We start from the raw sequence: 225,411 nt of genomic DNA on the forward strand, positions 1-225,411 counted from the left end.
GACAACATTGCCTACCCGCTGCGTCTGGAAGGCCGCAGCAAGGCCGAAGTGGATGCGCGCGTGGAAGAGCTGGTCGCCTCGTTCGACGTCAAGTTCGACCTCAAGCGCTACCCGTATGAACTCAGTGGCGGGCAGCAGCAGACGGCGTCCATCATGCGCGCGCTGGCCCCCGGACCCGAGGTGCTGTTTCTTGACGAACCCTTCTCCGCGCTGGACTTCGAGATGACGCTGTTCATCCGCGAAAAGCTGCAAGAAGTGTTTCTGCAAACGGGCACCACGATGTTGCTGGTGTCGCACGATCTGGAAGAAGCCGTGTACCTGGCCGACCAGGTGCTGCTGCTGACCAAGCGCCCCACCCGCGTGGCCGAGATCCTGGACTACACGGATGCCCGCCCGCGCACGGTGGATACGCTGTCCGAGCCCAGCTTTATTCAGATGAAGAAACTGAGCCTGGAGATTTTCCAGCGCGAGGTGCGCCGGTAGACCGGTAGACCGGTAGGCCGGTCACCACCGCGACTGCGCAGGCAGATCCTCAGGCAAGCACCATCAGGCAAACCTCTTCAGGCAAACCCCCAACGCGTCTATCGGAGCATCCGCCATGACCCAGGAAACCATCGACCATTATGTGCGCAGCGCCTTGGCGCTGTCGGGCTACGCCTTGCGCGAGGCCGCCACGGCCGAAGTCGTGCAACAGTTCTCGCGCATTCATGACATTGCGGCCAGCTTCGTCGACGAGCCCCTGCCCGTCGAACTGGAATCCGCATCGGTGTTTCGTCCGTGAGCGGCCCCGCCATCGACATCGCCCGCCAGGTCGCCAGCGGTGAACGCAGCGCCTTGGCGGTGTTGGACGCCACCTTGGCCCGCGTGCGCGAACGCGACCCCGCGTACAACTGCTTTACCGCCGTGACCGAAGCCCGCGCGCGCCAGGAAGCCGCCGCCATCGACGCGCGCCGCGCGCGTGGCGAAGCATTGCCGCCGCTGGCAGGCGTGCCCTACGCCGTCAAAAACCTGTTCGACATCGCTGATGAAGTGACCTTGGCAGGCGGTCGCGTCAACGCCGCCAACCCGCCCGCCGCGCAAGACGGGCGACTGGTCGCGCGGATGCGGGACGCCGGCGCGGTCCTGATCGGCGCCTTGAACATGGACGAACACGCCTACGGCTTCACCACCGAAAACACGCATTACGGCCCTTGCCGCAACCCCCACGACACCAGCCGCATCGCAGGCGGGTCCTCGGGCGGCAGCGCGGCCGCCGTGGCGGGCGGGCTGGTGCCGCTGACCCTGGGGTCGGACACCAACGGATCCATCCGCGTGCCGGCCTCGCTGTGCGGCGTCTTCGGCTTGAAACCCACCTATGGCCGCCTGCCGCGCACGGGGTCGTTTCCGTTTGTCGGCAGCCTGGACCACCTGGGCCCCTTTGCCGCCAGCGCCAGCGACCTGGCCGCCGCCTACGATGCGTTGCAAGGCCCGGACCCGGACGACGCCGCCTGCGCCCAGCATGCCGTAGACCCCGTGTTGCACACGCTAGCCTCGGGCGCGCGCACATTGCGCGTGGCCGTGCTGGGCGGCTACTTCGCCGACTGGGCCGGCCCGCAAGCCCGCCGCGCCGTCGAGATCGCCGCGCGCGCGCTGGACGCCACCGCCATCGTCGACATGCCCGGCGCTACGCAAGCGCGCGCCGCGGCCTTCATCATCACGGCGGCCGAAGGCGGCGCGCTGCATCGGCGCAAGCTGGTCACGCATTACGACTACTACGAACCCTATTCGCGCGACCGCCTCGTCGCCGGCAGCCTGGTGCCCGCCGCGTGGGTGCAGCAGGCACAACGCATCCGCCACCGCGTCTACCGCGAGGCCATGGCGCTGTTCGACCAGTACGACGTGCTGATCGCGCCCGCCACGCCCGTGTCCGCCACGCCCATCGGCACCGACTGGCTGACGCTGGCCGGCAAGGAACTGCCCGCGCGAGCCAGCATGGGGCTGCTGACGCAACCCATCTCATGTATCGGCCTGCCCGTCTGCACCGCGCCCACCTGGCCCGAGACCGAACACGACGGCCACTTGCCACTGGGCGTGCAATTGATCGGCGCGCCTTGGCGCGAAGCCGATTGCCTGGCCGCCGCCTACACGCTGGAACACGCCGGCGCGGCGCGCGTGCGCCCGGTCTGAGCTTTCTTTTCATCGCCTTCCGCCACCGTCCGACCGTCCCACCACTCGACATCCAAGGCCCGTTATGGAATCCGCATTCGCCGCCATCGACATGCCCCGCACCCTGGCCGACACCGCCTACGGTGCATTGAAACGGGACATCCTGGATTTCCGGCTGGCGCCGGGCGATCGCTTTACCGAAACCGAAATCGCGGACCGGCTGCAAGTGAGCCGCACGCCGGTGCGCGAAGCGCTGTTCCGGCTGGAGCGTGAAGGCTATCTGGAGGTTCGGCAACGCAACGGCTGGCTGGTCAAGCCGTTGGACTTCAATACGCTGGACCACTTCTACGAACTGCGCAGCGTGCTGGAAACCGCCGCGGTCCATGCCTTGTGTTTGCCGGCCCAGGGCCCCGATCCGCTGCGCGCGCTGCAATCATTGGCCGACACCTGGCTGGTCGCGCCAAGCGACCGGTCCAGCGACGGCGAATGGCTGGCCGACCTGGACGAACGCTTTCATATCGACTTGGTGGCGGCTGCCGGCAACCCGGAGATTGCACGCGTGCATCGCGCGGCCACCGAGCGCATCCGCATCGTGCGTCGCCTGGACTTCACGCTGCAAGACCGTATCGACAACACCTATGAAGAACACGGCGCCATCCTGCGCGCCGTGCTTGGCCGCGACGGCGCCGCCGCTGCGCAGCTGCTGCAAGCGCATATCCGCGACAGCCAAAGCGCGGTGCGAAAGATCACGCTGCACCGCTTGTATTCCACCCGTCCCGCCAAGGCGGCGTGACGGGTGCGCGGCATCACCCCGCCCGCAGCCACCGTTGCAGCACCCGAGAAATCACCGGTATGCAGATGAACACCATAATCGGCGTCAATATCACGCTTGTGATCAAGACGCGCCAGAACACCGGCAGCACGCTCAAATGCTCGCTGACCAGAATCGAGAACACCAGCAGCACCGGAAAGTACGCCAGCCAGATGCTCACCGCTTGCTTCCAGCGCGGCGGCGCGCTGGCGGCCTTCGGCGCAAACCAGCCGTCCGTGCCTTTGACGCGGTGTTCATGGCTGGCCCGCACCAGGTTCGCCCCGCGTTCCAGCCACATGCGGCGCGGCAAGGATTTTTCCCACCGCAACAGGCTCGCCTCGTCGGTGAAGCGCAGCACGATCTGGTACTGATCGCCCCCTTCAGGCGGTTGCAGCACTCCCGATCCCAAAAATCCAGGAAACCCCGCCGCCAGGATTTCGCCCTGGCGCATCCAGGACAGAAAATCGCTATAGCGTTCGGGCGCGATATGGCGCGTGACCAGCATGGTGACCGGGGCGGAAACAGCGGAACTGGACATGACGGAACTCCTGGGCAACGGTGTAGCTTGTTATGCAGTGTTAACCCTAGCAATCCCCGTGCCAGCCTTGCGGTGCAGCATTCCCCTGGCGTGAACGACATCAACGCGTTACGCGCCGAAACTTGCGCACCGCAACACACACCATATTGGTGATTACCCCTACACAACGCACCATGCCGGTGCATGCGGAGAAACAGAGATGGACATCAATTTGCCGGACGTCGTGGCCGAGGTCACCGCCGCTTTCGAGCGCTACGAAACCGCGCTGGTGACCAACGACGTCCACGAACTGGACACGCTGTTCTGGAACAGCCCGCACACCTTGCGCTACGGCGCCGGCGAAAATCTGTACGGCTATGAGGCCATCCGCGAATTCCGCGCCGGACGCTCGCCGCAAGGCCTGGCACGGCGCGTCCTGCGCACCGCCCTCACCACGTATGGCAGGGACTTCGCCACCACCAACATCGAATTCCAACGCGAGGGCAGCGACCGCATCGGCCGCCAAAGCCAGACCTGGATGCGCACGCCCGCAGGGTGGCGCGTGGTGTCGGCGCATGTCAGCCTGATGGTGTGACCGTTGAAGGACGAAGCGCGGCCGCGGCGCTGTCACCGACATGGCGCGCGCGGCCAAGCCGCTGGCCTGCTCTGCCGCAGGACAGCGGGGCTTGCATTAAGACATAACGCGACAATGATTGAGCGCGTCGCCAAGCAGGTCTACACTGGCTTTTCCCTTTCCCGTTGGAGCATTTGCCCATGAGCACCTACAAAATTGCAGTTTTCGTCGGCAGCCTGCGTGCCGCCTCGATCAATTTGCGATTGGCTCGTGCGCTGGAAAAGCTGGTTCCCGCAGACTTCAAGTTCGACTACGTCAGCCTGGGCGACATCCCGCTGTACAACCAGGACAACGAAAACAATCTGCCCGCCCCCGCCGCCAAGCTCAAGCAACAGATCGCCGACGCGCAAGGCCTGCTTTTCGTGTCGCCCGAGCACAACCGCTCGCTGCCCGCCGCGTTGAAAAACGCCATCGACTGGGGCTCGCGCCCGTGGGGCCAGAACTCCTGGCCGGGCAAGGCCGCCGGCATCGTCGGCGCATCGCCCAGCGCCGCCGGCACCGCGATGATGCAGCAGCACTTGCGCAACATCCTGGCCGCCGAAGGCGCCATCGCGCTGACCACGCCGGAAGTGTTCCTGCAATATTCCGACGGCCTGATCGACGACCAATACACGATCACCAACGAAGGCACCCGCAAGTTCCTGCAAGGCTGGGTCGACCGCTACGTGGACTGGGTCAAGAAACTGAACACCTGATTGCCGCCGCAGCCGGCAGGGCCACGCCCACCGGCGCCGATCGCCCGATCTACCTCCGGGCGATCAAGCCCCCTGACACGTCGGGGGGCTTTTTTTTGCGCCGCGTTTGTGGGGGCTGGCGCCGGGGCATGACTAGATGAGCCAGATTTGACCCGATCGAGCCAAATCTGGCCCGCTATAAGTCGTTGATAAGACGCAGGTTATTTTTAATCGAGTCAACTCTGGCTCGATTTCTCGTGAAAAGCGGGCGTTTTCCGGGCATGGCACGCAGCGCATGCCACTACAAGTCCGCCAATTTCGCCGCAAGCCATTGATATCGCGCGTCTATTTTTTAGATTCGGTTTCATGGCACGGATGTTGCATTGCTCCGATATCGGACCAGCGCGAGCGCGTACCTGTCGAACGTGCCGCGCGCCGATCCGAACGCTTGACGGCATGCCGACGGCATTGCGGTCGCGACGTGTTGGCATTTACGGGGAGTTGCATCATGGGTTCGCATGCGGGTTCGTTCGCCTATCAGGCTCGGCTGGCGGTATTGGAAACCATGGCGGTGCCGGTCGGTACTTGCCGCGCGTGTGAGCGCAGCGGGATGCCGATCCTGTTGCTGCGCGATGCGGCATTGCCGCCGGGGCCGTCCCCCTTCGATCCCGAACAAGACCGCGTACGCATCGATATGCAGCCGGGCAACTATCGCCTACTGCGCGAAGGGTTTGTGTATGTGCTGCTGGATCAGGAAATCTGGCACGCGTACCAAGTCACCGCCGACGGGCACATGCGCCAATATGATCCGTACCGAATGCCCGAAGGCACTCCCCGCCCCTTGTCCCAGGCTTGCACGGGTGTAGGGCACGACGTGCGCGCTTCGTTCATACACGTCGACACCAAGGCCTACAAGGAAGCGTGGATCGCGTTCTCGCAAGACCGGTGGCCTGAGCCGGTGTTGGATGCCTACAAGGCGCAGACGGCGCCATCCGCGCGGTTCTTGAAAGTGGATCTGACGACGTTGCGAGAAACGCCCCAAACGGTATTGCACGGGTTGAAATTCGCCGATGGGTTTCTGACCGATCGCGTGTGGGAATACCGTTACGACGGCGAGGATTTCGGCAGCCGGCATGCGGTGCGTACACGTACCCCCAGGTTTGTGCCGTTGAATGATTACGTCGACGACATCGCAAAGACGCAAGGCCTGCCGCAAGGTGTGCCGGTATTGGCGTTGCCCGATCCGGTGGGCGCGGTGTTGGAATTCAATCAACAACGCCATTTGTTGATTAACGACCGGCTCGCATGGGCGGGCAATGCCGAACGGCAGTATCTGCTTTTTACATCGGCGGCGCTGGTGCAGATCAGAGAGTTGGAGAAGACCTGGGCACGCACGCAAGCGGTACGGGAAGTCGAAAAACAGATCGAATACCGCCGACAACACAATGACCATCCGGTGCTGGGCACGCGTTCCCATTTGCCGCCGGTGGATGTCCCACGCGAAACGGAGATCGCAGCCAGGCGCATCACGGCTGAGTATCACGAACGCCTGGAACAACGCTACAGCGAGCCGCGTCGCCAGCAGTTTCAGGACATGCACGATAAGGAATGGCAGCGCAGGCAAGGACTGATAGATACGATGGCGGCCCGCTATGTCGCATGGCTGCAATCCCTGGCCTGGCTGCGCATCGCGCGATACGACTACTCGGCTACCGATCCGCACTCGGCAGCGGCGTACACCAAGATGGTGGCGGCCTGCCTGGACGGCGGCCCCAGCGAAGCGCCCCCCGTTGACGGCGCCGATCTTGGTCCCACGCAGCAGCTGTGGAAGGCCTTGCTGGAAAACCCCGACAGCATTCTGTACCAGGCGCTACTGGCCAAGAACGCCCGCCTGCTTGAAGGCCTGCGCCCGACCTTTACCGAAGGCTTCAAGGCCAATGATTCCGGCAAGCTGTATGCCGCCATCAAAGACGTGATGGCTTCGCAAGAAGGTGAGATGTATCTACGCAGCAGCGTAAGGGACGCGGCGGGCCAACTGCAAGGCGCGATGATCAACGCGATGACGGTGCTGGAAGCGCGAGCGCAAGAACGGCTTCTGCCCGTCGCGACGACAGTTCATCAAGCCGCCCTGCTGCTATACGAGCGCACCCAGCTGCTGCGAGTTCAGATCGAACTGACGCTGGGCGAGTATCAGGAATTACTCACTCAACAAATTCGCCAGCAATACGACAAGGCCGCGAAGGAGACCGGCAAGAAGGCCCGTGCGCTGATATTCAGCGGCATGCTGACCTTGCCCGGCCCGGCTCAGAACCACATATTCAAAGCCACGTTCTGGGTGGCGGATAACGCAGAAGGGTTGAAAGAAAAGCTAATTGCCGTGTCGGACGCTGGCGCAGACGCCATGGACACTGGCTGGCGCAGCGTGGTGGTGGGCCTTGGAAGTTTGGAGCCTGAGGCACACGCGGTAGTCGGGCAACTACGAACCACGGCTGCGGATGCAAAGCTACGGGCGCATACGGCTTTTGTGGGTATGCGCGGGATGGCGAACTTGGACGTGGCGTTGTCCATGGGCGCGTTGTTTTTTCAACAGGACGGGCTTAAGGCCAGTTTGGACGACTTGGATCGCGTGGCGGGTGGCCGATACCGCGAAGCCGTCTCTGGCGTGGCCGCAAGCGCGGCGGGCGTGATGGGCGTCGGAATCGAAGCAACGGGCGTGGCGATACGAAGCGTGGCCCAGGCGATGGAGAAAGCCTTGATCGCGCAAGCGCACGCGGTAAATGCACTGGCCGTGGGAAAGGGACTGATTCGGTTTGGTGGCGTGACCAGTGCGCTGTCGGGAGCAGCGGACGCCGTGCAGTTCGGCTTTGCGGCTTATAGAAATCAACGCGCCGGCGACTTCCCCGCAAGGAGTCTCTACAGCTGGGCTGCGGGATTCGCGCTAACGGGCGGTGCGATGGGCGCCGTAGCCGCTTATTACGGCTTAAGTTCACTGATGGGACCATTAGGTTTAGCGATTGCTCTGGGCCTGGCCGCCTACGCCAGCTCGCAAAGTGCCAAAGACCATCAGTCCACCGCGTTGGAAAAGTGGTGTAGGAGATGCTATTTCGGAGTGCACAACGAATCTCCCGCGGTTTGGTGGAATGGCGCAAAAACTGTCATCACCGTCCCGCCCTCCCCCAGCCTTGAAGCCGAATTGGTCAAAAACGAGGCGGCCAATAGCGATCAATACACGGCCATCGGCGCGCTGAACGCAGCAATTTTGGGCCTGGATGTGGCGGCAGAGTTCGTTAACAACCCCCAGCCAACACTGGATATCTCCAGCGTAGAGCCGATCTGGTCGCAAGCGCTTGTATACCGCATTCGACTTCCCGCGTGGGATCCAGGACTCTCTGCGTACACGATGCACGTGAGCTTAAAAAGTTACGACGGCAACCACATCGCCGTTGTTGAACAGTGCAACGCTTCGACGTCGGTGCAATTGTCTCGGCCCCAGAAGCGCCCGAGCTACCACGTAGATGCCAACGCCGCGCGTATGCCGACGTCTATGAATCCGTTGATTGCCGGAACTCTCATTCTGGCTTTTCTGGAACGGGACATTGAGTCCGCAACCGTCAAGGCGAAATACTGGCCCGACAAAACTCAGCCCGAATTGTTTGCAGAGCTGGTGCTAACCACTCTTCGATAACGTGCGCGAGTCGCTATGTGCATAGGCCCCTAGCCGCCCCTATTTTCAGAACCGGAATTATGGCAAACCAAAGACCTTTACTTGATAGACCATATCGGGGGTGGCAACGCGATTTAGCCGCACCCATGGACGGCGAGCGCGCTGAAGTCCAGCCCCATCATGCCCCTACACTCAACGCGCTCAACGACGCCTATCTGGAGATTTCCCGTCGCTCTACAAAAATGCGCGGGCTATTAATGTTCTTCGCCATCTTTCCAATCTGCTTCACCTTAGCTGTGCTGGCTATGGCCTGTAGCAGCTGGGAGCACGGCATCGTCTTCTCGTTGCAAATCCTGGCACCGGGCATCATGACCGGCGCCATGGCATACCACTGCATACGCATAGACACCGCCATCCCGCGCGACGAGCCGGTTCGTTTTAACCGTTTACGCCGAACCGTATACGTGTACAGCTTTGAACACGTCTGGTGGAATCCATTCGCGAAATGGCAGGTCACCACGAAGTCCTATGATTGGGCCGACCTGCGTGCCGAAGTCTGGCGGCAACGGGGGGCCACCGGGCAAGGCGGCTTGATGATTTCGTGGGGCGTATCCGTGGCCGTCGTCAAGCCCGGCACAAACCAAGTCATCGACCGGTTTCCCTTAAGCGTCTACCAGGACGAAGGCAGTTCCTGGGATTACGTGCGCGCCTACATGCAGTACGGGGTCGACGCCGTGCCACCCGTACGAGAATTCAACGACCCTAACGAAGTGCCGTCCCACAACCTGGCGCTTCGTCTGGCGCCGAAGGTCGAATGGCCGGCTGCGATGGATGTGGAATCGCGGACGGGTCCGGCCTGACCGGGGGGTTTGCGACACGCAGCACCGCCCGCGCCCTCGACGCCATAAATACTTATCCCCGCCATCTGTGGAGAAGGCTGAGGACAGTATTGGGGCACAGTCAAAATCCCCTGCTCCGCCAAGCACTTGCGTGTGCTGGTCAAACAATGCGCAATCGTCCTTTTGGATGAGTTTGGGCGAAGTTATCCCCGAAAGTGCTGTATGTCTGCACAGCGGTCTTCAAGGCGTGAACTGATTGTGGGTCTTGTCCCAGCATTCTGTGGAAAAGCATGAGGACAGTTTGAGGGCAGGTGCAAAAAGCGTATGCAGATCAATAACCTGCATGGCGTGGTCAATAAAGGCTCAATGGGGGACTGGATGGCACCGAGTTGTCCCCGGCAAATGTGGATAAGGCTGAGGACAGTATGCGGGTAGTCGCGAAAAAGGCTTACAGGCCAAGCACTTGAGAGCATCGGGCAATAAACGCCCAGTGGCTGCCCAGCCGGCGCGACGCGGGTCGTGTCGCGTGCCGCGCCGCACAACGTGGGGATAAAAGACAAGGCTTGTCCCCATGGAATGTGGACAAGCCTATGAACAGTCGGATAACAAGCCCGAAAACTCCTTGTCCGACAAGCACTTGCAGGCGCTGGTCAAAGAACGACCAGCGCGCGGATTACTCGTCTCCTTCGAGACGCATGCCGATTTTCAAACCGACCTGCCAATGGGCCACCTTGCCGTCCTTGATATGGCCGCGCACTTCAGTGACTTCAAACCAGTCCAGATTGCGTAAGGTTTCGGATGCGCGCTCGATCGCTTTGGCGATCGCGTCATCGGTGGAGGTGGTGGAAGATCCCACCAGTTCGATTTGCTTGTAGACATGATTCGACATAGCTCGTCTCCGCTAAGGGGGTGAGTCGTGAATCGACGGTCGGTGGCCCGTGTTCCGGCGCTTACGACCGGCAATCCATTCGAACACACAGGATAACGCGGCGGCGCTATCGTGGTGTTACGAGTTCCGTCGCGTGGTCTCGACTGGCGACGGAGCCCGCTCCCGCAACTCAGCAAGGAGATCACCATGCCTGAACGGAAAACCCTGGAACGCGCGAAGAAAGACAAGCGAGAAGGCAAGGCCGCATCCACGCAGGCCGGAGAATTCGTCCGCGAGGAAATCGAGCACGTGCGCGAAGGCAAGCACGGTGTACGTTCCACCAAGCAAGCCATTGCCATCGGACTGTCGAAAGCGCGTCGCGCGGGCGTGAAGGCCACGCCGTCGAAGAAGGCCAGTGCGGCGACCAAGCATCGGGCGAAAAAGGATACCGAGGCCGCGCACGACGGGCATGCCAAGTCGTCCACGCGTTCTCACGCAACGACCAAGGCGTTGAAGAAGGAAAGCACCAAGCCCGCGTCGCGTTCGGCGTTGTCGCACCACGCCAGCAAGTCGGCGGGCCGGCGCACAGCCGCCGACCGCTCGGCAGCAGCGAAGAAGGCCGCCGCAACCAAGGGCGCGGCCGGCCGTTCCGCCGCCGCGAAGAAGGCGGCGCAGACTCGGGCCAGGAACAAGGCCGCATCGGGGTCGCACCACCGCGCGGCGCACTAGGCCTGCTGCCCCGCCGCCGCAACCCGCGTCGCGCTACCCCGCCTCGAACTGCCGAAAGCGCTCTTGCAGAAACTCGCGCAGGCGCTTGACGGCGGGGGACAGCAACATGCGGTGCACGCAGAGCAGGTATAGCGGTGAGGGTTCGGTGGCGTAGTCGGGCAGCAGCGCCACCAAACGCCCGGCGCGCAAATCGCGCAACACGTCGTAGCGCGATTTGTACGCCACGCCCTTGCCCGCCAGCGCCCAGCGGCGCACCAGATCGCCGTCGTCGCCCACCCGGTCGCCCTTGATGGGTACCGTCATGGCGGTGCCTTCGTGCTCGAACGCCCAGCGGTCGTGCAGCGTTTCGCCCAGCACGAACGACAGGCAGTTGTGGTCGCGCAGGTCTTCGGGTTTCTGGGGCACGCCGTGCCGCGCCAGATACGCGGGCGACGCGCAGACGACGCGGCTGTTTTGTTCGGCCAGCGGCAGCGCCACCAAGGCGGAATCGCTGGGCTTGCCGTAGCGGATGGCGATGTCCACCGGCTGGCGGTACAGGTCGGCCAAGCGGTCGCTGATGCGCACCTGGAAGCTTACGCGCGGATGCTGGGTCTGGAAGTCATCCAGCCAGGGCAGCAGCACGTGGCGGCCCAGGTCGGACGGAATGGAGACGGACAGCGTGCCGGATATCGCCGTCTTGTCGCGCGCCATCGCGTTCTTGCCCGCCTCCAGCGTGGCGATGGCCGAGCGCGCGTATTCCAGATAGCGCTCGCCGTCCGCCGTCAGCCGCAGGCTGCGCGTGGACCGCACGAACAGGCGCGCGTCCAACGTCTGCTCCAGCCGTTTCAGCGCCGCGCTGGCCACGGCGGGCGACACGTCCAGTTCGCGCGCGGCGCCGGAAAAGCTGCCGTGATCGGCCGACGCCACAAAGATCCGCAGGTCTTCAAACCGCACCATGGTCGACTCATTTTCAAAAAATTATTGAAACTGAGTGCGATGCTAGCCGGTTTTTCATGCCTGTGAACTGGGTAATCATGGTTTCGTTTTCAAGCCTGTCCTGATCTCTACTGGAGCTGACACATGAACATCGAACTGAATGGCAAAAAGGCGCTGGTCACCGGGTCATCCGGCGGCATCGGCCTGGCGATTGCGTTGGGCCTGGCCGAAGCCGGCGCCCAAGTGGTGCTGCACGGCCGCAGCGCCGACAAGCTGGCCCAGGCGGCGGCCGCGATTGCACAGAAATTTCCCGCCGCCCAGGTCACGACCGTGCAGGCCGACCTGGCCACCGCCGATGGCGCCGCGTCCATCGTGGCGGCCCACCCCGACGTGGACATCCTGGTGAACAACGCCGGCTTCTTCGCCCCCAAGTCGTTCACCGAAATCACGGATGACGACTGGCAGCACATGCTGGACACCAACGTCATGAGCGGCATCCGGCTATCGCGCTACTACCTGCCCCGCATGATCGCGGCCAACTGGGGCCGCATTGTGTTCATCTCCAGCGAATCGGCGGTGCAGATTCCGGCGGAAATGATCCATTACGGCGTCAGCAAGACGGCGATGCTGGCTGTGTCCCGGGGCCTGGCCGAGCTGACCGCCGGCACGGGCGTCACCGTGAATGCCGTGCTGCCCGGCCCAACGCGCTCGGAAGGCGTGTCTGACTTCTTCGCCGAAATGGCCAAGGAACAAGGCGTGTCGCAAGACGAGATGGAACGCGACTTCATCGCCCAGCACCGCCCCACGTCCTTGCTGCGCCGGCTGGCGACCGTGGATGAAGTGGCCAACATGGTCGTCTACGCGTGCTCCACCCAGGCCAGTGCCACCAACGGCGCCGCGCTGCGCGTGGACGGCGGCGTGGTCCGCTCCATCCTCTGATCTCCCCCCATCACAACGAAAACCCGAGCCACCGATATGAAAGCCATTGCCTACTTCAAGAACCTGCCGGCCGACCAGGCTGACGCCCTGCAAGACATCACCGTCGACGAACCCACCCCCGGCGACCACGACCTGCTGGTGGACGTGCACGCCATTTCGGTGAACCCGGTCGACGTGAAGATCCGCGCCAACCGCGCGCCCGAGGACGGCAAGCCCGAGATCATCGGCTGGGACGCCGCTGGCGTCGTGCGCGCCGTGGGCGCGAAGGTCAGCCTGTTCAAGCCGGGCGACCGTGTCTGGTACGCCGGCGCCATCAATCGCCCCGGCGCCAACAGTGAACGCCATGTGGTGGACGAACGCATCGTCGGCCACATGCCCAAGAGCCTGGACTTTGCGCAAGCCGCCGCGTTGCCCCTGACGACCATCACCGCCTGGGAACTGCTGTTTGACCGGCTGCGCGTGCTGGACAACGCCGCCCCAAGCCAGGGCAGCCTGCTGGTGGTGGGCGCGGCCGGCGGCGTCGGGTCCATCCTGGTACAGCTGGCGCGGCAACTGACGGGGCTGACCGTGATCGGCACCGCGTCGCGGCCCGAGACGCAGGCCTGGGTGCGCGAACTGGGTGCGCATCACGTCATCGACCACAGCAAGCCGCTGGCGCAAGAGCTCAAGCGCATCGGCGTGCCACAGGTCAGCCACATCGCCGGCCTGACCCATAGCGACAAGCACTTTGCCCAGCTGGCCGAAGCCATCGCCCCGCAAGGCAAGATTGCGCTGATCGACGACCCCAGCGCCATTGACGTGCGGTTGCTGAAGGGCAAATCGGCGTCGCTGCATTGGGAGTTCATGTTTGCGCGTTCGCTGCACAACACGCCCGATATGATCGCGCAGCACGAATTGCTGAACCAGGCGGCCCGGCTGATCGACGACGGCACGCTGCGCACGACGCTAGGCGAGCACTACGGCAAGATCAACGCCGAGAACCTGCGCCGCGCCCATGCCTTTATCGAAAGCGGCAAGGCGCAGGGCAAGGTCGTCCTGGAAGGTTTCTGACGGCCTTCGCAGAACTGTTCTGCGCAAAGATGGGGTAATCGGGAAGTCCGATAAAAATTATCATCGACTCCTGTGACAACCCAAGGCGGGCGGCCCAGCGCCGCCCGCCGCCCCTGTCGCCACGCTGACAATACGCTGACCCGGCCCACAGAAGGCACGGACATGCACGGCGGCGGGATCAAGGAGAGAGACAATGTTCAAGCTCACGCGCCGCGGCTTCCTCGCGGCCGGCACCCTCATGATGCTTGCGCGGCCGTTGCGCGCCGCCCCCAAGCCCGTGACCCTGATCGTGCCCTACGCGCCCGGCGGCCCCAACGACAACTTCGCCCGGCTGCTGGCCGAAGGCATGAGCGCGCAGTTGGGCGTGCCGTTCATTGTTGAAAACAAGCCCGGCGCCAACGGCATCATCGGCGCCGCGCAAGTCGCGCGCGCCCCCGCCGACGGCAACACGCTGCTGATGGGTGGCTCGGGCCCGGTATCGCTGAACGTCTTGCTGCGTCCCAACCTGCAATACCGGTTCGACAGCTTCGCGTCCGTGGCGATGATGTTCGATGGGCCGTTGACCATCACCGTGCCCGCCACGATGGGCGTCAATTCCATTGCCGAGCTGGTCGCCTACGCCAAGAAGGAAAACCGCGCGCTGACCTATGGTTCGCTGGGGCCAGGCAGCGTCACCGACCTGTACGGCTTGATCCTGGCCAAGACGCTGGGTATCCCGCTGACCGCCGTGCCCTACAAGAGCACACCGACCAGCTTGATCGACCTGATCACCGGCCGCAACGACCTGTCTTACATGACGCCCATCGCGCTGGCCGATCACCAGAAGGCGGGCGCGGTGAAGATCCTGGCGCTGACGACCGATCAGCGCGACCCCGGCCTGCCCGATGTGCCGTCGGTGGTTGAGCTGGGCTATCCGCAGTTAAAGGCCAGCTACTGGACCGCGCTGCACGCGCCCAAGGGCACGCCCGCCGATTTGATCCAGGCGTATTCCGCCGCGGCGATCAAGACGGTTCAAGCCGAGAGTTTTCGCCAAATGTTGGTGGCGAACGGGCAGACCGAAAAGGCCGGCGGCCCGCAAGCGCTGGACGCGCAGCTGGAAGCCGACCGCCAATACTGGGGTCGCGTCATTCAGGAAAACCATATCGTGCTGGATTGATCAGAGGCTTGCCGCCGCGTAGCCGGCGGCAACTTGCGTTTCAACAGCAGCAAAAAATGCCCGCCGACATGGCGGGCATTTTCCTGGAGGCAGCCCTTGCCTATTGAAGCCGGACGGGCGCGATGCGATGCGTGGCGGATTTGAAGTTGATAACGGGCTGCGCTTCGCGGCACGTCGTCTTGCGGATCTTGCCCACGATCAGATCATGCGTGCCCAGCACTTCGGTGCAGACGATATCGCATTCGATGCTGGCCAGCGCATCGGGCAGCACCGGCGTGCCCTGCTCATTCATCACCCAGCCGCCTTGCGCAAAGCGCGCCATGCCTTGCGGCTGGCCCAAAAACGCCTGCATGACGGCCTCGTGTCCTTCACCCAGCACATTGGCCACAAAGCGGCCGTGGCGCAGCAAGGGCTCGCGCGCGGACGAGGTCTGCTGAACGAAGAAGCCGACCATCGGCGGGTCGGCCGAGATCGAGGTCAGGCTGGACACGATCATGCCGGCCACTTGATCGCCCTGCCCCGTGGTGACCGCGCTGATGCCGGCGGGCAGCGAACGCATCGCCGCCTTGAAGTCGTCAACCGACACCACCTGGTCATGCTCGTTGACCACCATGTGCGCGCGGATGTCGCCGCGTTCGTCGACCCATCCGTGCCTGGCCGCGTAGTCGACCATGGCGGAAAAATCCGCTTCCCATTTCGGGTCGCCCGCATGCTGCGACAAAAAACGCAGCACCGATGGCGACAGCCGCACATGGCGCTCGTCTTCGCGTCGCCCGACGCGGGCGATGGCGTGTTCCAGGCGGTCACGCGGCTGCGGATCGGCCAGCACGTCCAGCCGCCGGAAGTCCGACGGATGCCGCAGCGTGATCGCCCCCGCGTTGCTCAGATAGATCTGCATCTTGCACTCCTTCAGGCCACGGCCGTCGTGCTGCCGACTTCCTTGCGGATGGCCGGAATGATCTTGTCGCCCCACAGCTCGATCTGCTTGAGCATCGTCTTCTGATCGAAGTCGCCCAGCTGGGTCTGCAACGCAATGTGCTTGGGCCGCAGGATGCTGATCTCTTCCAGCATTTTGTCGATCACTTCATTGACCGAGCCCACCGGCAGGTTCTTGCGCAGCTGCTCGAACGTGGGATCGTTTTCAGACGGCACTTCCTTGACCATGTAGCCATCGTCGCTTTGCGCGCGGCGGAATTTCAGGCTTTCGGAAATGCGGCGTTGAAAGCGCGCGCAGTCCAGGTACGCGTCGATCTCGGCCTTGTTGTCCGACGCGTAGCCACAGCGCAAAAAGCCGAACTTCACATCGCGGTCCAGGTCGCGACCGTTGTCCTCGGCCACTTTTTCCAGCCTGCCGCGCAGCTCGGAAATGGCGTCGTTGCCCTTGAGCAGCGCCGTGACGAACAGGTTATGGTTTTCGCGCACGCCACGGCCCAGCGTGACCGGGTTGCCGGACGTGATCCACAGCGGCGGCATCGGGTCCTGCAAGCAGCGCACGGCGATCGAGCTGGGCGGTATCTTCAGGAATTGCCCGTCGTGTTCAAAGATTTTCTGCGTCAGGCCCTTGGGAATCACGTCCAGGAATTCGTTGAAGATCGCGCCCGAATCCGCGATCTGCACGCCGAAGCGTTCGAACTCGAATTCCTGATAGCCCGAGCCCACGCCCAGGTCCAGGCGGCCATTGGAAACGGTGTCCACAAAACCCACTTCGGCCAGGAAGCGCGCGGGGTGATACAGCGGCAGAATGCACACCGCCGTGCCCAGGCGTATGCGGTGCGTCTTGGCCGCCGCGTGCGCCACCGTCATCAGCGGCGAGGGCGACAAGGAGTAGTTGTTGAAGTGGTGCTCGGCGTACCAGGCCGCATCGAAACCGGCCTGCTCCGCCACCACGGTTTGCTCGATGGAGTTGTTGATGACTTGCTTTGAGGACTGGTGGTAACCTCGCTGCTGCGCCAGAATGAACACGCCGAATTCCATAATGTCTCCTCATTGATTGCTTGACGTTCTGAGGAAATTCTAGAGGCCGGCAGTCATCGGGGAAATACAGGAAATGCGGCGTTCTGTGCTGCGTAAAGTGGAGGAATGATGGACAGGCTGCGCGCGATGGAGCTCTTTCTGTCGATCTCCAAGACCGAGAGTTTTTCTGAAACGGCTCGGCAGTTCGGGGTGTCGGCAACGTCGGTATCCCGCATGATCACCGAGTTCGAAAACGAGTTGAACGTGAAGCTGCTGCTGCGTTCGACCCGGCAGGTCGTGCTGACCGAAGCCGGCCAGGAATATGCGCAACAGCTTGAGTCCATTCTGTGGAACATCAACGAGGCGCATCGCAACATCACCGAAATCCGCGCCGCGCCCAAGGGCATCCTGCGGGTGCATTCGCGCATGATGTTCGGCCTGGGCGTGCTGCCGCCGCTGGTGGCCGCGTTTCGCCAGCAGTACCCCGACATTCATATTGAACTGGTGCTGTCCGAAACCAAGGCAGACCTGCGGCGCAACAACTTCGATATCGATTTCCGCATTTCCCCCCCCGTTGAAGCGGGCTTAAAGCGGCGCATCCTGTTCAAGAGCGAACGTTTTCTGGTGGCCTCGCCCGCCTACCTGGCCAAGCACGCCGCGCCCGCCCGGCCCGCCGATATCGCGCAGCACGATTGCCTGGCCTACCTGCTGCCGGGCGATCAATATTGCTGGCGCTTCAAGCAGGATGAAGCGATTGAGGAAGTGCTGATCAAGCCGCGCCACGTGACCAACAACGGCGTCGCGCTGCTGGAACTGGCGCTGCTGGGTGAGGGTATTGCGCTGTTGGATGACTACACCGTGCACAACGATATTTCGCGCGGTACGCTGGTGCGTTTATTCCCTGATTATCACGTCACCAATACGACCTTCGAAGAAGGCATGTACGCCACCATCCTGGACACCGCGATGATCCCCGTGAAGATCCGGCTGTTCCTGGATTTCGTGGCCTCGCATGTGTCGGGTTCGGCGCTGCGGTTCACGGCGTACAACAAGACGGCCGCCGCCGAAAGCCCCTGATAAGGGGCGATGCATCAAGGCCGAATGCATCAAGGCCGAATGCGGCATTGCCCACGCGGCGCGCCCACCGCGCCCGCGCCCCGAACGCGCAGCAAGGCTCCATCCAGCGGCCCCGTGGCTGTCAGCCGGCCGCTGTCGCTGATGGTGGTGACAAAAATATCCGACAAGTCCGGGCCACCGAAACATAGCGATGCCGGATGCGCCACCGGCAGGTCGATGCGGCGATCCAGCTTGCCCGTCGCGTCGAACCGCGCAATGGCCGCCGCGTGCACCAACGCGGTCCACAAGCCGCCCTCGCGATCAAAGCAGCAGCCGTCCGGGGCCGAACCGAGCGCATCGGTATCGATGAATACCTGCGGGGACAACAACCGGCCCGCTTCCTCCATGCGATAGCGAAACCCCTTGCGTTGCGCGCTATCGCACACATGAAAATGCCGGCCGTCCGGATGCATGACCGGGCCGTTCACCACGCCCAGCCCTTGCGCGATGCGGCTGGCCCGGCCGCCCGTATCCACGCGGTACAAACCGCCCAGCGGCGCTTCGCCCTCTTGCCGATGGACATGCATGGTGCCGGCCACGAAGCTGCCATCAGGCAGCGGCGCGCCATCGTTCAGCCTCAGGTTCGGGTGGCTGTCGTCAATGCGCCCCAGCGTGCGCGTGGCGCCGTCGCTCAGGCTGACCAGCGCAAAGGTTTCTTTCAACGCCACGATGATGCTGTCGCCGCCGTTCAGCGCGAACGAGCCCACCGGGGCGGGCAAGCGCCATTCACGCGTCGTGCCGCCTTCCGGATCGATCCTCAGCAACTGTCCGCCGCGGCAATCCAGCATCCACAAGCAATTTCCGGCCGCATCCCACACCGGGCACTCGCCCAGCGCTGCGCGAACCGTGCCGATACGCTCAATCTGCATGTGCCGACCGCCCCTGTTCTGCTCGTCCGGCGGACGAATTCCCAAACCATGGTATCGGCTTGCGCCGCGCGGGAATATGCCGTTTTCGTGCAGAACACAACCAACATTTTTGGCCTGAATCCTGCGCAATACCCGTCCATATAATCCAAAAAAAACCGGCCACCCCGCGCTGAAAACGGGGCAAGACCGGTCCATCGGACTCATGGAGACACGTCATGCAGCATGCCATCGGCGCCCTGCGCGCCCTCGCTTTTTCCCCCATCAACAAGGTGCCCGCATGAGCGATGCCACCGTCACGTTGGAAGTCAACGAAGGGGTTGCGCTGGTCACGCTGAACAGCCCGCCGGTCAATGCGCTGAACCGCGCCATGCGCCGCCGCATCGTCGCCATCTTCGACGAAATATCCGAGCGCGATGACATACGTTGCGCCGTGCTGACAGGCCAGGGAAAAGTGTTCTGCGCCGGGGCGGATTTGAAAGACCGACCCAACGCCGACATCGCCGGCGACTTCCTGGAGCACAACCGCATCACCCGCGAAACCGGCAACGCCATCAAGGAATGCGCCAAGCCGGTGATTGCCGCGGTGAACGGCGCGGCGCTGGGTGCGGGGTTGGGGCTGATGGCCGCGTGCGACATCATGTACGCGTCCGACAACGCCACCTTCGGCATGCCGGAGATCAACGTGGGCCTGGCGGGCGGCGCGTCCATGTTGCGCACGCTGGTGGGCCGGTCAACCTTGCGCCGCATGTTCTTCACCGGCCAACGCCTTAGCGCGCACGACCTGTTGCGCCGCAACGTGCTGGAAGACGTGCTGCCGCCCGACCAGTTGCTGCCCACGGCGCTCGCGCTGGCGCATGAAATTGCGTCCAAGGCACCGCTGGCCGTCTTGTATGCCAAGCGCGCCGCCAACATGGTAGACCTGATGCCGCAGCGCGATGCCTACCGTTTCGAGCAGGACTTCACGATGGCGCTGGCCAAGACGGAAGACGCCCGCGAGGCGCGCATGGCGTTCCTGGAAAAGCGCCAACCGCAATTCAAGGGCCGCTGACATGGCGCGGATCGAACAAGCGCACAGCCCGCGGCAACATCGCCCCCAGCAACATAGCCCCCAGCGCGCGGGCGCCGGGCTGACGCCGTTTTTCAAGGCAGGCAGCATCGCCGTCGTGGGCGCGTCGGACGACGTCACCAAAATCGGCGGGCGCCCCGTGCAGATGCTGATCAAGCACGGCTATGCCGGCGCCGTGTATCCCATCAACCCCAAGGGCGGTGTCATTCAGGGCTTGCCCGCCTACGCATCGGTGCGCGACACGCCTTGTGCTCCCGAGCTGGCCATCCTGGCCGTGCCCGCCGCCGCCACGCCCGCCGCGTTGCGCGACTGCGCGGCGCGCGGCACCAAGGCCGCCATCGTACTGTCGGCCGGCTTCACGGAAGCAGGCCCTGCCGGCGCCGCGCTGCAAGCTGAGCTGGTCGCCATTGCCCGGCAATACGGCATGCGCGTGCTGGGGCCGAACTGCCTGGGCGCGGTCAACGTGGCCGACCGCCTGATCGGCTCGTTCTCGATCGCGCTGGAAGAACACATGCCGCCGGCCGGGCACGCGGGCATCGTGTCGCAGTCGGGCAATGTGGGTAGCCACACCATGCAAAGCGTGGCGCGGCGCGGCATGGGCGTCAGCCGCTTCATGGCGACCGGCAACGAAGCCGACGTGGACGTGGCCGACGGCATCGCGGCGCTGGCCGACGACCCCGATACGCACATCATCCTGTGCTGCATGGAGACGTGCCGCGATGCCGACAAGCTGATCAGCGCGCTGCGCCTGGCGCGCCAGCGCGGCAAGCCGGTCATCGTGTTGAAGATCGGCTCCACTGAAAAGGGCCAGCAGGCAGCCGCGTCACACACCGGCGCGCTGACCGGGTCCGATGCCGTCATCGACGCCGTGTTCCGCCGCCATGGCGTGCTGCGCGTGGGCTCGGTGGAAGCGTTGATCGACGTCGGCCACGCGGCGTCGATGCTGATGCCGAACCGCTTGCCCCGCAACGACGCGGTGACGCTGGTGGCGGCCTCGGGCGGCTTCGGCATCATGATGGCCGACGCCATGAGCGAGGCGGGCATGACGCTGCCCGCGTTAGCGCCGCTGACGCAGCAACGCATCCACGACGCCGTGCCCACCGCCAGCACCGGCAACCCGGTCGACGCGTCGGCGCAGATGTCGAGCCGACCCGACATCCTGGGAAAGATGCTGACCGCCTTGCTGGAAGATCCTTCCGACAGTTCGCTGGTGTTGTTCATGTCGCTGTCGCTGTACAACACGCGGCTGCGCGGCATCTACCTGGAAGCGCTGGCGCAGGTGTGCATCAGCCATCCGCAGCGCCTGCTGATGATCATCAGCCAGGGGCCGGCGGACGCCATCGAACAGATCAATGCGCTGGGCATACCCGTGTTCGCCGGCATTGATGCCGCGGCCACGAGTTTGGCGGGGCTGGCACGGCTGGGGCAGTTGCGTGCGAGGGGTGGCGCTGACCGTGCGGCTGGAGCGGGCGACACGGCGGCAACACCGCTTGCAGAGCCCGACGGCGCATCGATTGCAGCCATCGACCATGCGCCCCCCGCCCCGTCCCCCATCGACCCCGTCGTCTTCAAGAATGAATTCCACGCCAAGCAGGCGCTGGGCCAAGCCGGCATCGATGTGCCGCGCGAAGTGATCGCCATCGATGCCGACGCTGCCGTGCGCGCCGCCGACAGCATCGGCTACCCCGTCGTGCTGAAAATCGCGTCGGAGGATGTGGCGCACAAGACCGAGGCAGGCGGTGTGGCGTTGGATGTGGCCGACGCCCAGGCCGTGCGCGAGGCTCATGCCCGCATTCTTGCCAATGTGGCGCGCCACGCGCCCGGCGCCCGCATCGACGGCGTGCTGGTGGGGCCGATGCTGCGCGGTGGCACGGAAATGATCGCGGGCGTGTCGCAAGACCCGGTCTTCGGGCCGATTGTCATGGTGGGCATGGGCGGCATCTATGCCGAAGTGCTGAACGACGTGGCGGTACAGACCGCGCCCGTCACCGATGACGAAGCGCTGGCGATGATCCGGTCATTAAAGATGTTCCCGATCCTGGACGGCGCGCGTGGTCGGCCCAAGGCCGACGTGCAAGCCGCTGCACGCAGCGTGGCCCGCTTGTCGGAATTTGCCTATCGCCATCGCGACGACATCGCCGATATCGACATGAACCCCATTCTGGTAAGGCCCGAGGGCCAGGGCGTGGTGGTGCTGGACGCGCTGATGATTCCGCGCGCCACGCGTGCCTCTACACCCGCGGCCGAGCCCGCAGCCGAGCCCGCAGAGCAAGGACAAGCATGCAATTCGAACAACAGGTAATCGTTCCCGACCCTGCCTCGGGCGTCGAGGTCTACCGGCAACACGCGCGCAATTGGCTGCGCGCGAATTTGCCGGACTTCATGCGGGCGGACAGCCCGGACTGGCGCGCCCCCACGCTGGCCGAAAGCAGTGCCTGGGAAGCGGCCATGCATCAGGCCGGCCTGGCGGGCATGACCTGGCCCAAGATCTATGGCGGCCACGGCCTGACGCTGCGCGAACATCTGGCGGTGAACAAGGAAATCGGCGCGCTGCCGATGCCGGAAAGCGTCAGCTCCATCGGCAAGGAACTGGCCGGCCCCATCATCATGGCCGTTGGCGACGATGCGCAGAAGCAGGCCTTCCTGCCGGAAATCCTGACGATGCGGCAATTCTGGTGCCAGGGCTTTTCCGAACCGGACGCCGGGTCGGACCTGGCGCGCTTGCGCACCAAGGCGGTCGCGGAAGGCGGGCATTGGCGCATCAACGGTCAGAAGATCTGGACCAGCGGCGCGGCCAAGGCGCACTACTGCCTGCTGCTGACGCGCACCGGCACCGTGGCGGACAAGCACCGTGGGCTGCTGATGTTTGCCGTGCCGATGGACACCCCGGGCATCCGCGTGGTGCCGATCAAGTCGATCGACGGCAAGGAGTCGTTTGCCGAGGTGTTCTTCGACGATGTGGTGGTGCCCGATAGCGCGCGTCTGGGCGCGCCGGATGAAGGCTGGAACGCCGCCATCCGCGTGCTGTCCATCGAACGCGCCACCAACCGCATGTACCGGCCGTGGCGCTTTGAATGCGAACTGCGGCAGTTGATCGCGGCGTGCAAATCCGACGCGCGTCTTGCGCCATCGTTGGACGACGGCTATGTGCGACAACGCGTGGGCGAAGTGGTGGCGCAGGTCGATGGCTTGAAGGGGCTGGTCGAACTGACCGTGGAACGCATGTTGCGCGGCGAATCCATCGGCGCGCGCGGATCGTTGACGAAGCTGTATTGGTCCGAATGCCATCAGGCTTTTGCCGGGCTGGCGCTATCGCTGCTGTCGCAGGTGGGGCCGCATTCCAGCCCGCTGGCGCGGCGCGCGCACAAGGCCTTTACCAACGCGTACCTGTTCGCGCGCGCTGAAACGATCTACGCGGGCACCACTGAAGTGCAGCTGGATGTGATCGCGCAGCGCGTCATGAACCTGCCCAAGGATTTGACATGAGTAGCGAAGAACTGCGTCCCGAAGAGTTCGCGCAAGCCGCCGACGCCGCCATCACCGATGCGCTGTCGCGCGCGGACGCGCATGAGATGGCCGCCGTGCTGGCGCAGGCCGGGCTGTGCGGCGTGATGGCGGACGAGGCCGACGGCGGGCTGGGCCTGGACCTGGCATTTGCCTTGCCGATTGCGCACGCGGCGGGCCGGCTGCAACTGCCCTTGCCGCTGGCCGAACAGATGTTGCTGTCCAAGGCGCTGGCGGGCACCCCGCACGCCGCCGTGCTGGTGGCCGGCGAGCGGCTGGTGGGCATCGCGTGGCAAGGCAGCGTGCAGCAAGGTAGCGCGCGCGTGGATCATGGCCCGGCCGACTGGGTGCTGGTGGCCGATGGCGACGGCGCGGCGCTGCTGGACGTGCGCGATGCCGCGCAAGAACCCCAAGCGGAACTGGACCCCGACCACCCCCAGATCTGGCTGACGCTGGCCGGCGCACCCGTGCTGGCGCGGCTTGACGCGCAGGCCTGGCGCGCGCTGGAAGCGTCCGCGCAACTGCTGCTGGCCGAGTTCGCCAACGGCGCGGCCGAGGGGGCATTGCAAGCCACCGCGGGCTACCTGGCGACCCGCGTGCAATTCGGCCGTCCGCTATCGGCCAAGCAGGCCGTGCGCCATCTGCTGGCACGCATGCGCTTGCTGCAAGACGTGTCCAGCGCCGCGATCCGCCGCGCGATGCACACCGATGAATTCGGTGCGCCGCGCGACACCCGGTCCGCATTGGCGGGCGCCGTCGCCAACGCCGCTTTCGTCATTGAAAAATCCATCCACCTGCACGGCGGCATGGGTTTTACCTGGGAGCTTCCCTTGCACCCCGCGCTGCGCGCGGTGCGCAAGCTGGACGCGGCATTCAGCGGCGTGTCACGCGCCGTGGGCCGCGATTTCATTGAATCGGTGTAGGAAGAAACCATGCAACAAGATCTGGCTGGGCGCGTGGCGCTCGTCACCGGCGCAGGCGCCGGCATCGGCCGCGCCACCGCCCGCGCGCTGGCAGCGCGCGGCGCCATCGTGGGCGTCAACGACTTGAAACAGGAACTGGTGGACGCGGCCGTCGCCGACATTACCGCCCATGGCGGCAAGGCGTTTGCGGTGGTGCAGAACGTGGCATCGCGCGAAGGTATCGCACAGGCCGTGCGGCAGGCGGCCGAATACGGTTCGCGCTTTGACATCCTGGTCAACAACGCGGCCTGGGTGCGCTACCAAAGCGCGGCCGAGATCCAGGCCGACACGATGGACCGCATGCTGGACATCGGCTTCAAGGCCGTGATCTGGGGCATCCAGGCCGCCGCCGAGGCGATGGACCCGGAACGCGGCGGCGCCATCGTCAACGTGGCGTCCACCGCCGCCCTGAAATCCGCGCCCGCGTCGATGGTGTATTCGGGCATCAAGGCGGGCGTGCTGGGCATTACCCGGGCGGCGGCGGCCGAGCTGGGCGGGCGCGGCATCCGCGTCAACGCGGTCTGCCCATCGGCGGTGCCGACGGAAGGCACGCAGCGCAACCGCAACGCCGAACGCGACGCGCGCCGCATCGCCAGCACGCCGCTGGGGCGGCTGGGTACGGTGGAAGACGTGGCCAGCGGCATCGCGTTCCTGGCCAGCGACGAAGCGCGCTTCATCACGGCGCAGGCGCTGGTGGTGGACGGCGGCATCACGTTCACCACGCTTTGATGGATACGGTTCTGTTGACCGGCGCGGCCAGCGGCATCGGCCGCGCCACGGCCTGGCATCTGGCCCGACTAGGCCACCGCTGCGTGTTGGTGGACCGCAATGCAGCGGCGCTGGAAGAACTGTTGACGCAGTTGCACGCGGCGAAGAAGGCGAATGTGGACGCCGATGCCGATGCCGATGCCGACCGCATCGCCGCCCCAATCGCAAGGCCCTCGCGCACCGGAGACACGGACCGGCCCGCGCCGCAGTCCCAGGCGCCCGCCACCGCCCATGTCGAACATCTTGCCCGCGTCGTCGACCTGACGGACCCTGAACAGATCCTGGCGCTGGCCGACGGCATGCCGACGCTGAACGCCATCATCAACAACGCGGGGATGACGGACGCCAGCAACCTGCCCATCGTCGAACAACATGACCGCGACTGGCGGCGCTTGCTGGATCTGAATCTGCATGCGCCGCCCCGGCTGCTGCGCGCGCTACAGGGGCGCTTGGCGCCGCACGCCCGCATCGTCAACGTGGCGTCGGGCGCGGGGCTGCATGCCATTCCGCTGCGCGGCGCGTACAGCCCAAGCAAAGCCGGCCTGATCGCGCAGACGCACGCGCTGGCGCGCGCGCGGCCCGACCTGGGCGTCAGCGTCTTGTGTCCCGGCTTCGTGCAAACGGAATTGGTTGACGGGCTGATCGCAAGCGGCCGCCTGGATCCGGTGCGCGCAGTGGCGAAGATTCCGCTGGGGCGCCTGGCCAAGCCCGAAGAACTGGCCTGCGCGCTGGCGTTTCTGGCCAGCCGGGACGCCGCGAGCTTAAGCGGCAGCCGCCTGTCCGTAGACGGCGGGTCGTCTGTCTTTGGCGGCAGCCAAGCCTATGCCCCCAACGCCATCCCCGCCGTGCCCTGCGACACGCCTTTGTCGTTAACCGTGCACGGCGGCTGGCCCGGGCTGGGCAGCACGGATACGCGCGACGGCTACGCTGCCATCATCGACACGTCTGTGCTGCACAGCTCGCCTGGCGGGCGGCTGGCGGCCACCTTGGCGGCCGCGCAACGCCATGGCGGCGGCAGTGGGCCGGGCAGCCTGACGCTGCTGCTGCCGCGTGGCGTCCAGGCGGATTTCCAAGTGGACTCCCAGGCGAAGTCTCCTACGGCCTGGGAATACGCGGGCGACGACGCGGCCGCGCGCATGCTGATCGCCACGCTGGCCTGTGAATGGGGGCCGCGCGCGCGCCGCATCAACGCCGTCGAAGTGGACGCCGCCAACCCGGACGCCGCGCTGAACCCCCTGCTTCGTTTCGTCGCGGGCGCCGAAGCTCAATACCTGACAGGGCAAACGCTATGCACACGCTGAACGATCCCGCCGCGATCAAAGCCCGATTCATCGCCGCGCGCGGCTACTGGCGGCCGTGGACCGAGGCGCTGTTGCATGCCAACCCCGCGTTCTTGTCAACCTATGCCGAGTACGCGGGCTATCCGGCGCGCACCGGGCCATTGACGCCGCGCATGGTCGAGCTGATCTACGTGGCGCTGGACACGTCCCCCACGCACCTGTACGAAGCGGGTTTGACGACGCACCTGAAGCTGGCCCTCGCGGCGGGCGCCAGCGAGGCGGACGTCTTCGACGTGCTGCATCTGGTGACGTTGCAAGGCCTGGTCGCCGTGCTGCAAGCGGCGGACGTGCTGGATGAGGCCGCCCCGTCGGCGGCCCTGCCGCCGGACGATCCGCTTGCCGCCCGCATCCAGGCGCTATGGCCCGATCAGGCGGCCAGCCTGTTGCGACTGGCGGCGCAGGACCCGGGTTATGTGGCCGTGCTGCTGGATTTTGTGGAAGGCGGCGCGCCGGCAGGCGGCCTTAGCCATGCCGAACGCTTGTTGGTGCGCATTGCGCTGCACGCCGCGTTCACGGAGGGCAACCGCGGCGCATTGCAGGCGCTGATTCCGCATGCGCTGACGCAAGGCGTGACGCGCGCGGAGATACTGCAAGTCATTCAACTGGGCGCCCACCTTGCCGTGCATGGCGCGTCATTGGGCGCCACGGTGTACACGAAGGTGGTTGCCGATAACAGGAACGGGCCCGGCAAGGCCGACGCAAGGGCTTGACCGGATCCTGCTGCCTGGCTCAGGCCTGCCCTTCCCGCCTGGCGCGGGCATGCGGATCGTTGATTTCCGTTTCCAGTTCGGCAATCAGCCAATCGAACCAGCCCTTCTCGGTGCGGGCATACACCACGGCGGCGGGCGTCTTGCCGTCGCGCCAACCGGGTTGATGGGTGTCCATCCACGACGCCAGGCTCTTGTGCGGCGCCAGCAGCCCCGACAACCAGTTCCACAGATAGTCCGGCACGTTACGGCGAAAGCCCTTTGCGCTGGCATACAGCGTGGGCTCCAGCGGCAGGCTGCCAGAACGGGCCAGCTTGGCCTGCACCCGGCGCAGCGTTTCGGCCGCCGCCTGCAATTGTTCGGTGCTGAGCTTTTTCACGTAGGAGACTCCTGGATTGGGGTTGGCGGATTATCGCCGGAGGAAGCCGGCGTTTCCAAGCGCGGCGTTCAGCGTTGGCCGCGAGGCGGCGTCAGCGCCATCAGCGCCGTGGCCGTAAAGCGCGCCCCCGGTTCCAGCACCTGCATCCCCGTGCGGGTTTCACCGGCCGCCGCCAGGTTGAACGCGTCGGCCACATTGGTGACAGGTTCCACGCACAGAAATTGCGATCCCGGCGCGGTGTAGACCACGACATGGGCAAAGGCCGGGTCCGCGTGCAACGCCAGTTCGTGCCCGTCCGCCCAGTGCAGCGTGGCGCGCCCCTCCCATTGCGACAGATAGGTATCGCAACCTTCGGCCGACCAGCGCAACTCGCGCACATGTTTGACCCGGCTGCCCGTGGGCAACCCGTCGGCATCGGCGGGCCACACGCGCCGCGCGTTCAGTGTCACGCGTTCGGCGGTGAAGTACGGGTGGATGCCCAGGCCGCAAGGCATGGCGGAATCGCCCTGGTTGATGACGCTGAGCGACAGGCGCAAGCCGCGCGCGTCCAGCCGGTAGCGCTGAACGCATTCGAACGGCCAGGGCCAGCCCAGCACGCCCGCCGGCTGGGCCAGCACCAGGTCGATGCTGTCGGCTGTGTGATTGCGCACCTGCCAGGGCTGAAACAGGCCCGCGCCGTGGATGGCTTGCGGCCGGCCGGGCACGGATTGCAGCGCGTGGCGCGCGCCGTTGAACGTGAACACGCCGTTGCGGATGCGATTGGAATACGGCACCAGCGGGTAGGAGCCCGCGCGGGGCCACTTGCCGGCCGCCCATTCGGTGGCGGTCAGCGGCACGATCCAGTCGTGCGAGCCCGTGGACAAGCGGGTCAGCCGCCCGCCGCCACCCGGCGCGAACTCGGCCTGATGCGCCCCGCTGGAGATCGTCACGCGTGCGGCCGCGTTAATGGGGTCAGGAAATGGCGGGTCGGGCAAAGCGGGATCGGGTAAGGCGGGGTCGGGAAAGGCGGGGTCGGGAAAGGGCAAGTCCGGCATCTGGTGCTCCAACGGCCAACACAAGACCGCATCGTGCGATTGTGCCGTCGGCGGCCGGGCGCGGCAAATCCATCCTGCTTGCCCCCGCACGCGCCCGCTCGCCCCGATACAATCACGGGCATGAATTCCGCAACACAACTCACCGCCGCCGAGGCCCACGCGGGCCACACCCCCATGATGCAGCAATACCTCCGCCTGAAAGCGGAGGCCGGCCCCTTGCTGCTCTTCTACCGCATGGGCGACTTCTATGAAATGTTCTACGAAGACGCCGAGCGCGGCGCGCGCCTGCTCAACCTCACGCTGACCAAGCGGGGCTCGTCCAACGGCACGCCGATTCCCATGGCGGGCCTGCCCGTACACGCCATGGAGCAATACCTGGCGCGGCTGGTGGCCATGGGCGAATCCATCGCCATCTGCGAACAGATCGGCGACCCGGCCGCCTCCAAGGGCCCCGTCGAACGCCGCATCGTGCGCATCGTCACGCCCGGCACACTCACCGATGACGCGTTGCTGCCTGCCAAGGCGGATCGCGCGCTTGCGGCCGTGTTCGTGTCCGGCAACGCCCGCGCGCCGCGCGCCGGCCTGGCGTGGTTGAACCTGGCCAGCGGCGAATTCCGCGTCACCGAATGCGCGCCCGCGCAGCTGGAATCCGAACTGCACCGCATAGCGCCTGCCGAGATCGTCTGCGCCGACAGCGCCGCGTTCGACTTTCCTTTCGACGGCGCGCGCTCGCGAGTGCCGGACTGGCATTTCGAAAACGATGGCGCGCGCGCGCATCTGCTGGCGCATTTCAAGACCGACACCCTGGCGGGCTTCGACATCGAAGACATGCCCGCGGGCATCTGCGCCGCCGGCGCCCTGCTGCGCTATGCGGCGCGCACGCAATCGCAGGCGCTGGCCCACGTGCAAAGCCTGTCCGCCGAACGGCCGGGCCAGTACGTGCTGCTGGACCCGGTGACCCGCCGCAACCTGGAACTGACCCAAACGCTGTCGGGCGAAGACGCCCCCACGCTGTTCTCGCTGCTGGACGGCTGCCGCACGCCGATGGGCAGCCGGCTGCTGCGCCGCTGGCTGCATCACCCCTTGCGTGAAAACGATCAGGCGCTGGCGCGCCAGCAGGCCATTTCTGCGCTGCTGGCGGGCCGCATGGACGTCGAGCAGACCTTCGGGTCCGCCAGTGTGCTGGAATCGCTGCGCGCCGCGCTGAATGCGTTTCCCGACATCGAACGCATCGCGGCGCGCCTGGCGCTGCGCTCGGTACGCCCCCGAGAACTGGCCAGCCTGCGCGATGCGCTGCAATCGCTGCCCGCGCTGCGCGACCTGGTCGAACCCATGGCAGCGTCGCCGCGCCTGGGCGAACTGATCTCGCACCTGTCCGTGGACCCCGCGCTGGCCGCTTTGCTGGTGCGCGCCATTGCGCCGGAACCGGCCGTCGCCATTCGCGACGGCGGCGTGCTGGCCGCCGGGTTCGATGCCGAACTTGACGAGCTGCGCGGCCTGGCCGCCGATGGCGGCGATTTCCTGCTGCAACTGGAAGCGCGCGAACGTGAACGCACCGGCATCAGCAACCTGCGCGTGGAATTCAACCGCGTGCACGGCTTCTATATTGAAGTGACCAAGGGCCAGACCGCCAAGGTGCCCGAAGACTACCGCCGCCGCCAGACGCTGAAAAACGCCGAACGCTACATCACGCCCGAACTTAAAACGTGGGAAGACAAGGTGCTGTCCGCGCAAGACCGTTCGCTGGCGCGCGAAAAGTGGCTGTTCGAGCAATTGCTGGACGTGCTGGCCGAACACGTGCGGCCGTTGTCGGACTGCGCCGCCGCGCTGGCCGAACTGGATTCCTTGTCCGCCCTGGCCGAGCACGCGCGCCGCCACGACTGGATCGCGCCCGAGCTGTCCGAGAACGCCGACATCGACATCGACGCCGGCCGCCACCCCGTGGTGGAACACGCCATTGAACGCTTCACGCCCAACGGCTGCCGGCTGGACCCGGCGCGTCGCATGTTGCTGATCACCGGCCCGAACATGGGCGGTAAGTCGACGTACATGCGACAGGTGGCGCTGATTGTGCTGTTGGCGCGCATCGGCAGTTTCGTGCCGGCCGCGCGCGCGCGCATCGGCAAGATCGATCGCATCTTCACCCGCATCGGCGCGGCCGACGACCTGGCGGGCGGGCGCTCGACCTTCATGATGGAAATGACCGAGGCCGCCGCCATCCTGTCGGCCAGCACGCCCAACAGCCTGGTGCTGATGGACGAGATCGGTCGCGGCACGTCAACCTATGACGGCCTGGCGTTGGCGTGGGCCATTGCCTGCCGCCTGCTGGCGCACAACCGCGCACTGACCCTGTTCGCCACCCACTACTTTGAACTGACGCGCCTGCCGGCCGAACAACCGGCATCGGCCAACGTACACCTGGCCGCCGCCGAATCCGCCGCCGGCATCGTGTTCCTGCACGAAGTGCGCGAAGGCCCGGCCAGCCGCAGCTACGGTATCCAGGTGGCGCAACGCGCGGGGGTGCCGGCCGCGGTCATCCGCCAGGCCACGCGCGAGCTCGAACGGCTGGAGGCGCAAGGCGCACCGACGCCGCAACTAGGCCTGTTTTCAGCGGCGGCGGACGCCGACGCGCACGCCTACGCCCAGGCTGATCGCGACGACGCCATCGAGGCGCTGGACGCACTACGCGAAGAACTTGCCACGATCGACCCCGACAGCCTCACCCCGCGCGAAGCGCTGGACGCCCTCTACCGCCTGAAGAAGCACCTTCAATGAACCTTGACCAACCCCTGCCGCTGCTAGGCGACCAAAGCCCGAACGACTTCATGCGCCGCTACTGGCAGCGCAAGCCGCTGCTGATTCGTCAGGCCATCCCGGGCTTTCAACCGCCGATGACCATCGCCGCCATCAAGAAGCTGGCGCGACGCGACGATGTGGAATCGCGCCTGATCTGGCGCGAAAACGGCGAATGGCAAATGGAAAACGGCCCCTTTGCGCGCCTGCCCAAAGACAATGAGGGCGACTGGACGCTGCTGGTGCAAAGCGTGGACCTGCTCAGCGACGCCGCATCCGAACTGATGGGCTTGTTCCGCTTCATTCCGGACGCCCGCCTGGACGACGTGATGATCAGCATCGCCAGCCATGGCGGCGGCGTGGGGCCGCATTTCGACAGCTACGACGTCTTCCTGCTGCAAGCGGCGGGTGAACGCGAATGGCGCTATGGCCGGCAAAAAGACCTGTCGCTGGAACCCGGCCTGCCGCTGAAGATCCTCAGCAACTTCCAGCCCGAGGAAAAGGCCGTGCTGGCGCCGGGCGACATGCTGTACCTGCCGCCCCAGGCCGCGCATGACGGCGTTGCCATGGGCGATGGCTGCATGACGATCTCGATCGGCTTTCGCGCGCCTACGCAGGCCATCCTGGCGCGTGGGCTGCTTGAAGCCGCCGCCGACCAGGTCATGGCGCGCGTGGGCTTGCTGGGCGGCCCTTATGGTGAACCCGCCCTGCCCGGTCCGAAGCTGTCCGCCGTCTACCGCGACCCGGGCCAACCCGCCGTCGACACCCCGGCTGCGCTGCCGGATGCGCTGGTGGCAGCCACGCTGGAAACCGTGGAAAAACTGCGTTTTGACGACGCGCTGGCCTCGCGCTTTCTGGGTTGCTGGCTGACCGAACCGCACAACCAAAGCGTCTTCGACGCGCCCGAAGACGTGCAGGTGGATCTGGAAGAAGACTGGCCCGCCTCCGGTCGCCTGGTGCTGGACCGCCGCAGCCGCATGCTGTATCGCGGCAAGCAGCTTTTCATCAACGGCGAAACCGCCATGACGCCCGCCGATGCCGCGCTGCGTACGCTGGCCGACGCTCGTAGCCTGGACTGCGCCGACTCCGCCTGCGCAAAGCTGTCGGAAGAGGCCCGTTCGTGCCTGGCCGATTGGCTGGACTCCGGGTGGATTCATTACGTGGCGGCGTAGTATCCGGACACGCCCACGTATCGGATTCGGACAGAACGCAATCAGATCCATGCGTGGGGACACATAAGGAAAGAGATAACACGAAGCTGAAAGGTTTGTTGCCGTTGGGATGCGACCTTTTTAACTTTCACACGCGCTGCGGCGTCAGCTTCCTGTAGCCTGACTTCTGGTTTCCCCTAAGGGGGTTTCAAGAGTCGTCATCTACAGGAGTCCAAAAATGATGAGCAAAACCTTGATTATTGCTTCGGTGCTGGCCGTTGCGCTCAGCGCTTGCAACAAGAAGGAAGATGCCCCGGCGGCGCCCGCGACCACCCCTGGCGCCAGCACGCCGGCCCCCTCGACCACGCCTCCGGCCACGTCGCCGGCCCCCACTTCGCCTGGCACCACGCCTGGCGGCGGTTCGAATACCCCGGGCGGCTCGACCACCCCGGCGTCTTAATAAAACAGAGACGAACCCCCGCTCTGAAGACGCAAAAAAGCCCCGGCAAGAAGTTGCCGGGGCTTTTTTGCGTCTGGGCGCGATGCGGGGTGGGAAAGAGCCGTGCACAGCGACGATGCCCTGCCCATCAAAGGCATCGGCTGATCCGTCCGTCCCCAACCAGGGCGGCGCTGCAAAGAAAAGGCCCCCATCCGGGGGCCTTGGGCATTGCCGGCCGGCGCGCATGGCACCGGCCGAGATCGCCTGATTACATCTTGTCCTTCAGCACGCTCAGCAGGCGTTGGGCGGTAGCGCTGCTGTCGCGCGCACCGTTGGCGTCCAGCACCGTCACCGTGGTCTGGTCGCCCGTGGCGGCCAGGTGGATGCGGAACTGCGGCGCTCCGGACTTCTTGTCGCCCGAGAACATGCGGCTGAAGAAGCCCGGCTGCTCGTTCTTTTCGCCGGTGTCGGTATCGACGTAGCGCACGAAGTAGTCGCCCGTGGAGCGGTCGCGGTCGTCGACGGCAAAGCCGCCGCCGTCCAGGGCCACGCCGACACGGCGCCAAGCGCGGTCGAACGATTCAGCCACCAGCAACGAGGCGCCTTGGGAACGGACGTCTTCCTGCACGGCCGGCTTTTGCGGCGAGGCTTCGGCCTGCTGCACCAGCTTGCGGGCGTTGTCCACGTCGGAACCCAGGTAGACCATCATGCGCGCCAGCATGGCGGCGTTCAGGCCCGGGTCTTCCTTGCCGTTCTGCCACTGCACCTGGCCGCCGTCGGAACCGACGCGCTTTTCAAGCATCTGGCGATGGCTGACGTAGACCTCGGTGTGGCCGTTCACGCGTTCGACGCGGGTACGGAATTTTTCACGTTCGCCGCTATCCCAGGCCGATTCCAGCACGGCGCCCAATGCCTGGCGCAACCAGCTTTCCGGAATCTTGGCGCGGTTTTCCGCCCAGTCGGTTTCGATCAGGCCGGCCGACGGGTTGTTGCTGGCCACGGTGAAGCCGTTTTCGGTCCAGAAGTCGACCAGACGCGGAAAGACGTCTTCCGGCGCGCGGTCAACGACGAGCCAGCGCAGGTCGCCGTCGCGTTCGACACGCATGTCCTGGCGGCCGGGCAGCACGTTGCTGGTCTTGGGCGCGGTGGCTTGCGCCTGGCCCTGCTGCTGAAACTGCGAGTACGTCGTCGAGCCCGAAGCGGGCGCGCGATAACGCGGGTCGCTGTTGGCCTGAGTCAGATCCGGCGGGATGCTCAGAGGCTCTCCACGCTGGGTGACGGCGCTCTTGTAGTTGACGGATTCTTCATTGCCCAGGAATTGATTGACCTCGCTGCAGCCGGCCAATAACACCAGAGACATCAATGCCGACAAACCGGCATGACGTTTGTTCATACGTATCCTCACGATATTTAGAGCAGACCCGTTTCCTGGAGCGCGCGACGCACGACTTCGTGGTTCTGCGTACCCAGTTCAACCAGCGGAAGCCGGTAGCCCAGTGCGCTGCGGCCCATTTCGGCCAGCGCCCACTTGACGGGGATGGGATTGGCTTCAACAAACAAAGCCTTGTTCAGACGCGCCAGATAGGCATTAAGTTCACGCACCTTGGGCACGTCGCCCGCCAATGCGGCGGCACAGAGGTCGCGCATGAGCTTGGGCGCCACGTTGGCGGTCACGGAGATATTGCCGCGCGCGCCCAGCAGGATCAGGGCGGCGGCAGTGGGGTCGTCGCCGCTGAAAACCTGGAACGTGTCCGGCGCTTCACGCAGCAGCAAGCCGCCGCGCGCGATGTCGCCGGTGGCGTCCTTGATGCCGATGATGCCGGGCACCTGCGCCAGGCGCAGGACCGTTTCATTGGTCATGTCGGCCACGGTGCGGCCGGGCACGTTGTACAGGATGGTCGGCAGGTCGACGGCTTCCGCGATCGCGCGGAAGTGACGGTACAAGCCCTCTTGCGAGGGCTTGTTGTAGTAAGGAACGACCGACAGGCCGGCCTGCGCGCCCACGGCCTTGGCGTGGTTGGTCAGGTGGATGGCTTCGTCGGTGGAGTTGGCGCCCACGCCGGCGATGACCGGGATGCGGCCCGCGGCATGTTCCACCGCTACGCGAATCAGCTCCGCGTGTTCTTCCATGGAAACCGTGGGCGACTCCCCGGTGGTGCCCACCACCACGAGTGCGTCGGTTCCTTCCTGGACGTGCCAGTCGATCAATGACCGGTAGGCAGCGTAGTCCAGGCTGCCGTCGGGCTGCATGGGAGTGACCAGGGCCACCAAGCTGCCCTGGAAATTAACGCCTGCGGCGGATGCAGGGGATGCCATAAATGTAGGGCTCCAACGCCCCGCGGCAGGATGCCCCAGGGCCAGAATCAAAGAAACCGCTGAGTTTAACGGATATTGGATGAAATCCTACAGAAACCACTGGACGATAGTCGTTCCAAGTTCATACACCGGGCGCATCAAAAGCCACAGCACATCCGTGACCAGCAGGACGATCACGATGACCAGCCCATACGGCTCTATTTTTGAGTATTGCCAGGCCAGACGGTTCGGCAGCAGGCTGAACAGGATACGTCCCCCATCCAGCGGCAGGATGGGCAGCAGGTTCAGCGCCATCAGCACCAGGTTGATGTTCACGCCCGCCACGCCCATCTGGAACCAGAACGATTCCTGCATGCCGGATTCCAGCATCAGCCGCAGCGAAAAGGCCCACAAAATCGCCATGAAAAGGTTGGCGGCGGGACCGGCCAGCGCCACCCAGAGCATGTCGCGCTTGGGGCGGCGCAGGCGCCCGAAATCGACCGGCACGGGCTTGGCCCAGCCGAACAACATGCCGGGGCTGCCCAGCAGTTTGGACGCCAGAAGAATTGCCATCGGCACCAGCAGCGTGCCGATCGGATCGATGTGCCGGGCGGGATTCAGGCTGACACGGCCGGCTTCATAGGCCGTGGGGTCGCCGAACATGCGAGCCACGTAGCCGTGCGCGGCCTCGTGCAGCGTGATGGCGAAAATGACCGGTATCGCGTAGACCGCAATGGTTTGGATGATGTCGTTCATGGCGAACCGGATTGTAGATGAGCCGCGTGCCGGCGGGGGCCGGCACGCAAGGGCAAAACAGTAAAAGGGGAATCAGGCAAGGCCAAGCGTGGCCGGGTCGCCGCGGCCCACGCGCACCACGACGGGATCGTCGCTGGTGAGGTCAATGACGGTGGTGGGGGACTGCGCGCACGCGCCGGCGTCGATGATGGCGGCCAGCTGATGATCGTAGCGTTCGCGGATGGCCTCGGCATCGTTCAGGGCCTCGGTTTCGTCCTTGGGGATCAACGTGGTGGACAACAGCGGCGCGCCGACTTGCTCGAGCAGGCCAAGCATCACGGCGTGATCGGGCACGCGTATGCCGATCGTCTTGCGCGACGGATGCGAGACACGTCGCGGCACTTCCTTGGTGGCTTCCAGAATGAAGGTCCACGGACCCGGCGTGGCGGCCTTCAGCAAGCGATATTGCTTGTTGTCGACGCGCGCGAAATGGCCGATTTCAGCCAGGTCGCGGCACAGCAAAGTCAGGTGATGTCTTTCGTCCAGACCGCGTAGCCGGCGCAAGCCGTCCGCGGCGTCCTTGTCGTCCAGCCGTGCGACAACGGCGTAGCTGGAATCGGTGGGTACGGCCACAAGGCCCCCATCGTTCAGCCATTGGGCTGCCTGCTTGAGCAGGCGAGGTTGAGGATTCGCAGGATGAATAGATAAATACAGAGCCATGGGTTTATCCTAACACTCTTGAATGCCGCCCAGTAAAGCGCGGCGATGCAAAATGGCGGGAACGCCGACCCGCCCGGAGAAACAGTATGCGCCTCGATGACTCGCGCGAAAGCGACAATGTGGAAGACCGACGTGCCAGCGGTCCCCGTATCGGCGGTCGTGGAACCATCGGCATCGGTACGATAGTACTTGCCTTGGTGGCCATGTATTTTGGCGTCGACCCCAGCGTCGTCCTGCAAATGGCCGAAGGCCCGGCCACCACGCAAGAAGCCCCCGCGACCAAGCCTCCCGTCAACGACCCGCAAGCGCGCTTCGTGGCCAAGGTGCTTGGCGAAACCGAAGACACCTGGGCCGCCGTCTTCCAAAAGGATTTGAACCGCCAATACGTCGCGCCCAAGCTGGTGCTGTTTCGCGGCGCAACGCCCACGGCGTGCGGCACGGGCCAATCGGCGATGGGCCCCTTCTACTGCCCCGGCGACAGCAAGGTGTATATCGACCTGGCGTTCTTCGATGAACTGCAAAACCGCTTCAAGGCCCCAGGCGATTTCGCGCAAGCCTATGTGATCGCGCACGAAGTCGGCCACCACGTGCAGCACCTGCTGGGCATTTCGGATCAGGTCGACCAGCTGCGCCGGCGCAACCCCTCGCAGGCCAACGCCTTGTCGGTGCGCATGGAGTTGCAAGCCGACTGCTTTGCCGGCTTGTGGGCGCAGCGGGCCAACGCGGCACGCAACATCCTGGAAGGCGGCGACGTCGAAGAGGCGCTGGGCGCGGCCACCGCCATCGGCGACGACCGCTTGCAAAAGCAGGCGCAAGGCTATGCCGTGCCCGACTCCTTCACCCATGGCTCGTCGGCCCAGCGTGTGCGCTGGTTCAAGCGCGGCCTGGAAAGCGGCAGCATCAAGCAGTGCGACACCTTCGGGGCCAGCGCGCTGTAGCCAGGCGCTGAAACCGGGCATCGCGCCCGGCACGCAAGCTGTATATCCATACAGCTTGCGGGTTTGCACTGACTCCATCTTGTAAGATTACGCCCCCTCGCCCTGTTTGCACGCACGCATTGCCTGCGCCGCGACGCAAGCGGCAGAGCGCATTGGTAGCGCAATTCAAAGACCCTAGATTCGTTTTATGGCCAACAAGTTCGAACCGTTAATTACCGTTGATGAGGTGCAAGAGATTCTTGCCGAACCCAAGGAAACCGTAAAACCGATCTCCTGGATCCCCAAGCCCGCGGCCAACAACATCCAGTGGATGGAATTCGCAAGCCCATGCAAGGTCAAGGGCGACGCGCGCGATGACGTGATCTTTCGCGTGACCTATCGGGGCGCGCGTACCGTCGTGCACGGCCAAGCCACGATCTTCCTCACTGAAGCGTTTTGCGCCAGCCTGTTCGTCGGCCCGCATCGCGTGTTCGGCGTCGATACCGATGACTCATTCCATACCAGCCTGGTGGGCGAAGGCCGCCCGCATTTTCGCAAGCCGCTTGCGGACCGCAGCCATGAACATATCTGGGTGGACGAAGGCGAAGGCTATGCCGAGCCCATCGTGCCTGCCCTGCACACCATCGGCGCGCTGATGCAGTATTTCCTGCCGCGGGCGAACCTCACGCTAGTCGGCGGTTTTGCGCATCCCCTTAAAGGCCGCCAAATCGAACTGATCCTATGAGCAATTTTCTGGAAGCCTCCGGCTGGACCGTCCTGCCGGCCGGTGAACACGCCATACGCGCCGTCGCCCCCATGACGTTGGGGCTGGATGGCCAGCACGCCGCCTTCTTCATCGCGCACCCGGACGACGCCACGTTCTACCTGACCGACGCCTGTGAGACCTCGATGCACGCGTCCAGCTACGGCATCGAAATCGGCCCCAAGCGCATCGACATGCTGAATGAAACGCCCGGCGTCAGCCTGGCGCATTTCGACCGCGACGGCGCCATTGTGGCGACCGGCCCGAACGAGCAATTGCAGGAAGCGTTGTGGGACGCGGTGAAGCTGGCGATGGCGCTGTCGTTCCAATGCGCCAAGTGGATGCCCCGCTTCAGCCAGTTGCGCTTTCGTGCCCAGGTGGGCCGCGCGCTGGCCGAGGGCGTGGGCGTGAATCGCATGGTCAAGGGAGCGCGCGCCAAGGGCAGCAGCGGCCACACCGCCGACTTCGCTTTCGCCGTGCGTGCGGCGGGCAGCACGGCGCTGACCTATATCGAGCCGATTGCACTGAAGGCCGGCAAGAAAATGGACTGGACGCAGGTCTATCAAACCCACGGAAAGATGTCGGACGTAAAGATGGCTGACGCGCGCAATTCGCGCATGGTCATCCTGGAAGACGGCGCCACGGCCGAGGAATTCAAGAAGGCCGTGACCATCCTGGAGCAGTCCGCAACGGTGCAGACGCTGGCCAAGACGCGCGATTGGCGGGAAGTCTTTTCCGGCTAGGACGGCATGTTCGTCAGGCCGTCGACGATTTCGCGGCCATGCGTAATGGCCGCGTGCACGGCTTCGCGGGGGCTATAGACGAATCCGCCGTCCGCAAAGCGCGGAACCGGGTATTCGTCGCCACCTTCAAGCACGGCGCCGGCCTGAACCACCATGACCGATGCGATGAATACGGGGCCGCTTTGCAACGCTGAAATGTCAGCGTCCTCGCCCCGGGACACCTTGGCCGTGAGCCGGTATCCCTTGTAGATCAAATTGTTCTGATGCACTTTCGGATGCCCTCGTTCTGCGAATCAGCATACCCCGGCATTGATGACAGTCCGGATATGTTTTGTAACCTCGGCAGCCAATAGAAACATTGTTGCAGAGCAATAATTGCGTCCCCGTTTCTGCGGCAGCGGTCGAAGAATTGACGCGATCGGCGCAACGGCAAGCGGGGCGCGGGTTTTGAAAGGGCGGCGCTTTTGCGTGCCGCCCCCCGGCAAAGCCATTACGGGGATTACCCTAGGTCGTGTTGCGAAATCGCCTCTTTGGCCGAAATCATGCCCGTCAGCCGCATGTATTCCGGCAGCGCCCAGCCGCGTCCCAGCAGGATCATGCGGGTGTGCAAGTCTTCCTGCACGCGCTGCGAAACGGCCTTGCCCAGATAGCTAAGCTGCTTTTTGCGCAGGTCTACAAACCCCAGTTCGTAGTCCCGCGCCAGCCCCATCCACAGGCGATGCGCCCCCACCGACTGGCGGGCGCCGCTGATGATGCACAGGCCGGCATCCAGCGCCCAGCGGTACACGGCGGTGGCCAGACCCATTCCCTGATACGCCGGCGCGTACTTTGAATGCGGCGCGCGCACGTAGGGGTCGGCCCGCTTGCCCACTTCGATCAGCCGGTTGAAGACGGTATAGCCGGCCACGCGGTCGCGCCGCGTATCCACCACGTACACGTAGTACTCGCCATCCGCTTCGCGATAACGCAGCACCAGGCCGGGAATGTCGGTATGCACCTCCGGCAACGCGTACAGGCGGTCCGACGGCCGCTGCATCCGTTGATGAATGGCGTCCAGTTCGTTCTGGACTTCCTGGGGAGCGTGATTGACGTCGATGCGTAGCTCTGAGATCAAGCGGGCGGGAGAGCAGATTGCGCGCAGCGCCAGGGTAGGCAAGGCCACCTCCTGAAAAACGTTGATAAGACTAATGGGAAAAAAAGGTCGAGGGAATAATGTTCAACACGGCTTGAAGACGGGCTGCTTCACACACCGAGCCCCGTCCACGGCCGACGAAAAAAAAGCCGCATTCGCGGCGGGAATGGCTGTGTTCAAAGCACCGCCTTCGAGCGGTGCGAATCGAGGGGGACGTGCGCGATGCAAGCGATGGACGGCGCGGGAATGAAGATGTCAAAGACATCGCCGCTGAGCGCGCCATTGCCTTCCGATCAAGCCGCCGCATGCGCGTCCCCCTGCATCAGGCCGTCGTCCGCATACGCGTTGGGCATGCCGAAGAACGCCGGAAATTGGCGTGCGCCCTTGCGCGTGACGGACAGCGCGCGCGAGTCCAGATCCTTGGTGATCCAGCCGCGCTGCATCAGGGCGTCCAGCAGCGCCGCGCCCAGCGCGCCGCCCAGGTGGGATCGACGCTCGCTCCAGTCCAGGCAAGCGCAGGCGAAACGCCGGCGGCGCTGGCGTGCCTGGGCAACGTCAACGCCAATCTGCGCCATCGACGCTTCGCCCAGCGGCGTCAGCACGTAATCGCGGCCGTCCTGGGCCAGCCATTGGCGGGCCACCATGGCGTCATGGACGCGCACGGCCAGCGTGCCCGCCATGTGGTCGTAGCAGGTGCGCGCGTCACGCAGCGCGGTCGGCGTGTTGGGCTTGAAAGGCACGCGGTCGGCGCCGGCCACCACCAGCAGGGCCTCAAGCGCGTGCCCCACTTCCCCATTGGCCAGCCGATAGTAGCGATGCTTGCCCTGCACGGCCATGTCGACCAGGCCCTGTTCACGCAGGCGCTGGAAATGGCTGCTGGCGGTGGATGCGCCGATATCCGCGGCGGCGGCCAGTTCGGTGGCGGTACGCGCGCGCCCATCCAGCAACAGGCACAGCATGCGGGCGCGGGCGGGGTCGGCAATGGCACCGGCCACCGCGGAAAGATTGATGTCGGCGAACTTGGATTCCATGATTCGCTGTGGACCAAAGTGTTGTGTGCAAGGCGTAAGCATACTGCGCCCTATCGCAACATGACATCCTGACAAATCAGAAAAGCCATGCCCAAGTCTTCTTCGTTCTTCGGTTGGAAAGTGCTTGCCGCCACCTTTGTGCTGGCCGTCTTCGGGTGGGGCGTTGGCTTTTACGGGCCGCCCGTGTTCCTGCACGCCGTGGTGCAACGCACCGGCTGGAGCGTGGCGCTGGTGTCCGGGGCCGTCACGCTGCACTTTCTTAGCGGCACGATCGTGGTCGCCAACCTGCCGCGCCTGTACCGCCGCGTCGGCGTGGCGCGGGCCACGTTCGGCGGCGCGGTGCTGCTGGCCTTGGGGGTGACCGGGTGGTCGGTGGCCGCATCGCCATGGCAGTTGTATGGGGCGGCGGTGCTTAGCGGCATGGGCTGGGTGGCGCTGGGCGCGGCCGCGGTCAATGCGCTGATCGCGCCGTGGTTCGTGCGGCGCCGCCCGTCCGCGCTGGGCATGGCCTATAACGGCGCCAGCGTGGGCGGCATTGTGTTTTCACCGCTGTGGGTGTTTTTGATCGCGCAAGCCGGTTTTGCGCAAGCCGCGTTGTGGGTGGGCGTGGCCATGGTCGCGGTCATCGGGGGCTTGTCGCGCAAAGTGTTCGCGGTAACCCCACAGCAGCTGGGCCAACTGCCGGACGGCGATAGCGCGGACGCACCCGCGCCGGCGGCGTCTACCGCGTTACCGCGCGTATCGCGCCTGTGGCACGACCGCGCTTTTCTGACGCTTGCCGGGGGTATGGCGTTGGGCCTGTTCGCCCAGATAGGGCTGATCGCGCACCTGCTGTCGTTGCTGGCGCCCTTGCTGGGCGCGCAGACGGCCGGTGCGGCGATGGGGCTGGCCACGGTGGCCGCCATCGCCGGGCGCATGCTGGTTGGCGCGCTGATGCCGGCCGGCACCGACCGACGCAAGGTGGCCTGCGCGGCCTATGCCGTGCAAATCTGCGGATCGCTGACGCTGATGCTGGCAGCCGACCATATGTGGGCGGTGTGGCTGGGCGTCATTCTGTTCGGGTCGGGCATCGGCAATGCCACGTCGTTGCCGCCGCTGATCGCGCAAACGGAATTCGCCCGAGAAGACAGCCAGCGCGTGGTGCCGCTGATCGTCGCGCTGTCGCAAGGCGCCTATGCCTTCGCGCCCGCGCTGTTCGGCTTGCTGCGCGCCGTGCTCGACGCAAGCGGACACGCCATGGTCGGCTTCCTGGCGGCGGCGGCCCTGTTGCAGGCGGCGGCCATCGCGTGCTTTGCGGCCGGAAGCGGCCATGCGGCGGCGCGAATCGCGCCGCCCGCCACGATCAGGCCGGTGGCCCCCGGCGCGCCACCAGCGCAGCCATGACGGTGTCGCCGGCCTCGTTCACCAGCCCTTCCGCCACGCCTTCGCGGTCGGCGGGCGTCCGGTTCTGGCTGACTTTCCATTTGCCCTCGATGCGCGATATTGGGATCTCGATCCCGATGATGGCGCGCATCTGCGCCGCAATGAAATCCGCCGGCGCCTCGTCCACGCTCCAGGGCTCGGCGCGCGCCTTTTCCTGGCTGGCGGTCAGCGCTTCCAGCTGCGCGCGCAACCAGGCGGGATCATCCTGGATAACCGGCGTGCCCCACACATGCACCGCCACGAAATTCCACGTGGGCACCACCTTGTGCGTCTGCGCCTTGGTGGCGTACCAGGACGGCGTGATGTAGGCCTGCGCGCCATGAAACGCAATCAAGCATTCCTGCCCCGCCGCCAGGTGCGCAAGCTGCGGGTTGGCACGCGCCACGTGCAGGCGCAGCACGCCATGGTCCCCTTCGGGATAGAGCAGACAGGGGATGTGGTTGGCCATCAAGCCCCCCTCGCCGCTGGTCATGACGACGCCCAACGGGTGGGCGCGGATAAAGTCGTGCTGGACGGCAAGGTCGTCTTCGCGAAAAGCGGATGGCAGGTACATGGTGGGCCAGGCGTAGTCAGGGAAAAACACAACATAACGCCATCGTGGCCCCATGCACAGGTCCATCGCTTCACTGTTTTATAGAGCCACTTCGGCGCTCCCCCGGCAGGATGCGCGCGGACAGCCTTATCGTCGGACACGCTCATAAGCTTGGTTCATGCGTTCCCGCGCCTGCGTTTCGCGCGCGTAAGCGCGGTCGTAGCTTTCCAGGCACCCGGGCGTGGGGCTGGGCCACTTGATGGCGGCGATGGCCGCGGTGAGTTCATCGCGGGCGCGTTGCCATTCCCGGACAGCGGCGTACCAATCCTTGGCGGTGTCCATAGTTGTCTCCCTATGTGCACGCTTTCCATCGTAGCGCCGCACACGCGGGGGGCCGCGCGCTTTCGCGATTAAAAAAGGATGAGCACCAACCCCTGACAGGGTTAACCCGTCGAATCTGTGGCGGCCAGCCATCAGATCGCGGCGCCGCGCAAGTTGCGTAAAATCCCGCAGCCCGGATGGGGCGCGTAAACGCATCTTCGTCTTGCGCGATGCGAGCCCGTGGCGACAAGCCCGACAACGACCGATTCAACTTCGCACACGCCGCGCCCGTTCCATCAGCTCAACGGAACGACGCGTTGAACCGGAACGCGTAGCGTTTCCAAACAGGATGCGTTGGCCGGCATTACGCGATCAGACTTGGGCACGCCGCATGCAGAGGCGTCTGGTCTCGTTGCCGACAACTTGTCGCAAACGGGGAACATCGCCGACGCCAACGCGGTCCAAACCCAAAATTTTTACTTAAAAATCACGATGTGATGAATATTGACGTCAACCCTCACTTACTCACAGCCACGGCTAATGCTACTGTTCCGCCTGTGCAAGGAGTACATGCAATGGATCAGAAAACGAAGCCCTGGGCCTTTCCCAAGCCTCATCCGGAAAACACCCCACGCGGTGAGCGCAACAAACAGGAGTTCGATGCTCCTGCCGAAGTCAAGAAACCCGCGCCTAAACCGCGCGCCAAAAAAGAACCGCCGGCCGCAAGCCGGGCGCGTTCATGATGTTGCCGACCAGGACGCGCGCCGCTGTTGCGGCGTTGCCCGTCCCGGATCGGCCCCGCCGCCGCCCGTTGCCATGACGGGCCCGCGCCGACCTCCCCGGCGCAATTGACGGCTTAAATCAAGCCCGGCCATACTCTGGCGGCCTCGACCGCCTAGAGATCCTATGACCGCTTCCATTTTGCTTGGCATCACCATCACGCTGGTCGCCGCCTGGGGCGGCTTGGCGCTGTGGATACGCGCGCCATTGCCCCGCGCGGCAAGGGGCTTGCTGACGCTGGCCTGGCTGGTGTTGGCGTTCGCGGCCCTGGCCGCGTTGGCCTGGCCCACGTGGCGCCCCGCGGGCTATGGCTTTGCGCTGGCCACGCTGGCGCTGGGGCTATGGTGGGCACGCCTGCGCGCGTCGAACGACCGGCCGTGGATGCCAGAAGTCTCACGGCAAACCCTGGGGCATGTGGATGGCAACGTCGTCACGCTGCAAAACGTGCGCAACTTCGACTGGCGCAGCCGCACCGACTTCACCCCCAGATGGGAAACCCGCCGCTACGCGCTTGACGAGCTTGAGTCGGTGGACGTTGCGCTGTCGTACTGGGGCCGCCCCGCCATCGCCCACGCCTTGGTGTCGTTCGGATTCGGGCAGGATCGCTACGTGGTTTTCTCGGTGGAAATCCGCCGCAAGGAAGGCGATCAATTTTCCGAGATCGGCGGCTTTTTCAAGCAATACGAATTAAGCCTGATCGCCTCGACCGAAGAAGACAGCTTGCGCGTGCGCACCAACGTGCGAGGCGAAGACAGCTACCTGTACCGCATCCACATGCCGCTGGACAATGCGCGTTCGTTATTCCTGGCGTATGTGGACAGTGCGAACCGGCTGCGCGACACGCCCCGCTTCTATCACACCGTGACGGGCAACTGCACCACCATCGTGTTCCAGATGGCGCGGCGCATCGTACCCGGACTGCCGCTGGACTATCGCCAGCTGGCATCTGGATATCTGCCTGAATACTTCTTTGACCTGAACGTGCTGCAAGGCGCGGACAGCGCCGCGCAATACCGCGAACGGGGTCGCTACACCGATCGCGCCCGCGCCCACGGGGATGCCCCCGGGTTCTCTCAAGCGATCCGGCAAGGCGTGCCGAGCATCGATCCTTCGTAGCTTTTGCACACGCGCACCATGACAACATCAACGGCCCCGGCGCTACGCGGCGGCGGCAAGATCAACGGTGTGTTTTTCAACGCGGCGGGCGATGTGGCGGCCGTGGCGTCCACGTTTGCCCTGCTGGCCCACCCTCGCGCGCGCGCCGCCTATGGCGGGCGCACCTTGCGCTATCGGGTAGCGTTGTACCGCCGCGATTCGCTCGTTCCCTTCGCCGCCTTTGATGACCTGCACTATCCCGTCAACGAAGTGGCGTTCCACCCTGCCGGCACAACCGTGGCCATTGGCGGCGGCAGCTACGACGGCGGCTATTTGTTTGAAGGCGAACTCATCGTCTGGGACTGGCGCGAAACGCACGGCGTTCAGCTGTACAACCAGGTTCCCGAAGTGGTGCGATGCCATTACAACGCGGCGGGCGACCAGATCGAAGCATGGGTGCGGCCGTGGGACGACGGCGATGACGCCTGCGATGCCTTCGACGCCTTGTTCCGCGTGCAAGCGCCAGCGCCTTGCTCCGGTTCGCAAGCGCTGAACCTACACATGGATGCAGCCTCCAGCGTCCCCGCCGAGCTGCGCGCACAAGCCTTGCGCGCCCCAGATATCCAGGAGCTGGAAGCGCGCTTGCAAGCATGGTTCGGCGTAGCCAGGTGGACACACCGGGGTGCCATCCTGGATGTGGCCTGGCTGGATCACGACCGCTACGCCGCCGTGCACCAGGGCTGCCAGCTAGAGGTCTACCACCGCAACGGCGACCGCCTGGCCACCCACACCGGCGCGGGCCACGGCGTCGAGATCATCACATCCGGCAAGCAGGTATTGGTGCACGCGGTCGAGAGCGGCCCGGCTGGCCAAATCGTGGGAAGACAGGACGCGCGGCTGTACACGTACACCGGCGCCGGTGCTGACGCCAACGCCAACACCAATGCCGGCCTGCCACTGACGCGCGCCTATGACGGCGAATTCACGTTTTCCGCCACGCAACAAGGCCGGATCCTGGGCCGCCAAAACCGCGTTACGGCGCACCCCGGGCAGGCGCGCGATGTGCTGCTGGACCTGGCGACCGGCGTCGAGCATCGCCCAGACCTTGGCCACTACGACTGCTTCAACCACTACCTGCGCATCCGCCACGCGCCCTATCTGTTCCTGCTGCAAGGCACGCCCGCCAGCTCGCACGAACGCAAAACCCTGTGCGTGGTGCAACCCGATGGCGCCGTGCGCCGGCTATGGCCGGTTTTAAAAGCCAGCAACGATGCCGCCAGCCACGCCATGGAACTGTGCGGCGCCTACGTCGACGATGCACTGGGCCCCGGCCTTGTCATCGGCGGCAAGCACTATTCGCCCAACGTGCGCGCGCCCTACGCCGGCTTTATCTACCGCAAGCCCTTGGACCGGGATCGCGAACTATGGCGGCGCCCCATCCCCGCATCGCCCAGCGCCATCGTGCACATGCCCGCCTTGAACCTGATCGCAGTCGCCTTTCTTGACGGCTCGCTGCAACTGATTGACGCGCAAACCGGCGTGCTGCGGCGCTATGCCCGCGTGCGGGTCGATGGTTTGCCAACGCTGATCTTCGCCATGGACGCCGACGCGCAATCGCTGGTTGTCGGCACGGTGGATGGCACGATAAAAGTGCTGGAAGCGGGCCAATTAGGTGGCGCGCCGGCTGATGCGGCCCAAGCCAAACGCCAAGCTTCCGATCAAGCCGGGCCCGATAGCGGCGCGGACGCAGATGCGAACGGCTATGCGCCGGGCACCGCTTCCGTCATCAATCTGGATTGACGGCAGATCGCGCCCCCCTTTCATTCCGCCGCCCGCTCAGCCGCCTCCGTGGCAGCCGGCGTGGCCCTGAACGAGACGCCCAGGCGGTTGAAGGCATTCATCAGCCCGATGGCATAGGTCAGGTCCGCCAATTCCTTGTCGCTGAACTCGGCGGCGGCCGCGGCATAGTCCTCATCCGGCACACCGGTATCAGCCACGCGCGTCACGCTTTCCGCCCACGCAAACGCCGCGCGTTCCTGTCGCGTAAACACCGCGCCCGCTTCATGCCACACCGGCACCAGCACCAGCTTGTCCACCGTCACGCCCTGCTTGATCAGGTCGCGCGAATGCATGTCGATGCAATAGGCGCATCCGTTGATCTGCGACACCCGCAAAAACACCAGATCAATCAAGGTTTTCGGCAGGCCGCAGTGCTGAAGATAAACATATACCGCGCCAAAAGCCTTGTACCCGTCGGGCGAAGCTTTGGCATAGTCAAGGCGAGCATTCATGATGGCATCCTGGTAAAGACATTTCAGAACCGCTATCGTGCGCCCACTTGGCCCAGCCGGACAGAGCCATGACGCGCAATATGGACTAGGTCATGATGGCGCCCCGCCACACAGCTGGCGCCAGACGGCATTGCCATCCCGGATCTGCCGCCGGACGGAAGCCGGCGTGGCATCCACCTGCGCCGCCGTATCAAAGTAGACGGGCCGCGCGTGCTCGCAATATTCAACGCCCACCCGGGCGGGCGCCACGCACCCAGTCACGCTTAAGCTCGTCAGCAATGGCAGCATCGTCCATCCCAGCCGTTTGATGTTGCACATCCCTTACCTCCTGCCGAGCCTGGTCGGCCTGCCGATTGATTTGCGTGTCCCGCCCCTGGCGTTCAGCGCGCGCGCCCACGCTGCGCCCTCGCAGATAGGCCAGCAGCACCACGGCGCTTGCGGCCAACGCGGCCACCGCCAAGGTCTTGAACCGTTCAAGCCACGCGAACATGCCGTCCCCCGATAGCGCCCATGGCTTGGGCATACAGCGCGGGCCAGGTGTGCGGATGCGGTTTGCCGGGGCGCCAGGTGCGCAGGTACAAGGCCCAGGCGGAGTCTGCGTCGCCCACGTCAGGCAAACGACCCGGGTCGGTCCACAAGAGCAGACGCGCAAAGCCGGCGGCAAGCACGTCGTCGGCTTCCAGGGCGGTGTAGACGGCGCCCGCGGTGGCCGCCACGTCGCGTTCGGCGCAGAGCCGGCGGGCAGGTCCGTAAGTGACAGCATGCGTCAACACGCCCCGCACGCCACCGCCTTGCTCGAACTGCCAGAAGCCACGGGCCGGTCCACCGACTTGCCGACGATGCAGAAAGCGGCTTTCCTGCAAGCCGATGGCCAGCAAGAGAACGCGGGCCTGCGGCGTGTCCATCGCGGGCGGAAGCAGCGTCAAGGCGGGCAACACAGCCTTTTGCAACACAGCATCAAGATCCACGATCTTTTCCCCCTTGGCGCGGCATCCCCAAAATCTTGGCGCGCGCCTCGGCCAGCCAGTCCAGCACGCCCTTCTTGCGCATGCTGGCCAGCCACCGCATATAGGCGCCCAACACCCACCACGCCGGCAGGCCCGCAAGCAGCATGCTGGGACCCAGCACGTAGAACTTTGCAAGCAAGGCGTCGTCGGTGCCCGCGCCATGATGGGCAAGCCAGGTCATGGCCTCCATCAAGGCAGGCTTCCACGCAATGACAGCCGCAGCCAGCGCGGGCCCGAAAAGAAAGGAACAGACCACGGTGGATACCGTCCGCACGGTGAATTCCCTGACCGTGCGCGGCGGCATAAGCAATAAGCCGAGCATGGCTGCGATGGCGGCGGGAATGCCATACGCCATCGCGACCTTTAAGGCGGCAAGCCCGCCTAAGCTGGTAGAACCGGGTTCCATGATGGGGGCGCTCCTGAAAAGCGTGTGCAGGATGGCCTCCTGTAGGGACGGAAAAAATGCCCGCGAGCGGGCGTAGTAAAGGACAAAGCGCAAAGATCGGATGTGAGTTCAAATCGGGCCTTTTGCCCAGGAAACCCTGGTCCCGCCGTCAACCCCGCCGCAAGCCCACCCCCACCCTGGCCGACGCGCTAACGCGTTATCTGGCCGAGGTCTCGATTACCAAGAAGGGGCAGGCCGCAGAGCAATCCATCGCCCGTATCTGGCGCGGCACGCGCTTGGCGATCCGGCCGGTCGACCGGATCCGCAGCTCGGATTTGACCGAGTTGCGAGACGAATGGCTCAAGGACAGGGCGCCCGCCACCGTCGTCCGGCGCTTGGCGTTTCTGTCGCACGTGTACACCGTGATCCGAAAAGACTGGGGTTTCGATCAGTTGGCCAATCCGGTCCAGTTGGTGCGACGGCCGGCGGTTGACGACGCGCGCGACCGCCGCCTGTTCGAGCGCATCACCTTGCGCGGGGTCTCGAACGACGACTGTCCCGCCAAGGAACTGGAATGGATCATCCGCGCCTCGCGGTCGATGGAGCTACCCACCATCCTCATCGTGGCCAAAGAGACTGGCATGCGTCGGTCCGAGGTCGTCGGCATCCTGCGCGAACACCTGGATCTTATGCATGGGGTGGTACACCTGCCGCATACAAAAAACGGGCGCGCGCGTAACGTTCCGCTGACACCGCGCGCGCGTGAAGCGTTGCGGCGGTGGGTCACGGGCAAACCTTTGCGGGGCCGGATTTTCAGTATGCAGCCCGCTTCCGTCACGCGCGCCTTCATTCGGGCTCGCAGGCGCGCTCGCTTGCGCTATGAAGATCTGTGCCGCCAACATGGACGCAGGCCGAACAGCGCCTATTTCCGCGACCTGCGGTTTCATGACCTGCGGCACGAGGGGACATCGCAGCTTGCCACGGTGTTCCAGATCCATGAACTGGCCAAGGTCAACGGCAACGTGGACACGCGGATGCTGCTGCGCTACTACCACCCACACGGCCGCGAGCTGGCCCAAAAGCTGACGCGCAGCCCATTGGGGCGCCGCCAACTGGAAGAGATGCGCCTGGAACGCGATATCGATTCGCAGGCCATGCCGCTGGCCGCGTAAAGGCTACGCGTTTTCAGACGCCTGCCCGGCCGGTTTCGGCGGAGCGACGGACGTCAGCCAAGCCGGCAGCTTTCCCCATCCCGGGTAGCTCACCTTGCCGCCGGCGCCTTCATACTCGGCACCGATTGAATACGAGGTGCCCGTCTCCACCACCCATAACGGCGTGGTGCGATGATCCTCGACCATGACCCACGCGTTCCCTACGCGTCGAGGCCGCTTGCCGGCAGGCGGTTCCGGTGGCGCGTCCACATATGCGCCATAGGCGATATTGAACACACCGGGCGTAAGCACCAGCTCGTTGGCAACAGACTTGTACAGGTACAGGCCATCATCGTCAGTCTGAAAGACTTCCTTTTGCATATCGGTTTTCCTTAGAAATGAAATTTGCACTGCAAATGTGAGAGCGCTGGGAAGCCGGCAGACCGACGCCATCCAGCGGGTGACCGGAACGCTTTTCGACATTGCCGCCGGAGCTACCGGGGCAGCAAGCGGCGCGTTCACCAAGACCCGGGACGTCGGAACCATCTATTCCGTCAGTCAAGTGGCCGGCTATCTGAGGTTCATGGACGTGGTTATGTCTCTGTCGGCCGGCGCACGCACGTCGGACGAAACCCGATCTTTGAATACCGCCTTCCATCCGAGAATCCACGCCTAACGTGCGTTGCACTGCAAATGCGAGGGTGCTGGGCAGCAGGCAGACTCAGCAGGTGCAAGGGCACGCGCATCCGGGCATAAATATTGACGGCAGCTCATACCAAGTGTCCTCGATTACAGCCACCGGTTTGGCCTTCGCTGCCAGCGCGACTTACGGCATTAGGTCGGGCGTCAGCAACCTCGGTATCAACCCATCGGTGGGCGCGGAGACGCGCCCGGTGAACGTCACATACCAGCCGCGCCTTCACACTTAAATTACGCGTGAATTCGAGGGTGGTAGGCGGCGTTCACCGGCCTGGTTTCGGCCCCTCCAGCCGTCGTGGTCAACCCCCAGCCGCCCGTCGCAGCCGAGCTTGCAACGTCAATCAGTCCTCCCGAGCCCACGGCGATAGAACGGGATGAAAGCTGATGACTGTGGGCCAGAAAGGCATGTCCTTGACGGCTGCCTAACGTTCTCGCATTTGCAGTGTCAGCGTCAGTTCCGGTAAACCGGCGGAACATGTCGCGCAAATCCGGGACGCGGAACGTGGTGGCGTCGATGTTGACGAAGTAGTGGCCGCCCCTGCGCGCTTCCCAATTGGCCTGGGTGAGAACCAGGCCGTTTTCCTGCGCGTACCCCCACAACGCGGCGTAAGCGGACTTCTGGAGGATGCCGCCCACCGCGTCCACCTCGTTCGGCAACGGGGCCACGGTGTGGCCGTCCAGCGGTCGGCCGCAAAGCGGGGAGCGGTAACCGGTATAGAAACTGGTCGAGACCCAAATCCACACTTCGGCGACTTCGGCGACCAGAACCGGGCCGATGTTGGTCGTTGGCAAGTTCGCCAGCGACACCGCCGGGATGCGGGTGTCCAGCGCGGCCTGCAAGCCGTTCACTCGCGGGATATCCGATCGGGCGAAGGCCAGATTGCCGCCTTCCGCAACTTGAGACACGGTCTCAAACGCCGTCACCGGCTCGACCTTCCAACCCACGCCCCAAGCAGCCACCGACGCGCCGGAGGTGTTGTATTTGGCTTGCACTTCCGACACGGTCACGCTTGCGTATGACCAGGACTTGGTTGTGTCGCCGATCCAGATGCATGGAAGGCCCGCCGCGTCCGAACCGAACCGGACAGGCAGATCGGAAGCCGCGCTGCCCGCCAGCACCGTCGCGCCGCAGCGTGCCCACGCCTTCGTCGTTTGCACGTAGCCATGGATCAACAACGACACCGGCGGCACGCCGTCCAGGTACTCGAAGACGTCCACCCGCAAACGCAGCATCGTGTTCGCGCCGACCGCCGCAGCGGGCAACGTGATTTTCATCGCGCCAACCACGGTGCCGGTGTGCGTGGAATAACCCCCACCATCCGGCAGCAGGACATGCGCGGTGCGTCCTGACGCGGTATTCGTTCCGTACTGGGCGCCGATCGCCGCGCCCGTGCCCAGTACCAAGGGCCCGCTGATATCGCCGCCCGTCTTGGGCAGCGCCTGGATGTCTTCCAGCACCTGCGCTGGGGTGCGGGGCACCAGCGCGCCGGTTCCCGCGCCCGTCACGTACGAACCTGCCGCCACGGTTGCCATACCCGTGCCGCCGCGCGCCACGGGCAAGGTGCCGGCCGATGCCTTCGAGACGTCCAGCGCCGTCACGTTCAGCGCCACGTTGCCCGACCCGTCAAAGCTGACGCCGGCCGCCGTTGCGCCACCCGTGACCGAGAACGTGCGGGCCGAGGCAAGCTTGGTTGCGGTGGCCGCGTTGCCGATGGCGACTTCGCCGGCGGCGGACACGCGGCCCTTGGCGTCCACCGTGAACGTCGGCACCGCGTTGGCGTTGCCGTAGCTGCCGGCCGTAACACCGCTGGGGCTGAGCGTCAGGCCCAGGGAAAGGTTGGCGGACCCGTCGAACGAACCGGTACCCGTGGCGTCGCCAGTGGCGGCGATGGTGCGCGCCGTCGCCAGCTTTGTCGCCGCACCCGCCGTCAACGACGTGGCCGTGCCGGACAGACGCGCCACCGGCACCGTGCCGGTCTTCAGGTTCGCGGCGTTCAGGTTCTGTTGCGCGTAGCTCAACGCATCGAAACTCGTGGCCGCCAGCGGTCTGCCGGTGACCTCGGCCAGGCCGTCCAACTGCTTGTACAGCCAGGCCAGCCGTTCGTCGGTGGTCTGCTGCACCTTGTTGAATTGCTCGACCGAAGGCGGCACGGATCCGATGAACGACCAACCGGTCTTGTACTGCTGGTCGGTGATGTCTTCCGTCAGGCCGTTTTGTGCCCAGGTCGATTTGAAAAGGTCGAAAAAAGTAGGGTCTGCCATCAGTAAATCCCTCGCGCCAGCACGCCGACGCCAAAGCCAAAGAAACCTTGCTCGCGAAAGCCGAAGGGCTTGTCGGTCGAGCCGGTGATGAGTTGCACGCCGATGCCGGCGGCTTGGGGCACCCACTTGTAGGGGTTGGCCATCAGTGGGTCGTTGGGGCCGGGAATGCGGCTGACCCAGATACGGATCTTTGCGTTGCCGGCGTTTTGCACCACGACCCGGGTCACATCGAAGATCGGCTTGAGCGAACGGGCGATCTCCGGCGTGGTGCCATGCCCGTTGTTCAAGGCGATCTTCCAATACAGCAGCTTGCGATACTCCGCGTCCAGCAGCGCGGTAGAGCCGGCCACGGGCCGTTCATTGGCGCGGCGAAAGCGCGCCTGGCCGAAGCCTCCCACGCTAGGCTGCCCTTCAAACCCGAAAAATTGCAGGTAGATCGCTTCATCAATCACGCGCGGCAAGCCGACGATCTCGCCAATGCCGTCCAACTGCCTGCCCACCGCGGTGTCCAGCCAGCGGTCTTCGTACAGCGCCCGCAGCGCGCCTTGCAGCCCGTCCGCGGGTTTGAGCAGCGCCTTGACCAGCGCCTCCAACCGCCGCTTGGTTTGAAACTGGCCCAGCCAATGGCCCCAGGCAACCTGCCCGTGGTTCTGATGCAGATCCATCACGTCACCTCAATGCGCGACAGGTCAAACGCGGCCACCTGGAAGTCCTGGATCGCCACGTTGGCGGCGCGAAAGTCCGAGGGCGCGGGCGTGAAGGCCGGGTTGGTCGAGAACGCCAGCGCCAGGTCCACGGACGCCAGCCCAGGCGTGCGAAAGATGGCGCCGTAAAGCCGTTGCAAGACGACGTCCTCGCCGATGGTGAAGCCCTCGCCCACCGCCGCCAGGCTCTGGGCGATGCGCTGAAAGCCGTCGGGCGGAAATGCTTGCTCGGACGGCGGCAGCAGTGTCGTGGCGCAACGCACCCAAAGGTAGACACGTTCAGGCCGGTCGAAACGGATCAGATGGTTGGCGCCCTCTTCATCCTTGACCACCACCTGACGCTGGCCGTGGGTGTCGATGCCCGCCGCCACCACGCGAAAGATGGCATCGGCCACCTCGTCATCCAGCCCGCCGTCGGCCACCACGTGCACGCTGTGCGGCGGGCGGCCCTGTGCGTCCGGCACGTCGGTGCTGTTCATGAAGACTTTCACGACGCGCACGCCGGCCACGCGGTCGCGCACGTTGGGCGCAATACTGGGCAGCGTTGCCGCGCCCAGACGAAACAGGCCGGTGGTGTAGCGGGCACGCAGCTGGGCGGCGTTTTCCGCCAGGCGTCCCGCCACACCCGCTTGCAGATTGTTGACGGCGTCCCACCCGTCCACCTGCGTCACGATGCCATTCAGGTCGCCTACGTCGGCCCCTTCGTCGGACGCGTCCACCGTTGTCATCAGGCCGGGCGATCCCAGACGAACCAATGACAACGCGGGGGACCACGCGAACGACGCGGCCTGCCGCCCGTCCGTATGCAGCCGCACGGAGACGCCGTCGCTGGACACCGCCAGCCCGCTGCCATTCAGCGCGGCCACCAAGCCCGCCAGCACCTGCGGCAAATTCGTCGTGACGCCGCTGGTGTAGGCATAGTCCACGCCGTCGATCGACACGGTATAGGCGGTTTGGGCAGCGACGGCGGGTTGCAGCGTCACATCCGCTGCCGCGCCCGGCAGGATTTGCACGGCACTGTCCAGCCCCCATAAGTTCTGGCTGACGCGATGCCGCGCTTGCGCACCGGCCGGCACCGTTGTGCCCGCCGCGCCATACAGCACCACATAGGCACGCGAGGGCTCGTCGCGATAGCGCGACACGCCGGTGAACGACACGGCGCAGTCCAGCGAGACGCCCGTCGCCGAGCCCGGATACATCGCGTAGTAGACGCCTTCTGCCTGCTCCCACAACGTGGCTTCGCGTTCCGCGAAGGTGTCGATCAGCAGGCCGGTAATACTGTCCGGGCGGGTTTCCACCGCCCCATTGAACCCGGCCGATTGCATGCGAGCACGCAAGTCGGCCACGATTTCCTGGCGGATTTCGGGCAGGCGTGGTCGGACGAACCCGTCCGGTGTGACACCGTAGGCCATAGTTACCTCGAGAAAAATAAGGGGGTTAAGACGCTTGCAGCAAGACCACGCGTTCCAGTCGCCCGAAGGTGGTGTCGGCCTGGTAGGTCACGCGTAGCACGCGCAGTTGGCGTTCCAGTTGCAGCTGCATCGCGCTGACCTGCGTCACGCCCGGCACCGCGCGGATGCGCGCACGGAAGATGGCTTCAATGCCGGACCGATCGGGCGACTTCACCAGGACGTCTTCGAAGTACGGAACGCCAAAGGTCGTGTCCAGAAACCACTCGCCCATGAAGGCGAGCAAGGTGGTGTTGATCTGCTGCGCGATACGGTCGGCGCCATCCACGAATGACGCGCGGCCTAGCAGGTCCAGGTCCAGATCGCGGTCGGGGGATAAAGCAAGGTCCAGTGCCATCAGAGCGGCCCCTGGGTCGTGCCACCGGCGTAGGGGTGACGGTGCGCGTCGCCGATGTTCGTGCCGTTATGGGTGATCGCGCCGCCTTCATAGGCCACGCCGCCGCGAATGCGCATCGACGCGCCGCCCTGGCCGCCCTCGCCCGCCATGCCCTGGGTATAGGTCAGCGGCCCGTTGATCGTGACCGGCGTGTTGAAGGTGGCCTGTTCCGCCTGCACCGTCCAGGTCTTGACATGAAACGTCAGGTCGCCGGCCGGCGACAGCTTCAACGTCCCCGGCCCGTACTGGATGCTGACGTTCTGTGTGTCCGCCGCCATCGTGCCCGGCCGCAGCAGTGGCGAGGCGAACGCGTCAGACAAATCGAACTGGCGCGGATCGTCCGGCGGACCGTTATCACCCCCCAGCCAGTTTTCCAATGCACGGGCGGAAAAAGACAGCTTGATCGCATCGCCCGGCGCAAGCGGCACCGAGATCAACGCCTGCGCGCCGTGCACATCGCCCACCGGCCAACACACCGGCACGCGCACCACCTGGGGCGGCAACAGCACTTCGCCATTGGCCAGCCGCTTGGCCAGCGTGGGGCGCGCCGTGACGAACGTGCCGTCATACGCGACCACTTCGCCGGGCAGCGTCGTATAGATATCCGCCAATTCCGTGGCGATAAGACGGCGGATAAGGGTTACCGCATTGCTCATGTCTGTTCCTTTTTGGATGGCGCGGCCTGGGTGTCCACCAGGGTCAACTCCGTTTGCCAGTCACCGGCTTCGCTATCGCCGGTATGACGCACGGTTTCAACGCGTTGAAACGCCTGGACGGACCGGCTTTCCAGCTTGACCAGGTCGCCGGGGCTGATGGTGGGCAGCAACAGCGACTTGACCTTCCAGCCGTCGCGCTGTTGCTGGGCGCTGGCGGGCTTGGCCGCCACGGCGCCGGCCGCAGGCGCGCGTGCCCCCGCCTGTGCCGACGCCTTTCCTTTCGACTTCGCCTTTTCAGTGGCCGCTTCACGCGTGCGTTCGGGTTGGCCCAACAGGCCACTGTCCACGGCCAGTACAACGGCTTGGCGCCGCGTGGTGCCCAGCCGCTGCACCACCTGCAATTGCTGGTTCTGAACCGACCATTCCAGGCCGGTCCCTTGCGTGACCTTGTGCAGCGCGGTGCGCGCCGCGCCGTAGAAAGAAAACCCGTGCTCCCAACGACGGTCGGGCACATCGTCGGCCATGACCAGCGGCAAGCCCATCTGCCGCGCAATGTCGCGGATGATGTCGCGGGCGCGCGCCCCCGGGCCAAGCCCGATCGACACCGCCGTATCGCGCACTTCGATATAGCCGTCCTTGACCGTCAGTTCGGTCACGACGTCCGGCGGCCCATAGCGCGTATAGGCAAAGACGATGCTGCCCGATGCCATCAACAGGGGGCCGCCCTCTTCGGCATAGCCCGCGTACAGCACGCATTGCAAGCCCGGCTCTTCCAACGAACGCCGGGTTTGCTCGGCCAGGTTGTACACGCTGATCTTGGCGTCGTTGGGCTCTTCGGCCGCCGTCTTGGCGATATCGAACGTGATGCGCAACGGGGGCATGATTTCCAGGCCTCGCGCGCCACTTTTGCCGACCAGCAGGCGGTAGACGCGATCAAACCTTGCCATCAACCACCTCCGCCGCGTTGACGTACAGCAACGCCACTTCGCCCGACGGCAGCGCCGACCGGCTGATGGTGTCGCGGCGGTCCGGCGCCAAGGCCACCAGTTCGCCCGGCGGCACGGGCAGATGGCGGTAGCCCGCCAGCAAGCGCGTGTCCGGCACCACGGCGATGCCGGCAACGACCAACTCGTTGTACGCGTTCTCGATGGACAGCACCCATTGCTGGGCCTCGCTGTTCCAGGACAGCCGCAAGAACACCGTCATGCCGTCCAGCTCCAATTCGATAAGGCTGTCGTTGGCGTCCGGTACGAGTATCTGGATCATGGGTTCAAACCCTTTGCCGAGTTGTAAGTGTCGCGTTGCTTCGGGCTGGCGGGCACGCCGCTTTGCTTGCCCGCGTTGGCCTTGGTCGACCCGGCCTTGCCCGTCGCGCTGCCCGAGGTTTTTTCCGGAGGAATGTCCGCCTGCCGCAACGTCACCTTGCGGATGCGCTTGAACGTGGCGGACAGCTCGTAACGGTCGCCCGCGGTGTTGGTGCGGCCGATGGAGCAGCTTTCCATCACGAAGTCCACGTAGACGTCCATCCCCGTCGTGATGGTGATGGGCAGACGATCCGCATGGATCTTGCGCAGCGCGTCCTTGGCGCCGATCAGCTTTGACCGGCCGGCGCCCAAGGCCGCGCTGCGAAAGCCGCCCAGCAAGCTGATGTCGGCGGCAGTCACCCACCCTGTCAGCGTCAGTTGCTCGGGATCCTGGCCCACGTGGTCGGTGACCGGCGGGCCGTCTTCCACGGCGAATGACGTTGTTCGGCTGTTGAGCTGGGTGGTTTCGTTGACCAGCGCATCCAGGGGCAAGGTGCCGATGCTGCTGCCGCCATTCCATCCAAAGATCATGGAAACAAAGTTCATTAGGGCTCCTATCCGGGGCTTTCGACGCCGGGCGTCAGGTCGTACCAGTGCGGCAGGCTTTGAAGACCGCGTTGCTGCCCCTGGCTCACGGCATCGGCAACCGCTTTTTTCACCACTAGCGGATCGCCGGACGCCACGTTGACGACGAAGTTGTTGCTGCTTTGGAAGCTGAACGGGGCGCCGCCGCGCATCGGCACAGGACCGATCACGGACACAGGCGGCACGACCAGCCCCGCTGCGCTGCTTGCCGTCGTCAACCAATTCGGCGCCGCATCCGGCGACCAGCCGTCCATCACCGACGCCTGGTCGCCGGCGTCGGGGCCTGATTGGCCCGGCAGCAAGCTCTTGAGCCAGTCCTTTGCCGCACGTGCCTTGTCGATCACCCAGGTCTGAATGGCGCGGCCGATCTCCTTGACGGTGGCGACCATGCGGCCACCCATGTCCGAGAAAAACGTCCACAAGCCGTTGAAGGCACCCGCCCAATGCGCGATGGCCCCGTCCCAGTCACCGGTAAACGCCGCGATCACGCCGCTGACCAGACCGCTCCAGAATTTCCAGATGGCCCGGATGTATTCGATGACCGGTCCCAGGAACGAATCCATGGCCATCGCCATCAGCGCATCCCAGGATGCCGAGATGTACGCCTTGATGGCGTCCCAGTTTTCCCAGATTTGCCACAGCGCGACGGCCAGCATGCCGATCAGCGAAATGATCCGGCCGATCGGTGTCATGGCAAACGCGTTCCACAACATGGGGACGACGACCCTTGCCAGGTTCAGCAGGAATCCGCCGACGGGCGACAGGATCTGCCACAGGCCGTAGACCATCACGGCAATCGATCCAAAGCGCTGGATCCACGGCCCCAGCGCCTCGCCCGCACCGCCCAGCAGGTCCTTCACAAACGTCAGCACGGACGACACGGCATCAAGCTCGTCCTGCCATTCCTCCACGCCGCCGATCCAGCCGCCCAAGACGGACTCGCCCCCGGCCATCCAGTTGGCGATGTCTTCGCCGATCAGATAGATCGTGGTCGACACCGCCGCCATGCGCAGCATGGGCGCTATCGACCGGGTCCACACAGAAAGCATCTGCATGGCGCCCGCCGGGCCACTGCGCATCGCCATCGCGGCATCCAACCCCAGGGCGGCGCGCGTGGCAGCGGTCAGCGATTGAAACAGGGCGCCCGCCACCGCTCTGGCCCGCCGCAGCCCGTTGCCCAACGAGACCAGCCCGATGCTGGCGCCTGTCAGGGCAAGCAGCTTGACGACCGCGTCGATGTGGTCGGCCAGAGACAGGATCGACGTGGCTACGCCGTTCAACACGCCGCGGCCCGCCGGCAGCGCTTGGCCCAGGTAGCGCTGCATGGCGTCGTTAAACACCGTCATTGCTCCCGTGATGGACGCGGGCGCAGCCTCGGCTTCGGTGCGCATGGCCGGCAATTGCGATTGCAATGCCGGCAACGCCCGGTCCGTCGTGACCTGGCCGCCCTGCACTTGATCACGCAATTGGCCACGGCTTAGGTTCAGCCCCGTGGCCAACGCGTCCTGCATGCGCTGGGGCAAGGTGTTGAATTGCCCCAGGTCCAACCGGCCTTGCTCGACCATATTCGTCAGTGCCATGACGATGTCGTCGCGGTTCTGGGCCGGCGTCTGCGACAGCCGCATGCTCAAGGCCACGGCTTCCGTGATGCCGGTGGCTTCCTGCCGCGTGCGTCCATGGTCTTGCAAGGTCTGCGCCGAGCGTGCGTACGTGTCGACGTTGTCGGCATACGGCGTGCCACTGGTGCGTGACACGCGGGCAAGGTCGCGGTCGGCTTGCCCTGCATTCCCCTCAGACCCCGCTGCCTGTAGCAAACGCGCCTGGATCTGCACCCACGCGTCGATGTCGCCAAGGACGCGCTTGAACGGCGACGCGCCCAGCGTCAGCTGGATGACACCGCGCAGGCCGCCCAACGCCCCCGCGTGCTGGCGGGCTGCCGGAATGCCTTGAGGCCGGGGGTCGACCGAGGCGCTTGCGATTTGGCCATTAGCAGTTTGACCATTTGCGGTTTGACCATTTGCCGTCCGCTGGCTTGCCATCTGGCCAACCGTCATCCGCCCAACCGTCATCTGCGCAACGGCCATCTGCGCAATCGTCATTAACGCGCCGGGCATCCGCGCGCTTGCCGATGGCCCTGCCTTCGCTTGCGGCGTGTTCGCCACGCCGGGCAGCACATCCGCCAGCGCATGGCGCATCGCGGCGCCCGCCCTGACGCTGGCGCCCACCATGGCCTGCAACGTCGACTCGAACGCCTGCCGATAGGCCAGCAACCCGGATTGATCCACCTGGTAGCGCAGCAGCGTCACCACCTCTCGTACAACGATCATCGTTACCTCGCCTTGTTATCTGCCGCGGCCTGCGCGGCCTGCTGGGCATCCATCAGCGCGTTGAGCTTCAGGATGTCCAGCAGATCGACGTCGCCGCGCTTGACGGCGTCCAGGCTGACATGGCGGGCCAGGATGGGCCGCCAGATGATCAGCTCTCGTTCGAAGCCTGCGTCGAACCGCCCGACAGGCTCGCCAACGTCGCGCGGGCCGGACCAAAGCGGCCGGCCCAACGCGCCAAAGGGCCGGCGAAGTTGTGCTCAAGGATGTGGAACAGCAACTCCAGGATCTCGGCATAGTCCGCAAACGCCAGCCCCCGGTGCGCCGGCGTCAGCTTCTGCGGCTCGCGGCCGGCCAGTTCGAAGCTGACCAGCTCCGGGTCGACCAAGCGCTCGGCCCAGCCGGCCAGCGCATCGCCGCCCAGCTTGGCCGACAGTTCCCGGAACGCATTGAGCATCGCGTTTTCGTCGCGGCCTTCGCCGGCGCCGTCCGCGCTGAACACCGAAGTCAGCATCGAGCCGGCGGCCGGCAGCACTTCTTTTTGCAGGTCGCCCAACAGCTTGAGCTGGCGAAACGGATCAAACCGTGAAATACGAAAGACGGTCGATCCGATGCTCACTTCCTTGATGGCGCTCATCAGGTATTGCCCCCGATCACGTGAATGGCCGGGCCGGTCTCGATCGTCCATTCACGGCTGCCCACCTTGGCGCCGTAACCCGCGTCGGGCATCTTGACGATCCACGCGGAATCCGAGGCATGCAGCGACGTGCCGCGCAGGTCGGTCACGGAAATCGGTACCGCGCCGTTGCCCTCGGTGGCGCGGTCGGCCTGGTGCAGCGCGGTCAAGGCGGCGTTGCTGGCGCTGGTCTGCATCAGCGTCAACGTGATGCGCAGGCGCGAGTCTCGCGACATCGATCGCGCCACCTCGCCGTCGACGCCGACGACCGAGGCGATGCCTTCGCCGATCTCCGTCACGGTGACAAAGGTGTCTTCGGCCAGGCCCGAAATGGGCAGCGCGCCCATCACGATCTTGACCTGGTTGGGTGCGTAGGTTTTGACTGACATGGATATGCCCCGATTACAGTTGTTGGTAGGTGAGGTTGCCCTTGATCTCGGCAACATGGATGGCGCCGGCCAGGCGGGCGCTGAAGGTCAGGTCGCGCAGAATGCGGTTGGCCTTGTCGTTGGACGACACGCTGGCCGCGCGCGGCACGTTGATGACAAAGCCGGGAATCTTGCGGCCCGCGTCATCGATTTCGTCGGGCGCGACCAAGCCACGGCTCTGCCCCAGCAGCAGCGCCTGGCGGATGCCGTTGACCAGGACCTGGATGCCGGCGTCGGTGTAGGGCACCTTGCCGTTGGCGTTGATCAGCTGCGATGCCACGTTGATCTTGACCTGCTCGGCCAGCCAGTCGCGGCCACGGATCACGTCGATCCATTCGCCGGCGGCGACCTTGCCGTTTTGCGTCACGGCAAAGTTGCGCATCTGCTCGAACGTGTTGGCGTTTTTCGCATGCGCGGCCAGCGCCTGGCCTTCGGTCAGGTTGTCGTAGGTCACGCCCGAAAGCCGCGTGTTGGCCCAGGTTTCACCCCCCGGATAGAAGGTGAAGCGGTTGGCGGCGACGGCGGCGTCCAGCGCTTCGCTATCGGCCTGGCCGTGGTACCACACATGCGTGCGGAAGTACTGCTTCTGCTGGCAGCGCGACGCAATGTCGTTGGACACGGCTGCGTCGATGATGCCGGCCTGCGCGCTGGATACGCCGAACAGGCGCTCGTTCGATTCCACCCATTCGGCGGCGTCCAACACATCCGCTTCCACACGGCTGGCCAGCGACACGCCGTACCAGTCGCCGTTCTCGCGCAGGCAAGCGTTCAGTGCGGCCGACGGCGTTTCGGTGCTGACCGGCGCGGCCAATTCCAGGTTGCCCGTCACGGCGATGGCGACGGCCTGGCCGGTCACATCGGCGGTCACCGCAACGTCCGCGCCGGTTGCGGTGGCCGTCACCGGTGCGTCGGTCTCGGCGATGGCGGCGGCGAGGGCCGTCGCGAGCGTCTGCGGCGTGCTGTCAGCGGCGCCCGCCACGCTGGCAGCCACCTTTTGCACGGCGCCATTCGCGTCACGCCAGGACAGCGACACGGCGTAGTCCGACACGGCGGCGCGCGTCACGGCAATGCGCGATGCATCCACCTGGCGGCGGCCGACAAAGACGCGAGCCACCGTCGGAATCTGTTTGAAGGCGTCGCGCACCGCGATGTACAGCGGGTCGTTCGGGGCGATGCCCATGTCCAGCAGCTCGCCTGCCTCGGTCACCGCCATGACGCGGTTGACGGCCAGCGCGTGTGCGCCAAGGATCAGGATGTCAGAAAAATTCTGCTCCTTGATCGCCGTGGTGTTCAGCGAGATCGCCACATTGACGATCCGGTCGATTTTTGCCATTTGCGGCTCCAAAAAAAACCGCCCAAGGGCGGCGGGGGACAGCGTTAAGAAGACCTTGAACGTTAATTCGTCGCTTCGGTCTTCGCGGAAAATGAGGTTGTAAAGGAAGGCAGCAGCCCGCCCGTGGTCGTGATGTTGCCGGTCACCGTTTCGATGAGGCCGACAACATCCGTATAGGTCTGCGCGTAGCGAATGCCCAGGTCAAGCGCGCCCCGCGGCTCGCTCGTCGTGCCCGGGGTGGCGTCGTTGCCGTCTCGCGGCACGCGCTGCACGGGGCCGGCGTGAAACACCGCCAGGCCCAGCGCTTCCGCGCGATCCTCGTGAAGGGGATGGCGCAGTGCCAGCCCCAACTTGTCCAGGGCGCGATAGGCGGCAGCGCCCACGCTGCGCAGCTCGACGGTGGCATCGCGATGGTCACGCACCAGCTGATTACCGTCGGCGTCGACCGGGCCGGTTTCAGCGGGGCCGGCCTGCACCCAGCGTACGGCCAGCGCGATACAGGGCGGCGGCGGAACAGACGGTGCATCGTCGGAAAGAAACACCGGCACGCCGCCCGCGGCGGCCGTCACCAGCGTAAGGATTGCGTCTTCAGGCGTCATGTCGGTCACTGTTGGTTCCGGAAAAAAACAAAGCCCGCGAACCGGAGCGGTTGGCGGGCTGCATTTCGTGTGGGCGCAATGCCCCGCGGCTATTGTCTCAAATCCGGTCCCAAATGGGCATGGTTTTTATGAAGTGCATGTCCCAATTGCTGCCAGGAATACGTGGCGGATTTGGTGTTGCCGCCGCAGCGCTGGACATGCCCCGCGTCTAACAGATGGTCCAGCACACGACGCGCGCCGCGACGCATTGCCTCTTGCGAGGCGGGCGTCAACGGCATGCCTCGGCTGACGTGCCGCAAGATCTCGGCCATTCTGAATTCGCGGCCGGGATACGCGGCCAGCAGGTCGATGACTTCGTGTGCGTATTTCATCGGAACGCCCTCCAGACTTCTTGCTTGAAGCTGCCCAGCGCCACTTTGTAGTACGGCAACGTGATGCCGATGACGCGGCATGCCTTGTCCTGGCGACCATGCGCGGGCAGGTCCCCGTAGTCGGCGCGGCGCGTGTATTCCGCCTGAACCACGCGCTGCTCCAGAAGCGGCAACGCTTCATACAGGGCGTGCACGCGGCGCGCGCGTTCATGATTCACGGGTATGCGCAGGGGCTCGTCGTCATCGTCGTGACCGGGCAGCGGCGGAAATTCGCACACGTCGGGCGTCTCGTGCAACATGCGGCGCGGGCCGGGCCAATCGCCTTCCCATTGCGACCTGGCCCAGTTATGAATTTCGTCTTCCACCCAACGCGGCATGCCGGCTTGTACTGACGGTGTATTTTTCATTTTCATTGTTTTGCGGTCCTTACTTTGCGATCCTGGCTTTGCGATCCGTGCTTTGCGGCCCGTGCTTTGCGATCCTTAGCTGACGCGCCGTTCGCGCGCGTTGGCCCATCATTCATGCGCCGCATCGTCATGTGCCCTCAGGTTGGGCCGTGTGCCTGGCGTGCATCAACATGTCGGCGATGGCCTTGGTGGGATGCCCGCCGGACGCGATGCGCGCCTCCCAGCGTTCGATCCATTCGCGATGTGAGCGGCTGCGGGCTGCCAGCATTTTTCCCGCACCCATTTTTCTCAGCGCGGCCTCGGCTTCGGCACGCGTGGCCAGCGTCTGTCCGGGCGCGGGCAACGCCGCGCGCGGTGCCGGGATGTCGGGCCATGCACCTTTTGCCAACTCTTCGGACAGCGTTCTTTCCCAACGGACTTTGATTGCGCCGAAGTTGCTGTTCAACAGGTCAACCGTGCTGACGCCCACCGCCGCCCAATACACCGCCGGGTGCGACCAGTCCCCCACCTCGCCACGACGCCGCGCCGACACGCCGCGCACCGCTTCGTGATAGGCAAGTTCGGGGATCAACCACGGGCAGCAAAGCTTCAGGAATTCCGGCAGCGTCGGCGGCCATTCCCGTGTCAGGCAGGCGGTAAGCCCGCGCCGCACTTGCGCTTCGGTCAGGCCGGCCAGCTTCTGGTTCCAGGAGTCTTTCAATTCGCGCGGCGTCAGGCCTTCCCATTGTTGCGCGAACTTGGCGCCATACAGCAAGTGCATTTCGTTGACGACCAGCGCGCCCAGTCCGACCGTTGATTCAACGACTGGCATCGATCACCCCCATGTCGATTTCGCCCCGGACATGGCCTTCGGCCAGCACGCTGCGCAATTCCGACGACCATTGCGCGCGTTGCCGCGATGGGTGGGCTGCCGTAACGCGGGCCGCCGCCCGGGGCGGAAACAGGCCCAGGTAGCCGCTGGCGATACTGTGGGCAATGACGTCGCGCGCCGCCACGCCCTCGGCCCGGTAGCCGGCAAGCTGTTGCAGCTGGCGCCGCGCCGCCTCTTGGGTGATCGGTTTCTTGCGCGCTTTGCGGTCCGCCACCCAGCAAGCCCAATCGGCGCGATCCAGCCAATCAGGCAACGCACACTCGGCCGCATCGAAGGCGGGCTTGCCGGAGCGCACGGGGGCCGCTTTCGGGATTATCGATTCGGATTGTGGTCGTTCTGGAGGTGGGTTTGGCTGTGGTTCTGGTTGTGGTTCTGGTTGTGGTTCTGGTTGTGGTTTCTGGTTGGTTGCACGGATGTTCAACGGCTGTTGATCCGCTGCTTGCCTTGCCGGCATGCCTGCCTGCCGAGCGCGTTTGGCCGCGCTGGCTTTACCGGCTGCCGATTTGGCTTCCTTATTGCCGTGATAACGCGCAATCTCCGCGTCACAGCGAGCATGTCGCCAGCCCTGCTCGGATTCCACGAAGAACTCGTGCAGCACCTGGACCACGGCGTTCTGCTCGTCGTCGGACCGCGCGATCAACAAGCGGCAAAGCTTGTCGATGTCTTGCGATAGCGGCGCTTCGGTGTCGTAGTAGAGCTCGATCAAGTCCCGGTAGACGCTGCGCTCGATGCGCGTCAGATGCCGCGTTGCGCTATTGAAGTCGCCGATGTGGTGGGGGTAATAGTTCATTGCGCCGTGATCCTTTCGGCCAGCTCCGGCCAGATTTGAGTGCAATCGGAAGGGCGCAAGTCGCGCCGGGTGACGGCGCCGTCGGTGGCGAGTTCGATCAAGGCGCAGTGCTTGACCGGCACGGGCCTGCGGCCGGTGCGCCACTGATAGACCAGCGCGGGCGACACGCCCACGAGCCGGGCGAACATGGCAGCGGTCAGCGCCCCTTCCTGCTTGAAATAATCAGGTAGATTCATCACTAAAACTATAGCGACGCTACAGCTTATTAGCAAGCCATGCTATAGTTTTATTTGCATAGCATTGCTATATGAAAATGTGGACTATCGAAGAGGAAGCCGCCGCCCTGCGCGCACGCTTTGAAGGCGTGAACCGCGCGGCATTTGCTCGCGACCACCACGTGAAGGGCGGCCAGGCGATGATTTATCAACACATCACCGGCCGCCGTCCTATTGGGATCGAAGCGGCAATGGCCTACGCCGAAGGGTTTGGCTGCACGCTGGCGGCAATCAGCCCTCGTCTGGCAGCTGAAGCTAAAAAGGCCGCGTCGCTGTCGACCGCCGTCCCGCTCGCCGCCCCCACGGCCGACGCCCAATGGCCGTTTCCATCCGTGCCGGCATCGCTGATCCATGGGCTGGCGGATGACCAGGTCAAACGGCTGGAAGGCGCGCTGCTATTGGCGCTGGGCCAGATGGGCGTCAAGACCAAGGGTTCTGCGGGCCTGGGCAAGAACACAAGCCCTAAACGCGGTGCGCTCGTCAGCATCGACAGCGTGGCGGACGAGTTTCCCATGGCGCCGATCCCGGCTGCCCCCTGGGACCCCGCAGGCGTCACCACGCATCAGGCCGAACGCATGCAGGCGCTGCGCATCAGCACGGCGGCCAATGTCGGCCACGTCGCCAATGCCGGCTACTCCGCCAACGACCAGGAATTCATGCCCGTCCCCGAACTGGACGTGCGCCTGGCCGCCGGCCGGCTTGGCATCGAGAACTACCACGAGACGGAGATCGGCGAGATCCTGTTGCGCCGGTCATTCCTGGAGTCGTTCAAGCTGCCCATCAGCCGCATGAAGATCGTGTATGCGCAAGGCGACAGCATGGAACCCGTCATCCGAAACGGCGGGCCAATGCTGTTCTACGAAGACCCCGTCATCGACCCCCGCGAAATCGACCCGCGCACCGTCTACGCGATCAACCACGGCGGCAAGATGATCGTCAAATGCATCGCGCGCGGACGCGAGGGTGGCTGGCTGGCAAAATCGTTGAACCCCGCCTACGCGCCCTTTGCGCTTGAGAAAGAAGACGGCTGCGAAGTCCGCATCGTCGGACGCATCCTGTGGTCGCCGTACGACCTGCGAAATGGGGTGGACGAGCGCTTGCTGTAAGGCTCGTCCGCGAGTTAGCCACCCGTTCTACGCACCACCCACCGCCTTCACAACCTTGCCCGTGCCGCCGCATGTCTGGCACGGTCGGTCGTTCAGCTGACCACTTCCCGAGCAGTCAGGGCAATCCACTTCTCCGGTCCCAGGCGTGCCCGGCGCGGCGTCATCGCCGGGGTTGATATCTTGTTGCGCGGATGGCGTGGTTTGCGGCGGTTGTTGCTGCTGTTGCTGCTGTTGCTGCTGTTGCTGCTGTTGCTGCTGTTGCTGTTGCTGCTGTTGCTGTTGCTGCTGTTGCTGCTGTTGCCGCTGTAGGGGCGGTCGCTGTTGCTGTGCTTGATGCTGGCTTGCCACCTGTTGCTGTCGTCCTGACGCATGCTGCGGTTGCGCTGACCGTTGTGGCTGTGGCGCGGACTCCGCCCGCTGTGGCTGATGCTTCTGAAGTGTCGGCTCGTCCATCATGTTCCCCCGTTTCGGTTGCCCGCACGCTGACGTCTTGCGCGCGGGATAAACGAACGGCACGCAGCAATCGCCATGCCGCACGGCGCACATCACGGATGCGCGCATCGGGCGCGAAGGTGCGCCATTGAATAGTCGGCCATGTGCCTATCCGCTTAACAGTCGCGACGTGCGCGCGCGGGTGCGATCCCTACACGTCGCTTGCAATATTGACCGACGGCGCCGCTCCGCAGGCCCGCTTCGGAAGGCCGCTTCGCAGGCGTCGCCCGACACCGCCTTTCCCTCTCGCCTGCACGGCACGCGGTTTGCGGTCCGACCCGCGCAGCGGCACCGTCCATCCGCCGCGCCCCGAGACGGTTTGAGATCAGGAGGCCCCTCCATGAAAGTGCATCACCTGAACTGCATTTCAACTTGCCCCGCTGGGGGCCGGCTGATGGACGGCCGGTCATCGTGGCTGGCCCCGCGCGGCCGGCTGTGCTGCCACTGCGTCTTGCTGGAACTGGATTCGGGCGGGTTGGCGCTGCTGGACACTGGCCTGGGCTTGCAGGACGTGGCGCATCCGCGCCCCCGGTTAAGCGCGTTCTTTCTGGCCCTGGTGAAGCCCGAATGGAAAGCCGCCATGACGGCCCGACGGCAGATCGAGGCGCTGGGATTTTCCGCATCGGACGTGCGTCACATCATCCTGACGCATCTGGACTTCGACCACGCAGGCGGACTCGACGATTTCCCGCAGGCGACCGTGCACATGATGCGGGCCGAAGCCGACGTGGCGCAGCGGCAAGGCACGTGGATGGACCGCCAGCGTTTTCGGCCGCAGCAATGGTCGTCCCGCGAACGTTGGCAGGTGTACGACGAAGCCGCCGGCGAGTCCTGGTACGGCTTCAAGCGGGCGCGTCCCTTGGCAGGCTTGCCCGCCGAGATTGCAATGATTCCGCTGCGGGGCCACACCGTGGGTCACGCGGGCATCGCCGTCAACCGAGGCGCCAGCTGGATGCTGCTGGCAGGCGACGCTTACTTTCACGCAAACGAGATGGCGCTGGACCGGCCGAGTTGCCCGATCGGCCTGCGCATGTATCAGCACATGCTGGACCACGATCGCGCGGCGCGCCTGGGTAACCAGCATCGGCTGCGCGAACTGATCCGCACGAAAGGCGGCGAAGTAGACGTTTTTTCTGGGCACGACACCGAGGAGTTTCAACGTCTGGCCGGACGGCCCGCGTAGCCGGCGATGTATTCGACTGTCCAACGGAATGCGGTGAAAGCCGTGCAAGGCTTGCTGCGTATGGCGCGCTGGTATGGTGAGCCGGGTGCGGTGCGCTGGAAGTGGCGTGCTCCGTCTGGCGTGCCGGGTGTGGCGTGCCGGGTATGGCGCGCTCGGGCCGCGCCTCAGGCCGCAGTTCCCAAACCTTTGCCCGGGCCACGACCTGAGACGCTCCACGGCCTACAGCGCAGTTACGCGCGGCACAGCTTTCAAGCCCATGCGTCAACGCCGCCCACGCGGCAGACAAAGCGCCAGCCCCGCCGCCACCACCGCCGCAAGCAGAACAGTGCGTTGGTGCATCGCCAGTTGCGTGTACACGCTGTGCCGGCGTGGATGCAGCGGCGTCGACGGATGCTCGCCGCCCCCTTCGTACAGTGAGTCCGACCCGCCCCCCGCCGGCATGTCACCGCGCTGGTGCCGGAACAGCCAGCTTGTCATACGGTCGGCCAGCGTCGGCATATTCTGACCCAACGCCGAAATCGCGCGCGACGCGCTACCCACGTGGAGATCCCGGGTCGGATACTGCGCCGCGTGCAAAATCGCTTCGGCAACGGTGTCGGCGGCATATACCGGCGGCGGCAGGTTAGGCTGCACATCCATGTAATTGCGCGCGTGCGCGGCAAACCCGGTTGCGACAGAAGCCGGCTTGATCAACGTGACAGATACCGGCGCCTGGCTTTCGCGCAGCTCCATCCGCAGCGCATCGGTAAAACCCTTGACCGCGTGCTTGGCGGCGGAATAGGCGCCTTGCAGCGGCACCGCGCGATCCGACACTTCGCTGCCCACATTGATCAAAGCGCCGCCCGATTGCTTCAAGTGCCGCACCGCCGCCATCGAGCCGTACACCACGCCCCAATAGACGGTATCGAACAGCTTGCGCTGATCCTCGACCGGCACCTGTTCCAACGTACCAAAGATGGAAACGCCGGCGTTGTTGACCCAGGTGTCCACCCGCCCGTAGTGCTGCACGGCCTGTTCCAGGATACGGTCATGATCCTCGGCAACCCCCACATCGGCCACCACGGTAATAGCCGCCCCACCCGCCTGGACGATATCGTCCGCCACGCGGGTCAACGCCTCTTCCTGCCTGCCCGCCAAAACCACTTTCGCGCCCTGCTTCGCAGCCATCCTGGCCGTGGCCGCGCCAATACCACTGCCCGCGCCAGTGATGACGATCACCTGGTCACGCAGTGCTTTCAATTTCAATCTGGGTTGATACATGTGAGCCTCCCGGTCAGCGGCGCGCAACATGCGCGGCTGTGGGAGGGCAGCAAGGGACATGCCTGACGGGGGCTATGGCAGAACGGGTCGCGGCTTCAGGAGGAGCTGGGCGGGGCGATGCTTGCCCGCGCGCGTGACGGGCCGCCGAGACGGCGCGGTCGTTCAGTGTTTGCCCGGAAAATCGGCAGGCCACCGCATCTTGCGGGGCGGGTCTTCCGCGGATTTGTTCTGGCCGGTTTCCTGAGGAGTTTCCTGGGTGGGATCCTGGGTGGGATCCACCGGCTTTTCGCGACGGACGATATCCGTCTCCATTTCCTTTTGTTTTCCCTTGTCGGGCTGCTGGATATCGCTCATCGGCTCCTCACATGCAACGACACAATCGATGGAATCTTTCCACAAGCGCGGGATTTTTTAAAGAGGCTCTTGGACTAAGCCGTCCGGCAAAAATCCGGGAAAATCAAAAACAAAAAAGGCGCTTAGGATGACCTAAGCGCCTTTCTTGACAAATTCTTTGGGGTGGCTGATGGGGCTCGAACCCACGACAACCGGAATCACAATCCGGGACTCTACCAACTGAGCTACAGCCACCTCTGGTGCTTCTTTGCCGTGCTTCAAAAGAAGCTCAACAACGAAGAGGCCGAACTATAGCATATTTTTTCTGCGTGTCAAAAGCCCCCTTTTGCCTTTGCATTGCCAATACCACGCACCTTGCTATTCTTCCGCATGGCTCACTTCCCAAGGCTGGTTTTCACGTCATTGCTATGGATCGCATACACGCAATTTTGATCGATTACTGGCCTCATCTGGTCTTTGCCACCAGCATCGTGGCAGGGACGGGCGCGGCGGTGCATGCCGCGATGACCAAGCAGGATGTGCGGGCGGCGATTGGGTGGGTAGGGGTGGCGCTGTTTTCCCCCTTGTTTGGCGCCCTCTTCTATTTTGTGGCCGGCATCAATCGCATCCGCAAGACGCGGGTGTCGCAGTTGCGCGACGAGACCATGGTGGTGGATGCCGAGCAGGTGGATACCCTGCCGGTGGATGTGGCGGCGGTATCCGGTCCGCAGTTTGCGTCGCTGAAAATACTGGGGGATCGCGTCAGCCGGTTTCGGCTGTTGGGTGGCAATGCGGTGCAGCCGCTGGACGGCGGGGACGAAGCCTATCCGGCCATGATGCAGGCCATACGCGAAGCGCGTAGCGCCATCGCGATGCAAAGCTATATCTTCGATAACGACGAGATCGGCCGCGAGATGGCCGAAGCGCTGATTGAAGCGCAAGGGCGCGGCGTGCAGGTGCGTGTGTTGATCGACGCCATCGGCTCCAAGTATTCGCGTCCGCCCATCGTGCGCATGTTGGCGCGCGGCGGCGTGCCCGTGGCGCGCTTCATGACGAATCCGCTGGGCGTGCTGCGCATGCCTTACGCCAATCTGCGCAGCCACCGCAAGGTGTTGGTCATCGATGGACGCGTGGGCTTTTCGGGCGGCATGAACGTGCGGGCGGCGTTTGTGACGGCGCTGGCGGGCAAGGCCGTCAATCACGACACGCATTTCCGCATGGAGGGGCCGATCGTGACGCAGCTGATGTCGGTGTTCGCGCACGATTGGAATTTCACCACGCACGAATCGCTGCCCGCGCGCCCGTGGTTCGACCCGCACGCGCTGCCGCCGACTGGCAACGTGCCGATGCGCTGCGTGCCGTCGGGCCCGGACCGCGCGTTGGGCAGCTCACACAATATGCTGCTGGGCGCGCTGGCGGTGGCGCAGCATCACGTGCGCATTCAGTCGCCCTATTTCCTGCCTGACCAGACGTTGATCGGCGCGCTGGCTACGGCGGCGCGGCGCGGCATCCGCGTAGACATCGTCATCCCCGACAAGAACAATCTGCGGCTGGTGGACTACGCCATGTCGGCGCAGTTGGACCAGGTGGTGCGCACGGGCTGCCATGTGTGGCGGGCGGTGGGCACGTTCGACCACTCCAAGCTGATGACGGTGGACGACGCCTGGGCCTACGTCGGTTCGTCGAACCTGGACCCGCGCAGCCTGCGCTTGAACTTCGAGCTGGACACCGAAATTTATGACCCGGACGTGGCGCGCTGGATCGGCAAGCGCATCGATGCGCTGATCGATCATGCCAAACCGGAAACGCTGGACAGCCTGGCCCAGGCGCCGTTTGCCAAACGGCTGCGCAACAAGGTCATCTGGCTGGCTACCCCCTATTTGTGACGCGTCGACAACACGCTTCAACAACACGCGCCAACAACACGCGCCACCCCCAACACCGCCGAACTTTCCTGCACGATGCGTTATGAACTGACCGACCTGCGCCTGTTCCTTGCCATCGCCGAGGCGCAAAGCCTTTCCGGCGGCGCCAATACGGTGCACCTTACCGCTTCGTCCGCCAGCTACCGCCTGAAGAATCTGGAAGCGGCGATGGGCGTGCCGCTGTTCAAGCGCGAAGCACGCGGGATGGAGTTGACGACGGAAGGCGCGTTTGTGCTCAAGCACGTGCGGTCGCTGCTGGCCGGCGTAGAACGCATGCATGGCGAAGTCAGCGGCTTTGCCAGTGGCCTGAAAGGCAGCGTCAAGCTGTTTGCCAACAGCAGTTCGCTGAACGGCTTCATCGTGCCCAGCCTTAGCCGGTTTCTGTCGGCCAATCCAAACGTGAATATCCTGCTGGAAGAGCGGTCCAGCACCACGATCGAGGCCGCTATCGCGGGCCAGGAAGCGGATATCGGCATCTTTGCCGGTCATGCCGAATCGGCCGGCGTGCAGGCGGTGCGCTATGCCATCGACGAACTGATCATCGCGGCGCCGCCGAACCACCCGGTGGCGCAGCATTCGCCGGTGCGCTTTCCGGCGGTGCTGGACCTGGATTTTGTCTGCATGAGCCGTGCCAGCAGCAACTACATCTTCCTGCGCGACATGGCCAAGCTGGCGGGCAAGACGCCCAAGGTGCGCATCCACGTGCACACCTTCGACGCCGTGCTGTCCATGGTGCAGGCCGGCGTGGGCGTATCGCTGGTGCCGCGCAGCGTTGCGGCCACCGCGCTGCGTGAACAGCGCATTGCGGCGGTGGCCATCAGCGAACCCTGGGCGCGCCGTGAATTGACGCTGGTGACGCAAGCCAACGTGCCGCTGTCACCCTTCGTGGAGCAGGTTGCCGAGTATCTGCTGGACGATCCGATCGTTGCAGCGACGCGCGGCGGGATGGACTGATCCCCCCCCCTGCTCAACCCACCTCACCCCACCTCAACCCAGCTCAGGCCGGCCCAGCGCAGTTCACCCCAGTTCAACCCTTGCCGCGCCGCTTGCTGGCCAGAAACTCGTTCATGAACTTCTGCGGTTCGCCGGTATTGAACGCGGCGCCGAATTCCCCCACGCTGTCCTCGATGGCGTCGTCAACCGACATCGTTTCCCAGCGGCGCAACAGCTTCTTCTGCTGACGCAGAGCCTCCGGCCCCAGCGCGGCAAAGCTCTGCGCCAGCTTGTAGACGGTTTCGTCCAGTTGCGCCTGCGGCACGGCGGCATTGACCAGCCCCCAGTCCTGTGCGCGACGCGCGTCGATCAGTTCACCCGTCAACAGCATCCACGCGCTGTGGGCCGCCCCGATCAAGCGCGGCATCAGCGCCGCGTGAATCACCGAGGGGATGCCGACCTTGACCTCGGGCATGCCGAACTGCGCCTCATCCGCGCAGACGCGCAAGTCGCAAGCCAGCGCGAACTCCAGCCCGCCGCCCAGGCACCAGCCGGGTATGCGGGCGATGACGGGCACGGGAAAGTGGCGGACGGCGTTGCACAGGTCGCGCAGATTAGCGATGAAGCGCTGGGCGCTGGAAGCATCCAGCGCGGCCATTTCGGCGATATCGGCGCCCGCCACGAAGGCGCGGTCGCCCGCGCCGCGCAGCACCAGCACGCGCACTGCCTTGTTGTGGCTCAACTGGGACAATGCGCGCCGCAGGCCATTGATGACGGGCGTACTCAAGATGTTCAGCACGCCGGCGTCCTGCATGGTCAGCGTGGCGATGCCGGCCGCGTCAATGCGGACGTCGGCGTGGGGAAGAGACAGATTCATGGTGTTCACAAGCGCTCCGGTCACTGCATTTTCTGAAATTTGATGTCTTCGACCACCGTCTTCCAATGCCCGTACGACTGCGCGATCAGCGCACCGAATGCGTCGCGCGACATCGGGCTGGGCACGGCACCCTGTCTTTCGATGGCATCTACCGTTGCCGGGTCCGCCAGGGCCTGGCGTACGGCCGCGTTCAATTTATCCAGCACCGGCGCGGGCGTGCCGGCGGGTGCGGCCAGGCCAAACCATGACGGGTTGTTCATGGCGGGCAACCCCGCTTCGGCATAGGTCGGCACGTCGGGCAACACCTTCAGCCGTTCGCGGGCCGCCACGGCCAAGGGGCGGATGCGCTGCGCCTGGATCAGCGGATACGACGACGGAATATTGTCGAACACGACCTGCACCTGCCCGGCCACCAGATCGTTCAACGCGGGCCCCAGACCCTTGTACGGCACATGCAGCATGCGCGTGCCCGTCGTCTTCATGAACAGTTCGCCATTCATGTGGCTTAAGCCGCCATTGCCGGATGAGCCGAACGCGTACTTGTTGGGATCGGCCTTGAGCAAGGCCAGGAACGCCGTCAGATTTTGCGCCGGCAACGCCGGGTTCACGACCAGCACGTTGGGTACGTCCGCCAGGTTGCTGATGGGCGCAAAGTCCTGGACCGGGTCGTAGAGGCTCTTGGCGTAGACGTTCGGGTTGACGGCATGCGAGCTTTCCACGGCCATCACCAGGGTGTAGCCGTCGGCCGGCTGCTTGGCGGCGTAGGCGGACCCGATGCTGCCCCCGGCGCCCGGTTTGTTTTCGATGATGACGGACTGGCCCAGCTGCGCGCCCAGCTTGTTGCCCACGACGCGCGCGATGATGTCGGTGGTGCCGCCCACGGCATACGGCACCACCAGGCGGATGGGCTTGTCGGGATACTCGGCGGCGGCCAGGCCGGGTACGGCAAGGCCCGCAAAAAACATGGCAAGCGGTATTTTTTTGATGATTGTCATTGTTGTCTCCTCGGGATGAATCAGGTCTTCAAAGCGTGGCCGGACGGCCCGGCGCGGCGTCGGTGTGGCCGACCGGCATGGCGTGGGGCCGCGCGCCCAGCACCGCGTCGGTGTGTTCACCCAGCAAAGGCGGCGCGGCGCCCAACGCTTCGGCGGGCGAGCCGGCCAGCAAGGGGTTGCGCACCAGCCGCATGTCGCCCAGCACGGGATGCACGGTGGCCTGGACCAGTTGGCGGTGGCGCACCTGCGGATGCGCAAAGACCTCGTCCAGCGTGTGGATCGGCCCCCATGGCACCCCCGCGGCGTCGAACGCGTCGGTCCAATGCTTGCGCGGCGCGCCGGCCAGCACTTGCGCCACTTGCGCGCGCAAGCTGTCCAGGTGCAAGAGGCGCGCGCTGTTGGTGGCGTAGCGCGTATCCAGTGCCCAGTCGGGATGACCGACCACACCGCAGAAACGCGTAAATTGGGCGTCGTTGCCAATCGCCAGAATCAAATGGCCATCGGCGCAGGCGAACACTTCGTAGGGCGCGCAATTGGGATGCGCGTTGCCGCTGCGCTGGGGCGCCACGCCGGACGCCAGGTAGTTGGCGCCCTGGTTGGCGTTCATGGCCACGGCCACATCCAGCAAGCAGATGTCCAGCGGCATGCCCTGCCCCGTAAGGTCGCGCTGGCGCAAGGCGGCCAACACGGCGGTCGTGGCATACATGCCCGTCATCAGGTCCACCACGGCGACGCCGGTGCGCAAGGGGCCGGCGCCGGGCGTACCGTCGGGCTGACCGGTGTAGCTCATCAAGCCGCCCATGCCCTGGAACACGTAGTCATAGCCCGGCTTGTCCGCCATGGGGCCGGACTGGCCGTAGCCGGTAATGGACAGGTAGATCAGGCGCGGGTTGATGCGCGCCAGCGCCGCGTAGTCCAAGCCGTATTTGCGCAGGCCGCCGGACTTGTAGTTCTCGACCAGGATGTCGGCGTCGGCGACAAGTTCGCGCACGCGGGCCGCGCCCGCCTCCGAGGCAAAGTCGATGGCGACCGACTGCTTGCCACGGTTGCACGCCATGAAATAGGCCGACATGGCCGCCTTGCCGTCGTCGGCGCGCAAGTCGGGCGGCCCCCAGCCGCGCGTGTCATCGCCGCGCGTCGGGTGTTCGATCTTGATGACCTGGGCGCCCAGGTCGGCCAGGTTCTGCGTGCACCAGGGGCCGGCAAGAATGCGCGACAGGTCCACGACCTTGATGCCGCAGAGGGCGTTGTGAAGCATAGTGTCTCCGTGATTCAACTGCTTTCGGAGAATTATGTTCGCGCCCTCGTCCCACGAGGAGTTGAATGTTTCGAACGCTGCGTTCGACAGCGTTCAACGCGCGGCCGGACGCTTAGCCGTCCGACACCGGCGAGGGCGCGGCACGCACGGCGAACACGGCGTTCGCTTTGAGCATGACGCGGCCGTCGACCCGCAACAAGCAATGGGCGTAGATCAGCCGCTTGCCCTGCTTGTCGATCTGCACATGGGCTTCAAGCCAGTCGCCAGGCTGCACGGCGCTAAGGTATTCCACCGACATCTGCACGGTCACGATCGACACTTGCGCCTGTTCGGCAATGGTGAAGCCCAGCGCGCTATCCGCCAAGGTGGCGAGCAAGCCGCCGTGCGCCATGCCGTGCATGTTGGTGTGCGCGTGGTTGACGCGCAGCGCCAGCACGTTGTCCGTGTCGCGCCGGTACAGCGCGCCCAGGTCGGCCAGATGGGTCATGAACGGGCTGCTGGGGCGCCACGGCGCAAAACCTTCGGGGATGGATTCAGTCATGGCGGGAAAATCGATGGCAATCCGACATTGGATGGCTGAAAGTACCGCAAAGCCGGCCCCGGCGAACATGGCCGGCGGCAAGAGGTGTACGCGCAGCGAACGAAGCGGGGCGTATCGCGCGCCGGGCGCCGCCCAAGCACCGACGGGCTTCGTTCCGGTAGAAATCTAAGAGTAAGATTTACGCCACAACATTCCTATACCTGGCAGGAGCAGTAAACGATGGCGAAAGTCGGCATGGTGGGTATCGGCCTTATGGGCCATGGCATTGCAAGCAATCTGGTCAAGCACGGGCATGCGTTGACGGTGCTTGAACATCCGGGTAATCAGCCCCTGGACGCATTGAAAGCCGCGGGCGCGGCCAGCGTGACCAGCGGCGCGGCGTTGGCGGCGCAGTCGGATGTGATCATCCTGTGCGTAACGGGCAGCCCGCAGGTCGAAGCCGTGTTGCTGGCCGAAGGCGGCGTGCTGGAAGGCCTGCGCGCAGGCACCGTCATCATCGATTGCTCGACGGCGATTCCGTCATCCACCATCAAGGTCGCGCAAGCCGTGACGGATTCGGGTGGCCGCTTTCTGGATGCGCCGATGACGCGCACGCCCAAGGAAGCCGCCGAAGGAAGGCTGAACCTGCTGGTGGGCGGCGACGCCGCGCTGTTTGAAGAATGCAAGCCGATCCTGGCCTGCTTTGCCGAAAACATCACGCATGCCGGCCCCATCGGCGCCGGGCACCGCATGAAGCTGCTGCACAACTACGTGTCGCTGGGGGTCGTCGCGCTGCTGTCGGAAGCAGCGGCGTGCGCGCTGCGTTCCGATATCGACCCGGCGGTGTTCGCGGAAGTCCTGAGCAAGGGCGGTGGCGGCGGCGTGGCGTTGGAACGCATCAAGCCATACCTGCTGGAACAGGACCCGTCGTCGCTGCGCTTTTTCATGTCGAACGCGCAGAAGGACCTGTCCTACTACAACACCATGGCAGCCGAGGCCGGCGCCGTGCGCGAGATCGGCGCCGCCGTGCAGCACACGTTCGACCAGGCCGTCACGCAAGGCGGTGGCGAACGCTACGTGCCCGAACTGGTGACGTTGCTGAAAGACCGCTAGGTCAGCGTCCCACGGTTGCCGGGGCGGGCGCAAGGCCGCGTCCGGGCAACCGCAGCGAGATGGCCGCGGCCATCAACAGCAGCACGCCCGCCGAACCGAAGGCAACCCAGTGGGTGTGGAACGTGTCAAACGCCCAGCCCCCCAGCCACGAACTGATCATGCCGCCCACCTGGTGGCCCAGATACGTCAGGCCGTACAGCACGCCGACCAGCCGGATGCCGTAGACGTCCGCCAGAATGGCCGACGACAAGGCGATGCTGCCCGCCCACACAATGCCGCCGATGGTGGCCGCCGCATACAGTTCCCAGTGCGCGCCCACCATGACCAGGGCGAAGAACCCCAGGCCGCGCACCAGGTAGATGGCGGCCAGGATGTTGCGCCGTTCAACCTGGTCGGACATGCGGCCCAGCACCAGCGTGCTGAAGATGGCAACCAGGCCGATCAAGCCGATGCCCAGCGAACTGGTGGTGGCGTCAAAGCCGTGGTCCATCAGCATGGGCATGCCGTGCGTACCCAGCAGGTTCATGCTGTAGCCACAGGCGAACAGGCCCAGCGCCACCTGCCAGAAGGGCAAGGTGCGCAACGCGTCGCGCACATTCGGCGCGGGGGCTTTGCCTGGCGTGGAGGAAGCGGCCGACACTTTTCGATCGGGAATCTGGTGAGGCAGCAGGTCGGTGTGTTCGGGCGCGTTGTCGCGCATGATGAACAGCGCGACGGGCACGGTCAGCAAGGCGAACAGCACGGCGAAGGCCAGCAGGGTTTCCTGCCAGCCCACGGCCGCGATCGCAAAGGTCAGCGTTGGCGTCATCAAGGCGATGCCCGCCATGGACCCGGTGGACAAAAAGAACAGTGCCATGCCGCGCTGGCGCGTGAACCAGCGGCTGATGACCGGCGTCAACGCAACGGGGCTGGTAAACGCCAGGCCCACGGACAAGGCCACGCCGAAGGACAGCAGGAACTCAATGGGGCCACGCGCGAACACCGTCCACAGCGAAGACGCCACGACGATGGCCGTGCCGGTCAGCAGCACGAAGCGCGTGCCGCGCACGCTGACCAGGTAACCCGCCAGCGGCATGGCCAGCCCGTAGCACAGCATGCCCACCGCCACGATGGCCGACAGCAGGCTGCGCGAAAACCCCAGCCCGTCCGCCATCGGCAGGAAAAAAGGCCCGATGCCCATGCGCAGGCCCACCGTCAACAGGGTAAGAACCGCGGCGGCGCCGACGATGTTCCAGCCGAAATACCAGCCGCCCGACTCTTGCTTGTTCACAACCGTCTCCTCGATGTCTTCTTGTAGCCGCAGGCGCGCCAGGGCTTGCAGACACCGCAGGGAACGCGCGGACAAAATCCGCTATCGACACGGGTGAGAAGGACGCGGCACGAATCGGCGTGTTCTTGCCGGTGGCCAGGGGCCGGCCGGACGCGACATATTACTCCTGGCTATAAGCGGGGATCACGTTGCGGGGCCGAAAAATTCGTTCGGTAAGCGGGCATTCGCCCATTGCGTCGCCAAGGCAGGCAACGCCAGACGGTGTTACGCCTTCTTTTCCAGGAACGCCTGCAACGCGGGCACGGTGTTCAGCACATGTTGGCGCATGGCCGCTTCGCAACGGGCGGGGTCGCGCGTTTGCAGGGCGTCGATCAGTTCTTGATGCGATTCCCGCACACGCAGTACGCGGCCGGGCTGCGCCGCCCACAAGCGCATATAAGGTTCCACCACCGAATGCAGTTCCGAGATCTGACGCAGCAGTCGCGGCTTCTGGCAGAAGCTGCACAGGTATTCATGAAACTCCCGGTGCGCGGTCGTCCAGTCCAGATCGTCGCTTGCGTCCTGGTCCAGCTGCTCAAGCATATTGGTCAGGCGGCGAACGTGCTCGGCGCTCATGTGCAGCACCGCATTGCGCGCGGCCAGGCCTTCCAGCACCGACCGCATCTCGAACACTTCCAGCATTTCCTGCTGGTTCAGTCCGCGCACGACGGCGCCCCGATTGGCCCGGATCTCGACCAGGCCTTCCGAGGCCAGCCGCCGCAGGGCGCCGCGCACGGGCATCCGGCTGGTGCCGATCTCGGTGGCGACCACATCCGGCACCAGGCGCTGGCCGGGCGCATAGTTGCCCAGGCGGATTTCGCGTTGCAGATGCAGATAAGCCTCGTCTTCGGCACTGATCGCTGTCTTCTGGAATTGCAGCATTGTCGTCCCCGGGCTTGGAAAGCCGCCATGATAGATAAACGCAAAAATAACACAAACTGGATCCAGTGATCCATGGATGCAAATACCAATGGTCGCCCGGGGCACGGTCCCGTCTAATTGCTTGCGGACGGCGTCGCAAGGCCTGTCACGCGCCGGAACGGGCAACAGACCCGCCCGGCAAGCCCAAGCTTTCCATTACGCGATCAAGGGGAATCCAATGAAATTTCGTCTCATCCGGACGCTGGCCGGCCTGGCCGTAGCCGCTTTCGCCGCCCAGGCCGGCGCACAAACCGCCGCGCCCGCCACCGACTGGCCGCAGCACCCGGTGCGCATTGTTGTGCCGTTCCAGGCCGGCTCTGCCACGGATCTGATCTCGCGCCAGCTGGGCGCCGCGCTGGCCACCGAACTGGGCCAACCCTTTGTCGTGGAAGCCCGCCCGGGCGCCGCGGCCGCCATCGGCAGCGCCTCGGTGGCGCGTTCCGCACCGGATGGCTACACGTTGTTGATGGGCGGCCCGGCCGCTGTCGTCACCAACCGCTTCCTGCAGAAGCGTCTGGCTTATGACCCGGACGCCTTCGCGCTGGTGTCCCTGGTGGCCTACACGCCCAACATCCTGCTGGCCAATCCGCAGCAGCCCTTCAAGACGCTGCCCGAAATGGTGGCCTATGCGCGCGCCAATCCGGGCAAGCTGACCTACGCGTCGTTCGGTACCGGCACCACGTCGCACATGGCGGGCGAAATGCTCAAGTCCATTGCCGGCATCGACATCCTGCACGTGCCGTACAAGGGCGCGGGCGAAGCCATCCCCGCCCTGCTGTCCGGCCAGGTATCGATGTATTTCGACACCATCATGACGGGCCTGCCGCAGGTCAAGAGCGGTTCGCTGCTGGCGCTGGGCATGTCCAACTCGAAGCGTTCCTCGCTGGCGCCGGACATCCCCACCATCGCCGAACAAGGCTACGCGGGCTACGACATCGCCCCCTGGTATGGCCTGGTCGCGCCCGAAGGCACGCCCGAGCCGATTCTTGAAAAGCTGAACCGCGCCGTCAACAAGGTGCTGGCGGATCCGGCATTGCGCGGTAAGCTCGCCGAAGCGGGCGCTGAACCGCGTGGCGGCAGCCGCGCCGAATTCGCCGCCTTCATCAAGGCCGAAATTCCGCGCACCAAGCAGTTGATCGACCAAGCCGGCATCACCCCGCAGTAACCCTTACACCACGAGTTTCCAGCATCCATGTCCCCCTCCTTCGATTGGTCTTTTCCGTACGCTTCCCGAAAAATGCCGGTCCTGGCCGCCAACGCGGTCGCGACCAGCCAGCCGCTGGCTGCGCAGGCGGGGCTACGCATGTTGCTGGCCGGTGGCAATGCCGTTGACAGCGCCATTGCCACCGCGATTGCGCTGACGGTGGTCGAACCCGTCATGAACGGCATCGGCGGCGATATGTTCGCGCTGGTCTGGCACGACGGCCAACTGCATGGCCTGAATTCCAGCGGTTGCGCGCCCGCCGCGTGGACGACCGACTTCTTCAACGGCCGCGACGCCATGCCCGGCACCGGCTGGGGCACCGTCACCGTGCCCGGCCAGGTGGCCGGCTGGAAGGCGCTGTCCGACCGCTTCGGCAAGCTGCCCTTCGCCCAACTGTTCGAGCCCGCCATCGGCTATGCCGAAGAAGGCTTCCCCGTGTCGCCGACCATCGCGCGCCAATGGGCCACGCAAGCGCCCAAGCTGGCGCACGAGCCCGGCTTTGCCGAGGCCTTTCTACCCGAAGGCCGCGCACCGCAAGCAGGCGAATGGTGGCGCTTTCCGGCACAGGGCAAGACGCTGCGCGCCATTGCGGAAAGCGGCGGCGACAGCTTCTATCTGGGCGAACTCGCCCGCAAGATCACCGACTTTGCCAGCCAGACGGGCGGCGCTCTCAGCGCCACGGACCTGGCCGAGCATCGTCCGGAATGGGTCGCTCCCATTTCGCAATCGTTCCGCGACGTCGAACTGCATGAAATTCCGCCGAACGGCCAAGGCATTTCCGCGCTGATGGCGCTGGGCATGCTGGAACAGTTCGACCTGGAAGGCATGGGCGTGGACAGCGCCGACTACTACCACGTCAGCATCGAGGCGATGAAGCTGGCGTTCGCCGACCTGCATCACCATGTGGCCGACCCGCGCCACATGCGCACGGACGCCAAGGCGCTGCTGGACCGCGCCTACCTGGCCGAACGCGCACGGCTGATTTCGATGGATCGTGCCAGCGTACCCACCGCCGGCACGCCCGCCACCGGCGGCACCGTTTACCTGACCACGGCCGATGCGAACGGCACGATGGTGTCGTTCATCCAGTCCAACTATCACGGCTTCGGTTCAGGCGTGGTCGTGCCGGGAACCGGCATCAGCCTGCACAATCGGGGCTTGAACTTCGTGCTGACGCCCGGCCACGCCAACCAGGTGGCGCCGCGCAAAAAGCCCATGCACACGATCATTCCCGCGTTTGTCACGCGTGGCGGTCAACCGTTGATGTCGTTTGGCGTGATGGGCGGATCGATGCAGGCGCAGGGCCACCTGCAAATGGTCACGCGTCTGGCCGCGTTCAAACAGAACCCGCAGGCAATGAGCGATGCCCCGCGCTTCCGTGTTGAAAAGGGCCCGGTGGTGAATGTGGAATCGCATCTGCCGCAAGACGTGGTGCAGACGCTGCGCGACCGTGGTCACAATGTGGCCGTGGCGCCCGTGGACAGCCTGGAATTCGGCTCGGCGCAGTTGATTTGCCGCTTGCCCCAAGGCGGTTATATCGCGGCGTCGGATTCGCGCCGCGACGGGCAAGCCGTCGGCTTCTGACGGCAAGGCGGCTTCAGGGCTGAAGCCGTCGCCGAAGGCAATTCGCGCTTCGGCCCGGCTTGCCTGCTCCGGCTTCGGGCTGAGCTCAGGCCGAGCTCCAGGTTGGCTTGTCCGGCCGGGGCAGCGCGGGGAAGCCGCCTTCGCCCAGTTGGCTTTGAACGGCGTCGGCGCCGTACCGGATCAGATCCGCGTCGCGTTCGATGCCCAGCTTGCGCATGGCGCTGCGCTTTTGCGAGCTGACCGTCTGCACGCTGCGATGCGACATCTGCGAAATTTCAGTCACGGTGGCGCCTGCACAGAACAGGCGCACGATCTCGGCTTCGCGCTTGGTCAGCCGCGCCCGCCCCAGCACAAACGCCTGGTTGACGATCATCTCTTTGATGGTCGGCGAATAGTAGGTCTTGCCCTGGTACATGGCGTGCACGGCGTTGATGATGTGGCTGGTGGAATCTGATTTGCTCAATACGCAAAGATTTTCGTAAGCCAGCAACGCGCGGATCAGCGTGGGGTTGTCGATCATGGTCAGCACCGCCACGCGCAGGGCGGGGTATCGACGCCGCAACAGCGCGATCAGGCCCAGGCCGTCGCCGTACTTGCCGCCGGGCATGGTGTAGTCCGACACGACCACGTCGCAATGCTGGGTTTCTAGCCGCGCGACCAGATCGGTGGAGTTTTCGGCGCACCCGATGACATCGATGGCCGGGTCCAGCCCCAATTCATAGCTGACCCCCAGCGCCACGGCGGGGTGGTCGTCGGCGACGATCACGCGAATGTATCGTGATGACATTGCTGCATTTCCCTCTTCCACATCGGGAGCCCCCGGGCAACATATAGCCTTGCACGCGGGAATAGCGCCCGACGCAAGCAAGTTCTTTTTTTCATCGGCAGATTTGCATGGGTGTACGCCGTGTGAAGCCACTATATCGATAGACCGATATAGTGCTGCCGTACAGCCAATAAGAGAATAGGAATACTACGAAAGTATCCGATGCGCAACGTTCCGGCGCATGAGTCGGACGTATCCCCATCACGCCGGGCCAGGTTTCGAGATTATCGTCGTCTGATGCGCGGTGAAACAGGCCCAGTCAGCAAGCCCATGAACAAAAACAACAACGAAGACCCTGCGCGACCCGCAAGCCCAAATGGCGCGTCGCCCCCTACAAACGGCGGCCGTCCGCCCATTGCCTCGAGTACGGCGCAACGGCGCCATGAACGCCGTGTGCGCACCATCACGGACTTGACCGGTGCCGATCCGGCCCGCGTCCGCGCCTTGGCGCACGCGTTCGTCAAGGCCAACGACATCGATATGCTGCGCCTTTGCGAACTGCACGCACGCGATGACAGACCCGCATTGCGCCAGCTTGCCCATCGGATCAAGGGCGCGGCACAAATGACGGGCGACGCGCAACTGAGTCGGCTGTGTTCCGTGCTCAGCGAAGCCTGCGCGGCACCCATCAGCCATGCCTTATCGCTGGACGCCATTGTTGAGCAGCTCGGTGATGCCCTATTGGAATTTGGCGCGTCTTGCCAACGCATGGCCAAAGAAGCCAAGTCGTCCTGACGCCGCCAAGGGCGCGACGCGGCGACGCAAGTTCTTGAAATTCGTAATCGTCACATCAGGAATTCAGACTCGTCGTAAAGATTGAGTGCGTCGCCATTCGTATAGTGGTTCGATGCTGCCCATTCCCCATTTGGCGATCGTTGCCGCTTTGTCCGCGGCATGGCTTTGCGGGCGACCCGCCCTTGCGCAAATCCCCGACGCCGGTCGTTCCCTCCGCGATCTGGAATCGACCATCCCCGCGCCGCCGCCCGCCGCTCCCGCGCCCGCGCTGAAACTGCCAGGCGGCCCGGGCGGCGCAATGCCCGCGCCCGACTCAGACACCGAATCCGGCAAAGTCACCACCGTGTTGGTGCATGCCTTCCAGCTGGAAGGCAACCATGTCTACGACAACGCAACGTTGCAGGCGCTGCTGGTTGATGTGATCGGAACCCATCAGGGCCTGGAAGGGCTGCGCGCCGCCGCCGCCCGAGTCTCCCAGCACTACCACGCGCACGGCTACCTGCTGGCGCGGGCCTACCTGCCCCCGCAGCAGATCGACGGCGGCGTCGTGCGCATCCGCGTCATGGAAGGGCTGTACGGTCAGGTCATTCTGAACAACGCGTCGCGCACGCGCGATGGCGCGTTAAGCCCCATCCTTGACGCCCTGCCCCCCGGCACGGCGGTGCAACGCGCGGATCTGGACAGCGCGTTGCTGCGCCTGAACGACCTGCCCGGTGTCGTTGCCATCGGCACCTTGCGCGCGGGCGCCGTCACGGGCGAGACCGACCTGATCGTCAACGCGCAGCCCGGCCCGTGGATCGCGGGCAGCATCGACGCCGACAACTATGGCGGCGCCTACACCGGCGAATATCGCTTGAGCGCGGCCGCCAGCATCAACAGCCCCTTGGGCCTGGGCGACCAGTTCGACGTGCGCCTGTTGTCCAGCGACCGTCGGCAGCGCTATTACCATCTTGATTTCCAGGTGCCCGTCGGCCCCTGGTCCACCCGCATCGGCGCGGGCGCTTCCAACATGCGCTACGAGCTGGGCCGCGAGTTCGCCGCGCTAGAGGCGCACGGCCAGGCGCAGAACACCAACGCCTACCTGCGGCAAACCCTGCTGCGCGGCCGCGACGCCAACGTCCAGGCCACGCTCCAGTACGAACACAAGCGCCTGCGCGACAACTACGACTACTTCAATCTGTCGCGCGCGCAACGCATCGGCCTATGGACCGCCGCCGTCAACGCCAGCCTGAACGACACGCTGTGGGGCGGCGCCAGCAACGGCCTTAGTCTGGCGGTGTCGCGCGGCAACCTGCGCTTTGGCGACGACGCCCAGCGGCGCGACGATCGCTTCGTCAAGCACGCCGGCGGGGGCTTCGGCGTGTTCAACCTTGGAATGAGCCGGCTGCAACGCATATCGGGTCCCGTTCAGTTCTTTGCGCGCATGCGCTCGCAATGGTCCAGCAAGAACCTGGACAGCTCCGAGAAATTCAGCCTGGGCGGCCCGTATGGCGTGCGCGCCTACGCACCGGGCGCCGCCAGCGGCGACCAGGGCTGGCAGGCCACGGGCGAACTGCGTTACCTGCCCTTGCCCGGCTTGCAGTTCTCGGCGTTCGTGGACACCGGGTCCGTCCAGGTCAACAAACGTGCATGGACGGCGGAACCCAACCGCCAATCGTTAAGTGCGTTCGGCGTGGGCGTGGCGCATGGCGGTGCCCAGCACCTGGTCAATGTCAGCGCCGCGTGGCCCTGGCGCCAAGGCAGCGGCGCCGCAAAAACCGACCGCCAACCCCAATTCTGGGTGCAGGCCACCCGCTACTTCTGAGTCTTACCCACCCGCTACGCGGCGCGCCACAAGCGCGCCGCGTCGCACTTACCCAGAGGAAAACATGAACAAGACTTTTGCATTGGTGTGGAGCGAATCACGCGGCAGCTGGGTCGCCGCCGGTGACGACCCGCGCCGGCGCGGCAAACCGCCGGGCGCGTTGCGGCGGGTCGCGGTCGCAGTGGCGCTGATGGGCGTTGTTGGCATTGTCCATGCTCAGGATTTTCCGAAGGACGGGGTGGTCAAGCTTGGCGCTGTCGACATCACCGTGGATGCCGACAAGAAGACCATGCGGGTCAATCAAAAGACGGACAAGCTGATCATCGATTGGCATCGGTTTGACGTGGGCTCCGGCAAGCACGTGGTTTTCAACCAGCCCGGCCGAGAATCCGTCGTGCTGAACAAGGTTCTAAGCGACTTCTTCAGCGACATCCGGGGGGAGATCAGCGCCAACGGCAGCGTATTCTTGATCAATCCCAACGGGATCGTGTTCGGTCAATCGTCGCGGGTAAACGTAGGAAGCCTGCTTGCCTCGAGCAAGCCTGTCAGCCACGACGATTTTCTTAGTGGAGGCCCAATGCAATTGACAGGTGCAGGCAACGCCGGCATCACCCACTTGGGCTCGATCACCGCCCATGGTGGCGGCAGTGTCATCCTGGTCGCCGACAATATCAAAAGCTACGGCAGCATCCAGGCGGACCGGGGCAGCGTCGCGCTGGCATCCGGCAAAACGATAACCGTGTCTTTGGCCGGGAATTCGTTGATAGACCTGCAAGTGGAAGGGGCCACCTTGAACCCCTTGATAGAAACTACCGGCTTGCTGCGCGCGCATGGCGGGCAGGTACTGCTCAAGGGGCCGGCCAAAGACGCCATGTCGGCCCTCGTCGTCAACAATCGTGGCGTGATCGAAGCCAACTCGCTGGACGGAAAATCCGGCACCATCGTTCTGGACGGCGGCAACTTCGGCCATGTCCAGGTCGGTGGACGCCTGACCGCTACGGGCGGCGACACCATGGCGGGCGGCACGATATCCGTCATCGCAAAATCCCCCACCATCCACCCTTACGCCAACATCGACACACGCGGCGCGCCCGGACAAACCGGCCTGCTGTCGATAGCAGCGCACAACGTGAACGTTGCCGGGGACGACTCCGAAACGGGCGCCACGTTGTCCGCCAGCGTGCTGAACAAGAACCTGGCCACCACCAACGTCGCGCTGATCAGCCCATACGGCAACGTCGCGATCAACGCGCCCGTGCAGTGGAATGGCGCCACGTCGCTGACCTTGCAAGCCGCCAGGGACGTAGAGTTCAACGCCCCGATAATCGCCCACGGAGACGGCGCGGGCCTGGCCGCCAAGACGCTGGGCGGCGATCTGCGCATCAATGCCCGCATGACGCTCGCGGGCGACAACGCGGCGCTGGCCTTGATTGCAAGATCAGACTTCGACCTGAACAACGGCGTGACCATCGAACTGAGCGGCAAGGGCACCACCTACGAAACCCGCCAGGGACGCTATGACGTCATCAACGATATCAGCCAGTGGGAATCCATGAACAAGGATCTGGCCGGGCGCTATGCGCTGGGCAAGAGCCTTGAGGCGGGCGGCAAAGTCGCCACCATCGGCGATGACCACAACGTATTCACCGGCGAATTCGAGGGCATGGGCCACACGCTAAGCAAGTTCGAGGTCGACGCCGACAACCACGCGGGCCTGTTCGCCCAGTCCTCGGGCAACATCCGCAACCTGAATCTGTCGGACATATCCGTCACCACGGCCAAAGGCGCGCGATCGATCGACAAGGCCGCCGGCGCGCTGGTGGGCACCAATTCCGGCGCCATCACCAACGTGCATGCCACGGGATCGCGCATGACCGACCTGGGCGCGGGTATCGGCGCGGTCGGCGGTTTGATCGGCCGCAGCAATGGCGGAACGATCGACCGATCAAGCGTCACGGCTTCGACACTGCGTGCCACGGGCGGACGCGTCGGCGGCATGATCGGCGACAACAACGGGGGCTTCATCAGCGACTCGGTGGCCAACGTCGCCGTGCAGGTATCGGGCAACGTCCACGCCGGTGGCTTTGCCGGCTATAACGACGCGGCCGGTGCGCTCTACAACGTGCAAGCACGTGGCTCGGTCACCCATAGCGGCGAATCCGGCAATGGTCACTTTGGTGGCCTGGTCGGCGCCAACCAGGCGATCATCGCCAAGTCCGCCGCCTACGGCCGCGTCCAAGTGCAAAGCGGCTCGGCTTTTTCCGTGGGCGGGCTGGCCGGATACAACGGCGGCATGATCGAGAACGCCACTGCATACGGCCACACCAGCGGGGGCCATCACAGCGCCGTTGGCGGGCTCGTGGGGCACAACAACGGGAAGCTGACCCATACCGAAGCCAGGGGCAACGTCTCTGGGCGGGATCGGGGCGACGTGGGTGGATTGGTCGGCGTGAACCGCGGCAGTATTGAACATGCCGTCGCGAACGGCACCGTACGCGGAGAATACAAGAGCCGGATAGGCGGCTTGGCAGGCCGCAATCTGGTTACCGCCGAGATCATGGGCGGCACCGCGCACGGTGACATCAGCGGCGGCCTGCACGTCACGATGGGCGGCCTGGTCGGTGTGAACGAAGGGCTGGTCCATCAGTCGCATGCGCGCAATAGCGTGAATTACTGGTGGGGCCAGTGGTTGCTGCAAACGCGCGGCGCCTTGGTGGGCCGCAACACCGGTACGGTCTGGTAGGCCGCGATGGTGCGATGACGAAGGTGGCGCCATCCGACAGGACTGCGCCACCTTTTCTTGCGACCGCGATGCGTCGGCTTCGCGGACTGATGCGGTACCTAGGGAAATTCGAACGTGAATTCCGCAGCGGCATTGGCCACGCCTCCTTGCACGTCGTCGCGGTCACGCGCCGTGCGGATGTAGCGGGCGGCCAACGACAGTTGCGCGCTACCGTCCATCAGCGTCATTGCATAGTCAGGGCCATAGGCGCCGCCGACGGGCCCAAACCGCACACGTCGGTCTTGCGCATCCACCACGATGATGCCGATGCCCCGGGCCGGCTTCTCGCCCTTGGCGTTCGCGCCGTGCAGCGCCAGGACCGTATCGGTACCCGGAACGAGGCCGCTTCTTGCCCGGAACTTGACCTGTGGCCGCGCCAGCGCGCTGCATTTATTCAGCCGGATGTTGAAGGGTTTCGGCGCGGCGGTCGCGCCCTCAACGGGGAAGTCCGCGACAAAGGCGGGCGGCATGTCGACCCTGATGTCCTGATGCGCGCCGGCGTCGCACTGGTGCTTGATATCGATGCCGGGTACCGTCCCCCCCGCTCCGATCTCCAGAATCTGGCTGCCCTGATACACGGCCTTCATGGCGCACAGCTTCAGCCCGGGAGGAATCGTCTGGGGTGGCGGTTGCCACGTAGGCGGGACGATGCCGACCTGGCCCGGCACGGTAGCACCAACGCGGTTCGTGAATATCTCCAGGACCAACGCGGTATGGGGCGCTACCCCCGTTACCTTCAAGTCGCGAGGCAGATCTTCCGGCCTTGCCATCAACACCAACTGCTGGACAAACGGCATGTATTGCATCCCCCCCAGCCCGGCGACGCCAACGTTGAGGTCCGCCGCGTCTATAACCAACGAGACGCGATCCAACGCGATGACGGTGTCGCGATAGATGATCCTCATGCCTATGCCGGCCACGTTGGTGGCGACAATGCCCTCAGCCAGGTACGTCGGATTGCGCCACATCCCGGTGGTGAACAGTTTGTGCGGCTCGGTCATGCCAGGCAGCCTTGCCACCAAAAACGTGATTGCCAGCGGCGCCACTCTTTCGTACAGCACCTGGTGAATTTGCGACTGCGTCGTCAACGGCTCAACCTGCCGCCACCCTTGGCCGAAGATCACGTCGTTCTTGCAGTCCGCTGCCGCGATCACCGCGTCGGCGCCCCACGCCCATCGCGGCTGTGCGCTTGTCGCCAGCACCGCCGCTATCGCCATTGCGGCACCCCATCCTGTCCAACGCCGCGGGCGGCGCCATCGTTCATGCTGCATCTCGATCTCCTTGCCCTGCCCTGCCGCCCGGCGAAAGCCCCCCGGTTGGCATGGGTGTTGGTTTTGCCTTACCGAAGGCCCAGCGCCAGCCGGCCTTCAATGATGTCGCCGTCGTCGTTAGCGGCCTGGTAACGCAGTGCGTCCTTGCCTGCCCGGGGCGTCGCCCCCTGGGGCAACGGGAAGCGCGTGCGGGACAGCGGGGCAACGGTCAGCCCCATCAGTGTGATGAACGTGCCGGGTCTTTCCTGGGTGTCCAGCTCCAGCCGCGCCAGCGACACCGCATACGGCGCCGCGTTGACTGCCTCGATTTCGTGGTCCGCCGCGTGATACGTCCACAACACCTGTCCGATAGCGTCGTAGGCGGATCCCGGCAGGCCGTCGGGCCGATACAGCACTTTCATGCGTAGCCGATACGACAGCTGAAGCAGGTTGTTTTGCGTGCGATCCCGCGCTGGGACTTCCAGGAAATTGATCCAGAAAACAGATTCGCGATCCGACGGCAGGCGTTCTCCCGTGTGCCGCAGCAACAGGCTCGCGCGTTGCCCCGGGTCCAGTCGGTACACCGGCGGCGTCAATAGGAACGGCACGGTTTGCAAGCTTGGATCCGAGGTGAAGTCGCCGGTGTCCAGCCAGCTTTGCACCAGGATGGGATGCTGGCCGGTATTGGCGGTGCGCAAGGTCAGTGACTGTTGCGTGGCCGGGTAGATGAAGCGCGTGCCGGTCACGACCAGATCGGCCCGCGCACCCCCAGGGCACGACACGCACCAGGCAGCCGTCAGGGCAAGCACCAGCGCTAATCGCCAGCGGCCCCATGCGCGCTGCCGGCTCATCGGAGCGTCAGCGGTCCGACGCCGCCTTGAGGTGGGGTGGAGGGCGGATCGGATTGCGGCGCCTGCACGCAATCCCTTTCCAGGATGTCGTAAGCGCTGTCGCCCCGCAACGCGCGGTCAGGCAATGCGTACTCAACAAAACAACGTTCGCCGTCGCCCTCTCCCCATTCGACGCGTACCGTGCCACGGTCTTTTTCCGCGCGCATGACGATGCGGCTTCCCTGCCCCACCGCGCCCACCGCCACGCCCGTGTCCGGGTCGATGACTTCGGCGCCGAAAGGCAACGGCGACCCATCTTCCAGCTTGCCCACAATAAGCACCTGGCGAGCGCGCAACGTCGGGTAGACCAGCTTGATGATCGCCCCGGCTCGTGGCGCGATGTTCAGCGAGCTTGCCTTGAGTTCGATGTCGGCGGGCAGGTCCGCCGGGTCCACGTCCACGGCGTTCAAGCGGTACGGGCTCAGGCTGCCCACCACGGCGTAGCCAGCCGCATCCACGCGGTTCAAGCCGTATCCCACCCGCATACCCTGCGCGTCCTTGGCCTGCACCAGCGCCACCGTTTCGCCCAGGGTCTGTGCCAACGTCAGGCCGTCACTGTGCAAGACCATGGCGCCCATGGCGTTCAACGACGCCTGGCGATATCCGCGCCCTTGCCCCACGCTGGCCGACACCGCGGCTTGCGGAAAGTTGTAGCCCAGGCCCGCGTCCGCCGAATTGGCGTTAGTGCGGCCGTTGTGCGACGCCGATAAGGAATACGAGCCCGCGCCGGCATCATCCAGCGCGCCGCTGACGCTGGAGGATACGCGCGCACCCTCGCGGCTGTCGGCGGTGTAGACGGCGCTGACGCGCGTTGCACGCGATGACGTCGCCCGGCCAAGCGGAATGGCCACGTTAAGCGTCATCTGCGTGCTTTTGACGCTGCCGCCGCCCCAATAGTCCGAGCTGGCGCCGTGAACGCGTTGCAGCGCAATGGAATACGACACATCCTTCCAGTCGTTGTTGTAGCCCACGGAGAAGTTCATGTCGTTGCCGGCCTGCTTCCAATAGTTAGCCGTGGACGCCGACGCATACAGGCTGCCCAGGCTGCCGCCCAGGCTTTGGCTGACGTTCAGGTCGAAGCGGCTGCGCATGCGGCCATCGTTCTGGTAGCGCGTGTTTTGCGGCAGGTTGCCCAGCGCCACGGCGTCGCGCAAGCCCAGGTAACCGCTGGTCGAATAGCGGTAGGCCAATAATGAAAAGTTGGTGCCGCTGTTGGGCAGGTCGCGGCTATAGGTCAGCCGGTAGCTGGCCCCGGCGCGCGATTCCCGCGAGGGCAACTTCGCACGCGCGCCCGTCACATCAAACGCAAAAGCGCCTATCGCCGTGCTCATCGCGGCGCCCAGCAACGCCGAGCCATAGTGGTCGGTAAACGCCAGCCCGCCGTAGCCGGTCACCGAGTCGCCCACTCCGCGCTTCAGCGTGCCCTGCAACACGTAGCGGGAGCTGCTGCGCAAGCCGGGGTCGGCCGCGCGGCCCGCCGTTACGCTGTATTGCGTCACACCCGGGCGCAACAGCTGCACGATGGTGGCAAACGGCACCACAAAGCTGCGCAAGCTGCCATCGGCTTCCGTCACGCGCACGTCCAGATCGCCACCGTAGCTGGCGGCACGCACGTCTTCGATGGCAAAGGGGCCGGGGGCCACGGTGGTCTCGTAAATAAGGAAGCCACGTTGGTACACGGACACTTTCGCGTTGCTGTTGGCCGTGCCGCGCACGATGGGCGCGTAATAGCGCATCGTCTCGGGCAGCATGCGGTCGTCGCTGCCCAGCTGCACGCCCCGGAACGACACCGCGTCGAACAGTTCACCGCTGGTTGAGCTTTCGCCCACCAGCAACTGCGACTTCCAGGTCGGGATATCGGTTTGCAGAAAATAGGAATTGGCTTGATAGCGCGCGCCGCTGGCCTGCGACCAGGACGCCGAGCCGCTGTGCCGCAACCGCACCGCGCCCAGATTCAGCCCGGCATTGATACCGGCGTAGCCACGCGTCGTGCGGCGGCCATTGCTTTCGGTGCTGAAGACGTTGGTGTTGTAGTTCAGCCGTGCGGCGGTGATGCCGCTGTCCCACTGCGACGGGTCCACGTAGCGGTTGGACGCCGCCAGCCGTTGGAGGTACTCGGGATACGTCACGTACAGGGCCAGCTGCGCCATATCGACCCGTATCTTTGCGCCGGGCACATACCGACCCAGGTCGTCGCAGGCAAGCACCTCGGGCAGCGGCTCGACGCCATCCGCGCGCGACACCTTGCCCAGGTCCAGCCCGCCACGCTCCAGCATCAATGCGTCGTAACAGGGCGCGGCGCTGTCTTGTCCCGGCACATTGCGAAATTCGATGTCGTCGACGCCGCGCCATTGCCCGTTGAAATACAAGTCCAGGCGATGCATGCCGGGATCGGCAAAGTTCACCCGCTGAAAGCGGCGCGTGTCGATCGTGGCGCCGCCCACTTCCTGCATCAGCATGTAGGGGTCGAAAATTGCGACTTCGTCTTGCGCCGCCGCGCTGCTGGCCGTGACCGCGCAGGCGGCCGCAAGCAAACAGCGGCCGGTGCGCCGCCAGGGACGCATGCGTCGCCGCGCCCCGACAGGCGTGAAAACAGGATGGCGAACCGAAGGTCGCGCAAGTCGAACGTTGATCAAACCGGAGAAACTCCCGCGACAAGGGCCAGGTAAAGCGCTCAGTCCAGCAAGCGTTTGTTGATTTCGCGCCGTGCGCCAAAGTCGTTGATGGCTTCGTACTGGACGGTGGATTTCGCGCTTTGCAGGCCAGCCGCATTCGAGGAAAGCGCAAAGTTCGTTTGCCCAAACGGCGCAACCATGCCGTTATCCACGGCTATCGTTTTGCCGCCCGACACCAGCCCGACACGCGCAAACGACACATGAAACGGCGTGGGGTTGGTGACTTCAAGCTGGCGCTTTCCGCCCGCGCCGCCCACCAGCTTCCAGGTCAGCTTGTCGGGCGCCGTCGCGGCCTCGTCGGGCAGCGTGGCGGGCCGAAAGAAAATCTTGATGCGGGTATGAAACGAAAATTGCAGCACGTTGACGGTGGCTGGATCACGCGGTGGCGTTTCCACGACGTTCAGATAAAACAGGGTCTCGCGGTCGGACGGCAGCGGTTCCTTGGTGTAGCTGATGCGGATATTGGCCGCGCTGTTGGGTTCGATTCGCATGATCGGCGGCGTCAACACGAACGGCAGGCGCAAATCGGTGGGCAGCACGCCTTCCTTGCCGTCGTCGATCCAGTTTTGCGCCAGCACGGGGCTTGCCCCATTGTTGCGAACAATCATGATGGCATCGCGCGCGTCGGACTTGATGACCAGGCGCGTGCCTTGCAAGACCAATGCGGCCTGGGCGGGAAACGCCCAGACGCACAGGACCAAAGCGAGCGATAGCACGCGCGTGAACGCATGGCGGGCAAGCGCCCCGATGATCGTTTTCATTGCGGTCGCCGAACTTAGTTGTAGCGCAGCGTGTAGGTCACGAAGGAATCGCCACCACCCATGCCGACCGAAGTGGCGGAGGGATCCTGCGGGACGTATTTGGCCGAGTAGTACAGGATGGCCTGATTGTTCTTGACCTCGGCCACTTGCGGGTTGGCGTCGGTGATGCCCAGCCGGATCGGCGTGGTGTTGGCGGGGGCTTCGCTGCGGTTGTTGCGGATCTGGATCTGCACGCCGGCAGCAGGGTCTGCGCCCACCAGCTTCAGGTTGCCCGTCACCTTGTCGACGTTCGGGTGGTTGGCATGAAATTGCAGCCGCACCTTGGTGTCATCCGTGCAGTCGACAGAGCCGTGCACCTTGATCTGAAAGTCGCGTTCGGGCGCGGACCCATTCACGACGTCCGCGGGATTGACCGTGCCGAACGAAGGCACGTCGGTGACGCCATTGGCGCCGCCCGCGCTGCCTTCAACGTCGCACGTCACGTCGCTGATCGTGCCAAAAAAGTTGACGGTACCGCCGGCGGCGAAACTGGCGCCCGGAGCGAATGCGGCGAGCAGCAAGCCAGAGGCGGCAAGGGATGTCACGATACTGCGCTTCATGCGTATTCCTTTTGTGAAGATGAATATGGCGGCTGAAAAGGCGACGCGGTGAACCATGGGGTTTGCGGATACGCCGCGGGCGCGATATGCCGCCGAAGCCTTGATGACTGCCAGAACCCGGCACACCGTGTCCTGGCAACAGGGCTCGCCAACCCCGGCAAGACAATGCCGCGGGGATGGGTTGGTGCGAGTCCATGAACGATACGATTTAGGCGCGCGGATTTAACTAGGAAGATGCTTAATTGGCGCTCTGATAAATCAGAAAAACAGCCCTTTGGCTGAATGTCGAACGCCATTTGTATTGCTGCATTGCAAAGCAGCTTCCATCCCTTTGCCAAAGCGGTCCCGCGCTTGAATTGATGCACTGCCACAGGCGCTTCCACGGCTTGTTCAAGCGCGACATGTTCGGGTCGCAATCAGGCTGGCCATCAACCTCGCTACACTGGCCAAGCGCAGACTGCCCCGCGCCGCTTTGATTCGACCCCGCCCGCGCTGCCGGCCGGGGCCATGCAATGCAAACCCGGAGGTAATGTGAACACCGACATGGTCAATCTCTCGATCACCGAGGTCTATGAGTTATCGCTTGATGTGTTGAGCCGCAACGGCTTTTCGACGGCGCACGCCAAGGCCATCGCGCAAACGATCACGGCGGGTCAGCGCGATGACTGCCAGTCTCATGGCATGTACCGCCTGCTCGCTTGCGTGCGTACCTTGCAGTCCGGGCTGGTTGACCCTGAAGCCCTGCCCATCGTCACGCACCCCACCGCAGCCGTGGTGCAGGTCGATGCGCAGCGCGCGTATTCCTTGTTGGCATTTCAAGAAGGCTTGCCGCATCTGGTGGACAAGGCCAAGCGCAACGGCGTGGCCGTGCTGGCCATCAACAATTGCTTCCACTTTTCCGCGCTGTGGCCCGAAGTCGAAGCCATTGCGCAGCATGGCCTTGCGGGCTTGGCGATGACGCCCAGCCATAGCTGGGTGGCGCCGGCGGGCGGTACGCGTCCGGTGTTCGGCACCAACCCCTTGGCGTTCGCCTGGCCGCGCCCTGGCCCCTACCCGTATGTGTTTGACTTTGCCACCAGCATGGTCGCGCGCGGCGAAATCGAATTACACCGCCGCACCGGGCGCGCCATTCCAGAAGGCTGGGCGATTGATGCGCAAGGACGGCCCACCACCGACGCCGCTGCGGGACTGGCGGGCGCGATGCTGCCGTTCGGTACCTACAAGGGGTCGGCACTATCCACGATGATCGAGCTGCTGGCCGGACCGCTCATCGGCGACTGGACCAGCATGCAGTCGCAAGCGCACGATGCCGGCAAGGGCGGCACGCCCCTGCACGGGGAATTGGTAATTGCGCTGGACCCGAACATCCTGGGCCGTGGCCTGGCGCCGGCCAACGCCGACGCCGCCGAGGCCATGCTGGACGCCATCAGCGGCCAGGGCGCACGCCTGCCTTCCGAACGCCGCTTCAAGGCGCGCGCCAAGAGCGAACAGGAAGGCGTATGGGTCGGCCGCGCGCTGTATGACGAGATCAGGTCGTTGGGGTCATTGAAGACGCAGGGCTGACACGCGCGTCGGCCAGCCGGCACCTTGGCGCGCTGCCGGCCTCTGGCAGCAGGGGGTGACGCGGCTGGGAATCACGGTCCTGGTCAGCTCAGCTCCGGCAAGCCCGGCAGCAGCTTGTCCAACGTGATCGGGTAGTCTCGCACCCGGACACCGGTGGCGTTGTAGATCGCGTTGGCAATCGCCGCGCCCACGCCGCACAGGCCCAGCTCGCCCACGCCCTTGGCTTTCATGGGCGAGGAAATCGGGTCGGTTTCATCCAGGAAGATGACCTCCTGACTTGGGATGTCGGCGTGCACCGGCACCTCGTAGCCGGCCAGGTCGTGGTTCACGAAGAAGCCGACCCGGTCGTCCACCGCCAGCTCTTCCATCAAGGCCGCGCCCACGCCCATCGTCATGGCGCCGATCACCTGGCTGCGCGCCGTCTTGGGGTTCAGGATGCGCCCGGCGGCGCACACGGCCAGCATGCGCCGGATGCGCGTCTCGCCGGTGGCCGCGTCCACCGCCACTTCGACAAAATGCGCGCCGAAGGTGGACTGCTGGAACTTCTTGTCCAGGTCACCGAATTCCATCGTGTCTTCCGCGACCAGGTCGCCGCCCGCCGCCGCATCGCGCAGCGTTGCCGTTCGGCCATTTGCATCGGTGACCGAGCCGTCCGCGAACACCGCGCCGTCCGTGGCGAAGCCCAGGCGTTGCAGAATCTGGGTGCGCAGCTTATCGCACGCCGCGTACACGCCCGCCGTCGAGCTATTGGCGCCCCACTGCCCGCCCGAGCCGGCCGACACCGGGAAGTCGGAATCGCCCAACCGCACGACGACCTTGGCCAGCGGCACGCCCAACATTTCGGCGGCCGTCTGCGCGATGATCGTGTAGCTGCCGGTGCCGATGTCCGTCATATCGGTTTCAACGATGACCTGGCCCGCGGCGTCCAGGCGCACGCGCGCCGCCGAGGTGGTCACCAGGTTATTGCGAAACGCCGACGCCACGCCCATGCCCACCAGCCAGCGCCCTTCGCGGCGAGTACCGGGCTTGGCGCTGCGATTGGCCCATCCAAAATGGTCCGCGCCCAGGCGCAGGCATTCAATGAAGCGGCGCTGCGAGAACGGCCGCTCCGGCTTGGCCGGGTCCACCTGCGTGTCGTTGCGCACCCGAAATTCCACCGGGTCCAGCCCGGCCGCTTCCGCCATTTCGTCCACGGCAATTTCCAGCACCATCATGCCCGGCGCCTCGCCGGGCGCGCGCATGGCGTTGCCTTCGGGCAGGTCCAGCTGCATCAGGTTCAGCGCGGTCAGCCGGTTGGCGCCGGCATACAACAACCGCGTTTGCTGCACGGCCAGCTCGGGCTGGCCGCCGGGCAAGTCGCCCGACCAGCTTTCGTGGCCGATGGCGGTGATCTTGCCGTCTGGCGTCGTGCCGATGCGCACACGCTGAATCGTTGCGGGCCGATGCGTGGTGTTGTTCGCTATCAACGGGCGTTGCAGCGCCACCTTGACCGGTCGGCCCGCCGCCCGCGCGCCCAGCGCCGCCATCAAGGCATCCGCGCGCACAAACAGCTTGCCGCCAAAACCGCCGCCCACATAGGGCGAGATCAAGCGCACCTTTTCGCGCGGCACACCCAGCGTGCGCGCCAGGTCGCCACGCCCCCAGTCCACCATCTGGTTCGACGTCCACACCGTCAGCGCATCGCCTTCCCATTTGGCAACGGACGCATGCGGCTCCATCATCGCGTGCGACTGGTCGGGCGTGGTGTAGGTGTGGTCGATCTTCACCGGCGCCTGCGCATAGGCGCTTTCGAATTCACCCACGCGGTCCTCTTGCGGATCGTTCTTGCCGGCCTTGTCCGTTGACGCCTTCTCGGCGGCCAGATCGAACGCGCCTTGCGTGCGTTCGTACTGCACGCGGATGAGCCGGCTGGCGGCGCGCGCCTGTTCCAGGTTTTCGGCCACCACCAGGGCGATGGCCTGGTGATAGTGCTCGATGGCGGGGCCGCCCAGCAGCGTGGCGGTGTTCATCTTGCCCTTGCCCAGCTTGCCGGCGTTTTGCGCGGTCACCACCGCCAGCACGCCAGGCGCGCGGCGCGCGGCCTCGATGTCCATCGATGTGATGCGGCCCTTTGCGATGGCAGAACCTAGTACATAGCCCACGGCGGCATCGGGCGCCACGTCATGCCGCTCGTACGCGTAGGGCGCCCTGCCGGTGGTTTTCAACGGGCCGTCGATGCGGTCGACGCCATGGCCCACGACCTTTAGCTGGTCGATGGGATTTTGGGTAGCGGGAGTATCGAATTTCATCGCGTCAGGCCCTCGCTTGCGCCAGCACTGCACTCAGGGTTCTTGCGGCCAGTGTCAGCTTGAATGCGTTGTCGCCGGTGGGCCGGGCGTCGGCCAGCAGGCGGTCGGTGACCGCCCGCGCGCCTTGCGGCAACGCGGCGTCGGCGGCGTCCAGGCGCCACGGTTGCGGCGCCACCCCGCCCAACGCCACGCGGCCGCTGCCGTCGGGCTGCACCACGGCGGCCACGGACACCAGCGCAAACGCGTAAGAGGCGCGGTCGCGCACCTTGCGGTACACGTGCGTGCCACCTGCCGGCTTGGGCAGGGCCACCGCCGTGATCAGCTCGCCGGCTTCCAGCGTGGTTTCAATGTGCGGCGTATCGCCGGGCAGGCGGTAGAAGTCCGCGATCGGAATCACGCGCGTGGCGCCGTCCGGACGCACCGCTTCCACCTGCGCGTCCAGCACGCGCATGGCCACCGCCATGTCGCTGGGGTGCGTGGCGATACAGGCGTCACTGGTGCCTATCACGGCTAATTGACGCGTCACGCCGCCGATGGCCGAACAGCCCGTGCCCGGCGCGCGCTTGTTGCACGGCATGTTGGTGTCGTAGAAATACGGACAGCGCGTACGTTGCAGCAGGTTGCCCGCCGTGGTCGCGCGGTTGCGTATCTGCCCCGACGCGCCGGCCAGAATGGCGCGCGACAGCACGGCGTAATCGCGCCGCACGCGCTCGTCGGCGGCCAGATCGGTGTTGCGCACCAGGCTGCCGATGCGCAGCCCACCGTCGGGCGTCGGCGTGATCTGGTCCAACGCCAGCCCGTTCACGTCGATCAGGTGCGTGGGCGTTTCCACTTCCAGCTTCATCAGGTCCAGCAGATTGGTGCCGCCCGCAATGAAGCGGGCGCCGCGTGCCTGGGCGGCGCTGGCGGCGGCGTCGGCGGGGGTGCGCGCGCGTTCGTAGGTAAACGGCCTCATGCTTTGCTCCCCGCCACCTCGGTGATGGCTTCAATGATGTTTGAATACGCGCCGCAGCGGCAGATGTTGCCGCTCATGCGTTCGCGGATTTCGTCCACGCTAAGCAGCGGGCGCTCGGTCAGGCTCTCGCTGACGTGGCTGGGCACGCCTTGCGACAATTCTTCCAGCATGGCTACCGCCGAACAGATCTGGCCCGGCGTGCAGTAGCCGCACTGATAACCGTCGTGCTTGACGAAGGCGGCCTGTAGCGGATGCAGCGCCGTGGGCGAGCCCAGCCCTTCAATGGTGGTGATCTCGGCGCCGTCGTGCATCACGGCAAGTGTCAGACAGGAATTGACGCGGCGGCCGTCCAGCACCACCGTACAGGCGCCGCACTGGCCGTGGTCGCAACCCTTCTTGGTGCCGGTCAGATGCAAGTGCTCGCGCAGCGCGTCCAACAGGCTGGTACGCATGTCCAGCGACACTTCGCGTGACGAGCCATTCACCCGCAGCGTCACGGTGGCGGACATTGGCTGCACGCCGGTCTGCGCGGCCTGCTGGGCCAACGACACCGACGATGAGGCAGCCATGGCGGTTGCGGAAACGGCGCCCGCCTTCAGCAGGTTGCGCCGGGTGATCTTGATTGCTGATGAGTTTTCCAAGTCTGCCCCTTTCGTTTAGTCGGCGACGCGGATGGCGGCGCGCTGCGGGTCGGGTTGCGGGTCGGGTTGCGGGTCGGGTTGCGGGTCGGGTTGCGGTCCGGATTGCGGTCCGGCATGCAGCAACCCGCATTCCCACTCCCGCCGGGAATGCGCGGCGGCCTGTGTCGTATGTTCAATACGTTGCTGCGTCAGCTCCGCCAGGATCGACACTGCGATCTCGGGTGGGGTGCGGCTGCCGATGGGCAGGCCCACCGGGCCACGCAGGCGCGCAACCTGCTCTTCTGTAAAACCGAAATGTTCACGCAGACGCGCGCGTCGCGCTTCGTTGGTGCGGCGCGAGCCCAGCGCGCCTACAAAGAACGCCGGCGACGGCAGCGCTTCCAGCAAGGCCATGTCGTCCAGCTTCGGGTCATGCGCCAGCACGATGATCGCCGTGCGCACGTCGGGCGCAAGGGCCATCACCGTGTCGTCTGGCATCGTCGTGACGAGTCGTGTACCCGGCACGTCCCACGATGCGGCGTATTCTTCGCGCGGGTCGCACACGGTGACGTCGAATCCCAGGGCTACCGCCATCGGCGCCACGTAGCGCGCGATGTCGCCGGCGCCCACCAGCAGCAAGCGCCATTGCGGGCCGTGCAGCGTGGTCAACACTTTGCCGTTCCAGTCGAACCGGTCGCCCGGCTGCGCCGGCGTCAGTTGCGCGGTGCCATCGGCCAGGCTCAACGTTCTTTTGACGACTTCGCCCTGGCGCAGTCGGTCGGCAAGGCTATGCAGCTGCGCCGCATCCGGTTTGGGTTCGATCAGCAGTTCCAGGATGCCGCCGCAGGGCAGGCCAAAGTTCAACGCTTCGTCGCGGGTGGCGCCGTAGGTCAGCGCATAGGGGCCGGCGCGCCAGAGATCACCGCGCCGCATCTTGTCGATGAGGTCATCTTCGATACAGCCACCGGATACCGACCCGGCAATGCGCCCATCGTCGCGCACCGCCAGCCACGATCCGCGAGGCCGTGGCGAGGCGCCCCAGGTTGCGGCTACCGTCGCCAGGACAAACGCGTGGCCCTGGCGCCGCCAGTCCTGGATAGCGGCCAACACTTGTAGATCAAGACTTTCCATGTTGGTGCCTTTGGAAATATCGGACTCACTCTACCAGTGGCCCGCCCGGCAAGAAAAGAGGCAAAATCCGCATACACCGTTGAGTGAAATTCACGAATCAACGGGGGAATGTCAGGAGTGGCGCGGGTTGTCCAAGACGCCACGTCTCCCCCCCCCAGTTGCCCACTGTCAACCGTGATCGCCCAGCAAGCGCCATGCCTAAGTCGCCACCGTTTTCGTCAGCCTCTGCTTTGTCAGCCTCTTCCCTGTCAGCGCCTTCCTTGTCAGCGCCTTCCTTGTCAGCGCCTTCCTTGTCAGCGCCTTCCGCGTCCCCCTCTTCCGCGTTGCGCGCTTTGCCCTCGGCCGCGTGCGTCGGCATCTTGCTGGCGGCGGGCCATGGGCGGCGCTACGCCGCGGACGCCCCCGGTCAAGACAAGTTGATGGCGCGGCTGGAAGATGGCACGCCGGTGGCGGTGGCGTCCGCCCGCGCGCTGGGCAGCGCCACATCACGCACCATTGCGGTGCTTCGACCCGACCAAGCGGCGCTAGGCGCACTGCTGCAAGCGGAAGGATGCGAGCTGGTCATGGTGGGCGCGAACGCGGACGGCATGGGCGATAGCCTGGCGACCGCCGCCCGCCACTTGCTCGGCCCGGGCATTGGCCGGGGCGAAGATTTTCCACCCGAAGGGCGAGACGTTCACGCTAAGACGCAGGGCTTGCCCGCCGCATCGTCGTGCCTGGTCGCCTTGGCGGACATGCCGTGGTTGCGCGCCGACACCTGCCAGCAAGTGGCCGCCGCAGCCCCGCACCATCGCATCGTGACGCCCACGTGGCAAGGCAAGCGCGGCCACCCCGTCGCCTTCGCGCGCGATCTCTGGCCTGAGCTTGCCGCGCTATCGGGCGACGTGGGCGCGCGCCGCTTGCTGCTGCGCCATCCCGTGCACGAGTTGGCGTTGGACGATCCCGGCGTGCACGCCGATGTCGACACGCCGCAAGATCTGCGCGCCGGTCATTGACCCTGCCGGATCGTGGCGATGTCTTTCATCGCGCGCCTTCCCGCCCCTTACCCCCCTTCTCGCCCCTTCTCGCCCCTTCTCGCCACTTCTCGCCCCTTCCCGCGCCCACTGCGTGCCCACGTTTGCCAAACGTTTGCCCGCGCTTGCCCGCGCCACAGGCCGACGTTTGCACCGCTGCCGGTGTTGAACCTTGCGCCCGGGCGCGCCACCTGCTCAGGGGGCGTCGGTAATGCCTGCCTCGCTAACGATCTTGCTCCAGCGCGCCTCTTCCTGCTTCACGTAGTCCCCCAGCGCGGCGGGCGTGCCGACATTGGCCACCAGCCCCTCCAATTCCAGCGCCGCCTGAAAATCCGCCTTGCCCGACACGTTCTTGATGGCGGCGTTCAGCCGGTCAATGACGGCGGCGGGCGTGCCTTGCGGGACGAACACGCCGTACCAGCTGTCCACGTAGTAGCCCGGCACCCCTGCTTCGGCCACGGCGGGCACGCCGGGGTACGACGGTGAACGGTCTTGGGTCGTGACGGCCAGCGCGCGCAACTGCCCGGTCTTGACGTGGCCGCTGACGCTGGCCGACGTAGAGAAGATCATGTCGATCTGCCCCCCCATCAAGTCATTGATGCCGGGGCCCGCGCCCTTATACGGCACATGCAGGACGTCGACCTTGCCCAGGCTTTTGAAGAGCTCGCCGGCCAGATGCGCCGACGTGCCATTGCCGTAGGAACCGAACGTCAGCTTGCCGGGATGGGCGCGCGCGTACGCCAGGATCTCCTGCACGCTCTTGAATTTGGACTTGGGTGACACCACCAGCACATTGGGCGACTTGCCGATCAGCGCAACGGGCGCAAACGCCTTGTCGGTGTCGTAGGGCAGCTTCTTGTGAATGGCCGGGTTGACCGCGTGCGCGAACGTCGCCATCAGCAGCGTGTAGCCGTCGGGCGGACTCTTGGCCACGTTCTCGGTGCCGATGATGGTGCTGCCGCCCGGCCGGTTCTCGACGATGACGGATTGGCCAAGTTCGTCGGTCAGGCCCTTGGCCAGCTGGCGCGCAATGATATCCGTGCCGCCGCCGGGCGTGAACGGCACCACGATACGCAGCGGCCGGTCGGGAAATGCGGCGTGCGCTTGCGGCGCGGCCACGGCGCATATCGTCAACATCGCGGCGGCGACTGCCTTGATGGGCCGCAACACAAATGGGTAGGTCTTCATCGTTGTCTCCTGATATTTTTTTGCGCCGGTCTTGTGCGGATCCTGTGCGGCGCGTCGGCAAAAAAGTTGCGTGGGGGGAAGGGACGGCGGGGCTGCCCGCCTAGCCCTTCATCACCACGACGCCATCGGCCGCGCAGACGCCCTTCCCTGTCGGCTTGACGAACAGCGGGTTGATCTCGGCTTCCAGCAACTGGTCTTGCAAGGTGCTTGCCATGCGCGCAAACGCCAACACCGCCTGCACCAGCGCGGGCACGTCGCAGGTCGGTCGGCCGCGATAGCCGTCCAGCAAGGGCCATGTTTTCAAGCGGCGCAGGGCCGCCTCGACATCTTGCGCCGTCAAGGCCGCGCCGTCGTCCGGCAATAGCAGCAAGGTGGTGTCGCGCACCAGCTCGGCCACCACGCCGCCCATGCCCAGCAATATCGCCGTGCCTAGCGGGTCGTGATGCAGGCCGACGATGACCTCGGCCGCGCCGGTGACCATCTCTTGCACCAGGTAGGCCTGGGGCGGCTTGCCGGTGTGCTGGCGCACGTCGATGCGCATCTGTCGCAAGCGCTGCGCGATGTCTTCCGGCGCGACATTGACGGCTACGCCGCCCACGTCGCTCTTGTGGGTGATGTCGCGCGACAGCAGCTTGAGCACCACGCGCGGGCCCAATGCGCGGGCGGCGCGGGTGGCTTCGGCTTCGGCGTCGGCTTCGGCTTCGGCGTCGGCGTCGGCGTCGGCATTGACGATGATTTCCCGCACGCCCGGGATTCCGAACTGCGCGAACAGCGCCTTGGCCTGTGCTTCGTCCAGCGCCTTGTGCAGTTCGACGGTTGCGGGCGAAGCCGCGTGCGCCGGCGTGCCGTCGCGCACCGGGCGCACCGCGCGCACGCCGCTCAGCTTGCCACCCTGCACCCGCCGCATGGCGGACAACGCCGCGCCGACGCTTTCGGGCGCGGCAAAGGCCGGCACGCCGTAGCGGCTCAGGACTTCCGCGGCGCGCGGGGCGTGCGGACTGATATATGCCAGTACCGGTTTGCCGTCAGGCGTCAGCGAATCGCGCAGCGCACCGGCCATCAGCTCGGGCTGCGCCACGGCGGAAGATCCCGCGATAACGACCAACGCATCGTACTGATCGCTTTCCAGCACGATGCGGATGGCGTTGCGCAGCAGGTCTGGCTGCAAGCCGGCCAGCGTCACGTCGATCGGGTTGCGATCCAGCGCTGCGTGGTCGCCGGTTTGCAGCGCGCGCAAGGCGGCGCCCGTGGCGGCATCGGGCGCGGGAAGCTCAAAGCCTGCCACGCCCAGACTGTCGGCCACCAGCGTGCCCGCCCCGCCGGTTGACGTCAGCACCGCCACGCGATTGCCGCCCAGCTTGCGATCGCCGGCAAGCGCGGCGGGTATATCCAGCAGGTCGGCAAACGTTTGCGCGCGAATGATGCCCGTCTCGTCGAACAGCGCGTCGTACATGGCGTCGGCGCCGGCCAAGGCGCCCGTATGCGAGGCCGCTGCCTGCGCGCCGGATGCCGAACGGCCGACCTTGAACGCCACGATGGGCTTGCCGGCCGCCGCCGCCTTGCGCGCCGCCGCGCGGAACGTCCTGGGGTTGCGGATGCTTTCCACATACAGGGCGATGACGCGCGTGGCCGGGTCGTCCACCAACGCATCCACAAAATCCGCCAGGTCCAGATCGACCTCATTGCTGGTGGAGATCAGCTTGGAAAACCCGATGCCGCGCGCCGCCGCGCGTGACAGCAACGCGCCCAGAATGCCGCCGCTTTGCGACACCAGCCCGACCGCGCCACTGGTCAGCTCATCGACTTCCAGCGCGCCGCTGGCGGATAGGGTGATGCGGTCGGTCAGGTTGACCAGGCCGATGGTGTTTGGACCCAGGATGCGCATGCTGCCCGCCGCCTCGCACAGCTCGCGCTGACGGCGTGCGCCCACGTCCCCGGTTTCCGAGTAGCCGCTGGCCAGCACGATGGCCGCGCCCGTGCCCATGGCCGCCAGTTCGGCAATCGCCTGCTGCGTGCGCTGCGCGCTCAGCAACACGATGGCCACGTCCGGCGCTTCCGGCAAGGAGCGAATATCGGGGTAGCAACGCAGCCCGCCAATCTCGGACGCTTTGGGATTGACGGGATAAATGCGCCCATCAAAGCCATGCTTTTGCAGATAGGCCACCGGCCGGCCCGACGTCTTGGCCGGGTCCGCGGACGCCCCTACGACCGCAACGCTGCGCGGTCGCAGCAATTTCTGTATGCCGCTCATTGCGCGTCTCCGTCGCGACCGCCCGAAGCGGCCTTGGCCGGGGCCATCTTGGCCTGGGCCATTTTGGCCAGGAAGGCCGCAACGGATTCGCGGTGTTCGCTGCTGGTGTAGCAGATGCCCTGCGCCTGGCTGCCCATGGCGAAGACCTGGTCGGCGGTCAGCTCGGAACTCTGGTCAAGTATCGATTTGCTAAGCGCCAAGGCCGTGGCCGAGCCCTTGGCCAGTTCGGCGGCCCAGGCCTGCGCCGCGCACACTTCGTCGCCAGCCGGGGCGAGCCGGTCGGCGATGCCCAGGGCCAGGGCTTCTTCCGCCAAGACCTTGCGGCCGGAATAGATCAGGTCCTTGGCGCGTGCCAGCCCCACGCGGCGGGGCAGGAAAAACATGCCGCCACCATCCGGAATCAATCCCCGCGCGATGTAGCTCCAGGTGAACGACGCGCTGTCCGACGCCACGATGAAATCGCAGCTAAGCGCCGTGTCCGCCCCCAGGCCGGCGGCCGCGCCGTTGACGGCGGCGATGGTGGGCTTGGGCATGCGAAACAGCAGGCTGACCGCATGGTGCACACGCTGCTGCCGTGACCAGCCGTTGAAGGCGACTTCGCCCGAGGGCGCGTCCATGCGCCGCTGCATGCCAGAGATGTCGCCGCCCGCGCAGAAGCCCTTGCCTTCCCCTGTCAGTACCAGCGCCTTGGTGCCCCGGTCAGCGGCCACGGCCTCCAGCGCATGGATCAGTTCGGCACGCATGGCGTCGCTGATGGCGTTGCGCTTCTCGGGCCGGTTCAGCGTTAGCGTCGCCACGCCGCCGTCCGCGTGCAGTTTGATGAATTCGTAGTCTGCCATCTAGTTGCTCCGTCTTGGTCGATAGGCCAGCGCGATCCGATGTTTTTTTCGCTGGCGATATCGACACGGTAGGCGCTACAGTGGGCAAAAACACCGGCCCAATTCCACCTGGTGGAATTGGGCCGGTGGGCTTTAACGATGATGGCTTCAAGGATGAGGGCGACTTTGACACCCGATGATGCGGCCCCCGCGCTGCAACGTTTCGATGGCGTCAGCCAGAACCGGTCCCTGGCCCGTGGCCTGGAAATCCTGCGCGCGTTCAAGCCCGGCACCGACCTGCTTGGCAATGGCGAGCTTGCCGAGCGCACCGGCCTTTCCGCCGCCACGGTCAGCCGGCTGACTCAGACGCTGGTGACCAGCGGCTTTCTGGAATACGAGCGCGGCGCGCGTGCCTACCGGCTGGCCGCGCCGGTGTTAAGCCTGGGCCACGCCATGCGCGCTGCGTCGCCGGTATTGAACGCCGCCACGCCGTTCATGCGCGACGTATCCAACAAACTGCACGTCAATATCGGCCTCGCCAGTGCGGACCGCACTGAAATGGTTTATCTGGAATCCATCCGCTATAACCGCCGGGCCTCGCTTCGCACTATCGTGGCGGGCCAACGGGTACCGATCGAACTCACGTCTTTAGGTCGCGCGTATCTGGCCACGCGGCCGACGGCGGCGCGCCAGGCGCTGCTCAAGAAAATAATGGCGGGGTATCGCAGCGCGTCGTGGAAACCGATCGGCGCGGAAATTGATCGGGCCATCGCAAAAGTGGTGGCTGCGGATTATTGCGTGGCGTCATGGCAGCCCGGCGTTGTCGCCATGTCTACCCCGCTACATGCGCCCGGTGGCCAGACGCTGGCGTTGAACCTGAGCTTGATGACGGACGACACGGCCGCGTCCGTGGAAAGGTTGCACGCGGCGGACTTGCTGGCATTGAAAGAGCGAATCGTTCACGAGCTTGATCGCCGCGCGCCGCCGCCGTAGACGGCGACTTTTTCAGCCACGGACGCCGGTCACCGCCTTGATCCGCACGGCGCCGTATTCGGACTCTGATGTACAGCTACCCGGCACCGGCGCGTTCCATTTCATATAAATATCTTTCTGGATCAGCACGATTATTCGGGTACCAAAGGGGTATTGCGCACAGATTATCTCCTGCCTTATTTTTTGTGATGGCCAGAGCACAAGTAACACAGCCACATGCACTATCACCGCCCTATTGAACATCCCGGATTCGCATTTCTACACGGACCGCGAAGTGTAGTGAGGGATGCGTCCCCGATGTTTAGGAAAGGCAATCAAACCAGACAGAAAGTATCTAACGCGTTAACTTTATTGCGGATTATTCTGTAATAATCCGCCAGCGAGATAATCCGGCCAGATAATGCGCGTTAATAAGACTATTGACCGGCTGGGGCCGCGCTCAAGGTATTTTTGTAAACCTTGCCGTCTTTCATGATGAGGCGCAGATGGGTCTCGGGATCACCCAGAAAATCCAGATTGCGAGACGGGTCGCCGTCGGCCACCAGAATATCGGCCAGGGCGCCCGGCGCGATACGGCCCAGCGGCTTGGGGTACGGGTTGCGTTCGCCCGACAAGGCCAACAAATCGCCGTTGACCCCGGTTGCCTGCGCCAGCAAGGTCAGGGGGTCATAGAACCGCACCAGCTTGGCCAACTGGCGTCCTTGGCTGGGCGTGTTCTTGGCATTGAACAGAATGTCGGTGCCCCAGCCCGTCTTGATGCCGTATTTTTGCGCCAGTTCATAGGCGCGCACCGTGCCTTCCGACACGCGCCGCTGTGATTCCTGACGCGCGGCATCGGGATACGTGTTGGCGTCCTCGTCCATCAAGAACGGTTGCAGACTCCACCAGACGCCCTCTTCACGCATCATGCGCACGCTTTCCTCGTCGGCCAATTGCCCGTGTTCGATGCATTTGACGCCGGCCTTGATCGTGCGCTGGATACCCTTGGGCGTGTAGACGTGGGCCATCACATAGGTATTCCAGTCGGCCGCCGCGTCAACGGCAGCCTGCAATTCCACTTCAGAAAACTGCGTGCTGTCCAAGGGATCGTAAAGCGACGACACGCCGCCGCCCGCCATGACTTTGATTTGCGACGCGCCCAACATCAGCTGCTCTCGCACACGCCGCAATACTTCGGCGGTGCCGTCGGCAATCATCGCCACGCCGGCGCTTTCCACAAAGCTCAACGGGGTATTGGCCGCGCGCGGCAAGTCGCTGCGCAAGCGAAAATCCCCGTGACCCGAGGTCTGTGAAATCATGGCGCCGCTGGGATAAATGCGGGGACCGGGAACCATGCCTTCATCGATGGCGCGCTTTAATGCAAACGCCGGCCCGCCCGCGTCACGAATCGAGGTAAACCCACGCATCAACGTGCGCTCGGCCTCCTCGGCAGCCGCGATATACAGATACCCCAGGTCAGCCGTCATGGCGACGGTTTGGCCCACCGCCGCCAACATGGAATGCCAGTGCACGTCGATCAAGCCCGGCATGACGAGCTTGCCCTGGCAATCAATCACCTGTGCGCCGTCAACCGATTGCCCGGCGCCGGGCAAGGCGGCAATTACGTTGCCTTGAATCAATACCTGCACGCCGTTTTGTACCGGTTTGCCCGAGCCATCGAACAAACGCAGGTTGGTCAGCAGCAAGGGACGATCGGAAGGCGTGGGGTGACGCAGCCAGTTGCTGGCCGCGCGCGCGCCCGTAAAGGGAAGCATCATGGCCGCCGCGCCGCCGAGGAACTTGCGACGCGACATATCCGCCATCACCCGCTGGTAAATCAAGCCACAGGCCACGCTGCCACATTGGCAGGGCCGCTTGAGGTTCAATACGCCGTTGCCGCCGTTGCCGCCTTTGACGCCATTGGCACCGTTCGGCGCGCGGCCGGCTCCGCCACTGAATAAATAACGCTGCGGAGAATCGAATGCATGAGCGGTAGCGCGGGCCATCGAACTTCTCCTGATGTTGAATACACGGCAATGCGATGTGCCGATGCTACTCAATAAACAGGATGCCAGCGCAAATAATTGCCGGCCTGATTGCCGGTCTGTAACCAGGCCGATTAATAACGGGAATTGCGTGCCGCGCGTGCAATTCCTTGCGGGCGTCGAGAGGCTACTGCGCCATGCGCCGCAGCCGATCCAATTCCGCCTTGTTCAGGCGCTTGGCTTCCAGCTCGGCGTAATTTCGTTCGCCCGCATCGTAAGACCCTTCAAAGATGCAGCGGCTGCGCAGAATCTTGCAGTTATCGCTGACCACCCGCTCGGACGCGGCAACCTTGGCGGTTTCGCTGGAGCCCGTCGGTGTGGTCGGCGTCGACGAACAGGCGGATATCAGTGCGGCAAACAAGAGCGCCACGCTGTGGCGGCTCAACAATCGAATCAACATTTTCCCTGGCCCATGGCTTCATCAGCTGTACTTATAGCAAGGGAAACGTCAAAAAATCGTTCCAAGTCGTAGCAGCGCGGCCCGGCGGTCACTCTTCTTCGACGCCCGACAGGTCGGTGAAATCCGCCACTTCGCCGTCCTGGAAGTTGACCATGATGCCGTAGGGTTCGCAGATGGGAAACACCCCTTCCTCGAACAGAATGGACCAGTCTTCCTCACCATGGAAGATGACTTCCGGGCCATCCACCAGGGGCACGCCCACCGGAAGCTGGAACGACGCGTCGCAGCCCAGCACCTCGGGATCGCTGCGATACACCTCTTCCAGATACGCCGTCGCCTTGGCGATCCACGCGCCCAGATCCGCCATGATCCGCGTGAACGCCGCCATCCCGGCCTCATTGTCGCGAGAGTCCGCCAGCACCTGGACGGACACATAGACCTGGCCCCCGTTTATGTCTGGCGTATCGACATTGCCTTGCAGGTAACGCAGGCCGTCTTCGCTGGTATTCAGGGTCAAAGAGGAAAGGGACGGATCGATGGAGGGCATGGGGGGCCTTTAAAGAATGGGAGCGCCGGCAGCGCGTAGCGTGAGCTTCACCGTAGCGCCGATAGATCAGGCTACGAGATTAGCATTTGCCCGTGGCCGATAAACCGTCTGTCCGGCGCATCCCCCTCACGCGTTTGGTGTCGCCCCTTGGCCTGATAGCCCGGTCCCAACGGCCTCCAGCGTATGCGACAAACAATAAATATCCGACCACGCGGCGGCCGGGTCGGCGTGCCTCGCCAGTTCCTCGGCATTGCGCACCTCGCCTTCGCAGGCGGTGACCGCGTTGATGTCGTAGCCGTTGACGATATAGATCCAATCGGCAACGCCGTCCCGGGCGCCGCGTATGGCTTGCTCGGTCGTTTGTGCAATCGCGGGGGTCTGCGTCATCAGCAGATGCGCACCCGAAATGCCCGGGCGCACGCAGCAGGCGGCAGCATGCGCTTTTACATACGCGCGCAATGCGTCCTGCGCGCCTGCGCGCGGTGACAAACGCAGGGTCAGCGCGTACCGCGCCAAACCCCCTCCGACGCTTTCCAGCACCCTGCACTGGCTGCGGATCATGTTGCGATGTTGCGGCATCAGCTTGGTGGACCAGGGCGTCGGCTGGTTCAACCTGCCCAGGTAGGCGGGCGAACTCAGCGTGTCGTAGCCGTCAAGTTCGTACATGACGAAAAAGCCTTCGCCGCCATGGGCGCTGACCCAGCGCGAGCCGCGCCGGAAACCCGGCACGCCCATGCGCTCGGGGAAGTGTTCATGCGAATGCCAGTCTTCGAATTCCGAGCGCCATGCCGGCGCAATATCCCACCACATGGCGATGGCGGCGCTGCCCAATAGCGCCATGATCAGCGCTTTGCCCGCAGCGCGGACAATTCCGTGGCCACCTGCTGCATCACGTCCGTGCCGATCTCGCCGGCGAACTTGTCGACCACCGGTTTGACGGCCTGGCGCAAGCCGTCTACCGCCTGCGGCGCCGGCTCGTTGACCTGCATCAGCTTGCGCAAGTCGTCGATGGCCACGGCTTCCTTGGCCTGCGAGATCTTGCGTTCTTGCTGCTTGGCTTCGTTGGCCGCGTCCAGGATGATCTGGCGTTCGGCCGGCGACATGCCGTCCCACGTCTTCTTGCTCATCAGGAACGGCATGCCGGTATAGATGTGCCGTGTCAGCGACAGGTACTTTTGCACCTCGGCGAACTTCGCGGACTGGATCACGCCCACGGGGTTGTCCTGCCCGTCGATGGCCTTGGACTCCAGCGCGCCATAGACTTCGCCGAACGTCATCGGCACGGGGTTGGCGCCCAGGGTTTTGAACATCTCGATATACACCGGCGCGGCGATCACCCGGATCTTCAGGCCCTGAAAATCCTGCACGCCGGTAATGGGGCGGCGGCTGTTGGTCATGTTGCGAAAGCCCAGGTCCCAGATTCCCAGGCCGACCAAGCCGTGGTCGGCCAAGCCGTCCAGCAGGCGCTTGCCCACCGGGCCATCGGACACCGCATACGCTTCGCGCGCATCGTTGAACAGAAACGGCAGGTCAAACACCATGAAGCGCTTGTCGATGCCGGCCAGCAGCCCCGTGGCCATCGACGTGAAGTCCAACGTGCCGCCGCGCACCGCCGACAGGTTTTGCGGGTCGCCCCCCAGCACGGCGTTCGCATAGATCGACACCTTCATCTTGCCGCCGCTTTTCTCGGCGACCAGGTCGGCAAACTTCTGCGCGCCCTGCCCCAGCGGATGATCCGCGGCCAAGCTGAATGCAAACTTCAAGGTACGCGCCTTGACCTCTTGCGCGGCCACGGTGGCGGTTAGCGCCAGGCAAACCGAAAGAGATGCGGCGGCGGTTACGGCAAGGCGAAATAACGGCTTTCCAATCTGCATCACAACCCCTCTGGTTTGGTGTCGGCAAGGAATATTTCGCTGCGAGCATAGGGCATAATTTTGAATGCCGTTCAAATTTTGGCCGAATTCAAAATTTGAATTTGGCCGCATTCAGCGCTCGGTTTTTCATGGTGGCCAACCCAAGGAGTTGCAATGAGCGGGGCAATCGAAAAGACATTGGCATTGCTTGAATACCTGGCCAAGCACCCCGACGGCGTCGCGCTGGCGACGGTGGCCGACGACCTGAACCAGTTGCGCAGCGGCTGCCACCGCACCCTGCACGAGCTGATGAAGTACGGCTACGTGCGGCAGACGCCGGTGCGCGGCGAATATGCGTTGACGACCAAGCTGGCGTCGATGGGTCTGAGCTTTCTGGGGCGTTCGGGCGTGGTCGACATTGCGCAACCGGTCATCGACCGCTTTGCCCTGGCCACCGGCGAACTGGTGCGGCTGGCCATCGTCGACGGTAAGCGGCTGACCCTGGTGGCCAAGGCGCAAGGGGCAAAGTCGGGGCTGCTGTATGACCCCGACATGGGCATCGACCTGCGCCTGTCTTGCAGCGCGGCCGGCCACGCCTGGCTGATGACGTTGCCGGAGGACCAGGCGATTGCGTACGTCACCGAACAAGGGCTGGGCAAGCCGCGCGATTTCGGGCCCAATGCGCCCACGTCGATCCGCGCGTTGCTTGCCGGCCTGGACGGCCACCGGCGGCGCGGGTACAGCATGCTGCAAGACGTTTATGCGGCGGGCATGAGCGCGATGGCAGCACCGATTCGCCGCCCCGGCCACGCAAGCACGGGCATCCTGGTGGTGGCCGGCCCGTCGCAACGCTTAACGCTGAAGGCAATGGAAAAGTTTGGGCCGGCGCTGCTGCGCGCGGCCAGCGAGCTGGCGCAGGCGGCAGAGGCGTCGCCGCTGCTGCGCTCGGCGCGCGTGGGCACGTGGGGCAATGGCCCGGCCGCGGAGGACTAGCGCGCCGTGGCCGGATCACGGCCTACTTCGCCGTATCGTCGCCGTCACTACGGCCCTGCATGGGAAAGCGCTTTCGGAACATCGGCGACGCCAGGCTTGCCAGCGCCAACTCTTCGGTGGCCGCCAGCAACTGAGGGCCCAGTTCCAGCATGCGCGCTTCGGTCAGGCGCATGGCGGGGCCCGCGATACTGAGTACGCCGATGGCGTCTTCGCCCTTGCGCTGCACGGGCGCCGCCATGGCCGTCATGCCGGGCGCGAACACTTCGTTGATCATCGCGTAGCCGCGCTTGCGGCCGGCTTGCAGCATCTTGGTCAACGCCGCAATCGTGGTGGGCGCGTTGGGGCCATATTCCGCCGGCGAACCGAAGCCTTGGCGCGACACCAGATCCAGCGCGCGCTCGTCCGACATCGTCAACATCCACGCGTGCCCGGACGCGCTGCACGACAGCCGCGCGTCCGATCCCATTTCCGGGTCATACCGCAAGCCGTGACGCGCGCCCTGCGCCTTGGCGACCCACGTCAGCCTTTCGTTATCGACGATGGCCAGGCGCACCAGTTCGCCGGAGATATCGGCCAGCCGGTCGACCAGCGGCTGCGCGATATCGACGATGCCGGTAGCCGCCAGATAGCTCAGGCCAATGGAGGCCACGCGGGCGGTCAGCGCGTAGTCGCCGTGGTCGCGGATCTGCCTGACGTAGCCGCAACGGCACAGGTCGGTCAGCAAGCGATGGGCGGCGCTTTGGGGGATCTCAAGCTGCTGCGCCAGCGAGGCTAGCGGCACGCCTTCGGGTCGGGAGGAAAGGTGCTCCATGACGGCAAGCGCGCGTTCGAGGACTCCGGCCATGTCATCTCAACAAGTAATGGGGTGATGGATGATAACCCTAGGTGGAAAACTATTCCACTCGGAATTACATTCCACTACCGAGTCCTCCAAGACATCGAAAACATTCCAAAAAAATCACGGAAGGAGACAACGATGAAGACCCGCATTTTCTGCCTGGGCCTGATGGGCCTGCTGTGCTCGACCGCCATGACGGCCCATGCGCAGGACATCCAGGAACGCACCATCCGGTTCGGCCACCTGAACAACACCGACCACCCCGTCAGCGCGGGCGTGCAGAAGTTTGCCGAGATCCTTGCCAGCAAAAGCGACGGCAAGATGAAGGTGAAGGAATTCCCCGCATCGCAGTTGGGCAATGAAATGCAGCAGCAGTCCGGCCTGCAAGGCGGCGTGCAGGAAATGTCGGCGCCCGCGTCCACGTCGCTGGCCGGCATCGTCAAGGAATTCGGCTTGATCGACCTGCCCTTCTCGGTCACCGACTTTGGCCAGGCAGACGCGCTGCTGGACGGGCCGCTGGGCCGCGCGCTGATCGCCAAGCTGCCTGAAAAAGGCCTGGTTGCGCTGGGTTTCTGGGACCTGGGCTTTCGCAACGTGACCAACTCCAAGCACGCCATCACCAAGCCCGAAGACCTGGCTGGCCTGAAGATCCGTGTCATTCCCAACCCGGTATTCCTGGACACGTTCAAGGCGTTCAAGGCCAACCCCGTGCCCATGCCGTTTGCCGAGCTGTACGGCGCGCTGGAATCCAAAGCGGTGGACGGCCAGGAAAATCCGTACTCGGTGATTCTGTCGAACAAGTTCTACGAAGTGCAGAAGTACGTCAGCGCGACCAACCACGTTTACGCCGCCAACATCGTGCTGGTCAGCAAGAAATTCTGGGACAAGCTGTCGCCCACCGAACAGCGCCTGATGCAAGAGGCGGCCGACGAGGCGCGTGGCTACCAGCGCAAGGTCAGCCGCGAAGCCGCGCAAAAAGCCGTGGCGGAATTGCAGGCCAAGGGCATCCAATACAACACGATCGAACCGGCGGAAAAAGTCCGCATGCAGCAGGTCGTCAAGCCGGTTATTGAACACTTCACCGGCAGCTACGACCCCGCCATCGTCAAGCTCTACAACGACGAACTCGCACGCATCCGCAAGTAAACGCACCGGCGTATCCATCATGAAGATTCTTGTTTTGCACGGCCCGAACCTGAACCTGTTCGGGCGCCGCGAGCCGCACATCTACGGCACCACGACCTTGGCTGAAATCAACCAGCGCCTGGCCACGCTGGCGGACGAATTGGGCGTGGAACTGGCCACGCTGCAATCGAACCACGAAGGCGCGCTGATCGACTTTCTGCACCAGAACATCGACGCGGCGCAAGGCGCGCTGGTCAATCCGGCCGGGCTGACGCAGCACGGCGTGCCGCTGCACGACGCCATCAAGGCAATGCCGTTTCCGACGCTGGAGGTGCATATGTCCAACATCGCCGCGCGCGAAACGTGGCGCGCGCATTCGATCATTTCGCCGGCGGTGCGAGGCACCGTGCAAGGGCTGGGGCCGCATTCGTATCTGACGGCGCTGCGCGGGCTGGTCGACATCCTGCAAGAAGCGCGCGCATGACACCGCGCACGCTTTGCACGCTGAAGGGGGCGGCTTCATGGTTTACATAGACGGGTTCATCGCGGTCGCGTGCCGCGTGCTGGAGCTGGCCATCGCGCTGCTGCTGGCGGCGATGGTGGTGCTGGTTTTCGGCAACGTCGTCGCGCGCTACGGCTTCAATTCCGGCATCACCTTGTCGGAAGAACTGTCGCGCTGGATGTTCATCTGGCTGACGTTCCTGGGCGCCGTCATCGCGCTGAAGGAACGCGGCCACCTGGGCATGGACATGGTGGTGGCCAAGCTGCCGACGGCGGGCAAGAAAATATGCCTGGTCGTGGGCCAGATCATCATGCTCTACATCGTGGGCTTGATGTTCAAGGGCAGCTGGGAACAGGCCGTGATCAACGCGGACGTCAGCGCGCCGGTCAGCGGTTTGCCGATGGCGATCGTGTATGTGGCGGGGCTGGTGTTCTCGTCCTTGGCCGGGCTGATCATCGCGGTGGATCTTTATCGCGTGCTGGCCGGCAAGCTGCGCGACCAGGACCTGATCATGGTCCAGGAATCCGAAGAAGCCGTGCAGCTCAAGCAGATTCTGGACGACGCCAACCACGGCGCGCCGGGGAGAAGCGCATGACCATCTTCGTATTCATCGGGTCGCTGCTGGGCGTGATGGCGTTGGGCGTGCCCATTGCCTTTGCGCTCTTGGCCAGCGGCGTGGCGCTGATGTGGCATCTGGATATCTTTGATTCCCAGATCCTGGCGCAGAACGTGATCGGCGGCGCGGACAGCTTTCCGCTGCTGGCGGTGCCGTTCTTCATGCTGGCCGGCGAAATCATGAACGTGGGCGGCTTGTCAAAACGCATCGTGGACCTGGCCCTGGCGCTGGTCGGGCACGTCAAGGGCGGACTCGGCTACGTCACCATCATGGCGGGCTGCCTGTTGTCGGCCTTGTCCGGTTCCGCCGTGGCGGACGCGGCGGCGTTGACCGCGTTGCTGCTGCCGATGATGGTCAGCGCGGGCCACAAGAAATCAACGGCCGGCGGCTTGATCGCGGCCACGGGCGTGATCGGCCCGGTGATCCCGCCCAGCATCGGGCTGGTGATTTTTGGCGTGGCCGCGAATGTGTCGATCTCGAAACTGTTCATGGCGGCAATCGTTCCCGGCTTGCTGATCGGTGGCGCCTTGTGGCTGACCTGGGCTTGGCTCGTCCGCCGTGAAAAAGTGGTGCCGCCGCCGCGTAAATCCGCCAAGGAAATCGGCACGGCGGCGCGCAATGCGCTGTGGGCGCTGATGCTGCCGGTCATCATCCTGGTGGGCCTGCGCATGGGCGTCTTCACGCCGACGGAGGCCGCCGTGGTGGCCGCCACGTACGCACTGCTGGTATCGACGCTGGTCTACCGCGAGCTGAAGCTGAATCAGTTGTACGCGGTGTTCGTGTCGGCCGCCAAGACAAGCGCCATCGTCATGTTCCTGATTGCCGCCGCCATGGTCAGCGCGTGGCTGATCACCGTGGCCGACCTGCCCGCCAAAGTCGTGGACATGCTTCAGCCATTCATCGGCAACAAGATCCTGCTGATGGCGGCCATCATGGTGTTGGTGATGGTGGTGGGCACCGCCATGGACATGACGCCCACCATCCTGATCCTGACGCCCGTGCTGATGCCGGTGGTGCGCGCGGCCGGCATCGACCCGGTGTATTTCGGCGTGCTGTTCATCATCAACAACTCGATCGGCCTGGTGACGCCACCCGTGGGCACCGTGCTGAACGTGGTGGCGGGCGTGGGCAAGATGAAGATGGACGACGTCACACGCGGGGTCATGCCGTTCATGGTGGCCGAGTTCGCCATCATGTTCCTGATGGTCGTTTTCCCGGCGCTGGTGATCGTGCCCGCGCGCTGGTTCGGCGGGTGAGCCGCAGGCGTTGTGCGGGGCGGGTCAGGCCTGCACCCGCACCGCCGTATCGCACGCCCTGATCCGCTACACAAAGGAGAATTTTCGCAATGTCCGATCTTGCCCAATACCGGCGTCCGTTCTGGAACACCCAGCCCGCTTACCGCTTCGACGCTTATGGTTCCACGTTGCTGCGGTCGCCGAATGAGCCGCTGATCGCCGTGCCGCAAACCCTGTCCGAAATCACCGGCCCCGCGTTCGGCGCCGCCTTCGTCAAGCAGGGCGACAACGACCTGACGCGCATCGCCAGCGCCGACGCCATCGGCGAACGCATCATCGTGTCCGGCCGCGTGCTGGACGAGAACGGCCGGCCGGTGCCCGATGCGCTGATCGAAATCTGGCAGGCTAACGCCGCCGGCCGCTACCTGCACAAACGCGATCAACACGACGCACCCCTGGACCCGAACTTCAGCGGCGAAGGCCGAACGGTAACTGACGCGCACGGCCGCTATCAGTTCAAAACCATCAAGCCGGGCGCCTACCCGTGGGGCAACCATTACAACGGCTGGCGCCCGCAGCACATCCACTTTTCGTTGTTCGGCCGTGCCTATGCCACGCGGCTGGTCACGCAGATGTATTTCCCCGGCGATCCGCTGCTGGAATTCGACCCCATCTTTCAATGCGTGCCGGACGCCAAGGCGCGCGCCCGCCTGGTCGCCACGCTGGACTGGGAAACCACCGTGCCCGACTACGCGCTGGGCTACCGCTTCGATATCGTGCTGCGCGGCCGTAACGCTACCCCGATGGAGTAACGCATGCTCTACCCCACTACCTCGCAAACCGTCGGCCCCTACCTGCACATCGGCCTGTCCGGCCTGAACTGTGCGGACTTGACGGCGGGTCAGCCCGACCTGGACGCGCCCCGGGTCGTCATTGAAGGCCGCATCATCGATGGCCAGGGCAACCCGGTGCCCGACGGCATGATAGAAATCTGGCAAGCCGACGCACGCGGCGTGTACCGTCACCCGGACGATCCACGCCATGCGGACAACGCTGCGCCAGCCGGCTTTACGGGATTCGGGCGCGTGCCCACGGAAGCAGACGGCTCGTTCCGCTTCACCACGATCAAGCCCGGCGGCGTGCCGGCGCCCGACGGCTCGCTGCAAGCGCCTCATCTGCTGGTGTCCTTGTTCATGCGCGGCCTGCTCAAGCATCTGTCCACCCGCCTGTACTTCCCGGACGAAGCGCAAGCCAATGAACAGGATTGGGTGCTGCGCCAGACGCCTGCCGCGCGCCGCGGCACGCTGATCGCGCAGGCGTCGGACAACGGCGTACTGCGCTGGAACGTCGTCTTGCAGGGCGCGGGCGAGACCGTGTTCTTCGACCTCTGACCGCGTCAGCAACGGACGCAACATGACCATTCTTTCCGGCCTGACCGAACAGATCTATTCCGACCGCGACATCATGGGCTTGTTCTCCGGCCCCGGCACCATCCGGCGGATGCTGGCGGTGCAAGCCGCGCTGGCCCGCGCGCAGGCGCGCTGCGGCGTCATCCCCGACAGCGCGGCGCGCAGCATCCACAAGGTCTGCCATGCCGAAGACATCAACAGCATCCTGGACCTGGACGCCATCGCTTCCGCCTCCATGCTGGCCGGCAACATCGCCATCCCCTTCGTCAAACAACTGACCGCCGCCGTGCGCCAGGCAGACGCCGAGGCGGCACGCTTCGTGCATTGGGGCGCCACCAGCCAAGACGTGCTGGACACCGCGCTGGTCTTGCAACTGCAACAGGTTGCCGCGCAGCTGGACCTGGACCTGGACGCGGCGCAACGCGCATGCGCCCGGCTGACCGCAACGCATCGCGACACGATCATGGTCGGCCGCACGTGGTTGCAACACGCACTGCCCACCACCTTTGGCGTCAAGACGGCCGGTTGGTTAGAAGCGCTGACCCGCTCGCGGCAACGCCTGCGGCACGACGCCGAACAATGCGCCCTGCTGCAATTCGGCGGCGCCGCCGGCACGCTGGCAAGCCTGGGCAACGCCGCCCCCGATGTTGCGCGCGTCCTGGCCGAAGAACTGGGCCTTGCCCTGCCCGACATGCCCTGGCACACGCATCGCGACCGCCTGGCCGACTTGGCGGCAACACTGGGCGTGCTGACCGGCACGCTGGGCAAAATCGCCCGCGACGTGTCGCTGATGGCGCAGACCGAGATCGCCGAGCTAGCCGAACCCGCCGGCCCGGGGCGCGGCGGCTCCAGCACCATGCCGCACAAGCGCAACCCCGTCAGCAGCGCCGCCATCCTCGCCGCCGCCACCCGCATGCCACCGCTGGTGTCCACCATGCTGTCCGCGATGGTGCAAGAACACGAACGCGCGTTGGGCGGCTGGCAAGCGGAATGGGACGTCCTGCCGCAGATCTGCGCGTTGGCGGGCGGCGCATTACGGCATCTGGCGAGCCTGCTGGACGGGCTGGAAGTGCATCCGGCAAACATGGCCCGAAATCTTGGTGCGACGAATGGCTTGATTCTGGCCGAAGCGTACGCGCTGGCGCTTGGCGGTCGAATGGGTCGTCTCGAAGCGCATGAATTGGTCGAACGGGCGTCCAAGGAGGCGGTTCGCAGGAACTGCACGCTAAAGGTTGCGATGCAGGAAGCGCTGGCGGCGCATGAGGGCACGCGGGATCTGCTTGGGAAGGAAGAGCTGGATCGCTTGAGTGATCCGGCGAATTATCTGGGGCAAGCGGGGGAGGTTTGTGATCGGGTGTTGGCGGGGTGGAGGGCAAACCCAGCCTGCGCCGAATAGCATGGGCTTATTTGACGATGGCCGTACTACCCCGCCTTGCCATCCCTGCCTCTAGAATCACTCCTTTTAGGCGGACGACCCCTATGCGCACCTATCAAGGCTCCTGCCATTGCGGCGCGTGCCGCTTTGAAGTGGACATGAACCTGGACCATGTCCGCAACTGCAATTGCTCGATCTGCAAGCGGCGTGGCGCGCTGATTCATCGCGTACCGACCGCAGCACTGCGCATGTTGACGCCGCTGGATGATTTGAGCGTTTATCAGTGGGGCTCAAAGACCGCAAAGGACTACTTTTGTCCGCACTGCGGGATCCTTCCGTTTCGAGTGCCCAGCGCCCCCACGGCTCAAGAGCTGGCGCAGGGAAAGCAGGCGTTCGTCGGTTGGGCGGTCAACGTGCGGTGTCTTGATGGGGTGGATTGGGCGGGGGTGCCGGTCCTGGAGGTGGACGGGGCGGGGCTGGCGATTTGAAAATCAACAGAAAGTTGTTAGTAGCGCAGCAGAAAGGCGCTGAGCAATGCGGGAAGCTATGGGATGGTGCCCAGGTTTGGCTGGCACAAAACGGGGCGTACAAGATCCAGAGCGTGTCCAGCTCGGTGATCCAGACCTATGGCCCCACGCGCAACTCTCCGCAGCTGGCTTACACGGTCATCAAGGAACCGGGTCCTTACGGTACTCACACCATCAAGATGGCTGCAACCTGCGACAACATGTTTGGGTGTCAACCCAACGCTTTCATAGCTATCGCCAATTTCAAGGACTATCTGTTGGCCCTGCCGTAACCCGCCAGGAATATACGAATCGCCGACCGCCCGCAGACTTGCGGGCTTTTTATTGCAGCGGCGCCCGGCGCGGAGGTATGCCGCCCTTTCGGCACGCGCCATAAAGCAACGCCGTAGACGAGCGTATTAGTCCATTTAGCTGTTAGCGAATTTCGAAAGGGGTATGCCCTTGAGTTCGCTGACTATTCTGGCGCGGCAGGAGGGGCTCGAACCCCCGACCCCGGGCTTAGAAGGCCCGTGCTCTATCCAGCTGAGCTACTGCCGCGCATTCTTTGACACCCGGCAAGAGATCCGGGCGGCGCATTTTACCTTGTTGCGGGAAACTTTGCGGCGGCCCGTTACTCCCGCGCCGGCGCCCCTACTCTTCCTCGATGTCCGCGTGCGTCGACACCCACAGCACGATTGCGTCTTCCGGGCTCAGGCTGATGACGCGGTGGCCCATGCGGCTGTCTATATAGAAGCTTTCGCCGGATTTCAGACGGGCCGGCTCGTAGAACTCGGTGAAAAGCTGGACTTCGCCTTCCAGCACGTAGACGAATTCCTCGCCGCCATGGCGGCTCCAGTCCTGGAATTCGTCGAACGAGCGCGCCTTGACGCGGGTGTGGAACGGCATCATGCGCTTGTGCGACAGGGCCGTGCACAGCAGGCGGTGGTCGTAGTACGGGGTTTCGTATTGGCGGCCCTCGCCCTGGCGGCTGAGGCTGCGGCGGCCGGTGCCCATGTGGGCGTCGGACGCGGTGAACAGTTCGGCCACGTCCAGTTCCAGGCCCGCGGCGATCTTGATCAGGTTGTCATAGGTGGGCGACAGCAGGCTGTTTTCTATCTTGGACAGCGTGGACGCGGCGACGCCGGTGGCCGCCGCCGCCTGCTTCAGGGTCCAGTCACGCGCCTGGCGCAGGGCTCGCAGCCGTTGTGCCAATGCGCTTTGTTTGTTGCCTTGCATCCTGTGTACCTTGTCATGCCCGCGTAGTGCGCTCCCGCCACCAGTCGCGCGCCTGGTAAGACCAATAAGTCAGTTGAACCGCCGCCGTGCCCAGGCCGCCGCCGTTCCAGGCCAGGCCAAAGGGTGCGAACAGTTTGTAGCGCTGCGTGTCGCCGGTGATCCCTTCGGCCACGACGCGTCCGCCGATCGAGGTGGTGTTCATGCCGTGCCCGCCAAACGCCGTGCAGTACCACACGTCCGGCGCCAGTTGGCCGATTTGCGGCATCAGGTGGCGGGCGTAGGCCATGCGCCCCGACCATGCAGTTTCAACGCGCACGCCTTTTAACTGCGGGTAGACGGACAGCAATTCGCGGCGCAAGGACTCGGCCAGATCGGGCGGGTCGTCGACACGGGTGGTGATTCTACTGCCCCAGCCGATGCGCCCGCCATCGAGCACGCGGTAATAGTTGCCGGCGCGCCGATCGTCGCCGATGGCGGCGGTGCTACGGATGGCTTCCTTGACACGGTCGCCCAGCGGTTCGGTCAGCATGATGTAGGTGGCAATCGGCAACATGGCGCGCCGCAGCGCCGGCACGACATCGCCCGTGTAGCCGCCGGTGGCCAACACCACGGCGCGCGCATCGACCTGGCCTTGCGCCGTCGTCATGTGTTTGACCGCGCCTTCCAGTGCCAAACCGGTGACCGCGGAATCTTCATGGATGCGCACGCCCAGGCGCTGGCATTCTCGGGCCAGCGCGCGCGCGTAATTGAGCGGATGGAAGTGGAACGAAGACGGGTCTTCAATGCCCTGGTGATAGACGTCGGACACCAGCCGTTCGCGCACCTGCTCGCGCGTCAGAAAACGCACGTCGCGGCCGAAGTCACGGCGCTGCGCCTCGCACCACTGCTGGAGCGCATCGGTGGCTTCGTAGCGCACCACGCGCAGGCGGCCGTCGACCTTGTGCGCGTCGGCGATGGCCAGCGTACGGATGTTGTCGCGGATGATCTCCACGCCTTCCATCGACAGCCGATACAGCTGCCGGTAATGGTCTTCGTCCACATGGCGCTTGATGGCGTCGGCGCCGGCAGAGAACGCGGGCGACACCGAGCCGCCGTTGCGGCCCGACGCGCCCCAGGCAATGCGCCGCCCTTCAAGCAACGTAACGCTGCGCCCACGCCGGGCCAGTTCCAGCGCGGTGGACAAGCCGGCCAAGCCGCCGCCCACCACGCAGACGTCGGTGCTGGCCACGCCGGCCAGCGGCGCGTAGCGCGTATCGCTGCCGGACAGGGTGCGCTTGTAATAGGTGTCGATGTACTCGGAGGCCATACCGGTGGGGTCCGTGTCAGTGCAGGCTTGCGCCTTGCAGGCCGCCCGTCAGGCGCTTTTCCAGCCAGTTGGCCAGGCGCAGCAACGGGTAGCAGTAGATGAAGTAGATGGCGGCGATCAGGCCGTAGATGAATAGCGATTTGGCTGGGAAGGTGATGATGAAGACCTCGCCCTGGCGCGTCAGTTCGGTGATGCCGACCACCGACAGGATGGCGGTGCTTTTGATCAGCATGACGTAGACGCCGCTCATCGGTTGCACGATCAGGCGCATGGCCTGGGGCAACACCACCAGCCGCAGGATTTGCAGGGGCCGCAGGCCCAGCGTCATCGCGCCTTCGGTCTGGCCGCGCGGCACGGACTGGATGGCGCCCATGACGATTTCGGCAACATAGCAGGACGTATACACCGACAGCGACACGAACGCGGCGGTGCCGGAATCCCAATGCAGCAGCTCGATGCCGGAGCTGGGCAGCACGAAGTAGAAGATGTAGAGCTGCACCAGGAACGGCGTGCCGCGCAGAACGTGGATGTACAGCCCAAGCAGCTGATGGATAACACGTATGTGATAGCTTCGGATCACACCAATCACAAAGCCCAGCAATGACCCGGCGATGATGGCCACAAAGGATATCTTCAGCGTCTCCCAGAAGCCCTTGAGCAGGAAGGGCAGCACGACGCCGGCGGTGGACAGATAGGAATCCAGCATGCTTACCTCGCGTTCCAGGCCGGGCCGGCCAACCACAGGCTCACGCCTCGCGACAACAACAGCATCACGCCGTAGATCAGCAGATAGCCGGCGGCAATCGTCAGGAAGCTTTCGCTGGGCACGATGCGGTCACTGTTCATCTGCACGCCCGCGGCCACCAGTTCAAACACCGTGATCAGCGACAGCAACGACGTGTCCTTGATAAGAACGGCGGTCTGCCCCAGCAAGGGCGGCAGCGTATTGGCAAAGGCTTGCGGCAGCACGACGTAGCGCAGCCGCTGTTGATAATTCATGCCGCACGCCTTGGCGCCTTCGACCTGGCCGCGCGGCACGGACTCGATGCCCACGCGGATGATCTCGCTCATGTAGGCGGCGTGATGCAGCGTCATGGCCAGGATGCCCAGGATCATTTCGCTCCAGCGCCCGGCGCCCGGTATCAGCATGGGCACCGCGTAATAGACCAGGTAGATCTGCACCAGCAAGGGAGTGGACCGGATGAACTGCACGTAGGCCGCCACCGGCCGCCACACGGCGGCGCGGCGCGACATGTGCAGCAAGGCCAGCGGCACGCCGGCCAACACCGACAGCACCAGGCTGGCGCCCGCCGCGATCAGCGTGTTGCCCAGGCCCCTGGCGAATTCGCCCGTGTACTGGCTGACGATGCGCCAGTTGTAATAGTCAGTCAACCAGTCCATGGGCGCTTCGGCCTCCCCTGTTGTGCCGCGCTATCGATCGGTGATCGGTGATCAGTGGTCCTTCTTCCAGTCGGTGGAATACCAGTACTTCACCTGATCGGGCAGCGTGTTGTCGGCGGTCTTCAGCGTTTGCCAGTTATCCAGCCAGAACTTCAGGCGAAAGGCGTTGGGGCCGACGGCGAAGGCCAACGGTTCGCGCACCATCACGCCGTCCAGCACGCGCAAGTTGCCGAAGTCCACCAGGAACTGGTTGGCGGTGGACATGGACATGATGCCGGCGTCCAGACGACCGCTGGACAAGGCCTGACCGACCGGCGCGCTGCCGCCCGAGAACTCTTTCATGGTGGCCTTGGGCAACATCTTCTTGCCCACTTCGGCGTACGTGCTGGCGCCCAGCACGCCGACGTTCACGCCCGCCTTGTCCAGTTCTTCGTACGACTTGTAGGGCGAGTCCTTGGGCACGACGGCAACCGTTTCGGCGTAGAACATCGGCGCCGAAAACAGTACCTGCGCGGCGCGCTGAGGCGTGGGCGTCATGTCGGCCGCCACCATGTCGGCCTTGCCCGACAGCAGCGCGGGCAGCAAGCCCTTCCATTCGTAGTCTTGCAGTACAAGCTTGACGCCCAGGTCGTCGGCCATGCGCTTGGCCACTTCCACGGCCAGGCCGGTGCGGTTGCCCGACTTGTCCATGAAGCTCATCAGGGGCCCGGACGTCTGCACCGCCACGCGCAATTCGCCGCGCTTGATGATGTCGCCCAGCTCGTCGGCCTGCGCCGGCAGCGCCACAGTGGCCGCCGCGAACGCGACGCTGGCCACGCCCAGCCATTGTTTGATTTTCAACATTTGAATGTCCCCTAGAGGTGGATGAAACCTTGTCATTCCGGGCAAAGCGTTGTGTTGCCGCATGGCCGGCAGCGCCCGGATTTGCCGGACCGGCCTGTGCTTGGACTACAGGATCTTGTCCAGGAAGGCGCGCGTGCGCGGCTCCTTGGGATGGCAGAACACCTCGTCGGGCGTACCCGTTTCCACGATGCGGCCCGCGTCCATGAACAGCGCACGGTCACCGACGTCGCGCGCGAAACCCATTTCGTGGGTCACCACCGCCATCGTCATGCCGTCGCGCGCCAGTTGCCGCATCAATTCAAGAATGCCGCCCACCGTTTCGGGGTCCAGCGCCGAGGTGGCCTCGTCGAACAGCATCAGCTTGGGGTCCATGGCCAAGGCGCGCGCAATCGCCACGCGCTGCTGCTGGCCGCCGGACAACTGGCTGGGATAGCGCTGGCCGTAGTCGGCCATGCCGACGCGGCCCAGAAGATCAAGCGCATATTTTTCCGCGTCGGCGCGGCTGCGGCCACGCACCACGCGCTGGGGTAGCGCAACGTTGTCCAGCGCAGTACGGTGTTGGAACAGGTTGAAGTGCTGAAACACCATGCCCACTTCGGTGCGCCAGTGGTTCACGTCGGTAGCCGGGTCGGTCAGCGACACGCCGTCCACGCGGATCGTGCCGCTATCGATACTTTCCAGACCATTGAGCGTGCGCAGCAAGGTGCTTTTACCGGAGCCGGACGGCCCGACGACTACCATGACCTCGCCTCGATTCAACTGGCAATCCACGTGATCCAGCGCCAGATGCGGGGGCTGCCCGTCGCGTTGGAACGTCTTGGTGACTGCCTGGACATCAAGTAAAGCGTCTGCCACTGATGCACCTCGAAGAGGGGTTTTTCTATTGCCCGCGCCCACCGCCAACGGGCAAACGACGCTAAAGCCGGTTTAGAAAAAAAGTTTCGCAATTCACGCTGGAGTTTCGTATAGTAAATTTTTTTCCCGAATCGCCACTTAGGCATAACCCGCATAACCCCCGCATTTCCCGCATAACCCGCATAACCACTTAGCGAAGCATTGATTTCGCTGGCACTCCAAGGAACCGGCATGGACACCCCTCAAACCATCCTGCAAGCGCTCGGCCTTTCCGCCGACGCCCTTACCGGCGGCACCCTGACCGCGCGCAGCCCGATCGACGGCGCTGAGCTGGCCCGGGTGCACGAACACACGGTGGCCCAGGCCCATTCCGCCATCACGCGCGCACGCCAGGCCAGCCTGGCCTGGCGCGACGTGCCCGCGCCCCGCCGCGGCGAACTGATCCGCCTGCTGGGTGAAACGCTGCGCCAGAACAAAACCGCGCTGGGCCGCCTGGTCAGCCTGGAGGCCGGCAAGATCCTGGCCGAAGGCGAAGGCGAAGTGCAGGAAATGATCGACATCTGCGACTTCGCCGTCGGCCTGTCGCGCCAGTTGTACGGCTTGACCATCGCGTCCGAACGCCCCGGCCACCGCATGATGGAAACCTGGCACCCGCTGGGCGTCATCGGCGTCATCAGCGCCTTCAACTTCCCCGTTGCCGTCTGGTCCTGGAACGCCGCGCTGGCCATCGTCTGCGGCAACGCCGTGGTCTGGAAGCCGTCTGAAAAAACGCCCTTGACCGCCCTGGCCTGCCAAGCCCTGTTCGCGCAAGCCATGCAACGTTTTGGCGACGCCCCCGCCGGCTTGTCCGAAGTGCTGATCGGTGGCCGCGAAGTTGGCGAAGCGCTGGTCGATTCGCACGCCGTCGCGCTGGTGTCCGCCACCGGCTCGACCCGCATGGGCCGCCAGGTCGGCCCGCGCGTTGCCCAACGCTTCGGCCGCGTGCTGCTGGAACTGGGCGGCAACAACGCCATCATCGTCGGCCCCACTGCCGACCTGGACATGGCCGCGCGCGGCATCGTCTTTGGCGCCATCGGCACCGCCGGCCAGCGCTGCACCACCACCCGCCGCCTGATCGTGCACGAAAGCGTGGCCGACGCCCTGGTCCAACGCCTGCACAAAGCCTACGCCAGCGCCACCATCGGCAACCCGCTGGACGCTGGCAACCTGGTCGGCCCGCTGATCGACCGCGGCTCGTTCGACGCCATGCAAGATGCCCTGCGCGCTGCGCGTGAACAAGGCGGCAAGGTCACCGGCGGCGAACGCGTGCTGGAAAAGGACTATCCCAACGCCTGGTACGTGCGCCCCGCCATCGCCGAAATGCCCGGCCAGACCGACGTCGTCTGCCACGAGACCTTCGCGCCGATCCTGTACGTGATGCGCTACAAGGAATTTTCCGACGCGCTTGCCCTGCAAAACGGCGTGCCCCAGGGCCTGTCGTCCGCCATCTTCACCAACGACCTGCGCGAAGCTGAAACCTTCCTGTCGGCCTCCGGTTCCGACTGCGGCATTGCCAACGTCAACATCGGCACGTCCGGCGCGGAAATCGGCGGCGCCTTCGGTGGTGAAAAAGAAACGGGCGGCGGCCGCGAATCCGGTTCCGACGCCTGGCGCAACTACATGCGCCGCGCCACCAACACCATCAACTACTCGCGCAACCTGCCGCTGGCGCAAGGCATCAAGTTCGGCGAATAAACCCGCCCGCGTGATTTGATGCACAAGGCCCCGCGCGTTGTCCGCAACGCGCGGGGCCTTATTGCATGGGCCATGTCTGCCCGCGACACGCCGCGTAACGCCTGTTTATTACACCTCCTACATCCGATAAGCCTGCCTTACAAACAGTTGCGGCGCGCGATGCTACATTGCCTCGTCACAAGAACAACACACGCAACCATGCCCTTACGCCGTCTTGCTCATCGCCGTTTCGCCCTGCGCGCCCTGACCGCCGCCGTTGCCCTTAGCGCCGCCGGCTCTGCCGCCGCGGGCGTGTCGTACCGCCTGGACCGCCCCTCGGCCGCGCCCGGCGAAACCGTCACCATCGAAGCTGTGTTCTTCAACGAAGGCAGCGCGCGCGCCAACTGGGAAGCCCCGCCGGAACTGGTTCTGCAATGGCGCAGCCAAGACGGCCAGATTGTCCGCAGCCTGGCCAAACTGGCCGGCGACCGCGCCAGCTACAGCGTGCCCGTCAACAACTTTGCGCGCATGGCGTGGACCGCCGTCGTGCCCAGCACCGCCCACGGCCTGCAAGCAGTCTCGATTGAAGGCCAACCTTCCATGATGGCGCTGGACGCGACCGGCCGCGACGCCGGCACCGTCGCCAGCCGCCCCGCCCAAGGCCCCGTCGTTGACGCGCGCAGCGGCGAACCCGTACCGGTTGCCGCCGTGACCGCCGTCGGTGCCTCGCCCGAAGGCGGCCCGGCGCCCGACGCCGCCGTCATGCCCAGCGTGCAGCCGCAAACGGCGTTCGACCGCTTCCGCAGTTCCATCTCGGAATACAAGCCCGTCTACTTCGACATCGGCACGCGCGGCCAAACCACCGCCCGCTTCCAGATCAGCGCCAAGTACCGCCTGTTCAGCCCTGCCGGCGACCAGCCGGCCACCTGGGGCCAGAACTTCTACCTGGCCTACACCCAGACCTCGCTGTGGGATTTGCAAAGCGATTCGATGCCCTTCATCGACACCACGTTCAATCCCAGCGCCTTCTGGCTGTCGGACAACATCTGGCAGTCCGCCAACCAGAACTGGCGCTTCGGCATGAACACCGGGGTCGAGCACAGCTCGAACGGCAAGGACGGCGACGACTCGCGTTCGGTCAACGACGGCTACATCGAACCGCGCTTTCACTATCGCTTTGATGGCGGCAGCACGCTGACCTTCGCCCCCAAGGTCAAGGCCTACTTCGGCGTGGCCGACGAAAACCGCGACTACGCCGACTACGCCGGCCACGTGGATTGGCAATTGCGTTGGGCGCAGGACAACGGCGCGGTGGTCTCCGCCATGTACCGCCAAGGCGACCAGAAGCGCCGCACGACTCAGCTGGATTTCGCGTGGCCGCTGCAACGCACGTGGTTGAATATGAACGGGTATCTGCACTTGCAGTATTTCAACGGGTACGGCGAAACGCTGCTGGGCTACAACCAGCGCAACGAATCGCAGTTCCGGGTGGGCTTGTCGCTGGTGCCGTAATGCGCGGGCATCGCGGGCGACAGCCCGCAATCACCTCGCAATCACCTCGCAATCACCTCGCAATCACCCCGCAATCACCCCGCGTTCGTTGATTCATACACCAGCGTCGCCAGCGTCAGGTCTTCAAGCGCGCTGCCCACGGCCTTGAACACCGTGATTTCCTGATCGTTGCGCCGGCCCTGGCGGGCGCCGGTCGTCAGCTGGTGCAGGTCGCCCTGGATCGCCTCGCGGGTCAGCACGCCGGCCTCGAATGCCGACAGCAGGTCGCCGGATTTGGTGGGGGCCTCGTCGGTATCGACGTACACCGACGTGCCATCAAAACAAGCCGTATCGGTCTCGCGCATCTGGGGCGTGAAGCTGCCGATCAGGTCCAGGTGCGCGCCCGGGCGCAACCAGGCGCGCTGGATCAGCGGCACGGTAGACAGGGTGGCGCAACTGATGATGTCGGCCTCGCGCACGGCGGATTCCAGGTCGGACGTGGCCTGGGCGTCAAAACCCTGTACGCGCAGCGTTTCGGCCAGCGCATCGGCGCCGGCCTGGCGCACATTCCACACCAACACACGCTGAATCGGGCGCACCGTACGCATCGCTTGCGCGAGCAGGCCGGCGATGCGGCCCGAGCCCACGATCAGCAGCGTGCTCGCCTCCTTGCGCGCCAGATAGTCGGCACCCAGCGCGGCCGCGCCGGCGGTGCGGTAGACGGTGACGATATCGCCGTCCACCTGCGCGATCGGCACGCCGGTCGTGGCGCTGTACAGGTTGTACGTGGCGTGCAGGCCGGGCAGGCCCTGGTGCGTATTCTCGGGAAAGATGTTGATGATCTTCACGCCGAAGTAACCCCGGTCGCTCCAGGCCGGCATGATCAGCGTGGTGCCCTGGGCATCGCCCGACCGGATGGCGTGCACGTGGCGCGTGGGCACGGTGGCGCCTTGGCGGAAGGCTTCCCGCAGGGCGGGGATGACGGCGTCGAATGACAGGGCGCCGCGAGTCTGTTCGGTGTCGATAAAGCGCATGGGAGGGGTGCCGGAAAAGGGTCAATCAATCAAAGGGCCGAAGGCAGTCTAGCAGCGCGGCCCGCACGCCGTCCCGCCAGGGTGACGGCCAGGCCTTCGGGGTCTATCAATCTTTGCGCAGGCGTCATAACACCCCGTTATTGGATGCGCTTGGCGGCGCGCGGGGAAATTCAACAATCCCCTGGCATATCAAGCGCTTGCGCCACCCTGGACGGGCCGCGCGCAATTGCCTTCATAGTGGATTTCCCTGGGTCCCCGCCATCCAGGCGCACTGGCATTCTTCGACCACCCCAAGCCCACGGGCGCATCAAGAGAGGTCGTTATGCCAAGTTCCGTACACCCCGCCCCCGCAGCCGCCCCGGTGGGTTGCCGCGCCGGCCTGCGCCAGCCCGCGACCGGAGCCGCCCGCGCATGATCCGGCAACTGCTTAACCGCCTGTATATCTCGCTGCCTGTTCTGCTGGGCGTGATCGTGGTGTGCTTCGTGCTGCTGCAAGTGGCGCCCGCGGACCCCGCGGCGGTCATCGCCGGCCCGACCGCCACCGCCGACGAATTGGCCCAGGTGCGCCAGGAACTGGGCCTGGACAAGCCGCTGCTGGTGCAGTTGACCGGCTATATGTGGCGCCTGGCGCACCTGGATCTGGGCCGCTCCATGATTTCGAACGTGCCGGTAATCGACGAGATCGGCGGCACCATCGGGGCCACCGTTGAACTGATGCTGGCCAGCGTGATCTGGTCGATCCCGCTGGCGATCCTGCTGGGCACCCTGGCCGCGTATCGGCGCGGCAAATTGATCGATCGCTTTGTCATGACGCTGTCGGTCATCGGCGTGTCGCTGCCGGTGTTCTGGGTGGGGCTGCTGCTGGTGCAGCACGTGGGCGGCGCGGGCATCCTGCCCTACATCGGCCGCAACGGTCCGTTGTGGACCTTGGCTGGCCTGGAATCCATCGCCCTGCCCGCGCTCACGCTGGGCTCGGTATTGATCGGGCCGGTGGCTCGCATTACACGCACTGCCGTGATTGAAACGCTTAGCGGCGACTACGTGCGCACCGCGCGCGCCAAGGGCGCGGGCGAACGCCGCGTGGTCCTGCGCCATGCGCTGCGCAACGCGCTGCTGCCTATCGTGACGCTGGTGGGCCTGCAAGTGGGCAACCTGCTGGGCGGCGCGGTGGTCACCGAGCAGATCTATTCCTGGCCCGGCGTGGGACGCATGGCGGTGGGCGCCATCTTTGCCGGTGACTTCCCTCTGGCGCAGGGCGCGATCCTTGTGACGGCGCTGGGCTTCATCATCATCAACCTGATCGTGGACCTGCTGTACGGCTATCTGGATCCGCGAGGACAAAAATCATGAGCGCAGGTTCCACTTCTTCCATGGGCGCCTTGCCGCCCCAGGCCATGGCCACCCCGCTTGCGCGCATTGCCGACCGACTGCGCCGCGACCCCATTCTGCTGTTGTCGCTGCTGGCGGTGATCGCCATCGTGCTGACGGCGCTGTTCGCACCGTGGCTGGCGCCGCACGACCCGTACTCCACCAACATGTCGATCGCGCGCAAGACGCCGGGCTGGATGTCTTCCGACGGCATCACGTATCTGCTGGGCACCGACGTGCAGGGCCGCGACATCCTGTCCCGCATCATCTACGGCATTCGCGCCACCCTGATGCTGAGTGTGTTGGCGGTGATCGGCGGCTCGGGTATCGGCGCCATCCTGGGCATCCTGGCGGCCTACTACCGGCCGCTGGAAGGCGTGATCATGCGCGTGGTCGACGTGCTGCTGTCGTTTCCCGCCATCCTGTTCGGCCTGAGCCTGTCGGCGCTGCTGGGCCCGGGCACGCTGGCGATGGTGCTGGCGCTGGGCGTGTCCGCCATCCCCGGCATGGCCCGCATTGCGCGGGGGTCCGCCATGGTGGTGATGAAGCAGGAATACATGGAAGCCGGCCATGCCATGGGCTTTGGCAATTTCTACCTGATCACGCGCTACCTGCTGCCGAACTGCTCGTCCATGCTGATGATCTACGCGACGCTGCAACTGGGCCACACCATCCTGCTGGGTTCGGTGCTGTCGTTCCTGGGCCTGGGTCCGCAGCCGCCCTTCGCCGAACTGGGCAGCATGGCCGCCGACGGGCGCAAGTTCCTACAGATCTTCCCGCACATTTCCACCATTCCGACGATGACGATTTTCTTCATCGTGCTGGCCTTCAACCTGCTGGGCGACAGCCTGCGCGATGCGCTGGATCCCAAGCTGCGTTTCTGACATTGCGCCTGACCAAACAACACACCACAACCGGGGAAACACCACCATGAAGCTCATCAAAGGCCTGGCCGTCGCGCCGCTGGCTCTGACCTGCCTGCTGGCCGCGCCCACGCACGCCGTCGCCCAAACCGACAAGACCGTGCTGATCCTGCGCGAACTGGACACCGACAAGTACGACCCGCACCGCACCACCGCGCGCGGCGCGGCGGAAGTGCTGTTCATGGCCGCCGACACCATGGTGGGCCTGGACTACGACATGAAGACGCCGGTGCCGGCGCTGGCCAAGAGCTGGACGGTGTCGCCCGATGGCCTGACCTACACCTTCGCGCTGCGTGACAACGTGACGTTCTGCAGCGGCCGGAAGATGACGGCCAAGGACGTGGTGGCCAGCTACGAACGTTGGTTGAACCCGGAAACCAAGGGCCTGGAGCGCTGGCGCGCCGGCCCCGTCGACAGCATCACGGCGCCTGACGACGTGACCGTGGTCTACAAGCTGAAAAAGCCCTACAACGAGCTGCTGCAGCAAATGGCGCACTACATGCACTCGGTCATCAATATCGATCAGGTCAAGGAACTGGGCCCGGACTACGGGGTCAAGGCCTTTGACGGCACCGGCCCCTACTGCTTTCAAAGCTGGTCGCCGCGCAACGAAGTCGTTCTGACCAAGCATGCCGGCTACAACTGGGGCCCGTCGATCTATAAAGACCCAACGCCCAAGGTCGACAAGATCATCTGGAAGATCGTGCCCGAGGAAAGCACCCGCCTGACCGCACTGCAAAGCGGCCAGGCCGATTTGTCGCGCTACCTGCCGCAATGGGCCATCAAGGACCTGAAGGCCGACAAGCGCTTGTTCGTGAGCCGCGCCGACCCCTTCTACTGGACCTTCTTCCTGGGTTTCAAGATCGACAAGCCGATGCTGACGGACGTGAACGTGCGCCGCGCCATCAACCTGGCCATCAACCGCAAGGCGCTGACCGAAGCCATTACTTTCGGCGAGGCGCAGCCCGCCACCAGCATGCTGGCCACCGACACGCCCGCAGGCAGCAACGACGCCTACCGCTACGATCCCGCCGCCGCCAACAAGCTGCTGGATGAAGCCGGCTGGAAGAAGCAGTCCGACGGCTTTCGCTACAAAGACGGCCAGAAGCTGTCACTGCTGCACTACGGCATCACCGGCTACTGGAAAGACATCATGGAGGCCGTGCAAGGCGACATGAAGAAAGTCGGCGTCGACCTGCGCGTGCAGTTGTTTGATTCGACGTCGGCCTGGGGCAAGCTGGCCACGCAGGAATTCGATGAATTCAGCATGAGCTTCGGCTACATGAGCACGGGCGAAGCGCTGAACAGCTACTTCCTGTCCACCAGCATCCCCACGCCCAACCGTATGAACTGGAAGGACGCCGACACCGACACCTGGCTGGCCGAAGGCAGCCAGGCGCTGGACCCCAAGCAAGGCGACGCCATCCTGTCCAAGGCCTTGACCAAGATCTCGGACGGCGCCGCGTGGATCCCGCTGTACCACGACTCGTTGTACCTGGTGGGCGGCGTGCGCATGAAGCCGATGCGCGCCCACGGCATCTTTGGCGCGGCTGCCTACAAGGGCCTGGACATCGCGTTCAAGTAAGCCAGCCGGCGGCGCGCCCCTCCCGGCGCGCCGCGTGTGCAGCCTTTCCCGCCTGTCCCGCCCTTCCCGCCCTTCCCGCCCTATTCGCTTCAACCTTTCATGCCGCACAGAGAGCCTGCCGTGAGCGACACCCATCAAGCCCGTATTACCCACTTCAAGAACCTGTCCACCCTGGTGGCCTGGGACGCGGACCTGGGTTCGCACGTCTATATCGAAAACGCCGACTTGGTGATGCGCGGCAACACCGTCATCCACGCCGGCACCGGCTATACCGGTCCGGCCGACCACGTCGTGCCCGGCGGCGGCCTGATGGCCATGCCGGGTCTGGTCAACGTGCACACCCATCCGTCGTCCGAACCCGGCAACCGGGGCCTGCTGGAAGAGCTGGGCAGCGACAAGCTGGGTCAAAGCTCGCTGTACGAATACATGCCCGTGTTCCGCATGGGCATCGACACCGCGCAATATGCGAACCAGGTGGCCGTGTCCGAAATGCTGCTGTCGGGCGTGACCACCTTTGTCGATATGTCGCTGCCGCGCCCGGGCTGGGCCGACGTGGTCGCGTCCACCGGCATCCGGGGAGTACTGGGCCCGATGTTCCGCTCGGCCGCGTGGCGCACCACCGACGGCCATTCGGTGGAGTACACCTGGGACGAGGCCGCCGCCGTCAAATCCTTTGAGGCCGCGCTGGATGTGGTGGACAGCGCCGTCAAGCACCCCAGCGGCCGTCTGTCCGCCATGCTGTGCCCGTCGCAGGTGGACACCTGCTCGCCCGAACTATTGAAAGAGGCGCAGGCCGCCGCGCGCCGCCTGGGCATACCCATGCAGATCCACGCCGCGCAAAGCGTGGTGGAATTTTCCGAGATGACGCGTCGCCATGGCCGCACGCCGATCGAATGGCTGGACGACCAGGGCCTGCTTGACCGGGACCTGATCATCGGCCACGGCATCTTCCTGAACGACCATCGCACGCTGTACTGGCCGCACGCCGACGACTTCGGCCTGCTGCAACGGTCGGGCGCGCACGTGGCGCACTGCCCCACCGTCTTTGTGCGCCGTGGCATCGCGCTGACGTTCCTGGGCCGCTATCTGCGCGCCGGCATCAACGTGGGCCTGGGCACCGATACCTTCCCGCACAACATGCTGGATGAGATGCGCCTGGCCTGCTACGTGGCCCGCCTGCAGGCCGGCCATTTCCGCGCGGCGTCCACCGAAGAAGTGTTCAACGCCGCCACCGTGAACGGCGCCAGGATGCTGGGCCGAGACGACATCGGACGCCTGGCCGTAGGCGGCAAGGCCGACTTTTCGTTGGTCGACCTGACCCATCCCTACATGCGCCCCGGCCGCGAACCGCTGCGCAGCCTGATCTATTCGGCGGGGGACCGCGCCATTCGCGATGTGTACGTCGATGGCGAACAAGTGGTCAGGAACGGCCAGTTGCTGACGATTGATATCGAACACTGCATGCAGGAAGTGGAACGCGCCCAGGCGCAAACGATTGCAACGGTGTCGCAGCGCGACTATGCAGGCCGCGACATCGACGCCATGTCGCCGCGCGTGTTTCCCAGCCGCGCCTGACGGAGAGCCTTGATGAGCGAAACACTACTGACCGTGCAGGGCTTGAGCGTGGAGTTCGGTGCGCGCGCCAAGCCGTATCGGGCCGTGAAGTCCCTGGACTTCACCATCGGCCGAGGTGAAACGGTGGCCTTGGTGGGTGAATCGGGGTCGGGAAAGTCGGTCACGGCGCTGTCCCTGCTACGCCTGATCGAACGCGCCGGGGGCCGCATCGCCACGGGCGCGGCGCGTTTCGTACCGCGCGACGGCCAGGAAGTGGATCTGTTCAAGCTGCCGGAATCGGCGTTGCGACGCATCCGAGGCAACGAGATATCGATGATCTTCCAGGAACCCATGACGTCGCTCAATCCGGTGATGACGGTGGGTGACCAGTTGGCCGAGGTCTATCTGCTGCACCAGGACATCTCGCGCGAAGCGGCCTGGACCCGGGCCGAGGCGATGCTGGAAGCGGTGAAGATGTCGGAGCCGCAGCGCCGCATGACGCAATACCCCGGCGACCTGTCCGGCGGCATGCGCCAGCGCGTGATGATCGCGATGGCGCTGGCCTGCCGGCCGCAATTGTTGATTGCCGATGAACCGACCACCGCGCTGGACGTCACGGTGCAGGCCGAGATCATCGACCTGATCCGTGAGCTGCAACGCGATGTGGGCATGGCGGTGCTGTTCATCACGCACGATATGGGTGTGGTGGCCGAAATTGCCGACCGCGTGGTCGTGATGCGCCACGGCGACAAAGTTGAGGAAAACACCACGGAAGCGTTGTTCGACGCACCGCGGCAGCCTTATACGCGGGATCTGCTGGCGGCCGTGCCCAAGCTGGGCGATGGATCGCCCGACGAGGCCGCGGTGCGCGACCGGCCGGCCGTGCTGGAGGTCTCGGGACTTGCCAAGCGCTTTCCCGTGAAGGCCGGCGCGTTTGGCAAGGTGGTGGCCAACGTGCACGCGGTGGAAGGCGTGTCGTTCACGCTGCGCGCGGGCGAAACGTTGGCGCTGGTGGGTGAGTCCGGTTCCGGCAAATCCACCACCGGGCGCTTGTTGATGAAGCTGGTGCAGCCGACCGAAGGCGTGATCCGGCTGGTGGGCCAGGACGTCACGCACATGTCGCCCGACAAGATGCGCGACATGCGCCGCCATATCCAGATGATTTTCCAGGACCCCTATGCGTCATTGAACCCGCGCCTGCATGCCTGGGATCTGGTCAGTGAGCCCTTGAAAGTCCATGGCGGTCACACCCGCGAGCAACGTCGCGAACGCGCCGCGCAACTGCTGGAACGGGTCAACCTGCCGCGCGAATTCCTGGACCGGTACGCGCACCAGTTCTCGGGCGGCCAGCGTCAGCGCCTGTGCATTGCGCGCGCCCTGTCGGTGAACCCGAAGATCATCGTGGCCGATGAACCGGTGTCGGCACTGGATGTGTCGGTGCAGGCGCGCGTGCTGGATCTGATGAAGGAATTGCAGGCCGAGATGGGCTTGTCGTATCTGTTCATCTCGCACGATATGGCGGTCGTGGAAAAGGTGAGTCACCGCGTGGCGGTAATGGTGATGGGGCAGATTGTCGAGATCGGCCCCACGCAGGAAGTGCTGCATCGCCCGCGCCATCCGTACACGCAGAGCCTGCTGTCGGCGGTGCCGATACCCGATCCGGCCCGTCGTCACCAGCGCACGGTACGCGCCGCGCGCGAAATTCCCAGCCCGATCCGCAAGCTGGGCGATAACCCACACGTGACGCAACTGGTGCAGGTCGGCGCGGGGCACTTCGTGCAGCAGGCCGCATAACGGGTTGCCGAAGGCTTGCTAAAGGCTTGCTAAAGGCTTGCTGAAGGGTTGCCAAAGGGTGCGGGTGCACCCCGGCTCCCTTAGCGGCTGAAAAGTCGCCCAGCCGCCATCGCCACCGCTGCCTGCGTCGGTTCCACCACCGGCAATCGGCACGCGTCTTCCAGCCGGTCGCGCAGGTCGGCCATGCCGGCGCAGCCCATGATCAAAACATCGGCGCCATGCGCATCGCGCAGAGTCCTGCCCACGGCGACCATGCGCGCAAACGCCAGCTCCGTGTCGGCAAGCTCGCTGACTTTCATATCCAGCGCCAGTTCGCCGCAGATGCGGTCGGCAACCCCCATCGCGCGAAAGTAGCGCAGATGCCGCGCAATGGACGCGCCGGCAATGGCGATCACACCGATGCGTGTCGCCATGCTCATCGCGGTCAGGACCGAGCATTCGCCGATGCCCATGACGGGCGCCGACACCAGGTCGCGCAGGCCATGCAGGCCGGGGTCGCTGAAGCAGGCCACCACGAAAGCGTCGGTGGTGGGGGCTTCTTGCAAGAACAATTGCGCCATCGGCGCGATGCAGGCGTCGGCTTCGGCCTGGGTCTGGATACCGGCCGGGCCGTCCGTGGAAGTCAGGCAGCGCAACTCCAGCGGCAGACGCCGGAACGGCGCAACAGCGCGTTCGATCGCTTGCGTGACACCGGTCAAGGAGTTCGGGTTTACGAGAGTGATGCGAGCGTTGGGCATGTTTGAGTAGAATCCCTGCAAAGAAGCGGACCCGCGCTGTGCGCGCACCGCTCAGGTCAATAGGAAAGAAAGCAGCATGTCGGAATTACCCCGGAATGTCCGGTCTGGCCCGTTGAACCTGCGGCAGATCGAGGTGTTTCACGCCATCATGATCACGGGTTCGCTTAGCGCCGCGGGCCGGCTGCTGCATGTGACCCAGCCCGCCATCAGTCGGGTGCTGGCCTCGATAGAACTGCGTCTGGGCTATGCGCTGTTTGAACGGTTCAAAGGCCGTCTGCATCCCACCAAGGAAGCGCGCAAACTTTTTCAGGAAGTGGAATCCATTCAGGCGGGCGTCAACCGCTTGAATGACATGGCCGCCGGCTTGGCGGGCCATGGCAGCGGGCTGGTCAGCGTGGTGTCCAGCCCCAGCTTCGGCGAATGGCTGATACCGGCGGCCACCGCCAAGTTCTGCGCGCGCAACCCCGGCGTGCGCATCCGCTACCGCCCCTTGGGCATGGACGCCCTGCTGCCCCAATTGCTGCTGGGACATGCGGACATTGCCATCTCTACCTTCAAGCCCGAACACCCCAACCTGATCACCAGCGAACTGGCGCAAGGCGAGATCGTCTGCGTGCTGCGCGCCGGCCATCGGCTGGCACGCGAAAGCGTCATCAGGCCGGAGATGCTGGCGGGCGAGATGCTGGTGGGTTACGGCCGCGACACGCCGCTGGGCGAGACCCTGCATAACTACCTGGGGCCTCAGATCACCCCGGCCATCGAGGTGCGTTCGTCCCAAACGGCGTGCTCGTTCGTGCGCCAGGGCGTCGGCGTGGCGCTGGTGGATTCTTACGGCCTCACGGATACGCTGATGCACGGCATCGTGGTGCGTCGTATCGAGCCAGCGATTTCGCTCTCGGTGCATGTGTCCCACTCGCGGATTGAACCTCCGCCATCCATCGCCAAGGCGTTCTTGACGCAGTTTTCCCAGATCGTCAAAAAAGAATTGCCTGCGATGACGCAGGCAATCATCAGCCGGGCCTAGACCACTTCCGGCACGGGCAGCGGTTCGCCCGCGCCGGTGCGTTCGGTGATCAGCTTGTAGTGATGCGGGCTGCGGTGCTTGGCGAAGTTGAAGACGTGTTCGCGGAAGGTCTGGCCCATTGCCAGATCGATCTTAGCGGTGATGACTTCGTCTTCCTCGCCGCTGGAGCGCGCCACGATTTCGCCGGACGGCGCCACGATCATCGAGCTGCCGATCATGTGGTGCCCGTCTTCATGGCCACACTTGGCGGCGGCGCCGACCCACACGGCATTCTGGTAGGCGCTGGCCTGCAACACGATCTCGTGCGTGGTGGTGCGCCAGTGCGCCGGTTCGTCCCAGTGAATGTTCAGCGACGGCGTGTTGTAGCCCAGCACGATCAGCTCGGCGCTTTGCAGCGACATCACACGGTACGTCTCGGGCCAGCGGCGGTCGTTGCACAGGCACATGCCGATCTTGACGTCGTTGGTCTCCCACACGCCAAAGCCCAGGTCGCCGACTTCAAAGAACTTCTTTTCCAGATGCTGGAACGGTGCATCAACCTTGTGGTCGGAATGCCCCGGCAGATGGATCTTGCGGTACTTGCCGATGACCTTGGCGCTGCGGTCCACCAGGATGGCGGTGTTGAATTGACGGCCTTCGGGCGTCAGCTCGGCATAGCCCAGGTAGAAGCCGATGCCCAGTTCGCGCGCGGTGTCGAACAGCGGCTGCACGTCGGCATTGGGCATGGACTTTTCAAAAAAGCGGTCCACGGCTTGCGCATCTTCCATCCAATAGCGGGGAAAGAAGGTGGTCAGGGCGAGTTCCGGGAACACGACGAATTCCGCCTGGCGGGCAGCGGCCTCGCGCATCATCTCGACCAGGCGGCGCACGACCACCGCGCGGGTGTCGGCCAGGTTCACGGCGCCCATCTGGGCAACCGCCAGGCCCATTTTGCGGGCGGGGGAAGCGTTACTCACGATGTCAATCTCCAGGAGTTCTTATCGAATGGTGTTCAAGTGCAGTGCGCCGACGATCACGGCTTGATCTACGGCTCGACCATGTTGGGGAAAATCTTGCGCAGCAGTGCGGCGCGCGGCGAGATTTCGCGCGCCTTTTGCAGCGGGGCAGGCAGGCCGCGCGCAATGAAGCGTCCGCGTCCGCGCGCGGCATGCAGCACGCCATCGTCCACGATGACCTCGCCCCGGCTGATGACGGTGGTGGGCCAGCCCGTTACCGTGCGGCCCTCGTACGGCGTATAGCCGACGTTGTCGTGCAGCGCGTCGGCGGTCAGCGTGACGACGCGCTCGGGGTCCCAGATGGCGATGTCGGCATCCGCACCGACCGAAATCGTGCCCTTCTTCGGATACAGGCCGTACATGCGCGCATGGTTGGTGGACGTGAGCTGCACGAACTGCTGCAAGCTCAGCCGACCGCTGCGCACGCCTTCGGAAAACAGCAACGGCATGCGCACTTCCAAGCCCGGCAGGCCGTTGGCAATCTGCTTGAAAGTGGTGGCATCGCCGGCAGGCAGCTTGCCGGATTCGTCATAGCGGTACGGCGCATGGTCCGACGACAACAGCGCCAGCGTGCCGCTGTCCAGGCTTTGCCACAGCGCCTGCTGCGACACCGGATCGCGCGGCGGCGGGCTGCAACAGAACTTGGCGCCTTCAACGCCGGGGATATCAATATCTTCCGCCGTCAGCAGCAGGTAGTGCGGGCAGGTCTCGCCGTAAACCGGCGCGCCCAGCGTCTGCGCGGCGTGGATGGCCTGCGCCCCGCCCTGGGTCGACACGTGCACGATCAGCACCGGCACTTCCAGCACGGATGCCAGGCTGATGGCCCGCTGCGTGGCTTCGTTCTCGGCAATAGGGTCGTGGCTGACGGCGTGATACTTCGGCGCCGTATGGCCCGCGGCCAGCAGATGACGCGCAATCCAGCTGATCACGTCATTGTTCTCGGCGTGCACCATGGGCAAGGCGCCTTCGCGCGCGGCAATGGCAAACACGTCCAGCAGCTGCTTGTCGTCCAGCTTGAGCTTGTCGTAGGTCATGAAGACCTTGAACGACGTGATGCCGGCGCGGATCAGTTCGGGCAAATCGTGGTTGAGCGTCTGCGGCGTGGGGTCGGAGATGATCAGGTGATAGCTGAAGTCGATGACCGATTTCTCGTTGGCCGATGCGGCATAGCCGTCCGCCACCTGGCGCAGCGACTGGCCCCGGTGCTGCGCCGCGAACGGCACGATGGTGGTATTGCCCCCATGCGCCGCCGACACGGATGCGCTGTACCAGTCATCGGCGCACAACACGCCCATGCTGGACAGTTGCTCGACGTGGCAATGGCTGTCGATGCCACCGGGCATGACCAGTCGGCCAGCGGCGTCGATGGCGCGCTTGCCTGGTGGCAGCGTCGCGGAAATCGCGGTGATGACGCCGTCGACGATACCGATATCACCCACGAAATCGGCATCCGCCGTGATGATGCGGCCGTTGTGCAGAGTCAGATCGAAGTCGGTCATGTGGGATAGGAACGCAAGGATTGCTTGCCGCGACGCGCCGGATGGCGGGCACGGCTGAAGGTAGGAAGCATGCATGCGTCCGAAAAAATCCGATACCGCAAGGAAACGCGGCGCGTGGGGTGGCGGCCGGGGTAGGAGTTTCGGCTAAGGGTCTGATTGGATTGAAGATTCGGGGATGGACGGGAATGGAGGCGGTGTCCACGCATAACCCTGGATCATGGGCGCTATGCAAAGTTTTATATCGGGTTTCCCCTCGATACCGGCGCATGTGCCGTTCGACCGGCGCATCGTAGCCCCGCAAAATGCCGCCAAACAAAATGCCAAAAGAGGCCGCCCGCGCGGCCGGCTTTGGCGGCCCTGCACACTCTTCCAATCCCCCCGGTCTCACAGAAGCATGCCAAGCACACCGCCCGCCCCGGCGACCGACAAGTTTGCGCGGCGCAGCTCGGGGTGGCGGCGGCCTGGTGGCGCGGGGAGTCGATAAGCCCGAGGGAATCCGAAGGCAGCCGCCGCAGGCGGCAACGAGGATGACGACGGGGCAGTCCGGAGCGAAGGCTCCGGACCGCAATCGTTGACCCGCGCCGCCAGGACGCCGCCGCCCCGGGCGTCTGAAGAACCCCGCCTTGAGCATCTCAAGAACCGCCCCCCGATCGCCCAACGCCCCTCACACCAAGCGCCTCAAGAACCCCACCTCTAGTGCCCCAATCCCTCACGCACCAAGGGCATTCCCTCCCCTCTCCCGCGCCAAGCCTCCCGTAAACTTCCCCAAAAAATCCGCCCTCGCCCCGCAACAACCCCATCATGTTTGCCGACCTGAACCATCTATCCCACCACGCCGCCTGGCGTCGTCAGTTGGAAATGCTGCTGGAATCCGCCGGCGAAGGCATCTACGGGATTGATCTGCGTGGCCGTTGCATCTTCATCAACGGCGCCGGCGCCACCTTGCTGGGCTACACCCCGGACGAAGTCGTAGGCCGCAACATGCACTACCTGATCCACCACTCCCACGCCGACCGCGCCCTGATGCCCGTGCATGACTGCCGCATCTTCCAGGCCTTTCGTGAAGGCCGTGGCGTGCGCGTGGACGACGAAGTGCTCTGGCGCCGCGACGGCTCCTGCTTTGACGCCCAGTACGCCTCGTACCCCATCCGCAACGATGGCGAAGTGGTCGGGGCCGTGGTCACGTTTTCAGACATCACCGACCGCAAACGCATCGAACGGGAACTGCATAGCACCCAGGCCCTGCTTGAACGCCGCGTGGGCGAACGCACCGCCGAACTCAGCAATGCCCACGATTCGCTGCGCCGCCTGTCATCCCACCTGTCCACCCTGCGCGAAGAAGAACGCGCCCACATTGCCCGCAACATCCACGACGATCTCGGCGCCTCATTCACCGCTCTGCAACTGGACCTGAACTGGCTGCGCCGCCAGCTTGGCGCCACCCCCGCCCTGCAATCCCACGTCGACCGCATGCTTGAGGTCACCCAGACCGCCATGGGCGCCACCCGCCGCATCCTCAGCGACCTGCGCCCCGTCGTGCTTGACCACCTGGGCCTGTGGGCCGCCCTGGAAACCCTGCTGCAAGACATCCAGACCCGCACCGGCCTGCAATGCCGCTACCTGTGCCCGCCCGACACCGAACGCCGCCGCCTGGACCGCAATGCTGAAATCGCCGTCTACCGCATCGTCCAGGAACTGCTGACCAACGTGCAGCGCCACGCCTGCGCCCGCAGCGTCAGCGTCAGCGCCGTCTGGAGCGACGACGGGCTGTTGCTGACCGTTGAAGACGACGGCATCGGCATGCAGCTGCCCGAAGCCCGCCACACCTTCGGCATCCTGGGCATGCGCGAACGCGCGCGCGGCATCGGCGGCGACCTTGCCCTGGACAGCGCCCCCGGCGCCGGCATGCGCGCCCGCCTGCGGCTCAATCCAACCTGACACTCCCATGGCCCTGAACCTGCTTATCGTCGACGACCACCTCATCATCCGGCGCGGCCTGGCCCGCATCCTGGAAGAAGACCCGCGCGTGGCCCTGGTACACGAAGCCGCCGACGCCCCCTCGGCCCTGCGCGCCCTGCGCCAGACCCGTTACGACGCCATGGTGCTGGACGTGGCGCTGGGCGAACGCGATGGCCTGGACGTCCTGAAAACCGTGCGCGCCGACTACCCCGCGCTTGGCGTCGTCATGCTGTCCGTCTACCCCGAAACCCAGTTTGCCGTGCGCGCCCTGCGCACCGGCGCGCACGCCTACCTGAACAAAGGCTGCGACCCCGACGAACTTCTGTCCGCCCTGGTCAACGCCGCCGCCGGCAAACTCTACGTCACCCCCGCCGTGGCCGAACTGCTTGCCCATACCGTGCGCCAGGACAGCACCCGCCCCCCGCACGAACAACTGTCCAACCGCGAATTCCAGGTCTTGCAACTGCTGGTCGCCGGGCGATCCGTCTCTGCCATCGGCGAACAGCTGGCGCTGTCGGTCAACACCATTTCCACCTACCGCAGCCGCATCTTTGAAAAGCTTGGCGTGCGCACCCTGGTCGAGCTGGTCGCCTACGCCAACACGCACCAGCTGGGTGCGATTTAGCCCCCCGGCGCACCAGCGCGGCGCGCCCGCGCACCGCGTAGTACACGCACTACACGCATATCGTCGAACCCGGGATACCGGCGCCACGCGCCCGGCCCCATGATGGCTCCAACCCTTCTGGCCGGAGCCATCCCATGTCCCTATTCAGCAACCCGTTCGACGCCAACAGCCGCCTTGCCTGCGGCTGCGGCCGCCACGCCTCGCAGGCCGACCACGAACGCGCCACGCAATCGGCCACGGAGGCAGCCGCCGCGCTTGGCCGCCAAGGCGCCGGCCAACTCCGCGCCAGCCACGACGACACCACGAGCAACGCCGTGGACCAAGCCGTCATGCGCGCCCTGTTCCCGCAAGACGCCCTGCGCCGCCGCTTCCTGCGCGCCGTGGGCAGCAGCACCGCCATGGCCGCCATTGCGTCGATCTTCCCGCTGGCCGCCGCCCGCGAAGCCTTCGCGCAATCCACCGGCCCGCTGGAAAAGCAGAAACTGAAAGTCGGCTTCATCCCCATCACCTGCGCCACGCCCATCATCATGGCGCACCCCATGGGGTTTTACGCCAAGCAAGGCCTGGACGTAGAAGTCGTCAAGACCGCCGGCTGGGCGCTGATTCGCGACAAAGCCATGTCCGGCGAATACGACGCCGCCCACATGTTGTCGCCCATGCCGCTGGCCATCTCGATGGGCGTGGGCGCCAGCCGCGCCGTGCCATGGACCATGCCCGCCGTTGAGAACATCAACGGCCAGGCCATCACCCTGTCCATGAAACACAAAGACCGGCGCGACCCCAAAGACTGGAAGGGCTTCAAGTTTGCCGTCCCGTTCGACTTTTCCATGCACAACTACTTGTTGCGCTACTACCTGGCCGAACACGGCCTGGACCCCGACACCGACGTGCAGATCCGTTCCGTGCCGCCCCCCGAGATGGTCGCCAACCTGCGCGCCGACAACATCGACGGCTTTCTTGCGCCCGACCCCGTCAACCAACGCGCTGTGTACGACGGCGTCGGCTTCATCCACACCCTGTCCAAAGCCATCTGGGACGGCCACCCCTGCTGCGCGTTTTCCGCCAGCAAGGAATTCGTGACGGCCATGCCCAACACCTACCAGGCCTTGCTCAAGTCCATCATCGAAGCCACCGCCTACGCTCGCGACGCCGCGCATCGCAAAGAGATCGCGTCCGTCATCGCCGCCCCCAACTACCTGAACCAGCCCGTCACCGTCGTCGAACAAGTGCTGACCGGCACCTATGCCGATGGCCTGGGCAAAGTGCTGACCGACCCCAACCGCATCGACTTCGATCCCATGCCATGGCAGTCGTTTGCCGTATGGATCCTGACGCAGATGAAGCGCTGGGGCCAGGTCAAGGGCGACATCGATTACCAGAAGGTCGCGGCCGACGTCTTCCTGGCCACCGACGCCATACGCCTGATGCGCGAAGCCGGCCTGACGCCGCCGGCGGAATCGGCCAAGACCTTCAGCGTCATGGGCAAGCCGTTTGATCCGGCGCAGCCCGAGGCCTATCTGGCCAGCTTCAAGATCCGGAGAACCTGATGCGGTCTGTGCAATATTGGCGGGCAACGTTTCTGTCCGTCGCGCTGTTCCTGGCGTTTTTGCTGCTTTGGCACGCCGCCACCCGCCCCGACACCGGCGGCGTGGCGGTGGACCCGGCTTATGCCGCGCTGGTCGGCAACGCCGCGGCCAGCGGGTCGAAGACGCCGTTTCCCGGCCCCGCCGAGGTCGGGGAAAAGCTGTGGCAACACATCAAGGACCCCTTCTACGACCGCGGCCCCAACGACAAAGGCATCGGCGTGCAGCTGGCGTATTCGGTGGCGCGCGTCTTGACCGGGTTCAGCCTGGCCGCGCTGGTGGCCATCCCGCTGGGCTTTCTGATCGGCATGTCCAAGACCGTCTACCGCGCGTTCGACCCCTTCATCCAGGTGCTCAAACCGATCTCGCCGCTGGCCTGGATGCCGCTGGCGCTCTACACCATCAAGGACGCCGACACCTCCGCCATCTTCGTCATCTTCATCTGCTCGTTGTGGCCGATGCTGGTGAACACCGCCTTCGGCGTGGGTGCGGTACGGCAGGACTGGTTGAACGTGGCGCGCACGCTGGAAGTGTCGCGCCTGCGCACCGCCTTGCAAGTCATCCTGCCCGCCGCCGCGCCCACCATCATGACCGGCATGCGCATCTCGGTCGGCATTGCGTGGCTGGTGATCGTGGCCGCCGAAATGCTCATCGGGGGCACCGGCATCGGCTACTTCGTCTGGAACGAATGGAACAACCTGTCCATCGCCAACATCATCTGCGCGATATTTTTCATCGGCCTGATCGGCATGCTGCTGGACACCGTGCTGGCGCGTGCCGCGCGGCTGGTCAGCTATCGGGAATGACGCCATGAGCCATGCATTTCTGCAAGTCCAGGGCCTGGGCAAACGCTATCCCGGGCGCAATGGGCAGCCCCAAGCACCGGTGTTCGAGAACATTGATTTCGACATCGAGCAGGGCCAGTTCGTTTGCGTCATCGGCCATTCCGGCTGCGGCAAGACCACCATCCTGAATGTGCTGGCCGGCATCGACGACACCAATGAAGGCGTGGTCATCATGGACGGCCGCCAGATCTCTGGCCCGTCGCTGGAACGCGGCGTGGTGTTCCAGGCACACGCATTGCTGCCTTGGCTGACGGCGCTGCAAAACGTGGAATTCGGCGTGCGCTCGCGTTGGCCCGCGTACAGCCGCGATCAGGTCCGCGAACACAGCATGCGTTACCTGGACATGGTGGGCCTGGCGCATGCGGCCGCCAAGAAGCCCAGCGAATTGTCGGGCGGCATGAAGCAGCGCGTGGGCATCGCCCGCGCCTTCGCCATCCAGCCCAAGATGCTATTGCTGGACGAGCCCTTCGGCGCGCTGGACGCGCTGACGCGCGGCACCATCCAGGACGAGCTGCGCGCCATCGTGCAGCAGACCCGCCAGACCGTATTCATGATCACGCACGATGTGGACGAAGCCATCTTGCTGTCGGACCGCATCCTGCTCATGAGCGCGGGCCCCTATGCCCGCATTGCCGAGTCCGTCAGCGTGGACCTGCCGCGCGACCGGACGCGCGCCAGCCTGCACCACGAACCCCGCTACTACGACATCCGTAACCATCTCGTCGACTTCCTGGTCGACAAGGCATCCCATAAGGAGTGAACCCCATCATGATGTCCCGCGCTGAAGTGACCGAACTGGTCGTTACCCGCAAGCTGGAAAAGAAGCTGTCCTGGACCGCCATCGCCGACGCCGTCGGCCAAAGCAAGGAATGGACCACCGCCGCGCTGCTGGGCCAGATGACGCTGACCGAGGAACAGGCGCTGGCCGCGGCCCGCATCCTGGACCTGCCCGACGACGCCGTGGTGCAGTTGCAAGTGGTGCCCTACAAGGGCTCGCTGCCCAGCACCGTGCCCACCGACCCGCTGATCTACCGCTTCTATGAACTGATCAACGTCTACGGCACGACGTTCAAGGCGCTGATCAACGAAGAATTCGGCGACGGCATCATGAGCGCCATCGACTTCAAGATGGACCTGTCGCGCGAAGCCGACCCGAAGGGCGACCGCGTGCAGATCGTGATGAGCGGCAAATTCCTGCCGTACAAGACGTATTAAGGGATTGCGCCGCAGCGTTGCTGGGTAGCGGGCTGCGGCTGTGGCTGCGGCAGGGCTTGGCCGTGGGCTCGCGGCTGCGGCTGCGGCTTGGCGACTGAGCCTCGGCTTGGGCGCCAGGGGTCGGCGTATCGCCTACCCTTCCGCCGCCTACCCTTCCACCGCCTACCCTTCCACCGCCAGCTCTTCCCAGCCCAGCTCGCGCGTGCGCTGTAGCGCGGCCGTGACCTCGTCGGCCGCCTCGCGCACCGCGTCCACCAGATCCAGCCCGGTCAATAGCCGGGCGGTGACGCTGGCCATGAACACGTCGCCGGTGCCGTGCACCGACGGCGGGATGGCGATTTCCGGATGCGTCACGACGCTGACCTTGTCCTGCGTCACCACCGCAAGCTGCAAGGTCCCGGGCGCCGCCGCCATCGGCGCCGCGCTGGTCACGACAATCCATGTCGGCCCCAGCGCCATCAGCTCGCGCGCCGCCGCCGCCACCTCGTCCAGCGTCGACAACGCCCGGCCCACCAACATTTCCAGTTCGAAATGGTTCGGCGTCATGCCGTCGGCCAAGGGCACCAGCAAGTCCCGGTATTGCGCGACCAGGCCCGCATCCACATACAGCCCGTCGTTGCGGTCGCCCATGACCGGGTCGATGTGCACGCGCACGTCCGGCCGCGCGGCGCGTAGCGCGGGCAGCCACGCGGCAAGCAGATCCGCCTGCCCCGGCTGCCCCAGGTAGCCGCACACCACGGCGCGCGCCACGCGCGTCACGCCGCGTTCGTCCAGCCCTTTCAACAGGCCGGCGAACCAGTCCAGCGGCACTGCCCCGCCATGCAGCGTGGGGTAGTGCGGCGTGTTGCTAAGAAGCACCGTCGGCACCGCGATGGCTCGCAGCCCGGCGCGGCGAAAGATCGGCATGGCCGCGTTGTTGCCCACGTAGCCATAGACCACTTGGGACTGGATCGAAATTATGTCCACCTGCGCGGTGGTGGCAGGCAACGCTGCGCCGGCGGTAAGGGCAGCGGAGATGACGGTCATACGGCGGGCTCCTGACGGAACAAAGTTGCATGCGGCGTAGCGCCGGCTGTGCAACATTCTAGTCCCGCGCGGCGCCATCGACGGCAGCGGCCGATCCCTCCCGCGCTCCGCCCTGGCCGGCGGCGGCCAGCCAATCGGCGCCGTCGCGTATCGCTTTGGCCATGGCGCCCAGGTGCGGCGCATAGGGATAGGCGGACGACGCGGTGACGCGGCACTGCCGCATGTCGGGATGCGCGGTATTTAGCAGGTATTGAAAGCCGCCAGACGTGGCCGGCACGCGCAGCAGCAAGGACTGGCCGCTGGCCACCCACGCGTCGCCTATCGCGCGAGTGGCGCGCAGGTCCGTCTGCCCGGGCGCGGGGGCGTCGGCCACGCTGACCGAACGGCCGGGCGTCGTCACCGACAGCAGTTGATAGCCGCGCGGCAAGGCGTCGGGGTGCGTCACCTCGGCCAACACCAGCCGCGCCAGCACCGCCGCTGCCGGGCTGGCCTCCAGCACGATGACCGGCACGCCCGCGCCATGCCAGCGCCCGGGCGGGCAGGCGCGCGGCTGTAGATCGCCGGCATTGCTCAAGCGCCACAGCAGCATCATGGTCCGTTGCCTTCGTCGATATCGATCAGCCAGCTTTCGATGAACCCGGCATAGCGCCCGTGCTGGCACAGCAGCAACGGCACCCGGCCCAGCAGCCGGCGCTTGGGGCTGCGCAGCCAGCGCTGCCCCTCGTCCCGGCCGCCGAACACCAGCTCGGCCAACCAGACCACCCGAAGCGCCCGATACAGCACCCGCAGGTCGGACACGTCCAGGCCGAATGCCAGGCCGGGCTCCGGTGGGCATAACGGCACCAGCGGAAACCAGCGCGCCAAGTCGTCCGGGAACGTCTGCCGCAACGCCTGCAACAGCGGGGCAGCGCCCTGCAACGTAGACGGTGCGCGCGTCGTGCCCAGGGCCTGCGTCAGCCGCCAGTCCAACGCCAGCATGACGCCGTGGTCAGCTGCTGACGCAGCGCCGGGCGGCGCGTGGATCACCGTGCTTGCCGGCGCATCGTCCACGGCGGCCGGCCGCTTACGGAGCGCGGGCGACGGAGGCCGGGCCGGGCGTTGCCGCCGTGCTTTGCTCGAATGCGGCGTTAAGTGCCGCGCCATCGATGCTGACGGTTCCGGCATTCAGCAAGCCCTCCATATAGGCCCGCGCGGCCAGTTCCTGACGTTGGCTGCGCAGCGCGGCGCGCAGTTGCTGGCTGACCTGGTCGAACGGCGTCACGCCGGGCGGTTGCAACGCCGTCAGCTTCAAAATGTGAAAGCCGGCCGCCGACTGCACCGGCGCCGACACATCGCCCGCCTTCATCTGCTGGACCACCGGACGCATTTCCGGCGTCAATTGCGCCAGGGGCACGAAGCCGATGTCACCGCCTTGCGCGCGCGTGGTCTCGTCTCGGGAATTGGCCTGCGCCAGCGCCGCGAAGTCGGCCTTGGGCGCCTGCGCGCGGCGGACCAGGTCCTGCGCCTGCTTGCGCGCGGCGGCAACGGCGTCGGCATCGCCCAGCGGCGCGGGCAGGAAGATCTGGCTGACGTGGTACTGCGCGGGCACGGCCAGCTGCGGCTTGGCGCGTTCGTACGCCGCTTGCAGGTCGGCGTTGGTGGGGTAGCCGTCCGGCGCGCGGCTGACCGACTCCAGATAGCTTTGCATCACGATGCGTTCCTCGGCCGCCTGCACCGCACGGCGGATTTCCGGCTGATCCTGCCAGCCCTGCGCGCGCGCCTGCTCGATCAGCGCCTTCTCTGCCAGCCGGGCACGCAGCCATTGCTCGAGCCCCGCCCGGTTGTCCTGCAACTGCTGGCGCGCTTGCGGCGGCAAGGCCTGCAATTGCCGCAGCAGCTCATCGCGATCCACGCGTACGGCGCCCAGCGTCGCGATGGCCGTGGCCGGTTGGGGCTGGGGCGAGTTTGCTTGCGGCTTGGCGGTGGCGTTGGCGGATGGCGTGGCGGTGGCTGCCGTGGCGGCGAGCGTTCGCGCCTTCGCCGAGCCGGATGCGGGAGCGGGGGCCGCCGCCGATGCGGGAGCCGCGGCCGCAGCCGTGGGCGACGCCTCGCTGCTTTGCGCATCCTTGCCGCGCATCAACGCAACGGCGCCCGCCAGCACGGCGATCAGCAACACCGCCGCCGTGACGCGCAGCGGTTTGTTGGCGGTCAGGGTCTGGTTCATGGTTCTATCCCTTCAGGCAATCCACGTTACGCAGTCGCCAACGAGTCGGCCGGCGTTTCCAACGCATTGACGTCCCCCTGCGGCGACGCATTGGCGCGCAGGAACAGCAGGAACTCTTGCAGCAAGCGGTCCCACAATTCCGTCGTGGCGCGCAGATACGATTCCGACACGCCGCCCGCCACGATCACGTCCAGCTCCAGCACCAGGAACACGCCTTGCACCGTCAGCCGGGCAAAGCGCTTTTCCACGTTCCAGCGCTCTGCCAGGCCGGCGGGCACGTCGCCCTGCACGCGCAGCGCGCAGCTCAGCGTGTAGTCCAGAAAATGCCCGTCCTCTTGGGCGGGGTTGCCCATGCGGGCGGCAAAACCCACGCCCTGGCTGGCGCTTAGCAACTGCACCATGCCGTTCTGCTCGGACAGCGTGACGCGGTAGCCCACGGATTGCAGCAACGCTTGCAGGCGTTCGGCATCGACATCAAGAATCAAGCTGGTTTCGGTCATTCTTAGGGTCCTGAAAAATGGGGAAGCAATCGGAGGAAGCAATTCGGGCAAGCAAGGCTACGGGCGCGACGTTGCAGCGGCTTGACTGCCAGCCACCTGCGCGTCGTACAGCTGATCGCCATAGGCCTGCGCCTGCTCTTCGAACTGCACGCGGGCCTTGCCGGCAAAGGGCTGCTTGATGGCCAGGATGTCGCCCGTGCTGATGCGTTCGTAGGCATTCAGAATGTCTTTGCCCGCCTCGTACATCTGGCGGTTCTTGGCCACGCAGGTCTTGATGTCCGCATCGCGCAGCGCCACCGTGCGGGCCAGCGCGGCGCGCTCCGCTTCCTTGGCGCGCGACAAGGTCAAGAGCTCGTCGTACGCGCCCTTGAACTTGCCCAGCTGTGCCTGGCTGGCCGCGACTTGCGACTGCGCGGCTTGCGCCACGGCGTCCTGTTGCCCGGCAAGCTTTTCGGCCTGGCCACGGGTCTTGGCCAACTGCGCGCGCAGCGACTCCAGTTCTTTCTGCGCCGCGTCGCGTTGCGTTTCCGCCGCCGTCTTGGCCGCGTTGATCTGCGCCTGCTCGCTTTGCAGCTGCTGTAGCTGCTGCGTGGTGCTGCGCAGCTGCGCGCGCAAGCGCTCTTCCATGCTTTCGGCCCGCGCGCCGCCCGCCACGCTCAAGCCGGCCGCGCACAAGGCCACGGCCGCCGCCAAGCGCCGCCCGCGTCCCGTCATGGCCGCGTGGCGGGATTCATCCCAAACGGTATGCATGTCCATGGCCTTAGAACCTGGCGTTGATTTCAAACTGCATCGTGTCGATGGCCAAGGGCGGACCGTAGATCTCCTTGGTGCTCATCCAGCGGAACACGCCATACACGTTCTTTTCGAACGCGTAGCCCGCGCCGATGTAGTAGCCGCGCGCGTTGGTGCCGCCCTGGTGGAACGACGAATCGTTGTAGGCGTCGGGCAGCGCGTCCGGCTGGATGTACTTGTAGCCAACAAAGGCCAGCCAATCGCCCTTGTCCTTCAGGTCATACGAGCGCCCCAGCGTGGCTTGCAGCATCCAGGCGTTGGGGCCGCTTTCGATGTCGCCGTTGTCGCCGAAGTTATTGACGATGTAGCCTTGCGAGCGGCTTGCCATCTTGCTCTTGCTGTAGGCCAGGTTACGGATGTAGTTACCGTTCAGGCGCAGGCCCAGGCCGTCGAACACGCGCGTGTCCCAACGCAGGTTCAGGTCCAGCAGATCGAACTTGGACGCCAGGCCCACGTATTGCGGCTGCGGCGTGTCGGCCGGATTCAGCGGGTTGGGCGCGATGTTGCGCAGCAGGAACAGCGTGTTGCCCTTTTGCATGAACGCCGGGCGCGACCAGTCGGTGTCGCAGCTTTCGGCACCCGCCCACGGCGAACATGAACTGGATCGCTTGCCCGCGATGTTGTCGAAGTGGTAGTAGGCCAGCGCGCCGCGCAGGCTGTTCTGGTTGTTGATCTTCCAGTCGGCGCCCACCTGCCCGCCCAGCAGCCATTTGTTTTCCGTTTCGCCTTCGCTCATCGACGATGAGCTCCAGCCGTTGTTCGCGTATTCCGTCGCGAACGCGCCCAGCGTGCCGAACAGCGTCACGTCGCGGCCTTGCAGCGGCTGCTTGAAGATGGCGGCGATACCGTCAAAGTTCAGATCGTTGGAGAACAGCGTGTCGGTCGATTCGAACGGGTTGGCGATGCGCCCGCCGGTCACCGTGGCCCACTTGGCCGGGCGATAGGTCAGGTAGGCCTGGTCCAGCCAGATGTCCTTCTTGCCCATGCCGCCGCCCAGCGTCTGCGACGTGGATACCGGGCTGTCGTCGCTGCCGGTGGCCAGGCGGATGCCGGCCGTCCAGGCCTCGGAGATTTCCGCGCGCACGCCCAGGCGGGCGCGGATGCGCAGCTGGTTGCGGCGGTCTTCGCGGGTGTTCAGCATGGGCGGATAGCCGCCGTTGGTGTTGGGGTTGACGTCGTACGGCCCATTGGCGTTCAGCTTGGCAAAGTCGGTGATTTCATTGCTGTTGCCGCCGTTGTACAGGCGCGATTCATCGCGCACGCGCACGTCGCCTTCCACCGTGATGCGCGATACCCAATCCGGAAACGTATTGGGTTGCGCCCAGTTTTCTTCCTTGGCCTGCACCATGACTTCCGCCTTGACCTCGTCGCGAATCTGATCGCGCACGGTCTGGGGAATGTAGGGCACGCGCACATCGCCGGCCTGCGCCACGGCGGCGCCCCGGTCGGGCGTGGCCTGGCGGGCCGCCTTGGCTTCGGCTTCCGCCTGCGCGACCAACGCATTGGCCTGTTCGGGCTTGAGCACGCCTTGCTGCACCAGCAGGCGGATCAGGTTGATGGTGGCGTTCTCGGACGGCGCGGGCGCGCTGTGCGCCGGCAGGCAGGCGGCGCCCGCCACGGCCAGCGCCAGCGATGCCGCCAACCGGTTCAAAGGGAACTTCATGCTGTTGTCACTCCAGGATCAATTCAATTTGGGACATCAAGACGGGCGGCGGCCAGTCAGCGACGCGCGGATGGGCATGTTGGCCGAGGCCGGCGGGCGCTCGTCCAGCCCGGGCACCGCGCGCAAGGCGGCGATCACGCGCGCATCGACGTCGGCATCGCCGCTGCCGCGCGTCAATTCCACGCGGGTGATCTGGCCGGCTGCCGTCAGCCAGATGTTGGCTTGCAGGCGGAAGGTCAGGTTGCGGGTGCGTTCGTCTTCGCGCAGGATCTTTTGCAGCGCATAGGCCAGGTACTGGCTGTAGGTGGCATTGCCCGCGCGGCCACCGCCGCCGCCCGACATGCCCTTGCCCTGCCCCGCGCCGATGTTGAAGGCGTCGCTGCCGGCTTGCGCATCGCCGTCGATCTGCATCGGGTTGGCCAGGTCGTCGGCCGGACGCGGCGGCGCCTCGTCCTGCGGCTTGGGCGGTTCGGGCGTGGGCTGCGGCTCGGGCTCGGGCGTGGCCACGGGCTCTTCCTTGGGTGGCTCGGTTTCCGGCGGCTTCTCGGGTTCGGGTGGCGGCGGCGGCGGCGGGGGCAGCGGGATGATGGCGGTGACCTTGGGCGCATCGCGCCGGACACCGGACATATCGTTGGCCCAGCGCCAAAGCGCATAGGCCGCCACGACGGCCGCCACCGCCACGGCCGCCAGCTTCAGCCAGCGGCGCGCCGGATGCGGCCCGCGCAAGGGATCGGATGCGTGTTGCGACATGACGTGGTTCCCGGCCCTATTGCGGCTTGCCGGTAACCAGGCCGACCTGCGCAAGCTCCAGGCGACGCAGCAGGTCCAGCACTTCCACCACCTTCTGGTACTGCACGGCGGCGTCGCCGCGCACAATCACCGGGAAGTCGGGGTTCAGTGCTTTCTCGGTACGCAGCCGGTCTTCCAGTTCGGGCAAGGTGACGGGGTAGGCGTCCAGGAACACCTGGCCGGCGTCGTTGACGGAAATCGCCTTGGTCTTGGGCTGCGACAACGCCATGGTCGAACTGGCCTTGGGCAGGTTGACCTTGATGCCGGCGACCTGCGCGGTGGCGGTCAGGATGAACATGACCAGCACAACCATCAGCACATCGACCAGCGGCGTGATGTTGATGCCGTCGACGGGCGCGTCGTCATCATCGTCCTGGGAAGTGGATACGGAAGCCATGCTGTGCTCCTTACGCGTGGGCGGGCGCGGGCTGCGCCTCGCGCATGGCGGGGTGGCCGGGGGCAGCCGCGCGCGGGGCGGTGTGATGCGCCGCTTCCTGCGCCTGGGTCTCGCCGTGCACTTCGGCCAGGCGCGTGATGAATTCGTCGACGAACACGCGCATGTCGGCGCTGACTTCCTTGTTGCGCGACACCAGGCGGTTGTAGCCAAACAGCGCGGGGATGGCCACGAACAGGCCCATCGCGGTGGCCAGCAAGGCGGCTGCCATGCCGGGGGCAATGGCGTTGATGTTCACGTCGCCCGCCATCGCCGTGCCCAGGAACACGACCATGATGCCCAGCACCGTGCCCAGCAGGCCGATGTAGGGGCCGCCCGCGATTGCGTTGGACAACGAACCCAGCTTGGAACCCAGCGCCAGGTTTTCCTTGGTGCGCACGGCGTCCATCGATGCGCGAATGGCTTCGATGGTGGCGGCCGAAATCGACGTGGTGTCGGCGCCCTGCGCGCGGCGCGTGCGGATTTCGTTGATGGCTACGCGGTACAAGCGCCACAGCGAAGCGTTCGCCAGGCGTTGCGCCAAGGCGTTGTCATCGGCCAGCAATTCCAGCCGTTGGCCGACCGTGGCGAAGCTGTCGCGAAACACCTCGTTGGCGGCGGCCACGCGGGCCACGTTGCGGCTTTTCTTGAACATGATGATCCAGGACTGCACCATCATCAGCACCAGCACGCCGATGATGATCCAGGCGTCGATCGGCACGGCCTTGAGCAAAAAGCCCAGGCCACCGAAACCGAAGCCCGACTGCTCTTCATCCGCGCCGTAAGCTACCAGGCGCGACTCGGCGCCTTGCGAGGCGGCGTCGGCGTGGATCAGCGCGGCGGAGCGCGCAACCTTGGACAGGCGCACTTCGTCCATGGCGCCCACGAACGGGGCGTACACCGGACGCGGTGCGGCAGCAGGCGCGGCGGCGTCGGCGGAGGCCGCACCGCTGGCGGTATTCGCCGCGTTCGCGGCGTTCGCGGAGTTCGTCGCCGGCGTGGCAGGCGTTGCCGACGTGGCCGACGCGGCGGAGGCGGCCGGCATCGGCACGTCGCCCCCCAGCGCGGCAGGCGTGGCCAGCGGCGGCAGGCTGGCGGCCAGCGACGCGGTGGCGCGGCCGTTCACGTACAGGTGCACCTGGCTGCCATCGGCCGTCACGGCAAGGTGCTGCCACGCGGCGGGCGTCAGCGGCTGGCCGGGCTGGCTGCGCTGGCCGTTCACTTCCACAAACGGCACGCCCTGGTTGATGCCGATCAGCAAGGCGTTGCCGGCATCGCGACGCGCATAGACCAGCTGTTCGCCGGCCGGTTGGTCGGCGCGCACCCAGGCGCTGAACGTGAACGCGCCCGCGGCCGGGATGGCCAGCGAGGGGCTGGCGGGCAGCATCAGCGGCGCGTTGCCCGTGAACTGCGCGGCGCGGCCAATCACGCCGTCGACCGCAGCGCCCGTCGGCGTCTGGCCGTGGTTGCTGTAGGCGGTGGTGTCGCGCGGCGGCGCACCGGCCGCACCGTCAAAGTGATAGACCAGCGTGTAGTTCGGGTCGAAGCTCAGTTGCCCATTGGCGGACGCGGGCGCCTTCTGGTTGCCGTAGTACATCCAGATGTCCTGGCGTTGGCCGTCGGCAAGTTCCGGCACGTCCACCCACACCAGCGCCATGCCCAGCAAGGGGTCGAACGATTCCAGCTGGTGGTTCAGCACGGTCTGATCGTCGGCCGCCACGAAGCGGATGTCGGCGCCCTTCTCGTTGATGCCGTCAAAGGTAAAGTTGCCCGTATGCAGGCGCACCAGCAGCGGCGTGCGGCCGGCGGGGCCGCCCAGCGGCAGGCCCTGCGCGGTGCTGTCAACGGTGATTTGCTTGCGGTACTGCCAATCCGGTTGCCACCAGGCGTTGGCGGCCGACGGCAAGACGCCGGCCAGCACGGTTAGCAGGAGCATCAATAGGCGTTGCATGAGTAAGACTCCGGGATGGAAAAGTGGCGTGCGCTCAGAAGCTGGCGCGCACGCTGAAGTTCAGGCGGGGATCGTGTTTGCGGGTATTGGGGCCGTCTTTCAGCGGATAGCCCCAGTCCAGCGAGCCCGACAGCCAATCGATCATTTGCAGGCGCGTGCCCAGGCCTACGCTGGCCAGCGAATAGCGCGCATCCTGCTCAGGCAGCGGGTCGCGCAAGCGCAGGCTGGCCGCGTCGGCAAAAGCGTAGAAGCGCCATTCGTTGACGTTCGCGCCCAGCCAGCGCGCCAGCGACGGCGTGCGCCATTCCAGCGACGCCAGGATGCCGTCGTCGCCCGTGCGTTCGGCCGCCAGGTACCCGCGCACGCTGGTCGCACCGCCCGCCGAGAATTGTTCGTTGGACACCAATGCACCCGAGGCCAGCTGGAACGATCCGCGCAGGCCCAGCTGCCAGTCGCCAAACAGGTTTTGCGTGTGCGTGCCGTCGCCGCGCACCAGGGCAAAGCTGGGGTTGGCCTGATAGCGCTTGTCGTCGAATTCCTTCCAGTCGCTGCCCTGGTTGAAGAAGGAACCGCTGGCGCCGACCAGCGACAAGCCCAGGCTGCTTTGCGAGGACTCGCTGTAGCGGTAGCCGTTGTAGGCCAGCGTGAACGGCAGGTACTTGATGGGAATCTGGTCTTCGTTGGCGCCAAAGCGGGTGGACTCGTCGAACTTCTTGTAGTCCAGGCCGAGGGACAGCGAATTGCTCCAGTCGCCTTGCGGGTCCATCGTGTAGATCGCCGACAAGCCGAACGAATAGCCCTTGCCCAGCACGTTGGTGCCGCCGATGGTGGCCACGTTGCTGTCGCTTTTGTAGCCGGAGAATTGCAAGGCCCAGCGCGGCGCCAGCGGCATCGAATACGAACCCGACCACACCTTGGCGTTGTCCGTATCCTGCGGCGCGGTAAAGAACGTCAGGCTGACGGAATGGCCCAGCTGCCACAGGTTGTCATAGCCCAGCGAGGCCGTGCTGCGCAGGCGCGAGGTATCCGCGCTGTAGTCGTTGTTCAAGCCGACGCTGGCATGCCAGGGGCTTTTGTCTTCCACCTTCAGGTCCACGTCCATCGTGCCCGGCAAGCGCCCTTCCTTGACGAGCGGCACCACCTGACGGCCGGCGCCCTTGTTCAGCCCGGTCAGCTCGGCCTGCGCCTGGTTGAAGTTAGGCACCTGCCCTTCCTGCAACGCGGGCACCTCGTCGCGAATGGTCAGCGGCGAATAGTGCTGCGCGCCCACCACGCGCACGCGGCCGATCTTGGTCTCGGACACTTGCAGGAAGACGATGCCATCGGCCACCTGCTGCTCGGGCAGGTCCACATAGACGGACTGGTAGCCCTGTTCCTGATAAATCGTCTGCAAGGCTTCGCGCGCCGATTCAATATCGGCCAGCGTGCGGTCAGGCCCAAGATAGGGATAGACGGCGCGCTCGATGTCGCGCGCTTGCAGCACGGTGTTGCCGCGCACGATGTATTCGTTGATGTTGACGCGGCGCTCTACGCCCGTGGGCGCGTCCTGCGCCAGGGCGCCGTTCATGGCAATGGCCAAGGCAAACGCATGCGGCGCACGGCGCAATATGGTGCGCAACGCGCTACCCCTACTTTCGAAATCATGCATGACGATGCACTCAGTTCCTTGTGTGAAAACCGGTCGGTGCCGGCCGCTACTGTGCAGCGCTACGCGACAATTTCGTTACGGCTTTTGCCCGCAACAGCGCGTCCATGGCTTCTGCTTGTTACTAGACGTACTGGCAGGCCCGGGACGACGCGTTGTAAGAAAAACTTCATGAAAAAGAATCGCGGCGTGCGCGGTCGCCGGGGGTCGCCGCCTTGCGCGGGGATTCTGGCCACGCGACATGACGGCGAATGCAGTGCAAGCGGCGTGGCGAAAAAAAAACGCGGCCGGTGCAAACCGGCCGCGCATACCAGGCATGGTTGGGGCATGCAGGAGGCACTTCCCTTACATCGTCAGGCGGCTTTTCTCCTCGGCGCTCAAGCCGCCGGTTTCGCTGGCGTTCAGCGCACCCGCGCCCAGCACCTGCACGGCGCTGGCGGCGTCGTACTTGGGCGCCGCCGATGCCGCCCCGGCCGGCGGCGCGGTCGGGGCGGCGCCCGCCACCGGCTCGTCGCCATAGCCCAGGATCTGCACATTGATGACCGACGGCTGATTCTGGCGCGCTTCGTTTTGCGCACGCTGCGCCGAGGCCTCGGCCGCATTGACGGCCGAAGTCGCCGCCGCGCTGGCCGATGACAACGCGCCGGTGTTGACGGCCGCCGACACCGGCACGCCCGCGCTGTCGCCCTGGGCCTGGATGTTGGCGGCGTTCACCACCTGCAAGGCCGCGATGTTGACGTTGCCCGACACGCGGATGCCGGCCTCGCCCGCGTCGATCGTGCCCAGCGGCGCGTACAGGTCCACGTCGCCCGCCGGCACTTCCGGCAGCGGCGCCAGCGTGGCGATGCCCGCGCCGGTGCTGGGCGCATTGGGCGACAAGGTCACGTTGCCCACGGCGTCATATTCCCGCTTGGGCGGCGAATACAGCACCGTGGTCTTGGACCCGCGACCCGCGTTGATGTCGCCTTCGGCCGACCACGCCGTGATGCCGCCGCCAAAGGTCGTCATGACGCGGCTTTGCCCCAGCAGGATGCTGCCTTGCGCATACAGCTGGATGTTGCCTTCGCCCTGCGTGATGATGCCGGCCGTGGCGGGCGGCGCCACGCCTTCCACGCCGAACACCTGCTGCCCGCCCGGCGTCATCAACTGGATGTCGCCGCCGAAGCTGCTGCGGATGCCCGCCGCGCCGTACAAGGTGATGTCGCCGTCATACGCGCCGGGCGTCGCGTCGGAAAACAACGCGGCGATGGCCTGGCGACCGCGCAGATAGCTGCCGTTGCGCGGGCTGCTCTTGTCGTTGTATTCGCGGCCCCCGGCACGCAGCTCGGCAAAATACACCTGCCGCGCGAAGATGCGTTGCTGCTCGGCGGGCAGCGCCGCGAACACCGCGCGCGCATCGTCCGTGCTGCCGGCAAAGCCATAACGCTGCGTCAACCACAGCAGCAGTTCGGCCTCGTAGGTCTTGAAGGCCAGGCCCTGGTCGACCAAGGGGCGGCCGGGGTCGGCGGCCTTGGCCGGGTCCAGATAGCGGTCGATAAAGCCCGCGTAATCCGGCCCCTTGGCGCCCACGCCCGCCTGCACGGCGATGGACGCGCCCAGCCGGTGGTCGCCCGACAGCACCGGCCCCAGGCTGGTAATGGACGCGCGATCCGCCATCAACACGTGACGCCCCGCCGATACCTCCAGCACGCCGGGGCCGGCCACCTGGAACGAGCTGTACAGGATGTCGCGCCCGGCGGACACGCGCGATACGTCCAGCGCGTCGCGGTGCAGGAACAGGTTGCCGGCCGAGGTCACCGACGTCGAGCTGGCGCCAAAGTTCATGCCGTTGGTCGTGGGCACATCGGTCTTGACGCCGGTGTCGGTACCCGAGGCCACGATGTCGCGGCCCGCCATCATCCACACCGGGCCCGACGCCTCGTACCACGTCTGCCCGGTATTCGGCCCCTGCGAGACCGAGAGTGCTTCGCCGGTGCGCAGCCCCACGATGTCGCCATCGCGGGCGTAAAAGCGCGTCACCGCATTGGAACCCGCCGCGCCGGCCGTCGGCGCATTGAAATAGAACAAGGGGAAATGGGTGTCGCGGGCGCCATCGATGCCGTCCACGCCCTTGTTGCCCAGGGCCACATTGGAGTTGGCTTCGGACAGGTAGCCCGCAAAGGCCGGCGCGAACACGTTGGCCACGCTGGCGGGGTCGGCGCCCGAACGGTTGATGGCGTAGCCGCCCGCGTAGATGGAATTGCCGGCCAGCACTTCCAGCTGGCCACGCGCGCCCGGCGCCAGGGTCAACGAATACGGCAGCCCCGAGGCCTCGTTGTTCAGGTAGCCGGCCGACACGCCCGCATACACGCTGCCGTCGTAGGCGGTGGCGCGAAGAATCGACGGATACAGATAGCGTCCGTCCGACGGCGACGTATTGCGCCCGGTCTGCACCGACAGCCCCTGCGCGCTGTGCGAGGTCTGCCGGCTGGGCGTCAGGTTGCCGCCCGCGCTGGACAGTTCGATGGCGGTGTTCTCGGTCCACATCGAGAACCAGCTGGTGCCGCCGCCGGTGCGCAGGGTGCCATCAAGCAGGTAATACGGCGTGGTGTTGGGCACCGCCACGCGGCCGGGGTCGCCGGCGCCGCCCACCACCAGGTCGCCGCGCGTATCGATGCGCATGACCGAGTCGCCGGGAATCAGCACCAGCCCGCCCGTGGCGCTGGCCAGGGTGGAGACATACGGGTCGTAGCCGCGGCTGTCCTTGGCGTCCTGCTGGTTGACTTCGTTGCCGTACCGCAAATCCAGGCCGCCCACCGCGCCGCTGGATAGCCCGGCGTGGCCGCGCAGGTTGATCAGCGCGCCTTGCAGGTCCAGCGCGGGTTCGCCGTAGTAGGGCGTGGGGCCCACGGTGGACGAGACCCGTCCGCGTGCGCTCTGCGTGGGGTTAAGCCCGCCGCCCACACGGATGTCGATGTCGCCGCCGCCCGTCAGCGTGATGGCGCCATCGGCCGCGACACGCCCGGTGCTGCCCACCGCCACGATCAAGCCCTGGCCGCGCGGGTTGGTGACGGACCCGCGCGATTCGATATTGCCGGCGTCGCCGTCCACGCGCAGGTTGACGTTGCCGCCGCCCAGCGCGCCAAAGCCCGTGAAGCCCACCAGCAGCGGCGTGTTGTCCTTGAAGTCGGAAGGCGCCTTGACGTAGCTGCCGAAGTTGATCCACCACGCGGTGGGCGTATCGCCGCCGTTGGCGCTGCCCGAGCCTTGCCGCCACAACCAGTTGCCCACGCCCACGCTGGGCGCCAGCACGCGCGCGTCGAAGGGGCCACCGGTGGTCTTGCCCCACACGTCGCCGCGCAGGGCGCCGCCGGTGTACAGGCCCAGGTTGCCGCCTTGTTCCGGATACCAGGCTTGATAAGTGCCGCCCTCCGATACGAAGGGTTCGTAGGTGCTGGAATGCGCATCGCCCAGCACCGTGGCTTCGTAGCGGCCGCGCGGCAGCTGGTAGGCGGGCGCCACGTCGGCGGACTGCGTGCCCGCCGTGTAGACCCCGTAAGCCGACATCAGGCTGATGTCACCGCCGGCCGCCAGGTCCAGGTCGCCCGTGCCGGTGCGCAGCACGCTGAAGTTCTGCGTGTGCGCGGTTACCGTCGTCGACGACTTGTTCTCATAGCACTGCTCTGGCGAGCGCGCACACTTTTCCAGGTCTTCGTCCGACACCGGCGACCCGGCGGGCTGACCGTACGTGTTGTCCGGCGCCCAGGCCCAGCGGGGCGGCGGCAGGCACAGCCCTTCGATCGCGTCGCACAACCACAGCAGGTCTTCCGGCACCGGCGCATAGGGCTCGAAGCCGGAGGGGCCCGCCTCGGGGCCCCACACCAGGCCGGCGCCCATCGCCAGCGTGACGTTGTAGTGGCTGTCGGCCAGGTTCAGCTTGCCGGCGCCAGGGCCGGGTTGCACGCGCAGCGGGTCCGCCGCATCCAGGTCCGCGCCGGCCACCAGGCGCAACGACCACGACTGGCTCCCGGCGGGCAACATCTGCGCCAGCGCCCAGTTGCGCCGCTGGTCGGCCGTCGTGCCGGGGCGCAATTCGACATAGTCCACGCCATCCGGAAACACCAGCTTGGCCTGCGACGGAATCACCGCGCCTTGTTTGAGCGTGATCGTGCCCGCCATCAACAACACGTTGGGCTCGTAGCCTTGCGTGGTGTACAGGTTGGGCAGCGCCACATTGGCCGGCCACGTGAACGCCTGCAGGGCCGTACCCGCCGTCAACAGCGTGCCCGCGCCCAGGCGCGTGCCCACCGGCAGGTCCACCGCCTGCTTCAGGATGCTGCCCGCCGCGTACAGCAACTGCCCGGCCGCATCGCGCACATCGCCGGACATCACCGTGCCCGCCGCGATGGACAGCGGCTGGTTCAGCGCCGCTTCAACGGGCAGGCGCGTGCCGGCGGCCAGCGTCGTCGGCTGCAAGGGCAGCGCGTAGTTCAGCGTTTTTCCACCGGGAAATTCGGTGCCGTTGGCAAGCACAACGCCGCCGCGCGGCAGCACCACGTCGCCGCCGAAGGGCTGCGCGCCCGGCGTCAGAATCCAGCCGTGCTCGTCGTCGGGCGTGGCTGCCGGCGGCGCGAAGCCGTCGTTGATGCTGCCGAAGACGTCCAGATTGCCCTTGGCGCGCAAGGTCAGCGCGCCCGCCTCGCCCGAGCCGTACACCGACGTCATGGCCGAACGCGGGTTCAGGCTGGCATAGCGATAGCCCGACAGGTCCAGGTCGCCTTGCACGACCAGGTCGCCATCGCCCGTCTTGCTGACGATTTCCACGCCCGGCCGCAGGTGGAACACGTCGCGGTAGGTGGCGTTGTTCAAGCCTGCAAGCTTGGCGTTCAGCAGATTGCCGTTTGCCAGTGCGTTGCCGATGAACGTTGCGCTGTCGCCATGCAACGTGTCCAGATAGGCCTGGTCGATGATCTGATGGCTGCGTCCGTTGGCGCGGTCGGCCGGGTCGCCGACGCGCGCGTCGTCATAACGCTGCATGGCCACCAGCGAAATGGATTTGGCGCCGTCGATGGCCAGCGGCCCACGTGCGTCGATAGCGATGTCGCCGGCCGTGGCCGCCGCGCCGCCATTGACGCCCGCGTTGCCCGCCGCGTCGATACGCGGCGCCAGCAAGTCGAGCGTGCCCCGCGATGCCCCATCGTGCTGACCCGCGCCGGTACCTGCCGTGGCGGCGGTGCCGTGGCGCAGGTCGATGCGCGCGCCGCCGGCCAGCGTCAACACGCCGCGCCCGGCGTTCAGTTCGACCACCGCGCGGTTGGGCGCGTCGATGATCTTGCCGTAGCTGTCCACGCGCAACACGGTGCCGTGCGTGTCCAGCACGGCGTTGGACGCCAGGGTCAGCCCGTCGCGCGCGGCCAGGCGGATGCGGCCCACGCGTTCGCCGCTGGCATCGACCACGCCGGCCACCGTCAGGCTGCCGCTGTCGATCGACAGGTTGATGTCATTGGCGCGCAGCGTGTTGCCCAGCGTCAGGCTGCCTTGCTTGAGCTGGAAGCTGCGCGCGCCGAAGACGCCGCCCTCGTTCAGGCGCTGGTTAAGCGCATCGAAATCCGTGCTAAGCGTGGCCGCCGTGCCCAGATGCTGGGCGCGCACGTCGATGCTGCCCGCGCGATACGGCACGGCGGTACCGCCGGCATCGTAATGGCCCGAGCTGGCGCCCAGGATGCGACCTTGCAGGTCGACCACACCGGCCGACGCCGCCAGCGCATCGGCCCGCAGCGTGCCCGCGTTGTTCTGTTGCGCCGACAGGTCGATCAGCGCACCGCCCGCTTGCCGGATGCCACCCTGCGCGCTTTCCAGGATCACGTCGCCGCCCCAGCTGTAGCGCAGCACGTCGTTGAACGCGATGGCCCGGCCGGACACGTCGATTTGCGACGCCCCGGTCAGCAACACGCCGTCGCGGCCTTGCAACGTGAGCTTGCCGCTGGGCAGCACGATACGGCCGTCGACTTGCACCGTGGCGCCGGACAGGCCGACTTGCGCGCCCAGGTCCTGCACGGCCGCCACCGGCCCGGCGCCGGCGCCGGACAGGCGCACGTCGCCGCCCGCCAGCATCTGGTTCACCGAACCCGCGCCCCCGGTCAACAGCGGCGTGTTCAGGTTCAGGTTGCCGCCGCGGTACGCGTAGCGGCCGGTGCTGCTGTCGAATGCGCCCTGCGATTCATACACGGACAAGCTGCCGCGATGGTTTGCCGTGATCCGGTCGCTGGCGTTCAGGTTGACGCTGGCAAAGCCCAGCGCCAGACGCGCATTGTCTTCCTGGCCGCTGGGCTGCGCGCCCTGGCCATAGCCGAATTCAATGCGCTCGGCGTCGATGCGCAGCACGCCCTTGCCCGCGCCCGCGCCGCCGGCCACCACTGCGCCGGGCGCTTGGGTTGCGCCGTTCCAGATCAGGTTCTGGGTGCGGATGCCCGCCTCGTCGCCCGCGTCGCCAAACCCGTAGATGGCCGGGGTGCCCAGCGCCAAGGTCGCCAGGCTGTATTTGCCGGTGACCGGGTCGCGCGTGTCCAGCGCGACGGTGCCGTAGAAGTTCATCGCGTCGCGCGCGGTCAGCGTCAACACTTCCAGCGCGGGCGCGCCCATGCTGGTGTCGCCGCGCAGCAAGCGGGCCAGGATGTCCTGGTTCAGCGTCAGGCCGCTGGGCAGGATGCCCTGCGCCGCCGCCTGCGCCAGCGTTTGCGCCGTGCCGACATTGACGGCGCCAACGGCCAAGGACAGGTTGCGGGTGCCGTAGCGCACCTGCTCGCCCAGGTCGAAGGCGCCGTTGGTGGCGGCGGCGATGGTGCCTTCGGAATACAGGCGCGTCACATCGTTGCACGCCGTGGTGGCGCATGTGCCGATGCGGATGGCGCCGGTGGCCAGCGCGTCGGGCGCCAGCACGTCAAGGCGGCCATTGGACACGGCCAGCAGGCTGGCGCTGCCCGGTTGGAAGGCGTAGCCGCTGGTGGAATCCACGGACGGCGCGCCCCGGCCCAGCGTCGATATCCCGGCGCCAGCTTCAAGCTCGATGGTGTTCGCCGAGAGCAGCACTTCGGGCGCGGTCAGCTGCGCGCCGGTGCGCAGCACCACTTCGCGGGCGGACTGCTGGAAGGTATAAAAGCGCCCGCCCTGCCCGTAGGACACCACCGGCATCGCACCGACGACCAGGCGGCTGGCGCCCAGCGCCGTCAGCGCATCGGCGCCCACCGACGTGCCCGCGAAGCCTGCCGTGGGCGCCTGGCCCGGGGCCAGGATCTCCACCGCGGTGCTGCCGCCGTTCACCGCCACGGCGCCACCGAAGCCACCTTGCGCAGCCTTGAAATTGGCCTGGCCTTCAAAACTGAACGCCTGCCCGTCGGACGAACCGGGATGCAGCGCCAAGCGCAGGGTCCGTGCGTCGGCGGGCAGCATCGCGCGTGGCACGCCGCGCGTCACGGCGTCCGCCGCCACAAAGCTGGCGTAGCTCATCTCGTTGTATTGCGACAGGGTCCGCAGCACGTTCGCCGGCGTCAGGATGACCGCGCTGGCCAGGCTGTTCGCCACCTGTGTGCCGGCGGTCGACAAGGACCCGCTTGCGGCCCAGGACTGGTTGCGCATCCGCATGGGCGTCACCGCCGCGCCCGCCGTGGCCGCGCCGTTGATCTCGACGCGGAATGCGCCGGGCAGCAAGGCATAGGTGGACGGCAGCAAGGTGTAGGTGCCGGCCGGCAAGCCGGGCACGCCCGCGCCCAACGTGATCTGCCGGCCCACGCCGGGCGTGGACGCGCCGGCCTCGCCGCCCACCGGGGCCACGGGCGCCTGCGCCCCGGGCACGATGGCGTACACCGGGTTGGCGGCCAGGCCGGGCAACGTAAAGCCGCCGTCGGGGTTGTTGCGCACCAGCGGCGCGTAGCGCGCATCGGTGGAACCGCCCCGGCCAGACACAAAGCCCGCGCCGGTCAACTCGCCGCCACCGGACAGGTCCAGCACCGAGCCCGGCAGCGCATCCACGTCCTGGAATGCCAGGGTAACGCCGGTGCGCAGCGCGGCCTGGTCGCCGATGCCGGCTGCGCCCCCCACGCCCACCAAGGACACCGGCGCGCCCTTGAACTGATACGACACGCCGTCCGTCGTGCCGCCATAAGGCATCAACAAGCCGGCGCCGCTGACCGAGGTCACGCTGCCGGGCAGCAGGCTCAGGCGTTGCGTGCCCATCCGTTCGCTCAGGTCGCCGAGCACAATGGCGCCCAGCGGCGCGCGGATGACGCCGCCCTGCTCTACGGTGGCGGCCGCCAGGCGCAACGAGCCGAACGCCGAATACGGAATGGGCGGCAACGCAGCCGTCGCGGCATCGTGACGCGCCACGGTCAGGCGGCGATCGGGGTCGAACCCCTGCGTGCCGTCCTCGCGCCGCGTGTAGCCGGCCAGCACTTCGGCCTCGGCGCCGGTGGCGGGATAGACCTGCGCGGCAATCAATGCCAGATCGCCACGTGTCCACAGTCGCGTGCGCGGTTCGTTGTCGTTGTTGGCCAGAAAGCGCAGGTCGCCCGCGCTGTCCAGCGTCACGCGATCAAAGCCCGCGCGCGCCACCGGCAGCGCACCGCCCACGCCGCGCACGATCGAGCCCTGCGTGCCGAAGGACAAGCTGTTGCCCACTTCCAGCAGATTGCCGGCGCGCACGGTGAAGGCGCCTTCGCCCACCTCTGCCGCATCGGCGAACAACACGCGCGGGCGCAGCACGCCATTGGTGGCCGCATACTTGCCCAGGCCGGACAGCCGCACATACGACGACGCCAGGTTCACGCGCGTTTGGGCGGCGGCTGTTGCGGCGGCTGGTGCCTCGGCTTGCGGCGCCACCGAGAACGCGCCGGCGTACAGGCGCAGGCTTTGCGCCGTCTGGATGTTGACGTCGCCGTCAAAGGACATGAGGCCGTTGGACAGCAGCCCCAGATGATCGAAGCCCCCGCCTGCCAACAAGCGCGTGGTGTCCAGGCGGGTCTGGCCATAACGCAGGCCCTCTTCGGCCTCGCCCGGTTTCAGGTCGGCGCGCAGGCCCTGACCGGGAGCGGTCGCGCCCAGCACCAGCTCGCGCGGCACTTGCACGTCGATGCTTGAAACGTTGTCGCCCGCAATGCGGTACAGCGGGGTTTCCAGCGCGATATCCAGCGTGCCGCCCGATGCGTTGGCGCCGCCCGCCCGTGCGATGAACGTGCCGTCCAGATGCAGGCCGTTGTAGGAACTGAGCGAGATGCGGCCACCGTCGCCGTTCAGTGGCACCGCGCCCACGCCGTTCACGTCCACCACCGTGCCCGCGCCCGACGCGTTCAGCACCGCGCCGGGGCGCACAATCACGTAGGCGTCGGCCGACGTCGCCGTGGCGCGGTCGTGATTGATCTCGCCGCCGATCACGATGACGCCGCCCGAGTCCGCCACGCCATAGCGGCGGCCCTGCGCGTCGATGCCACTTTCCGCGCGCCCGGCCACGTCCAGCACCGCCTGTTCGCCGATCCAGATCGAGCGGTTGTGCAGTTCGCCATCCGCGGTGTCGAAGGACTCGGCCACGTCCAGCGTGCCCACGCGCAGTTGTCGAATATCGATCTTGCCGCCGGCGGCCGTCAGCGCGCCCGCGACCGTGATCTGCCCGGCGCCCAGCAGTTCGATGCTCTGGCCCGGGTCCACATTGATGCGCGCGCCCCGGCCGATGTTCAGTTCGACCAGCTTGTCGGCGCCCGCGGTCGCCACGCTGCGACCGCTTTGCAACAGCAGTCTGGCGCCGCGCCGCCGCGTTGCCGTGCCCGCCACGGGATCATGTTGATAGACGGGCGGCAGCCACGTGTCCAACACCGCTGCCGGGTCCGTGCCGGTGGGCACGCCTTGCGCGCCCGACACGGGGCGATAGACGGGCATCAGCACATCCACGCGCGCATCGTCAGCCACGGTCAGGCCCTGGCTGCCGGTAATCTCGTAACGCGAATAGCCCTGCTGGAAGAACGGCGCGGCCAGGGTCAGCGTGGCCTCGGCGGACGCCAAGGGGTCGGCGCCGACAGCCACGGCTGCCGCGCCCCCGGCCGCTGTGCCGGACGCATCCGGCACGGCACCCGGCACGGAGGGCTGCACCGCTGCCGGGCCATCGCCCAACACGATCTTGCCCGCCACCAGTTTCAGCGTGCCGCCGCCTTCCACGCCGTAGCCGCGCAATTGCGCGCCCAGGGTCACCTCGCCCACGGAGCCGTCGCCGGCCGCCACCGCGTCTATGGTCGTGTTGCCGCCCTTGCCGCCCGTCACCTTGTTCTTGGGCCGCAACACCGCGCCAGAGCTGACGTCGATGACGCTGCCCGCCGCCAGCTGGATATCGCCGCTGCCGCGCACGGACACCGAGCCGCCGTTCAGGTACGGCATCGCGGCCGTCTGTTCGGGCGACAGGGCCAGGTTGGTCCACATGCCCGTGGCGTCCAGCCGCGTGCGCGCGCTGAGCGCGACGCGGGGCCCATCCCCCTCGCCCGCCGCGCCCGCCACGCCTGCCACCGTATCGGTCACCCCCGACGGCGAGATCTGGCTCAACACATTGCCCAGCCGGATGCTGCCGGCGCGTGCCGTCAGCGTGGCATCCACCGACACCTGGTTCGCGAACAAGGTGATGTCGCCGGCCGGTCCCACCTTCAGATCCGACTGCACGGTGATGTCCTGCGCGGCGATCTTGATGGCGCCCAGCCCCGCGCGGTTCAGCTGGGCGGTGTCCAGTTGCACGGTGCCCGCGCGGTCGTCCGGCAACGCCGTGTCCAGATCCAGACCCGCCGCAATCGCGGCCACCTGGTCCGACAAGCTGACATGCTGGATCGTGTTTTCCGACAGGCCCAGCGCGTATTGCAACGCGCCCGTGCGCTTGTCGTAGTAAGGCGTGTACGTGCCCACCACCAACTGCGCACCGCGCGCCGCCGCCCGTTGCGATTGCTGATAGCCGTCCAGCCCCGCTTGCGCGGCGGCGGTCTGGCGTTCGCCTTGGTAGGTCTGGCCGACGAGCTCGCCTTCCAGCACCGCGCTGCGGGTGCCGATCAACAGCCTGCCCGCGTCGCGCCCCACCGTGTAGCCGCTTTCGAAACGTTCCTTGGGCGCGATCAGCGGATTGTAGAAATACTGCGTCTGGCCCCAGCGCTCGTGCGTGGCCTCATAGCCCTTGTACAGGCCGGTATAGGCCAGGTCGCCGGGCGCGCGCGACACCTCGTACAGCCGGCCATCCGCCCCGCGCAGCCAGGTCTGCCGGATCTTGCCGTCCTGCACGTCCAGCGTGCCGCCCGACACGTTGATCTGCGAACCGGCCCGCGTCACGACGTCGCCGCCCGTGAATTCCACGTTGCCGCCCTGCGCCATCCATTCGTTGACCGCATGACCCTGCGTGCCCAGATACCCGCTCACCTCCAACAGGCCGCCCGCCGTGTACCAGCGGTCGGTGGCGTAGCCGTTGGTGCCGGCCGGCACCAGCACCAGGTCGCGCGCATCTACCCAGATGTCGTTGTTGTTCAGCTTGCCGCTATCGCGGTTGATCGGCGCGTCGCGCTGCTCGTTGCCCTGGACGTTGATCTTGACGCTGTTGTTCTCCATCGCCACGGGCACGCCCACGGCGCCCGCCACGTCCAGAATCGCGCCCTCGCGCACCAGCGCGCGCTGCGTGGCCTGCACGGCGATCTGCCCGCCCGTGGCCAGCGTGATCGACCCGGTGGCAAAGTCCACCGTGCCGGAACTGTTGATTTCCACGCGCGACAACTCGCGCCGGTCCGCGCCCGCCGCCACTACTGTCGCATCGGTTGCCGGGGTGACCGGCACGCGCAGGCCGTCGCGCTGGCTGTCCAGCGCCAGTGCGCCGCTGCGGTCCAGCAGGATGGCCGTGGTGCCGGATTCAGCCAGGGTGATCTTGCCGCCCTCGCCCACCGCGTTCAGGTGGACCGTGCCGCGCGTATCGACCGACGTGCTGGACAGCACCACGCCGCTTTGCACGACGTCACCGCCCGTCATCGTCACGTCGCCCACGGCGGCCTGGATCAGGCCCGTGTTGGCAACGCGACCCGGCGTGCCGGTGGGCGTGACTTCGTTGCCCTTGGTGGTGGACAGCAGATTGCCGGACGTGCCCTGGCCACGCTTGATGACGAAGTTGTCGCCCGCCGCCAGCGCGGCTTGCCCGGACGGCGTGTTGATCGTGCCCGCGTTGTTTACTTCCTTGCCCAGCAGCAGCACATAGCCGCCGCCCGCCGTGGACGTGGCCGGCGCCGCCGTGCCGATCAACGCACCGGCCTGCACGTCGATATTGCCGCGCGCGTCGGTAAAGGTCGGCTGCGCGCCGTTGTCGGCGTACACCCCCTTGTCACGAAACTGCGCGTCGGTGATCGCGCCGGCGGCGGCCACCACGTTGCGCGCGTTGACCTGGCTGGTGCCGGTGAAGATCACGCCGTTCTGGTTCACCACCATCACGGTGCCGTCGGCCTTGATCGCGCCCTGGATCTGGCTGGGCTTGGCCGCCGCGCCCACCACCCGGTTCAGCACCGCGTCGTCCGCGCCCTGCTTGAATTGCAGCGTCGTGTTGCGCCCGACGTTAAAGCTGTCCCAGTTCAGGATGGCGCGCGATTGCGTCTGTTCGATGGTGACGACCTGGCGGCCGTTCTGCACGCTGGGCGACGCGGCTTTCGCGCCTTCCCATTTGGCCAGGTCCCCCGTGGCGGCCCACAAGCCGCCCTCGACCAGGCCGTCGGGCACATCGGCGCCACCGGCGGCGGCCGCCGCGCGCGCTGCCGCCTGCGCGGCTTGCTGCGCGGCGACGGCGGCGGCCGAGCGGTTCAGGTTATCCAGCGACCGCTGCAACTGCTGGCGCGATTGCGCCTGTTGGCGCGCGCCGGCGCCTATGCCCGCCATACTGCCGTCGGGCATGCGGCCGGTGCGCTGCGCCGTCGACTGCACGGCATTCTTGTCCGAGAACCAGCCGGGGCTGAAGGCGCGCTGCTGCGCCTGCGCCGCGCCGCTGGCGCTGCCTGCGATCAGCAGCGCGGTGACCGCCTGGGACAGTGGCGTCGGACGCCAGTTCGGGCGCTGCCGCCCCGGCACCCGCCCCATGTTCCGCTTGCCACCCGAGTCCGACATCCGTGCCTGCATGATCGCCATCCCTTGTTCCAATCGCGCGAGTTCTTCACTTAGAACAAGACAGACGGATAGAAAAATGCAGACCAGAACGCTGTCACAAATAATTCATCCAGACAGGCGTTTTACGACGTGCTTATGACAACAACACCACGCCGGCGGGCAGATGTGTCACACGCGCGCCATACGCTTCGCGGATCAGGCGTTCGGCGTCAGCCACCTGCGCCAACGAAAACCGCGCTTGCACCAGACGCTTGCCCAGTTGATCGTTCATCAGCACCAGCCGGCCCCGGCGATAGCGGTTCAGTTCATCCACCACCTGCGCCAGCGGCTGCTGGTTGAACACCAACCAGCCCTGACGCCACGCGGTGACGACCGCCGTGTCCACCGCCACTGGCGGCATCACGCGCGCATCGTCATAGCGCAGTTCGCGGTTGGCGGCCACATCGAACACGCCTTCGGCATGCACCAGCCGCAACGCGCCGGACAGGCAGCACAGCCGCGCCTGCCCGTCGATATAGCGCAGGTTGAACGTGGCTTCGCGCGCGGTGATACGGCCTTTGCCGGCGACCACCACGGCCGGCGTCGCACCGGCGCGTATCTCGGCTTCGCCTTCGGCCAGCTCGATCACCGCACCGTTTGCGTCGTTGCCCACGTTAAGACGCGTCAGCGTATTCATGTCTACGTCCACCGACTGGCCCAGCGCCACGCGGCGCTGTTCGCCCGCCGCCGTGCGGTAGTCCGCGCCCAGCGTGTCCACGCCGGGCCACAAGCCCAGCGGGGGCTTGAACGCCAGATACGCCGCTGACGCCGCCAGCGCGCCGCCCAGGAACGCGCGGCGACCGTTCAATGCCGGCCGCTGCGCACGGCGGCTCGCGCGGTCGGCAACCACGCCCTGAATGGCGGGGCCCATGCCCTGCCACAGCTGCTTCTGGGCGGCGAACGCGGCGGGGTGTCGGCTGTCTGCACGCAACCAATCGCGAAACGCCTGCGCGTCGTCTTCGGTGGCGCGGCCCGAGGTCAGCGCCAATAGCCACTCGCGCGCCTGTACGGTGGCGGCGTCTTCCTGCTTGTTCCGTCGGGGCATGCTCATCGTCAACGCCATGGTGTGTCATCCCGGCACGCTTCGCGGGGGGGGACGCCCGGGTGGCTCGTTCCGTTGCCCGTCGCCTGCCCGGCCGCAAGGAGTTCTTGCGCACAATGTTCCAGCGCGCGCTTCAGTTCCTTGGACACAATGCGCTCTGACACGCCATAGCGCCGTGCAATTTCCGCATGCGGCAGCTCTTGCACACGCGCGGCCAGCACCATCTGCTGCGTCCGTTCGGGCAGTTTCTTCAGCGCACGCTGGAACGCATCGATCTGGTTGCGGCCTTGCGCGATGCGGGCCGGGTCCGCGGCCTCGTCCGCCAGGTGGATCAATTCACTGATTTCAACGCCCGTCAGCAGGCGGGAGTCGCGGCGACGCTGGTCTTCCGCGATGTTCAGCGCCACGCGAAACAGATAGGCGGCCGGTTGCTGGATGGACGAACTGGCGGGCAGGTCGTTCACCTTCAAAAATGCTTCCTGCATGGCGTCGTGCGCCAGGTCGTCCGAACCCAGTCGTCGACGCAGCTGACTGCGAAAGTCGTTGTAGCGTTCCAGAAACAACGCCCGCAACGAGCCGTCCGGTTTGTTATCCCGCACTGCCGGCTCCCCTGTCCGCATCGCATTGCGCCGCACTGCGCGGCGTCAGCAGCACCGTCAACGGCTGCGGCATCGCTGCCGGCAGCGGACCAATCACCGCTCCGCGCAACGCCGCTTCCAGGCGTCCGTCCAGGCCGGCTTGCCCCGTTGACGACACCCACCCAACCCGGCTGACGCGCCAGGCCTTGTCGAACCACAATTGCACCAACGCGCGGTAGTTGCCCGGCTGCGTGGCCGCCGCCGCGCACAGGGCGCGTTTCAACGCCGCCTGCACCACGGCGGCGTAAGGCGTGTCGCGCAGGCGCTTGCCCGCCGCGCCGGCGCCTGCCGCCGTGTCCTCGTCCTTGGCGACCAGCGTGAAAGACCGCGCGCTGGCATAGCGAATCGATAGCGGCGAGCCGGCCAGCAGCCGGCGCAACGCTTCGCTGGGCGTGTAGGCGCCCACCACCGCGGGCGCCTGCCTGCCGGCCGTCAAGGTGCTGTCCACCAACACGGTCAACCCGCTGGCCAGGCTGTATTCCACCAGCGCCTGCGCCAGGGGCTGCGCGGCAATCTCGAAGCGCATGGGCTTGGCGGGGGGTGCCGCGGCATGGCCAGTCGGCGACAGCGCCAGCAGGCCCCAGGCCAGACACGCGCGCAAGGCAACGCCACGGCCCTTGAAGACGCTCTTCATAAACGTGACCGCAAGGGAAAAGTGCCTGACATGGCCGCAACAGAGAACGCCATCAGCGCCCGCGCCTGGAAAAGCCGCCATGCTAGAGCGGCTGAATGACGCATTCGTGACACTTGACGCGCGCGGCGCGCGCCGCCGCCACGCAACGGTCACCTACGGGGTGCGGGCGGTCTCTATACTTTTTGGATTGCGTCGGCCACGTCTGGCCGGACCGTTCAAGGGAGCGCGCATGCGCAAGGTGCGGGGGGCCAGGGGCCTGTGGCTGGAGATCGTCGTGATGGGCGGCGGCGCGCTGGGCGTGGTTGGCGCGTTGGGGCTTGTAGGCGCGGGGGCCATGGCGCAGACCGTGGAGGCGCGGACCGTAGAGGAGCAGAAACCGGCGCAGTCGGCCCTGCCACCGGCTTCGGCCCGATCAAGTGGCGCGTGCATCGAGACCGAGGTCAACGGCTACCGGGCCTTGTCCTACGACTGCCTGAACCAGAAGATGGCGCCGGACACCACGGCTAACCGGCCGTCGCCGGGGCTGGCGTCCGAGGCCATCACGCAACGCCCGCCCAACCAGATGGGCCTGCCCACGCCCGCCACCATCGGCAACCGCATGGGCAACACGTTTGGTACGTCAGCCTATCCGCAACGGCCGCAGCCGTAATGGAAGTGACGGTGGCGCACTCCCGCGCGGCGCTACGCCGTGCGGCAGATGAAATAGATTTTCTTGACGAACTGATCCACTTCCCAGCGGCCCGTATACCCCTCGGGCATCACGAAGGCTACGCCCGCAGTCAGTTCGTGCACGGTGCCGTCCGGATCGACCAGCCGCGCCGCGCCTTCCACGATGGTGCCAAATTCGATATAGCCCGTCGTGTTCGCCTGGAACACCCCGGCGGTGCTTTCCCAGACGCCCGCTTCCGCCTTGCCGGCGTTGCCCTCAAAGGCGGTGACGGTCTGAAAGGCCGCATCGCCCGAGATCGGGCGGCGGGGCTTGCCGGGCACCGGGTTCTTCATCGGGCCGGCGTCGATGCGGACTAGCCGCGATGAGTCGTGCTTCATGGCTTACCTATGCAAAGTTGTCTTGAGTTCAGTGCGCCGCCACCACCAACACCTCGGCCATGGCGCGGCTGACCGTGCGCATGCGGTGCGGCAGTTCGGAATCAAAGTAAACGGAATCACCGGTTTCCAGGCGGAACTGGCGTTCGCCCACCTGCACTTCGACGGCGCCTTTGAGCACCAGCAGGAATTCTTCACCGGGGTGCGGAAACACCGCCGTCGCATCGGGAAAGTCGCGCGGCGGATGCACCACAAACGGTTCCATCGCCTTGACCTTGCGACGCCCCGCCAGTGATTCGTAGTGGTATTGCACGCCCGGCCCGCCGCGTTGCAGCGCCTCGCGGTCGCCCACGCGCACCACGCTGACCACTTCGTCTTGCGCGGCGCCGTCTTCGCCGACCAGTTGCGATACGCCCACGCCATAGGCTTCAGCCAGGCGCAGCACCGTCGAAATCGACGGTTCGCTCAGGCCGCGTTCCAGCTTGGACAGGTAGCTTTTGGTCAGCCCGGTGCGCTGCGCCAGCTGTTCCAGGGAAAGCGCTTGCTGGCGGCGCAGGGTGCGAAGGCGGGGGGGCAGGTCGATCATGGCGGGGGGTGGAAAATCGGACCGGTAAGAATGCCCGAAACCTGCGCCGCCGTCGAGCCGCCCTGCCCGGCCTGGCCGCCCGATCCGCGCCGCATCCTGCTCGCCTGTCCGGTGCCCTATCCAGTCTTCTATGCGGTTTCCTATCCGGTCTCCTATCCGGGCGCCCGCTGCCGCCGGCTACGACAACACGTCCGGATGCGCGCGCAGCGCCCGGCGGGCGTAATACGAAAACCCCACCTGCGACCGCTTGGGCGTCAGGATCCAGTCATGCGCTTCGCGTCCCAACGCGGGCGGAATAGGCTGGATCTTGCCCGCCGACATCGCCAGCAACTGCATGCGCGCCGCGCGTTCGAACTGCAAGGCCAGCACGCAGGCCTCTTCCACCGACCCGGCCGCGATTAACATACCGTGGTGCGACAACAGAATCGCCCGCTTGTCGCCCAGCGCCGCCGAGATGATCTCGCCTTCTTCATTGCCCACCGGCACGCCCGGCCAATCCTTCAGAAAAGCCACATCGTCGTACAGCGTGCAGTTGTCCATGTGCGACACCTCCAGCGGCACCTCCAGCATCGACAGCGACGCCACGTGCAAGGGGTGCGTGTGGATAATGCAATTCACATCAGGGCGCGCGCGATAGATCCACGAATGAAAACGGTTGGCCGGGTTGGGCATGCCGCCGCCCTCTTGCACGCGCAAATCTTCATCCACCACCAACAGATTGCTGGCCGTGATTTCATCAAAGCCCAGGCCCAGCCGCTGCGTGTAATAGCGCCCCGCTTCGGGCGTACGCGCGGTGATCTGCCCCGCCAGCCCGGAATCGTGGCCGCCATCGAACAAGATGCGGCACGTCAGCGCCAGCCGTTCGCGCAAGCTCCATTGCGGCGTATCGAACTGGCGCTGCATCTCGGCTTGCGCACGCGCGATCAGTTCGTCTTTTCCCAGGTGCATCGTATCGGTCATCATGTCTCCGTCGTGCCGTCCTTCATCAACGGCGTAAATCCCGGCCGCGCACATGGGCGCGCTTGCCGGGGTGTCCATAGCATAAAGGGCGGCCGCGTCGCGACCGCCCGCCGGTCAATCCATCTTGATGTTGGCCCGCTTGACGATGTCGGTCCACTTGGCATTCTCGGCTGCGATAAAGCGCCGATATTCCTCTGCCGACCCCGTGTACAACTGCGTGCCCTGCGCCGCCAATCGATCCTTCAATTCCGCCGACGCCAGCGTCTTTTGCAAGGCGGCGTTCAGGGCGGCCACCACCTCGGGCGGCGTGCCGGCGGGCGCCACCAAGGCATTCCACGAACTGATCTGCAAGGCCGCATCGCCCACTTCCGCGCTGGCGGGCACGGCGCTCGCCGACGCCAGCCGCTTGTCCGCCGCCACCGCCAACGCGCGCAACTTGCCCGAGGCCACGTGCGGCATGATGATCGGGCTGGCGTCCATCACCACATCCACCTGTTCGCCGATGGCCGCGTTGACTGCTTCGCTGCCGCTCTTGAACGGCACATGCACAATATCCACGCCGGCCGTCAGCTTCAACAATTCCAGCCCCAGATGCGGTGAACTGGCATTGCCCGCCGACCCGAAATTCAACCGCCCGGGATTGGCACGCGCGTAAGCCACAAACGCAGCAAAGTCCGCAGCCGGCAACCCGGCGCGCGTAGCCAGCACGAAAGGCGACCCGGACACCATGCCCACCGGCACGAACTTGGCGGCGTCGTAGCTCAGCTTGCTGTAGATCAGCGGATTCACGATCTGCGTGCCCACGGTGCCCATGAAGACGGTGTAGCCGTCGGCCGGCGCGCCGGCCGCCAACTGCGCGGCAATCACCCCGCCGGCCCCGGGCCGGTTTTCAATGACGACGCTTTGCCCCAAGGCATCACCCATCCCCTTGCCCACCTGCCGCGCCACGATATCCGTGATCCCGCCCGCACCAAACGGCACCACCAGCCGGATCGGCCGATCGGGATACGCCGCATGCGCCCCACCCGCCCAGACGGCCATTCCCGCCGTCACACACATCGTCGCCAGCGCGGCGAACTTGCCAAGCACCTTCATGTCATTCCCCTTGGACGGGCTTTATTTGCCCTAATGACACAAAGTGTCCTACAGAACATTGATTTTCCGCAAGGGGAATTTTGGATGGAGGGTGTATGAGGGGCGGCGAATAAAGTTCGCGATTTTTGATGAAGTTCGCCTGTTGGCTTTGGCGGGCGACGTCTGCTATTGCTCGGGGGAGCTTCTTTTCTTCTGTGCAGATGAACGGCCTGCGGGTTGGAGAAAGGCGAACTTCGCGATAAGCGCGATTAAATTGCCGCGACAGGCTAAGCCCGCAGATTCGGGGCTTTCGCTAAAGGGCATTAGGCAAGGGCGACAGACGTCTCGAGGCACTCCGCTCCAGGTTGGGAGCGGTAAGAGAAGAAAGCCGTCTTGTGTGGAAGGCCCGGAGGATCCTGTGGTCAGTGGCCGCTTTCGGCCAGAAGCGGTCGGCCATGCAGCGGCTTCGAGAGCATCCACTTGAGAATTGAAGGTGTCTACGAAAGCGAGACTGATTCAGTTTGAAAAGTCCGAGTTAGTTCAGATCGAGTCCACTCCCATACGCATAGCAGAGAACGCTAGGTACGCATCAGAGGGATCCAATTCTTCAACTTCCGGACCTGCAAGCCAGGAATCGAGCTCGTCGTCAAACTCGGAGATAACCCATTTCAGGTTTTCCTTTAGCGACTGAGGAGTTTTACTAAAGACATCCTCCCGAATCCAGTCATCCGTTACCCCCCAGAAGACAGCGTATGGAACAAGTACTCTGAGACCTTGGGGAACGTCGTCGATGTCCATCGACACTCGTGCCGCAACTTGGACGAAGCTCGGCCATGCGCCCTCTATTTCTTGCTGACTAAGAACACGTCTTTCACTACTCATTTTGACAAGGCCTCCTTCATTCGCTCATAAGAATTCCAGTACTCCTGGCGGATTACCGACGGAACCCTGGCAGCATCAAACATCTTCTCAGACAGATTTCTAGCCTCGCTCGCAGATACATTTTTCCAATCAAAACTTCCTCCCTGCTCTCTGCGCATTTCAGCTCGCCAAGTATTGTAAACACCAAAAGTCGCGCGATGATTTACTTCAGGCATAAATACCGCCGGCGCCAGGTCCGAATCATATTTTGAGAAGTTTGCCCTCATCCAGGCCGACATTACTCGATGGTGAGAATTGAATCCCGGTCGAGGTCGGCACATCGCCTTGACCCCAGAGCACCATTGCGAAGAACTACTAATGCTGACCGACCGAGATCGCTGCATAGTTGACACAGGCTGTGTAGGGTTAAATGACAGCAACGGGTCGGTAGGGGACAGTGTTGCCTTCCCGCGAAACCAGAGCAGCGTGCAGCCCCACCGCCCCAATCCTTGCCCGCCAAACCGGCGGCAAGACGCCTGGCTGGCGTCGCCGCGCGCCGGGCTCGCCTTAATCGATGACAATATTCTCCCGCTTGACGACATGAGACAGCTGATCGACCTCACGCCCGATGCGCGTGGACAATTCCTTCGGATTGCTCATGACGACGCTACCCTGCGCACTCAGTGAAGTCTTGGCAGCGGGCTGCTCCATCGCAAGCTTGGACTGCTCGTACAAGGAGTCGACGATCTGGGCAGGCGTGCCTGCCGGGGCGAACAGGCCCAGCCAGAAAGTGACGTCGATGTTTGGATAGCCTGCCTCGGCCATCGTGGGGATATCCGGCATTTGGGAAATCCGTTGCTTCTGCGTGACCGCCAGGGCTTTCAACTTGCCGGCTGCCACTTGCGGTGCGCTGGCCAGCGTATCGAAAGACGTGTTCACCTCGCCCGCCATGACCGCCATGCTTGCTTGCGAGGCCGACTTGTAAGGGACATGGGTTGCCTTGAACTGCGTGTCGTTGCTCAGTTGCGCAAACGCCAGATGGGCCAGGTTGCCTTGGCCTCCCGATCCATAGGTGAGATCGCCCGGATTCTTTTTGGCGTACTCAACCAGGTCCTTGACCGACGCGATGGCGTGCTTCTTGGCCCATTCGGGGTTGACGTTCAGAATGAACGGCGCGTCCAGTACCAGGGCGATGGGCGCGAAATCCTTGGTCTTGTACGGGGAGTTCTTGTAGATCAAGGGGTTGACGGTGATGCTGCTGCTGTTGGTGGCCAGCAGCGTGTAGCCATCCGGCGCCGAACGGGCCACCTCGGCCGCGCCGATCGATCCATTGGCGCCGCCCTTGTTTTCCACGATGACGGGCTGCTTGAGCGTCTTGGACAAAGAGTCCGACAGCAGGCGGGCCATCGTGTCCGTGATTGAACCGGCCGGAAACGGCACGATGATCTTGATGGCTTTGGTGGGCCATGCCTTGTCCTGCGCGAACGCGGCGGTAGTCCCCAAGCCCAATGCCGAAGCCACGGCAAGGTGCGCGGAAGTGATGAGGAAGTGACGGCGGGAATCGGATGTAGCCATTTTTTGTCTCCACGAGGTTAGGTCTTGTGCATTGCGTCGTGCCTGCGGGGCTTGTCAGGCCGCCTTTCTGGTTGCGGTGCTTCCGATGATTCCGTCGCGCTCCAGCGACTGTTGCTGATCCACGCTCATGCCCAGCACGCGCGAAAACACATCGCCATTGTGCTGCCCGAGCGTAGGCGCCGGACGCACCGCCGCGACCGTAGCGTCCGGCTCCCTGAACCAGGGCGTGGTCGCCAGAAACTCGCCGATATAAGGCCGGGAAGTCGCCTTGAAAAACTCACGGGCCTTCAGATGCGGGTCATCGAGCAGCGTCCAGACCGGTTTGACTTCTCCTGCGCTGATGCCCGCCTGTTGCAGTTCCGCCATTGCGCTTTGCGCGGAGCGCGCGCGGGTCCATGCGTTGATCCTGCGGTCTATCTCTTCGTGTCGGGTGCGTCGGCCGGCCGCCTTCTCCAGAGCAGGGTCCCGGGCAAGATCAGTTGCCTGCATGACCGCCAGCAATGCCTGCCATTGCGCATCGCTCGTGATGCTCACCACCACCCAGGCGTCATCGCCCGCGCACGAGTAAATACCCTGCGGGGCATGAAGAGGATGTGCATTGCCGATGCGGGGCGTGGTAGTGCCATGCACCGACTGTTCAATGACGAACGGCGCTGTCATGGGCAGCATGCATTCCACCTGAGACAGGTTGACGTGGCGGCCCTTGCCCGAGCGTTGCTGCACGAACAGCGCCAACAACGCTGCCGCCCCCCCGTTAAAGCCACCCACGGGATCACCATAGGCGTAGGAGGTCAGCGCCGGTGGGTCCTGCGCGAAACCGGTGTGATGGGGCAGGCCGCTGGCCTGCTCCAGCGTGCCGCCATAGGCCCTGATCGTGCTCCATTCATTGCCCGACCCGAATGCCGGCATGGACACCATGACCAAGCGCGGATTGACCTGGGACAGCACGGCGTAGTCCAGCCCAAGTTTGGGCAGCACCTCGGTCGAGTAGTTCTCGATGACGATATCGGCCTTGGCCACCAGATCGAGCAGGACCGCACGCCCTTGCGCGCGGGTCAGATCAAGCGTGATGCCCAGCTTGTTGCGGTTCATCAGCGCAAAATTCGAGTTCTTTTCGTACAGCTTTTCTTGATAGAACTCATCGGTGTAATGCGTGCCCCGCCACCAGTCCGGATAGCGCGTGCTTTCAACCTTGATGACTTCCGCGCCAAAGTCCGCCAGCGTCCTTGCCGCCAATGGCCCGGCCCACCCCATCGTCAGATCGACCACGCGGAAGTTTCGTAAGGGCAGCGCGCCCGGCGCAGCCGGGGTCAAGTCGGCGGCCGGCGTCAGGCTCTGCACGTCGCGGTAGCGGGGGCCGTCAGCGTCCAGACGCGCTGCCTTACCGCCCGGCAACGGACCCGCATCGCCCATGGGCAGCGGAACGACCGGCCCCTCGAATTCGGCTGCCCCCACCGTGACGGGAACAAAAGCGCCGCGTTCGCGATGCACGCTTTGTTCAAGCAGTTCTGCCATGGTCGGCACGATGACAGCGGGAAATTTTTCCTTGCGCAGCACGTCGAACCATTCCTGGGCTGTCGTGGCGCGCAGACTGGGAATCAGGAACGCATCGATTTCGTCGGCATGGACCATACGGATCGGCCCGCTTGCAAACCGCGGATCCGCTGCCCGGTCCGGGTGGCCGATGGCCGCGCACAGCGCAGCCCACTGCGGGCCGGTATGGGCGAACAGCCCAATCCAGCCCTTCTTGGTCTCGTAGATGCCGGCAGGATGCGTCGTGCAGAAACGGTTGACCCCCAGCCTGGCCAAGGGATGCCGGCCGTCCTGCACCATGCCGGCTTCCATCTCGACCAGCGAAAACGCAATCTCATGGATGCTCAACAGATAACGCCGGCTGCCGTCGGATCGTCCCAGCAACGCGGCGGTCGCGCTGGAGAATGCGGCGACACCGGCGGCAATGGCGGTCTGAATGTCGTGCGGCAGATGGGGAGGCCCCTGCTGTGCACCGCTGCAATACACCGCGCCGGCCAGGGCGCGGCACACGGCCTCGGTCCCCGCGAAACCACGGTAGGGTCCGGACTCACCGAACCAGGTCAGACAGACTTCGATCGGCACATTGCCCTGGCCGTCATTCCCATCGCCGGCGTAGGCGGGGCGCGTCAGGACCTCCAAGCCTTCGTCCAGGGCGCGGGCGTCAAGAATCACATCGCATGTCCGCGCGATCCGTGACAGCCACGCGGCATCCGCGCCTGTCTTTCCTTGTCGTGCCACGCTGCGCTTGTTGGTATTTAGCCAGGCATGCAAGGCGCTTGCGGGCTCGTCATTGGCCTCGTTCAACAGGGGCGGCAGGCGGCGCAGCGTGTCGCCGTCGGCGTCCTCCAGCTTGATGACCTCGGCGCCAAAATCCGCAAAGAGCTTCCCGGCATAAGCCACTGCCGCACCGCAGCCGATTTCCAGCACGCGCAACCCGGCGAAGGCGAGCCGGCTTTCAGATGTATGCATCGTCGCAACCTGTTCCAACGGACTTCACCTTGATCACCAGGTATCAACAAAGGCGCGGCGGGCCCGGCCGGCGCGCAAAGAGGCCGACGCGATGCCTTGGCGTATCCACGTGCGGGTCTGCGCGGGGTCGATGACTGCGTCGATCTCCGTCGTGGACGCGACATTGACGGCGTGCCCGCGCTCGTAGGCGCGAGCCACCAACTCGTCGTAAAGCGCCTGGCGCTGTGGCCCCTCGGGGACGTTCTCAAGCTCTTTCTTGAAGCCCAGCCGGATGGAGCCTTCCAGGCCCATGGGGCCGAATTCGCCCGTTGGCCACGACACCGCGCAACTGGCCGAGCGAAAGCCCCCGCCAGCCATGGCCATGGCGCCCAGACCGTAGCCCTTGCGCAAGGCAATTGCCAGGATGGCGACGCGCAGCTTGGCCGCGACCACGAACATGCGCGACACATGCCGCACTTGCGCCTTGGCCTCTTGCTCCGGCCCGACCATGAATCCCGGCGTATCGATCAACGAAATAATGGGCAGGCCGTGGATATCGCAAAGGTTCATGAAGCGTGCCGCCTTATCCGCCGCATCGGCGTCGATGGCGCCTCCCAGGTGATGCGGATTGTTGGCGATGATCCCGACAGGCTGCCCTTCCACACGTGCCAGCGCGGTGTGCATTCCCAGGCCGAACCCCGAGCGCAGCATCAATACGCTGCCTACGTCGGCAATGCCTTCGATGGCCTTGCGGCTGTCGTAGACGCGCAGGCGATTCTCGGGCACCACATGACGAAGGTGGCGCGGGTCGGGCGCCACCCAATCCTTGGTGCGGCCCTGGAACATGGACAGATAGTGCTTGGCCGCCGCGACGGCCTGCGCCTCGTTGTCGACCAGGATGTCGATGACGCCATTGGCGAACTGCACCGGCGCGGGGCCAACGTCCTCCGGCCGGAAGATGCCCAGTCCTCCGCCTTCGATCATCGCCGGGCCGGCCATGCCGATGTTGGCGCTCTTGTCCGCGATGATGACATCGCAGACCCCTAGAAAGGCGGCGTTGCCCGCGAAACAGCGTCCCGAAACAATGCCTAGCAAAGGCACTTCGCCACTGAGTTCCGCCAGCGCGGCGAACGACGGCTGATACAGCCCGGACACGAACGGAAAATCCACATCGCCCGGCCGCCCGCCTCCGCCTTCGGCAAACAACACCATCGGCATTTCGTCGCGGCGCGCACGTTCCACCAACCTGTCGGTCTTGATGTGGTTGCGTTTGCCCTGCGTGCCCGCCAGCACCGTCGCGTCATAGGCCATCACCCCGGTCAGCGACCCGTCGTAGCCGAATGCGTCGCCGTTGACGTTGCCAATGCCGGTGACTATGCCGTCCGCGGGCGTGTTGGCGATCAGGTCTTCCTTGCTGCGGCGGCTGGCCTGCGCGGCAATGACCAGCGCGCCAAACTCCACGAACGAGCCTTCATCGCACAGGTCGTCCACGTTCTCCCGTGCGGTGCGCTGCCCCCGCGAACGGCGCTTGGCCACGGCCTGCGGGCGCGCGTCATCGTAAAGCGACGCATGGCGGTCGAGCACGGCTTGCAGGTCAGGGCGCACCGCGTCCAGATCGATCGCGTCTGTCACGACATCGGTGTCGTCACCACTCGATTCCTGTTCCAGCAAGACCAGGATCTGGCCTTCAAGCACGTTGCCGCCACTGGCGGCCGGCACCTGGACGACCCTGCCATTGAAGTCGGCGACGACGGTGTATTCCATTTTCATCGCTTCGATCACGGCGATGGGTTGGCCCTTGAGCACGACCGCGCCAGCGCTCACGGACACCTCGACCAGGCGGCCGCTTAGCGGCGTGCGCGATGCCGACAGCCCTTCGGGCAGCGCGGCCTGCGCTGCCTGCGGCAAGTTGGCCGCCGCCGCGCTGCGCCCGCCCGAATCCCCGATCAGGCTGTCCTTGGCCTGCTGCTCCTTTGCGTACTGCTCGGCCGCTGCAAGCAGTTCCCCTAGGATGGCCTCGATGTAGCGCGTATGGTTGCGCTGCGACAGGAAGTCCTCGCGGGCCACAAGCGCCTGCAAAAGATGGATATTCGTCGCGACACCGGCAATGCGGAACTCGGCCAGGCAGCGGCGCAAGCGCCGCACCACGCCCGAGAAATCGTCGCTGCCGCTGAACACGATCAGCTTGGCCAGCAGCGTGTCGAACGCCGGGGCGGGTGAGTACCCGCTGTAGGCATGGGTGTCGACGCGCACTTCGGGGCCGGCGGGCGGATCAAAACGCTCCAGCCTGCCGTGTGCCGGGCGTGCCATGCCCGTGGCATCGGTCGATTCTGCATTGATGCGCACCTGGATGGCGTAACCGTTCAGCCCCGGCGGGTTGGTCGGATCCACGCCCAGTTCGGCCAGGCGTTTACCCTGCGCGACCCCGATCTGCAAGGCCACCAGATCCACACCAGTGACCTGCTCGGTAATCGTATGTTCGACCTGCAACCGGGGATTGGCTTCGATGAACACAAAGTCCGTCTGCACCCCGTGCTCGTTCTCTTCGACCAGGAATTCAAAGGTACCCAGGCTGCGGTACTCCACCTTGGCCGCCATTTTCTTTGCCGCGGCAAGAATGGCGGCGCGCAGCGGGGCGCTTAGCACCGGGCTGGGCGCGATCTCGACCACTTTCTGAAAGCGGCGCTGTAGCGTGCAATCCCGATCGCCAAGCGCGACCACCGACGCCCCATCGCCGGCAATCTGCACTTCGATATGACGCGCGCGATTGACCAGACGTTCCGCGTACAGTGCGTCCACGCCAAAGGCCGACATGGCTTCCGACCGGCAGCGGGCATAGAGTTCGGCGATATCGGCTTTGGACTTGACGACGCGCATCCCGCGCCCGCCGCCTCCGCCGACCGCCTTGATGACGATCCCGACCCCGCCCTGCTCGTCGAAGAACCGTTCGACGTCCGCAAGGCTTGCACCGCCCGGCGTGGCGGGCATGACGGGCACGCCGCATTCGCGGGCCAGTTGCAACGCGCGGCCTTTGTCTCCGAACAGGGCAAGGTGATCGGCATTCGGGCCGACGAACGTGATTCCCGCCGCATCGCAAGCCAGGGCAAAATCCGCCCTTTCACTCAAGAAGCCATACCCCGGATGAATAGCATCGCAATGCTCGGCCGTGGCTACGGCAATGATGGCGTCGATATCGATATAAGCCGCCGGACCGGAGCCGGTCAGCGCAACCGAGGTATCCGCAACAATTCGATGCCTGGAGTTTGAATCGTCCTGGGAATACACCGCGACGCTTTCCAACCCAAGGTCGCGCACCGCGCGAATGACTCGCACGGCGATTTCGCCACGATTGGCAACCAACACTCTTTTCATAGCGATCCTATGTCTCTGCTCTAACTCTTATGCTCAAGTTCTTCGGCTGCTGCCCCTAGCCCTTGCATGTTCCTGCCAGACGAGGCGCGCCCGCGGGCAGGCGCCGATAGGCATTAACATGCAAGCGGATACGCGCAATCGCAGCCCGGCTTGATCTGGCGGTTGTCGTTAACTTGGTGAGGATGGTAGGAGTCGTGCCACAGCCGCACAATTCACATTTTTCTCTGACCCCTATAGCCGTTCGGCATGTGTCTCGATAAAAGCAGGCGGAAATGGAACTCAGGCAATTAAGAACGGTTTTGGCGATCGCGGAAACCGGCAGCCTCACCAAGGCGGCGGAACTGCTGCACGTTGTGCAGCCCGCCCTGTCCCGGCAGCTCAAGCAACTGGAAGACGAACTGGGCACTGCGCTTTTCGAGCGCAACCGGCTTGGAATGGTGCTGACGGTGCCAGGCCGCCGGTTTGTCGATCAGGTGCGGGTTTCCCTTAAGGGGCTCAATGAAGCCCGGGCCGACATCGGCGCTGCAAAATCGGATTTGCTTGGCACGGTGTCCATCGGCATGCTGCCCGGCCTGGCGGCCCCGCTTGCCGGCCCGCTCGTCATCGCGTTGCAGCAGCAGTATCCCAATCTGCGCGTGCGCATCGCCACCGGCTTTTCGGATTTCCTGCAAGAGGGGCTGGAGGGCGGCAAGCTTGATATCTGCCTGATGGGCGACTATCTGCAATCCGAACTTCTGCAGACCTCGCCCGCTTATTCCGAACCCATCTACGTCTTCGGCCTGCCGGGATCCGGATTATCCGAAGACACCCCGATGACGCTCGAGGCCGTCTCCAGAATGCCCATGGTGGTGCCGGAAGCGCGCAGCTTGCGCAACGTGATAGATCGCGCCTGCACCATCCTTGGCGTCAACCTGAATCTGGTTGCCGAGTCGGACAGCACCGCGGTCATTCTCGATCTGGTGTTACGCGGCGTCGGCTACACCATCCTGCCCGTCATCCCCATCATGACGATGCTGGCCGAAAAGCGCATCGAAGGCGCGCCCATCATCAGCCCGACGCTGCAACGCACCGTGATCATCGGCACCGCCGTGCTGAATCGCAACCCCCGCATCGTCAATGTGCTGCACGCCGAGCTGATCCGCCTGCTCGAGCCCTACATCAAACAGTTCGAGTACGTCGGCGTACGCTGGCTGGCTGATTGAATACATCCCTCTGCCTGCAACGTCCGCGTACTCCCTCCGCGTGCCCCCTCTGCGCGGCACCCGGCACGCACCGGGCCACGGGCCAGCTATGCTCAATCGCTATGACCCTCGTCAAAATTAGTTAATTGTCCCGAGACGGATCGCCCCCCTAAGATCATTCCAGCGTCGTGGCATCGCCAGCAGACAAGCCATGCACCCAACGGGTGTATGCCCCGTCCGCCTGCCGGCCGGCCGGGGCCAAGAATCTTGGGAGGCGAATGTGCAGAATTCCTCTAACAGCACACACACAGCGGGCGACGAGGCAGTCGGCCCGGAGCAGTACTTCCAGCGCATGCTCGAACAAGGGCAGTTCATGATTCAGCGCTGCGAAACCACCGGCCGCGCCGTTTTCTATCCTAGGGCCATCTCCCCTTATGGCGGCGGACGCCTGCGCTGGGAAGCGGCCAGTGGCGGCGGCACCATCTATTCGACCACCGTGGTGCGCCAACGCCCCGACCGGGGTGGGAACTATTGCGTCGTCCTGGTGGACCTTGAAGAAGGGCCGCGCCTGATGAGTACCGTTGTCGACATCGATCCGCTTGCGGTGACGATCGGCATGCGAGTCCATGCAGAAGTGCGCCGCCAGTCCTCTGGCGTGCCGCGCGTGGTGTTCGTGCGCGCGGACTGACCGCGTGTGGTGTCTGTGCGCGCGGACTCACCGCGCGACGCCTGTTAATTGGAATGACTTGATGGCTACTAGTACAAGAGGGGCCTCGGCAATTGTCGGGGTCGGCACCACGCCTGGCTGGAACAGCCCCGGGTTCTCGGCGTTGGATCAGCTCGGCATCGCCGTTCAGGCGGCGGCGGCCGATGCGGGCATCGGTGTGGACCAGATCGACGGCTTGTTCACGTCCACGCTGACGCATTTCATGCCCGCCCTGTCCGTGGCGGAGTATCTCGGCATCCATCCGACCTATATGGACGGCACCAACATCGGCGGCTCCTCATTTCTGGCCCACCTGTTGTCGGCCACGCTTGCCCTGAAAGCCGGGCTGTGCAAAGTGGCCTGCATTTGCTATGGGTCGAACCAACTGTCGGCGGGCGGCAAGCTGACCACCCTGACCGAGCCCGCCCCCTGGGAGGCGATGTATTCGCCGCGCAACCCCATCAGTGGCTACGCCTTGGCGACCGCACGCCACATGCACCAGTACGGAACCACGCGCGAGCAGCTGGCCAGCGTCGCGGTCGCCGCGCGCCAATGGGCGCAGCTCAATCCTGCCGCCCACGAGCGCGGCCCCCTGAGCATCGCCGATGTTCTGGATTCCCGGCCTATATCCGACCCGCTCACGCTGCGGGACTGCTGCCTGGTGACGGACGGCGGCGGAGCGATGATTCTGGTCGCCGCGGGGCGCGTGCCGGAATTTGCCAACACGCCGGCCTATGTCCTGGGTGTCGGCGCGGCAACCACGCATCGCCAAATTTCAAGCATGGAAGACCTCACGGTCACCGGTGCCGTGCAATCCGGCCAACGCGCCTTCAAGATGGCGCGCGTCGCACCGCGAGACATCGACGTCCTGCAACTCTATGACGCATTCACCATCAACCCGATTCTGTTTCTTGAGGACCTGGGCTACTGCGCCAAGGGCGAAGGCGGCGCGTTCGTGGCGTCAGGCGTGACCGCGCCCGGTGGCGCACTGCCGGTCAACACCAACGGCGGCGGCCTGTCCTGCAATCACCCGGGTATGTATGGCATTTTTGCGGCCATCGAAGCGGTGCACCAGATTCGCGGCTCCGCAGGCGCCAGGCAGGTTGACGGCGTCGATCTGGCCCTGGCCCACGGCAATGGCGGCCAGTTGGCCAGCCAGGTCACGGCGATTCTCGGATCGCGCGCCACCTTGTAATCGTTGAAACCGCGGACACAATCATGAGCACCACCACCAGCACGCCAGTCGTCAACCACCACCCCTTCGTGGCCGAACGCCAATTACACAAGCCCCCGTTTGCGGCCAAGGCCAGGTCCGTCAACCGGGCGGCGGTGATAGGCGCCGGCACGATGGGCGGCGGCATTGCGATGTGCTTCGCCAACGCCGGCATACCCGTGGTGCTGCTGGAGAAAGACGCCGAGCGCCTCAGCCAGGGCATGGCGCGCATCAAAGAAAACTACGCCAACTCCGCGCGGCGCGGCCGGCTCAGCGCAGATGAGGTCGCACAGCGTCTCGCCTGCATACAGGGCAGCACGCGCTTCGAGGATCTGGCCGACGTGGATCTAGTCATTGAAGCGGTGTTCGAGGAAATCGGGCTTAAACACGAGATATTCAAGACGCTTGATCGGGTCTGCAAACCCGGCGCCATCCTGGCCTCAAACACTTCTTTCCTGGACATCGACGCTATCGCGAGCGCCACTCAGCGGCCCCAGGACGTGGTAGGGATGCACTTTTTCAGCCCGGCCAACGTCATGCAGTTGCTGGAAAACGTGCGCGGCTCCGTCACCTCGGACGACGTGTGCGCCACCGTCATGGAAGTGGGCCACCGCCTGGGCAAGGTCGCGGTGCTGGTGCGGTCCTGCGACGGATTCGTCGGCAACCGCATGTTGGCCAAGCGTACGCGCGAAAGCTATTTCCTGCTCCAGGAAGGCGCCTCGTTCTTTCAGATCGACGGTGTGCTGCGCGACTTCGGCCTTCCGATGGGGCCGTTCGCCATGGCGGATCTGGCAGGGTTGGACGTGGGCTGGCGCAATCGCCAGAGCCGCCTGCAACGCCTGACGCCGCGCGAGCGCGAGTGCGACATGCTGGACCGCATGGTCGCCGCCGGCCGGCTGGGCCAGAAGACCCAGGGTGGCTTCTACGACTATGACAGCGACCGCAAGGCCACCCCATCACCGGCTGCCGAAGCACTGGTCGCCGCACACCGCGCCGCCTCAGTCAGACAAGCGCGGCAGATCTCAGACGAGGAAATTCTGGAGCGCTGCCTGTACTCGATGATCAACGAAGCCGCCTATATCCTGGAAGAGAATATCGTCGAACGCGCCTCCGACATTGACGTCGTCTGGCTCAAAGGCTACGGCTTTCCCGCCTATCGGGGAGGCCCGCTGTGCTATGCGGACCAGATCGGCCTGCCCGCCATTCTGGCGGGCCTGCGCAAGTATGAAGCCGTGCACGGCTCCCAATACTGGAAGCCGGCCAATCTCATCGTCAAGCTCGCCCAGGAGGGGCGAGGCTTTCACGATGACCCTGCCTGAATCCGTGCACACGCAATAAAAGAGAGCACGTCAACGCTGTTTCGGAGAGACGCAGGCACTGTCGATACATGCCCTGCGTGGGCAGCGGAGCAGGCATATACAGAAGTCTTGATAAATACAACAAACCGGAGACAAGCGTGTCTGACAAGCAACTGCATCGCATTCCTTTGGGCCGCAATGTGGCCGCCATCATCCTCTGCGGCAGCAGCGCCCTGCTCGCGCCTGGGGTCGCCGCTGCGGCCGATTGGCCCGACGGCAACCCCATCACCATCGTCGTCCCGTTTTCGCCTGGCGGTTTCACGGATCTGGTTGCGCGCCGCTACGCTCAGGACCTGGGCAATGCGTTGAAGACGACCGTCGTGGTTCAGAACAAGCCCGGCGCCAGCGGCCAGATCGGCACGGCGCTCGTCGCGCGCGAGAAACCGGACGGCTACAACCTGCTGGTCACGGCCACGCAACACGTGATCTATCCCGGCCTGCAACCCAAGCTGCCCTACGACCCGAAGAAGAGCTTCTCCAACGTGGCCATTCTGGCTTACGCGCCTAATGTTCTGCTGGTTCCCGCCAAATCTTCCATCACCAACGCCAAGGAATTCACGGCCTACGCCAATCAACAAGCTGGCGGCCTGGCTTTTGGCTCCAGCAGCGTGGGCGGCTCGGCGCACATGTCCGGCGAACTCTACAAGATGGTCGCCGGCGCCAATCTGCGCCATATCCCCTACAAGGGCGCCGCGCCTGCCGTCACCGACCTGATCGGCGCGCAGATCCCGGCGGCATTCCTGGACGCAACATCGGCCGCCGCCTTCATCCGCTCGGGCGACGTCAAAGCCCTGGCGGTCACCTCGAAAGACCGCCTGCCCAGCTTGCCCGATGTGCCCACCGTCGCCGAATCCGGCTATCCAAGCTACGAATCGCAGGCCTGGATAGGCCTCTTCGGCCCCGCCGGCATGCCGACAGCCATCGTGCAAAAACTGAACCGGATCGCCATCGACAGCGCCAACACCGAAGCCAGCATCAAATGGCTCAACGACAACAACGCCACGCCGGGCAAGCTCTCGCCGCCACAGGTCACGGGCTTCGTCGACGCCGAGCTCGACAAATGGAAAACCGTCATCGATCGAGCGCACGTCACGGTCCAATAGCATGACGAGGCGTTCGCACAAAAGGCGAATCTTATTCCGTGCGCTCAATACCGGGGCGCGCGTGGACAGCCGTCTCCCGAAGTCAACCGACTTCAGGAGACGGCCGTTTTCCGTTTGCGCGCCTTGTTTGCCAGATAGAGCTCGCCCCACGCCTTCATCGCTTCCAGCGTCGGAGCCAGTGTCGTTCCTAGCGCCGTCAGCGTGTATTCCACGCGTGGAGGCACTTCGGCAAAGACTTCCCGGCTGACGATGCCGCTTGCCTCAAGTTCGCGCAACTGCAACGTCAACGAGCGCTGCGTAACGCCGCCGATCAGCTTTTTCAGCTCCCCGAAACGCTTGGTTCCGCTCAGCAGATAGTGAATGATCAACGGCTTCCATTTCCCCCCCGCGATGTGTACGGTGATTTCCACCGCGCATCGGTATTGATCTAGCTTGCCACGCGCCATGATGCTGCCCTGAGTCGGATAAAGCCTCGATAGTATATTTTTTATCCTTACGTATAAACAATGTGCCTACTTGTAGAAAAGCCACTGGATTTCGATAATGCCGGCTCACGGAAGCATGTCTTCCATGTCCGAGAAAAAATCCATGAAAGCTGCTTTTTACGAACGCCAGGGCCCCGCGCATGAAGTGCTTTGCGTCGCTGAACTTCCCGATCCCCGACCCGGCCCAGGTGAAGTCCGGGTGCGGGTGCATGTGTCGGGGCTGAACCCTACCGATCTCAAAGCCCGAACGGGATTCTCCTCTGCGATGCCGTACCCGCGAATCATCCCGCACCAGGACGGCGCGGGCGTCATCGATGCCGTGGGCGATCCGAACGAGGCCGGTCGGGTGGGTCAGCGGGTATGGATCTTTGAGGCGCAGTACGGCAGGCCGGCAGGAACGGCGGCCGACTATGTCGTGGTGCCGTCGGCGCAGGCGGTGCCACTGCCGGATAACGCATCTTTCGAGGTCGGGGCGTCACTGGGCATCCCGGCCTTGACGGCCCATCGCTGTCTCTTCGCCGATGGCGACATCCGTGGCAAGAACGTGCTCGTGCAAGGCGGCGCCGGCGTGGTCGGCACCGCCGCCATCCTGCTGGCGAAGTGGGCGGGCGCTTGGGTCGCGGCCACCGTCATGAATGAAGCACAGGCCACCGTCGCTCGCGCGGCGGGCGCGGATCTGGTGTTGGACCGCCTGAATGATGACGTGGCCACGGCAATCAAGGCGCGCACGGGCAACGCGGGCGTGGACCGCATCGTCGACGTCAACGTGAAGGCGAATCTGGACATCGACATGGCATGCCTGGCGCCAGGAGGTGTCATCAGTTCCTACGCGATGTCGCATGCCGACGATGCGCTTGCGTTGCCATTGTTAAGCGCGATGATGCACGGCTGCGTGCTGCGGTTCGTGTTTATCTATACGGTGCCCATGGCGGCGAAAATCCAGGCGATCCGGGACATAAACGCCTGCCTGGCCAGCGGCGACTATGCCCCGCATATCGGGATGAAAGTCGAACTGGATAAAATAGCCGACGCTCACGTCGCGCTTGAATCGGCATCTGTCGTGGGCAAGGTGCTGGTCGCCTTGTGAAGCGTTTGCCAGCCCGGTGTGCCACGCCGCACGGTCTGGCCGCTATCCGTGCGCGCCCCCGCCCTCCACCGTGCTTTTCAAGGAACCCCATTCCATGAGTACCGCAACAGATGCAGCAACCGTCGCCATCGTCGGACCCGGCGCCATCGGCACCACGGTGGCGGCGGCCTTGCACCAGGCCGGCCGTACGCCCTTGCTGTGCGGGCGCACGCCGCGCAGTGAACTGATTCTTGAGGACGGCGAGCGCCGCATCACGGTTCCGGGACCGGTGCGCAACGATCCCGGCCAGCTCGATGGCACCGTCGATATCGTTTTTCTTGCCGTCAAGGCAACCCAGACCGAGGCTGCGGCAGGTTGGCTGGCGGCGTTGTGCGGCCCGGACACCGTCGTGTGCGTCTTGCAGAACGGGGTCGAGCAAATGGAGCAGGTCGCCCGGCACGCCCCAAAGTCCCCAAACACCTCGGACTCTCCTGGCGCTCGCATCATTCCCGCCGTGGTGTGGTTTCCCGCGCAGGGGCAGCCGGACGGCTCGGTGCGCTTGCGTGGCGAGGCGCGCCTTAGCTTGCCGGACACGCAGGCGGCGCACGTGGTGGCCGAGGCGCTGCGCGGCACGCTGTGCGCGGTGGACGTCACCGCCAACTTCCAGACGCTGGCCTGGCGCAAGCTGTTGCAGAACGCGGTGGCGGGCCTGATGGCACTAACCCACCGCCGCGCCGGCATGTTCGCGCGGCCCGACATCGCCACGCTTGCCATCGCTTATCTACAGGAATGCCTCGCCGTGGCCCGCGCGGAAGGCGCGCAGCTGGGCGACGAGACCCCAGAAGAGATTCTTGCAAAGTTCCAGGCCGCTCCGGCCGACATGGGCACGTCCATTCTGGCGGACCGCCAGGCGGGCCGGCCGCTGGAATGGGATATCCGCAACGGCGTCATCGCGCGCCGCGCCCGCGCGCATGGCATTGCCACGCCAATCAGCGACATCGTGGTGCCGCTGCTGGCCGCCGCCAGCGACGGACCGGGCTGACCTCCGGCAAGCCCCGGCCGCAAGCTGCGCATCGGGAACGCGGCTTGCTGGATAGGTGTTTCTTCCAACAGAGGAGACATCATGGCCGACGACCTGAAGGATCGAGGACCCCAAGACCGGTCCCGCATCAATGTGAACGAAGCCCACGAACTGCGCTACTGGACGCAGGCGCTTGGGGTCACCGAAGCGCAACTGCGCGAGGCGGTGCAGGCGGTGGGCGCATCAGCCGCCGCGGTTCGCAAGCATCTGGGTAAATGAAGTCGGGGCCGGCGCGTCAGTGCCGGCCCTTTTCTATTTCTTGTTGACGAGGCGCCAGCCCTTCCCGGAGACACGGGCATGAAAACAAGCGTCGAGCGACTTCCGCAATTTGCCGGGCGGCTTCTTGTCCTGCTGCTGGCGGCCTTCGGGCTGTTCCTGGCGGCCATGGTGTTTTCCCTGCATCTTTCAGTGGAAAAAAGCGACGACATGTCGGCCGAACGGCAACGCCGCGAGCTGGCCCAGGCCGTCAGCAATGTGCTGGACGACGTGTCGCAGGCACAAGAGGGGGTGGCGCTGTGGGACATGCTGCTGGATGAACTTGCCAAGCCCAAGCCGGACCAGGCCTGGCTGGACGAGAACGTGGGCACCTTGCTGCACCGGCTGTTCAACCAGGACGTTATTTTCATCCTGGGTCCGGACGATGCCCCCGTCTACGCCAGCGTGAACGGCCAGGCGGCCTCGCCGTCGATGTACCTGTCGTACCAGGCCGCCATCAAAAGATTCGTCGACTTGGCGCGCGGGCGCATCAGCCGGCCCAACAACGACCATGAACGCTTGCCAGGCCAGGCGCCGGCTACCGAGGCCACTTTGCGCACGACCCCGTCCGCCGTGCACGCCACGGATCTTGCCATCGTGCAGGATCGGCCCGCCGTCGTCAGCGCCATGCATATCGACCACTTTCAGATGCGGCCCGCCACGCCGGGAGCCGCTCCGCACAATCTGCTTGTCAGTGTCCGGTATATCGATGGTGATTTTCTGTATGCGTTTTCGCGCGGCAATCTGGTTGAAGGGCTGCACTACCATCCTGAACGCGTCCACCACGACGATGACGGGGAACGCGAGCTGGCGTTGACCTCATCGGACGGCGCGCCTATCGGATATCTGATGTGGCGGCCCGACCTTCCCGGCTCGGAATTATGGCGGGCGATGCTGCCCGCCTTCGTCTCCATGATCGGTGGCGCCCTGGTTATTGTGGCGTTCCTGGCGCTGCGCACGTACCGCTTATTGCGCGATCAGCAATCGCATCTGAGCGCGCTGCGCGCGGCGCACGTAGAGCTGAAAGCCAGCGAAGCGCATGCCCAGCACCTGGCCTTTCATGACGTGCTGACCGGCCTTGCCAACCGCGCCTACTTCGCCACCTTTGTCGACCAGGCGCTGGTGCGCAGACAACCCGATTCCAGCTGCGCGGTGCTGCTGCTGGACCTGGATCACTTCAAGCAGGTCAACGACACCTGGGGGCACGCCGCCGGCGACGCGCTGATCCAGGAATTCGCGCGACGCGTCAAAGCCATCCTGGGGCCGGACGATGTGATTGCACGCCTGGGAGGAGACGAGTTCGCGGTGCTTGCGCAGAACACCTCCGAAGCGTCCGCCAACGCGTTGACCCGGCGCATCCTGGCCGAAGTGCGCGCCCCGTTCGAGCTGCTGGGCGGGCGCGCTTTTGTCGGCGCCAGCATCGGCATTGCCATGGCGCCCCGCGATGCAACGACGCGCAGTGAATTGATGCGCAAAGCCGATATCGCGCTGTACCGCGCCAAAGAATCAGGCAGAAATCAGTATTGCTTCTTCGAACCGGAAATGGACGAGACGCTGAAGGCCAAGGCGTTGATGGAAGCGGACCTGCGCGCCGCGCTGGCCGACGGCGGGCAGCTAAGCGTGTATTTCCAGCCGCAGATCGACAGCGGAACGCATCAGCTGGTGGGCGTCGAGGCGCTGATCCGTTGGCATCACCCGACCCAAGGCGCGGTGCCCCCACAGATTTTCGTGGCGGTTGCCGAGTCGACCGGGCTGATCGTGGAGCTGGGCGATTGGGTGCTGCGCGAAGCGTGCCGCGCCGCGTTGCAATGGCCGGGCCTGTCCATCGCGGTGAACCTTTCCCCGGTGCAGTTTCGCAGCACCGGCTTTGCTGCCCGCGTTATCGACCTGGTGACTTCGGCGGGCGTCAGCCCGACGCAGATCGAACTGGAGGTGACCGAAGGCGTGTTCATCGAGGACGACGGGCGCGTGCAAAACGCCATCGGCCAGTTGCGCGCGGTGGGCTTCCGGATCGCGCTGGACGACTTTGGCACCGGCTATTCCAGCCTGAGCTATTTGCAGAAATTCGCCGTGGACAAAATCAAGATCGATCGCAGCTTTGTGGCCAATATCGGCGAAGGCGCGGACTCCACCGCCATCGTCAATGCCGTTGTGACGCTGGGCCGCTCGATGGGGCTGACGGTCAACGCCGAGGGCGTCGAGACGGCGGCGCAACGCGATTTTCTTCGCGCTGCCGGCTGCGACGAACTGCAAGGCTTTCTGTTTTCGAAAGCAGTGCCGGCGGAAGAAATTACGCAGCATTTGCAAATGGCACGCGCGGCGGACTGAACGTTGGGCGAACGGGCGTACGGGCGAACGCGCCCGTGGGCCAGCGGGCCACCGGGCCGAATGCCGCTTACGCCGAAACCGTGCCCGCAAAATGTGGCGAGCTGCCAAAGTGTTCGATCAGCAATTCCGTCAAAACGCGGATCTTGCGTGCGGGATGCTGACCGGGCGGCCGGATCACGTAGGCGCCCGCGGGCGGCGGCGGGTAGCGGGGCATGATGGGCACCAGCGCGCCCGCCACCACGTAGTCATGCGTCAGGCAATCGGGCAGGTACGCAAGGCCCAGGCCGGCCGCGGCCGCCGTAACCAGGGCCGCGCCGTTGTCGGCCTTGAAGCGCCCTTGCGGACGCACCGTGATGATCTTGTCGCCGTCCATGAATTGCCACGCCTCGGTGCCCTGCATCAGCGCTTGATGGGCAGCGAGTTCGGCAGGCGTTTCCGGCGCGCCATGCGTCTTGATGTAGTCGGGGCTGGCAAGCAGCTTGCCCAGGATGGGGCCGACGCGTCTGGCGACCAGGTTGGAGTCTTGCAGGTAACCGACGCGGATCGCGCAGTCGTAGCCTTCGGCGATAAGGTCGACAAAGCGGTCGCTGTAGCAGGTCTGCACGTGCAGCTTGGGATGGCGCCGCGCCATTTCCGCGACCACCGGCGCAAAGTGCGTCAGGCCGAACGACACGGGCACGGCCACGCGCAGGCGGCCGCGCAGCTCGCCGGCGGGCACGATGGTTTCGCGCGCCAGGTCTATTTCGGCGCAGGCGCGGGCCGCATGGTCACGGAAGGTGGCGCCCGCTTCCGTCAGCGCCGCGCCGCGTGTCGAGCGTGCCAGCAACTGCACGCCAAGCTCTTCTTCCAGGCGCAGCAGGCGACGGCTGACGATGGACTTGGACACGCCCATCCGAAGCGCGGCCGGCGACACGCCGCCCGCGTCGGCCACCTCGATAAAAGTCTGTAGCTCTTCGATATCCACTTGGCGTTGCCCCCGTTTTGCGACGCAGTTCGCCGCAGGATAGCACTACGCAATCCGGCACCAACAGCCCCAACTGCCGCGATGGAAGACGCCTCGCGCGCCGGTGTTCCGCAACGCGCGACACAGCTCATCGCGCAACGTCACTACCGCATCCCGGGCCACAAAAACATAATGCCCATTCCGGGGACGGCGCTACCCGCGTCCGCCACCCGGCACTGCATGTTGCAGAGCACCCCCTCCAACCACAGCAAGCCAGGGATCACCAATGAAATTTCGTAATGGCCTCGATTCGCTACTCCGTCCTGAAGACTCGTTATTGGTTCTGATTGACCATCAGCCCTACCAGCTGACCAACCTGAACAGCCACGACCCGCACATGGTGGTCAACAATTCGACGGCGTTGGCGAAGGCCGCCAAGGCGTTCAACGTGCCCACCATCCTGACCAGCGTGATTGCTGACCGGGGCGGCCGCATTTTTTCGCAAATCACCGATGTGTTCCCCGGGCAAGAGGTCATCGACCGCACGCTCATCAACACGTGGGAAGACAAGAAGGTCGTCGAAGCGGCCAAGGCCACGGGCCGCAAGCAGCTGATCATTGCCGGCTTGTGGACCGAGGTCTGCGTGGCGATGCCGGCGATCCAGGCGGCGGGCGAAGGCTGGGATGTGACGGTGGTGACCGACGCGTCCGGCGGCGTGTCGGTCGAAGCGCACGAAGTGGCGCTTCAGCGCATGGCGGCGGCCGGCGTCAACTTGATGACGTGGCTGGCGGTGGCCGCCGAATGGCAGCGCGACTGGGCGCGCCTGGGCACCGCCGAAGCGCTGACCAATGTGCTGGTCCAGCACGCGGCCGGCAGCGGTATCGCGTACCTGTGGGAACAGCAGTTGCTGAATACGCCCGCGCCCGCCACCGCAAGCTGATCGCGGCGGCGCCCCGAACCGGCGCCAGGACGGCATAAGTTGCCCTGCCTGGCGCCGGGGCCATTCCGGCCCGGGGCAAGGTGCCGAGGAATGCTGATATGACAACAAACGCTGTCTTGCTGATGGGAGGCACCGGTTCCATCGGCCGCTTGAGCGCCCGTGCTTTGCGGGCCGTTTACCCCGATGTCCCGTTGTTGATCGGCGGGCGCGATGCGGCAAAAAGTGCCGACGCGGCGGCCAAGCTGGGCAACGCCGAAGGCGTGGTGATTGACCCGCGCGCCAACGACCTGGGGCTGGGCGAGCGGCCGGTAGCGGCCGTGGCCGTGTTTTACGCCGATGATCGATTGGCCGGCCTGCGCTTTGCGCAGCGTCGCGGTGCGCCCCACCTGGGAATTTCTTCCGGTGTCTATGAAATTGCGCCCGAAGTTGCTGCGTACATGCAGTCGCCCGGCACCTGTGCCATCGTGCTGGGCTATGAATGGCTGGTGGGCGCCACCACCATCGCCACGTTCGATTGCGCGCGCGCCTTTGCGCAGTTGCACGACATCAAGATCGGCGCCCTTGTCGACGATCAGGACGGCGGCGGCCCTGCCGTGGCCGAGGATTTCGAGCGCCTGAACCGCATGATGCCGGCCGCCTTGACGCTGCGTGATGGCCGCTACGTCTGGCGTGGCAAAGAAGACGCCCGGGCCGAGTTTCGCGCCATCGACGGCACGGTGATGCAAGCCCACGGCTTCTCGTCCATCGATGTGGCGGGTCTGGCCACGGCAACCGGGGCGCCCAACGTGCAGTTCAATATCGCAACCGGCGTCAGTTCATCGCGGCGGCGCGGTGAACCCAAATCGACCGAGATCATCATTGAGCTCGCGGGCAAAGGCCATGACGGCCGTGCGCTACGGACCCGTCATGCGGTGTTCCACCCGCGCGGCGCGGCCCATCTGACGGCGCTGGGCGTCAGCATGATTCTTGAGCGGCTGGCCGGCCTGGACGGCAAACCGCCCACGCCGCCGGGGCTGCTCTTTCCCTTTCAGGTGGTCGATCACGGTACCTACCTGTCGCGCCTGCGGGCCGAGGGCGGCAGCATCATCGCGCTTGACCCCGTGCAGTAGGGTCCGGTGACAACCGCGTCAAATCCGGGCGTCGACGACATGGCCATCAACCCCAGCCGCTATCTGGGCATCACGGGCTTTGCCCTGATCGCCGCCTGCTACGGTTTCGCGCGGTTTGCCTTCGGGCTCTTCCTGCCTCGGATCGACGCGGAACTTAGCCTGTCTTCAACCCTGAGCGGCTTGATGTCGGGCGCGGCATTTCTGACTTACTGCGTGGCCGTCATCCTGTCGGCCTGGCTGACCGAACGCCTGGGCCCCCGCTTTGTCGCCATCGGCGCGGCGCTGATTGCGGCGGCGGGCATGGCGGGTATCGCGGCGGCGCCCACGGCGCCTTGGCTGGCGGGCGCCGTCATGCTGGCCGGATCCAGCACGGGTTTGGTATCGCCCGCGCTGGCGGCGGCGGTTGCGGCGGGCGTTCCGCCTGGCCGCCAGAACGCCACCAACGCCTTCATCAACGCGGGCACCGGCGCGGGCGTGGCCTTGTCCGGCCCCGTCGCGCTGATAATGGGCGAGCAGTGGCGCGTGGCCTTCGCGGGCTTTGCCGCCGTGGCTTTCGGGTTGGCGTTTGCCGTGGCGTTCATCCTGCCCCGGCGCACGCAGGGCGCGACCGCTGGCGCTACTGCTGATGGCGCTATTGCCGGCGCTACTGCTGTTGCCGCTACTGCCACTGGCGCTAGCACCACCGGCGTTACCACCACCGGCACTGCTACCACCGGCGCCACCACCACCGGCAACGGCATCCCGATGTTAAGTGGCGTCCTGCGGCGCTTGATCGCGGCGGCCTTCCTGACGGGCGCGGCCAGCACCGCGATCTGGTCTTTCGGAGGGCAGCTGGTCGGCCTGCGCTTGAACTGGAGCAGCACCGGCGCGGGCCTGCTGTGGACCGCCATCGGCGCTGCCGGGATCGTGGGCGCGGGCGCGGGGCACTGGATCGCACGGTTCGGCATTGACCGCGTGCACCGAGTGTTCCTGACGGCCATGGCCGCTAGCGTGCTGCTGGTCGGCATCGACGGCACATCCGTGCCCTTGGCGCTGTTGGGCGGCGCGCTGTTCGGCGTGGCCTACATCACGATCACCGGCGCCTATCTGCTATGGGGCGTGTCGGCCCTGCCCCGGCGCCCCGCCACCGGCGTGATGATTGCGTTTCTGGCGCTGGCCATCGGCCAGACGGCGGGCGCGGCGATCTTCGGGCTGCTGATGGACCGTTTCACGGCCAATCACGCCGTTATCCTGTTTGCCGCCCTTGCCTTGACCGCGGGATTCGCACGGGCCGAGACCGCCGACAATGCCAAGCGCCGCCGATTTCCGGCGTGCAAGAAACAGTCGCAACAATAATTTACGAACGCGCCCGACGCGGTTCTACGACGTGGCTTGACGCCGCCACCGCCGCCGACGGGTCACAAGCCGCGTCCGCCGTGGGTCCGCACGGCAACGATGCCACCCCGGCCACGCTTGCCGACCGCGTCGCCCCTTGCGTGCGCGGACGCGCGCCATGTTTCAGCGGTCACCCAACGCTTGCAGCGTTTATCCAAGCCAGTAGGATGCGCGGTCATTGAACCGACCCAGCCCCTCCAAGGACCGCCCCCCATGACGCTGCCGCGACCGCGAATTGCCCTTTCCGCCCTGCGCCTGACCTTGACCGTGGCCCTGCCGCTTGCCTTGTCCGGGTGCATCACCCTGCCGGATTCAAAGGGCGAAGGCACGATGGACGACCCGCGCTACGCGCAGTTGCTGGACCTGATTGACGAAGCGCTCAAGGCGGACATGGCGGTGGTGCTGGTGGCCGACGTGATGCCGCACGCCACGCTCAAGGATGCAATGTCCATGACGAAGTGGACCGGCAACACGGTCTGGATGCACGAGCAACAGCCGAAGATCACCTTCGGCCGCAAGTTTCAGAACAACTCGCTGCAACGTGACGAGAAGGCCACCTATCTGTTCAAGGCGTTTGAAGTGCACATCCTGCCGCCCGGCAAATACCTGCTGACCGGTGGCGACGACTACAAGCTGAACGCCTTGCTTGACCAGGTGGGCGCGCGTAGCGGCCCGGTAGGCTCGGGCCGCGGCGCCAACGGCACCGCGTATCTGTCGCCGGAGCTCTACCGCGAGTTCTATAAAGAGACCAACTGGCATGAGGGCACCACGGGCTCGCAGCTCAAGACCCGCACCGTCTGCACGGCGGTGCATCGGGGCACGGGCGCCTGCGTCGCCTGGGGCGAAGAGCAGTACACCGAAACCACGCAAGGCTCGCGCGCCGGCTATTACGAAGAGACGGCCTGGCGCGACATCCCGGCGATCAAGGTGCAATCGCGCGTGCCGCCGAAGCTGGCGCTAGCCAGCTTTACGCTCAAGGGCGGCCAGTTCGTGCTGAGCCAGCGCATGCCCATGAAGACGCCCAGCTACCAGTACAAGCCATCGGCCTGCCGCGCGGTCGACCCCAAGATGATCGAATGCCCGCTGGAAGACTTCACCGTCTACACGCGCCCCGCACCGATGGACTTCGCGCAAAAGCTCATCGCGCAGCGCACCAACGTCAGCGACGCGCACCGGCAACTGCTGTCCACCTTGCAACCCATGCAGATCACGCCGCTGGGCAAGCAAGGCATGGAAGACCCGGTGTGGGGCGTGCCGGTTTCGATGAAGGGGCGATAAGGCGGGAGGCCAAGTGCCATCGGCGTCATGCAGCCCTGTCCGCCCTTCCCGCTCTTAACCCCTGGCGCGGATTTTCACGCCTGCCCAATCTTCAACCATCCGCGCCACGTCGGCGTAGTCGGCGTCCCGGCCATGGATAGCGGTCGTCATCACCAGCATCTCGCGCACTGACGAGCCCACGACCATGGGCACGCCATGACGCTCGGCTTCTTCCAGGCACAGGCGCACATCCTTGTGGGCAAGGCGCGCAGCGAAGCCCACGTTGAAGGTGCCGGTCAGCACCGCACGGGGAAACTTTTCCAGGGTGGCCGAATTGCGGCCGGACCCGGCGTTGATGACGTCCAGCATCACGCTGGGGTCCAGCCCGGCCTTGACGCCCAGCGCCATCGCCTCCGACGTAATGGCCACGGCGGTGGCGGACAGCAGGTTGTTGGCCAGCTTCATGACTTGGGCCTGGCCGGCTTCGGCGCCCAGATAAAAGGTCTTGCCGAAGTGGCTCAGCACCTCGCCCAAAGCGTCGTAGCGCGACGGGGGGCAAGCCACCATGATGGCCAGCATGCCGCGTTCCGCGCCGGTGGGTCCGCCGCTGATCGGCGCATCCACGTAGTCGATGCCCTGGGCTGCCAGCGTGTCGTAGGCGCGCCGCGCCGCCACTGGGCCGACGGTCGATAGATCCACCACGCATTTGGCGCGCGACGCGGCGGCCAGCCCGCGCTCACCGCCCAATACCTCGTCTACCACCTTGCCATCGGGCAGGCTCAAGAACACCACATCGGCCGCATCCCCAACGGCGCGCGGGGTGTCGTGCCCCTCGGCGCCCAGCGCTTCCAGTTGCTGGCGCACGGCTGAATCGGTATCAGCAACGTGCAGCGTATGGCCGGCCTGGATCAAGCGTCTGGCCAGCGGGTTGCCCATATTGCCCAATCCGATGAATCCGTAAATTGTCTTGCTCATTTTTGTTCCTTGGGCGCGATGCCGGCGGCGGCGCATCAGCGCGGTTGCAGGCCAATTTGTGTGGCCAGTTCGGAAAACTGCTGTTGGTCTTGTTGCAGGACACGCGCGAAGGCGGCGGGGCTGCGCTCTTGTGCTGACGGAACGCGCGCCGCCAAGCTGTCGATGCGCGCCTTGAAGTCAGGCGACTGAACCGCTTGGCTCAGGACCCGCGCCAAGTTGTCCACCACGGCGTCGGGCGTGCCACGCGGCGCCACCAGGCCATTCCAGATCTGCATATCGAACTGCGCAACCCCACCCTCGGCGAAGGTGGGCACGTCGGGCATCTGCGGCAGGCGCTGGGGCGATGCCACCGCGATGGCCTTGATCTGCCCGGCTTTATGAAGGGGCAGCATCGTGACGGTCTGGTCCAGCACCGACTGTATGGTCCCGCCCATCAGGTCGGTGATGGCGGGGCCCGACCCGCGATACTGGACCAGTTGCGCTTGGACGCCGGCCATGCGCAGGAACATCGCTTCGGCCAAATGCGCGGTGGTGCCCGGTCCGCCTGAGCCAAAGTTCATCTTGAGTTCGCCGCTGCGCATGCCCGCCAGCATCGACGGCAGGTCCTTGATGCCGCTTTGATTGCTGACGCTAAGCACCATAGGCACGTTGGCAACAGTGCCGACGGCCTTCGTGTCCTGCACGATGTCCAGGCCCGCCTTGGGGTATAGCAAGGGAATCAGCACCATGGATTGATTGCTGAACATCAGGGTGTAGCCATCCGGCGCCGAACGCGCCAGACGCTGAAATGCCAGCAGGCCTCCCGCGCCCGTGACGTTTTCGACCACGAAAGTGGTCTTGGTGGCCTTGCCCAGTTCGGTGGCAACCAGCCGCGCCAGCGCGTCCACGCTGCCGCCGGGCGCAACGCCAACCATGATGGTGACGGGCTTGGATGGGAAGGCGTCCTCGGCTTTGGCGGTCTGGGCGAGGCTTGGGCCCGGGCCCAGCACCAGGCCAAGACCAAGCCAGAGTGCCGCGCCCGGCAAGCGGGATGCGATACGTCGCTTCATGTCGTCTCCTTCGTTCAGCGGCGATGCGGTGTCACGCCGCGTTATCGATCTGCGATATGCGCTATGCGATATGCGCCTCAGCGCCGGCGCAACAGCTCCACCAGCGTGCCGACGCCGCCCGCTTTGTCCAGATCCAAGATGGCTTGCAAGCAGCCGTCGGTGGCGCTGGGCGGCAGCCCGCCCAGCGGGAACAGGTGCAGGAATTTGTCGCGCACGTCTTGCCAGTCGATGCCGCGCGCGCCGGAGCCTCGGGGGGCACGGCACGTCGCGCGATGCACGGCGCCGTCGCGCAGGATGATCGATACCGTGCCGCCGTGGCGGTGGGGAAAGCGGTCGGGTAGCGGCGGCGGGTCGGGATCGAATTCGACTTTGTCCTGCAAGGCCGAAATGACGGGGTCCGCCATTTTGGTCTCGTCCATGTGGGCCCAGGCAAAGCCATCGTCGGCGATGGCGGCGGCCACGAAGTACGGCAGGCTGTGCGCCGCATCGACCAGATTGCGGGGGTGTGGCTCGCCTTTGAAGTTGGTCCATTGCACGGCGGCCGACACAACGATGCGATCGATGTCGGCGGGCCGGACGGTGCCGGCGCGCGCGGCCTCGGCCGCAGCCTCGGCGCATGCGTGAAAGGGGTGTGCGCCGGGCATCAGCTTGATGGCCAAGTCGGTGACGATGTCCCACGATTCGCCCCAATCGCACACGATGTCCTCGCGCGCCTGCCCGCCCAGTGCATCAAGAAACCCGCGCGGCGCTTCGAAGATTCCCAGCTCACCCTCAAACCCGCGCTGCGCCGCGAGCGCGGCGCGTATGCCTGCGCCGGCGGCCTGGCCGGCGTGATATTCCCGCGCGCAACTGGTGTCGGCCGCAATGGCCATGCCGCTGGCTGACGTTGCCGACAGCGCCATGGCGTGCGCCAGCTGCAAGGCGTCAAGGCGCAGCAACAAGCCCGCGGCGACGCAGGCGCCGAACACGGTTGACCATGATCCGTGAAAGCCGCGTTGCATGCGGCCCGGGGTCAAGGATTCGTCGATGCGTCCGGCCACTTCGTAGCCCAGCACCATGGCAGCCAGCACATCGCGACCGCTCGCGCCCTGCTGTTGGCCCACCGCCAGCGCCACGCTGGACACGATGGTGCCGATGTGGGCAATGTTGCGCATGTCGCTGTCGTCCGATGCGGCTGCGTCGCTGGCCACGGCGTTGGCGCGCGCGGCTGCTGCCAGCGGCAAGCGCCGGCCGTCGAACCACAGGCTGGCGGCGGGCGTGCCGCCATTGGCCAGTTCGATGTCGCGAATGATGCGGGCCGATGCAATGTCATAGCCCATCGCGGCGCTGGCCAAGGTGCTGGCCAGGCTCATCTTGGCGTGTTCAAGCGCCAGGGCGGGCAGCGCGTCGGCGGGCGTGGACATGACAAGGTCCGCCAACTGACGCGCCAGCGGGCGCGCCTTGGAAGAAGATTGCACAGTGGTTTCCTTGAAGAGTGCGTGACGGCGGGAGTTACCGCGCGGCCGTTGCTGCGTGAGCCGTTGCCGCGCGAGCGTTACTGCACGCCACTCACTGAGCGGCCGTTCCCAGTTCCTTCAGAACGGGAACCCATTTGGCAAGATCCTGGCGCACCAGGGCCTCGAAAGCGGCCGGTTTGGGCAACGGCGTGTCGGGCAAGGTAAAGCCCTGTCCGATCAGCTTGTCACGCAGTGCGGGCTGGCTCATGACCTTGTCCAGCGCGGCATGCAGGCGCGTTGACACGTTGGCCGGCAAGCCAGCCGGACCGACCAGGCCCCACCACAGCGTGACCGAGTAGTTCGTCAGGCCGCTTTCCTGCATCGTAGGCACGTCAGGCAGCAGCGTGGAGCGCTTGGGCCCGGTGACGGCCAGCGCCCGCAGCTTGCCGCCGCGCACCAGCCCGATAGCGGCCGGCAGGTTGTACAGGCCCATGTCCACGTCGCCGCTGATGATGGCGCCCAAGCCTTGGGGCGCGCCGGTGTATGGCACGTGCAGCAGCGGCTTGTTCAGCATTTGCGCCACGCTGGCGCCGGCGATGTGGTGGCTGGTGCCCACACCGCTTGAGGAATAGCGGAAGGTTTCCGCGGGCTTGGCCTTGATGGCGGCCAGCAGCGACGGGGCATCCTGGTACGGCGATTTTGTGTCAACCACCAGCAGGTTCTGCACGTCGGCAATTTCGCTGATGAAAGTGAAATCCTTGATGGAGTCGTAGCCGGGCGATTTATAGAGCACCTGGTTGTTGACGAAGGTGCCTTGCGCGGCGATGCCTAACGTGTAGCCATCCGGCTTGGCGCGGGCAATGTCAACCGTGCCAATGGTGCCCCCGGCGCCGCCCTTGTTATCTACCACCAACGGTTGACCCAGCTCGTCGGACAAGGCGGATGCGACGACGCGCGACAGCGTATCGGCCGCGCTGCCCGCCGCGAAAGGCACGATCAGGCGGATGGATCGTTCGGGGTAAGCCGCCTGCGCGCCGGCGGCCCACGATGCCGTACCGAAAGTCACCGCCCACGCCACACCGCCCATCACGCCCAATGCCGCGCAAAACCGGGGCAGCGGTGCCATGACGCTAGCGCGCCGTCGAATAAATCCGTGCATGCTTGTCTCCTCCTTGTGGCGCCGCACTGCATGCGAACGCTTGATTTAGTTTTATCAATCAAGGCAGACTGTAGGCGCGTTCTTTCTCAGCGTCTGTCGAATCTTATTGTTCGACCATTGAGTTGTTTTCAATCATGCACAAACTCAGAAATCGCCTGGGCCCACTGCGGGTTCTGGATGCCGTCCACCGAGGCGGCGGCGTGGGGCGCGCGGCCGAATTGCTGCACGTCACGCCCGGTGCGGTCAGCCACCAATTGCGCCGGCTGGAAAGCGATCTGGGGGTGCAATTGGTGCATAAGGACGGCCGCGACATCGCCTTCACCACCGTCGGCACCGAGCTTGCCCTGGAGGCCGCCGAACTTTTCGATCAACTGGAAGCCGCGTTGGCCAGGGCGGCCGAGGCCGGCGCCAACCGCCGCATCCGCGTCAAGGTAATTCCCAGCTTTGCCATCAAATGGCTGATGCCACGGCTGGGATCGCTGTATGCGCAACACGCCGATATCGACATTGAAGTAGCCACGGTGGCGCGCGCCGATGACACCGAATTGCACAACGCCGATTTCGTCGTGCGTTGCGGCGACGGCCACTGGCCCGGCCTGCGGGCCGACTTGTTATTTCCGGACGAGTTGGTGTTGGCGTGCTCGCCCGCGCTGGCCAAGCGCGTGCATCGTGCGCAAGACGTACTAGGCGAAACGCTGCTGCAATCCATGATTGCACCCGACTGCTGGGACCGCTGGCTGCTGTCGGCGGGCTTGAGCGCAAGCAGCGACACCCGTTTCATCCCGCTGGCCAATGCCGTGCTGTGCTTGCAAGCGGCCGCCGAAGGGCTGGGCATCGCGGTAACGCAACGCGCCTACATCACGCAGGACTTCGCCACCGGCCAGTTGGTCCAACCGCTGGCCCACACCGCGCGCAGCAGCAACGGCTACTACCTGGTCAGCAAGCCCGACCGCGCCGCCACCGCGCCGTTCAGCACGTTTACCGATTGGCTGATCAGCGTGAAGCAGGCGCGCGGCGGACCTTGATGCGGGTTGTTTTACGCAATCAATTCACGGTGATGTTCGCTTCTTTGATCAGCTCGGCAAAACGCGGAACGTCCTTTGCGATCAGCGCCTGGAACGCAGCCGCGCCCTGCTGCTTGGCGTCCGGGGCCTGCGCGGCAAGCTTGTCCAGCGACTCGCGCACCCCGGGGCTTTTCAAGGCCGCCGCCAGGGCCTGCTCCAGCCGCGCGATCACGGCGGGCGGCGTGCCGGCTGGCGCGGCGATGCCGTTCCACACGCTCATGTTGAAGTCGGGTACGCCGCCTTCCGCGAAGGTGGGCACGTCGGGAATCTGCGGCAGGCGCGAGGCAGCGGCCACAGCCAGCGCCGTGACGCGCTTGCCTTCATGAATCGGAATCATCGTGACGGTCTGGTCGATCACCGCGTCCACCGTACCCGCCATCAAATCCGCAATGGCCGGGCCGGCGCCCCGATACGGGACCTGCATGCCCTGCGTATTCGTCACATGAAGAAAGTACGCAGCAGCGATATGGCTGGTGGACCCCGACCCCGCATTGCCGAAGTTCACGTCGGCGCCATTCTTTTTCAAACGCGCAACAAAGTCGGGCAGCGTGGTGATGCCGCTTTTCTTGCTGACGGACAGCACCATCGGCACCGTAGCAACCAGCCCGATGGCGCTCATGTCGCGACGCGGGTCGAACTTGGCCTTGGGGTACAGCGACGGCGCAATGGCCAGCGACCCCATGTTGCCGAAGGTGATGGTGTAGCCGTCGGGCGCGGCGCGCGTGACGCGCTGGTTGCCGATCATGGTGCCGCCGCCGCCCAGGTTTTCCACCACGACGGTCTGGCCCAGGTTCTCTCCCATGGCTTGCGCCACGATGCGGGCCAGCCCGTCGGTGGACCCGCCGGCCGCGTACGGCACCACCATTGAAATGGCACGCGTGGGATAGTTTTGCGCCAGGGCGTTGGCGCCAAGCGTGATCAGGCCGGCGCCCAGGGTCGCCAGAAAAATCTTCTTCATGGTTTGCTCCTCGCTATTTGTGCCGGCAACAGCCGGTCCTCCGCCTTGTCTTGGCGGTTGGGGTGATGCAGGTTGAAAGGGGCGCGGCGGCTGCCGCGCCGTGGTGGAGACGGCCTAGCTTTTCCTGGCCGACAGCTCCACGCCGGCCAGTCGTTCGGACAGACGCGCCACGGCGGTGTGGTCCTGGCCCTTGCCCAGCGTTTTGCCCGCTGACGCCCAGAGCTCGCGACACAGCGAGGCAAACGGCGTGGGCGTGCCGGTATCGGTAGCGATGCCCAGCGCAATGCCCAGGTCCTTGACCATCAGGTCCAGCCCGAAGCCGGAATTGAATTCCCGCGACAGCACGAACTGCTTGAATTTCTTCTGCGTGGAATTGTTCATGCCGGTGGACGCGTTCAGCACGTCCACGATCACGTTGGGGTCCAGGCCGAACTGCTGGCCGATGATCATGGCTTCAACGCCGATCAAAAAGCCGCCCGCCGACACCAGGTTGTTCAACGCCTTCATGGCATGGGCGCTGCCGACATCGCCCACGGGGGTAATCGACGTGCCCATCGCGGACAGCGCGGGGCGCACGCGTTCCAGCGTGGCGGCGGGGCCGCCGAACATGATGGACAGTTCGCCGGTACGCGCGCGCGGCACGCCGCCCGACACGGGCGCGTCCACCATCTGGCCACCGGCGGCGGCCACGGCCTGGGCCAGCCGCTGCGTATGCGTCGGCACGCCCGAGCTCATTTCCACCACGACGCTGCCGGGGCGCAGCCCCGCCAGCGCGCCCTGGTCGCCGTCCAGCACCTGTTCCACGATGGCGCTGGTGGGCAGCATCGTGACGATGATGTCGGACTGCGCCGCCAGTTCGGCGCAGGTGGTCGCGGCCTGGCCGCCGACCTCCTGCGCGAATTTATCGGCCTGGCCGGGCACGGCATCAAACACCGTCACCGCGAAGCCCGCCTGCACCAGCCGCGCCGCCATCGGCCAGCCCATGCTGCCGATGCCGATCAGGCCCACGCGTTCTCGCGATGCGCTCATGCTTGCTGCTCCTTGAAGGCGCCCTCTTCCTCCAGCACCTGGTTGGCCACCTTGAAGGCGTCCAGCCCGGCGGGGATACCGCAGTACACGGTGGCTTGCAGCAGGATTTCCTTGATCTCTTCAACCGTCACGCCATTGGTCAGCGCGCCTTTGACGTGCAACTTGATTTCCGCCGGTCGGTTCAGCGCCGTCAGCATCGCCAGGTTCAGCATGCTGCGCGTTTTCTTTTCCAGGCCGGGGCGGCCCCAGGCGTAGCCCCAGCACCATTCGGTGGTGATGTGCTGGAAGGCCATCATGAAGTCGTTGGCGCGGGCCAGCGAACCGTCCACGTATTCGGCGCCCAGCACTTCGCGGCGCAGCTTCAGGCCTTGGTCGAACAGGGCTTGGGTTTCGGATTTGGTGTCTGCCATAGGTTCCTCGTTGGTGATGGTGACGGGTGTCAAACCGGGGCTGTGCCCGGTCGCGGGTTTGTCTGGAGTCGGTCTAGTTTGTCTGATTGTCAGTCAAGTTTCGTCCGAACGTCAATAGTCGGATTGTCCGACAATCTTCTTGACTGCTTAAAGTTTGAACACAATAATGCGGCAAAGCGCCGGGCTGGCTGCCGTGCGCCCTCAACCACAAAAGCCAGGAGACAACCATGAAAAGCTTCCCCAAACAGGCCGTGCGCCACGGGCGTCGGGAATTTGTCGCGGGGCTGGGCGCGGCCGCGCTGGCAGCCACCCTGCCGGGCCGCGCGCTGGCGGCGCCGGCCGACATCAACGTCGGGGTAATCCTGCCCTTGTCTGGCGCCAACGCGCAGTTCGGCATCAATTCGCGGCAAGGCCTGGAACTGGCCGCCGACGAGATCAATGCGGCCGGCGGCATCAAGGCGTTGGGCGGGGCCAAGCTGAAACTGATCATCGCGGACGCCACGTCCCAGCCCACTACCGCCGCCACCGTCGCGCAGCGCCTGATCACGCAGAACCGATGCGTGGCGCTGATCGGCGCCTATGCCTCGTCCTTGACCCTGGCCGTGTCCGAAGTGACCGAACGGCGTGGCATCCCGCTCTTGACCATGTCGTTCTCGGACGTGCTGACCGAACGCGGCTTCAAGCACATCTTCCAGGTGGTCTCCAAGGGCTCGGTGCTGGGCCGCGCGCAATACGACTATGCGGCCTCTGTCGTGGCCGGCGCGTCCGACATCAAGAAGATCGCGCTGCTGTACGAAGACACCGCCTACGGCACGTCGCAGGCGATCGGTGTGCGCAACGCGGCCAAGGCGGCGGGCGCGCAAATCGTGCTGGACGAGGCCTACCCGTTGGGCATTACCGACGTCACGCCACTGATCAGCAAGCTGCGCGCGTCGGACGCCCAGATCGTGTTTCCGATTTCGTACTTGAACGACAGCCTGCTGATCATCCGGGTGATGCGCCAGCAACGCCTGACGGTGCCCATCGTGGGCGGCGCGGCGGGCTATGTCATTCCCGACTTTGCCAAGGCGCTGGGGCAGTATTCCCAGGCCGTGCTGTCGATTGCGCCGGCCAACTACGACCAGGCGCCGGAATACACCGAGCGCTATCGCAAGCGCTTCGGCACCTTCATGCCGCACGAGGCGCTGGAACACGCGGTGTGCGCGGGCGTGCTGGCGCAAGCGCTTGAGGTGGCGGCGTCCGACAAGCCCGAGGCGGTGTCCAAGGCGCTGCGCGCGCAGAAGTACGACCAGGGTTGGGCGGGCGTGATGTCGGGTGGCGGCGTGCATTTTGACGCCAACGGCCTGAACACGCTGGCGCAGCCGATCATGGTGCAGTGGCAGAACAACGAGCTGGTCTCGGTGTGGCCCAAGGCGCTGGCCAAGGGCGCCGTCATCGCCGCCAGCTAGCGCGCGCCGCACACAAGCAAGCTTACGAACCAAGCACAAGGGACAGTCATGCAATTCTTGCAGGCGCTGGTGGACGGCATGTTGCTGGGCGGCGTGTACGCGGTCATCTCGATCGGGTTGACGCTGGTCTTCGGGGTGGTGTCCATCGTCAATTTCGCCCAGGCCGAGTTCCTGATGGTGGGCATGTTCGTCGCCTACTTCGCCTGGAAGCTGCTGGGGCTGGACCCGCTGCTGGGGTCCTTGCTGTCATTCGCGGTGGCCTTCGTGCTGGGCGTGCTGACGCAAAAGTTCCTGATCAACCGGGTGTTGAAGGCGCCGGCGGTGGCGCAGATATTCCTGACGGTGGGCCTGCTGATCGTCATGGAGAACCTGGCGCTGATCCTGTTCGGCTCGGAATTCCGCTCGGTGCAGACGCCGTATCAGATGACGGCGTTGGCGGTTGGCCCGATTCTGCTGAGCGCACCGTACCTGCTGGCCTTCACGGTGGCGTCGGTGGCCGGGTTGACGCTGTGGTGGGTGCTGAAGAAAACGTGGTGGGGCATGGCGGTGCGCGCCACGGCGCAGGACCCGATGGCGGCGCGGCTGTCGGGCATTTCCACGCATCGCGTGCATCAGCTGGCCTTCGGGCTGGGCGTGGGCCTGACGGCATTGGGCGGCGGCATCATCCTGCCCTACCTGACGGCGTCCACCACCGTCGGCGCGCAGTTCAGCGTGCTGATGTTCACGGCGGTAGTGCTGGGCGGGCTGGGCAGCGTGCTGGGCGCGGTGGTCGGCGGCATCGCGGTCGGCGTAATCCAGTCACTGTCGTCGCTGGTGCTGCCCATGCAGTTGCAAAACCTGGTGCTGTTCGCCATCTTCATCCTCGTCCTGGCCGTGCGCCCGGAAGGTCTTTTGAAAAGGGCTGCATGATGGCAACGACTCGACAATTCCTGCCATGGGCCGCGTTGTTTGCCGTTGCGCTGGGCGCGCCGTGGCTGATGCAAGACCAGGGCTACGGCATTCGCGTGCTGACGCTGGTGCTGCTGTTTGCCGCCATGGGGCAGTCCTGGAACATCGTGGGCGGGCTGGCCAACCAGATATCGTTGGGGCACGCCGCCTTCTTCGGGCTAGGCGCCTATACCTCCACCCTGCTGTTGCTGCGCTACGGCATTTCTCCCTGGCTGGGCATCGTGGCGGCAATGGCCGTTGCCGCGGTGGCGGGCGCGCTGCTCAGCCTGCCGACCATGCGGCTGCGCGGCCATTATTTCGCGCTGGCCACGCTGGCGTTCGGCGAGGTGCTGCGCGCGGTGGCCAACACCTGGGCATCGGTGACGGGCGGACCGGTGGGCCTGTCGATTCCGTTTGCTGAAGGCGTGGCGCAGATGCAGTTCAAGTCCAGCATCCCCTACTACTACCTGATGCTGGGCGCCGCGCTGGTCACGTCGGTGGTCTTCGCGTTGATCAGCCATTCGCGCCTGGGCTACCGCCTGCGCGCCGTGAAGGCCAACCCGCAGGCGGCGGAAGTCATCGGCGTGAACACCGCACAAACGCGCATACTTGCCGCCGTGATCTCGGCGGCGTTGATGGGCGCCTGCGGCACGCTGTACGCACAGTTCATCTATTTCTTCGACCCCGACACGGTGTTTTCGCTGGTGGGCATCTCGGTGCGCGTGGCGCTCATCTGCATCATCGGCGGCGTGGGCACGGTGGCCGGCCCGCTGATCGGCGCGCTGGTCATCATCCCCCTGGAAGAAGTGTTCAACGACTGGCTCTCGGGCCACACGGCGGGCGTATCGCAACTGGCCTTCGGGCTGATCCTGATCGCCATCATCCTGATCGAGCCGCGCGGCCTGTCGGCGCTATGGACGCGGCTGCGCAACCTGACGCGGGGCCAGCATGCCTGACATCCTGAAGGTATCGAACGTGCAGCGCCGCTTTGGCGGTTTGAAGGCCGTGGACGATGTGTCGTTCAGCGTGGCGCGCGGCGACATCCTGGGCCTGATCGGCCCGAACGGCGCGGGCAAGACCACGCTGTTCAACCTGCTGGTTGGCCTATATGCCAGCCAGGGCGGCCGCATTGAATTGGACGGTGTGGACGTCAGCGGCCTGCGCCCCCATCAGATCGCGGCGCGCGGCATGACCAAGACTTTTCAGAACGTGGCGCTGTTTCCCGAAATGACGGTGCTGGACAACGTGCTGGTGGGCGGCCTGCTGCGCCACGACGTGCCGCGCGCGCGCCAGGTCGCCCGCGACAACCTGGACCGCGTCGGCCTGTCCGCCATTGCCGCCAAGCCGGCCGGCGAGCTGTCGTTTCCCGAGCAGGCCCGGGTAGAGCTGGCGCGTGCGCTGTGCACCGACCCCAAGGTGTTCTTGCTGGACGAGGTGATGGCGGCGCTGAACGAATCCGAAATGGATGCCCTGCTGGATCTGATCCGCACGCTGCGCGACGAGGCGGGCATCACCTTCATCGTGGTGGAACATCACATGCGCGCCATCATGCGGCTGTGCAACCGCATCCTGGTGCTGTCGTTCGGCCAGAAAATTGCCGAGGGCAGCCCCGCCGAGATCGCGTCGAACCCGACGGTGATCGAGGTCTACCTGGGCAAATCCTTGGAACAGTCGGAGGCGGCGGCATGAGCCTGCTGCAGATCCAGAACCTGACGGCCGCCTATGACCGCAGCCCGGTGCTGCACGAGGTGTCGCTGGACGTGCCCGAAGGCGGCTTCATCGCGGTGGTGGGCGCCAATACGGCGGGCAAGAGCACGCTGCTGCGCTGCATATCAGGGCTGCTGGACAAGGTCAGCGGCAGCATTCTTTTCGACGGCCGCGACATCCTGCGCTTGCCGCCGCACCGCATTCCGGAACTGGGCATCGCCCACGTGCCCGAAGGCCGCCACGTCTTTCCGGACATGACGGTAGAAGAAAACCTGTACCTGGGTGGCTACACGCGCCGCCGCGACATGGCGGGCATCAAGCGCGGTTGCGACCGCGTCTACGCCCTGTTTCCCCGGCTGCTTGAACGGCGCCGCCAGGCCGCCGGCACGCTGTCCGGGGGCGAGCAGCAGATGGTGGCCTTTGGCCGCGCGCTGATGCTGGAGCCCCGGTTGTTGCTGCTGGACGAGCCCAGCCACGGCCTGGCGCCCAAGATTGTCGAGGAAATGCACCAGGCCATGATCGACATCCACCGCAGCGGGCTGACCATCTTGCTGGTGGAACAGAACACGCGCCTGGCGCTGTCGGTGGCCGAACACGCCTACGTGCTGCAATCGGGGACGATGGTGCTGTCCGGCCCCAGCGGCGCGCTGTTGGAAGACAGCCGTGTGCGCGCGGCGTACCTGGGGTTATAGCGATGGCCTGCCGGCGGGATATATTGCGTCTTTACGTTGAACCGGCGGTGCGCCGCGGCCGGGCCAAAAGCCCCTGTCGCCGCCTGCGCGCACCGCTACGCAAAGCGAGAGACAGCCATGCCCCCTAACGGCGCAGTATTTGAAAAACCGACCACCCTGCGCACCCGCGTCGAGGAATTCCTGCGCGCCTCCATCATGGACGGGCGCATCAAGGGCGGCGAACGCCTGCGCGAAGCCGAACTGTGCGAACAGCTGAACATCAGCCGCAGCACGCTGCGCGAGGCGTTGCGCACGTTGGAAGCCGAACGGCTGATTTCCATCGAACCGCATCGCGGCCCGACGGTGGTGCGCATCACCGAGAAGGCCGCGCGCGATTTGTATTCGCTGCGCGCGCTGCTGGAAGGCTTTGCCGCGCATGAATTCGCGCGGCTGGCCAGCGACGCCGACGTCGAGCGCCTGCGCAAGGCGGTGGACGCGCTGCACCGCCAGGCCAAGGGCAGCAACAAGTCGGCCTTGCTGGCGGCCAAGCGCGATTTCTATGACGTGCTGCTGTCGGGCTGTGACAACGACCTGATCAAGGACATGCTGCCCGGCCTGCTGTCGCGCATCAATCTGCTGCGCGCCACGTCCTTCGCGCGGCCGGAACGGCTGCCGGAAAGCATGGCCGAAATCGACCACATCTTCGAGCGCATCCAGGCTCGGGATGCGCCAGGCGCCCAAGCCGCCGCGCAGAACCACATTGTGAATGCGGAACGCACGGCGCTTGAAGTGCTAAGGCGCCAACAAGAGGAGACATCCACCCGTGAAGGCGATCGACCAGGAACTGAGGGCCGCGACGGCCCTGGCGCAGCAGGATAGCGAATTCATCGCGGCCACCCGGGGCCTGCCCAGCGCCATCTGGCTGCAAGTCGGCGCGCAGCCAGAGGACCGCATGCTTGCCTGGGCCGGCCAACCCGCCGCCCCGTCGCAGTGCCTGGTCATCAGCGCGCCGCCGGACACATGGCGCAAGCTGCTGCAACCCGCCCCGCCACCGGGTTATCAGTCGTTTACCGCCGCGCAACGCCAGGCCCACGGCCTGCGCGTCAAAGGCGATGCGCTGGCCATTGCGCAGGCGCTGCATGCCCTGGAACGCCTGTTCGAGATTTTGCGCGGCCAGCATGACGCGGCGCCCACCCTGCTGGACCGCAGCGCCATCGCGGGCCATTACGTCAACCTGGAGCTGGGCGGGGCTGACCGGGGCGTGAGCGACCGGGGCGCGAGCGACGGGGGCACACCCCCCACCTCTCTGTACGTGGAAACCAGCGGCCTGGCGGACGGCCCGCCGCTGTTGATGCTGCACACCGCCGGCGCCGATTCGCGCCAATATCACGCGCTGATGGCCGACGCCGAGCTTCGCCGCCAATGGCGCATGATCGCTTTTGACATGCCCGGCCACGGCCGCAGCATGCCCTTGCCCGGCCAGGCCTGGACCGAAGCGGGTTTGACCCGGGACGCGTATCTGCGCGCCTGTGTGGCGGTGATCCGCCAGGTGGTGGGCGCCCCCGCCGTCCTGCTGGGCTGTTCGATGGGCGCGGCGATGGCGCTGGTCGTCGCCGCCCGCAGCCCGGACGATGTGGCCGGCGTGGTGGCGCTGGAGGCGCCGTACCAGGCCAGCGGCCGGCGCACGCCGCTGCTGTGCCATCCCCAAGTCAACCAGGCGGCCCACAACCCGGCCTATGTGCGCGGCCTGATGGGCCCGGCCGCCACGCTGGGCGCGCGCCGGGACGCCGCGTGGATCTACTCGCAAGGCGGCTTCAACGTGTATGCCAACGACCTTTGGTTCTATAGCGAAGACTTCGATGCCGCCGAACACCTGGCGGGGTTGGACACGCGCCGCTTCGGCGTGTCCCTGTTGACGGGCGCCTACGACTATTCCGCCAGCCCGGACGACAGCCGCCGCGTGGCGGCGCGCATTCCCGGCGCGCGCTTCACCGAGATGCCCGAGCTGGGCCATTTCCCAATGGTTGAAAACCCGCAACGGCTGATGCAGTACTTGAAGCCTGAACTGGACCACCTGCGCGCCACCAGGGGAATTGCATGACGCTGCCGAACCACGAAGTCTATGCCTTGCGCTACGCCACCGTGGCGCGCCGTCGCAGCCAGAACTTCATTACCCCGCCCGACCCGCACGACGGTCCCATGCCGATGGATTATTTCGTCTGGGTCATCCGCCATGACAAGCGGGTGTGGCTGGTGGACACGGGCTTTGACGAGGCCGCCGCACAGGCGCGGGGCCGGGAGTTTTTGCGTTGCCCGATCGATGCGCTACATACCCTGGGCATCGCGCCCGCCGATATCCAGGATGTGATCGTCACGCACCTGCACTACGACCACGCCGGCAACATCCGCAAGCTGCCACGCGCCCGCCTGCACCTGCAAGAAAGCGAACTGCATTACGCCTGCGGCTGCAACATGCGCTTTGACATGCTGCGCCACGCCTATGCCGTTGAGGACGTGGTTGATGTGGTGCGTGGGGTATATGACAAGCGGGTGGCCTTCTACCACGGCCACGACGAAATCGCGCCCGGCCTGCAACTGCTGCACATCGGTGGCCACACGCAAGGCTTGCAGGCGGTGCGCGTGCATACCGCGCGCGGCTGGGTGGTGCTGGCCTCCGACGCCAGCCACTACTACGACAACATGGGCCTGGACGCGCCCTTTCCCATCGTGTTGAACGTGGCCGACATGCTGGCCGGCTATGACACGCTGCTGAAGTTTGCGGATTCCCCCGACCACATCGTGCCCGGCCACGACCCGCTGGTGCGCGTGCGCTACCCCGCCGTGGTGCAAGGCAATGCCGAGATCGTGGCGCTGCACCAGGCGCCTTTGCGCAATGCCGAATCGGGGACAAATTGCGCGCCCGCTTCCTCCGAGTCTGGTTAACAGAAAGTTGATCCCGGTCAATGGATGCACGCGCCACGGTGCAAAGATGACATGCGCACCGACGACCATCGGGCCGTGGGCGACCAAGATCTGGAGGCATCGTGAAAAACGTTTTGATCCCCGTGGACGGGTCCGCCAACGCGCTGCGCGCGGTTCACTACATGGTTGAGCACATCCGCGAATATGGCCCCTGCACCGTGCATCTGCTCAATGTCCAATTACCCATCGTGTCGGGGTCGGTGCTTGCGTTCGTATCGCAGGAAATGATCCAGGACTACTACAACGACGAGGCCAAGGCGGCATTGGCCGATGCGAAAGCGGCGCTGGACAAAGCGGGCGTCCAATATGAAGCAAGCATGCGGGTTGGACCCATTGCCGAATCGGTCAAGGCGTATGCCACCGAGCACCAGTGCGATCACATCGTCATGGGCTCGCGCGGGCTGGGAGCGGCGGGCAGCCTGCTGCTGGGGTCTGTCGCCTTGAAGGTACTGCACGCGGTCCACATCCCGGTCACGCTGGTGAACTAGGCCGACGGCTTATCGATGCCCCGGCAAGGCCGCTCATCAACTCGGCCGCCCCGCCCTTTTCGCTCGACCCTGCTTGACCCAGATCAACATTGCGGCCTGGCAGAAGGCCACTATGGAATCCACGATTCCACAGGACAGGATACGGCCCCGCCATTCCGGAGAACACCATGCTTGCGCGCGATCTCATGACCCCCGCCCCCTTTTGCGTGACCGCCAGAACCCCTGTATCGCAGATCATGCATGCCCTGCTGGACCGCGAGATCAGCGCCGTGATGGTGCTGGGCGACGACGGCGCCTTGATGGGAATCGTCAGTGAGGGCGACTTGGTCCGTCGCAAAGACAGCGGGCATCAGAAAAAGCTGGATCATTGGCTGGCGGCGCTGGCGGAAGGCGAGTCGCTGAATCTGGATTTCCTGCACAGCCTGCAACTCAGCGAGCAAACCGCCGCCAACGTGATGAGCAGCCCTGCCATCACGGTGCGGGAAACGGCCGGCGTGGCCGAGATTGCGGACGTGCTGCTCACGCATGGGATCAAGCGCGTGCCCGTCACGCGCGAAGGAAAGTTGGTGGGCGTGGTCAGCCGGCGCGACATCCTGCGCGCGCTGCTGGCTCAGGAAACATGATGCCGCTCCGGCGGCAAGGGGCCTGACCATGGGACGCATCGGCATTTTCTTTTATTCACGCACCGGCACCGGACGCATGGTGGCCCAGCGCCTGGCATCGGTCAGCGGCTGGCCCGCTTACGAAATCCGCGATGTCTCGCCGCGCGTCGGATTGCAGGGCGATCTGCGCTGCGTGCTGGACGTTCTGCTCAAGCGCAGCCCGCCGTTTCGTTACGACGGCCCCGCGCCGGACCAGTTTGAACACGTGGTGCTGATCGCGCCCGTGTGGATGCGGGCGCTGGCGGCGCCCATGCGCTCGTTCCTGACAGCGCACGGCCGGTTAATCCGGGCGTACTCGGTGATCTGCGTCATGTCCGGATATGGCGGGTTCCGCGCGGTGGACGATATGGTCCGCGCCGCGGGAGCCAAGCCTCGCTCTGTGCTGCTGTTGAAGGAGTCCGAGGTGCTGGCCGAGGAATGCGATGCGTCCCTTTGCCGCTTTCGCGAGCAGACGCTGGCTGCCCCGGGCCCGGGCGGCTGGAACGACCCGCTGCTGCCCTCGATCGACGCCTGACGCCTGCCCCTGACGCTTCGGCCGGGCGGCGTCATCGTTCATACGTACTAGTGCGCATTTCGCACTGCGCAGCGCGCATGGCGCGGTGTCGTGATGTCTATGGATTCGCGCAGTAATGTGTGCTGCAATGATTTGTCGCCGTTCAAGGCCAAGTCGGGGCTTCGCACATTTTGCAATGACGCCATCGCCTATCGCCCCGCCGCTGCTGGACATCATCCAGTCCGCTACCGAGCCGATCATCACGATCGACGAGCATCAACGCATCGTGATGTTCAACCCGGCGGCCGAACGCGTGTTTCTATGCCAGGCCCGACAGGCCATCGGCGCCAGCCTGGACATCCTGATACCCGTGCGTTTTCGCGCGATTCACGCCAAGCACGTCAGCCGATTCAAGGATACGGGCGTGTCGGACCGGCAGATGGGCCTGGGCGCGCCGCTATGGGGTCTGCGTTCCAACGGCGAAGAATTCCCGATGGAAGCGTCCATCTCGCAAACCCGGACCGACGCCGGCGTATTCCTGTCCATCTTCCTGCGCGACATCACAGAACGCCAACGCATCGACCAGGCCCTGCGCGCCTCGCGCGACGAGTTGACGCGGCTGTCCAACGCCTTGCTGCATGTGCGCGAACAGGAAAAAAAACACATCGCACGCGAGCTGCACGACGACCTGGGCCAGAGCCTCACGGCGCTGACCATGGAACTGGCCCAACTGGAAGCCGGGCTGGCGCCGGAGGACATAGGCGCCCGCGAGCGGGTGCGCGCCATGCGTCGGGTGATCAAGGCGACCTTTGCTTCGCTGCGGCGCATTGCCTCGGACCTGCGGCCCGTCATGCTGGATGACCTGGGCCTGGCCGCCGCGGTGGAATGGTTGGTCGCCAATTTTGTGTCGCGCTATGGCATCGACACCCATGCCGACATACGCATGGGGCCGGCCGAACCCTCCAAGCGTGTCGCCACGACGCTGTTTCGGGTGGTTCAGGAAGCGCTGACCAATATCGCCAAACATGCCCAGGCCACGCAGGTGCGCGTCCAGCTTACGTGCGACCAAACGCACTGCAAGCTGACGGTGCAAGACAACGGCGTGGGCGCGACGCCGGAAAGCCTGACCAAGAAGCTGCCCCTGTCGCTGGGGCTGCAAGGCATACGCGAGCGCGTGCGGCTGCTTAACGGAGAAGTCACCATCAACACCCGGAAAAAAGGCGGATTCCGGCTGCACGCCGACGTGCCGGCGCAGCATCCCGAGTCCCCATGGGAGGAATCGTGATTACCGTCATGCTGGCAGACGATCACACCTTGCTGCGGGAAGGCCTTCGACGCCTGCTGGAGCAGGCGGGCGACATCCTGGTTCAAGGCGAAGCGGCAAACGGCGTCGAAGCGATGCAGTTGCTGCGGCAACATCAGGGGGATCTGCTGGTGCTGGACATGTCGATGCCGGGCCGCGACGGCGTGGAACTGATCCGGCAAATCAAAAATGCGCATCCGACGCTGCCCATCCTTGTGCTGACCATGCATGGTGAACAGCAGTACGCCGTGCAGGCGATCAAGGCGGGGGCGGCGGGATACCTGACCAAGGACAGCGCCGCCGAAGAACTGGTGCAGGCGGTGCGAAAAGTGGCAGCGGGGGGGCGCTACCTGAGTCCCTTGCTGGCCGAGAGCATCGCATTCGAGCGGCACGGCCAGACCGGTGACCTGCCGCATTCGTTGTTGTCCGATCGCGAACTCTCCGTGTTCCGTTACCTGGCTTCCGGCCTGGACAACTCAGACATCGCGCGGCGCTTGTTCCTTAGCGTCAAGACCGTCAGCACCTACAAGAGCCGGATCCTGGTCAAGATGAGCCTGCGCAACCAGACCGACCTGGTGCGTTATGCCATCCGGCATCGCCTGATCGACGATCACGACCCGCCGGATGACTAAGTGCACCGTGTAGGAATATTCCTACGCGCGTCAGGCTTCTTCGGCGTCAACTGATGAGCCGCGCTGATAGCCGGAGGCCGGCAAGACTTCCATACTACGGTCGAGCCTGCGGGTGTGAGCAGCGCTCTGATCCTCGGACGAGGAAAGTCCCGTCGTTCCAACCTAGCGAGATGCCGCCATGGACGCTGCCCTTGTCAGTCCCAGCAACATCGCATGGCAGCCCGCCATGCCTTCCGCTTGCCAGACGTGCTCGGCCGAACGCTTCTGCCGTCCGGTGGGGCAAGCCGAACCGTCTTCCATGTTCCCCGTGAACCGTAGCCGCAAGTTGATTCATCGCGGCGAATCCGTCTACCGGACCGGAGACGCGTTGCAGAATTTCTTCCTGCTGCGTTCGGGATCGGTCAAGATGCGGGTCACCAACTCCTCGGGGCTGGAGCAGATCACCGCGTTCCCGGTTGCCGGCGCCATGCTGGGGTTGGATGGCATCGAAACGGGTCACCATACCTGCGACGCCATCGCCCTGGAAGATTCGCTGGTTTGCGTCCTGCCGTTCGCCGATCTGATGCGCAACTGCCGCGACGACTTTGGCGCGGCCCAGCATTTCAACCGTTTGATCGCCCACGACACCAACCAGTACTGCCGGCTGCTGCTGACCCTGGGTTGCATGTCGGCGGAAGAACGGGTGGCGGGCTTCCTGATCGGCATTTCCGAACAAATGTCCGCCAGCGGTTATTCGCCCATGGCCTTCACGCTGAAGATGACGCGCGAGGACATCGCCAACCATCTGGGCATGAAGGTCGAGACCGTCTGCCGGGTGTTTTCGCGGCTACAGGAGGCGGCATTGGTGCAGGTGCGCAAACGGCAACTGGAGATCCGTAACGTAGACGCGCTGCGCAAGATGAGTTGCGGTTAGCGGGTCGCGCGGCGCCGGTGCGCCGTCCATCACGCCAGCTCACCGAAAGACGCAAATGCATATTAGAATCAATAACTTTTCATTTGCCCAAGCGTTTCTCTCTCATGTCCCACCCTCCCAAGGCCAGGAAAGACTGGCTCGCCCATTACGCGGAGATGATCGGCAAATGGCGCGGGCGGGGGCACGAGGATGGCGAGGACGCCATGCACGACACCGTGGTGGGCATGCTTGAAGGCGACGTCGCGGCAATTTATGATCCCCGCGCCTACCTGTCGCGCGGCACCTCGAACCGGCTGGTCAGCAAGCATCGGCATGTGAGCACGCTGGAGATCACGTCGCTGGACGACATGGCGCGCAGCGACCACCCCGCCACGCCGCCCGCCGATGACGGCGTGCGGTTTCAGCAACTGGCCGACGAACTTACCCGCGCACTGGAAGACCTGCCCCCTAAGTGCCGGCACGTCTATCTGCGATGCCGGCTGGAAGGCTGGACGCATACCGAGATCGCGCAAGAAATGGGCCTGTCGCGCAGCATGGTGGAAAAATACATGACGCGCTCGGTGCGTCACATCAACGAACGGCTGCAACACCATGCCCCACTCTGAAACCGGCTACCCCGCACCCGGCCACGGTGGCGGCGAC

The 225,411-nt window shown here is 65.3% G+C and carries 209 protein-coding genes and 2 tRNA genes (2 of these 211 only partly in view); 99 read left to right on the plus strand and 112 right to left on the minus strand.

Annotation, left to right across the window (positions count from 1 at the left end):
• From AC0Z35_RS26630 to AC0Z35_RS26645, 4 genes are all read left to right on the plus strand, one after another.
• Positions 1-483, plus strand: the 3' portion of a protein-coding gene (locus AC0Z35_RS26630; RefSeq protein WP_046804178.1) for an ABC transporter ATP-binding protein. The gene continues 339 nt to the left of window position 1, outside the view; only the last 483 of its 822 coding nucleotides appear in the window; the start codon falls outside the window, past its left edge; its stop codon occupies positions 481-483.
• 115 nt (positions 484-598) lie between these two features.
• On the plus strand, positions 599-781 hold the full coding sequence (locus AC0Z35_RS26635) for a DUF4089 domain-containing protein (RefSeq protein ID WP_046804179.1): 183 nt from the start codon (positions 599-601) through the stop codon (positions 779-781).
• Complete coding sequence (locus tag AC0Z35_RS26640; RefSeq protein ID WP_485133177.1) at positions 778-2,166, plus strand: AtzE family amidohydrolase; 1,389 nt, start codon at positions 778-780, stop codon at positions 2,164-2,166. The genes AC0Z35_RS26635 and AC0Z35_RS26640 overlap by 4 nt, the downstream gene beginning before the upstream one ends.
• A gap of 64 nt (positions 2,167-2,230) precedes the next feature.
• Positions 2,231-2,938, plus strand: a complete 708-nt coding sequence (locus tag AC0Z35_RS26645; protein ID WP_046804181.1) for a GntR family transcriptional regulator — start codon at positions 2,231-2,233, stop codon at positions 2,936-2,938.
• Between the two features lie 13 nt (positions 2,939-2,951).
• On the opposite strand, the gene AC0Z35_RS26650 is transcribed toward AC0Z35_RS26645, so the two are convergent.
• The gene (locus tag AC0Z35_RS26650) at positions 2,952-3,494 is read right to left on the minus strand and encodes an antibiotic biosynthesis monooxygenase (RefSeq protein WP_219990605.1); all 543 of its coding nucleotides are present in this window, start codon (positions 3,492-3,494) and stop codon (positions 2,952-2,954) included.
• A gap of 199 nt (positions 3,495-3,693) precedes the next feature.
• On the opposite strand from AC0Z35_RS26650, the gene hpxZ reads away from it, so the two are divergent.
• The 4 genes from hpxZ (at position 3,694) to AC0Z35_RS26670 (ending at position 9,305) form a co-directional block, all read left to right on the plus strand.
• Entirely contained in the window at positions 3,694-4,068 is a 375-nt protein-coding gene (gene hpxZ / locus AC0Z35_RS26655) for an oxalurate catabolism protein HpxZ (protein WP_485133176.1), read from the plus strand.
• Between the two features lie 179 nt (positions 4,069-4,247).
• Positions 4,248-4,802, plus strand: coding sequence for an NADPH-dependent FMN reductase (locus AC0Z35_RS26660; protein WP_046804184.1), 555 nt, complete (start codon positions 4,248-4,250; stop codon positions 4,800-4,802).
• A 487-nt stretch (positions 4,803-5,289) separates the two neighbouring features.
• Positions 5,290-8,466 (plus strand): T6SS effector BTH_I2691 family protein, encoded by a 3,177-nt coding sequence (locus tag AC0Z35_RS26665; RefSeq protein WP_485133175.1) that lies wholly within the window; start codon positions 5,290-5,292, stop codon positions 8,464-8,466.
• A gap of 125 nt (positions 8,467-8,591) precedes the next feature.
• Positions 8,592-9,305, plus strand: a complete 714-nt coding sequence (locus AC0Z35_RS26670; RefSeq protein ID WP_314363519.1) for a DUF6708 domain-containing protein — start codon at positions 8,592-8,594, stop codon at positions 9,303-9,305.
• Between the two features lie 652 nt (positions 9,306-9,957).
• On the opposite strand, the gene AC0Z35_RS26675 is transcribed toward AC0Z35_RS26670, so the two are convergent.
• Complete coding sequence (locus AC0Z35_RS26675) at positions 9,958-10,173, minus strand: dodecin (protein WP_050449258.1); 216 nt, start codon at positions 10,171-10,173, stop codon at positions 9,958-9,960.
• A gap of 186 nt (positions 10,174-10,359) precedes the next feature.
• On the opposite strand from AC0Z35_RS26675, the gene AC0Z35_RS26680 reads away from it, so the two are divergent.
• Positions 10,360-10,881 carry a DUF6496 domain-containing protein gene (locus AC0Z35_RS26680; protein WP_104145949.1) on the plus strand — a complete coding sequence of 174 codons (522 nt, stop codon included), beginning with the start codon at positions 10,360-10,362 and terminating at the stop codon, positions 10,879-10,881.
• 33 nt (positions 10,882-10,914) lie between these two features.
• Here the strand turns inward: AC0Z35_RS26680 and AC0Z35_RS26685 are convergent, their stop codons facing one another.
• A complete protein-coding gene (locus AC0Z35_RS26685) occupies positions 10,915-11,817 on the minus strand; it encodes a LysR family transcriptional regulator (RefSeq protein WP_485133174.1) in 903 nt (300 codons plus the stop codon).
• Positions 11,818-11,940: 123 nt separating this feature from the next.
• Between AC0Z35_RS26685 and AC0Z35_RS26690 the strand changes: the two genes are divergently transcribed.
• The 3 genes from AC0Z35_RS26690 (at position 11,941) to AC0Z35_RS26700 (ending at position 14,941) form a co-directional block, all read left to right on the plus strand.
• Entirely contained in the window at positions 11,941-12,735 is a 795-nt protein-coding gene (locus AC0Z35_RS26690) for an SDR family NAD(P)-dependent oxidoreductase (protein WP_485133173.1), read from the plus strand.
• A gap of 36 nt (positions 12,736-12,771) precedes the next feature.
• Entirely contained in the window at positions 12,772-13,785 is a 1,014-nt protein-coding gene (locus AC0Z35_RS26695; protein WP_485133172.1) for a zinc-binding alcohol dehydrogenase family protein, read from the plus strand.
• A gap of 193 nt (positions 13,786-13,978) precedes the next feature.
• On the plus strand, positions 13,979-14,941 hold the full coding sequence (locus AC0Z35_RS26700) for a tripartite tricarboxylate transporter substrate binding protein (protein WP_104145945.1): 963 nt from the start codon (positions 13,979-13,981) through the stop codon (positions 14,939-14,941).
• 100 nt (positions 14,942-15,041) lie between these two features.
• On the opposite strand, the gene AC0Z35_RS26705 is transcribed toward AC0Z35_RS26700, so the two are convergent.
• Positions 15,042-15,839, minus strand: coding sequence for a flavin reductase family protein (locus AC0Z35_RS26705; protein WP_046805942.1), 798 nt, complete (start codon positions 15,837-15,839; stop codon positions 15,042-15,044).
• An 11-nt stretch (positions 15,840-15,850) separates the two neighbouring features.
• Complete coding sequence (locus AC0Z35_RS26710; RefSeq protein WP_319305111.1) at positions 15,851-16,915, minus strand: LLM class flavin-dependent oxidoreductase; 1,065 nt, start codon at positions 16,913-16,915, stop codon at positions 15,851-15,853.
• A gap of 108 nt (positions 16,916-17,023) precedes the next feature.
• On the opposite strand from AC0Z35_RS26710, the gene AC0Z35_RS26715 reads away from it, so the two are divergent.
• A complete protein-coding gene (locus tag AC0Z35_RS26715; protein ID WP_120157569.1) occupies positions 17,024-17,971 on the plus strand; it encodes a LysR family transcriptional regulator in 948 nt (315 codons plus the stop codon).
• A 29-nt stretch (positions 17,972-18,000) separates the two neighbouring features.
• On the opposite strand, the gene AC0Z35_RS26720 is transcribed toward AC0Z35_RS26715, so the two are convergent.
• Complete coding sequence (locus AC0Z35_RS26720) at positions 18,001-18,879, minus strand: SMP-30/gluconolactonase/LRE family protein (protein ID WP_485133171.1); 879 nt, start codon at positions 18,877-18,879, stop codon at positions 18,001-18,003.
• A gap of 277 nt (positions 18,880-19,156) precedes the next feature.
• Here AC0Z35_RS26720 and AC0Z35_RS26725 point away from each other — a divergent pair, with 277 nt between their 5' ends.
• From AC0Z35_RS26725 to AC0Z35_RS26755, 7 genes are read left to right on the plus strand one after another with little or no spacing between them, the layout of a single operon-like run.
• Positions 19,157-19,927 carry an enoyl-CoA hydratase/isomerase family protein gene (locus AC0Z35_RS26725; protein WP_046805945.1) on the plus strand — a complete coding sequence of 257 codons (771 nt, stop codon included), beginning with the start codon at positions 19,157-19,159 and terminating at the stop codon, positions 19,925-19,927.
• Between the two features lies 1 nt (position 19,928).
• Positions 19,929-22,247 carry an acetate--CoA ligase family protein gene (locus AC0Z35_RS26730; RefSeq protein WP_485133170.1) on the plus strand — a complete coding sequence of 773 codons (2,319 nt, stop codon included), beginning with the start codon at positions 19,929-19,931 and terminating at the stop codon, positions 22,245-22,247.
• On the plus strand, positions 22,226-23,431 hold the full coding sequence (locus AC0Z35_RS26735; protein ID WP_485133169.1) for an acyl-CoA dehydrogenase family protein: 1,206 nt from the start codon (positions 22,226-22,228) through the stop codon (positions 23,429-23,431). The genes AC0Z35_RS26730 and AC0Z35_RS26735 overlap by 22 nt, the downstream gene beginning before the upstream one ends.
• Positions 23,428-24,372 carry an acyl-CoA dehydrogenase family protein gene (locus tag AC0Z35_RS26740; RefSeq protein ID WP_485133168.1) on the plus strand — a complete coding sequence of 315 codons (945 nt, stop codon included), beginning with the start codon at positions 23,428-23,430 and terminating at the stop codon, positions 24,370-24,372. The genes AC0Z35_RS26735 and AC0Z35_RS26740 overlap by 4 nt, the downstream gene beginning before the upstream one ends.
• A gap of 9 nt (positions 24,373-24,381) precedes the next feature.
• Positions 24,382-25,140: an SDR family NAD(P)-dependent oxidoreductase gene (locus AC0Z35_RS26745; RefSeq protein WP_104145938.1), complete on the plus strand. Its 759-nt coding sequence runs from the start codon at positions 24,382-24,384 to the stop codon at positions 25,138-25,140.
• Positions 25,140-26,480 (plus strand): SDR family NAD(P)-dependent oxidoreductase, encoded by a 1,341-nt coding sequence (locus AC0Z35_RS26750; protein WP_485133167.1) that lies wholly within the window; start codon positions 25,140-25,142, stop codon positions 26,478-26,480. The genes AC0Z35_RS26745 and AC0Z35_RS26750 overlap by 1 nt, the downstream gene beginning before the upstream one ends.
• The gene (locus AC0Z35_RS26755; protein WP_485133166.1) at positions 26,468-27,229 is read left to right on the plus strand and encodes a carboxymuconolactone decarboxylase family protein; all 762 of its coding nucleotides are present in this window, start codon (positions 26,468-26,470) and stop codon (positions 27,227-27,229) included. Before AC0Z35_RS26750 ends, AC0Z35_RS26755 begins: the two co-directional genes overlap by 13 nt.
• A 19-nt stretch (positions 27,230-27,248) precedes the next feature.
• Here AC0Z35_RS26755 and AC0Z35_RS26760 read toward each other — a convergent pair whose 3' ends face one another.
• Positions 27,249-27,605, minus strand: a complete 357-nt coding sequence (locus tag AC0Z35_RS26760; protein WP_485133165.1) for a hypothetical protein — start codon at positions 27,603-27,605, stop codon at positions 27,249-27,251.
• A 68-nt stretch (positions 27,606-27,673) separates the two neighbouring features.
• A complete protein-coding gene (locus AC0Z35_RS26765) occupies positions 27,674-28,639 on the minus strand; it encodes an aldose epimerase family protein (protein ID WP_485133164.1) in 966 nt (321 codons plus the stop codon).
• A gap of 120 nt (positions 28,640-28,759) precedes the next feature.
• Between AC0Z35_RS26765 and mutS the strand changes: the two genes are divergently transcribed.
• The 3 genes from mutS (at position 28,760) to AC0Z35_RS26780 (ending at position 33,043) form a co-directional block, all read left to right on the plus strand.
• A complete protein-coding gene (gene mutS / locus AC0Z35_RS26770; protein WP_120156418.1) occupies positions 28,760-31,414 on the plus strand; it encodes a DNA mismatch repair protein MutS in 2,655 nt (884 codons plus the stop codon).
• Complete coding sequence (locus AC0Z35_RS26775; RefSeq protein WP_485133163.1) at positions 31,411-32,604, plus strand: ribosomal protein uL16 3-hydroxylase; 1,194 nt, start codon at positions 31,411-31,413, stop codon at positions 32,602-32,604. Before mutS ends, AC0Z35_RS26775 begins: the two co-directional genes overlap by 4 nt.
• Before the next feature lie 217 nt (positions 32,605-32,821).
• Complete coding sequence (locus AC0Z35_RS26780) at positions 32,822-33,043, plus strand: endopeptidase (protein WP_082134552.1); 222 nt, start codon at positions 32,822-32,824, stop codon at positions 33,041-33,043.
• A 247-nt stretch (positions 33,044-33,290) separates the two neighbouring features.
• On the opposite strand, the gene bamC is transcribed toward AC0Z35_RS26780, so the two are convergent.
• The 4 genes from bamC to AC0Z35_RS26800 all read right to left on the minus strand — a co-directional run bounded on the left by bamC (position 33,291) and on the right by AC0Z35_RS26800 (position 36,772).
• Positions 33,291-34,415 carry an outer membrane protein assembly factor BamC gene (bamC, locus tag AC0Z35_RS26785; protein ID WP_485133162.1) on the minus strand — a complete coding sequence of 375 codons (1,125 nt, stop codon included), beginning with the start codon at positions 34,413-34,415 and terminating at the stop codon, positions 33,291-33,293.
• Between the two features lie 17 nt (positions 34,416-34,432).
• On the minus strand, positions 34,433-35,338 hold the full coding sequence (gene dapA / locus AC0Z35_RS26790; protein WP_046805956.1) for a 4-hydroxy-tetrahydrodipicolinate synthase: 906 nt from the start codon (positions 35,336-35,338) through the stop codon (positions 34,433-34,435).
• Positions 35,339-35,425: 87 nt separating this feature from the next.
• Entirely contained in the window at positions 35,426-36,073 is a 648-nt protein-coding gene (locus tag AC0Z35_RS26795; RefSeq protein ID WP_046805957.1) for a site-2 protease family protein, read from the minus strand.
• Positions 36,074-36,145: 72 nt separating this feature from the next.
• Positions 36,146-36,772 carry an L-threonylcarbamoyladenylate synthase gene (locus tag AC0Z35_RS26800; protein WP_046805958.1) on the minus strand — a complete coding sequence of 209 codons (627 nt, stop codon included), beginning with the start codon at positions 36,770-36,772 and terminating at the stop codon, positions 36,146-36,148.
• Between the two features lie 86 nt (positions 36,773-36,858).
• Between AC0Z35_RS26800 and ypfJ the strand changes: the two genes are divergently transcribed.
• From ypfJ to AC0Z35_RS26815, 3 genes are all read left to right on the plus strand, one after another.
• Positions 36,859-37,710 carry a KPN_02809 family neutral zinc metallopeptidase gene (gene ypfJ, locus AC0Z35_RS26805; RefSeq protein WP_046805959.1) on the plus strand — a complete coding sequence of 284 codons (852 nt, stop codon included), beginning with the start codon at positions 36,859-36,861 and terminating at the stop codon, positions 37,708-37,710.
• Between the two features lie 187 nt (positions 37,711-37,897).
• Positions 37,898-38,434: a hypothetical protein gene (locus tag AC0Z35_RS26810; RefSeq protein ID WP_046805960.1), complete on the plus strand. Its 537-nt coding sequence runs from the start codon at positions 37,898-37,900 to the stop codon at positions 38,432-38,434.
• On the plus strand, positions 38,431-39,195 hold the full coding sequence (locus AC0Z35_RS26815) for a hypothetical protein (RefSeq protein WP_046805961.1): 765 nt from the start codon (positions 38,431-38,433) through the stop codon (positions 39,193-39,195). Before AC0Z35_RS26810 ends, AC0Z35_RS26815 begins: the two co-directional genes overlap by 4 nt.
• Here the strand turns inward: AC0Z35_RS26815 and AC0Z35_RS26820 are convergent.
• The 3 genes from AC0Z35_RS26820 to AC0Z35_RS26830 form a co-directional block, all read right to left on the minus strand.
• Positions 39,192-39,464, minus strand: a complete 273-nt coding sequence (locus AC0Z35_RS26820) for a hypothetical protein (protein WP_046805962.1) — start codon at positions 39,462-39,464, stop codon at positions 39,192-39,194. The two genes, AC0Z35_RS26815 and AC0Z35_RS26820, sit on opposite strands and share 4 nt — an antisense overlap.
• Positions 39,465-39,694: 230 nt before the next feature.
• Positions 39,695-40,351, minus strand: coding sequence for an N-acetyltransferase (locus AC0Z35_RS26825; RefSeq protein ID WP_485133161.1), 657 nt, complete (start codon positions 40,349-40,351; stop codon positions 39,695-39,697).
• A 269-nt stretch (positions 40,352-40,620) separates the two neighbouring features.
• The gene (locus AC0Z35_RS26830) at positions 40,621-41,358 is read right to left on the minus strand and encodes an ArsR/SmtB family transcription factor (protein WP_485133160.1); all 738 of its coding nucleotides are present in this window, start codon (positions 41,356-41,358) and stop codon (positions 40,621-40,623) included.
• Positions 41,359-41,445: 87 nt separating this feature from the next.
• Here AC0Z35_RS26830 and AC0Z35_RS26835 point away from each other — a divergent pair, with 87 nt between their 5' ends.
• A complete protein-coding gene (locus tag AC0Z35_RS26835; protein WP_485133159.1) occupies positions 41,446-42,741 on the plus strand; it encodes an MFS transporter in 1,296 nt (431 codons plus the stop codon).
• On the opposite strand, the gene AC0Z35_RS26840 is transcribed toward AC0Z35_RS26835, so the two are convergent.
• Complete coding sequence (locus AC0Z35_RS26840; protein WP_485133290.1) at positions 42,701-43,333, minus strand: FMN-binding negative transcriptional regulator; 633 nt, start codon at positions 43,331-43,333, stop codon at positions 42,701-42,703. The genes AC0Z35_RS26835 and AC0Z35_RS26840 overlap by 41 nt on opposite strands.
• A gap of 126 nt (positions 43,334-43,459) precedes the next feature.
• A complete protein-coding gene (locus AC0Z35_RS26845) occupies positions 43,460-43,654 on the minus strand; it encodes a hypothetical protein (protein WP_046805965.1) in 195 nt (64 codons plus the stop codon).
• Between the two features lie 554 nt (positions 43,655-44,208).
• On the opposite strand from AC0Z35_RS26845, the gene AC0Z35_RS26850 reads away from it, so the two are divergent.
• The 3 genes from AC0Z35_RS26850 (at position 44,209) to AC0Z35_RS26860 (ending at position 47,308) form a co-directional block, all read left to right on the plus strand.
• Positions 44,209-44,376, plus strand: coding sequence for a hypothetical protein (locus AC0Z35_RS26850; protein WP_162941244.1), 168 nt, complete (start codon positions 44,209-44,211; stop codon positions 44,374-44,376).
• Positions 44,377-44,539: 163 nt separating this feature from the next.
• Positions 44,540-45,529, plus strand: a complete 990-nt coding sequence (locus AC0Z35_RS26855) for an Lnb N-terminal periplasmic domain-containing protein (RefSeq protein ID WP_485133158.1) — start codon at positions 44,540-44,542, stop codon at positions 45,527-45,529.
• An 18-nt stretch (positions 45,530-45,547) separates the two neighbouring features.
• Positions 45,548-47,308, plus strand: a complete 1,761-nt coding sequence (locus AC0Z35_RS26860) for a hypothetical protein (RefSeq protein ID WP_485133157.1) — start codon at positions 45,548-45,550, stop codon at positions 47,306-47,308.
• Positions 47,309-47,328: 20 nt separating this feature from the next.
• Here the strand turns inward: AC0Z35_RS26860 and AC0Z35_RS26865 are convergent, their stop codons facing one another.
• The 4 genes from AC0Z35_RS26865 to AC0Z35_RS26880 all read right to left on the minus strand — a co-directional run bounded on the left by AC0Z35_RS26865 (position 47,329) and on the right by AC0Z35_RS26880 (position 49,212).
• Entirely contained in the window at positions 47,329-47,799 is a 471-nt protein-coding gene (locus tag AC0Z35_RS26865; RefSeq protein WP_485133156.1) for a carboxymuconolactone decarboxylase family protein, read from the minus strand.
• Between the two features lie 223 nt (positions 47,800-48,022).
• A complete protein-coding gene (locus AC0Z35_RS26870) occupies positions 48,023-48,289 on the minus strand; it encodes a hypothetical protein (RefSeq protein ID WP_046805968.1) in 267 nt (88 codons plus the stop codon).
• Positions 48,273-48,767, minus strand: coding sequence for a hypothetical protein (locus tag AC0Z35_RS26875; protein WP_485133155.1), 495 nt, complete (start codon positions 48,765-48,767; stop codon positions 48,273-48,275). Before AC0Z35_RS26875 ends, AC0Z35_RS26870 begins: the two co-directional genes overlap by 17 nt.
• Positions 48,757-49,212 carry a hypothetical protein gene (locus tag AC0Z35_RS26880; RefSeq protein WP_485133154.1) on the minus strand — a complete coding sequence of 152 codons (456 nt, stop codon included), beginning with the start codon at positions 49,210-49,212 and terminating at the stop codon, positions 48,757-48,759. The genes AC0Z35_RS26875 and AC0Z35_RS26880 overlap by 11 nt, the downstream gene beginning before the upstream one ends.
• A 56-nt stretch (positions 49,213-49,268) precedes the next feature.
• Between AC0Z35_RS26880 and AC0Z35_RS26885 the strand changes: the two genes are divergently transcribed.
• Complete coding sequence (locus AC0Z35_RS26885) at positions 49,269-50,363, plus strand: tyrosine-type recombinase/integrase (protein ID WP_485133322.1); 1,095 nt, start codon at positions 49,269-49,271, stop codon at positions 50,361-50,363.
• 3 nt (positions 50,364-50,366) lie between these two features.
• On the opposite strand, the gene AC0Z35_RS26890 is transcribed toward AC0Z35_RS26885, so the two are convergent.
• From AC0Z35_RS26890 to AC0Z35_RS26980, 19 genes are all read right to left on the minus strand, one after another.
• On the minus strand, positions 50,367-50,723 hold the full coding sequence (locus AC0Z35_RS26890; protein ID WP_485133152.1) for a phage tail protein: 357 nt from the start codon (positions 50,721-50,723) through the stop codon (positions 50,367-50,369).
• Between the two features lie 549 nt (positions 50,724-51,272).
• Positions 51,273-53,303, minus strand: a complete 2,031-nt coding sequence (locus tag AC0Z35_RS26895; protein WP_485133151.1) for a hypothetical protein — start codon at positions 53,301-53,303, stop codon at positions 51,273-51,275.
• Positions 53,303-53,968 carry a baseplate wedge 1 family protein gene (locus AC0Z35_RS26900; protein WP_046805974.1) on the minus strand — a complete coding sequence of 222 codons (666 nt, stop codon included), beginning with the start codon at positions 53,966-53,968 and terminating at the stop codon, positions 53,303-53,305. The genes AC0Z35_RS26895 and AC0Z35_RS26900 overlap by 1 nt, the downstream gene beginning before the upstream one ends.
• Positions 53,968-55,419 (minus strand): hypothetical protein, encoded by a 1,452-nt coding sequence (locus AC0Z35_RS26905; protein WP_485133150.1) that lies wholly within the window; start codon positions 55,417-55,419, stop codon positions 53,968-53,970. The genes AC0Z35_RS26900 and AC0Z35_RS26905 overlap by 1 nt, the downstream gene beginning before the upstream one ends.
• A 25-nt stretch (positions 55,420-55,444) precedes the next feature.
• The gene (locus tag AC0Z35_RS26910) at positions 55,445-55,813 is read right to left on the minus strand and encodes a contractile injection system sheath initiator (RefSeq protein ID WP_104144025.1); all 369 of its coding nucleotides are present in this window, start codon (positions 55,811-55,813) and stop codon (positions 55,445-55,447) included.
• Positions 55,813-56,508 (minus strand): Gp138 family membrane-puncturing spike protein, encoded by a 696-nt coding sequence (locus AC0Z35_RS26915; protein ID WP_104144026.1) that lies wholly within the window; start codon positions 56,506-56,508, stop codon positions 55,813-55,815. The genes AC0Z35_RS26910 and AC0Z35_RS26915 overlap by 1 nt, the downstream gene beginning before the upstream one ends.
• Positions 56,505-57,455: a phage protein gene (locus AC0Z35_RS26920; RefSeq protein WP_104144027.1), complete on the minus strand. Its 951-nt coding sequence runs from the start codon at positions 57,453-57,455 to the stop codon at positions 56,505-56,507. Before AC0Z35_RS26920 ends, AC0Z35_RS26915 begins: the two co-directional genes overlap by 4 nt.
• Positions 57,442-57,774, minus strand: coding sequence for a phage baseplate plug family protein (locus AC0Z35_RS26925; protein WP_046805979.1), 333 nt, complete (start codon positions 57,772-57,774; stop codon positions 57,442-57,444). Before AC0Z35_RS26925 ends, AC0Z35_RS26920 begins: the two co-directional genes overlap by 14 nt.
• Positions 57,771-58,358 carry a phage baseplate protein gene (locus AC0Z35_RS26930; protein ID WP_104144028.1) on the minus strand — a complete coding sequence of 196 codons (588 nt, stop codon included), beginning with the start codon at positions 58,356-58,358 and terminating at the stop codon, positions 57,771-57,773. The genes AC0Z35_RS26925 and AC0Z35_RS26930 overlap by 4 nt, the downstream gene beginning before the upstream one ends.
• Before the next feature lie 8 nt (positions 58,359-58,366).
• Complete coding sequence (locus tag AC0Z35_RS26935; RefSeq protein ID WP_485133149.1) at positions 58,367-60,724, minus strand: tape measure protein; 2,358 nt, start codon at positions 60,722-60,724, stop codon at positions 58,367-58,369.
• Between the two features lie 148 nt (positions 60,725-60,872).
• Positions 60,873-61,358, minus strand: a complete 486-nt coding sequence (locus AC0Z35_RS26940; RefSeq protein WP_046805983.1) for a phage tail assembly chaperone — start codon at positions 61,356-61,358, stop codon at positions 60,873-60,875.
• Positions 61,358-61,786 carry a phage structural protein gene (locus AC0Z35_RS26945; RefSeq protein WP_046805984.1) on the minus strand — a complete coding sequence of 143 codons (429 nt, stop codon included), beginning with the start codon at positions 61,784-61,786 and terminating at the stop codon, positions 61,358-61,360. Before AC0Z35_RS26945 ends, AC0Z35_RS26940 begins: the two co-directional genes overlap by 1 nt.
• Before the next feature lie 13 nt (positions 61,787-61,799).
• Entirely contained in the window at positions 61,800-63,158 is a 1,359-nt protein-coding gene (locus AC0Z35_RS26950; protein WP_485133148.1) for a DUF3383 family protein, read from the minus strand.
• 62 nt (positions 63,159-63,220) lie between these two features.
• Positions 63,221-63,757, minus strand: coding sequence for a phage neck terminator protein (locus tag AC0Z35_RS26955; protein WP_485133147.1), 537 nt, complete (start codon positions 63,755-63,757; stop codon positions 63,221-63,223).
• A gap of 89 nt (positions 63,758-63,846) precedes the next feature.
• On the minus strand, positions 63,847-64,128 hold the full coding sequence (locus tag AC0Z35_RS26960; RefSeq protein WP_046805986.1) for a hypothetical protein: 282 nt from the start codon (positions 64,126-64,128) through the stop codon (positions 63,847-63,849).
• Positions 64,125-64,541: a hypothetical protein gene (locus tag AC0Z35_RS26965; protein ID WP_240433928.1), complete on the minus strand. Its 417-nt coding sequence runs from the start codon at positions 64,539-64,541 to the stop codon at positions 64,125-64,127. The genes AC0Z35_RS26960 and AC0Z35_RS26965 overlap by 4 nt, the downstream gene beginning before the upstream one ends.
• 121 nt (positions 64,542-64,662) lie before the next feature.
• Positions 64,663-65,346 (minus strand): hypothetical protein, encoded by a 684-nt coding sequence (locus AC0Z35_RS26970; protein WP_219990635.1) that lies wholly within the window; start codon positions 65,344-65,346, stop codon positions 64,663-64,665.
• Positions 65,333-66,196 (minus strand): YdaU family protein, encoded by an 864-nt coding sequence (locus AC0Z35_RS26975; protein WP_485133146.1) that lies wholly within the window; start codon positions 66,194-66,196, stop codon positions 65,333-65,335. The genes AC0Z35_RS26970 and AC0Z35_RS26975 overlap by 14 nt, the downstream gene beginning before the upstream one ends.
• The gene (locus tag AC0Z35_RS26980; RefSeq protein ID WP_104144033.1) at positions 66,193-66,432 is read right to left on the minus strand and encodes a transcriptional regulator; all 240 of its coding nucleotides are present in this window, start codon (positions 66,430-66,432) and stop codon (positions 66,193-66,195) included. The genes AC0Z35_RS26975 and AC0Z35_RS26980 overlap by 4 nt, the downstream gene beginning before the upstream one ends.
• Before the next feature lie 71 nt (positions 66,433-66,503).
• Here AC0Z35_RS26980 and AC0Z35_RS26985 point away from each other — a divergent pair, with 71 nt between their 5' ends.
• Entirely contained in the window at positions 66,504-67,577 is a 1,074-nt protein-coding gene (locus AC0Z35_RS26985; protein WP_485133145.1) for a S24 family peptidase, read from the plus strand.
• A gap of 832 nt (positions 67,578-68,409) precedes the next feature.
• Positions 68,410-69,252, plus strand: coding sequence for an MBL fold metallo-hydrolase (locus tag AC0Z35_RS26990; RefSeq protein ID WP_485133144.1), 843 nt, complete (start codon positions 68,410-68,412; stop codon positions 69,250-69,252).
• A gap of 261 nt (positions 69,253-69,513) precedes the next feature.
• Here AC0Z35_RS26990 and AC0Z35_RS26995 read toward each other — a convergent pair whose 3' ends face one another.
• The 3 genes from AC0Z35_RS26995 to AC0Z35_RS27005 form a co-directional block, all read right to left on the minus strand.
• Entirely contained in the window at positions 69,514-70,512 is a 999-nt protein-coding gene (locus AC0Z35_RS26995) for an SDR family oxidoreductase (RefSeq protein WP_104144036.1), read from the minus strand.
• Positions 70,513-70,674: 162 nt separating this feature from the next.
• A complete protein-coding gene (locus AC0Z35_RS27000; protein ID WP_219990640.1) occupies positions 70,675-70,866 on the minus strand; it encodes a hypothetical protein in 192 nt (63 codons plus the stop codon).
• A gap of 158 nt (positions 70,867-71,024) precedes the next feature.
• Positions 71,025-71,100, minus strand: a tRNA-His gene (locus AC0Z35_RS27005).
• A 173-nt stretch (positions 71,101-71,273) separates the two neighbouring features.
• On the opposite strand from AC0Z35_RS27005, the gene AC0Z35_RS27010 reads away from it, so the two are divergent.
• Together AC0Z35_RS27010 and AC0Z35_RS27015 are read left to right on the plus strand one after the other, a co-directional pair.
• The gene (locus AC0Z35_RS27010; protein ID WP_104144037.1) at positions 71,274-72,731 is read left to right on the plus strand and encodes a phospholipase D-like domain-containing protein; all 1,458 of its coding nucleotides are present in this window, start codon (positions 71,274-71,276) and stop codon (positions 72,729-72,731) included.
• Positions 72,732-72,806: 75 nt separating this feature from the next.
• Positions 72,807-73,724, plus strand: coding sequence for a LysR family transcriptional regulator (locus AC0Z35_RS27015; RefSeq protein WP_485133143.1), 918 nt, complete (start codon positions 72,807-72,809; stop codon positions 73,722-73,724).
• Positions 73,725-73,797: 73 nt separating this feature from the next.
• On the opposite strand, the gene AC0Z35_RS27020 is transcribed toward AC0Z35_RS27015, so the two are convergent.
• From AC0Z35_RS27020 to AC0Z35_RS27035, 4 genes are all read right to left on the minus strand, one after another.
• Positions 73,798-74,580, minus strand: a complete 783-nt coding sequence (locus tag AC0Z35_RS27020; protein ID WP_485133142.1) for an enoyl-CoA hydratase — start codon at positions 74,578-74,580, stop codon at positions 73,798-73,800.
• Positions 74,581-74,600: 20 nt separating this feature from the next.
• Positions 74,601-75,575, minus strand: coding sequence for a Bug family tripartite tricarboxylate transporter substrate binding protein (locus AC0Z35_RS27025; protein WP_370512766.1), 975 nt, complete (start codon positions 75,573-75,575; stop codon positions 74,601-74,603).
• Between the two features lie 28 nt (positions 75,576-75,603).
• A complete protein-coding gene (locus tag AC0Z35_RS27030) occupies positions 75,604-76,833 on the minus strand; it encodes a CaiB/BaiF CoA transferase family protein (protein WP_485133141.1) in 1,230 nt (409 codons plus the stop codon).
• Positions 76,834-76,945: 112 nt separating this feature from the next.
• The gene (locus AC0Z35_RS27035; RefSeq protein ID WP_046806026.1) at positions 76,946-77,374 is read right to left on the minus strand and encodes a PaaI family thioesterase; all 429 of its coding nucleotides are present in this window, start codon (positions 77,372-77,374) and stop codon (positions 76,946-76,948) included.
• 219 nt (positions 77,375-77,593) lie between these two features.
• Here AC0Z35_RS27035 and AC0Z35_RS27040 point away from each other — a divergent pair, with 219 nt between their 5' ends.
• On the plus strand, positions 77,594-78,466 hold the full coding sequence (locus AC0Z35_RS27040) for an NAD(P)-dependent oxidoreductase (RefSeq protein WP_104144040.1): 873 nt from the start codon (positions 77,594-77,596) through the stop codon (positions 78,464-78,466).
• Between the two features lies 1 nt (position 78,467).
• Here AC0Z35_RS27040 and AC0Z35_RS27045 read toward each other — a convergent pair whose 3' ends face one another.
• Both AC0Z35_RS27045 and AC0Z35_RS27050 read right to left on the minus strand, forming a co-directional pair.
• Entirely contained in the window at positions 78,468-79,736 is a 1,269-nt protein-coding gene (locus tag AC0Z35_RS27045; protein ID WP_046806000.1) for an MFS transporter, read from the minus strand.
• A gap of 264 nt (positions 79,737-80,000) precedes the next feature.
• A complete protein-coding gene (locus tag AC0Z35_RS27050) occupies positions 80,001-80,657 on the minus strand; it encodes a GntR family transcriptional regulator (protein ID WP_046806001.1) in 657 nt (218 codons plus the stop codon).
• A gap of 217 nt (positions 80,658-80,874) precedes the next feature.
• Here AC0Z35_RS27050 and AC0Z35_RS27055 point away from each other — a divergent pair, with 217 nt between their 5' ends.
• Together AC0Z35_RS27055 and ggt are read left to right on the plus strand one after the other, a co-directional pair.
• Complete coding sequence (locus tag AC0Z35_RS27055; protein ID WP_104144042.1) at positions 80,875-81,861, plus strand: Bug family tripartite tricarboxylate transporter substrate binding protein; 987 nt, start codon at positions 80,875-80,877, stop codon at positions 81,859-81,861.
• A 27-nt stretch (positions 81,862-81,888) separates the two neighbouring features.
• Positions 81,889-83,484 (plus strand): gamma-glutamyltransferase, encoded by a 1,596-nt coding sequence (ggt, locus tag AC0Z35_RS27060; RefSeq protein WP_485133140.1) that lies wholly within the window; start codon positions 81,889-81,891, stop codon positions 83,482-83,484.
• An 85-nt stretch (positions 83,485-83,569) separates the two neighbouring features.
• On the opposite strand, the gene AC0Z35_RS27065 is transcribed toward ggt, so the two are convergent.
• A complete protein-coding gene (locus AC0Z35_RS27065; protein WP_046806004.1) occupies positions 83,570-84,271 on the minus strand; it encodes a response regulator in 702 nt (233 codons plus the stop codon).
• Positions 84,272-84,703: 432 nt separating this feature from the next.
• Here AC0Z35_RS27065 and AC0Z35_RS27070 point away from each other — a divergent pair, with 432 nt between their 5' ends.
• The 3 genes from AC0Z35_RS27070 (at position 84,704) to AC0Z35_RS27080 (ending at position 89,592) form a co-directional block, all read left to right on the plus strand.
• Complete coding sequence (locus AC0Z35_RS27070; protein WP_046806005.1) at positions 84,704-85,045, plus strand: Hpt domain-containing protein; 342 nt, start codon at positions 84,704-84,706, stop codon at positions 85,043-85,045.
• 298 nt (positions 85,046-85,343) lie between these two features.
• Positions 85,344-86,849: a ShlB/FhaC/HecB family hemolysin secretion/activation protein gene (locus AC0Z35_RS27075; RefSeq protein ID WP_485133138.1), complete on the plus strand. Its 1,506-nt coding sequence runs from the start codon at positions 85,344-85,346 to the stop codon at positions 86,847-86,849.
• A 64-nt stretch (positions 86,850-86,913) separates the two neighbouring features.
• Positions 86,914-89,592 carry a two-partner secretion domain-containing protein gene (locus AC0Z35_RS27080; RefSeq protein WP_485133137.1) on the plus strand — a complete coding sequence of 893 codons (2,679 nt, stop codon included), beginning with the start codon at positions 86,914-86,916 and terminating at the stop codon, positions 89,590-89,592.
• Positions 89,593-89,690: 98 nt separating this feature from the next.
• Here the strand turns inward: AC0Z35_RS27080 and AC0Z35_RS27085 are convergent, their stop codons facing one another.
• The 5 genes from AC0Z35_RS27085 to AC0Z35_RS27105 all read right to left on the minus strand — a co-directional run bounded on the left by AC0Z35_RS27085 (position 89,691) and on the right by AC0Z35_RS27105 (position 95,806).
• Positions 89,691-90,785, minus strand: a complete 1,095-nt coding sequence (locus AC0Z35_RS27085; RefSeq protein ID WP_485133136.1) for a fimbrial protein — start codon at positions 90,783-90,785, stop codon at positions 89,691-89,693.
• Between the two features lie 185 nt (positions 90,786-90,970).
• Positions 90,971-91,690 (minus strand): fimbrial biogenesis chaperone, encoded by a 720-nt coding sequence (locus AC0Z35_RS27090; RefSeq protein WP_485133135.1) that lies wholly within the window; start codon positions 91,688-91,690, stop codon positions 90,971-90,973.
• Between the two features lie 38 nt (positions 91,691-91,728).
• A complete protein-coding gene (locus AC0Z35_RS27095) occupies positions 91,729-94,335 on the minus strand; it encodes a fimbria/pilus outer membrane usher protein (RefSeq protein ID WP_485133134.1) in 2,607 nt (868 codons plus the stop codon).
• A 110-nt stretch (positions 94,336-94,445) separates the two neighbouring features.
• Positions 94,446-95,207, minus strand: a complete 762-nt coding sequence (locus AC0Z35_RS27100; protein WP_485133133.1) for a fimbrial biogenesis chaperone — start codon at positions 95,205-95,207, stop codon at positions 94,446-94,448.
• A 14-nt stretch (positions 95,208-95,221) separates the two neighbouring features.
• Entirely contained in the window at positions 95,222-95,806 is a 585-nt protein-coding gene (locus AC0Z35_RS27105; protein ID WP_104144050.1) for a fimbrial protein, read from the minus strand.
• 507 nt (positions 95,807-96,313) lie between these two features.
• Here AC0Z35_RS27105 and AC0Z35_RS27110 point away from each other — a divergent pair.
• Positions 96,314-97,369: an Ldh family oxidoreductase gene (locus AC0Z35_RS27110; RefSeq protein ID WP_120156451.1), complete on the plus strand. Its 1,056-nt coding sequence runs from the start codon at positions 96,314-96,316 to the stop codon at positions 97,367-97,369.
• An 83-nt stretch (positions 97,370-97,452) separates the two neighbouring features.
• Here AC0Z35_RS27110 and paoC read toward each other — a convergent pair whose 3' ends face one another.
• From paoC to AC0Z35_RS27130, 4 genes are read right to left on the minus strand one after another with little or no spacing between them, the layout of a single operon-like run.
• Positions 97,453-99,657, minus strand: coding sequence for an aldehyde oxidoreductase molybdenum-binding subunit PaoC (gene paoC, locus AC0Z35_RS27115; RefSeq protein ID WP_046806012.1), 2,205 nt, complete (start codon positions 99,655-99,657; stop codon positions 97,453-97,455).
• A 4-nt stretch (positions 99,658-99,661) separates the two neighbouring features.
• Positions 99,662-100,612, minus strand: a complete 951-nt coding sequence (locus AC0Z35_RS27120) for an FAD binding domain-containing protein (protein ID WP_485133132.1) — start codon at positions 100,610-100,612, stop codon at positions 99,662-99,664.
• Positions 100,609-101,253 carry an aldehyde dehydrogenase iron-sulfur subunit PaoA gene (paoA, locus tag AC0Z35_RS27125; protein WP_046806014.1) on the minus strand — a complete coding sequence of 215 codons (645 nt, stop codon included), beginning with the start codon at positions 101,251-101,253 and terminating at the stop codon, positions 100,609-100,611. The genes AC0Z35_RS27120 and paoA overlap by 4 nt, the downstream gene beginning before the upstream one ends.
• Before the next feature lie 15 nt (positions 101,254-101,268).
• Positions 101,269-102,363: an XdhC family protein gene (locus AC0Z35_RS27130; protein WP_485133131.1), complete on the minus strand. Its 1,095-nt coding sequence runs from the start codon at positions 102,361-102,363 to the stop codon at positions 101,269-101,271.
• A 290-nt stretch (positions 102,364-102,653) separates the two neighbouring features.
• Here AC0Z35_RS27130 and AC0Z35_RS27135 point away from each other — a divergent pair, with 290 nt between their 5' ends.
• Positions 102,654-103,358 (plus strand): nucleotidyltransferase family protein, encoded by a 705-nt coding sequence (locus AC0Z35_RS27135; protein ID WP_485133130.1) that lies wholly within the window; start codon positions 102,654-102,656, stop codon positions 103,356-103,358.
• A gap of 213 nt (positions 103,359-103,571) precedes the next feature.
• Here the strand turns inward: AC0Z35_RS27135 and AC0Z35_RS27140 are convergent, their stop codons facing one another.
• From AC0Z35_RS27140 to AC0Z35_RS27150, 3 genes are all read right to left on the minus strand, one after another.
• Positions 103,572-104,564, minus strand: a complete 993-nt coding sequence (locus AC0Z35_RS27140) for a tripartite tricarboxylate transporter substrate binding protein (RefSeq protein ID WP_485133129.1) — start codon at positions 104,562-104,564, stop codon at positions 103,572-103,574.
• A 100-nt stretch (positions 104,565-104,664) separates the two neighbouring features.
• On the minus strand, positions 104,665-106,815 hold the full coding sequence (locus AC0Z35_RS27145) for an acetate--CoA ligase family protein (RefSeq protein ID WP_485133128.1): 2,151 nt from the start codon (positions 106,813-106,815) through the stop codon (positions 104,665-104,667).
• The gene (locus tag AC0Z35_RS27150) at positions 106,812-107,654 is read right to left on the minus strand and encodes an enoyl-CoA hydratase/isomerase family protein (RefSeq protein WP_485133127.1); all 843 of its coding nucleotides are present in this window, start codon (positions 107,652-107,654) and stop codon (positions 106,812-106,814) included. Before AC0Z35_RS27150 ends, AC0Z35_RS27145 begins: the two co-directional genes overlap by 4 nt.
• A gap of 165 nt (positions 107,655-107,819) precedes the next feature.
• Between AC0Z35_RS27150 and AC0Z35_RS27155 the strand changes: the two genes are divergently transcribed.
• A complete protein-coding gene (locus AC0Z35_RS27155) occupies positions 107,820-108,626 on the plus strand; it encodes an IclR family transcriptional regulator (protein ID WP_485133126.1) in 807 nt (268 codons plus the stop codon).
• A 416-nt stretch (positions 108,627-109,042) separates the two neighbouring features.
• Here the strand turns inward: AC0Z35_RS27155 and AC0Z35_RS27160 are convergent, their stop codons facing one another.
• The 5 genes from AC0Z35_RS27160 to AC0Z35_RS27180 all read right to left on the minus strand — a co-directional run bounded on the left by AC0Z35_RS27160 (position 109,043) and on the right by AC0Z35_RS27180 (position 113,471).
• Positions 109,043-110,419: a metal-dependent hydrolase family protein gene (locus AC0Z35_RS27160; protein WP_485133289.1), complete on the minus strand. Its 1,377-nt coding sequence runs from the start codon at positions 110,417-110,419 to the stop codon at positions 109,043-109,045.
• Between the two features lie 358 nt (positions 110,420-110,777).
• The gene (locus AC0Z35_RS27165) at positions 110,778-111,050 is read right to left on the minus strand and encodes a hypothetical protein (RefSeq protein WP_046804889.1); all 273 of its coding nucleotides are present in this window, start codon (positions 111,048-111,050) and stop codon (positions 110,778-110,780) included.
• Between the two features lie 88 nt (positions 111,051-111,138).
• Positions 111,139-111,597, minus strand: a complete 459-nt coding sequence (locus AC0Z35_RS27170; RefSeq protein WP_485133125.1) for a hypothetical protein — start codon at positions 111,595-111,597, stop codon at positions 111,139-111,141.
• Positions 111,598-111,723: 126 nt separating this feature from the next.
• Positions 111,724-112,437, minus strand: a complete 714-nt coding sequence (locus AC0Z35_RS27175) for a hypothetical protein (RefSeq protein WP_485133124.1) — start codon at positions 112,435-112,437, stop codon at positions 111,724-111,726.
• A gap of 2 nt (positions 112,438-112,439) precedes the next feature.
• Positions 112,440-113,471 carry a TRAP transporter substrate-binding protein gene (locus AC0Z35_RS27180; protein WP_219990660.1) on the minus strand — a complete coding sequence of 344 codons (1,032 nt, stop codon included), beginning with the start codon at positions 113,469-113,471 and terminating at the stop codon, positions 112,440-112,442.
• Positions 113,472-113,624: 153 nt separating this feature from the next.
• On the opposite strand from AC0Z35_RS27180, the gene AC0Z35_RS27185 reads away from it, so the two are divergent.
• The gene (locus tag AC0Z35_RS27185; RefSeq protein WP_046804885.1) at positions 113,625-114,443 is read left to right on the plus strand and encodes an IclR family transcriptional regulator; all 819 of its coding nucleotides are present in this window, start codon (positions 113,625-113,627) and stop codon (positions 114,441-114,443) included.
• 22 nt (positions 114,444-114,465) lie between these two features.
• On the opposite strand, the gene AC0Z35_RS27190 is transcribed toward AC0Z35_RS27185, so the two are convergent.
• Positions 114,466-115,287 (minus strand): IclR family transcriptional regulator, encoded by an 822-nt coding sequence (locus AC0Z35_RS27190; protein WP_120156462.1) that lies wholly within the window; start codon positions 115,285-115,287, stop codon positions 114,466-114,468.
• Positions 115,288-115,419: 132 nt separating this feature from the next.
• Here AC0Z35_RS27190 and AC0Z35_RS27195 point away from each other — a divergent pair, with 132 nt between their 5' ends.
• From AC0Z35_RS27195 to AC0Z35_RS27235, 9 genes are all read left to right on the plus strand, one after another.
• On the plus strand, positions 115,420-116,427 hold the full coding sequence (locus AC0Z35_RS27195; protein WP_485133123.1) for a TRAP transporter substrate-binding protein: 1,008 nt from the start codon (positions 115,420-115,422) through the stop codon (positions 116,425-116,427).
• Between the two features lie 19 nt (positions 116,428-116,446).
• Positions 116,447-116,890: a type II 3-dehydroquinate dehydratase gene (locus AC0Z35_RS27200; protein ID WP_104144063.1), complete on the plus strand. Its 444-nt coding sequence runs from the start codon at positions 116,447-116,449 to the stop codon at positions 116,888-116,890.
• Between the two features lie 37 nt (positions 116,891-116,927).
• Entirely contained in the window at positions 116,928-117,503 is a 576-nt protein-coding gene (locus tag AC0Z35_RS27205) for a TRAP transporter small permease (protein WP_485133122.1), read from the plus strand.
• Positions 117,500-118,780: a TRAP transporter large permease gene (locus AC0Z35_RS27210; RefSeq protein ID WP_104144064.1), complete on the plus strand. Its 1,281-nt coding sequence runs from the start codon at positions 117,500-117,502 to the stop codon at positions 118,778-118,780. The genes AC0Z35_RS27205 and AC0Z35_RS27210 overlap by 4 nt, the downstream gene beginning before the upstream one ends.
• An 89-nt stretch (positions 118,781-118,869) precedes the next feature.
• Positions 118,870-119,571 carry a protocatechuate 3,4-dioxygenase subunit beta gene (gene pcaH, locus AC0Z35_RS27215; protein ID WP_046804879.1) on the plus strand — a complete coding sequence of 234 codons (702 nt, stop codon included), beginning with the start codon at positions 118,870-118,872 and terminating at the stop codon, positions 119,569-119,571.
• 3 nt (positions 119,572-119,574) lie between these two features.
• Positions 119,575-120,150 carry a protocatechuate 3,4-dioxygenase subunit alpha gene (gene pcaG, locus AC0Z35_RS27220; protein ID WP_219990662.1) on the plus strand — a complete coding sequence of 192 codons (576 nt, stop codon included), beginning with the start codon at positions 119,575-119,577 and terminating at the stop codon, positions 120,148-120,150.
• Between the two features lie 22 nt (positions 120,151-120,172).
• A complete protein-coding gene (locus AC0Z35_RS27225; RefSeq protein ID WP_485133121.1) occupies positions 120,173-121,564 on the plus strand; it encodes a 3-carboxy-cis,cis-muconate cycloisomerase in 1,392 nt (463 codons plus the stop codon).
• Positions 121,565-121,647: 83 nt separating this feature from the next.
• Positions 121,648-122,031, plus strand: coding sequence for a GFA family protein (locus tag AC0Z35_RS27230; protein WP_485133120.1), 384 nt, complete (start codon positions 121,648-121,650; stop codon positions 122,029-122,031).
• Entirely contained in the window at positions 122,028-122,342 is a 315-nt protein-coding gene (locus tag AC0Z35_RS27235) for a hypothetical protein (RefSeq protein ID WP_120156467.1), read from the plus strand. Before AC0Z35_RS27230 ends, AC0Z35_RS27235 begins: the two co-directional genes overlap by 4 nt.
• Positions 122,343-122,530: 188 nt before the next feature.
• Here AC0Z35_RS27235 and AC0Z35_RS27240 read toward each other — a convergent pair.
• The 7 genes from AC0Z35_RS27240 to AC0Z35_RS27270 all read right to left on the minus strand — a co-directional run bounded on the left by AC0Z35_RS27240 (position 122,531) and on the right by AC0Z35_RS27270 (position 127,690).
• Positions 122,531-122,607: transfer RNA gene (locus tag AC0Z35_RS27240), tRNA-Arg, on the minus strand.
• A gap of 93 nt (positions 122,608-122,700) precedes the next feature.
• Positions 122,701-123,285 carry a helix-turn-helix domain-containing protein gene (locus tag AC0Z35_RS27245; RefSeq protein ID WP_046804865.1) on the minus strand — a complete coding sequence of 195 codons (585 nt, stop codon included), beginning with the start codon at positions 123,283-123,285 and terminating at the stop codon, positions 122,701-122,703.
• A 13-nt stretch (positions 123,286-123,298) separates the two neighbouring features.
• Complete coding sequence (locus AC0Z35_RS27250) at positions 123,299-124,591, minus strand: NAD(P)/FAD-dependent oxidoreductase (protein WP_485133119.1); 1,293 nt, start codon at positions 124,589-124,591, stop codon at positions 123,299-123,301.
• 16 nt (positions 124,592-124,607) lie between these two features.
• Positions 124,608-125,297: an amino acid ABC transporter permease gene (locus AC0Z35_RS27255; protein WP_046804863.1), complete on the minus strand. Its 690-nt coding sequence runs from the start codon at positions 125,295-125,297 to the stop codon at positions 124,608-124,610.
• A 2-nt stretch (positions 125,298-125,299) separates the two neighbouring features.
• Positions 125,300-125,992, minus strand: coding sequence for an amino acid ABC transporter permease (locus AC0Z35_RS27260; RefSeq protein ID WP_046804862.1), 693 nt, complete (start codon positions 125,990-125,992; stop codon positions 125,300-125,302).
• A gap of 51 nt (positions 125,993-126,043) precedes the next feature.
• Positions 126,044-126,835, minus strand: coding sequence for an ABC transporter substrate-binding protein (locus AC0Z35_RS27265; RefSeq protein WP_046804861.1), 792 nt, complete (start codon positions 126,833-126,835; stop codon positions 126,044-126,046).
• Positions 126,836-126,940: 105 nt separating this feature from the next.
• Entirely contained in the window at positions 126,941-127,690 is a 750-nt protein-coding gene (locus tag AC0Z35_RS27270) for an amino acid ABC transporter ATP-binding protein (protein WP_104144074.1), read from the minus strand.
• Positions 127,691-127,921: 231 nt separating this feature from the next.
• Here AC0Z35_RS27270 and amaB point away from each other — a divergent pair, with 231 nt between their 5' ends.
• The gene (amaB, locus tag AC0Z35_RS27275) at positions 127,922-129,424 is read left to right on the plus strand and encodes an L-piperidine-6-carboxylate dehydrogenase (protein ID WP_046804859.1); all 1,503 of its coding nucleotides are present in this window, start codon (positions 127,922-127,924) and stop codon (positions 129,422-129,424) included.
• Between the two features lie 198 nt (positions 129,425-129,622).
• A complete protein-coding gene (locus AC0Z35_RS27280) occupies positions 129,623-130,915 on the plus strand; it encodes a phospholipase A (protein ID WP_485133118.1) in 1,293 nt (430 codons plus the stop codon).
• Between the two features lie 74 nt (positions 130,916-130,989).
• Here the strand turns inward: AC0Z35_RS27280 and lhpI are convergent, their stop codons facing one another.
• Positions 130,990-131,928, minus strand: a complete 939-nt coding sequence (lhpI, locus tag AC0Z35_RS27285) for a bifunctional Delta(1)-pyrroline-2-carboxylate/Delta(1)-piperideine-2-carboxylate reductase (protein WP_485133117.1) — start codon at positions 131,926-131,928, stop codon at positions 130,990-130,992.
• A gap of 411 nt (positions 131,929-132,339) precedes the next feature.
• On the opposite strand from lhpI, the gene AC0Z35_RS27290 reads away from it, so the two are divergent.
• From AC0Z35_RS27290 to AC0Z35_RS27310, 5 genes are all read left to right on the plus strand, one after another.
• Positions 132,340-133,278, plus strand: coding sequence for an ABC transporter permease (locus tag AC0Z35_RS27290; protein ID WP_104144078.1), 939 nt, complete (start codon positions 132,340-132,342; stop codon positions 133,276-133,278).
• Positions 133,275-134,180 carry an ABC transporter permease gene (locus tag AC0Z35_RS27295; RefSeq protein WP_319304583.1) on the plus strand — a complete coding sequence of 302 codons (906 nt, stop codon included), beginning with the start codon at positions 133,275-133,277 and terminating at the stop codon, positions 134,178-134,180. The genes AC0Z35_RS27290 and AC0Z35_RS27295 overlap by 4 nt, the downstream gene beginning before the upstream one ends.
• A 46-nt stretch (positions 134,181-134,226) precedes the next feature.
• Entirely contained in the window at positions 134,227-135,804 is a 1,578-nt protein-coding gene (locus AC0Z35_RS27300; protein ID WP_485133116.1) for an ABC transporter substrate-binding protein, read from the plus strand.
• A 120-nt stretch (positions 135,805-135,924) separates the two neighbouring features.
• Positions 135,925-137,379 (plus strand): amidohydrolase family protein, encoded by a 1,455-nt coding sequence (locus tag AC0Z35_RS27305; RefSeq protein ID WP_120156476.1) that lies wholly within the window; start codon positions 135,925-135,927, stop codon positions 137,377-137,379.
• A gap of 12 nt (positions 137,380-137,391) precedes the next feature.
• Entirely contained in the window at positions 137,392-139,152 is a 1,761-nt protein-coding gene (locus tag AC0Z35_RS27310) for an ABC transporter ATP-binding protein (RefSeq protein WP_485133115.1), read from the plus strand.
• 80 nt (positions 139,153-139,232) lie between these two features.
• On the opposite strand, the gene AC0Z35_RS27315 is transcribed toward AC0Z35_RS27310, so the two are convergent.
• Complete coding sequence (locus AC0Z35_RS27315; RefSeq protein WP_104144083.1) at positions 139,233-139,889, minus strand: aspartate/glutamate racemase family protein; 657 nt, start codon at positions 139,887-139,889, stop codon at positions 139,233-139,235.
• A 76-nt stretch (positions 139,890-139,965) separates the two neighbouring features.
• Here AC0Z35_RS27315 and AC0Z35_RS27320 point away from each other — a divergent pair, with 76 nt between their 5' ends.
• The gene (locus AC0Z35_RS27320; RefSeq protein WP_120156479.1) at positions 139,966-140,913 is read left to right on the plus strand and encodes a LysR family transcriptional regulator; all 948 of its coding nucleotides are present in this window, start codon (positions 139,966-139,968) and stop codon (positions 140,911-140,913) included.
• Here the strand turns inward: AC0Z35_RS27320 and AC0Z35_RS27325 are convergent.
• Positions 140,910-141,842, minus strand: coding sequence for an N-carbamoyl-D-amino-acid hydrolase (locus AC0Z35_RS27325; protein ID WP_319304845.1), 933 nt, complete (start codon positions 141,840-141,842; stop codon positions 140,910-140,912). The genes AC0Z35_RS27320 and AC0Z35_RS27325 overlap by 4 nt on opposite strands.
• A gap of 95 nt (positions 141,843-141,937) precedes the next feature.
• Positions 141,938-143,407, minus strand: coding sequence for a dihydropyrimidinase (hydA, locus tag AC0Z35_RS27330; protein ID WP_120156480.1), 1,470 nt, complete (start codon positions 143,405-143,407; stop codon positions 141,938-141,940).
• An 801-nt stretch (positions 143,408-144,208) separates the two neighbouring features.
• Here hydA and AC0Z35_RS27335 point away from each other — a divergent pair.
• From AC0Z35_RS27335 to cynS, 6 genes are all read left to right on the plus strand, one after another.
• Positions 144,209-145,345, plus strand: a complete 1,137-nt coding sequence (locus AC0Z35_RS27335) for a sensor histidine kinase (RefSeq protein WP_485133114.1) — start codon at positions 144,209-144,211, stop codon at positions 145,343-145,345.
• Positions 145,346-145,352: 7 nt separating this feature from the next.
• On the plus strand, positions 145,353-145,991 hold the full coding sequence (locus AC0Z35_RS27340; RefSeq protein ID WP_046804855.1) for a response regulator: 639 nt from the start codon (positions 145,353-145,355) through the stop codon (positions 145,989-145,991).
• A gap of 134 nt (positions 145,992-146,125) precedes the next feature.
• A complete protein-coding gene (locus AC0Z35_RS27345) occupies positions 146,126-147,538 on the plus strand; it encodes a CmpA/NrtA family ABC transporter substrate-binding protein (RefSeq protein ID WP_485133113.1) in 1,413 nt (470 codons plus the stop codon).
• Complete coding sequence (gene ntrB, locus AC0Z35_RS27350; RefSeq protein WP_104144089.1) at positions 147,538-148,380, plus strand: nitrate ABC transporter permease; 843 nt, start codon at positions 147,538-147,540, stop codon at positions 148,378-148,380. Before AC0Z35_RS27345 ends, ntrB begins: the two co-directional genes overlap by 1 nt.
• 4 nt (positions 148,381-148,384) lie before the next feature.
• Positions 148,385-149,179, plus strand: coding sequence for an ABC transporter ATP-binding protein (locus tag AC0Z35_RS27355; protein WP_104144090.1), 795 nt, complete (start codon positions 148,385-148,387; stop codon positions 149,177-149,179).
• 11 nt (positions 149,180-149,190) lie between these two features.
• The gene (cynS, locus tag AC0Z35_RS27360; protein WP_046804914.1) at positions 149,191-149,634 is read left to right on the plus strand and encodes a cyanase; all 444 of its coding nucleotides are present in this window, start codon (positions 149,191-149,193) and stop codon (positions 149,632-149,634) included.
• A 162-nt stretch (positions 149,635-149,796) separates the two neighbouring features.
• On the opposite strand, the gene pdxK is transcribed toward cynS, so the two are convergent.
• The 15 genes from pdxK to AC0Z35_RS27435 form a co-directional block, all read right to left on the minus strand.
• Complete coding sequence (pdxK, locus tag AC0Z35_RS27365; RefSeq protein ID WP_046804851.1) at positions 149,797-150,660, minus strand: pyridoxine/pyridoxal/pyridoxamine kinase; 864 nt, start codon at positions 150,658-150,660, stop codon at positions 149,797-149,799.
• A 58-nt stretch (positions 150,661-150,718) separates the two neighbouring features.
• Positions 150,719-151,252, minus strand: a complete 534-nt coding sequence (locus tag AC0Z35_RS27370) for an RES family NAD+ phosphorylase (RefSeq protein WP_120156482.1) — start codon at positions 151,250-151,252, stop codon at positions 150,719-150,721.
• Positions 151,249-151,710, minus strand: a complete 462-nt coding sequence (locus tag AC0Z35_RS27375) for an antitoxin Xre/MbcA/ParS toxin-binding domain-containing protein (protein WP_485133112.1) — start codon at positions 151,708-151,710, stop codon at positions 151,249-151,251. Before AC0Z35_RS27375 ends, AC0Z35_RS27370 begins: the two co-directional genes overlap by 4 nt.
• Before the next feature lie 13 nt (positions 151,711-151,723).
• Positions 151,724-152,863 carry a peptidylprolyl isomerase gene (locus tag AC0Z35_RS27380; RefSeq protein WP_485133111.1) on the minus strand — a complete coding sequence of 380 codons (1,140 nt, stop codon included), beginning with the start codon at positions 152,861-152,863 and terminating at the stop codon, positions 151,724-151,726.
• A gap of 26 nt (positions 152,864-152,889) precedes the next feature.
• Positions 152,890-153,363, minus strand: a complete 474-nt coding sequence (locus tag AC0Z35_RS27385; RefSeq protein WP_104144094.1) for a YbjN domain-containing protein — start codon at positions 153,361-153,363, stop codon at positions 152,890-152,892.
• Between the two features lie 57 nt (positions 153,364-153,420).
• On the minus strand, positions 153,421-154,113 hold the full coding sequence (locus tag AC0Z35_RS27390; RefSeq protein ID WP_485133110.1) for a DNA repair protein: 693 nt from the start codon (positions 154,111-154,113) through the stop codon (positions 153,421-153,423).
• A 10-nt stretch (positions 154,114-154,123) separates the two neighbouring features.
• Positions 154,124-155,818 (minus strand): putative porin, encoded by a 1,695-nt coding sequence (locus tag AC0Z35_RS27395; RefSeq protein ID WP_046804846.1) that lies wholly within the window; start codon positions 155,816-155,818, stop codon positions 154,124-154,126.
• 36 nt (positions 155,819-155,854) lie between these two features.
• The gene (locus AC0Z35_RS27400) at positions 155,855-156,568 is read right to left on the minus strand and encodes a TonB C-terminal domain-containing protein (RefSeq protein ID WP_046804845.1); all 714 of its coding nucleotides are present in this window, start codon (positions 156,566-156,568) and stop codon (positions 155,855-155,857) included.
• Positions 156,569-156,584: 16 nt separating this feature from the next.
• Positions 156,585-157,004 carry an ExbD/TolR family protein gene (locus AC0Z35_RS27405; RefSeq protein ID WP_485133109.1) on the minus strand — a complete coding sequence of 140 codons (420 nt, stop codon included), beginning with the start codon at positions 157,002-157,004 and terminating at the stop codon, positions 156,585-156,587.
• Positions 157,005-157,014: 10 nt separating this feature from the next.
• Positions 157,015-158,991: a DUF2341 domain-containing protein gene (locus tag AC0Z35_RS27410; RefSeq protein ID WP_104144098.1), complete on the minus strand. Its 1,977-nt coding sequence runs from the start codon at positions 158,989-158,991 to the stop codon at positions 157,015-157,017.
• A 34-nt stretch (positions 158,992-159,025) separates the two neighbouring features.
• Entirely contained in the window at positions 159,026-160,639 is a 1,614-nt protein-coding gene (locus AC0Z35_RS27415) for a ShlB/FhaC/HecB family hemolysin secretion/activation protein (protein ID WP_485133108.1), read from the minus strand.
• Positions 160,640-160,981: 342 nt separating this feature from the next.
• Positions 160,982-173,779 (minus strand): filamentous haemagglutinin family protein, encoded by a 12,798-nt coding sequence (locus tag AC0Z35_RS27420; protein ID WP_485133107.1) that lies wholly within the window; start codon positions 173,777-173,779, stop codon positions 160,982-160,984.
• A 112-nt stretch (positions 173,780-173,891) separates the two neighbouring features.
• Positions 173,892-174,848, minus strand: a complete 957-nt coding sequence (locus tag AC0Z35_RS27425) for a FecR family protein (RefSeq protein WP_485133106.1) — start codon at positions 174,846-174,848, stop codon at positions 173,892-173,894.
• Positions 174,849-174,850: 2 nt separating this feature from the next.
• Entirely contained in the window at positions 174,851-175,438 is a 588-nt protein-coding gene (locus AC0Z35_RS27430; protein WP_485133105.1) for an RNA polymerase sigma factor, read from the minus strand.
• A complete protein-coding gene (locus tag AC0Z35_RS27435) occupies positions 175,428-176,111 on the minus strand; it encodes a secretin and TonB N-terminal domain-containing protein (RefSeq protein WP_485133104.1) in 684 nt (227 codons plus the stop codon). Before AC0Z35_RS27435 ends, AC0Z35_RS27430 begins: the two co-directional genes overlap by 11 nt.
• A gap of 229 nt (positions 176,112-176,340) precedes the next feature.
• Here AC0Z35_RS27435 and AC0Z35_RS27440 point away from each other — a divergent pair, with 229 nt between their 5' ends.
• On the plus strand, positions 176,341-176,760 hold the full coding sequence (locus tag AC0Z35_RS27440) for a hypothetical protein (protein ID WP_485133103.1): 420 nt from the start codon (positions 176,341-176,343) through the stop codon (positions 176,758-176,760).
• 32 nt (positions 176,761-176,792) lie between these two features.
• On the opposite strand, the gene AC0Z35_RS27445 is transcribed toward AC0Z35_RS27440, so the two are convergent.
• From AC0Z35_RS27445 to AC0Z35_RS27485, 9 genes are all read right to left on the minus strand, one after another.
• Positions 176,793-177,158 carry a cupin domain-containing protein gene (locus tag AC0Z35_RS27445; RefSeq protein WP_485133102.1) on the minus strand — a complete coding sequence of 122 codons (366 nt, stop codon included), beginning with the start codon at positions 177,156-177,158 and terminating at the stop codon, positions 176,793-176,795.
• Between the two features lie 28 nt (positions 177,159-177,186).
• Complete coding sequence (locus AC0Z35_RS27450; RefSeq protein ID WP_046804838.1) at positions 177,187-177,741, minus strand: helix-turn-helix domain-containing protein; 555 nt, start codon at positions 177,739-177,741, stop codon at positions 177,187-177,189.
• Positions 177,742-177,918: 177 nt separating this feature from the next.
• The gene (locus tag AC0Z35_RS27455) at positions 177,919-178,701 is read right to left on the minus strand and encodes an aldolase (protein ID WP_314361743.1); all 783 of its coding nucleotides are present in this window, start codon (positions 178,699-178,701) and stop codon (positions 177,919-177,921) included.
• A 114-nt stretch (positions 178,702-178,815) separates the two neighbouring features.
• Positions 178,816-179,796 carry a Bug family tripartite tricarboxylate transporter substrate binding protein gene (locus AC0Z35_RS27460; RefSeq protein ID WP_485133101.1) on the minus strand — a complete coding sequence of 327 codons (981 nt, stop codon included), beginning with the start codon at positions 179,794-179,796 and terminating at the stop codon, positions 178,816-178,818.
• A 519-nt stretch (positions 179,797-180,315) separates the two neighbouring features.
• Positions 180,316-180,573 carry a hypothetical protein gene (locus AC0Z35_RS27465; RefSeq protein WP_454668876.1) on the minus strand — a complete coding sequence of 86 codons (258 nt, stop codon included), beginning with the start codon at positions 180,571-180,573 and terminating at the stop codon, positions 180,316-180,318.
• Positions 180,574-180,653: 80 nt separating this feature from the next.
• Complete coding sequence (locus AC0Z35_RS27470; protein WP_485133323.1) at positions 180,654-181,238, minus strand: hypothetical protein; 585 nt, start codon at positions 181,236-181,238, stop codon at positions 180,654-180,656.
• A complete protein-coding gene (locus tag AC0Z35_RS27475; protein ID WP_485133099.1) occupies positions 181,204-182,211 on the minus strand; it encodes a Bug family tripartite tricarboxylate transporter substrate binding protein in 1,008 nt (335 codons plus the stop codon). Before AC0Z35_RS27475 ends, AC0Z35_RS27470 begins: the two co-directional genes overlap by 35 nt.
• A 54-nt stretch (positions 182,212-182,265) precedes the next feature.
• Positions 182,266-184,713, minus strand: coding sequence for a CaiB/BaiF CoA-transferase family protein (locus AC0Z35_RS27480; RefSeq protein ID WP_485133098.1), 2,448 nt, complete (start codon positions 184,711-184,713; stop codon positions 182,266-182,268).
• A 33-nt stretch (positions 184,714-184,746) separates the two neighbouring features.
• The gene (locus tag AC0Z35_RS27485; protein WP_485133097.1) at positions 184,747-188,064 is read right to left on the minus strand and encodes an acetyl-CoA carboxylase family protein; all 3,318 of its coding nucleotides are present in this window, start codon (positions 188,062-188,064) and stop codon (positions 184,747-184,749) included.
• Between the two features lie 272 nt (positions 188,065-188,336).
• On the opposite strand from AC0Z35_RS27485, the gene AC0Z35_RS27490 reads away from it, so the two are divergent.
• The 5 genes from AC0Z35_RS27490 to AC0Z35_RS27510 all read left to right on the plus strand — a co-directional run bounded on the left by AC0Z35_RS27490 (position 188,337) and on the right by AC0Z35_RS27510 (position 193,625).
• On the plus strand, positions 188,337-189,266 hold the full coding sequence (locus tag AC0Z35_RS27490) for a LysR family transcriptional regulator (RefSeq protein ID WP_082134477.1): 930 nt from the start codon (positions 188,337-188,339) through the stop codon (positions 189,264-189,266).
• 259 nt (positions 189,267-189,525) lie between these two features.
• Positions 189,526-189,933, plus strand: coding sequence for a Zn-ribbon domain-containing OB-fold protein (locus tag AC0Z35_RS27495; protein WP_485133096.1), 408 nt, complete (start codon positions 189,526-189,528; stop codon positions 189,931-189,933).
• Positions 189,934-189,994: 61 nt separating this feature from the next.
• Positions 189,995-191,146, plus strand: a complete 1,152-nt coding sequence (locus tag AC0Z35_RS27500) for an acetyl-CoA acetyltransferase (protein ID WP_485133095.1) — start codon at positions 189,995-189,997, stop codon at positions 191,144-191,146.
• 23 nt (positions 191,147-191,169) lie between these two features.
• Positions 191,170-192,483, plus strand: a complete 1,314-nt coding sequence (locus AC0Z35_RS27505; RefSeq protein WP_485133094.1) for a 3-hydroxyacyl-CoA dehydrogenase — start codon at positions 191,170-191,172, stop codon at positions 192,481-192,483.
• Positions 192,484-192,620: 137 nt separating this feature from the next.
• Positions 192,621-193,625 carry a Bug family tripartite tricarboxylate transporter substrate binding protein gene (locus AC0Z35_RS27510; RefSeq protein ID WP_485133093.1) on the plus strand — a complete coding sequence of 335 codons (1,005 nt, stop codon included), beginning with the start codon at positions 192,621-192,623 and terminating at the stop codon, positions 193,623-193,625.
• A gap of 92 nt (positions 193,626-193,717) precedes the next feature.
• On the opposite strand, the gene AC0Z35_RS27515 is transcribed toward AC0Z35_RS27510, so the two are convergent.
• Entirely contained in the window at positions 193,718-194,071 is a 354-nt protein-coding gene (locus AC0Z35_RS27515; protein WP_314361767.1) for a winged helix-turn-helix transcriptional regulator, read from the minus strand.
• 124 nt (positions 194,072-194,195) lie between these two features.
• On the opposite strand from AC0Z35_RS27515, the gene AC0Z35_RS27520 reads away from it, so the two are divergent.
• The 4 genes from AC0Z35_RS27520 (at position 194,196) to AC0Z35_RS27535 (ending at position 198,840) form a co-directional block, all read left to right on the plus strand.
• Positions 194,196-195,197, plus strand: a complete 1,002-nt coding sequence (locus AC0Z35_RS27520) for an NADPH:quinone reductase (RefSeq protein ID WP_255593348.1) — start codon at positions 194,196-194,198, stop codon at positions 195,195-195,197.
• Between the two features lie 94 nt (positions 195,198-195,291).
• Positions 195,292-196,218 carry an oxidoreductase gene (locus tag AC0Z35_RS27525; RefSeq protein ID WP_485133092.1) on the plus strand — a complete coding sequence of 309 codons (927 nt, stop codon included), beginning with the start codon at positions 195,292-195,294 and terminating at the stop codon, positions 196,216-196,218.
• Positions 196,219-196,299: 81 nt separating this feature from the next.
• Positions 196,300-196,476: a DUF3606 domain-containing protein gene (locus AC0Z35_RS27530; protein ID WP_082134474.1), complete on the plus strand. Its 177-nt coding sequence runs from the start codon at positions 196,300-196,302 to the stop codon at positions 196,474-196,476.
• 78 nt (positions 196,477-196,554) lie between these two features.
• A complete protein-coding gene (locus AC0Z35_RS27535) occupies positions 196,555-198,840 on the plus strand; it encodes a putative bifunctional diguanylate cyclase/phosphodiesterase (protein WP_485133091.1) in 2,286 nt (761 codons plus the stop codon).
• Positions 198,841-198,907: 67 nt separating this feature from the next.
• Here AC0Z35_RS27535 and AC0Z35_RS27540 read toward each other — a convergent pair whose 3' ends face one another.
• Positions 198,908-199,804: a LysR family transcriptional regulator gene (locus AC0Z35_RS27540; RefSeq protein ID WP_046804819.1), complete on the minus strand. Its 897-nt coding sequence runs from the start codon at positions 199,802-199,804 to the stop codon at positions 198,908-198,910.
• Positions 199,805-200,069: 265 nt separating this feature from the next.
• Between AC0Z35_RS27540 and AC0Z35_RS27545 the strand changes: the two genes are divergently transcribed.
• The 4 genes from AC0Z35_RS27545 (at position 200,070) to AC0Z35_RS27560 (ending at position 204,484) form a co-directional block, all read left to right on the plus strand.
• Positions 200,070-200,723 (plus strand): hydrolase, encoded by a 654-nt coding sequence (locus tag AC0Z35_RS27545; RefSeq protein WP_104144119.1) that lies wholly within the window; start codon positions 200,070-200,072, stop codon positions 200,721-200,723.
• A gap of 98 nt (positions 200,724-200,821) precedes the next feature.
• The gene (locus AC0Z35_RS27550; RefSeq protein ID WP_485133090.1) at positions 200,822-201,832 is read left to right on the plus strand and encodes an NAD(P)-dependent oxidoreductase; all 1,011 of its coding nucleotides are present in this window, start codon (positions 200,822-200,824) and stop codon (positions 201,830-201,832) included.
• A gap of 6 nt (positions 201,833-201,838) precedes the next feature.
• Positions 201,839-203,167 (plus strand): MFS transporter, encoded by a 1,329-nt coding sequence (locus tag AC0Z35_RS27555; RefSeq protein ID WP_485133089.1) that lies wholly within the window; start codon positions 201,839-201,841, stop codon positions 203,165-203,167.
• A 252-nt stretch (positions 203,168-203,419) separates the two neighbouring features.
• Positions 203,420-204,484 (plus strand): hypothetical protein, encoded by a 1,065-nt coding sequence (locus tag AC0Z35_RS27560; protein WP_485133088.1) that lies wholly within the window; start codon positions 203,420-203,422, stop codon positions 204,482-204,484.
• 54 nt (positions 204,485-204,538) lie between these two features.
• Here the strand turns inward: AC0Z35_RS27560 and AC0Z35_RS27565 are convergent, their stop codons facing one another.
• The 4 genes from AC0Z35_RS27565 to AC0Z35_RS27580 all read right to left on the minus strand — a co-directional run bounded on the left by AC0Z35_RS27565 (position 204,539) and on the right by AC0Z35_RS27580 (position 209,082).
• Entirely contained in the window at positions 204,539-205,438 is a 900-nt protein-coding gene (locus AC0Z35_RS27565) for an NAD(P)-dependent oxidoreductase (protein ID WP_485133087.1), read from the minus strand.
• Positions 205,439-205,473: 35 nt separating this feature from the next.
• The gene (locus AC0Z35_RS27570; RefSeq protein ID WP_082134473.1) at positions 205,474-206,487 is read right to left on the minus strand and encodes a Bug family tripartite tricarboxylate transporter substrate binding protein; all 1,014 of its coding nucleotides are present in this window, start codon (positions 206,485-206,487) and stop codon (positions 205,474-205,476) included.
• A gap of 77 nt (positions 206,488-206,564) precedes the next feature.
• Positions 206,565-207,944, minus strand: a complete 1,380-nt coding sequence (locus AC0Z35_RS27575) for an MmgE/PrpD family protein (RefSeq protein WP_485133086.1) — start codon at positions 207,942-207,944, stop codon at positions 206,565-206,567.
• 91 nt (positions 207,945-208,035) lie between these two features.
• Positions 208,036-209,082, minus strand: coding sequence for a Bug family tripartite tricarboxylate transporter substrate binding protein (locus AC0Z35_RS27580; RefSeq protein ID WP_120156516.1), 1,047 nt, complete (start codon positions 209,080-209,082; stop codon positions 208,036-208,038).
• A 134-nt stretch (positions 209,083-209,216) separates the two neighbouring features.
• Between AC0Z35_RS27580 and AC0Z35_RS27585 the strand changes: the two genes are divergently transcribed.
• Entirely contained in the window at positions 209,217-210,107 is an 891-nt protein-coding gene (locus tag AC0Z35_RS27585) for a LysR substrate-binding domain-containing protein (RefSeq protein WP_046804814.1), read from the plus strand.
• A gap of 19 nt (positions 210,108-210,126) precedes the next feature.
• Here the strand turns inward: AC0Z35_RS27585 and AC0Z35_RS27590 are convergent, their stop codons facing one another.
• The 3 genes from AC0Z35_RS27590 to AC0Z35_RS27600 all read right to left on the minus strand — a co-directional run bounded on the left by AC0Z35_RS27590 (position 210,127) and on the right by AC0Z35_RS27600 (position 212,543).
• Entirely contained in the window at positions 210,127-211,104 is a 978-nt protein-coding gene (locus tag AC0Z35_RS27590) for a Bug family tripartite tricarboxylate transporter substrate binding protein (RefSeq protein ID WP_046804813.1), read from the minus strand.
• A gap of 114 nt (positions 211,105-211,218) precedes the next feature.
• Positions 211,219-212,133 (minus strand): NAD(P)-dependent oxidoreductase, encoded by a 915-nt coding sequence (locus AC0Z35_RS27595; protein WP_485133085.1) that lies wholly within the window; start codon positions 212,131-212,133, stop codon positions 211,219-211,221.
• Positions 212,130-212,543 (minus strand): carboxymuconolactone decarboxylase family protein, encoded by a 414-nt coding sequence (locus tag AC0Z35_RS27600; protein WP_046804811.1) that lies wholly within the window; start codon positions 212,541-212,543, stop codon positions 212,130-212,132. The genes AC0Z35_RS27595 and AC0Z35_RS27600 overlap by 4 nt, the downstream gene beginning before the upstream one ends.
• 227 nt (positions 212,544-212,770) lie before the next feature.
• On the opposite strand from AC0Z35_RS27600, the gene AC0Z35_RS27605 reads away from it, so the two are divergent.
• The 16 genes from AC0Z35_RS27605 to AC0Z35_RS27680 form a co-directional block, all read left to right on the plus strand.
• Positions 212,771-213,991 carry an ABC transporter substrate-binding protein gene (locus AC0Z35_RS27605; protein WP_046804810.1) on the plus strand — a complete coding sequence of 407 codons (1,221 nt, stop codon included), beginning with the start codon at positions 212,771-212,773 and terminating at the stop codon, positions 213,989-213,991.
• A gap of 48 nt (positions 213,992-214,039) precedes the next feature.
• Positions 214,040-214,900: a branched-chain amino acid ABC transporter permease gene (locus tag AC0Z35_RS27610; RefSeq protein ID WP_046804809.1), complete on the plus strand. Its 861-nt coding sequence runs from the start codon at positions 214,040-214,042 to the stop codon at positions 214,898-214,900.
• Positions 214,897-215,874 carry a branched-chain amino acid ABC transporter permease gene (locus tag AC0Z35_RS27615; RefSeq protein ID WP_104144126.1) on the plus strand — a complete coding sequence of 326 codons (978 nt, stop codon included), beginning with the start codon at positions 214,897-214,899 and terminating at the stop codon, positions 215,872-215,874. Before AC0Z35_RS27610 ends, AC0Z35_RS27615 begins: the two co-directional genes overlap by 4 nt.
• On the plus strand, positions 215,867-216,607 hold the full coding sequence (locus AC0Z35_RS27620) for an ABC transporter ATP-binding protein (protein WP_219990704.1): 741 nt from the start codon (positions 215,867-215,869) through the stop codon (positions 216,605-216,607). Before AC0Z35_RS27615 ends, AC0Z35_RS27620 begins: the two co-directional genes overlap by 8 nt.
• A complete protein-coding gene (locus AC0Z35_RS27625) occupies positions 216,604-217,317 on the plus strand; it encodes an ABC transporter ATP-binding protein (RefSeq protein WP_046804807.1) in 714 nt (237 codons plus the stop codon). The genes AC0Z35_RS27620 and AC0Z35_RS27625 overlap by 4 nt, the downstream gene beginning before the upstream one ends.
• A gap of 117 nt (positions 217,318-217,434) precedes the next feature.
• Positions 217,435-218,175, plus strand: coding sequence for a GntR family transcriptional regulator (locus AC0Z35_RS27630; protein ID WP_046804806.1), 741 nt, complete (start codon positions 217,435-217,437; stop codon positions 218,173-218,175).
• Positions 218,120-219,397 (plus strand): alpha/beta fold hydrolase, encoded by a 1,278-nt coding sequence (locus AC0Z35_RS27635; RefSeq protein ID WP_485133084.1) that lies wholly within the window; start codon positions 218,120-218,122, stop codon positions 219,395-219,397. The genes AC0Z35_RS27630 and AC0Z35_RS27635 overlap by 56 nt, the downstream gene beginning before the upstream one ends.
• Positions 219,394-220,239, plus strand: a complete 846-nt coding sequence (locus AC0Z35_RS27640) for an N-acyl homoserine lactonase family protein (RefSeq protein WP_485133083.1) — start codon at positions 219,394-219,396, stop codon at positions 220,237-220,239. The genes AC0Z35_RS27635 and AC0Z35_RS27640 overlap by 4 nt, the downstream gene beginning before the upstream one ends.
• A gap of 101 nt (positions 220,240-220,340) precedes the next feature.
• Positions 220,341-220,766, plus strand: coding sequence for a universal stress protein (locus AC0Z35_RS27645; protein ID WP_485133082.1), 426 nt, complete (start codon positions 220,341-220,343; stop codon positions 220,764-220,766).
• 167 nt (positions 220,767-220,933) lie between these two features.
• Complete coding sequence (locus tag AC0Z35_RS27650; RefSeq protein WP_046804803.1) at positions 220,934-221,389, plus strand: CBS domain-containing protein; 456 nt, start codon at positions 220,934-220,936, stop codon at positions 221,387-221,389.
• A 28-nt stretch (positions 221,390-221,417) separates the two neighbouring features.
• Positions 221,418-221,942: a flavodoxin family protein gene (locus AC0Z35_RS27655; protein ID WP_485133081.1), complete on the plus strand. Its 525-nt coding sequence runs from the start codon at positions 221,418-221,420 to the stop codon at positions 221,940-221,942.
• 175 nt (positions 221,943-222,117) lie between these two features.
• A complete protein-coding gene (locus AC0Z35_RS27660) occupies positions 222,118-223,206 on the plus strand; it encodes a sensor histidine kinase (protein ID WP_485133080.1) in 1,089 nt (362 codons plus the stop codon).
• The gene (locus AC0Z35_RS27665; RefSeq protein ID WP_046804800.1) at positions 223,203-223,856 is read left to right on the plus strand and encodes a response regulator; all 654 of its coding nucleotides are present in this window, start codon (positions 223,203-223,205) and stop codon (positions 223,854-223,856) included. Before AC0Z35_RS27660 ends, AC0Z35_RS27665 begins: the two co-directional genes overlap by 4 nt.
• A 178-nt stretch (positions 223,857-224,034) precedes the next feature.
• Positions 224,035-224,769, plus strand: a complete 735-nt coding sequence (locus AC0Z35_RS27670; protein WP_223264858.1) for a helix-turn-helix domain-containing protein — start codon at positions 224,035-224,037, stop codon at positions 224,767-224,769.
• A 104-nt stretch (positions 224,770-224,873) separates the two neighbouring features.
• Positions 224,874-225,374 carry an RNA polymerase sigma factor gene (locus AC0Z35_RS27675; protein ID WP_219990710.1) on the plus strand — a complete coding sequence of 167 codons (501 nt, stop codon included), beginning with the start codon at positions 224,874-224,876 and terminating at the stop codon, positions 225,372-225,374.
• Positions 225,361-225,411: the 5' end (the start) of a FecR family protein gene (locus tag AC0Z35_RS27680; protein WP_485133079.1), read on the plus strand. It continues 1,038 nt past the right edge of the window; the window shows 51 of its 1,089 coding nt (coding positions 1-51); the start codon lies at positions 225,361-225,363; its stop codon lies off the right edge, out of view. The genes AC0Z35_RS27675 and AC0Z35_RS27680 overlap by 14 nt, the downstream gene beginning before the upstream one ends.

The sequence above is a fragment of the Achromobacter sp. 1L-A-4-B-C2 genome, from assembly GCF_057291955.1.

Excerpts from the sequence above, each read along its gene's own strand:
- AC0Z35_RS26635 (WP_046804179.1), top strand. The coding sequence starts at position 599 with ATGACCCAGGAAACCATCGACCATTATGTGCGCAGCGCCTTGGCGCTG.
- AC0Z35_RS26645 (WP_046804181.1), top strand. The coding sequence starts at position 2,231 with ATGGAATCCGCATTCGCCGCCATCGACATGCCCCGCACCCTGGCCGAC.
- AC0Z35_RS26650 (WP_219990605.1), bottom strand. The coding sequence starts at position 3,494 with ATGTCCAGTTCCGCTGTTTCCGCCCCGGTCACCATGCTGGTCACGCGC.
- hpxZ (WP_485133176.1), top strand. The coding sequence starts at position 3,694 with ATGGACATCAATTTGCCGGACGTCGTGGCCGAGGTCACCGCCGCTTTC.
- AC0Z35_RS26660 (WP_046804184.1), top strand. The coding sequence starts at position 4,248 with ATGAGCACCTACAAAATTGCAGTTTTCGTCGGCAGCCTGCGTGCCGCC.
- AC0Z35_RS26665 (WP_485133175.1), top strand. The coding sequence starts at position 5,290 with ATGGGTTCGCATGCGGGTTCGTTCGCCTATCAGGCTCGGCTGGCGGTA.
- AC0Z35_RS26670 (WP_314363519.1), top strand. The coding sequence starts at position 8,592 with ATGGACGGCGAGCGCGCTGAAGTCCAGCCCCATCATGCCCCTACACTC.
- AC0Z35_RS26675 (WP_050449258.1), bottom strand. The coding sequence starts at position 10,173 with ATGTCGAATCATGTCTACAAGCAAATCGAACTGGTGGGATCTTCCACC.
- AC0Z35_RS26680 (WP_104145949.1), top strand. The coding sequence starts at position 10,360 with ATGCCTGAACGGAAAACCCTGGAACGCGCGAAGAAAGACAAGCGAGAA.
- AC0Z35_RS26685 (WP_485133174.1), bottom strand. The coding sequence starts at position 11,817 with ATGGTGCGGTTTGAAGACCTGCGGATCTTTGTGGCGTCGGCCGATCAC.
- AC0Z35_RS26690 (WP_485133173.1), top strand. The coding sequence starts at position 11,941 with ATGAACATCGAACTGAATGGCAAAAAGGCGCTGGTCACCGGGTCATCC.
- AC0Z35_RS26695 (WP_485133172.1), top strand. The coding sequence starts at position 12,772 with ATGAAAGCCATTGCCTACTTCAAGAACCTGCCGGCCGACCAGGCTGAC.
- AC0Z35_RS26700 (WP_104145945.1), top strand. The coding sequence starts at position 13,979 with ATGTTCAAGCTCACGCGCCGCGGCTTCCTCGCGGCCGGCACCCTCATG.
- AC0Z35_RS26705 (WP_046805942.1), bottom strand. The coding sequence starts at position 15,839 with ATGCAGATCTATCTGAGCAACGCGGGGGCGATCACGCTGCGGCATCCG.
- AC0Z35_RS26710 (WP_319305111.1), bottom strand. The coding sequence starts at position 16,915 with ATGGAATTCGGCGTGTTCATTCTGGCGCAGCAGCGAGGTTACCACCAG.
- AC0Z35_RS26715 (WP_120157569.1), top strand. The coding sequence starts at position 17,024 with ATGGACAGGCTGCGCGCGATGGAGCTCTTTCTGTCGATCTCCAAGACC.
- AC0Z35_RS26720 (WP_485133171.1), bottom strand. The coding sequence starts at position 18,879 with ATGCAGATTGAGCGTATCGGCACGGTTCGCGCAGCGCTGGGCGAGTGC.
- AC0Z35_RS26725 (WP_046805945.1), top strand. The coding sequence starts at position 19,157 with ATGAGCGATGCCACCGTCACGTTGGAAGTCAACGAAGGGGTTGCGCTG.
- AC0Z35_RS26730 (WP_485133170.1), top strand. The coding sequence starts at position 19,929 with ATGGCGCGGATCGAACAAGCGCACAGCCCGCGGCAACATCGCCCCCAG.
- AC0Z35_RS26735 (WP_485133169.1), top strand. The coding sequence starts at position 22,226 with ATGCAATTCGAACAACAGGTAATCGTTCCCGACCCTGCCTCGGGCGTC.
- AC0Z35_RS26740 (WP_485133168.1), top strand. The coding sequence starts at position 23,428 with ATGAGTAGCGAAGAACTGCGTCCCGAAGAGTTCGCGCAAGCCGCCGAC.
- AC0Z35_RS26745 (WP_104145938.1), top strand. The coding sequence starts at position 24,382 with ATGCAACAAGATCTGGCTGGGCGCGTGGCGCTCGTCACCGGCGCAGGC.
- AC0Z35_RS26750 (WP_485133167.1), top strand. The coding sequence starts at position 25,140 with ATGGATACGGTTCTGTTGACCGGCGCGGCCAGCGGCATCGGCCGCGCC.
- AC0Z35_RS26755 (WP_485133166.1), top strand. The coding sequence starts at position 26,468 with ATGCACACGCTGAACGATCCCGCCGCGATCAAAGCCCGATTCATCGCC.
- AC0Z35_RS26765 (WP_485133164.1), bottom strand. The coding sequence starts at position 28,639 with ATGCCGGACTTGCCCTTTCCCGACCCCGCCTTTCCCGACCCCGCCTTA.
- mutS (WP_120156418.1), top strand. The coding sequence starts at position 28,760 with ATGAATTCCGCAACACAACTCACCGCCGCCGAGGCCCACGCGGGCCAC.
- AC0Z35_RS26775 (WP_485133163.1), top strand. The coding sequence starts at position 31,411 with ATGAACCTTGACCAACCCCTGCCGCTGCTAGGCGACCAAAGCCCGAAC.
- AC0Z35_RS26780 (WP_082134552.1), top strand. The coding sequence starts at position 32,822 with ATGATGAGCAAAACCTTGATTATTGCTTCGGTGCTGGCCGTTGCGCTC.
- bamC (WP_485133162.1), bottom strand. The coding sequence starts at position 34,415 with ATGAACAAACGTCATGCCGGTTTGTCGGCATTGATGTCTCTGGTGTTA.
- dapA (WP_046805956.1), bottom strand. The coding sequence starts at position 35,338 with ATGGCATCCCCTGCATCCGCCGCAGGCGTTAATTTCCAGGGCAGCTTG.
- AC0Z35_RS26795 (WP_046805957.1), bottom strand. The coding sequence starts at position 36,073 with ATGAACGACATCATCCAAACCATTGCGGTCTACGCGATACCGGTCATT.
- AC0Z35_RS26800 (WP_046805958.1), bottom strand. The coding sequence starts at position 36,772 with ATGGCTCTGTATTTATCTATTCATCCTGCGAATCCTCAACCTCGCCTG.
- ypfJ (WP_046805959.1), top strand. The coding sequence starts at position 36,859 with ATGCGCCTCGATGACTCGCGCGAAAGCGACAATGTGGAAGACCGACGT.
- AC0Z35_RS26810 (WP_046805960.1), top strand. The coding sequence starts at position 37,898 with ATGGCCAACAAGTTCGAACCGTTAATTACCGTTGATGAGGTGCAAGAG.
- AC0Z35_RS26815 (WP_046805961.1), top strand. The coding sequence starts at position 38,431 with ATGAGCAATTTTCTGGAAGCCTCCGGCTGGACCGTCCTGCCGGCCGGT.
- AC0Z35_RS26830 (WP_485133160.1), bottom strand. The coding sequence starts at position 41,358 with ATGGAATCCAAGTTCGCCGACATCAATCTTTCCGCGGTGGCCGGTGCC.
- AC0Z35_RS26835 (WP_485133159.1), top strand. The coding sequence starts at position 41,446 with ATGCCCAAGTCTTCTTCGTTCTTCGGTTGGAAAGTGCTTGCCGCCACC.
- AC0Z35_RS26840 (WP_485133290.1), bottom strand. The coding sequence starts at position 43,333 with ATGTACCTGCCATCCGCTTTTCGCGAAGACGACCTTGCCGTCCAGCAC.
- AC0Z35_RS26845 (WP_046805965.1), bottom strand. The coding sequence starts at position 43,654 with ATGGACACCGCCAAGGATTGGTACGCCGCTGTCCGGGAATGGCAACGC.
- AC0Z35_RS26850 (WP_162941244.1), top strand. The coding sequence starts at position 44,209 with ATGGATCAGAAAACGAAGCCCTGGGCCTTTCCCAAGCCTCATCCGGAA.
- AC0Z35_RS26855 (WP_485133158.1), top strand. The coding sequence starts at position 44,540 with ATGACCGCTTCCATTTTGCTTGGCATCACCATCACGCTGGTCGCCGCC.
- AC0Z35_RS26860 (WP_485133157.1), top strand. The coding sequence starts at position 45,548 with ATGACAACATCAACGGCCCCGGCGCTACGCGGCGGCGGCAAGATCAAC.
- AC0Z35_RS26865 (WP_485133156.1), bottom strand. The coding sequence starts at position 47,799 with ATGAATGCTCGCCTTGACTATGCCAAAGCTTCGCCCGACGGGTACAAG.
- AC0Z35_RS26870 (WP_046805968.1), bottom strand. The coding sequence starts at position 48,289 with ATGTTCGCGTGGCTTGAACGGTTCAAGACCTTGGCGGTGGCCGCGTTG.
- AC0Z35_RS26880 (WP_485133154.1), bottom strand. The coding sequence starts at position 49,212 with ATGGAACCCGGTTCTACCAGCTTAGGCGGGCTTGCCGCCTTAAAGGTC.
- AC0Z35_RS26885 (WP_485133322.1), top strand. The coding sequence starts at position 49,269 with ATGCCCGCGAGCGGGCGTAGTAAAGGACAAAGCGCAAAGATCGGATGT.
- AC0Z35_RS26890 (WP_485133152.1), bottom strand. The coding sequence starts at position 50,723 with ATGCAAAAGGAAGTCTTTCAGACTGACGATGATGGCCTGTACCTGTAC.
- AC0Z35_RS26895 (WP_485133151.1), bottom strand. The coding sequence starts at position 53,303 with ATGGCAGACCCTACTTTTTTCGACCTTTTCAAATCGACCTGGGCACAA.
- AC0Z35_RS26900 (WP_046805974.1), bottom strand. The coding sequence starts at position 53,968 with ATGGATCTGCATCAGAACCACGGGCAGGTTGCCTGGGGCCATTGGCTG.
- AC0Z35_RS26905 (WP_485133150.1), bottom strand. The coding sequence starts at position 55,419 with ATGGCCTACGGTGTCACACCGGACGGGTTCGTCCGACCACGCCTGCCC.
- AC0Z35_RS26910 (WP_104144025.1), bottom strand. The coding sequence starts at position 55,813 with ATGGCACTGGACCTTGCTTTATCCCCCGACCGCGATCTGGACCTGGAC.
- AC0Z35_RS26915 (WP_104144026.1), bottom strand. The coding sequence starts at position 56,508 with ATGAGCAATGCGGTAACCCTTATCCGCCGTCTTATCGCCACGGAATTG.
- AC0Z35_RS26920 (WP_104144027.1), bottom strand. The coding sequence starts at position 57,455 with ATGGCAAGGTTTGATCGCGTCTACCGCCTGCTGGTCGGCAAAAGTGGC.
- AC0Z35_RS26925 (WP_046805979.1), bottom strand. The coding sequence starts at position 57,774 with ATGATCCAGATACTCGTACCGGACGCCAACGACAGCCTTATCGAATTG.
- AC0Z35_RS26930 (WP_104144028.1), bottom strand. The coding sequence starts at position 58,358 with ATGAACTTTGTTTCCATGATCTTTGGATGGAATGGCGGCAGCAGCATC.
- AC0Z35_RS26935 (WP_485133149.1), bottom strand. The coding sequence starts at position 60,724 with ATGATCGTTGTACGAGAGGTGGTGACGCTGCTGCGCTACCAGGTGGAT.
- AC0Z35_RS26940 (WP_046805983.1), bottom strand. The coding sequence starts at position 61,358 with ATGAGCGCCATCAAGGAAGTGAGCATCGGATCGACCGTCTTTCGTATT.
- AC0Z35_RS26945 (WP_046805984.1), bottom strand. The coding sequence starts at position 61,786 with ATGTCAGTCAAAACCTACGCACCCAACCAGGTCAAGATCGTGATGGGC.
- AC0Z35_RS26950 (WP_485133148.1), bottom strand. The coding sequence starts at position 63,158 with ATGGCAAAAATCGACCGGATCGTCAATGTGGCGATCTCGCTGAACACC.
- AC0Z35_RS26955 (WP_485133147.1), bottom strand. The coding sequence starts at position 63,757 with ATGACGCCTGAAGACGCAATCCTTACGCTGGTGACGGCCGCCGCGGGC.
- AC0Z35_RS26960 (WP_046805986.1), bottom strand. The coding sequence starts at position 64,128 with ATGAAATACGCACACGAAGTCATCGACCTGCTGGCCGCGTATCCCGGC.
- AC0Z35_RS26965 (WP_240433928.1), bottom strand. The coding sequence starts at position 64,541 with ATGAAAATGAAAAATACACCGTCAGTACAAGCCGGCATGCCGCGTTGG.
- AC0Z35_RS26970 (WP_219990635.1), bottom strand. The coding sequence starts at position 65,346 with ATGCCAGTCGTTGAATCAACGGTCGGACTGGGCGCGCTGGTCGTCAAC.
- AC0Z35_RS26975 (WP_485133146.1), bottom strand. The coding sequence starts at position 66,196 with ATGAACTATTACCCCCACCACATCGGCGACTTCAATAGCGCAACGCGG.
- AC0Z35_RS26980 (WP_104144033.1), bottom strand. The coding sequence starts at position 66,432 with ATGAATCTACCTGATTATTTCAAGCAGGAAGGGGCGCTGACCGCTGCC.
- AC0Z35_RS26985 (WP_485133145.1), top strand. The coding sequence starts at position 66,504 with ATGAAAATGTGGACTATCGAAGAGGAAGCCGCCGCCCTGCGCGCACGC.
- AC0Z35_RS26990 (WP_485133144.1), top strand. The coding sequence starts at position 68,410 with ATGAAAGTGCATCACCTGAACTGCATTTCAACTTGCCCCGCTGGGGGC.
- AC0Z35_RS26995 (WP_104144036.1), bottom strand. The coding sequence starts at position 70,512 with ATGTATCAACCCAGATTGAAATTGAAAGCACTGCGTGACCAGGTGATC.
- AC0Z35_RS27000 (WP_219990640.1), bottom strand. The coding sequence starts at position 70,866 with ATGAGCGATATCCAGCAGCCCGACAAGGGAAAACAAAAGGAAATGGAG.
- AC0Z35_RS27010 (WP_104144037.1), top strand. The coding sequence starts at position 71,274 with ATGGATCGCATACACGCAATTTTGATCGATTACTGGCCTCATCTGGTC.
- AC0Z35_RS27015 (WP_485133143.1), top strand. The coding sequence starts at position 72,807 with ATGCGTTATGAACTGACCGACCTGCGCCTGTTCCTTGCCATCGCCGAG.
- AC0Z35_RS27020 (WP_485133142.1), bottom strand. The coding sequence starts at position 74,580 with ATGAATCTGTCTCTTCCCCACGCCGACGTCCGCATTGACGCGGCCGGC.
- AC0Z35_RS27025 (WP_370512766.1), bottom strand. The coding sequence starts at position 75,575 with ATGACAATCATCAAAAAAATACCGCTTGCCATGTTTTTTGCGGGCCTT.
- AC0Z35_RS27030 (WP_485133141.1), bottom strand. The coding sequence starts at position 76,833 with ATGCTTCACAACGCCCTCTGCGGCATCAAGGTCGTGGACCTGTCGCGC.
- AC0Z35_RS27035 (WP_046806026.1), bottom strand. The coding sequence starts at position 77,374 with ATGACTGAATCCATCCCCGAAGGTTTTGCGCCGTGGCGCCCCAGCAGC.
- AC0Z35_RS27040 (WP_104144040.1), top strand. The coding sequence starts at position 77,594 with ATGGCGAAAGTCGGCATGGTGGGTATCGGCCTTATGGGCCATGGCATT.
- AC0Z35_RS27050 (WP_046806001.1), bottom strand. The coding sequence starts at position 80,657 with ATGCTGCAATTCCAGAAGACAGCGATCAGTGCCGAAGACGAGGCTTAT.
- AC0Z35_RS27055 (WP_104144042.1), top strand. The coding sequence starts at position 80,875 with ATGAAATTTCGTCTCATCCGGACGCTGGCCGGCCTGGCCGTAGCCGCT.
- ggt (WP_485133140.1), top strand. The coding sequence starts at position 81,889 with ATGTCCCCCTCCTTCGATTGGTCTTTTCCGTACGCTTCCCGAAAAATG.
- AC0Z35_RS27065 (WP_046806004.1), bottom strand. The coding sequence starts at position 84,271 with ATGTCATCACGATACATTCGCGTGATCGTCGCCGACGACCACCCCGCC.
- AC0Z35_RS27075 (WP_485133138.1), top strand. The coding sequence starts at position 85,344 with ATGCCCGCGCCCGACTCAGACACCGAATCCGGCAAAGTCACCACCGTG.
- AC0Z35_RS27080 (WP_485133137.1), top strand. The coding sequence starts at position 86,914 with ATGAACAAGACTTTTGCATTGGTGTGGAGCGAATCACGCGGCAGCTGG.
- AC0Z35_RS27095 (WP_485133134.1), bottom strand. The coding sequence starts at position 94,335 with ATGCGTCCCTGGCGGCGCACCGGCCGCTGTTTGCTTGCGGCCGCCTGC.
- AC0Z35_RS27100 (WP_485133133.1), bottom strand. The coding sequence starts at position 95,207 with ATGAAAACGATCATCGGGGCGCTTGCCCGCCATGCGTTCACGCGCGTG.
- AC0Z35_RS27105 (WP_104144050.1), bottom strand. The coding sequence starts at position 95,806 with ATGAAGCGCAGTATCGTGACATCCCTTGCCGCCTCTGGCTTGCTGCTC.
- AC0Z35_RS27110 (WP_120156451.1), top strand. The coding sequence starts at position 96,314 with ATGCAATGCAAACCCGGAGGTAATGTGAACACCGACATGGTCAATCTC.
- paoC (WP_046806012.1), bottom strand. The coding sequence starts at position 99,657 with ATGAAATTCGATACTCCCGCTACCCAAAATCCCATCGACCAGCTAAAG.
- AC0Z35_RS27120 (WP_485133132.1), bottom strand. The coding sequence starts at position 100,612 with ATGAGGCCGTTTACCTACGAACGCGCGCGCACCCCCGCCGACGCCGCC.
- AC0Z35_RS27130 (WP_485133131.1), bottom strand. The coding sequence starts at position 102,363 with ATGGAAAGTCTTGATCTACAAGTGTTGGCCGCTATCCAGGACTGGCGG.
- AC0Z35_RS27140 (WP_485133129.1), bottom strand. The coding sequence starts at position 104,564 with ATGAAGACCTACCCATTTGTGTTGCGGCCCATCAAGGCAGTCGCCGCC.
- AC0Z35_RS27145 (WP_485133128.1), bottom strand. The coding sequence starts at position 106,815 with ATGAGCGGCATACAGAAATTGCTGCGACCGCGCAGCGTTGCGGTCGTA.
- AC0Z35_RS27150 (WP_485133127.1), bottom strand. The coding sequence starts at position 107,654 with ATGGCAGACTACGAATTCATCAAACTGCACGCGGACGGCGGCGTGGCG.
- AC0Z35_RS27160 (WP_485133289.1), bottom strand. The coding sequence starts at position 110,419 with ATGTCGCGTCGCAAGTTCCTCGGCGGCGCGGCGGCCATGATGCTTCCC.
- AC0Z35_RS27165 (WP_046804889.1), bottom strand. The coding sequence starts at position 111,050 with ATGTTGATTCGATTGTTGAGCCGCCACAGCGTGGCGCTCTTGTTTGCC.
- AC0Z35_RS27170 (WP_485133125.1), bottom strand. The coding sequence starts at position 111,597 with ATGCCCTCCATCGATCCGTCCCTTTCCTCTTTGACCCTGAATACCAGC.
- AC0Z35_RS27175 (WP_485133124.1), bottom strand. The coding sequence starts at position 112,437 with ATGGCGCTATTGGGCAGCGCCGCCATCGCCATGTGGTGGGATATTGCG.
- AC0Z35_RS27180 (WP_219990660.1), bottom strand. The coding sequence starts at position 113,471 with ATGCAGATTGGAAAGCCGTTATTTCGCCTTGCCGTAACCGCCGCCGCA.
- AC0Z35_RS27185 (WP_046804885.1), top strand. The coding sequence starts at position 113,625 with ATGAGCGGGGCAATCGAAAAGACATTGGCATTGCTTGAATACCTGGCC.
- AC0Z35_RS27190 (WP_120156462.1), bottom strand. The coding sequence starts at position 115,287 with ATGGCCGGAGTCCTCGAACGCGCGCTTGCCGTCATGGAGCACCTTTCC.
- AC0Z35_RS27195 (WP_485133123.1), top strand. The coding sequence starts at position 115,420 with ATGAAGACCCGCATTTTCTGCCTGGGCCTGATGGGCCTGCTGTGCTCG.
- AC0Z35_RS27200 (WP_104144063.1), top strand. The coding sequence starts at position 116,447 with ATGAAGATTCTTGTTTTGCACGGCCCGAACCTGAACCTGTTCGGGCGC.
- AC0Z35_RS27205 (WP_485133122.1), top strand. The coding sequence starts at position 116,928 with ATGGTTTACATAGACGGGTTCATCGCGGTCGCGTGCCGCGTGCTGGAG.
- AC0Z35_RS27210 (WP_104144064.1), top strand. The coding sequence starts at position 117,500 with ATGACCATCTTCGTATTCATCGGGTCGCTGCTGGGCGTGATGGCGTTG.
- pcaH (WP_046804879.1), top strand. The coding sequence starts at position 118,870 with ATGTCCGATCTTGCCCAATACCGGCGTCCGTTCTGGAACACCCAGCCC.
- pcaG (WP_219990662.1), top strand. The coding sequence starts at position 119,575 with ATGCTCTACCCCACTACCTCGCAAACCGTCGGCCCCTACCTGCACATC.
- AC0Z35_RS27225 (WP_485133121.1), top strand. The coding sequence starts at position 120,173 with ATGACCATTCTTTCCGGCCTGACCGAACAGATCTATTCCGACCGCGAC.
- AC0Z35_RS27230 (WP_485133120.1), top strand. The coding sequence starts at position 121,648 with ATGCGCACCTATCAAGGCTCCTGCCATTGCGGCGCGTGCCGCTTTGAA.
- AC0Z35_RS27245 (WP_046804865.1), bottom strand. The coding sequence starts at position 123,285 with ATGCAAGGCAACAAACAAAGCGCATTGGCACAACGGCTGCGAGCCCTG.
- AC0Z35_RS27250 (WP_485133119.1), bottom strand. The coding sequence starts at position 124,591 with ATGGCCTCCGAGTACATCGACACCTATTACAAGCGCACCCTGTCCGGC.
- AC0Z35_RS27255 (WP_046804863.1), bottom strand. The coding sequence starts at position 125,297 with ATGCTGGATTCCTATCTGTCCACCGCCGGCGTCGTGCTGCCCTTCCTG.
- AC0Z35_RS27260 (WP_046804862.1), bottom strand. The coding sequence starts at position 125,992 with ATGGACTGGTTGACTGACTATTACAACTGGCGCATCGTCAGCCAGTAC.
- AC0Z35_RS27265 (WP_046804861.1), bottom strand. The coding sequence starts at position 126,835 with ATGTTGAAAATCAAACAATGGCTGGGCGTGGCCAGCGTCGCGTTCGCG.
- amaB (WP_046804859.1), top strand. The coding sequence starts at position 127,922 with ATGGACACCCCTCAAACCATCCTGCAAGCGCTCGGCCTTTCCGCCGAC.
- AC0Z35_RS27280 (WP_485133118.1), top strand. The coding sequence starts at position 129,623 with ATGCCCTTACGCCGTCTTGCTCATCGCCGTTTCGCCCTGCGCGCCCTG.
- lhpI (WP_485133117.1), bottom strand. The coding sequence starts at position 131,928 with ATGCGCTTTATCGACACCGAACAGACTCGCGGCGCCCTGTCATTCGAC.
- AC0Z35_RS27290 (WP_104144078.1), top strand. The coding sequence starts at position 132,340 with ATGATCCGGCAACTGCTTAACCGCCTGTATATCTCGCTGCCTGTTCTG.
- AC0Z35_RS27295 (WP_319304583.1), top strand. The coding sequence starts at position 133,275 with ATGAGCGCAGGTTCCACTTCTTCCATGGGCGCCTTGCCGCCCCAGGCC.
- AC0Z35_RS27300 (WP_485133116.1), top strand. The coding sequence starts at position 134,227 with ATGAAGCTCATCAAAGGCCTGGCCGTCGCGCCGCTGGCTCTGACCTGC.
- AC0Z35_RS27310 (WP_485133115.1), top strand. The coding sequence starts at position 137,392 with ATGAGCGAAACACTACTGACCGTGCAGGGCTTGAGCGTGGAGTTCGGT.
- AC0Z35_RS27315 (WP_104144083.1), bottom strand. The coding sequence starts at position 139,889 with ATGCCCAACGCTCGCATCACTCTCGTAAACCCGAACTCCTTGACCGGT.
- AC0Z35_RS27320 (WP_120156479.1), top strand. The coding sequence starts at position 139,966 with ATGTCGGAATTACCCCGGAATGTCCGGTCTGGCCCGTTGAACCTGCGG.
- AC0Z35_RS27325 (WP_319304845.1), bottom strand. The coding sequence starts at position 141,842 with ATGGGCCTGGCGGTTGCCCAGATGGGCGCCGTGAACCTGGCCGACACC.
- hydA (WP_120156480.1), bottom strand. The coding sequence starts at position 143,407 with ATGACCGACTTCGATCTGACTCTGCACAACGGCCGCATCATCACGGCG.
- AC0Z35_RS27335 (WP_485133114.1), top strand. The coding sequence starts at position 144,209 with ATGTTTGCCGACCTGAACCATCTATCCCACCACGCCGCCTGGCGTCGT.
- AC0Z35_RS27340 (WP_046804855.1), top strand. The coding sequence starts at position 145,353 with ATGGCCCTGAACCTGCTTATCGTCGACGACCACCTCATCATCCGGCGC.
- AC0Z35_RS27345 (WP_485133113.1), top strand. The coding sequence starts at position 146,126 with ATGTCCCTATTCAGCAACCCGTTCGACGCCAACAGCCGCCTTGCCTGC.
- ntrB (WP_104144089.1), top strand. The coding sequence starts at position 147,538 with ATGCGGTCTGTGCAATATTGGCGGGCAACGTTTCTGTCCGTCGCGCTG.
- AC0Z35_RS27355 (WP_104144090.1), top strand. The coding sequence starts at position 148,385 with ATGAGCCATGCATTTCTGCAAGTCCAGGGCCTGGGCAAACGCTATCCC.
- cynS (WP_046804914.1), top strand. The coding sequence starts at position 149,191 with ATGTCCCGCGCTGAAGTGACCGAACTGGTCGTTACCCGCAAGCTGGAA.
- pdxK (WP_046804851.1), bottom strand. The coding sequence starts at position 150,660 with ATGACCGTCATCTCCGCTGCCCTTACCGCCGGCGCAGCGTTGCCTGCC.
- AC0Z35_RS27370 (WP_120156482.1), bottom strand. The coding sequence starts at position 151,252 with ATGATGCTGCTGTGGCGCTTGAGCAATGCCGGCGATCTACAGCCGCGC.
- AC0Z35_RS27380 (WP_485133111.1), bottom strand. The coding sequence starts at position 152,863 with ATGAACCAGACCCTGACCGCCAACAAACCGCTGCGCGTCACGGCGGCG.
- AC0Z35_RS27385 (WP_104144094.1), bottom strand. The coding sequence starts at position 153,363 with ATGACCGAAACCAGCTTGATTCTTGATGTCGATGCCGAACGCCTGCAA.
- AC0Z35_RS27390 (WP_485133110.1), bottom strand. The coding sequence starts at position 154,113 with ATGCATACCGTTTGGGATGAATCCCGCCACGCGGCCATGACGGGACGC.
- AC0Z35_RS27395 (WP_046804846.1), bottom strand. The coding sequence starts at position 155,818 with ATGAAGTTCCCTTTGAACCGGTTGGCGGCATCGCTGGCGCTGGCCGTG.
- AC0Z35_RS27400 (WP_046804845.1), bottom strand. The coding sequence starts at position 156,568 with ATGTCGCAACACGCATCCGATCCCTTGCGCGGGCCGCATCCGGCGCGC.
- AC0Z35_RS27405 (WP_485133109.1), bottom strand. The coding sequence starts at position 157,004 with ATGGCTTCCGTATCCACTTCCCAGGACGATGATGACGACGCGCCCGTC.
- AC0Z35_RS27410 (WP_104144098.1), bottom strand. The coding sequence starts at position 158,991 with ATGCAACGCCTATTGATGCTCCTGCTAACCGTGCTGGCCGGCGTCTTG.
- AC0Z35_RS27415 (WP_485133108.1), bottom strand. The coding sequence starts at position 160,639 with ATGCATGATTTCGAAAGTAGGGGTAGCGCGTTGCGCACCATATTGCGC.
- AC0Z35_RS27420 (WP_485133107.1), bottom strand. The coding sequence starts at position 173,779 with ATGGCGATCATGCAGGCACGGATGTCGGACTCGGGTGGCAAGCGGAAC.
- AC0Z35_RS27425 (WP_485133106.1), bottom strand. The coding sequence starts at position 174,848 with ATGAGCATGCCCCGACGGAACAAGCAGGAAGACGCCGCCACCGTACAG.
- AC0Z35_RS27435 (WP_485133104.1), bottom strand. The coding sequence starts at position 176,111 with ATGAAGAGCGTCTTCAAGGGCCGTGGCGTTGCCTTGCGCGCGTGTCTG.
- AC0Z35_RS27440 (WP_485133103.1), top strand. The coding sequence starts at position 176,341 with ATGCGCAAGGTGCGGGGGGCCAGGGGCCTGTGGCTGGAGATCGTCGTG.
- AC0Z35_RS27445 (WP_485133102.1), bottom strand. The coding sequence starts at position 177,158 with ATGAAGCACGACTCATCGCGGCTAGTCCGCATCGACGCCGGCCCGATG.
- AC0Z35_RS27450 (WP_046804838.1), bottom strand. The coding sequence starts at position 177,741 with ATGATCGACCTGCCCCCCCGCCTTCGCACCCTGCGCCGCCAGCAAGCG.
- AC0Z35_RS27455 (WP_314361743.1), bottom strand. The coding sequence starts at position 178,701 with ATGACCGATACGATGCACCTGGGAAAAGACGAACTGATCGCGCGTGCG.
- AC0Z35_RS27460 (WP_485133101.1), bottom strand. The coding sequence starts at position 179,796 with ATGAAGGTGCTTGGCAAGTTCGCCGCGCTGGCGACGATGTGTGTGACG.
- AC0Z35_RS27465 (WP_454668876.1), bottom strand. The coding sequence starts at position 180,573 with ATGGACATCGACGACGTTCCCCAAGGTCTCAGAGTACTTGTTCCATAC.
- AC0Z35_RS27470 (WP_485133323.1), bottom strand. The coding sequence starts at position 181,238 with ATGTCGTCAAGCGGGAGAATATTGTCATCGATTAAGGCGAGCCCGGCG.
- AC0Z35_RS27475 (WP_485133099.1), bottom strand. The coding sequence starts at position 182,211 with ATGGCTACATCCGATTCCCGCCGTCACTTCCTCATCACTTCCGCGCAC.
- AC0Z35_RS27480 (WP_485133098.1), bottom strand. The coding sequence starts at position 184,713 with ATGCATACATCTGAAAGCCGGCTCGCCTTCGCCGGGTTGCGCGTGCTG.
- AC0Z35_RS27485 (WP_485133097.1), bottom strand. The coding sequence starts at position 188,064 with ATGAAAAGAGTGTTGGTTGCCAATCGTGGCGAAATCGCCGTGCGAGTC.
- AC0Z35_RS27490 (WP_082134477.1), top strand. The coding sequence starts at position 188,337 with ATGGAACTCAGGCAATTAAGAACGGTTTTGGCGATCGCGGAAACCGGC.
- AC0Z35_RS27500 (WP_485133095.1), top strand. The coding sequence starts at position 189,995 with ATGGCTACTAGTACAAGAGGGGCCTCGGCAATTGTCGGGGTCGGCACC.
- AC0Z35_RS27505 (WP_485133094.1), top strand. The coding sequence starts at position 191,170 with ATGAGCACCACCACCAGCACGCCAGTCGTCAACCACCACCCCTTCGTG.
- AC0Z35_RS27515 (WP_314361767.1), bottom strand. The coding sequence starts at position 194,071 with ATGGCGCGTGGCAAGCTAGATCAATACCGATGCGCGGTGGAAATCACC.
- AC0Z35_RS27520 (WP_255593348.1), top strand. The coding sequence starts at position 194,196 with ATGTCCGAGAAAAAATCCATGAAAGCTGCTTTTTACGAACGCCAGGGC.
- AC0Z35_RS27525 (WP_485133092.1), top strand. The coding sequence starts at position 195,292 with ATGAGTACCGCAACAGATGCAGCAACCGTCGCCATCGTCGGACCCGGC.
- AC0Z35_RS27530 (WP_082134474.1), top strand. The coding sequence starts at position 196,300 with ATGGCCGACGACCTGAAGGATCGAGGACCCCAAGACCGGTCCCGCATC.
- AC0Z35_RS27535 (WP_485133091.1), top strand. The coding sequence starts at position 196,555 with ATGAAAACAAGCGTCGAGCGACTTCCGCAATTTGCCGGGCGGCTTCTT.
- AC0Z35_RS27545 (WP_104144119.1), top strand. The coding sequence starts at position 200,070 with ATGAAATTTCGTAATGGCCTCGATTCGCTACTCCGTCCTGAAGACTCG.
- AC0Z35_RS27550 (WP_485133090.1), top strand. The coding sequence starts at position 200,822 with ATGACAACAAACGCTGTCTTGCTGATGGGAGGCACCGGTTCCATCGGC.
- AC0Z35_RS27560 (WP_485133088.1), top strand. The coding sequence starts at position 203,420 with ATGACGCTGCCGCGACCGCGAATTGCCCTTTCCGCCCTGCGCCTGACC.
- AC0Z35_RS27565 (WP_485133087.1), bottom strand. The coding sequence starts at position 205,438 with ATGAGCAAGACAATTTACGGATTCATCGGATTGGGCAATATGGGCAAC.
- AC0Z35_RS27570 (WP_082134473.1), bottom strand. The coding sequence starts at position 206,487 with ATGAAGCGACGTATCGCATCCCGCTTGCCGGGCGCGGCACTCTGGCTT.
- AC0Z35_RS27580 (WP_120156516.1), bottom strand. The coding sequence starts at position 209,082 with ATGCACGGATTTATTCGACGGCGCGCTAGCGTCATGGCACCGCTGCCC.
- AC0Z35_RS27585 (WP_046804814.1), top strand. The coding sequence starts at position 209,217 with ATGCACAAACTCAGAAATCGCCTGGGCCCACTGCGGGTTCTGGATGCC.
- AC0Z35_RS27590 (WP_046804813.1), bottom strand. The coding sequence starts at position 211,104 with ATGAAGAAGATTTTTCTGGCGACCCTGGGCGCCGGCCTGATCACGCTT.
- AC0Z35_RS27595 (WP_485133085.1), bottom strand. The coding sequence starts at position 212,133 with ATGAGCGCATCGCGAGAACGCGTGGGCCTGATCGGCATCGGCAGCATG.
- AC0Z35_RS27600 (WP_046804811.1), bottom strand. The coding sequence starts at position 212,543 with ATGGCAGACACCAAATCCGAAACCCAAGCCCTGTTCGACCAAGGCCTG.
- AC0Z35_RS27605 (WP_046804810.1), top strand. The coding sequence starts at position 212,771 with ATGAAAAGCTTCCCCAAACAGGCCGTGCGCCACGGGCGTCGGGAATTT.
- AC0Z35_RS27610 (WP_046804809.1), top strand. The coding sequence starts at position 214,040 with ATGCAATTCTTGCAGGCGCTGGTGGACGGCATGTTGCTGGGCGGCGTG.
- AC0Z35_RS27615 (WP_104144126.1), top strand. The coding sequence starts at position 214,897 with ATGATGGCAACGACTCGACAATTCCTGCCATGGGCCGCGTTGTTTGCC.
- AC0Z35_RS27620 (WP_219990704.1), top strand. The coding sequence starts at position 215,867 with ATGCCTGACATCCTGAAGGTATCGAACGTGCAGCGCCGCTTTGGCGGT.
- AC0Z35_RS27625 (WP_046804807.1), top strand. The coding sequence starts at position 216,604 with ATGAGCCTGCTGCAGATCCAGAACCTGACGGCCGCCTATGACCGCAGC.
- AC0Z35_RS27630 (WP_046804806.1), top strand. The coding sequence starts at position 217,435 with ATGCCCCCTAACGGCGCAGTATTTGAAAAACCGACCACCCTGCGCACC.
- AC0Z35_RS27640 (WP_485133083.1), top strand. The coding sequence starts at position 219,394 with ATGACGCTGCCGAACCACGAAGTCTATGCCTTGCGCTACGCCACCGTG.
- AC0Z35_RS27650 (WP_046804803.1), top strand. The coding sequence starts at position 220,934 with ATGCTTGCGCGCGATCTCATGACCCCCGCCCCCTTTTGCGTGACCGCC.
- AC0Z35_RS27655 (WP_485133081.1), top strand. The coding sequence starts at position 221,418 with ATGGGACGCATCGGCATTTTCTTTTATTCACGCACCGGCACCGGACGC.
- AC0Z35_RS27660 (WP_485133080.1), top strand. The coding sequence starts at position 222,118 with ATGACGCCATCGCCTATCGCCCCGCCGCTGCTGGACATCATCCAGTCC.
- AC0Z35_RS27670 (WP_223264858.1), top strand. The coding sequence starts at position 224,035 with ATGGACGCTGCCCTTGTCAGTCCCAGCAACATCGCATGGCAGCCCGCC.
- AC0Z35_RS27675 (WP_219990710.1), top strand. The coding sequence starts at position 224,874 with ATGTCCCACCCTCCCAAGGCCAGGAAAGACTGGCTCGCCCATTACGCG.